General features: G+C 72.5%; 175 protein-coding genes and 2 pseudogenes (1 of these 177 running past the window's edge). 70 read left to right on the forward strand and 107 right to left on the reverse strand.

Going from position 1 to position 230,686, the window contains the following annotated elements:
* Window positions 1–200: 200 nt before the first annotated feature.
* The gene (locus ACIQG9_RS01880; protein ID WP_400397377.1) at window positions 201–2,963 is read right to left on the reverse strand and encodes a BTAD domain-containing putative transcriptional regulator; all 2,763 of its coding nucleotides are present in this window, start codon (window positions 2,961–2,963) and stop codon (window positions 201–203) included.
* 237 nt (window positions 2,964–3,200) lie between these two features.
* Here ACIQG9_RS01880 and ACIQG9_RS01885 point away from each other — a divergent pair, with 237 nt between their 5' ends.
* Window positions 3,201–3,896, forward strand: coding sequence for a vancomycin high temperature exclusion protein (locus tag ACIQG9_RS01885; protein WP_400397380.1), 696 nt, complete (start codon window positions 3,201–3,203; stop codon window positions 3,894–3,896).
* Between the two features lie 117 nt (window positions 3,897–4,013).
* Here the strand turns inward: ACIQG9_RS01885 and ACIQG9_RS01890 are convergent, their stop codons facing one another.
* Window positions 4,014–5,219: an esterase-like activity of phytase family protein gene (locus tag ACIQG9_RS01890; protein WP_400397381.1), complete on the reverse strand. Its 1,206-nt coding sequence runs from the start codon at window positions 5,217–5,219 to the stop codon at window positions 4,014–4,016.
* 312 nt (window positions 5,220–5,531) lie between these two features.
* Here ACIQG9_RS01890 and ACIQG9_RS01895 point away from each other — a divergent pair, with 312 nt between their 5' ends.
* Window positions 5,532–9,824 (forward strand): GH92 family glycosyl hydrolase, encoded by a 4,293-nt coding sequence (locus ACIQG9_RS01895; RefSeq protein ID WP_400397384.1) that lies wholly within the window; start codon window positions 5,532–5,534, stop codon window positions 9,822–9,824.
* A 107-nt stretch (window positions 9,825–9,931) separates the two neighbouring features.
* Here the strand turns inward: ACIQG9_RS01895 and ACIQG9_RS01900 are convergent, their stop codons facing one another.
* The 16 genes from ACIQG9_RS01900 to ACIQG9_RS01975 all read right to left on the reverse strand — a co-directional run bounded on the left by ACIQG9_RS01900 (window position 9,932) and on the right by ACIQG9_RS01975 (window position 29,800).
* Window positions 9,932–11,515, reverse strand: a complete 1,584-nt coding sequence (locus tag ACIQG9_RS01900) for a DHA2 family efflux MFS transporter permease subunit (protein ID WP_400397386.1) — start codon at window positions 11,513–11,515, stop codon at window positions 9,932–9,934.
* Between the two features lie 270 nt (window positions 11,516–11,785).
* Window positions 11,786–12,589, reverse strand: coding sequence for a hypothetical protein (locus ACIQG9_RS01905; RefSeq protein ID WP_400397389.1), 804 nt, complete (start codon window positions 12,587–12,589; stop codon window positions 11,786–11,788).
* A gap of 35 nt (window positions 12,590–12,624) precedes the next feature.
* On the reverse strand, window positions 12,625–14,274 hold the full coding sequence (locus ACIQG9_RS01910) for a carbamoyltransferase (protein WP_400397392.1): 1,650 nt from the start codon (window positions 14,272–14,274) through the stop codon (window positions 12,625–12,627).
* 12 nt (window positions 14,275–14,286) lie between these two features.
* Window positions 14,287–15,717, reverse strand: coding sequence for a condensation domain-containing protein (locus tag ACIQG9_RS01915; RefSeq protein WP_400397394.1), 1,431 nt, complete (start codon window positions 15,715–15,717; stop codon window positions 14,287–14,289).
* A gap of 104 nt (window positions 15,718–15,821) precedes the next feature.
* A complete protein-coding gene (locus ACIQG9_RS01920; protein WP_400397397.1) occupies window positions 15,822–17,036 on the reverse strand; it encodes a cytochrome P450 in 1,215 nt (404 codons plus the stop codon).
* The gene (locus tag ACIQG9_RS01925) at window positions 17,033–18,421 is read right to left on the reverse strand and encodes a class I adenylate-forming enzyme family protein (RefSeq protein WP_400397399.1); all 1,389 of its coding nucleotides are present in this window, start codon (window positions 18,419–18,421) and stop codon (window positions 17,033–17,035) included. The genes ACIQG9_RS01920 and ACIQG9_RS01925 overlap by 4 nt, the downstream gene beginning before the upstream one ends.
* Complete coding sequence (locus ACIQG9_RS01930; RefSeq protein ID WP_400397402.1) at window positions 18,418–20,061, reverse strand: carbamoyltransferase; 1,644 nt, start codon at window positions 20,059–20,061, stop codon at window positions 18,418–18,420. The genes ACIQG9_RS01925 and ACIQG9_RS01930 overlap by 4 nt, the downstream gene beginning before the upstream one ends.
* 33 nt (window positions 20,062–20,094) lie before the next feature.
* Window positions 20,095–21,030, reverse strand: coding sequence for a TIGR03621 family F420-dependent LLM class oxidoreductase (locus ACIQG9_RS01935; protein WP_400397404.1), 936 nt, complete (start codon window positions 21,028–21,030; stop codon window positions 20,095–20,097).
* Entirely contained in the window at window positions 21,030–21,890 is an 861-nt protein-coding gene (locus ACIQG9_RS01940) for a carbon-nitrogen hydrolase family protein (RefSeq protein WP_400397406.1), read from the reverse strand. The genes ACIQG9_RS01935 and ACIQG9_RS01940 overlap by 1 nt, the downstream gene beginning before the upstream one ends.
* The gene (locus tag ACIQG9_RS01945) at window positions 21,890–22,972 is read right to left on the reverse strand and encodes a Gfo/Idh/MocA family protein (protein ID WP_400397409.1); all 1,083 of its coding nucleotides are present in this window, start codon (window positions 22,970–22,972) and stop codon (window positions 21,890–21,892) included. Before ACIQG9_RS01945 ends, ACIQG9_RS01940 begins: the two co-directional genes overlap by 1 nt.
* A 27-nt stretch (window positions 22,973–22,999) precedes the next feature.
* Window positions 23,000–23,254, reverse strand: coding sequence for an acyl carrier protein (locus ACIQG9_RS01950; protein ID WP_400397410.1), 255 nt, complete (start codon window positions 23,252–23,254; stop codon window positions 23,000–23,002).
* Window positions 23,251–24,132: a glycosyltransferase family 8 protein gene (locus ACIQG9_RS01955; protein WP_400397413.1), complete on the reverse strand. Its 882-nt coding sequence runs from the start codon at window positions 24,130–24,132 to the stop codon at window positions 23,251–23,253. Before ACIQG9_RS01955 ends, ACIQG9_RS01950 begins: the two co-directional genes overlap by 4 nt.
* Window positions 24,133–25,977: an ABC transporter ATP-binding protein gene (locus ACIQG9_RS01960; RefSeq protein ID WP_400397416.1), complete on the reverse strand. Its 1,845-nt coding sequence runs from the start codon at window positions 25,975–25,977 to the stop codon at window positions 24,133–24,135.
* Window positions 25,964–27,730 (reverse strand): ABC transporter ATP-binding protein, encoded by a 1,767-nt coding sequence (locus tag ACIQG9_RS01965; protein WP_400397419.1) that lies wholly within the window; start codon window positions 27,728–27,730, stop codon window positions 25,964–25,966. The genes ACIQG9_RS01960 and ACIQG9_RS01965 overlap by 14 nt, the downstream gene beginning before the upstream one ends.
* A 70-nt stretch (window positions 27,731–27,800) precedes the next feature.
* A complete protein-coding gene (locus ACIQG9_RS01970) occupies window positions 27,801–28,493 on the reverse strand; it encodes a phytanoyl-CoA dioxygenase family protein (RefSeq protein WP_400397421.1) in 693 nt (230 codons plus the stop codon).
* On the reverse strand, window positions 28,493–29,800 hold the full coding sequence (locus ACIQG9_RS01975; RefSeq protein WP_400397424.1) for a DegT/DnrJ/EryC1/StrS family aminotransferase: 1,308 nt from the start codon (window positions 29,798–29,800) through the stop codon (window positions 28,493–28,495). Before ACIQG9_RS01975 ends, ACIQG9_RS01970 begins: the two co-directional genes overlap by 1 nt.
* Before the next feature lie 533 nt (window positions 29,801–30,333).
* Here ACIQG9_RS01975 and rfbG point away from each other — a divergent pair.
* The 9 genes from rfbG to ACIQG9_RS02020 all read left to right on the forward strand — a co-directional run bounded on the left by rfbG (window position 30,334) and on the right by ACIQG9_RS02020 (window position 39,187).
* On the forward strand, window positions 30,334–31,485 hold the full coding sequence (rfbG, locus tag ACIQG9_RS01980; RefSeq protein ID WP_400397427.1) for a CDP-glucose 4,6-dehydratase: 1,152 nt from the start codon (window positions 30,334–30,336) through the stop codon (window positions 31,483–31,485).
* Window positions 31,482–32,750: a glycosyltransferase family 4 protein gene (locus ACIQG9_RS01985; RefSeq protein WP_400397430.1), complete on the forward strand. Its 1,269-nt coding sequence runs from the start codon at window positions 31,482–31,484 to the stop codon at window positions 32,748–32,750. The genes rfbG and ACIQG9_RS01985 overlap by 4 nt, the downstream gene beginning before the upstream one ends.
* Window positions 32,743–33,798, forward strand: coding sequence for a nicotinate-nucleotide--dimethylbenzimidazole phosphoribosyltransferase (locus tag ACIQG9_RS01990; RefSeq protein ID WP_400397433.1), 1,056 nt, complete (start codon window positions 32,743–32,745; stop codon window positions 33,796–33,798). The genes ACIQG9_RS01985 and ACIQG9_RS01990 overlap by 8 nt, the downstream gene beginning before the upstream one ends.
* Window positions 33,795–34,490, forward strand: a complete 696-nt coding sequence (locus ACIQG9_RS01995; protein WP_400397435.1) for an HAD family hydrolase — start codon at window positions 33,795–33,797, stop codon at window positions 34,488–34,490. Before ACIQG9_RS01990 ends, ACIQG9_RS01995 begins: the two co-directional genes overlap by 4 nt.
* Window positions 34,468–34,905: a chorismate--pyruvate lyase family protein gene (locus ACIQG9_RS02000; protein ID WP_400397438.1), complete on the forward strand. Its 438-nt coding sequence runs from the start codon at window positions 34,468–34,470 to the stop codon at window positions 34,903–34,905. Before ACIQG9_RS01995 ends, ACIQG9_RS02000 begins: the two co-directional genes overlap by 23 nt.
* A 144-nt stretch (window positions 34,906–35,049) precedes the next feature.
* Complete coding sequence (locus tag ACIQG9_RS02005) at window positions 35,050–36,024, forward strand: ABC transporter ATP-binding protein (protein WP_400397440.1); 975 nt, start codon at window positions 35,050–35,052, stop codon at window positions 36,022–36,024.
* Window positions 36,025–36,039: 15 nt separating this feature from the next.
* The gene (locus ACIQG9_RS02010) at window positions 36,040–36,798 is read left to right on the forward strand and encodes an ABC transporter permease (RefSeq protein WP_400397443.1); all 759 of its coding nucleotides are present in this window, start codon (window positions 36,040–36,042) and stop codon (window positions 36,796–36,798) included.
* 31 nt (window positions 36,799–36,829) lie between these two features.
* Complete coding sequence (locus ACIQG9_RS02015) at window positions 36,830–37,612, forward strand: ABC transporter permease (RefSeq protein WP_400397446.1); 783 nt, start codon at window positions 36,830–36,832, stop codon at window positions 37,610–37,612.
* An 87-nt stretch (window positions 37,613–37,699) separates the two neighbouring features.
* A complete protein-coding gene (locus ACIQG9_RS02020; RefSeq protein ID WP_400397448.1) occupies window positions 37,700–39,187 on the forward strand; it encodes an AMP-binding protein in 1,488 nt (495 codons plus the stop codon).
* An 85-nt stretch (window positions 39,188–39,272) separates the two neighbouring features.
* Here the strand turns inward: ACIQG9_RS02020 and ACIQG9_RS02025 are convergent, their stop codons facing one another.
* The gene (locus ACIQG9_RS02025) at window positions 39,273–40,703 is read right to left on the reverse strand and encodes a condensation domain-containing protein (RefSeq protein WP_400397451.1); all 1,431 of its coding nucleotides are present in this window, start codon (window positions 40,701–40,703) and stop codon (window positions 39,273–39,275) included.
* 190 nt (window positions 40,704–40,893) lie between these two features.
* Between ACIQG9_RS02025 and ACIQG9_RS02030 the strand changes: the two genes are divergently transcribed.
* From ACIQG9_RS02030 to ACIQG9_RS02040, 3 genes are read left to right on the forward strand one after another with little or no spacing between them, the layout of a single operon-like run.
* Window positions 40,894–42,381, forward strand: a complete 1,488-nt coding sequence (locus ACIQG9_RS02030; RefSeq protein WP_400397453.1) for a phosphopantetheine-binding protein — start codon at window positions 40,894–40,896, stop codon at window positions 42,379–42,381.
* A 1-nt stretch (window position 42,382) separates the two neighbouring features.
* The gene (locus ACIQG9_RS02035; RefSeq protein ID WP_400397456.1) at window positions 42,383–42,886 is read left to right on the forward strand and encodes a phosphopantetheine-binding protein; all 504 of its coding nucleotides are present in this window, start codon (window positions 42,383–42,385) and stop codon (window positions 42,884–42,886) included.
* Window positions 42,883–44,346, forward strand: coding sequence for a class I adenylate-forming enzyme family protein (locus ACIQG9_RS02040; RefSeq protein ID WP_400397458.1), 1,464 nt, complete (start codon window positions 42,883–42,885; stop codon window positions 44,344–44,346). The genes ACIQG9_RS02035 and ACIQG9_RS02040 overlap by 4 nt, the downstream gene beginning before the upstream one ends.
* 123 nt (window positions 44,347–44,469) lie before the next feature.
* On the opposite strand, the gene ACIQG9_RS02045 is transcribed toward ACIQG9_RS02040, so the two are convergent.
* Window positions 44,470–46,086: a carbamoyltransferase gene (locus ACIQG9_RS02045; protein ID WP_400397464.1), complete on the reverse strand. Its 1,617-nt coding sequence runs from the start codon at window positions 46,084–46,086 to the stop codon at window positions 44,470–44,472.
* Between the two features lie 383 nt (window positions 46,087–46,469).
* Here ACIQG9_RS02045 and aroB point away from each other — a divergent pair, with 383 nt between their 5' ends.
* Genes aroB through ACIQG9_RS02085 form a run of 8 tightly spaced genes read left to right on the forward strand, consistent with a single transcriptional unit; the run spans window position 46,470 to window position 54,758 of the window.
* Window positions 46,470–47,609, forward strand: a complete 1,140-nt coding sequence (aroB, locus tag ACIQG9_RS02050) for a 3-dehydroquinate synthase (protein ID WP_400397467.1) — start codon at window positions 46,470–46,472, stop codon at window positions 47,607–47,609.
* The gene (locus tag ACIQG9_RS02055) at window positions 47,606–48,535 is read left to right on the forward strand and encodes a sugar nucleotide-binding protein (RefSeq protein WP_400397469.1); all 930 of its coding nucleotides are present in this window, start codon (window positions 47,606–47,608) and stop codon (window positions 48,533–48,535) included. Before aroB ends, ACIQG9_RS02055 begins: the two co-directional genes overlap by 4 nt.
* Window positions 48,532–49,503: an N-acetylglucosamine kinase gene (locus tag ACIQG9_RS02060; RefSeq protein WP_400397472.1), complete on the forward strand. Its 972-nt coding sequence runs from the start codon at window positions 48,532–48,534 to the stop codon at window positions 49,501–49,503. Before ACIQG9_RS02055 ends, ACIQG9_RS02060 begins: the two co-directional genes overlap by 4 nt.
* Window positions 49,500–50,471 (forward strand): sugar phosphate isomerase/epimerase family protein, encoded by a 972-nt coding sequence (locus ACIQG9_RS02065; protein WP_400397475.1) that lies wholly within the window; start codon window positions 49,500–49,502, stop codon window positions 50,469–50,471. The genes ACIQG9_RS02060 and ACIQG9_RS02065 overlap by 4 nt, the downstream gene beginning before the upstream one ends.
* Complete coding sequence (locus ACIQG9_RS02070; RefSeq protein WP_400397478.1) at window positions 50,468–51,580, forward strand: sugar phosphate nucleotidyltransferase; 1,113 nt, start codon at window positions 50,468–50,470, stop codon at window positions 51,578–51,580. Before ACIQG9_RS02065 ends, ACIQG9_RS02070 begins: the two co-directional genes overlap by 4 nt.
* Before the next feature lie 15 nt (window positions 51,581–51,595).
* Window positions 51,596–53,032, forward strand: a complete 1,437-nt coding sequence (locus ACIQG9_RS02075) for a trehalose-6-phosphate synthase (protein ID WP_400397481.1) — start codon at window positions 51,596–51,598, stop codon at window positions 53,030–53,032.
* Window positions 53,029–53,889: a trehalose-phosphatase gene (locus tag ACIQG9_RS02080; protein ID WP_400397483.1), complete on the forward strand. Its 861-nt coding sequence runs from the start codon at window positions 53,029–53,031 to the stop codon at window positions 53,887–53,889. Before ACIQG9_RS02075 ends, ACIQG9_RS02080 begins: the two co-directional genes overlap by 4 nt.
* On the forward strand, window positions 53,886–54,758 hold the full coding sequence (locus ACIQG9_RS02085; RefSeq protein ID WP_400397486.1) for an aldo/keto reductase: 873 nt from the start codon (window positions 53,886–53,888) through the stop codon (window positions 54,756–54,758). The genes ACIQG9_RS02080 and ACIQG9_RS02085 overlap by 4 nt, the downstream gene beginning before the upstream one ends.
* Window positions 54,759–54,923: 165 nt before the next feature.
* Here the strand turns inward: ACIQG9_RS02085 and ACIQG9_RS02090 are convergent, their stop codons facing one another.
* Window positions 54,924–55,856 (reverse strand): carbohydrate kinase family protein, encoded by a 933-nt coding sequence (locus ACIQG9_RS02090; protein ID WP_400397489.1) that lies wholly within the window; start codon window positions 55,854–55,856, stop codon window positions 54,924–54,926.
* Between the two features lie 78 nt (window positions 55,857–55,934).
* Here ACIQG9_RS02090 and ACIQG9_RS02095 point away from each other — a divergent pair, with 78 nt between their 5' ends.
* Complete coding sequence (locus ACIQG9_RS02095) at window positions 55,935–57,212, forward strand: condensation domain-containing protein (protein WP_400397492.1); 1,278 nt, start codon at window positions 55,935–55,937, stop codon at window positions 57,210–57,212.
* Between the two features lie 129 nt (window positions 57,213–57,341).
* Here the strand turns inward: ACIQG9_RS02095 and ACIQG9_RS02100 are convergent, their stop codons facing one another.
* Window positions 57,342–58,337, reverse strand: coding sequence for a ParB/RepB/Spo0J family partition protein (locus tag ACIQG9_RS02100; RefSeq protein WP_400397495.1), 996 nt, complete (start codon window positions 58,335–58,337; stop codon window positions 57,342–57,344).
* Between the two features lie 434 nt (window positions 58,338–58,771).
* Here ACIQG9_RS02100 and katG point away from each other — a divergent pair, with 434 nt between their 5' ends.
* The gene (gene katG, locus ACIQG9_RS02105; RefSeq protein ID WP_400397498.1) at window positions 58,772–60,991 is read left to right on the forward strand and encodes a catalase/peroxidase HPI; all 2,220 of its coding nucleotides are present in this window, start codon (window positions 58,772–58,774) and stop codon (window positions 60,989–60,991) included.
* A gap of 125 nt (window positions 60,992–61,116) precedes the next feature.
* Here katG and ACIQG9_RS02110 read toward each other — a convergent pair whose 3' ends face one another.
* The 4 genes from ACIQG9_RS02110 to ACIQG9_RS02125 all read right to left on the reverse strand — a co-directional run bounded on the left by ACIQG9_RS02110 (window position 61,117) and on the right by ACIQG9_RS02125 (window position 66,068).
* Window positions 61,117–62,769 carry a class I adenylate-forming enzyme family protein gene (locus tag ACIQG9_RS02110; RefSeq protein WP_400397501.1) on the reverse strand — a complete coding sequence of 551 codons (1,653 nt, stop codon included), beginning with the start codon at window positions 62,767–62,769 and terminating at the stop codon, window positions 61,117–61,119.
* A 219-nt stretch (window positions 62,770–62,988) separates the two neighbouring features.
* Window positions 62,989–63,753 (reverse strand): ABC transporter permease, encoded by a 765-nt coding sequence (locus tag ACIQG9_RS02115; RefSeq protein ID WP_400397504.1) that lies wholly within the window; start codon window positions 63,751–63,753, stop codon window positions 62,989–62,991.
* 23 nt (window positions 63,754–63,776) lie between these two features.
* Window positions 63,777–64,757: an ATP-binding cassette domain-containing protein gene (locus ACIQG9_RS02120; RefSeq protein ID WP_400397507.1), complete on the reverse strand. Its 981-nt coding sequence runs from the start codon at window positions 64,755–64,757 to the stop codon at window positions 63,777–63,779.
* 90 nt (window positions 64,758–64,847) lie between these two features.
* Entirely contained in the window at window positions 64,848–66,068 is a 1,221-nt protein-coding gene (locus ACIQG9_RS02125) for a glycosyltransferase (RefSeq protein ID WP_400397510.1), read from the reverse strand.
* 132 nt (window positions 66,069–66,200) lie between these two features.
* Between ACIQG9_RS02125 and ACIQG9_RS02130 the strand changes: the two genes are divergently transcribed.
* Both ACIQG9_RS02130 and ACIQG9_RS02135 read left to right on the forward strand, forming a co-directional pair.
* Window positions 66,201–67,148 (forward strand): 3-oxoacyl-[acyl-carrier-protein] synthase III C-terminal domain-containing protein, encoded by a 948-nt coding sequence (locus ACIQG9_RS02130; RefSeq protein ID WP_400397513.1) that lies wholly within the window; start codon window positions 66,201–66,203, stop codon window positions 67,146–67,148.
* Between the two features lie 99 nt (window positions 67,149–67,247).
* Window positions 67,248–68,189, forward strand: coding sequence for a 2-hydroxy-acid oxidase (locus tag ACIQG9_RS02135; protein ID WP_400397516.1), 942 nt, complete (start codon window positions 67,248–67,250; stop codon window positions 68,187–68,189).
* Here ACIQG9_RS02135 and ACIQG9_RS02140 read toward each other — a convergent pair whose 3' ends face one another.
* From ACIQG9_RS02140 to ACIQG9_RS02165, 6 genes are all read right to left on the reverse strand, one after another.
* On the reverse strand, window positions 68,190–69,215 hold the full coding sequence (locus ACIQG9_RS02140) for an aminotransferase class I/II-fold pyridoxal phosphate-dependent enzyme (RefSeq protein WP_400397518.1): 1,026 nt from the start codon (window positions 69,213–69,215) through the stop codon (window positions 68,190–68,192).
* Window positions 69,212–70,495 carry an FAD-dependent oxidoreductase gene (locus tag ACIQG9_RS02145; RefSeq protein WP_400397521.1) on the reverse strand — a complete coding sequence of 428 codons (1,284 nt, stop codon included), beginning with the start codon at window positions 70,493–70,495 and terminating at the stop codon, window positions 69,212–69,214. Before ACIQG9_RS02145 ends, ACIQG9_RS02140 begins: the two co-directional genes overlap by 4 nt.
* On the reverse strand, window positions 70,492–72,192 hold the full coding sequence (locus tag ACIQG9_RS02150; protein WP_400397523.1) for a prenyltransferase/squalene oxidase repeat-containing protein: 1,701 nt from the start codon (window positions 72,190–72,192) through the stop codon (window positions 70,492–70,494). Before ACIQG9_RS02150 ends, ACIQG9_RS02145 begins: the two co-directional genes overlap by 4 nt.
* The gene (locus tag ACIQG9_RS02155; protein ID WP_400397526.1) at window positions 72,189–73,226 is read right to left on the reverse strand and encodes a UbiA family prenyltransferase; all 1,038 of its coding nucleotides are present in this window, start codon (window positions 73,224–73,226) and stop codon (window positions 72,189–72,191) included. Before ACIQG9_RS02155 ends, ACIQG9_RS02150 begins: the two co-directional genes overlap by 4 nt.
* Window positions 73,223–74,242 (reverse strand): polyprenyl synthetase family protein, encoded by a 1,020-nt coding sequence (locus tag ACIQG9_RS02160; protein ID WP_400397529.1) that lies wholly within the window; start codon window positions 74,240–74,242, stop codon window positions 73,223–73,225. Before ACIQG9_RS02160 ends, ACIQG9_RS02155 begins: the two co-directional genes overlap by 4 nt.
* 259 nt (window positions 74,243–74,501) lie before the next feature.
* Window positions 74,502–75,527, reverse strand: coding sequence for a methyltransferase (locus ACIQG9_RS02165; RefSeq protein ID WP_400397531.1), 1,026 nt, complete (start codon window positions 75,525–75,527; stop codon window positions 74,502–74,504).
* A gap of 172 nt (window positions 75,528–75,699) precedes the next feature.
* Here ACIQG9_RS02165 and ACIQG9_RS02170 point away from each other — a divergent pair, with 172 nt between their 5' ends.
* Entirely contained in the window at window positions 75,700–76,563 is an 864-nt protein-coding gene (locus ACIQG9_RS02170) for a TauD/TfdA dioxygenase family protein (RefSeq protein WP_400397534.1), read from the forward strand.
* Window positions 76,564–76,578: 15 nt separating this feature from the next.
* Here the strand turns inward: ACIQG9_RS02170 and ACIQG9_RS02175 are convergent, their stop codons facing one another.
* Window positions 76,579–77,754, reverse strand: a complete 1,176-nt coding sequence (locus ACIQG9_RS02175) for a cytochrome P450 (protein ID WP_400397541.1) — start codon at window positions 77,752–77,754, stop codon at window positions 76,579–76,581.
* Window positions 77,755–77,943: 189 nt separating this feature from the next.
* Between ACIQG9_RS02175 and ACIQG9_RS02180 the strand changes: the two genes are divergently transcribed.
* Window positions 77,944–79,134 (forward strand): nucleotide disphospho-sugar-binding domain-containing protein, encoded by a 1,191-nt coding sequence (locus ACIQG9_RS02180; protein WP_400397545.1) that lies wholly within the window; start codon window positions 77,944–77,946, stop codon window positions 79,132–79,134.
* 36 nt (window positions 79,135–79,170) lie between these two features.
* Window positions 79,171–80,382 carry a cytochrome P450 gene (locus ACIQG9_RS02185; RefSeq protein WP_400397548.1) on the forward strand — a complete coding sequence of 404 codons (1,212 nt, stop codon included), beginning with the start codon at window positions 79,171–79,173 and terminating at the stop codon, window positions 80,380–80,382.
* Window positions 80,383–80,397: 15 nt separating this feature from the next.
* Here the strand turns inward: ACIQG9_RS02185 and ACIQG9_RS02190 are convergent, their stop codons facing one another.
* Complete coding sequence (locus ACIQG9_RS02190) at window positions 80,398–81,810, reverse strand: condensation domain-containing protein (protein ID WP_400397551.1); 1,413 nt, start codon at window positions 81,808–81,810, stop codon at window positions 80,398–80,400.
* Window positions 81,811–81,924: 114 nt separating this feature from the next.
* On the opposite strand from ACIQG9_RS02190, the gene ACIQG9_RS02195 reads away from it, so the two are divergent.
* The 3 genes from ACIQG9_RS02195 (at window position 81,925) to ACIQG9_RS02205 (ending at window position 84,390) form a co-directional block, all read left to right on the forward strand.
* Window positions 81,925–82,641: a 4'-phosphopantetheinyl transferase superfamily protein gene (locus ACIQG9_RS02195; RefSeq protein ID WP_400397554.1), complete on the forward strand. Its 717-nt coding sequence runs from the start codon at window positions 81,925–81,927 to the stop codon at window positions 82,639–82,641.
* Window positions 82,642–82,727: 86 nt separating this feature from the next.
* Complete coding sequence (locus ACIQG9_RS02200) at window positions 82,728–83,009, forward strand: phosphopantetheine-binding protein (RefSeq protein ID WP_400397557.1); 282 nt, start codon at window positions 82,728–82,730, stop codon at window positions 83,007–83,009.
* A gap of 58 nt (window positions 83,010–83,067) precedes the next feature.
* Window positions 83,068–84,390, forward strand: coding sequence for a glycosyltransferase (locus ACIQG9_RS02205; RefSeq protein ID WP_400397560.1), 1,323 nt, complete (start codon window positions 83,068–83,070; stop codon window positions 84,388–84,390).
* Window positions 84,391–84,393: 3 nt separating this feature from the next.
* Here ACIQG9_RS02205 and ACIQG9_RS02210 read toward each other — a convergent pair whose 3' ends face one another.
* The 5 genes from ACIQG9_RS02210 to ACIQG9_RS02230 form a co-directional block, all read right to left on the reverse strand.
* Window positions 84,394–85,641: a beta-ketoacyl-[acyl-carrier-protein] synthase family protein gene (locus tag ACIQG9_RS02210; RefSeq protein WP_400397563.1), complete on the reverse strand. Its 1,248-nt coding sequence runs from the start codon at window positions 85,639–85,641 to the stop codon at window positions 84,394–84,396.
* Between the two features lie 109 nt (window positions 85,642–85,750).
* Window positions 85,751–86,011, reverse strand: a complete 261-nt coding sequence (locus ACIQG9_RS02215; RefSeq protein WP_400397566.1) for an acyl carrier protein — start codon at window positions 86,009–86,011, stop codon at window positions 85,751–85,753.
* A gap of 392 nt (window positions 86,012–86,403) precedes the next feature.
* The gene (locus ACIQG9_RS02220; protein WP_400397569.1) at window positions 86,404–87,651 is read right to left on the reverse strand and encodes a cytochrome P450; all 1,248 of its coding nucleotides are present in this window, start codon (window positions 87,649–87,651) and stop codon (window positions 86,404–86,406) included.
* An 84-nt stretch (window positions 87,652–87,735) separates the two neighbouring features.
* Window positions 87,736–89,319 (reverse strand): mucoidy inhibitor MuiA family protein, encoded by a 1,584-nt coding sequence (locus tag ACIQG9_RS02225; RefSeq protein ID WP_400398760.1) that lies wholly within the window; start codon window positions 89,317–89,319, stop codon window positions 87,736–87,738.
* 97 nt (window positions 89,320–89,416) lie between these two features.
* Entirely contained in the window at window positions 89,417–89,806 is a 390-nt protein-coding gene (locus ACIQG9_RS02230; RefSeq protein ID WP_400397572.1) for a hypothetical protein, read from the reverse strand.
* Between the two features lie 434 nt (window positions 89,807–90,240).
* Here ACIQG9_RS02230 and ACIQG9_RS02235 point away from each other — a divergent pair, with 434 nt between their 5' ends.
* Window positions 90,241–91,647 (forward strand): DUF1996 domain-containing protein, encoded by a 1,407-nt coding sequence (locus tag ACIQG9_RS02235; protein ID WP_400397576.1) that lies wholly within the window; start codon window positions 90,241–90,243, stop codon window positions 91,645–91,647.
* Between the two features lie 122 nt (window positions 91,648–91,769).
* On the opposite strand, the gene helR is transcribed toward ACIQG9_RS02235, so the two are convergent.
* From helR to ACIQG9_RS02260, 5 genes and pseudogenes are all read right to left on the reverse strand, one after another.
* Window positions 91,770–93,908 (reverse strand): RNA polymerase recycling motor ATPase HelR, encoded by a 2,139-nt coding sequence (gene helR / locus ACIQG9_RS02240; RefSeq protein ID WP_400398761.1) that lies wholly within the window; start codon window positions 93,906–93,908, stop codon window positions 91,770–91,772.
* Window positions 93,909–94,034: 126 nt separating this feature from the next.
* A pseudogene (locus ACIQG9_RS02245) lies at window positions 94,035–95,282 on the reverse strand (glycosyltransferase); the annotation flags it as partial.
* A 398-nt stretch (window positions 95,283–95,680) separates the two neighbouring features.
* Entirely contained in the window at window positions 95,681–97,522 is a 1,842-nt protein-coding gene (locus ACIQG9_RS02250) for a M48 family metallopeptidase (protein ID WP_400397579.1), read from the reverse strand.
* A 457-nt stretch (window positions 97,523–97,979) separates the two neighbouring features.
* On the reverse strand, window positions 97,980–98,378 hold the full coding sequence (locus tag ACIQG9_RS02255) for a cupin domain-containing protein (RefSeq protein WP_400397582.1): 399 nt from the start codon (window positions 98,376–98,378) through the stop codon (window positions 97,980–97,982).
* A 30-nt stretch (window positions 98,379–98,408) separates the two neighbouring features.
* Complete coding sequence (locus tag ACIQG9_RS02260) at window positions 98,409–98,606, reverse strand: hypothetical protein (protein WP_400397585.1); 198 nt, start codon at window positions 98,604–98,606, stop codon at window positions 98,409–98,411.
* A gap of 334 nt (window positions 98,607–98,940) precedes the next feature.
* On the opposite strand from ACIQG9_RS02260, the gene ACIQG9_RS02265 reads away from it, so the two are divergent.
* Complete coding sequence (locus tag ACIQG9_RS02265) at window positions 98,941–99,960, forward strand: zinc-binding dehydrogenase (RefSeq protein WP_400397588.1); 1,020 nt, start codon at window positions 98,941–98,943, stop codon at window positions 99,958–99,960.
* A gap of 80 nt (window positions 99,961–100,040) precedes the next feature.
* Here ACIQG9_RS02265 and ACIQG9_RS02270 read toward each other — a convergent pair whose 3' ends face one another.
* Complete coding sequence (locus ACIQG9_RS02270) at window positions 100,041–100,607, reverse strand: hypothetical protein (protein ID WP_400397592.1); 567 nt, start codon at window positions 100,605–100,607, stop codon at window positions 100,041–100,043.
* Between the two features lie 190 nt (window positions 100,608–100,797).
* On the opposite strand from ACIQG9_RS02270, the gene ACIQG9_RS02275 reads away from it, so the two are divergent.
* The gene (locus ACIQG9_RS02275; RefSeq protein WP_400397595.1) at window positions 100,798–101,187 is read left to right on the forward strand and encodes a hypothetical protein; all 390 of its coding nucleotides are present in this window, start codon (window positions 100,798–100,800) and stop codon (window positions 101,185–101,187) included.
* Window positions 101,184–101,681: a TetR/AcrR family transcriptional regulator gene (locus ACIQG9_RS02280; RefSeq protein ID WP_400397597.1), complete on the forward strand. Its 498-nt coding sequence runs from the start codon at window positions 101,184–101,186 to the stop codon at window positions 101,679–101,681. Before ACIQG9_RS02275 ends, ACIQG9_RS02280 begins: the two co-directional genes overlap by 4 nt.
* 105 nt (window positions 101,682–101,786) lie before the next feature.
* On the opposite strand, the gene ACIQG9_RS02285 is transcribed toward ACIQG9_RS02280, so the two are convergent.
* Together ACIQG9_RS02285 and ACIQG9_RS02290 are read right to left on the reverse strand one after the other, a co-directional pair.
* Complete coding sequence (locus tag ACIQG9_RS02285; protein ID WP_400397600.1) at window positions 101,787–103,163, reverse strand: pyridoxal phosphate-dependent decarboxylase family protein; 1,377 nt, start codon at window positions 103,161–103,163, stop codon at window positions 101,787–101,789.
* Between the two features lie 377 nt (window positions 103,164–103,540).
* Window positions 103,541–104,263, reverse strand: coding sequence for a VOC family protein (locus tag ACIQG9_RS02290; RefSeq protein ID WP_400397603.1), 723 nt, complete (start codon window positions 104,261–104,263; stop codon window positions 103,541–103,543).
* Between the two features lie 198 nt (window positions 104,264–104,461).
* Between ACIQG9_RS02290 and ACIQG9_RS02295 the strand changes: the two genes are divergently transcribed.
* The 3 genes from ACIQG9_RS02295 to ACIQG9_RS02305 all read left to right on the forward strand — a co-directional run bounded on the left by ACIQG9_RS02295 (window position 104,462) and on the right by ACIQG9_RS02305 (window position 107,459).
* Window positions 104,462–105,421, forward strand: coding sequence for a DUF4034 domain-containing protein (locus ACIQG9_RS02295; RefSeq protein ID WP_400397615.1), 960 nt, complete (start codon window positions 104,462–104,464; stop codon window positions 105,419–105,421).
* Between the two features lie 204 nt (window positions 105,422–105,625).
* Window positions 105,626–106,423 (forward strand): SAM-dependent methyltransferase, encoded by a 798-nt coding sequence (locus ACIQG9_RS02300; RefSeq protein WP_400397617.1) that lies wholly within the window; start codon window positions 105,626–105,628, stop codon window positions 106,421–106,423.
* A 142-nt stretch (window positions 106,424–106,565) separates the two neighbouring features.
* Window positions 106,566–107,459, forward strand: coding sequence for an SGNH/GDSL hydrolase family protein (locus tag ACIQG9_RS02305; RefSeq protein ID WP_400397620.1), 894 nt, complete (start codon window positions 106,566–106,568; stop codon window positions 107,457–107,459).
* Between the two features lie 227 nt (window positions 107,460–107,686).
* Here the strand turns inward: ACIQG9_RS02305 and ACIQG9_RS02310 are convergent, their stop codons facing one another.
* The 5 genes from ACIQG9_RS02310 to ACIQG9_RS02330 form a co-directional block, all read right to left on the reverse strand.
* A complete protein-coding gene (locus ACIQG9_RS02310) occupies window positions 107,687–109,264 on the reverse strand; it encodes a glycoside hydrolase family 43 protein (protein ID WP_400397623.1) in 1,578 nt (525 codons plus the stop codon).
* Window positions 109,265–109,534: 270 nt separating this feature from the next.
* Window positions 109,535–110,797, reverse strand: a complete 1,263-nt coding sequence (locus ACIQG9_RS02315; protein ID WP_400397625.1) for a trans-sulfuration enzyme family protein — start codon at window positions 110,795–110,797, stop codon at window positions 109,535–109,537.
* 111 nt (window positions 110,798–110,908) lie between these two features.
* A complete protein-coding gene (locus ACIQG9_RS02320) occupies window positions 110,909–111,514 on the reverse strand; it encodes a helix-turn-helix domain-containing protein (RefSeq protein ID WP_400397628.1) in 606 nt (201 codons plus the stop codon).
* 180 nt (window positions 111,515–111,694) lie between these two features.
* Window positions 111,695–112,297 (reverse strand): histidine phosphatase family protein, encoded by a 603-nt coding sequence (locus ACIQG9_RS02325; protein WP_400397631.1) that lies wholly within the window; start codon window positions 112,295–112,297, stop codon window positions 111,695–111,697.
* Window positions 112,298–112,306: 9 nt separating this feature from the next.
* Window positions 112,307–112,951, reverse strand: coding sequence for a transcriptional regulator (locus ACIQG9_RS02330; RefSeq protein WP_400397634.1), 645 nt, complete (start codon window positions 112,949–112,951; stop codon window positions 112,307–112,309).
* On the opposite strand from ACIQG9_RS02330, the gene ACIQG9_RS02335 reads away from it, so the two are divergent.
* The 4 genes from ACIQG9_RS02335 to ACIQG9_RS02350 all read left to right on the forward strand — a co-directional run bounded on the left by ACIQG9_RS02335 (window position 112,950) and on the right by ACIQG9_RS02350 (window position 117,139).
* A complete protein-coding gene (locus tag ACIQG9_RS02335; protein WP_400397637.1) occupies window positions 112,950–114,266 on the forward strand; it encodes a PEP/pyruvate-binding domain-containing protein in 1,317 nt (438 codons plus the stop codon). The genes ACIQG9_RS02330 and ACIQG9_RS02335 overlap by 2 nt on opposite strands.
* Window positions 114,267–114,457: 191 nt before the next feature.
* Window positions 114,458–115,957 carry an FAD-binding oxidoreductase gene (locus ACIQG9_RS02340; protein ID WP_400397640.1) on the forward strand — a complete coding sequence of 500 codons (1,500 nt, stop codon included), beginning with the start codon at window positions 114,458–114,460 and terminating at the stop codon, window positions 115,955–115,957.
* A gap of 61 nt (window positions 115,958–116,018) precedes the next feature.
* Entirely contained in the window at window positions 116,019–116,618 is a 600-nt protein-coding gene (locus ACIQG9_RS02345) for a GNAT family N-acetyltransferase (RefSeq protein ID WP_400397643.1), read from the forward strand.
* Window positions 116,619–116,656: 38 nt separating this feature from the next.
* Window positions 116,657–117,139, forward strand: coding sequence for a hypothetical protein (locus tag ACIQG9_RS02350; RefSeq protein ID WP_400397646.1), 483 nt, complete (start codon window positions 116,657–116,659; stop codon window positions 117,137–117,139).
* Between the two features lie 84 nt (window positions 117,140–117,223).
* Here ACIQG9_RS02350 and ACIQG9_RS02355 read toward each other — a convergent pair whose 3' ends face one another.
* The 23 genes from ACIQG9_RS02355 to ACIQG9_RS02465 form a co-directional block, all read right to left on the reverse strand.
* The gene (locus ACIQG9_RS02355) at window positions 117,224–118,525 is read right to left on the reverse strand and encodes a methylaspartate mutase (protein ID WP_400397649.1); all 1,302 of its coding nucleotides are present in this window, start codon (window positions 118,523–118,525) and stop codon (window positions 117,224–117,226) included.
* Between the two features lie 17 nt (window positions 118,526–118,542).
* Window positions 118,543–119,010 carry a cobalamin B12-binding domain-containing protein gene (locus tag ACIQG9_RS02360; protein ID WP_400397652.1) on the reverse strand — a complete coding sequence of 156 codons (468 nt, stop codon included), beginning with the start codon at window positions 119,008–119,010 and terminating at the stop codon, window positions 118,543–118,545.
* Complete coding sequence (locus ACIQG9_RS02365; RefSeq protein WP_400397655.1) at window positions 119,007–119,630, reverse strand: 2-hydroxychromene-2-carboxylate isomerase; 624 nt, start codon at window positions 119,628–119,630, stop codon at window positions 119,007–119,009. The genes ACIQG9_RS02360 and ACIQG9_RS02365 overlap by 4 nt, the downstream gene beginning before the upstream one ends.
* Window positions 119,631–119,650: 20 nt before the next feature.
* Window positions 119,651–120,466, reverse strand: a complete 816-nt coding sequence (locus ACIQG9_RS02370) for an alpha/beta fold hydrolase (protein ID WP_400397658.1) — start codon at window positions 120,464–120,466, stop codon at window positions 119,651–119,653.
* Between the two features lie 81 nt (window positions 120,467–120,547).
* On the reverse strand, window positions 120,548–120,805 hold the full coding sequence (locus ACIQG9_RS02375; protein ID WP_400397661.1) for an acyl carrier protein: 258 nt from the start codon (window positions 120,803–120,805) through the stop codon (window positions 120,548–120,550).
* A gap of 35 nt (window positions 120,806–120,840) precedes the next feature.
* Window positions 120,841–121,323 (reverse strand): 3-hydroxyacyl-ACP dehydratase FabZ family protein, encoded by a 483-nt coding sequence (locus tag ACIQG9_RS02380; protein WP_400397664.1) that lies wholly within the window; start codon window positions 121,321–121,323, stop codon window positions 120,841–120,843.
* Complete coding sequence (locus ACIQG9_RS02385; protein WP_400397666.1) at window positions 121,316–121,735, reverse strand: 3-hydroxyacyl-ACP dehydratase FabZ family protein; 420 nt, start codon at window positions 121,733–121,735, stop codon at window positions 121,316–121,318. Before ACIQG9_RS02385 ends, ACIQG9_RS02380 begins: the two co-directional genes overlap by 8 nt.
* Window positions 121,736–121,810: 75 nt before the next feature.
* Window positions 121,811–122,548: a 3-oxoacyl-[acyl-carrier-protein] reductase gene (gene fabG / locus ACIQG9_RS02390; RefSeq protein ID WP_400397669.1), complete on the reverse strand. Its 738-nt coding sequence runs from the start codon at window positions 122,546–122,548 to the stop codon at window positions 121,811–121,813.
* Between the two features lie 8 nt (window positions 122,549–122,556).
* Complete coding sequence (locus ACIQG9_RS02395; RefSeq protein WP_400397672.1) at window positions 122,557–122,793, reverse strand: MbtH family protein; 237 nt, start codon at window positions 122,791–122,793, stop codon at window positions 122,557–122,559.
* Window positions 122,790–137,810, reverse strand: a complete 15,021-nt coding sequence (locus ACIQG9_RS02400) for an amino acid adenylation domain-containing protein (RefSeq protein ID WP_400397675.1) — start codon at window positions 137,808–137,810, stop codon at window positions 122,790–122,792. The genes ACIQG9_RS02395 and ACIQG9_RS02400 overlap by 4 nt, the downstream gene beginning before the upstream one ends.
* The gene (locus tag ACIQG9_RS02405; protein ID WP_400397677.1) at window positions 137,807–147,043 is read right to left on the reverse strand and encodes an amino acid adenylation domain-containing protein; all 9,237 of its coding nucleotides are present in this window, start codon (window positions 147,041–147,043) and stop codon (window positions 137,807–137,809) included. The genes ACIQG9_RS02400 and ACIQG9_RS02405 overlap by 4 nt, the downstream gene beginning before the upstream one ends.
* Window positions 147,044–147,161: 118 nt before the next feature.
* Complete coding sequence (locus ACIQG9_RS02410; RefSeq protein ID WP_400397680.1) at window positions 147,162–147,950, reverse strand: ABC transporter permease; 789 nt, start codon at window positions 147,948–147,950, stop codon at window positions 147,162–147,164.
* Complete coding sequence (locus ACIQG9_RS02415) at window positions 147,947–148,909, reverse strand: ATP-binding cassette domain-containing protein (protein WP_400397683.1); 963 nt, start codon at window positions 148,907–148,909, stop codon at window positions 147,947–147,949. Before ACIQG9_RS02415 ends, ACIQG9_RS02410 begins: the two co-directional genes overlap by 4 nt.
* A gap of 40 nt (window positions 148,910–148,949) precedes the next feature.
* Window positions 148,950–149,972: a 2,3-diaminopropionate biosynthesis protein SbnB gene (sbnB, locus tag ACIQG9_RS02420; RefSeq protein WP_400397686.1), complete on the reverse strand. Its 1,023-nt coding sequence runs from the start codon at window positions 149,970–149,972 to the stop codon at window positions 148,950–148,952.
* A gap of 17 nt (window positions 149,973–149,989) precedes the next feature.
* Window positions 149,990–150,979, reverse strand: coding sequence for a 2,3-diaminopropionate biosynthesis protein SbnA (gene sbnA / locus ACIQG9_RS02425; protein ID WP_400397688.1), 990 nt, complete (start codon window positions 150,977–150,979; stop codon window positions 149,990–149,992).
* Window positions 150,980–151,518: 539 nt separating this feature from the next.
* Window positions 151,519–152,463 carry a beta-ketoacyl-ACP synthase 3 gene (locus tag ACIQG9_RS02430; protein WP_400397690.1) on the reverse strand — a complete coding sequence of 315 codons (945 nt, stop codon included), beginning with the start codon at window positions 152,461–152,463 and terminating at the stop codon, window positions 151,519–151,521.
* 22 nt (window positions 152,464–152,485) lie between these two features.
* Window positions 152,486–153,205 (reverse strand): 2-hydroxychromene-2-carboxylate isomerase, encoded by a 720-nt coding sequence (locus tag ACIQG9_RS02435; RefSeq protein ID WP_400397692.1) that lies wholly within the window; start codon window positions 153,203–153,205, stop codon window positions 152,486–152,488.
* Entirely contained in the window at window positions 153,202–154,104 is a 903-nt protein-coding gene (locus tag ACIQG9_RS02440) for a thioesterase (RefSeq protein WP_400397694.1), read from the reverse strand. The genes ACIQG9_RS02435 and ACIQG9_RS02440 overlap by 4 nt, the downstream gene beginning before the upstream one ends.
* On the reverse strand, window positions 154,101–154,925 hold the full coding sequence (locus ACIQG9_RS02445; protein ID WP_400397696.1) for an alpha/beta fold hydrolase: 825 nt from the start codon (window positions 154,923–154,925) through the stop codon (window positions 154,101–154,103). The genes ACIQG9_RS02440 and ACIQG9_RS02445 overlap by 4 nt, the downstream gene beginning before the upstream one ends.
* Window positions 154,922–155,842 (reverse strand): beta-ketoacyl synthase N-terminal-like domain-containing protein, encoded by a 921-nt coding sequence (locus ACIQG9_RS02450; protein WP_400397697.1) that lies wholly within the window; start codon window positions 155,840–155,842, stop codon window positions 154,922–154,924. Before ACIQG9_RS02450 ends, ACIQG9_RS02445 begins: the two co-directional genes overlap by 4 nt.
* Window positions 155,832–156,959, reverse strand: a complete 1,128-nt coding sequence (locus ACIQG9_RS02455; protein WP_400397699.1) for a beta-ketoacyl synthase N-terminal-like domain-containing protein — start codon at window positions 156,957–156,959, stop codon at window positions 155,832–155,834. The genes ACIQG9_RS02450 and ACIQG9_RS02455 overlap by 11 nt, the downstream gene beginning before the upstream one ends.
* Window positions 156,937–158,058 (reverse strand): beta-ketoacyl synthase N-terminal-like domain-containing protein, encoded by a 1,122-nt coding sequence (locus ACIQG9_RS02460; RefSeq protein ID WP_400397701.1) that lies wholly within the window; start codon window positions 158,056–158,058, stop codon window positions 156,937–156,939. Before ACIQG9_RS02460 ends, ACIQG9_RS02455 begins: the two co-directional genes overlap by 23 nt.
* A complete protein-coding gene (locus ACIQG9_RS02465; RefSeq protein WP_400397702.1) occupies window positions 158,055–159,263 on the reverse strand; it encodes a beta-ketoacyl-[acyl-carrier-protein] synthase family protein in 1,209 nt (402 codons plus the stop codon). Before ACIQG9_RS02465 ends, ACIQG9_RS02460 begins: the two co-directional genes overlap by 4 nt.
* 287 nt (window positions 159,264–159,550) lie before the next feature.
* Between ACIQG9_RS02465 and ACIQG9_RS02470 the strand changes: the two genes are divergently transcribed.
* The 3 genes from ACIQG9_RS02470 (at window position 159,551) to ACIQG9_RS02480 (ending at window position 161,976) form a co-directional block, all read left to right on the forward strand.
* A complete protein-coding gene (locus tag ACIQG9_RS02470) occupies window positions 159,551–160,117 on the forward strand; it encodes a DUF3995 domain-containing protein (protein WP_400397704.1) in 567 nt (188 codons plus the stop codon).
* A gap of 96 nt (window positions 160,118–160,213) precedes the next feature.
* Entirely contained in the window at window positions 160,214–161,299 is a 1,086-nt protein-coding gene (locus ACIQG9_RS02475; protein ID WP_400397705.1) for a sensor histidine kinase, read from the forward strand.
* Complete coding sequence (locus tag ACIQG9_RS02480; RefSeq protein WP_400397707.1) at window positions 161,296–161,976, forward strand: response regulator; 681 nt, start codon at window positions 161,296–161,298, stop codon at window positions 161,974–161,976. Before ACIQG9_RS02475 ends, ACIQG9_RS02480 begins: the two co-directional genes overlap by 4 nt.
* 165 nt (window positions 161,977–162,141) lie before the next feature.
* On the opposite strand, the gene ACIQG9_RS02485 is transcribed toward ACIQG9_RS02480, so the two are convergent.
* The 3 genes from ACIQG9_RS02485 to ACIQG9_RS02495 form a co-directional block, all read right to left on the reverse strand.
* Window positions 162,142–162,924, reverse strand: a complete 783-nt coding sequence (locus ACIQG9_RS02485) for a BTAD domain-containing putative transcriptional regulator (protein WP_400397709.1) — start codon at window positions 162,922–162,924, stop codon at window positions 162,142–162,144.
* Window positions 162,925–163,183: 259 nt separating this feature from the next.
* Window positions 163,184–163,636, reverse strand: a complete 453-nt coding sequence (locus tag ACIQG9_RS02490) for a hypothetical protein (protein WP_400397711.1) — start codon at window positions 163,634–163,636, stop codon at window positions 163,184–163,186.
* Window positions 163,637–163,880: 244 nt separating this feature from the next.
* Window positions 163,881–166,073 carry an MMPL family transporter gene (locus ACIQG9_RS02495; protein WP_400397713.1) on the reverse strand — a complete coding sequence of 731 codons (2,193 nt, stop codon included), beginning with the start codon at window positions 166,071–166,073 and terminating at the stop codon, window positions 163,881–163,883.
* A 643-nt stretch (window positions 166,074–166,716) separates the two neighbouring features.
* Between ACIQG9_RS02495 and ACIQG9_RS02500 the strand changes: the two genes are divergently transcribed.
* From ACIQG9_RS02500 to ACIQG9_RS02510, 3 genes are all read left to right on the forward strand, one after another.
* Window positions 166,717–167,220: a hypothetical protein gene (locus tag ACIQG9_RS02500; RefSeq protein WP_400397715.1), complete on the forward strand. Its 504-nt coding sequence runs from the start codon at window positions 166,717–166,719 to the stop codon at window positions 167,218–167,220.
* Window positions 167,221–167,510: 290 nt separating this feature from the next.
* Window positions 167,511–170,546, forward strand: coding sequence for an alpha-mannosidase (locus ACIQG9_RS02505; protein WP_400397717.1), 3,036 nt, complete (start codon window positions 167,511–167,513; stop codon window positions 170,544–170,546).
* A gap of 363 nt (window positions 170,547–170,909) precedes the next feature.
* Window positions 170,910–171,944, forward strand: coding sequence for a hypothetical protein (locus tag ACIQG9_RS02510; protein ID WP_400397718.1), 1,035 nt, complete (start codon window positions 170,910–170,912; stop codon window positions 171,942–171,944).
* Window positions 171,945–172,151: 207 nt separating this feature from the next.
* On the opposite strand, the gene ACIQG9_RS02515 is transcribed toward ACIQG9_RS02510, so the two are convergent.
* On the reverse strand, window positions 172,152–172,688 hold the full coding sequence (locus ACIQG9_RS02515; protein WP_400397720.1) for an alpha/beta hydrolase: 537 nt from the start codon (window positions 172,686–172,688) through the stop codon (window positions 172,152–172,154).
* A gap of 139 nt (window positions 172,689–172,827) precedes the next feature.
* Between ACIQG9_RS02515 and ACIQG9_RS02520 the strand changes: the two genes are divergently transcribed.
* Entirely contained in the window at window positions 172,828–173,292 is a 465-nt protein-coding gene (locus ACIQG9_RS02520; protein WP_400397722.1) for an Rrf2 family transcriptional regulator, read from the forward strand.
* The gene (locus ACIQG9_RS02525; protein ID WP_400397724.1) at window positions 173,289–173,873 is read left to right on the forward strand and encodes an NIPSNAP family protein; all 585 of its coding nucleotides are present in this window, start codon (window positions 173,289–173,291) and stop codon (window positions 173,871–173,873) included. Before ACIQG9_RS02520 ends, ACIQG9_RS02525 begins: the two co-directional genes overlap by 4 nt.
* A gap of 215 nt (window positions 173,874–174,088) precedes the next feature.
* Here the strand turns inward: ACIQG9_RS02525 and ACIQG9_RS02530 are convergent, their stop codons facing one another.
* Window positions 174,089–174,529 (reverse strand): hypothetical protein, encoded by a 441-nt coding sequence (locus ACIQG9_RS02530; protein WP_400397726.1) that lies wholly within the window; start codon window positions 174,527–174,529, stop codon window positions 174,089–174,091.
* 594 nt (window positions 174,530–175,123) lie between these two features.
* Between ACIQG9_RS02530 and rph the strand changes: the two genes are divergently transcribed.
* Both rph and ACIQG9_RS02540 read left to right on the forward strand, forming a co-directional pair.
* Complete coding sequence (gene rph, locus ACIQG9_RS02535) at window positions 175,124–177,721, forward strand: rifamycin-inactivating phosphotransferase (RefSeq protein ID WP_400397728.1); 2,598 nt, start codon at window positions 175,124–175,126, stop codon at window positions 177,719–177,721.
* A gap of 149 nt (window positions 177,722–177,870) precedes the next feature.
* Window positions 177,871–178,368, forward strand: coding sequence for a DinB family protein (locus ACIQG9_RS02540; protein ID WP_400397730.1), 498 nt, complete (start codon window positions 177,871–177,873; stop codon window positions 178,366–178,368).
* A 92-nt stretch (window positions 178,369–178,460) separates the two neighbouring features.
* On the opposite strand, the gene ACIQG9_RS02545 is transcribed toward ACIQG9_RS02540, so the two are convergent.
* Together ACIQG9_RS02545 and ACIQG9_RS02550 are read right to left on the reverse strand one after the other, a co-directional pair.
* Window positions 178,461–179,009, reverse strand: a complete 549-nt coding sequence (locus ACIQG9_RS02545) for a VanZ family protein (RefSeq protein ID WP_400397732.1) — start codon at window positions 179,007–179,009, stop codon at window positions 178,461–178,463.
* Window positions 179,010–179,338: 329 nt separating this feature from the next.
* A complete protein-coding gene (locus ACIQG9_RS02550; RefSeq protein ID WP_400397734.1) occupies window positions 179,339–180,283 on the reverse strand; it encodes an acyltransferase domain-containing protein in 945 nt (314 codons plus the stop codon).
* Window positions 180,284–180,570: 287 nt separating this feature from the next.
* On the opposite strand from ACIQG9_RS02550, the gene ACIQG9_RS02555 reads away from it, so the two are divergent.
* The 6 genes from ACIQG9_RS02555 to ACIQG9_RS02580 all read left to right on the forward strand — a co-directional run bounded on the left by ACIQG9_RS02555 (window position 180,571) and on the right by ACIQG9_RS02580 (window position 186,870).
* A complete protein-coding gene (locus ACIQG9_RS02555; RefSeq protein WP_400398762.1) occupies window positions 180,571–181,485 on the forward strand; it encodes an SDR family oxidoreductase in 915 nt (304 codons plus the stop codon).
* Between the two features lie 747 nt (window positions 181,486–182,232).
* Window positions 182,233–183,612 carry an endo-1,4-beta-xylanase gene (locus ACIQG9_RS02560; protein ID WP_400397736.1) on the forward strand — a complete coding sequence of 460 codons (1,380 nt, stop codon included), beginning with the start codon at window positions 182,233–182,235 and terminating at the stop codon, window positions 183,610–183,612.
* A 35-nt stretch (window positions 183,613–183,647) separates the two neighbouring features.
* Window positions 183,648–184,649 (forward strand): polysaccharide deacetylase family protein, encoded by a 1,002-nt coding sequence (locus tag ACIQG9_RS02565; RefSeq protein WP_400397737.1) that lies wholly within the window; start codon window positions 183,648–183,650, stop codon window positions 184,647–184,649.
* A 59-nt stretch (window positions 184,650–184,708) separates the two neighbouring features.
* A complete protein-coding gene (locus tag ACIQG9_RS02570) occupies window positions 184,709–185,026 on the forward strand; it encodes a MerR family transcriptional regulator (RefSeq protein WP_400397738.1) in 318 nt (105 codons plus the stop codon).
* Window positions 185,027–185,161: 135 nt separating this feature from the next.
* A complete protein-coding gene (locus tag ACIQG9_RS02575) occupies window positions 185,162–185,824 on the forward strand; it encodes a MarR family winged helix-turn-helix transcriptional regulator (RefSeq protein ID WP_400397740.1) in 663 nt (220 codons plus the stop codon).
* Window positions 185,824–186,870: an alpha/beta fold hydrolase gene (locus ACIQG9_RS02580; protein ID WP_400397742.1), complete on the forward strand. Its 1,047-nt coding sequence runs from the start codon at window positions 185,824–185,826 to the stop codon at window positions 186,868–186,870. The genes ACIQG9_RS02575 and ACIQG9_RS02580 overlap by 1 nt, the downstream gene beginning before the upstream one ends.
* 177 nt (window positions 186,871–187,047) lie before the next feature.
* Here the strand turns inward: ACIQG9_RS02580 and ACIQG9_RS02585 are convergent, their stop codons facing one another.
* Together ACIQG9_RS02585 and ACIQG9_RS02590 are read right to left on the reverse strand one after the other, a co-directional pair.
* The gene (locus tag ACIQG9_RS02585) at window positions 187,048–187,467 is read right to left on the reverse strand and encodes a hypothetical protein (RefSeq protein ID WP_400397744.1); all 420 of its coding nucleotides are present in this window, start codon (window positions 187,465–187,467) and stop codon (window positions 187,048–187,050) included.
* Between the two features lie 308 nt (window positions 187,468–187,775).
* Window positions 187,776–188,390 carry a hypothetical protein gene (locus tag ACIQG9_RS02590; protein ID WP_400397746.1) on the reverse strand — a complete coding sequence of 205 codons (615 nt, stop codon included), beginning with the start codon at window positions 188,388–188,390 and terminating at the stop codon, window positions 187,776–187,778.
* A gap of 98 nt (window positions 188,391–188,488) precedes the next feature.
* Here ACIQG9_RS02590 and ACIQG9_RS02595 point away from each other — a divergent pair, with 98 nt between their 5' ends.
* The gene (locus tag ACIQG9_RS02595) at window positions 188,489–189,514 is read left to right on the forward strand and encodes a GlxA family transcriptional regulator (protein WP_400397748.1); all 1,026 of its coding nucleotides are present in this window, start codon (window positions 188,489–188,491) and stop codon (window positions 189,512–189,514) included.
* 94 nt (window positions 189,515–189,608) lie between these two features.
* Here the strand turns inward: ACIQG9_RS02595 and ACIQG9_RS02600 are convergent, their stop codons facing one another.
* From ACIQG9_RS02600 to ACIQG9_RS02660, 13 genes are all read right to left on the reverse strand, one after another.
* Window positions 189,609–190,247: a flavin reductase family protein gene (locus ACIQG9_RS02600; protein WP_400397750.1), complete on the reverse strand. Its 639-nt coding sequence runs from the start codon at window positions 190,245–190,247 to the stop codon at window positions 189,609–189,611.
* Window positions 190,248–190,442: 195 nt separating this feature from the next.
* On the reverse strand, window positions 190,443–191,117 hold the full coding sequence (locus ACIQG9_RS02605) for a DUF6891 domain-containing protein (RefSeq protein WP_400397752.1): 675 nt from the start codon (window positions 191,115–191,117) through the stop codon (window positions 190,443–190,445).
* A 68-nt stretch (window positions 191,118–191,185) separates the two neighbouring features.
* A complete protein-coding gene (locus ACIQG9_RS02610) occupies window positions 191,186–191,728 on the reverse strand; it encodes a copper resistance protein CopC (protein WP_400397754.1) in 543 nt (180 codons plus the stop codon).
* Window positions 191,725–192,198 (reverse strand): hypothetical protein, encoded by a 474-nt coding sequence (locus tag ACIQG9_RS02615; RefSeq protein ID WP_400398763.1) that lies wholly within the window; start codon window positions 192,196–192,198, stop codon window positions 191,725–191,727. Before ACIQG9_RS02615 ends, ACIQG9_RS02610 begins: the two co-directional genes overlap by 4 nt.
* Before the next feature lie 210 nt (window positions 192,199–192,408).
* On the reverse strand, window positions 192,409–192,612 hold the full coding sequence (locus ACIQG9_RS02620; protein ID WP_400397756.1) for a hypothetical protein: 204 nt from the start codon (window positions 192,610–192,612) through the stop codon (window positions 192,409–192,411).
* A gap of 15 nt (window positions 192,613–192,627) precedes the next feature.
* Entirely contained in the window at window positions 192,628–193,563 is a 936-nt protein-coding gene (locus ACIQG9_RS02625) for a hypothetical protein (RefSeq protein WP_400397758.1), read from the reverse strand.
* A 134-nt stretch (window positions 193,564–193,697) separates the two neighbouring features.
* A complete protein-coding gene (locus ACIQG9_RS02630; RefSeq protein WP_400397760.1) occupies window positions 193,698–194,753 on the reverse strand; it encodes an enediyne biosynthesis protein in 1,056 nt (351 codons plus the stop codon).
* The gene (locus ACIQG9_RS02635; RefSeq protein WP_400397762.1) at window positions 194,750–196,720 is read right to left on the reverse strand and encodes a CRTAC1 family protein; all 1,971 of its coding nucleotides are present in this window, start codon (window positions 196,718–196,720) and stop codon (window positions 194,750–194,752) included. The genes ACIQG9_RS02630 and ACIQG9_RS02635 overlap by 4 nt, the downstream gene beginning before the upstream one ends.
* A 92-nt stretch (window positions 196,721–196,812) precedes the next feature.
* A complete protein-coding gene (locus tag ACIQG9_RS02640) occupies window positions 196,813–198,108 on the reverse strand; it encodes a cytochrome P450 (RefSeq protein ID WP_400398764.1) in 1,296 nt (431 codons plus the stop codon).
* Between the two features lie 62 nt (window positions 198,109–198,170).
* Window positions 198,171–198,704, reverse strand: coding sequence for a flavin reductase family protein (locus ACIQG9_RS02645; protein ID WP_400397763.1), 534 nt, complete (start codon window positions 198,702–198,704; stop codon window positions 198,171–198,173).
* A complete protein-coding gene (locus ACIQG9_RS02650; protein ID WP_400398765.1) occupies window positions 198,701–199,141 on the reverse strand; it encodes an acyl-CoA thioesterase in 441 nt (146 codons plus the stop codon). Before ACIQG9_RS02650 ends, ACIQG9_RS02645 begins: the two co-directional genes overlap by 4 nt.
* Window positions 199,142–199,143: 2 nt before the next feature.
* Complete coding sequence (locus tag ACIQG9_RS02655) at window positions 199,144–204,930, reverse strand: SDR family NAD(P)-dependent oxidoreductase (protein ID WP_400397765.1); 5,787 nt, start codon at window positions 204,928–204,930, stop codon at window positions 199,144–199,146.
* Window positions 204,927–205,922, reverse strand: coding sequence for a DUF1702 family protein (locus ACIQG9_RS02660; protein WP_400397767.1), 996 nt, complete (start codon window positions 205,920–205,922; stop codon window positions 204,927–204,929). Before ACIQG9_RS02660 ends, ACIQG9_RS02655 begins: the two co-directional genes overlap by 4 nt.
* A 285-nt stretch (window positions 205,923–206,207) precedes the next feature.
* Here ACIQG9_RS02660 and ACIQG9_RS02665 point away from each other — a divergent pair, with 285 nt between their 5' ends.
* Together ACIQG9_RS02665 and ACIQG9_RS02670 are read left to right on the forward strand one after the other, a co-directional pair.
* Window positions 206,208–206,351 carry a hypothetical protein gene (locus ACIQG9_RS02665; protein WP_400397769.1) on the forward strand — a complete coding sequence of 48 codons (144 nt, stop codon included), beginning with the start codon at window positions 206,208–206,210 and terminating at the stop codon, window positions 206,349–206,351.
* A 523-nt stretch (window positions 206,352–206,874) separates the two neighbouring features.
* The gene (locus ACIQG9_RS02670) at window positions 206,875–207,702 is read left to right on the forward strand and encodes a helix-turn-helix domain-containing protein (protein ID WP_400397771.1); all 828 of its coding nucleotides are present in this window, start codon (window positions 206,875–206,877) and stop codon (window positions 207,700–207,702) included.
* A 180-nt stretch (window positions 207,703–207,882) separates the two neighbouring features.
* Here ACIQG9_RS02670 and ACIQG9_RS02675 read toward each other — a convergent pair.
* Window positions 207,883–208,380, reverse strand: a pseudogene (locus tag ACIQG9_RS02675) (DUF1702 family protein); the annotation flags it as partial.
* On the opposite strand from ACIQG9_RS02675, the gene ACIQG9_RS02680 reads away from it, so the two are divergent.
* The 4 genes from ACIQG9_RS02680 to ACIQG9_RS02695 all read left to right on the forward strand — a co-directional run bounded on the left by ACIQG9_RS02680 (window position 208,374) and on the right by ACIQG9_RS02695 (window position 211,795).
* A complete protein-coding gene (locus ACIQG9_RS02680) occupies window positions 208,374–208,616 on the forward strand; it encodes a DUF5987 family protein (RefSeq protein ID WP_400397773.1) in 243 nt (80 codons plus the stop codon). The pseudogene ACIQG9_RS02675 and the gene ACIQG9_RS02680 overlap by 7 nt on opposite strands.
* Window positions 208,617–208,662: 46 nt before the next feature.
* Window positions 208,663–210,162: an MFS transporter gene (locus tag ACIQG9_RS02685; protein WP_400397775.1), complete on the forward strand. Its 1,500-nt coding sequence runs from the start codon at window positions 208,663–208,665 to the stop codon at window positions 210,160–210,162.
* Complete coding sequence (locus tag ACIQG9_RS02690; protein ID WP_400397776.1) at window positions 210,140–210,790, forward strand: MerR family transcriptional regulator; 651 nt, start codon at window positions 210,140–210,142, stop codon at window positions 210,788–210,790. Before ACIQG9_RS02685 ends, ACIQG9_RS02690 begins: the two co-directional genes overlap by 23 nt.
* Window positions 210,791–210,913: 123 nt before the next feature.
* Window positions 210,914–211,795: a S41 family peptidase gene (locus ACIQG9_RS02695; RefSeq protein WP_400397778.1), complete on the forward strand. Its 882-nt coding sequence runs from the start codon at window positions 210,914–210,916 to the stop codon at window positions 211,793–211,795.
* Window positions 211,796–211,975: 180 nt separating this feature from the next.
* Here ACIQG9_RS02695 and ACIQG9_RS02700 read toward each other — a convergent pair whose 3' ends face one another.
* The 7 genes from ACIQG9_RS02700 to ACIQG9_RS02730 all read right to left on the reverse strand — a co-directional run bounded on the left by ACIQG9_RS02700 (window position 211,976) and on the right by ACIQG9_RS02730 (window position 220,765).
* Entirely contained in the window at window positions 211,976–213,430 is a 1,455-nt protein-coding gene (locus ACIQG9_RS02700; RefSeq protein ID WP_400397780.1) for an alpha/beta hydrolase, read from the reverse strand.
* Between the two features lie 374 nt (window positions 213,431–213,804).
* Window positions 213,805–214,521, reverse strand: coding sequence for an enoyl-CoA-hydratase DpgB (gene dpgB / locus ACIQG9_RS02705; RefSeq protein ID WP_400397782.1), 717 nt, complete (start codon window positions 214,519–214,521; stop codon window positions 213,805–213,807).
* Window positions 214,518–215,558: a 3,5-dihydroxyphenylacetyl-CoA synthase DpgA gene (dpgA, locus tag ACIQG9_RS02710; RefSeq protein ID WP_400397784.1), complete on the reverse strand. Its 1,041-nt coding sequence runs from the start codon at window positions 215,556–215,558 to the stop codon at window positions 214,518–214,520. The genes dpgB and dpgA overlap by 4 nt, the downstream gene beginning before the upstream one ends.
* A gap of 365 nt (window positions 215,559–215,923) precedes the next feature.
* A complete protein-coding gene (locus ACIQG9_RS02715) occupies window positions 215,924–217,084 on the reverse strand; it encodes an epoxide hydrolase family protein (protein ID WP_400397786.1) in 1,161 nt (386 codons plus the stop codon).
* A gap of 122 nt (window positions 217,085–217,206) precedes the next feature.
* Window positions 217,207–218,388, reverse strand: a complete 1,182-nt coding sequence (locus ACIQG9_RS02720; RefSeq protein ID WP_400397788.1) for an acyl-CoA dehydrogenase family protein — start codon at window positions 218,386–218,388, stop codon at window positions 217,207–217,209.
* 286 nt (window positions 218,389–218,674) lie between these two features.
* Window positions 218,675–220,057 (reverse strand): FAD-dependent oxidoreductase, encoded by a 1,383-nt coding sequence (locus ACIQG9_RS02725; RefSeq protein ID WP_400397790.1) that lies wholly within the window; start codon window positions 220,055–220,057, stop codon window positions 218,675–218,677.
* A 249-nt stretch (window positions 220,058–220,306) separates the two neighbouring features.
* Entirely contained in the window at window positions 220,307–220,765 is a 459-nt protein-coding gene (locus ACIQG9_RS02730; protein WP_400397791.1) for a hypothetical protein, read from the reverse strand.
* A 358-nt stretch (window positions 220,766–221,123) separates the two neighbouring features.
* Between ACIQG9_RS02730 and ACIQG9_RS02735 the strand changes: the two genes are divergently transcribed.
* On the forward strand, window positions 221,124–222,794 hold the full coding sequence (locus ACIQG9_RS02735; protein WP_400397793.1) for a B12-binding domain-containing radical SAM protein: 1,671 nt from the start codon (window positions 221,124–221,126) through the stop codon (window positions 222,792–222,794).
* 343 nt (window positions 222,795–223,137) lie between these two features.
* Here ACIQG9_RS02735 and ACIQG9_RS02740 read toward each other — a convergent pair whose 3' ends face one another.
* The gene (locus tag ACIQG9_RS02740) at window positions 223,138–223,308 is read right to left on the reverse strand and encodes a hypothetical protein (protein ID WP_400397795.1); all 171 of its coding nucleotides are present in this window, start codon (window positions 223,306–223,308) and stop codon (window positions 223,138–223,140) included.
* A gap of 571 nt (window positions 223,309–223,879) precedes the next feature.
* On the opposite strand from ACIQG9_RS02740, the gene ACIQG9_RS02745 reads away from it, so the two are divergent.
* From ACIQG9_RS02745 to ACIQG9_RS02755, 3 genes are all read left to right on the forward strand, one after another.
* Entirely contained in the window at window positions 223,880–225,001 is a 1,122-nt protein-coding gene (locus tag ACIQG9_RS02745; RefSeq protein WP_400398766.1) for a pyridoxal phosphate-dependent aminotransferase, read from the forward strand.
* A 406-nt stretch (window positions 225,002–225,407) separates the two neighbouring features.
* Window positions 225,408–225,662: a transposase family protein gene (locus ACIQG9_RS02750; RefSeq protein ID WP_400397797.1), complete on the forward strand. Its 255-nt coding sequence runs from the start codon at window positions 225,408–225,410 to the stop codon at window positions 225,660–225,662.
* An 83-nt stretch (window positions 225,663–225,745) separates the two neighbouring features.
* Entirely contained in the window at window positions 225,746–226,033 is a 288-nt protein-coding gene (locus tag ACIQG9_RS02755; RefSeq protein WP_400397798.1) for a transposase, read from the forward strand.
* A gap of 103 nt (window positions 226,034–226,136) precedes the next feature.
* Here ACIQG9_RS02755 and ACIQG9_RS02760 read toward each other — a convergent pair whose 3' ends face one another.
* On the reverse strand, window positions 226,137–230,686 hold the 3' portion of the coding sequence (locus tag ACIQG9_RS02760; RefSeq protein WP_400397800.1) for an amino acid adenylation domain-containing protein. Its footprint extends 442 nt past the window's final position; 4,550 of the gene's 4,992 nt are visible here — the last part of the coding sequence; the start codon falls outside the window, past its right edge; the stop codon is at window positions 226,137–226,139.

Genomic DNA, 230,686 nt, shown 5'->3' on the forward strand with positions numbered 1-230,686 from the left:
GCCCCCGGCGGGGCGGGGGGGGCCGCCCCGCCCTCGCCCCCCCCCCCCCCCCCCCCCGCCCCCCCCCCGGGGGGGGGTGGGGGGGGGGGGGGGCCCCCCCCCCCCCCCCCACGGCAGCACCGGCGCACCGCGCCGGAAGCCGTGACGGCGGTGCACCCGATGACAAGGGGGCGGGTGCACCGCCGTCGCGAGGAGCCGACTCAGAGACCGTCCAGCAACGCGCGGACCCGCTCGGCGTCCGGGTGGTCGATCTCGGTGAGGATGTCGAGCGCCTCCCGCCAGGACCGCGCCGCACCGTCCGCGTCACCCGCGGCGTGCCGCGTCTCGCCCAGGTGCCGGAGGGTGACCCCCTCGTTCAGCCGGTCTCCGAGCTGCCGGTACAGCGCCAGCGCCCGCCCGTAGCAGGAGATTGCCTGGTGGAGGTCGACGTGACGGTAGGCGTACCCGAGGCTGTCCCAGGCGCCGGCCATGCCGACCGGGTCCCCGATCCGCTCCAGCAGGGCCAACGACCGGCGGCAGTACCCGATCGCCCGCTCGTGATCGCCGAGCAGGGCGTGGCACCACCCCACCGAGTTCAGGGTGTTCGCCTCGCCCCGCTGGTGGCCGGCCCGTTGGAACAGCTCCAGGGCGTGCTCGTCATGGCGCAGCGCCGCGCCGATGTCGCCCTGCTGTTCGCTCAGCCAGCCCAGACTCCGGTAGGTGAAACCCTGCCCGACGAGGTCACCGCGCTGGTCGAACAACTCCAGCGCCCGCCGGTAGTGCTCCTGGGCGTCGCCGAACCGGCGCAGCCGGACGTACCCGCCGCCCACGATCCGGTGCGCCTCCGCCTCGGCCAGCCGGTCACCCGCCCGCCGGGCGGCGTCGACCCCGGCCAACCCGGACCCCACCCAGTCCGACCAGTGCCCCCGCCGGGCGAAGAAGTTCGTGGTGGCCCAGGCCAGCCGCCACACGTGCCCGTCGAGACCGGCGCGCGCCGCCAGGTCCAGCCCGGCCAGCAGGGCCGCGTGCTCGGTGCCGAACCAGGTCAGCGCCGCCTGCCGGCCCGCGAACACCTCCGGCGTCACGCCGGCGGCGACCTCGGGCACCGCCAGCGGGTCGCGGTGCGGCCACAGCAGCCCGTCGGCGGCGAGCGCGGTGTGCAGGTAGTGGTCGAGCACCCGCCGGGTCGCCGCCGGCCGCTCGGCGTCGTCGCGGCCCAGCTCCTCGGCGTACGCGCGGAGCAGGTCGTGCAGCGCGTACCGGCCGGGGACCTGCTCGACCAGCAGGTGCGCCGCCGCCAGCTCGCGCAGCTCGGGGCGGACCCGGTCGGGCGACCGGCCGGCGAGGCTGGCCGCGGTGGCGACCGTGACGTCCTGGCCGGGGTGCGCCGGCAGCAGCCGGAACAGCCGGGCGGCGGCCGGCGTCAGACCGTGGTACGACCAGGAGAACACCGCCCGCACGTCCACGACGCTGTCGCCCCCGGCGAACGCGTCGAGCCCGCCGTCGGCGCGCAACTCCCCGGCGAGCGCGTCCAGCGTGAACTCGGGGTGGGTGGCCGCGCGGGCGGCCACGATGGCCAGGGCCAGCGGCAACCGACCGCACGACTCGACGATCCGCCGCACCGCCGCCGGTTCGCCGGCCACCCGCGCGGCCCCCACCCGCCGGGCGACCAGCTCGCGGGACTCGCGGTCGTCGAGCAGGTCCAGCCGCAGCGGCCGGGCGCCCTCGGCGACCACCAGCCCGGAAAGCTGGTTGCGGCTGACCACCACGGTGGCGCAGCCGGCCGCGCCGGGCAGCAGTGGGCGCACCTGCTCGGCGTCGCGGACGTTGTCCAGCACCACCAGCACCCGCCGGTCGGCCAGCAGGTCACGGTAGAGCCCGGCCTGCGCGTCGAGCGTCGCCGGCACCCGTTCGGGCGGCACCCCGAGCGCGTCGAGGAAGCCGCGTACCGCCTCACCCGCGGTCATCGGTGATCCGGTCGGGTCGAACCCGCGCATGCCGACGTACAACTGCCCGTCCGGGAAGTCACCGCGCACGATGTGGGCCAGCCGGATCGCGAAGAGCGTCTTGCCGACCCCGGCCGTTCCGCTGACCAGCAGCGTCGGCGAACCCTCGGCCGGAGATCGCAGCAGCTCCCGGGCGGCGTCCAGCGCCGCGGCCCGGCCCACGAACTGCGGCGGATCGGGTGGGAGCAGGCAGGGCCGGACCGGCTTGGCCTGGTCCGCGGGTCGGGGCCGCGACGGCAGCCGCCGGTGCAGGATGTCCCGCTGGAGTTCCTGAAGCTCCGGGGCGTCGAGCCCGCGCTCCCGCAGCAGGATCAGCCCGTCCCGGCACACCTCGGCCGCCTCGTCCACCCGCTGCTCGGCATAGAGCGCCAGGGCGAGCAGCCGGCGGATCCCCTCGTCGTACGGGTCGTCCAGGACCGCGCCGGAGAGCTGGGCGACCGCCTCGGCGTGCCGGCCGAGCACGGTCAGCGCCTCGGCGTGCTGCCGCCGCGCCGCACGACGGGCCGCGTCGAGCTGGGCGACCCTCGGCAGCACGAACGGGCGGTCGGCCACGTCGGCGAAGGCCGGCCCGCGCCACAACGCCAACGCGTTCCGCAGCAGGATCGCGCCGCGCTCGGTCAGGTCGGTCTCCCCGGCGGAGACCAGGCGGCCGCCCTCCGCGCACCAGCGCTCGAAACGGTGCGCGTCGACCGCGTCCGGCGGCACGTCGAGCCGGTACGTCGCGCCGACGGTCACCAGGGTCCGCTCGTCCCTGGCCGCGAGGGCGCGGCGGAGGTGTGACACGTGGCTGCGCAGGGTGGCCCGCGCGCCGGGCGGCGGCGACTCGCCCCAGATCAGGTCCATCACCCGGGCCGCCGGCACGGCCGAGCCGGCCTCGACGAGCAGGATCGCCAGCAACTCCACCAGCTTCGGGCCGAGCCGTACGGGTTGGTCGCCCACGGTCGCCCGCACGGGGCCGAGCACGTCGATGCGCAACACCCAGGCTCACGCTCCCATCCGCCGAACGGTGGCACCACCGTAGTGCAGACCGATCCGAGCCGGGCGCGGCCTGTCCGACCCCGCCGCCGTGCCGGGCCCGATGTCGGGCACCTCGGCGACGTACACCCAGCGCACCGGCCGGTCCGGGCCGACGCCGTCGCGCCGGCCCGGTCGGCCGGCTACGTTGCCCCGGCGGGCCATCGCGGGGGCGGGCGCGGGCGGGAATAATCCGGCGGCATGCGGAAACGATTCGTCAGGATCAGGCGGTGGCACCGGGAACACCGGCGGTTCGTCCGCCGGGCGCTGCTCGCGCTGGTCGTCGGCGCGGTGCTGCTGAGCGGTGGCGCAGTGGCCAGTGTGGCGTGGATCCGCGGTGGCGCGGACGGCCACCTCTACCGGGAGGCCGGGGTGCCGGACGCACCGGTCGCCCTGGTCCTCGGCACCAAGGTGAACGCGGACGGCTCGCCGTCACCGGTCCTCGCCGCCCGGCTGGAGATCGCGCGGCGGCTTTTCGACGGCGGCAGGGTGCGGGCGATCCTGGTGTCCGGCGACAACATGCGCGCCGACTACAACGAGCCCGACGCGATGCGGCGCTGGCTGGTCGACCGGGGCGTACCGGCGCGGAAGGTGGTGCGGGACCATGCCGGCTTCGACACGTACGACTCGTGCGCGCGGGCGAAGCGGATCTTCGGGGTGCGGCGCGCGATCGTGGTGACGCAGTCCTTCCACCTGCCCCGGGCGGTGGCGCTGTGCCGACGCCTGGGCATCGACGCCGACGGCGTGGGCGACGAGACCGCGAAACGGTGGTGGGCCAGCTCCAGCCGCGAGTACGGCGCCTGCGTGAAGGCCACACTGGACCTGCTCTCCGGCCGGGACCCGGTCCACCTCGGCCGACGCGAGACCGGCGTCGACGACGCCCTCCGGGACGGCTGACGACGGCCGCCACTGCCCGGCGGGCGAGGTCGGCGGCGGCCCACAGTACCGGGTGGGCCGCCGCCGTGGCTCCTGCGATTCCGGGCCGCCGCACCCGGGGGCACGGCACGGTCCGGGTCAGTGACGACGCAGGATCCGCTTGTCCACGTCGAGGCTGCGGTCCACCCTGAGCACGATGAACTCGTTGTCGTCCGGCTTCCCGGCGCTCCGGCCGGAGGAGAACGGGAAGTTGTTGTCGTTGACCACGACCAGGGTGCGGTTGTCGAGGATCACGACGTCCTCGATAGTCTGGAACGGGAAGGTGAAGGTGGTGCCGAAGCCGCCCACCCGCTTCGGGTTGGCGATGTTCATCAGGTCGGCGACCAGCGTCTTGTCGAGTCGGCCGTCCCGGTCCCGGTCGTGCCGGTCGGCCAGGTAGATCTTCTTGGTCTTGGCGGTGTCGCCCTGGCCGTTGTCGCGCTCGATGATCAGGAAGCGGTCCCGGTCGACGGCGATCGCGTCACCGATCGCGTTCTTCGGGTCGTCGAGCTGGTAGGTCCACCGCCGGCCGGTGTACGCGCTGCTGGCGATGTCGAACTCGTGCAGGCGCAGCGAGCCCGGCGCGTCACCGGTGACGGTGCCCTCCAGCAGCGGGTAGAGGGTACGGCCGTCCGGAGACAGCGCCATGCCCTCGAAACCCTTGCTGCCACCGAGGTTGGCCGGCTGCTCGCCCCGGTCCGGGTGCTCCGGGGCGAAGACCCCCGGCAGCGGCACCGGCGCCTGTAGCAGCCGACCGGCCCGGTCGAAGTGCAGCAGGTACGGGCCGAACTCGTCCCCGATCCAGTACGTGCCGTCGGCCGTCCGCATGATCGACTCGACGTCGAAGTCGGCTCCGGTCAGCACCCGGTCCGCCCGGGTCAGCGGGAACGGCACCCGGCCGAACGGGTCGGTCAGGTTGATCCCGCCGACCACGTCGACCGTGCCGCCGGCGAAGTCCGGGGCGACCCGCTGGATCCGGAGCAGGAAGTCGCCGCTGTTGGCCTTGCCGCCGTAGCCGTTGTCGGACAGCACGTCGTAGCTGCCGTCGCTGTTGCGCAGGATGCCGCTGAAGCCCTGGACGGGCTGGTCGGCGAAGGGCGGGGTGATCCCGTTGCTGGGGGTGCCGCCCAGCAACGTGCCGGACGGCTCACTGCCGGGCACGAAGGTCTGCGCCGGCAGCGCGGCGAACTGCACCAGTTCGGCGGCACCCCAGGTCTTCCGGTCCGCCGCCGACGCCCCACCGGGAATGGTTAAGATCAGGCCGGCCATCGCCGCGGCCAGCCCGATCCCCTTGGTCACGCTCATCCGTCCTCATTTCTTGATCACGACTGGATCGGAAGTTAGAGGGCGTCGTTGAAGCCGAGGCGGCCAACAGGAGTTGATCCGCCGAATTCCGCGCGCCACGGGATCCGGTCGACCTCCGCCGTGGCCGGGACCGGCCGCGGGCCAACCTCCAGAAATTGAGAAACTTGGATATAATCTTGGCACAGCCCGGCCCGGCGGGCGAACACTGCCTTCGCCGCGAACGCCTGACAACCCCTGCGTACACCGCACCAGAGACGAAAACCCCCGCCGGCGCACGGCTGCCGCATTCGGCCGTCCCCCGGAGGTCTGCTCATGACACCCAGAAGACACAGGTCCCTGTTGGCGGTCGTGGTGACGGTGAGCCTCGCCGCCCCCGCCGTACCGCTGCCCGCGCTGGCCGCCGAGCCGCCCGGCACCGACTTCGCCTCCTCACTGGAGGCCGGCGAGCCCCAGCCGACCTGGATCAACACCACCGAGACCGACGCCACCGGCACCGAGAAGACCTCGGGGGTGACCGGCAACCCGGTCAAGGGCATCCCCGGCAACCTGGCCGGCCGGATCACCGAGATCACCGCCAACGCGGAGAACCCGCCCGGCGAGACCGCGGACCGGGTCATCGACGGCAACATCAGTACGAAGTGGCTGGCCTTCGCACCGACCGGCTGGGTACGGGTCCGACTCGACGCGCCGGTCGCCGTCGTGCACTACGCGTTGACCTCCGCCAACGACGCACCGGAACGCGACCCGAGGGACTGGACCCTGCAGGGCTCCACCGACGGGCAGAGCTGGACCACCGTGGACACCCGGACCGGACAGCAGTTCACCGAACGCTTCCAGACCAGGGAGTACCGGCTCGACAACGCCACCGCCTACCCCTACTACCGGCTCCACGTCAGCGCGGTCGGCAGTGGCGACATCGTCCAGCTCGCCGAGCTGCAACTCTCCGACGGCGACACCACCCCACCGCCGCCCAGCGCCATGCGCACCATGAGCAGCAGCGGACCGGTCAACGGTCCGACCATGAAGCCGAACGTCGGCTGGACCGGGGTCCGCGCCCTCCAGTACTCCGGCGGGCAGACCGCCAGCGGGCGGGGGTACGCGTACAACAAGGTCTTCGACGTCGACCTCACGGTGACCGACCGGACCGAGCTGTCGTACGTCATCTTCCCGGAGCTGACCGGGCAGGACCTGGACTACCCGAGCGGCTACGCGGCGGTCGACCTGGCCTTCGACGACGGCAGCTACCTCAGCGAGCTGGGCGCGGTGGACCAGCACGGGTTCGGGCTGAGCCCGCAGGCGCAGGGCGAGTCCAAGTCGCTCTACGCCGACCAGTGGAACCTCAAGCGGTCCCGGATCGGCGCGGTCGCCGCCGGCAAGCGGGTCGACCGCATCCTGCTGGCCTACGACAGCACCACCGGGACCGGTCTGTTCAACGGCTGGGTGGACGACATCCGGATCACCGGCAACCCGGCCGAGGTGGCCCGGCCACGCCCCTCCGACCACGTGCTGACCACCCGCGGCACCAACTCCAGCGGCAGCTTCTCCCGGGGCAACAACATCCCGGCGACCGCGGTGCCACACGGCTTCAACTTCTGGACCCCGATGACCAACGCCGGCTCCACCGGCTGGCTGTACGAGTACCAGAGCCGCAACACCGCCACCAACCGCCCGGCCCTGCAGGCGTTCACCGTCAGCCACGAGCCGAGCCCGTGGATGGGTGACCGGCAGACGTTCCAGGTGATGCCGTCGCCGGCAACCGGGGTACCCGCGGCCGGCCGGACCGCCCGGGCGCTGCCGTTCGGCCACGAGAACGAGGTGGCCAGGGCGCACTACTACGGGGTCACCTTCGACAACGGTCTCAGGACGGAGTTCGCGCCGACCGACCACGCCGCGCTGTTCCGGTTCACCTTCACCGGCGACCGGGGAAACCTGATCTTCGACAACGTCAACAACAACGGCGGCCTCACGCTCGGCGCCGACGGCGTCATCAGTGGCTACTCGGACGTCCGCAGCGGGCTGTCCAACGGCGCCGGCCGGATGTTCGTCCACGGCGTGGTCGACGCCCCGGTCGTCGGCAGCGGCCGGCTCACCGGCGGCGGTGGGGCCGACGTCACCGGCTACCTGGCCTTCGACACCAGCGCCACCAGGACGGTCACGCTGCGGATCGCCACCTCGCTCATCTCCGTCGAACAGGCCCGGCGCAACCTGGACAACGAGATCGGCCGCGACGACACCCTGGAGACGGTCCGCGAGCGCGCGCAGCGGCTCTGGGACGACAAGCTGCGGGTGATCGAGGTGGAGGGGGCCACCGAGGATCAGCTCACCACGCTGTACTCCAACCTCTACCGGCTGTCGCTCTATCCCAACTCGGCGCACGAGAACGTGGGCACGCCGGAGGCGCCGAGCTGGAAGCACGCGGTGCAGTCCACCACGTCGACCACGATCCCGGCCGGTACCACCGCCACCCGGACCGGCGCCCCCGTCGTCGACGGCAAGGTGTACGTCAACAACGGCTTCTGGGACACGTACCGCACCACCTGGTCCGCGTACACCCTGCTCGATCCGGACACCGCCGGCGAACTGGTCGACGGGTTCGTGCAGCAGTACAAGGACGGCGGCTGGGTGTCCCGCTGGTCCTCGCCCGGGTACGCGAACCTGATGACCGGCACCAGCTCGGACGTGTCGTTCGCCGACGCGTACGTCAAGGGCGTGCGCGACTTCGACGTCAAGGCCGCGTACGAGGCGGCGGTGAAGAACGCCACGGTCAGCCCGCCGGGCAGCAACCCCAACAACACCAGCGTCGGCCGCAAGGGACTACAGACGTCGATCTTCCAGGGGTACACCGCGTCGGACGTGCCCGAGGGGGTCTCCTGGGCGCTGGAGGGCTACGTCAACGACTTCGGCATCGCCAACATGGGCGCGGCGCTCGCCGAGGACCCGGCCACCCCGCAGGCCGAGCGGGCCCGCTACCGCGAGGAGTCGGCGTACTTCCGCAACCGGGCGCAGAACTACGTGCACATGTTCGACCGGCAGGTGAACTTCTTCCAGGGCCGGGACGCCGCCGGGAAGTGGAAGTCCACGCCGGCGGCGTACGACCCGCGGGTCTGGGGCCACGAGCACGACTACACCGAGACCAACGGCTGGAACTTCGCGTTCCACGTCCCGCAGGACGGCCAGGGCCTGGCCAACCTGTACGGCGGCCGGCAGGAGCTGGCCGACAAGCTGGACGAGTTCTTCCGCACCCCGGAGACGGCGAAGTTCCCGGGCTCCTACGGCGGCACCATCCACGAGATGATCGAGGCGCGGGACGTCCGGATGGGCATGTGGGGCTTCAGCAACCAGGTGGCCCACCACATCCCGTGGATGTACACCTACGCCGGGCAGCCGGCGAAGACGCAGGCCAAGGTCCGTGAGGCGCTGTCGCGGATGTACCTCGGCAGCGAGATCGGCCAGGGCTACGCCGGCGACGAGGACAACGGCGAGACCTCCGCCTGGTACCTGTTCAGCGCGCTCGGCTTCTACCCGCTCCAGGTGGGCAGCGCGGACTACGTGATCGGTTCACCGCTGTTCCGCAAGGCGACCGTGCACCTGCCCAACGGCCGGCAGATCGTCGTCAACGCGCCGCAGAACAGCGCCCGCAACGTCTACGTACAGGGGTTGAAGCTCGACGGCCAGCCGTACCGGAAGTCCTCGCTCGCGCACCGGGAGCTGGCCGACGGCGCGGTGCTGGACTTCGAGATGGGCGAGCACCCGTCGTCCTGGGCCACCGCGGCGGAGGATCTGCCGACCTCGCTCAGCACGCCGGGTCCGCCGGCCCGGCCGCTGGCCGACATCGTCGTCACCGGCGGCGCCGCCGCGCTGACCGACGACAACTCGGGCACCACGGCCACCGTGGGCGACGCGGTGCAGTGGCAGGTCTCCGGCAACCCGGACGAGGTCAACCACTACACGCTCACCTCCGGCAGGGTGGCCGGGGACCTGCACGGCTGGCAGCTCAAGGGGTCGTACGACGGTCGCCAGTGGACGATCATCGACGACCGGGCCGGCGAGACGTTCCCCTGGCGGTCGCAGACCCGGTCGTTCCAGGTCGACCAGCCCGGCCGGTACGCCCACTACCGGCTGGAGGTGACCGACGCCGACCCCGCCGCCACGCTCGCCGAGGTGGAGCTGCTGGCGAAGCCGTCGCCGGCCTGCACCTCGACGATCACCGGACGGCGGAACGCCGCGCTGACCGTCACCTCCGGCGTGACCTGCCTGACCGACGCGACGGTCAACGGGACGGTGACCGTACGGCCCGGTGCCGCGCTGTACGTGCGGGGCGGCGTGCTCTCCGGCGGGGTCTCGGCCAGCGGTGCCGACACGGTGGTCCTGCACGGGGTGACCGTGCGGGGTGCGGTCAGCGTGGCCGGCGGCACCGGCGGGGTCGCCATCGAGGCGAGTCGGATATCCGGCGCGGTCAGCCTCACCGGCAACACCGATCCGGTGCTCGCCGCCAGCACCGTCACCGGCGCGCTCTCCTGCGCCGACAACCACCCGGCGCCCCGCGACAACGGGCTGCCCAGCACGGTCACCGGCGGTTCCTCGGGGCAGTGCGCCCGGCGCTGACCGGCAGCACCGGGGCGCCCGGCGAATCGCCGGGCGCCCCGTACGCTGCCCGCCGGCCCGCGCCGACAGCCGGGCCGGCGCGAGCTGCCGGCTGGCTGGCCGGCGCGTCAGTGGATGACGACGGGGGTCTTCGGCTGCTCCGCCTGCTGGTCGTCGAGCAGGTGCGACGGCTCGCGCCGGCGGGGCAGGAACGCCACCGGGATGAACGTGGCCAGCACCAGCGCGAACCCGACCCAGAAGGTGGTACCGAACGAACCGGCGGCGAAGTCGAGGCCCCGCGCGATGAGCGACGGTTCGACCGGGATCTGCTGGGCCAGCTCCGGCTGCTGCTGGACGGCGATGGCGAGGCCGGCTTCGGTCACCGGGTTGCCGTTCGGGTCGGTCACCCCGGGGATCTGCGGGGAGCCGTTCAGCTCGTTGGTGAGGATCACCGACATCACCGCGGCGCCGACGGACCCGCCGATCTGCTGGAGGATGTTGACCAGGGTGGAACCGCGGGCCACCTCGTGGGCGTGCAGGGTCTTCAGCGCCGAGGTCATGATCGGCATCATGGTGCCGCCCATGCCCAGGCCCATGACGAACAGCGACCCGCAGAGCAACCAGTACGACGTGTGCGGATCGACCTGGGTGAAGGTGAAGAAGCCGGCGGCGATGAGCGCCAGCGCGAACGGCACCGTACGACCGACGGGCATCCGGTCGGCCAGCATGCCCGCCACCGGCATCGTCATCATCGCGCCGATGCCCTGCGGCGCCATCAGCAGGCCGGCGGTCAGCGTCGACTCGCCGCGCACCTGCAGGAAGTAGCTCGGGAACAGCAGACCGGCGCCCATGAACGCGATGATGAACACGAACATGGTCACCGCCGCGACGGTCAGCCGGCGGTTGGTGAACAGCCGTAGGTCGAGCAGGGGGTGCCGGGGCTTGAAGGAGTAGAGGACGAACGCGACGACGAGCGCGGCGCCGACCAGCATGGGCGCCCACACCTTGTTGGCGGCGAAGGTGCCGGCCTCGGGCAGCGAGGAGACGCCGAAGAGGAACAGGGCGAGGCCCGGCGAGAGCATCAGCATGCCGAGGAAGTCGAACGACTCGGACGGCTCGGGGTTGTCCTTCGGCAGCGCCAGCGCGGCGTAGCCGAGCGCGACCACGCCGATCGGCAGGTTGATCAGGAAGATCCAGTGCCAGCTCGCCGTGTCGATCAACCAGCCGCCGAGGATCGGACCCGCGATCGGCCCGAGCAGCATCGGGATGCCGAGGACGGCCATCAGCCGGCCGATCCGGTGCGGCCCGGCCGCCCGGGTCATGATCGTCATGCCCAGCGGCATGAGCATGCCGCCGCCGAGGCCCTGGAGCACGCGGTAGCCGATCAACTGCCCGATCGTGTCGGCGGTGGCGCACAGCCCGGACCCGATCGTGAACAGCGCCAGCGCGACCATGTAGAGCCGCTTGGTGCCGAACCGGTCGGCGGTCCAGCCGCTGAGCGGGATCACCGTGGCCAGCGCGAGCGTGTAGGCGGTCATCGTCCAGGCGACCTGCGCGTAGGACGCGTCGAACTCGCGCTGGAAGGTCGGCAGGGCGACGCTGACGACCGTCACGTCCAGGATCGACATGATCGCGCCGAGGACGACGACCCCGGCCACCTTGAGAACCGCGGCGTCGAGCTTGTCCGAGACCGCGATGGGTTGCTGTGTCACAAAGTCTCCTGAATCCCCGTTTCGACCAGCGGACGCTGGCCGGGCGTCTGCCCTGCGGGCATGTCGTGTCAGATGCGGAGCGGTGTCCGCCGGCAGAGTAACGACCGACACCGACAATCGGCTGCCCGATTTCCGGCGGTCGAGGCCAACGTCACTCCGCACCGGTCCCGCCGGACGGTCGGGACGTTGCCCACCCATTCCAGAAAGCCGACAACGCGGCACACCCTCGGCATCTGCGGACCGCCCGGCCCGAAACGTGACGAGAGGTGGTCAGCCACCCATTCCACGCCGCACGAGATCGTCGGGGACACCGGGCGGTAGTACCCCCGACGGCGGCCGGCGGGCGGTCAGCCAGGGGTAGCCCTCCTCCTTGACCAGCGTCTCGGCCTCGATGAAGTCCTTGTACGTGTCGAACGGCTGCCAGTGCCCGTCGTGCACGAAGGCGCGCACCTCGCCGTGCCGGGCCAGCCGCGGAAACACGTCGTCCTCCAGCGCGACCTCCGGGTCGAGCAGGCCGAACAGCCGGGGCCCGCACATGAAGTACCCGGCCGAGATCAGCGCCTCGCCCAGCGGCTTCTCGCGGAACTCGGTGACCGTCATCCCCGGGTCGACCACGAGTTCGCCGTACCGGGACCGGACCCGGGTGGCGGCGACGGTGACGACGCCCGGCGCGACGGTCCCGGCGGCGATGAGCCCGTCGAGGTCGATGTCGGAGAGCACGTCGCCGTAGCCGAGCAGGAACGGCCGATCGCCGACGTGCGGGCGGGCGTCGAGCAGACGCCGCGACTTCTCCGCCTCGACGCCGCTGTCCACCAGCGTGATCGTCGTGCCGGCCGCGACGCGCCGGTGCCAGGCGGGCCCGCCGTCGCGCCGGTCGGCGACGTCCGGCTCGACCGGCGGGAAGGCGTCGAGGACGCGGGCCCGGATCGGGTCGGCGCCATAACCGACGCAGAGCACGAACTCGCGCAGGTCGTACCGGCGGTAGCAGTCCATGACATGCAGCAGCAACGGGCGGCCGTCGGGCAGCGGCCGGAGCACCTTCGGCAGGTCGTCGCCGTCGGAGCGCTGCCGCAAGCCGAGGCCACCGCACAGCAGGACCACCGGCGGCCTCACCGGTCGCCGGCCTTCGACAGCACCAGATCGCCCAGCACGAGGGCGTCCATCCCGGTGGACAGGAAGCACCGGATGGCGTCGTCCGGCGTCTCCACGATCGGCTCCTCGTTGTCGTTGAACGAGGTGTTGAGCAGCACCGGCACGCCGGTCAGCCGGTCGAACGCGGCGAGCAGCGCGCACAGCTTCGGGTTGAGCTCCGGGGTGGCCGTCTGTAGGCGGGCGGAGCCGTCGACGTGGGTGACCGCCGGGATGACCGCGCGCTTGTCCGGGCGCACGGCCGGAACCAGCAGCATGTACAGGGCCGGCACGGACGAGTCGAAGAACTCCGCCTGCCGGTCGTGCAGCACCACCGGGGCGAACGGGCGGAAGGCCTCCCGGTGCTTGACCTTGGCGTTGATGAGATCCTTCATGCCGGCACGGCGCGGGTCGGCGAGGATGCTGCGGTTGCCCAGCGCCCGCGGGCCGATCTCGGAACGCCCCTGGAACCAGCCGGTCACCGCGCCCTCGGCCAGCAGCCGTGCGGCGTACCCCGGGGCGTCGGCCGGACGTTCGACGCGCACCGCGCCGGCGTGCCGGGCGACCGCGGCCTCGATCTCCGCGGTGCTGATCGGTCGACCGAGGTACGGCGAGAACGGCCGGGGCGACGGCGTCCAGGGGTTACCACCGATGACGTGGTGGCCGTAGAGGGCGGCACCGAGCGCGGTGCCGCTGTCGCCGGCGGCGGGCACGATGTGGATCCGCTCGAAGCCGGACTCCTGAAGGATCTTGAAGTTGGCGACGCTGTTGAGGGCGACGCCGCCGGCCAGGCACAGGTTCTTCGACCCGGTCCGGGCGTGCAGCCAGCGGGCCAGGTGCAGCACGATCCGTTCGGTGTGCGCCTGCACGGCGTAGGCGAAGTCGGCGCGGATCTCGTCGCGGTCCGCGCCGGTGTCGGCCCGGGCCAGCTCACCGGCGATCAGCGCCCGCAGCCGGCCCTGCTGCGCCAACGACTGGCGGAACTCGCCGTCGCCGAGCGTGTAGTGCTCGGCAAGGTCCCGGACGTACCGGTCGCCGCCGTACGGTGCCAGGCCCATGGTCTTCCCGGGCTCCCCCATGCCGCCGACCCGGCGGAAGCCGATCTCCTTCGAGACGAGTTCGTACATCCCGCCGACCGAGTCCTCGTAGGGGTCGTCGAGGCGGTACGCGGCGACGCCGGCCCGGCCGGCCACCGCGCCGAGCGGGCGCAAACCCGCGCTGTCCCCGTGGTAGAAGGTGATGGTCTCGGCCAGCGGCAGGGCTCCGCCGTCCACCGTGGAGCCGCGCCCGTCGAGCACCAGCACGGCCGCCTCCTGGAACGGGGAGGTGAAGAGCGTGCTGGCGGCGTGCGACAGGTGATGGCCGATCCACTCGACCCGGTCCCGGAACCGCAGGGTGTAGACGCGGTTGAGCAGGTCGTTGGCGAGGACGAGGTCGACGTCGGCGGGGCACAGGCCCGCCTCGCCGAGCACGTAGTCGGCGGCGAGGGCGCGTTGCAGCCGGGGCCCGAGGCCGAAGGCCACCTTGACCCGGGTGAGCCGTTCCTCCTCCACCGCGCACACCACCCGGCCGTCGTCGACCAGGCAGGCGCAGAAGTCGTGGTGGGATCCTCCGAGTCCGAGTATCCGCATGGGTGTCTCCCTTCAGGTCCGCGACGCCGGAGGCGGGGACTGGGTGGCCGAGGGCCGCCGCAGCGGTCCCGGCTCGGTGGGCGGCGGCCACGGTGCGTCGTCCGACGCCGTCAGCATGGCGGTGACGAGTTCGTCGATCCGGTACAGCACGGACTCGGCGTGCGGGTTCCAGCCGGTGTCGTCGCGCCACCGCAGGTTCACCAGGACGGTGTCCGGGCGCTGGTGGATGAGCAGCATGTACTTCGGCCCCTGCTGGCGCCGCGGCTTGTGGATGATCTGGTCGAGCGGGGGCGGCACGATCTCGGGCAGGTGGGCGAAGGGCCGTGGCTCCACCGCCACGTCGAGGCCGAGGGTGCGCGAGGTGGTGAAGTTGAACCTGGCGTAGCACAGTGCGGTGTGGTGCAGGGCCGGGTTGATCGTGGCCGACATGGTGTCGCCGAGCAGCGGGTCGAGGTTGGCGAAGCGGTGGCCGACGATCTGCTGCCGCGCCGTGTCGGCGAGGGTGCCGCCCAGGCCCGCGTCCGACCGGGCGGGCACGAGGATCGGCGTCGGCATGTTGCGTTTGCCCAGCGCCCGGCCGGCCTCGACGCCGACCCGGTTGGCGCTGACCATCATGAGGCAGACGCAGGGCGCCTGTTCGAGCTCGGCGACGGCCCCGCCGAAGGCGGCGAGGTACAGCGCGGACACCGAGGTCCGCCAGCGCTCGGCGGCCTCGTTGCCGACGGCGTTCAGCCGCGGCGAGCTGAAGAAGGCGTCGTGGAAGCTGTCCGGCCGCACCGGCGGGGCCGGGTCCAGGACGGGCGGCCGGTAGCCGTCGAGCGTCCGGCCGAGGGTCCGGAACTGCCGTTCCCAGTGGTTGCGGGCCCGGTCGGCGTAGCTCTGCCCCGCCGTCGAGGACTCCCACCCGGCGTCGTCCAGCGGCTGGCGGGTCGGCCGGGGCGGCGGCAGCCGGTCCCGCCCCGCCCGGCGCGCGACGGCCTCGTGCAGGTCGTCGGCGAGGACCCGCAGCGCCCAGCCGTCACACGCGCTGTGGTCGGCCACCAGGCCGAGGCGCCGGGTGCGGCCGGCACGGTCGCCGATGACGGCCCGCACCGGCCACTCGGCGCTCAGCGTGAAGCAGGTGCGCTTCAGCGCCGCGAGGGCGTCCGCGAGGTCGGCGTCGTCGACCACCGAGACGATCTCGCCGGCGCGCTCGTGCGGCGCGTGCACCCGCTGCCACCCGGTGCCGTCGTCGCCCCGGTGGATGGTGGTGCGCAGCGGCTCGTGCCGGGCGACGAGGTCCAGCAGCGCGGCGCGGGCGGCCTCCGTGGGTACCGGATCACCGGCCCACTCGGTGTAGAGGTTGTCCTCGTAGGAGGAGGCCCCGTCCCTCGGCAGGTGCATGACCCACTCGGTCTGCGCCCAGCTCAGCGGACCCTCGCGCGGTCGCGTCCACTCCGCCATCAGCGTCGCTCCGCTCGGGTCCGGGCCCGGCCGACGGGCGGTGGCGTGAGGTCGGTGACCGGGACGTACGGCTCGGCGGATGGCACCCTTTTCCTCCTGGTGAGTCAGCTTGTCCGCGGGTCGAGGCGCAGCTCGGGCACGCCGTACACGAGCATGTGGTCGAGGTAGGCGACCGGCGGCGCGGACGGGTCGAGGGCGAGGTCCGGCAGCCGCCGGGCGAGTTCCGCGACCGCGACGGCGACCTCTGCCTGCGCGAGCGCCGCGCCGAGACAGCGGTGCGGCCCGTGCCCGAATGCGAGGTGGCCGGCGGGCGTCGGGCGGGCCGGGTGGTACTCGTCCGGCTGCGGATAGACGCCCGGGTCCCGGTTGGCGGTCGCGAGGTGCACGACCACCGCCTCGCCGGCGGCGATCCGCACCCCGGACACGGTCGTGTCGGCGGTCGCGACCCGGGCCACGCCGTGCTCGACGACCGTCCAGTACCGCAACGCCTCCTGTACGGCCGGTCCGCTGCCGCCGGCCGGGTCCGCGGACACGGCGGCCCACCCGCCCCGCGACCGGAGCAGGGCGAGGACGGTGAGGCCGAGGAGCGCGACGGTGGTCTCCAGTCCGGCCGCCACGACGAGGTTGGCGGCGCCCGCGGCCTCGTCGGCGGTGAGGTCACCCCGGCGCACGCACCCGGCGAGCCGGGCGAGCAGCGTCTCCTCCCCCGGCGGCTGCGCGGCGAGGATCGCCCGCAGTTGCTGGTCCAGCCGGCTCGCGCCGACCGCGCGGACGCTGGGCGTCGCGCGGTGGTCGAGCAGGCGGGCGGCGTTGGCGCGGAACGGCTCGAAGGCATCCGGGGGCACCCCGAGGCTCTCGGCGACGACCGCGCCGTGCAGCGGCACGGCCAGCGCGGCGATCAGGTCGAACGGCGCCGCGTCGCGGGCGATGCCGTCGACGAGCGCGGCGGCGTGCGCCGCCATCGACGGCGCCAGTCGCAGGATCGCCCGGCCGCTGAACCCGGCCGCCATGATCCGCCGGACCCGCCCGTGCTCCGGCGGATCGGCGGCGATGAAGTGGCCGGGGATCCGCCGGCGCGGCGCCAGCGGGAAGTTCGGGTAGTCGGGCCGGGTCGCGTCGGAGCTGAAGGAGGTGTCGGCAAGGACGCGGCGGGCGTCGTCGTACCCCACGACCAGCCACGCCTCGCCGCCGTAGGCGAGGCTGACCCGGTGCGGCGTACGGTCACCGCCCGGGGCGTAGGACGGCGGCGGAGTCGACGGGTCGGGGCGGGCGACGGGAAACATCGGATGCGGACCCGGCGCGACCGGGTCGGTGGTCATCGCGGGTCCCCGGCGGCGTCGTGGCGGATGCGTTTGCCGGTGGGGCCGCGCGGAAGGTCGGCATGCACCTCGAAGCGGCGGGGCACCTTCGGCGGTGCCAGCCGGGCCCGGCACCACGCGAGGAGGTCGGCGTTCGTGGCATCCTCGCGCAGCACGACGTGGGCCACCGGAACCTGCCCCCGCAGCGGATCGGGCTCCGCTCGTACGTCGACGTCGGCGACGGCGGGGTGGGCGGCCAGGACCAGCTCCACCTCCTCGGGGTTGACCTTCTCGCCGGCGACGTTGATGACCGAGGCGGTCCGGCCGCGCAGCCGGATCCGGGTGCCGTCGAGTTCGGCCAGGTCCCCGGTGTGCAGCCAGCCGTCGTCCAGGCGCAGTGGGCGCAGCCCGTCCGGCCCCAGGTACCCGTCGGCGAGCGACGAGGTGCGCAGCAGCAGCTCGCTGCCGCCGTCGCCGTGCCGTTCGCCGAGCCGGACCCGCACGCCCGGCAGCGGCACGCCGACCTCGCCGGGTTCCTCGGTGCCGTCCACCGGGCCGAGGGTGATGGCGCCGGCCTCCGAGGAGCCGTAGCAGTTGTACAGCGTCGGCCCGTGCCGTCGCGCGATGTCCCGGGCGCATCCGGGTGGCAGCGGCGCCCCGGCGGACACCGCGCGGACGAACGGGCCCAATACCGGCCCGCCGGTGCGGACGGCCTCCCGCGCCACGGTCCGGTAGTGCGCGGGATGGGCGATGAGGATGCGCCCGCCGGTCCGTTCCGCGGCCCGGGTGAGCTGGGACGGAATGGTGCGTGGGCCGCAGTGGTAGACGCCGGAGCCGGCCAGGATCGCGGCGACGAGGCCGTAGTTGAAGCCGTAGGCGTGGTGCAGCGGCACCGCGACGACGATCGGACTCCGGGGCCGGTAGTCGAGGAACTCCGCGACCCGGCGGGCATCGGCGAGCACCGCGTCCGGGCCGCGGACCACGCCGATCGGCGCGCCGGTCGAACCGGAGGTGAGGAACGTCTGGGTGCGCGGCGCAGCGCCGGGCGCAGCGCCGTCCCGCCCGCCCGGACTCGCGTACACGGCCAGCTCGGGATCGGCGTAGCCGGCCGGGGACGCGCCGGGCTGGTCGGACACCCGCAGCCCGGCGGGCGGAGCCGGGTCGAGCGGGTCGACGTGGACGACCGGCAACCCGGCGAGGTCGGCGGCGAGCGCCGCGACCAGCGTCCCGACCACGGTCGAGCAGGTGGCGACCAGGGTGCCCGGCTCGTGGCCGGACCCGCCGAGCCAGGCGGCGAGCCGCTCGACGCCGTCGCGGATGCGCGCCCCGGGTACCGCACCGCGAGCCGACGCCACGACCTGGGTGCCGAGCCGGTCCCCGAGCGCCGCGAAGAGGCCCACGGTCACGACCTCGCCGCCTTGGTCACCACGGCGTCGCCGAGGACCAGCACGTCGAGGTCGGTGTGGAGGAAGCACCGGACGGCGTCCGCCGGCGACTCGACGATCGGCTCGTCGTTGTCGTTGAACGAGGTGTTGAGCAGCACCGGTATCCCGGTCAGTCGTTCGAAGACGGCGAGGAGCCCGTCGAGCTTCGGGTTGAGCGCGGCGGTCACCGTCTGCAGCCGGGCCGAGCCGTCGACGTGGGTCACCGCGGCGATCTGCCCGCGCCGGTGCTCCAGCACCGGCGCGACCAGCAGCATGTAGTGGACGGGGACGTCGGTGGCGAAGAACTCCGTCTGCCGCGCCTGCCGGACGATGGGCGCGAACGGCCGGAACGGCTCGCGGTGCTTGACCTTCTCGTTGATCCGGTCCTTCATCCAGGCCGGGCGCGGGTCGGCGAGGATGCTGCGGTTACCCAACGCCCGTGGCCCGATCTCGGAGCGGCCCTGGAACCAGCCGACCACATCGCCGGCGGCGAGGCGCAGGGCGACGGTCAGCAGCACGTCGGCGGGGCGACTGACCTGCACCGAGTCGGACACGGCGGCCAGCGCCGCGTCGATCTCCGCGACGCCGTACTCCCGACCGAGGTACGGCGAGAAGACCTCGGGCCGGGGTGTCCAGCCGGTGCCGGCGAGCTGTCGGTAGCCGTACAGGGCGGCGCCGAGGGACGTGCCGCTGTCGCCGGCCGCCGGCACGATGTGCACCTCCTCGAACGGCGTCTCCTCAAGGATCTTGAAGTTCGCGACGCTGTTGAGGGCGACCCCGCCGGCCATGCACAGCCGCGTCTGGTTGGTCTGCTCGTGCAGCCACCGGGCCAGCTCGATGACGATGCGCTCGGTGTGGTGCTGCACGGCGAAGGCGAAGTCGGCCCGGACCTCGTCGCGGTCGCGCTCCCCGGCGGCGGCGAGCGCGGCCACGACGTACCGGCGCATCGCGGTCTGCTGCTTCGTCGACTGGCGGAACCGGCCGTCGGTCAGGCCGTACCAGTCGCGCATGGCCTCGACGTGGCGCGGGCCGCCGTAGGGCGCGAGACCCATGGTCTTGCCGGCGCCCTGGCCGCCCGGGCCGCCGAAGCCGATCTCCCGCGAGACGAGCTCGTACATCCAGCCGATGGAGTCCTCGTAGGGATCCTCGGACCGCTCGTCGGACCCGACGACCCGGCCGGTGTGGGCGGCGAGCGTGTGCAGGCCGGCGGGGTCCGCGCGGTAGAACGTCGTGGTCTCGCAGCACGGGCCGGCGGCGGTGTCGACGTCGCTGCCGCGCCCGTCGAGAACCAGCACCGCGGCGTCCTCGAACGGCGAGGTGTAGAACGTGCTCGCGGCGTGCGAGAGATGGTGGCCGATCCAGCGGACCCGGTCGGCGAAGCGCGCGGCGTAGACGGGGTTGAGAAAGTCGTTGGCGGCGATGAGGTCGACGTCGTCCACGCTCACCCCGGCCTCACCGAGCACGTAGTCCACGGCCTGCGCCTTGGCCAACTGGGGGCCGAGCCCGAAGGCCATCTTCACTCTGGTCAGCCGCTCCTCCTCGACGGCCGATACGACAACGCCGTCCTCGACGAGACAGGCACCGTAGTCGTGATGGGATCCGCCAAGACCGAGTACCCGCACGGGGTCACCTCTTCTCCAGGGGCAGGGCCGTGGTCATCGGCCCGCCAGCCGGGCGACGACGTCGGCGAAGGGCTTCATCTGGGCCGCCGGCACGACCCAGTAGCTGATCGCGAGCCGGTCGCGCAGCACGGTGAGCCGGTCGCAGAGCTGCTCGACGGTCCCGACCAGGGCGAGCGGGGAGTCGAGAGCGTCCCGCGAGTCGAGGCCGAACATCCGGGCGAGGACCCGGCTCGCGTAGCGGTCCCGGTCCGACGTGACCGCGCAGGCCTGTACGAGGCACTGCAGCTCGATGCCGGCGAAGCGCGGGCCGGCCGCGTCGCGGACCCAGCGGAGCCGCTCGTCGAACCGGTCGATGGTCGCCGAGGTGCCGAACGAGGGACCCTTCACGCCGCCGGACAGCCGGGCCCCGAGCGAGACGACGTCGGCGTGCGCCGCGGCCACGGTGAGCATCCGCCGCCCGCCGCCGCCGAGCACCCAGCGCACCCCGGCGGGGTCGGTGGCCGGCTCGCCGACGGCGTCGGTGACCTGGTAGTGCCTGCCCAGGTAGGACAGCCGACGCTCGGTCCACAGGGTCCGCAGCATCGTCGCGGCCTCGTCGAGGCGTTCGATGCGGGTCGAGGCAGGGGCCATCGGCACCCCGGCCCGGGTGTAGTCCTCGGCCAGCCAGCCGGCGCCGAGGCCGATCTCCAGCCGCCCCGGCGCGAGCTGGGCCAGGGTGGCGAGTTCCTTGAACAGCACCGTGGGCACCCGCAGGTCCACGCCGAGCACGAGGGTGCCCAGCGCGATGGTGCGGGTCGCCTCGGCGGCGACGGCAAGCGAGACGAGCGGGCCCCACTCCCGGCCCAGGTGGTCGGGGACCAGGAAGCCGTGGTAGCCCAGCGCCTCGGCCGTGCGCGCCTGGTCCCGCCAGGTGACGATGTCGCGGGCGCCGTTGGCGAGCACCCCGAAACGGAAGGGCCGGTCGGGCATCACGGCTGCCCCTCTCCGGCCGGCCCGGGACCGACCAGGTTGCGGTAGGCATCGGGCCTGCGTCGCGCGTGACTCCACAGGCCGTCGGCGCGGTAGCGGCGCAGACCGTCGAGGTCGAGGTCGGCGACGCGCAGCATCGGCCGGGCGTCGGAGGCGAGGACCTGGTGGTCGCGGGGCCGGTTGGCGAGGCTGGCGATGCCGTCGAAGACCGCCGAGCGGCCGTTCATGAACGGCCGGGGGTAGTTGACCATCGCGACGGCGAGCATGTTCTCGAACGCGCGGGCGCGCAGTTGGCCGAGCCGGTCGTCGCAGATGAGGCAGGCGTTGGGGCTGAGGATGAGTTCGGCGCCGTCCAGCGCGAGCGCCCGCGCCGACTCGGGGAACTCCCGGTCGAAGCAGGTCATCACGCCGATGTCGACGGGGCCGGCGCGGGTGTGCACCGCGGCGGTGCGGAACCGTTCGCCGGGCCGCAAAACGGCCTCCCAGGTGAAGTCGCAGAGGTGGACCTTGTCCTGCACCAGCGCCAGGGTGCCGTCGCAGCCGATGACCGCCGTGGCGTTGGCGGGGTCCGCGTCGGTCCGGCGCAGGAACGTGATGGCCACGGCCGTCTCCGTCGACGCGGCCAGTTCCCGGAACGCGGTGACCCAGGAGCCGTCCACCGGCTCCGCCCGGCCCAGCCAGGTGGTACGCCGCTGCGGCTCCGCCGGGCAGGCCGCGTAGCCGATCTGCCACAGCTCGGGAAAGACGACGAGGTCGGCACCGGCGGCCCGCGCCCGCAGGCACGCGTCGATCCCGGCGGCCAGGTTCGCGACCGGGTCGTTGAACCTCGCGCGTTCCTGGACCAGGGCCAGCCGCAGCATCAGATCACCCGCTCCCCGGCGAGTGCCCCGTGCCGGGCCAGCAGATCGTCGACCGTGACCCGGGCGCCGCGCCGGGCGGACTCGATCGCGGCCTGGACCGTGGCGAAGGTCAGCAGGTTGTCGGACGCCTCGCCCCATGGCGGCGGACCACCCCGCAGCGCGGCGGCGAACTCGTCGAGGGCCGCCGCGCTCTGCCGGGCCGGGTTCCCCGGCTCGACCGGCGCCGGGCCGGCGCCGTCCGCCGTCCGGTGCACCGGGCGCGGGTCCGCCTGGTACTCGACGACGGGACCGGTCTCGCCGTCCCAGCCTGCCGTGCCGTGGCTGCCGGACACCCGCCAACGACCCGACCAGGACGTCTCCATCCCGTCGAAGCACCAGGAGCCCGTGTAGCCGAGGTGGACGCCGTTGGTGTACTCCACCGTGACGAGGGCCGCCGCCGGCCCGGCGTACCAGCTTCCGGGCGGGTTGAACTCGGTGGCGGTGACGGCGATCGGCCGCTCGCCGGTCACGAACCGGGCCGCGTCGAAGGTGTGCGGCGCCATGTCCAGCAGCAGCGGATGGTCCATGCCGAGGCGGAACCCGGCGTCGCGGTACGCCCGGCGGAACTCGACGCTGACGAGTCCCAGCGGGCCGAGGGTGCGCGCCACGTCCCGGAGCCGCTCCAGGCCGGGCTCGTAGCGTCGCGACTGCGCGATCATGAGCAGCCGCCGTTGCCGGTCCGCCAGCCGCGCCAGCGCGACCGCCTCCGCGAGGCTGGCGGCGAACGGCTTCTCCGACAGCACCGCCAGGCCCGCCGACAGTGCGGCCGACGACACCGCGAAGTGCGCCGCCGGCGGCGTGGTGTTGACGCACACGTCCGGCGCGTGGCCCAGCAGCCCGCCGAGGTCGCCGGCGACCGCGAGGTCCGGACGCCGCAGCCGGATCGCGGCACCCCGAGCGCGGCGTTCGTCGAGGTCCGCGACGCCGACCAGGTCGAACCGGGGGTGGGCCTGCAGGGCCCGCAGCCAGGTCATGCCCATGCCCCCGGCACCGACCAGCACGGTGCGCAGCGGCGCGGCGCGGCAAAGGAGGTGGTTGCTCACCGGACGCCCTCTCCGCTCGCCGGCCCGTCAGGCCGCCTTGCCCAGGACGTAGTCGGCCATCTTTCCCACCGAGTCGAAGCGGTCCACGACCAGCTCCTCGTCGGGGATCGTCACCTCGAACGTGGACTCCAGCCAGACCAGCGTCTCCAGGATGCCCAGCGAGTCGAAATCGGGGAAGTCGCGCAGGTCGCGGTCCTCGGCGATGGCGCCGTCCCCGGCGCCGGAGAGCACCGACTGCAGGTGCGCGGTGATGGTGTCGACGATCTTCTGGCGGTCGCTCATCGTGATCCCTCCCTGATGGTTGCCGCGTCGCGCCGGCTGACGGCGTCGAGGTGTACGCGGTAGCTGTCGGCGGCCGGACCGGCCGGCAGCAGGCCCCGCCACGGCTTGGACGGTGAGACGTAGTGCATGACGACGGCGCCGGCCTCGTCGGCGGCGAGGTCGGCGTCGGACGGCAGTCGCTCCGCTGGCAGGCGGAGCCACGGGGTGCGGCGCAGCGCCGACAGCGGGATCGTGTTGAACCGCCGGGGCAGCCGGTGCCAGCGGCCACGGGCCGCGAGGTTCAGCGCGTCCTGGTCCCACAGCCGCAGGTGCGCGGCGTGGTCGGCGACGGCGTGGAAGGCCCGGTCGAAGAGCCCGTCGCGGCGGCACTCGGCGAGGTCGAAGACCATGACGCCGCTGTTGAAGTACGCCCGGTCGCCGTCGAGGCCGAGCTCCTGCCACCCGGGCAGGGCCCGGCCGCTCGCCAGGGTCGGGTTGACCGCGTCCTGGACCGCGCCGAACGGCAGGCCGTGCAGGTCGGCGTGCAGCAGCGGACGCAGGTCGCCCCGGACGACGATGTCGGCGTCGAGGTACACCGCCCGGTCCACGGCCGGGAACGCGGCCGGGATCGCCAGCCGCAGGTAGTTGGCCCGGGTGCCGCCGAACGCCGTGTTGTACGGCAGGTCCGGCAGCTCCGCCCGGTGCAGCCGGAGGTCGAGTCCGTGTGCCGTGGCGACGGCGGCGATGTCGGCCCGGGAGGCTTCGCTCAGGTTCTCGTGGAGGACGACCACCGTCAGGTCCCGCGTGCCGTTCGGCTGCGAGACGCACAGCGACTCCAGGGCGACGAGCAGCGGCAGGCGGTAGGAGTCGTCGACGGCGAACACGATCGGTGGTGACATCTAGGGTCCCTCCACGGACGGTCCGTCGGCGCGGTGCGCCCGGCCGGGCGTGCCGCGGTAGGCGTTGGCCTGGATGCCGTACAGCTCCGCGTAGAGGCCGTCGTGCTGGATGAGTTCCTGGTGGGAGCCGTGCTCCACGACGTGGGAGCCGTCGAGGACCACGATCAGGTCGGCCATCTGCACGGTGGAGAAGCGGTGCGAGACCAGCACGGTGATCTGTCCCGTGCCGCCGGTGTCCGACCGCCGCGCCGCCGAGGCGTACCGCTCGAAGAGCTCCCACTCCGCCTGCGCGTCGAGGGCGGAGGACGGCTCGTCGAGGACCAGTAGCAGCGGCCGGTCCCGCATGAAGCCACGGGCGAGCGCGATCTTCTGCCACTGTCCGTGCGACAGGTCGACGCCGCCCTCCCAGGCCGCGCCGAGCTGCGTGTCGAGCCCCTGGGGCAGCCCCGCGACCAGGTCGGTGGCGCCCGCCCGGTCCAGGGCGGCCGGCACGGCCCCGGGGCCGTCGATGCGGGCCAGGTCGCCGACCCCGACCGCCTCCCGGACCGGATACTCGAACTTGACGAAGTCCTGGAAGGCGCCGCTGACCCGCTCCTGCCAGGCCGCCGGCGAGATGGTCGCGAGGTCGGTGCCGTCCACGGTGATCCGTCCGGCGGCCGGTTCGTAGTGCCGGCACAGCAGCTTCACGAACGTCGACTTGCCGGCCCCGTTCTCGCCGACGACCGCCACGACGGCGCCCGCCGGCAGGTCCAGGGTCACGTTCTCGAGGACGTCGCGGTCGGCGCCCGGGTATCGGAAGGTGAGGTTCTCGACCCGGATGCCCGCGCGCAGCACGTCCGGTGGTGCGCCGTGCGCGGTCGCCGTGGCCGACCGGGCGAAGTCGTCGAGCCAGGTGAGCCGGCGGGCGCCGTCGAGCCAGATGACCCGGAAGAGGTGGACGTCGCGGACGGTCTGGCCGAGGTACTGCGACAGCCGGCTGCCGGCCGCGAGGGTCAGCACGGCGGCCGGCGCCGCGTCGGGGCCGGTGGCGACGAGCGCCACGCTGCCGATCAGGGCGACGCCGAGCACCGCGTACGCGCCGGACAGCCAGATCGCGGACCGGGACCTGGCCCGGGCCATCGGCCGGTAGCGCACGCTCCACGACTCCGTCGCCAGGTCCACCAGGCGCTGCTGGAGCCGGGCGACCCGCACCTCCTTGGCCGCCGGTAGGGTCGTGCCGAGCAGGAACAGGCTCCGGGCCCGCCGCTCCGCCTGGGTGCCGGCCTCCTCCGCCCGCTTCTCCGCCTTGCCGCGCCAGTCGGACACGAGCACCGGCGGGATCGCGAACAGCACCAGCAGTACCAGCTCCGGCCGGATCGACGCGAGCAGGCCGACGGTGATGAGCAGGCGGACCACGACCCCGAGGCCGGAGAACAGCATCTGGTAGAGCTCGCTGAGGGCGGGCGCGTGGTCACGCAGGAGCGAGAGCCGGTCGACGTGGTCGGCGCGCTCGTGGTGCTCGATCGTCGGCACCGTGGCGTGCAGCCGCACCATGTACGACTCGATGTCGACGGCGGCCCGGTCGGTCAGCCGCGTGTTGATCCGGCCAGCGCCGATGCCGAACAGCCAGCTCGTGGTCACCAGGGCGGCCAGTGCTCCGGCGGCGACGGCGATCCGGCGCGGGTCGCCGGACGGGGCCGCGGCCACCAGTCGCGACAGCGCCAGGGCGAGCAGCGCGTCGGGCGCGGCCCCGAGCACGGTGACGGCGAAGCCCGCCGCCATCAGGGCGGGCTGGGCTCGCCAGCCCAGCCGCAGCGACAGGGTCAGCGACCGGACCGACGAGGGCAGCGGCTCAGTGGTGCGCACCGTGGCTGCCCTGCCTGTCGAACCGGGACGCCTGCATGTCGAACATCAGGCGGTAGCTGCCGCCGAGCGCCATGAGCTGGTCGTGGGTGCCGAGCTCCGCGACCCGGCCGTCGGCGAGCACGCAGATCCGGTCCGCGTTCCGCACGGTCGAGAACCGGTGGGAGATCAGCAGCGTGGTGCAGTCGCGGGTGGCGGCGAGGACCCGGTCGAATATCTCGGCCTCACCGCGGACGTCGAGCTGGGCGGTCGGCTCGTCGAGGATGACCACGCCGGCGCCCTGCCGCACCGCGGCCAGCGCCCGGGCGATCGCCACCCGCTGCCACTGCCCGCCGGACAGGTCCGTGCCGTCGTCGTAGCCGGGGGCGAGGACGGTGTCCAGCGACCGCAGGTCCACCGCGTCGGCGTCGGCGAGGGCGGCGCGGACCACCTCGTCCGGCGCGCCGAGCGGCGCCACGTTGTCGCGCATCGACAGCTCGTAGCGGGCGAAGTCCTGGAAGACCGCGGTCAGCCGACGACGCCAGGAGGTGATGTCGAACTCCCGGATGTCCCGGCCGTCCACCAGGATCCGCCCGGAGGTCGGGTCGTAGAGGCGGCACAGCAGCTTGATGAGCGTGGTCTTGCCCTCACCGTTGAGCCCGACGACGGCCAGCGAGGTGCCGGCCGGGATGACGAGGTCGAGGCCGGCGAGCACCTCGCGGTCCTGGCCGGGGTAGGAGAACCGCACGTCGGCGAAGCGGATCTCGCGCACCGGAAGGCCCTCGGCGTCCGCCGTGCCGGACGGCAGCGCGCCGGTCACCGCCATCCCCCGCTCGGCGCGCAGCACCGCGTCGACGTTGTCGGCGGCCCGCACGAGCGCCCAGTTGAACCCGCCGAACGCGATGAGGCTGGCACCGATGGCGGCCTGCGCGAAGACGGCGACCTGGCCGATGTCGATCCGGCCCGCGCCGGCCTCGCGGGCGATCCACCCGAAGAGCACGGCGTTGGCCAGCAGCAGGATCAGCAGCGCCCCGCGCAGCGGGCGCTGCCGCACCCGGGTGGCGTGCAGCCGCCGGTCGACGAGGTCCCGGCGGCTCGCCGCGAACCGGGTGACCAGCCAGTCGGCGAGCCCGAAGACGCGGATCTCCTTGGCCGCCGCGCCGCCGACGCCGAGCCGGTAGGTGTACTCGGCGCGCTGCTGGCTGACCCGGACCTCGTCCTGGGTGCGGTCCCACGAGGTGCTCTCACGCAGCAGCAGGTGGGTCGAGGCCCAGGCGGCACCGATCACCAGCGGCGCCCACCAGCTCAGGCCGAACAGCAGGAGCGTCTGGGTCGCGCCGGTGACGAGCAGCACCAGGCCGCCGGCGATGATGCCGAGGGAGAGCGAAAGCTGTGGCCCGGACATCCCGGTGTCGAAGTCCCGCGCCACCGCCAGGTCGCCGGCGTCCTCGGGTGACTCCAGGTGCGCGACGCCCTGCGGGGCGGTCGCGGCGACCAGCAGCCGACGGTGCAGCGCCATCGCGACCCGGTCGCCGAGGTTCGCGCCGACCTGGCTGAGGATCGGCGCGTGGACCAGCCCGGCGACGAACAGGACGCCGACCGTGACCAGCGCCGGCCGCAGGTCGTCCCCCCGGTGGATGGCGGTCAGCAGCACGCCCACCGCGACGCTGAACGCCGCCGGCAGCAGGCCGCCGAGCAGGACCAGGCACCACCAGGCGGTGGCGAGGGCGCGGTCACCCTCTGGCAGTACGGCGAAGAAGCGCCGGAGTTTCTGCATGACATTCCTTCGGTCGCCACGACGGGCGATGTTGCGGTACGCGGGAGGGCGGACGGCCGGCGGGCAGCCGTCAGCGGCCGATGCCCAGCAGTTCGCGGACCCGCGGGTCGCGGCTCCAGGCGCCGTCGCCCTCGGGCTCGCCGAACATGGCGGGGAACGTCGGCTTGACGTAGCTGAGCAGGATCGCCGTGCGTGGGTCGGCGGCGTGGTTCGTGCCGGCGCGGTGCCAGGCTGACGCGGCGAGGATCAGCAGGTCGCCCGGTTCGGCGAGGAACGTCGCCGGCGGGTCCGCCGGTGGCTGGGGCGGCTGCCCGGGCCGGCGGAAGCTGCCGGGGATGAACTGGGTCGCGCCGGTTCGCGGGGTGAAGGGGGACAGCGCGAGTACGCACTGGAGGGCGACGACCTCGCCTCGGTCGAGGTCGGGCTGCCGGCTGTACGGGTAGTCGATGTGCCAGACGTCGTCCTTGCCCGCCGTACGCACCTCGTTGAGGCTGAGGTCGGACAGCACCGCGCCCTTGCCGAGCAGGTCGGTGACGACCTCGTTCAGCTCGGGCTTGCACATCAGGTCGACGAACGGGCGGCCGTGGCGGTACAGCTCGACGAGCCGTACCGACTCCGGCGTGTGCAGGGCCTTCTCGCCGTCGAGCAGCACCCCGGCGTAGCGGCGCAGGGTCCCGACCTCGGCGGCGTCGAGGAACGAGCGCCACCGGTAGCAGCCGTCCCGACGGAACCGCTCGGTCTCGGTCTCATGGCTGTCGTGCATCATGCGCCTCCCGTGCCGATCTCCCGGGCCAGCCGGACGAACTCGTCGCGCTCCGTCACGAGGATCTTGTGGAGGACCTCCGCGTAGCGTTCCATCGTGGACAGGTCGTTCGGCGGTCCGAACGGGCTCAGGCTCTGGCCGAGCACCAGCCGGCGCTGGCAGGTCTCCTCCGCGACCGGGAAGTCCCCCGGGTGGTACGCCCGGCGGGCGGGCGCGGCGTGCCCGCACGTCCACGGGCAGCCCCGGCCGTAGCCCCGCCCGTCCTGGAACAGCGGCTGGGCCGGCACCGGATGGTGCTGCCAGCGGGAGATGGGCAGGCCCTCGGCGACCGCCGCGGCCACCACGGCGTCACGGAAGGCCGCCACCGGCACGTCGAGGTCGAACTCCTCGGGCCGGACCAGCAGCGGGTAGAAGAAGTACACGTGCGTCCGGTCCGCCGGCACGACCGGCGTGGACAGGCCCGGGATGCCGGCGAGCGCCTTGGTCAGGGCCGCGCCGTTGTGCTGGCGGACGCGGGTCATCTGCGGCAGCCGGCCGAGTTGGCTGTGCGCGAAGGCTGCCGCGAGCAGGTCGATGCGGTAGTTCCAGCCCATGATTCGCGCGTTGTAGTCGCGGGTCCGGCCGGCGATCTCCTCGCCGAACATCATGACCTTGCGGGCCACGAGGTACTGGTCCTCGTTCGCCGTGGCGAAGAGGCCGCCCTCCCCCAGCGCCGACAGCGCCTTGGAGCCGTTGAGGCTGGCGCCGCTCATGTCGGCCAGCGCGCCGGCGGGCCGGTCGTGGTAGGTCGCACCGTGCGACTGGGCGGCGTCCTCGATCAACGCGAGGTTGTGCCGCCGGGCGACGGCGGCGAGCTCGTCGTAGTCGGCCGGCAGGCCGTTGAGGTCGACGGCGATGATCGCCCTGGTACGCCGGGTGACGCAGCGTTCCGCCGCCGCCGGGTCGATGGTGAAGGTGTCCGGGAGGGTGTCGGCGAAGACCGGGATCGCGTTGGCCTGCAGCACGCACGACGCCGTCGCCAGGAACGTGTCGGCGGGCACGATCACCTCGTCGCCGGGCTCCACGCCCGCGGCCACGACGGCCATGTGCAGCGCGGCGGTGCCCGAGTTGACGGCGATCGTGTGGGGCAGGCCGATCGCCTGTGCCCAGGCCGCCTCGAACTCCTGGATCGGCTCGAACGGCCAGCGCCACGGACTCGCCCGGTCCATCACCGCGAGCACGGCGGCCCGGTCGTCGTCCGTGATGTGCGGCCAGGGCGCGATGTCACCCGGGCCGAGCACCGGCGTTCCCCCGTTGACGGCCAGCATGGTTTCCCCTTCCGGCAGGGATGAGAGGACGTTCGGCGCACCGCGACGCGGTCCGGGCCGACGTGGCGGCCGGCGCGCGCCCATAAGCGGGAGTCAATCCACTGTCGCCAATACCCTCTCGGCGTCGCGACCAGCCTACGGGATCCCGTCCGATAGCCGCAACTAATGAACTTAATCTTGCAACTTTGGTACGCAACATGGTTCGTTATCGTTGGACGACGACTGCCAGCCGACCACAACGCACTCAGTAGATGATCGTCACACTGCGGTCAACCCCTTGACAGCAAAGGGATCCACGGCGCATTTCGCCGCGCCGCTTCGGGCGACGGGGCGAGAAGTGGACTCTCTCACGAATATCTGCCTCATCCAAGCGCGTTAGTTGCAGGATTTCGTTCGATAGTTGCGCCGTCTTCTGATGTCCCTTACCGTCGGAGCGTCCAGCCCGAGACGGCTCACGCCGACCGGACTCTGTGGACGCCGCGACGTATCCGTCGCTTGGTGAAGCAATTGCGAACGGTCAAGGGGAATGACCCGTGAACGCAAACGTCGAACGCCACCGATCCCACGACTGGTACCACACCGACCGCAGCGGTACCCGCGTGCTCGTCACCGGGCACAGCGGGTTCATCGGCTCATGGCTGAGCATCGCGCTGACCGCGAGCGGCGCGGAGGTGGTCGGCTTCGCCGCGAACGACACCCCACACACCCGGCGACGGGCCACGGAACTGGCCGGGCTGGGCGTCACCGGGGTCACCGGCGACATTCGGGATTTCGCTGCGCTGCACGAGGTCATGGCCGACGGTCGCTTCGACGCGGTCGTACACCTCGCCGCGCAGCCGCTGGTCAGCGCCGGCCTCAGCGACCCGCGTACGACGCTGACCACCAACATCGTCGGCTCGGTCAACGTGCTGGAGGCGGCGCGGCTGTGCGCACCGCCGGTGCTGGTGCACGTCACGTCGGACAAGTGCTACCGCAACCGGGAGTGGCCGTGGCCGTACCGGGAGGTCGACGAGCTCGGCGGCGGCTGCCCGTACAGCGTGTCGAAGGCCGGCGCCGAGTTGGTGTTCGAGGGATACCAGGACCTGTACCGCGCCGCCGGGTTACCGCTCGCCGCCGGCTCGATCCGGTTCGGCAACGTCATCGGCGGTGGCGACCACGCCGTCAACCGGCTCGTGCCGGACGCCCTGACGGCGCTGGCCGCCGGGGAACCGATCCGGCTGCGCCACCCGGACGCGGTGCGCCCGTGGCAGCACGCGCTGGACGTCGTACACGGTCTGCTCCGCCTGGTGGACGGCCTCGGCGCCGGCGTGGTCGCCGGCGGCCAGGTGTTCAACTTCGCGCCGCCGGGCAACGGCGCGAGCGTGCGGGAGCTGGTGTCCGCCCTCACCGCCGCCTGGGCCCGGCACGGCGGCACCGGCGTGCCGGTCGTCGTCGAGCACGACCCCACCTTCGCCGAGCACGGCGTGCTGCGGCTCGACGGCCGGCGGGCCGCGACGGCGCTCGGCTGGCAACACCGGCTCGACCTCGACGGCGCCGCCGACGCCATCGTCGGGTGGCACCGCGCGGTCGCCGCCGGGGTCCCCGCCGTCGAGGCGACCGCCGGACAACTGCACTCCCTGCTCGGCCTCCCCCGACTCCCCGGCCGCCCGGCGGTCGCCGACCGAACGGCAGGTGCCGCCCGATGAGCCGCCCCGGACGAGCCTTCGTCTTCTCCCGCGAGTACCCGCCGAACACGGTCGGCGGGACCAGCACCGTCGCCCGCAACCTCGGCGTCGGCCTCACCGCCCTCGGCTGGCAGGTCGTCGTGGTGTCCACCGTCGCCGACCCGACGCGGGACGTCCGCGAGGAGGTCGACGGGGTGACGGTGCACCGCGCCGCCACCGGCGTGGTCTACAACGAGGAGTCCGGGCTGGGCGACCAGAGCGTCCGCACGCACCGCCGGCTGTTCACCGCCGCCGAGGCCCTCGCCGCCGAGCTGGGCCCACCCGACCTGGTGCTGCTGCCGGACCTGTTCTGCCATCCGGAGGCCCGGATGTTCGCCCGCCGCCTCGACGTTCCGCTGGTCAACATCCTGCTACAGGACTTCCGGGCCATCACGCCGTACGACCGGGACGCCCACCACGTCACCACCGGCGTCTCCGCCGAGCCGCGGCACCTGCTGCACCTTGAGGAGAAGGCGGTGACCGACTGCGACCACACCGCCTTCATCAGCCAGGCCCTCAGCGACGCCATCACCGGCTACTACCCGGGCAGCGCCGCGCCGCACAGCGTCGTCCACCTCGGCATCGACCTCGCCGAGATCGACGCCGTCCGCGCCGAGCCGGTTGGCCGGCGGCTGCGCGCGGAGCTGCTCCCCGGGCGGCCGGACACGGCGCTGCTGGTCGCCTGCGGCCGGCTGGTGCCGGTCAAGGGCTTCGCCGAACTGCTGCGCGCGCTGCCGGACGTGCACGCGCCGGGCGCCGCACCGCACCTGGCGCTGGTCGGCGTCGGCCCGGAGGAGGCCGCGCTGCGCGGCCTGGCCGGCGAACTCGGCGTCGCCGACCGGGTCACCTTCCTCGGCGACGTCCCGCGACGGGCCGCGCTGAGCTGGATGTCGGTCGCCGACGTCGCCGTGGTGCCGAGCCGGTGGGAGTCCTTCTGCTACGTCTGCGCGGAGCTGATGGCGTTCGCCCGGCCGGTGGTGTGCACGGCCGTCGACTCGCTGCGCGAGCTGGTGCCCGACGCGCGTTTCGGGTGGCCGGTCCCGGTGGCCGGCCCCTCCGGCGCGCGGGTGGTCGACCCCGGCGCGCTGGCGGTCGCGCTCGGCGCGGCGCTGGCGGATCCGGCAGAGGGAGCCCGCCGGGGCGCGGCCGCACGGGACCGGGTCGAGCGGCGGTTCACCAACGAACACTTCGCCGAGGGCATCGCCGGGATCGCCGGCCGGCTGCTGGAGCGGAAGAGCCGTGCCTGAGCCGGACATCGCCGCCGTGGACGCGCTCTGCGCGACGGTGCCGCCAGTGGACCCGCACGCCGTACGCCTGTCCCAGGTCCGTCAGCGCGCGCAGGCCCGGCCGCCGGACGCCCTCGGCACGCTCGACGCCGTCGCCCACCGCGTCGCCGGCATCCGGCGCGGGGCCGCCCCGGGGCCGCTCCCGGCAGTGGTGAGCGTGCTCGCCGGGGACCACGGCGTGGCCCGGCACGGCACCTCCCGGTACCGCCACGGCTACACCGGCCGGGTGCTCGAACTGATCCGGGCCGGCCTCGCCCCGGTCTGCACCCTCGCGGCGCGGGTACCGGCCCGGGTCGAGTGTGCCGACGTCGGGCTGGCGGAGCCGGTCGGCGACCAGCGATACAAGATCGGCCCCGGCACCCGCGACATCACCCGGGACCCGGCGATGGCGCCGGAGCAGGTGGTCCGGGCGGTCCTCGGCGGCGCGCGATACGCGACCGAGCGGCTGACCGACGTCCCGATGGTGGCGGTCGGCGAGATCGGGGTGGGCAACACCACCGCCGCCACCGCCCTGGCCGCCCGCCTGCTGGACACCGACGTCGCCGACCTGGTCGGCGCGGGCTCCGGCGTCACCGCGGACGTGGTCGCTCGGAAGCGACGGCTCATCGACACCGCGCTCACCCGCCACGCCGGCGTCCCCGGCGACCCACTGGCGCTGCTCGCCGCGCTCGGCGGCTTCGAGATCGCCGGCAACGTGGGCGTCATCCTCGCCGCCGCCGGACGTCGGCAGGTGGTGGTGATCGACGGCACCATGACCGCGGTCGCCGCCCTGGTCGCGGTTCGGCTGTGCCCCGCGTCCGCCGGCTACCTGGTCGCCGGGCACCGCTCCACCGAGCCCGCGCACCAGGCCGTGCTCGCCGACCTCGGCCTCCCGCCGCTGCTCGACCTGGGTATGCGCCTCGGCATGGCCGCCGGCGCGGTTCTCGCGCTGCACCTGATCAACGGGGTCCTCGCGGTCGCCGAGTCGACCCCGTCCGCCCGCTCGGCCGGCCTCGTGGCGCTGCCATGACCCCGCCCGCACCGGTCCGTGGCGTCGTCTTCGACCTCGACGGCACACTGGTCGACTCGTGGCCGTTGCACCAGCGCTGCCTCCGCGCCGCGGCGGCAGCGGTCGGGCTCGCCGGGCTCAGCGCCGCCAGGTTGGCCGCCGCGCAGCGCCCCACCGACGTCGACACGGTGCGGGCGGTGGTGGGCCCCGACCGGTTCACCGCCGCCTGGCCGCACTACCGCCGCGAGCTGCACGCGGCGCTGGCCGCCGGGCCGGTGCCCCCGATGCCGCACGTCCGGCAGACCGTGCGCGCCCTGCTCGCCGCCGACGTCGTCGTCGGCCTGTGCACCGGCCGGACCCGGGCCGACGCGGTCGCGCTCCTGGCCGCGAGCGGCCTGCCGGTCGAGGTGACCGTCGCGCGCGAGGACGCGGCACGGCCGAAGCCCGCTCCCGACGGACTGCTCGCCGCGCTGCGGCGGCTCGGTCTCGCGCCGCACGAGACCCGCTACCTCGGCGACACCGCGGCCGACGTCGCGCAGGGCGCCGCCGCGGGAGTGCCGACGGCGCTCGTCCGCCGCGCCGGCGACCTGGCGCGGGCGATCCACTCGTACGGCCTGGAAGGGCTCACCCATGACCGGCCTCAGCCTTCCCGCCCGGCTGCTGTTGCACTCCGACGGCACGGTGACCCCGATGCTGGAGGAGTACGCGGGTGAGCGGATCGTCACCGCCCGCCTGGTGCAGCCGGCCGACGCCGCCGACCCGGGCGACCGGGCCCTCCTGCGGGCCGGCCCGGACGCCGGCCTGCTGACCCGCACCACCGACCTGGTCGGCATCGACTCCCGGACGGTGTACGTGCGGGCGCACGCGGTGATCGCGCTCGACGCGCTGCCGGAGCCGCTGCGCACCGCGCTGTGTGAGACCGAGGAGCCCATCGGCCGGCTGCTACGGCAGCACCGCACGGAGTCCTTCCGCGAGCTGGTCGACGGGCCCCGGACCGGACCGGCCGGGGCGCGGCGGCGGTACCGCATCTTCACCGGCGGCGTCCCCACGTTCCTGATCAGCGAGACCTTCCTGCCGGCGTGCTTCGCGGCGGAGAACGACACCCCGGACCGGGGCCGGACCGGCTGAGCCGCCGCCTCGATCCGCCCGGCAGTCGCGCACGGAGCGGACGGGCCACAGCAGCGGACGAGCCAAACTAGTAATCGCGTTCAAAAATTGCAAGTTTCTGCTCAAAACTTGCAGTGCTGGCTGCCTCGTTCGTAGGCTGCTGCCGTGACCGAACTCCCCCTGGTCGAGGCGAGGAACCTAACCAAGATCTATCCCGCCCGTGGCTCCGTCGCCGAGTTCCGGGCCGTCGACGGCATCGACTTCGCGCTCCACCGGGGCGAGGCGTTCGGGCTGCTCGGGCCCAACGGTGCCGGCAAGTCCACCACCATGCGCATGATCGCCGCGACGTCGCCGATCAGCGGCGGCAGCCTGCGCGTGCTCGGCATGGACCCGATGAGGCAGGGCCCGGAGATCCGCGCCCGGCTGGGCGTCGTGACGCAGGACGACTTCCTCGACAACGAGCTCACCGTCCGGGAGAACCTGCACATCTACGGGCGGTACTTCAACCTGCCGCGCGCGGTCACCCGCGAACGCGCGACCCGGCTGCTGGACTTCGCCCAACTCCAGGAGAAGGCCGGCGACCAGGTCGAGACGCTCTCCGGCGGCATGCGGCGGCGGTTGACCATCGCCCGCTCCCTGATCAACGAACCCGACATCCTGCTGCTCGACGAGCCGACCACCGGCCTCGACCCGCAGGCCCGGCACGTACTGTGGGACCGGCTCTTCCGGCTCAAGCAGGAGGGCGTCACGCTCGTCCTCACCACGCACTACATGGACGAGGCCGAGCAGCTCTGCGACCGGCTCATCGTCGTCGACCACGGCCGGATCGTCGCCCAGGGCTCCCCTCGCGAGCTGATCACCAGGTACGCCACCAGAGAGGTCCTCGAACTCCGGTTCCACCTCGGCGAACAGGACACCGTGGCGGAGAAGCTGCACACGTCCACGCTGGCCACCGGCGGCAGCGACACCGACGGGCGGGTGGAACTGCTCCCCGACCGGGTGCTCGTCTACGCCGACGACGGCGAGGCCGCCCTGTCCGCGGTGCACGCCATGTCGATCACCCCGCTCACCGCGCTGGTCCGCCGGGCGACGTTGGAGGACGTGTTCCTCAAGCTCACCGGCCGATCGCTGATCGACTAGCAGGAGAGACGACTGGTGCTTCGCGCATTCGGATACTGGATCACGGTCTACCGGCGCACCTGGCGCGGCTCGATCGTGATCAGTGTGCTGAACCCGTTGCTGTTCCTCACCGGCATCGGCGCGGGCCTCGGCGCCCTCGTCGACGACAATGCCCCGGCGCAGATCGCCGGCGTGCCCTACGCGGCGTTCTTCGCCCCGGGAATGCTGGCCGCGGCGGCGATGCAGAGCGCGTTCCTGGAGGGGTCCGCAGGGGTCGCCCGGGCGGCGCGCTCCGGCGCCTACCGGGGGGCCACGCCGACGCCGCTCGAACCCGAACAGCTCGCCGCCGGGCACCTGTTCTTCATCGCCTTCCGGGTGTTCACCGCCAGCGGTGCCTTCATCGCGGTGATGGCCGCGTTCGGGCTGATCAGGGGCTGGTGGGTTCTCGGTGCCCTGCTCGGCGCGACGCTGACGGGGATGGCGTTCGCGGCACCGGCCGCCGCGTGGGCGGTCGGCGTACGCAAGATGCGGCACATCGACACGATGTTCCGCTTCGTCATCATGCCGCTCTACATGTTCTCCGGCACCTTCTTCGCGGTCGCGCAGCTACCGGGGTGGATCAGGCCGGTGTCCTACGTGCTGCCGCTGTGGCACGGCGTCGAGCTGTGCCGGACGCTCAGCCTCGGCACGGCGACGCTCACCGGCAGCTCGATCCACGTCGGCTACCTGCTGGTGCTGGCGGTGGGCGGTTTCCTGGTCGCCCGGGTCACCTACCGCCGCCGGCTGCACGCGTGACGGCCCCCCTCCAGACCACCGGGGAGACACCATGACCACCGTCGCCGTACCCGCCTGGACGGTACGTCGGGCCCTGGCGCTCGTCGAACGCAACTTCATGATCTACCGCCGGTCGGTCACGCCGCTGCTCAACGCGCTCGTCGAGCCGATCCTGTACCTACTGTCGATCGGTGTCGGCGTCGGGCTGCTCGTCGGGACGGTACCCGGGGTCGAGGTCCCCTACGCCGTCTACGTGGCCCCGGCGATCCTGGCCACGACCGCCATGAACACCGCGTTCAACCAGACCAGCTTCGGCGTCTTCGCCCGTTTGAAGATCGAGAAGACCTACGAGGCGATCCTGCCGACACCGCTGTCCGTCACCGACATCGCGGTCGGCGAGATCAGCAGCGCGATGATCAACGCGTTGCTGACGTCGATCGGATTCCTCGTCGTGATGGCGGTCAGCGGGCTGATCACCTCGGCCTGGGTGCTGCTGGCGCTACCGGCGTCGGTGCTGATCTCGTACGCCTTCGCCGCGGCCGGGCTGGCCATCACGACATACCTGCGCGACTTCCCCGACTTCCAGTACGTCCAGCTCTTCATGCTGCCGATGTACCTGTTCGCGACGACGTTCTACCCGCTGTCGGTCTACCCGGAGGCGCTACGGCCGGTGGTCCGGGCGCTGCCGCTCTACCAGAGCATCGAACTGGTCCGCGAACCGGCGCTGGGACGCCTCGGCTGGGACCTGCTGATCCCGGTGGTCTACCTCGTCGCCTTCGGATCGATCGCGATGTACGTCGCCACCCGCCGGATGACCCGGGCGATGCTGCGCTGACCGCGTCGGCTCTTAACGCCGGCCGGGTTTTGCCGTACTGGTGTGGGGGTGGATGTGACGCGACCCGAACCCGGCACCGACCACCGCGTGCCCCGAACGGATCGCCAGGGGCGGGCCGATGGGCCGGACACGACGTTCCTGACCGACGGCGTCAGGGACGCGCCAGCCCTGGTCACGCCGGACGGCCGGATCGTGGACCACGGCGAGTTGGCGGCGGCCACCGCCCGCGAGCCCGCCTGGCTGCCCCGCGCCGGGACAGCTCGGTCCCTGGTGCTGTTGGTGGCCACGCCGACCGTCGAGTTCGTGCTGGCGTATCTCGGCGCGCTGCGGCACCGGCATCCCGTCGTGCTGGTCAGCCCCGAGTTCGACGCGGCGGCGCTGGACCGTCTGCTGTACTCGTTCCGGCCCGAGGTGCTGGTCCGGCCGCCGGCGCCGGCCGGGTCGACCACGCCGGGCTGGCCCGACGTGCCGGCCGGCTACCACCCGGCCACCCGGCACGGGTCGCTCCTGGTCCACCGACGCCGACGCCCGGACGCGGGGCCGTTGCACCCCGATCTCGCGCTCGTGCTGCTGACCTCGGGCACCACGGGTAGCCCCCGGGGGGTACGCCTGTCCAGGAGGAACCTGCGCAGCAACGCGGCCAGCATCCGGCAGGCGCTGGGGATCACGGCCGCCGACCGGGCGGTCACCGGCCTGCCACTGCACTACAGCTACGGACTCTCGGTGCTGCACAGCCACCTGTCCGCCGGCGCGTCCATCCTCCTCACCGCGGCGAGCCCGATCGGCAGCGGATTCTGGCGTACCTGCGCCGAGCGGGAGGTCACCGCGTTCGCCGGCGTGCCGCTGACGTACGAGGGGCTGCGCGGTCCGCTGCCCCGGGTGTGGCCGGCGAGCCTGCGTACGCTGACCCAGGCCGGCGGTCGCCTCCGCCCGGATCTGGTCCGCTGGTACGCCGACCTGGCCCGCGAGCGGGGTGCCCGGTTCTTCGTCATGTACGGCCAGACCGAGGCCACCGCCCGGATGTCCTGCGTGGACGTCACGGCTGAGCCCGCCGGCATCGGTTCGGCTGGTCGGGCCATCCCGGACGGCCGCTTCGAGGTCAGGCCGCTGGAGCCGGACACCAGCACCGACGTCGGCGAGGTGGTCTACACCGGCCCCAACGTGATGATGGGCTACGCCGCCGACCGGGCCCACCTGGCCGACGGCGACGGCCTGCGGGGCGTCCTGCGGACCGGGGACGTCGGCCGGCTCCGCGACGGCTACCTGGAGCTGACCGGACGGATCAAGCGGATCGCGAAGACGGGCGGCCGGCGGATCAACCTCGACGAGTTGGAGGAGAGCCTCGCCGCCGCCGCCCCGGTGGCCGTCGTCGCCCGGGACGAGCGGCTGGTCGTCTTCCACGCCGGTGACCCGCCCGCCGCGCTCGGGTCCGCGCTGGACCGCGCCTGCCGGGCGCTGGGCGTCCCGTCCTCGCAGGTGACCGTCCGGGTGGTCGACCGGGTGCCCACCACCAGCACGAACAAGGTCGACTACCCGGCCCTCGCGGCGCTGGCCGGCGAACCGGCCGGTACCTGAACGAACGCCGGCGTGTTCAACTGGCGATCCGCCGCGGTTGAACACGCCGTGGGCAGGGAACGCGGCGACCCGGATCGGGGCCGGATCAGGCAGCCGCCCGGGCGCCGGCCAGTGCCCGCCACAGCGTCTCGGCCGAGTCGTCGGCGCGGCAGGCGTGGAGCAGCAGCCACTCCAGGTCGGCGAGGAGGTCGGCCGAGGTCCGCCCCGGCGCGAAACCAGGGTCGACGCCGACCGAGCAGAACGCCTTCGGCGCCAGGGCGTGCAGGTAGAAGAAGAGCCGGGCCTCCCGGGCCCGGTGCTCCGCGGTGAGGCGGTTGATCCTGGACGCCGCCCGCTGTCGCGCCAGCAACTCGGCCGTGGGCTCGGGCGTGGCGGTACGTCCCACGCCCTGCCGGCCCCCCACGTCCGCCCGCACGTCGTTGAAGAAGCAGAAGCCGTTGAGCGGCACCGCACGCGCCGCGCCGACCTCGGCGAGCACCCCGTGCAGTGCCCTGAGGTCGTACTCACTGTGGCGGTACGCCAGCAGCTCGGCCTCTGCCGCCCGCAGCAGGTACGTCGAGAACGGCTCGTCGGCCACGGTGAGGCAGAACAACGCGTTCTGGTTGAAGGCGCCGACGAGCCGGCGCTGCTCGGCGGCGAACCGGGTGGCCACGATCATCCGGGTAGCCACCTGCCGCTCCCCCAGGTACGCGCCGATGACCAGGAGCAGGCCCGCGTGCACCACGAGGGCCGGACTGAGCCGGTGCCGCCCGCCCAGGCTGGTGGCGGCGGTGGTCAACGCGGTGGACCGCAGCTCCGACCACTCCAGATCGGTGCCCGGCTCGCCGGTGTCGCAGCCGACCACCACCGGGGGAAGGCGTTCGAGGTGACCACGCCAGAAGTCGAGCGACCGCCGGTTGCGCTGTCGGCCCGGCTCGGACCGCTCCCAGCCCGCCCGCTCCACCGGTTGGGTACCGGCCGGCCGCAGCCCGGGCGGACCGCCGCGCAGCAGCGCGGTGAGGTCCTCCTTGAGGATGCGCAGACTCCACCCGTCGACCGCGAGGTGGTGGAGGACCAGGACCAGCCAGACCGGTACGCCGGCCCGGGTGATCATACCGACCCGCAGGGGCGGATCGGTGGCCCCGTCGAAGGCGACGACGCGCAGCTGGTTCGCCACCACGGCGGCGGCACCCGCCGTGGTGGCCGTGCCGGCCTCGAAGACCTCGACCGGCACGGCACCCTCGCCGACCACCTGCTGGACCAGTTCGCCGTCGCGGTCGAGGTAGCGCGACCGCAGCGACTCGTGCCGCCCGACCAGCGCGGCGACGGCGGCACCGACCTCCGACGACGTCGTACCCGGCGGCACCTCGCAGTGCAGCACCAGGTTGAGGCTCGCGTCCCCCGGGGGCAGCCAGGCCAGCACGTCCCACAGCGCGATCTGCCCCCAGGTCATCGGGGCCTGCGCGCTACGGCCGCCGGCGAACGGCACCTCGAAACGATGGACGGACTGCACGGTCACCCCCGCGGGATCGGACACCGGACGCACCAGCCGGCGCGCTGGTCATCCCCATCATGCGAAGAACGATCGTCTTGCATAAGGGTCCGCGCCACCGACACACTTCGAGCCTGTTGCGGCGGTGAGCCGGGTCGAGAGGAGCGCGGCGTACCCCATGGAATCGATCTACATCGACGTCGAACCCGTACCCACGGCGAGCGAAGGGCCATCCGTGGCCGCCTTCCTGGCGCTGTGCGCGTCCCTCCTGCCCGGCACGGCGGACGAGCCGACGCTCGACTCGAACCTCTTCGAGCTCGGTGCCGACTCACTGACCGTCACGGCCCTCGCCGCCGAGATCCAGGCCCGCTGGGACGTGCCGCTCGACCCGTCCGACCTGTTCCTCGCGGAGGATCTCGCCGAGGTGTACGCGCGGCTGACGGCGGTACGCGACGCGGACACCCCGGCCGCGTTGCCCGCCCGGCCGGCGGGGCCGCCGCAGGTGAGCTGGGAGCAGCTCGCCCGGCTGCGTCCGGACGGGCCCCGACCCGGGCCGGGCCCACGCGGCGCCACCATCGAGGTCGACGTGCAGGTCCCCGGCCGGCTGGACGAGGAGCGGCTGCGCGGCGCGCTGCGGGCGGTCGCCACCCGCCACGAGGTGCTGCGTTCGGTCTTCCGCCCGGCCGCCGAGCCGGCCCTGCGCGACGAGCCCACGGTGCTCCTCGACGCCGCCGCCGACCAGCCGGCGACCGCACCGACGCCGACGGGCCCGGTGACCGCCGGCGGGCTCTGGCGGGCCCGGATCGAACCCACCGACCGGGGCACGGTGCTGTCGCTGTCGCTGGATCGGCTGGTGGCGGACGAGGGATCGGTGCCGATCCTGCTGGCCGACCTGGCCCGCGCGTACGACGACGGGGTGACGGAGCTGCCGGCGGCCTCGCCGGGCTTCTACGACTGGGCGGCCTGGCAGCGCGCGACCCACCCCGCCGGGGAACCCGGCCCGCCGTCGGCGCACCGGCCGGTGGCCCGGGTCGCCGCCCGGACGAGGTGGCCCGCCGGTTCGGTGGTCGCGCTGTCCCGGCTCGCGGAGCAGTGCGCCGCCGGCCTGGAGGACGTGCTCACCCTGGCCCTCGGACTGACGCTCGGGCACCTCGACCCGGCCGGTGGTCCCCGGCGCGTCTGCGTGCCGGTCGCCAACCGCGACGACCCCCGGACCCGGGAGCTGGTCGGGCCGGTACACACCCGCGCGGTCGTCACGCCCGTACCGGACGACACGGTGCCGGTCACCGGCGCGCTGCGGGCCGTCCGGCGGGCGCGGGACGACCTCGCCTCGACGCCGTACGGAGCGCACCGGCCACCGTCGGCTGCCCCGACCGGCATGGCGGCGGCCGGCGATCCACCGGCGCTGGTGTCCCTGCGGACCGGCTCGGCCGGGACGATCCCGCTCGGCGGCGTCCGAAGTGGCTGGCGGATCCGCGCGGAGCGGTCCGGATATCTCGACGTCCCGCTGGCGCTGGTGGGCACCCCCGACGACGACGGCAGCCTGGAGCTGGTGCTCTGGCACGATCCCGACCACGCCGACGGCGAGACGGCCGAACGGCTGCTGGGCGAGCTGACCCGACTCGCGCAATCCCTACTGGCCCGCCGCAACCAGCCGCTGGCGCGGATCGTGGCGGGGCCGGCCGAGGTCCACCACGGCACGCCCCTGGACGGAGGTAGCTGACATGTCCACGCGGGAAGAACAGCTCCGCGACGCCCTCGCCTTCGACGGGGAACCCCTGGAGCACGCGCTCGTCGAGGACGGCACGGTGCTGCTGGTGGCCGCCGCCGGCCGGCTCTCCGCCCTGGACGCCCGGCTGCTGGTGGAACGGGTGGTGGATCCGGCCGAGGCGCCGGACAACTACGTCGTCGTCGACCGCATTCCCCGCGACGGCGACGGTGCGACCGGCGACGGCTGGCGGGACGTCGCGGTCGAGCACCACCGGTACGCGGCTCCGGCGTCACCGCTGGAGGAGGCGGTGGCGGCGATCTGGGCCGACGGGCTCGGGGTGCCCCGGGTCGGTGTCGAGGACGACTTCCTCGACCTCGGCGGCGACTCGTTCGCGGCGGTGGCGATCGTCGACCGGATGGAGCAGGAGTGCGGCATCAGCGTCTTCGCCGCCGACCTGTACCAGCTCGGGACCGTCCGGCAGCTCGCCGCCCAGGCCGAGGTCGGGACGGCCCGGTGACCCCGCCGCCGCCCCGGGGCCCGCTGCCGACGTACCGGCGGATGCGGGAGCTGGCGCGGGCCGAGCCAGACCGGCCGGCCGTCTCCGCCCGCAGCGCCGACGGGCGGTGGTCCTCGCTGACCCGAGCCGAACTGGTCGCGCTCGCCGAGGCCCGAGCCGCCCGGCTGCTGGCCGAACCACCGGACCCGTACACGGTGGTGGCGCTCCCCAACGGCATCGGGTTCCTCGTGGCGGTGCTCGCCTCCTGGTGGGCCGGGCGTACGCCGCTGGTCGTCGCGCCGGAGAGCACCGCGCCGGAGCTGGCCCAGCTCTTCAGCGGTGTCGGCCGCCCGCCGGAGGAGATCTTCACCTTCGACGAGTCGGAGCCGACCACCGCAGCGCCGGCGACGGGCCGGGCGGCGGCGACCTCGGCGGTCGGTGCGGCCGAGCCGACGACCGCCTGGTACCTGCCGTCGGGCGGTAGCACCAGCCTGCCCCGCCTGGTCCCCATCCCGGGCCGCCCCGGCGCGCAGCTCGCCGGCCAGTCGGTGCTGCTGGCCGCGGTGGGCTGGCGGCCCGACGCCGACCACCTGGTGCTCGGCCCGCTGTCGCACGCGGCCCCCTTCACCTGCGCGCTCACCGGCCTGGTGTACGGCAACCACCTGGTGGTCGTCGACCGGTTCGGGCCCGGCGCCGTGCGGGACGCGGTACGCCGGGTACCGCCGACCTGGTGCCAGCTCACCCCGCACCAGATGGCGGTCATCGGCGGCGACCCGGCGTTCCTGCGGGCCTTCGGCGAACGGCTGGTCGGTGTCCTGCACACCGCCGCCCCGTGCCCGGCGGCGGTGAAGCAGGCGTGGCTGGACGGGATCGGCGCCGACCGGGTGTACGAGCTGTACGGCTCCACCCAGATGGTCGGCGCGGTCGTCAGCCGGGGCACGGACTGGCTGGAGCGCCCCGGCACGGTGGGACGGCCGTACATGACGCAGGTGCGGATCCTGGACGAGGAGGGCGCCGGCCTGCCCCCCGGGCAGGTCGGCGAGGTCTACCTCCGTACCGCCGGGACCCGTCGGCTCTCCGCCGCCCAGAGTGGACACCTGCGGGGCCGGCCGGGCGGTTACTTCAGCGTCGGCGACCTCGGCTACCTGGACCAGGACGGCTACCTCTTCCTGGTCGACCGGGTCGACGACGTCATCATCGTCGGCGGCGCCAACGTCAGCGCCCGCGAGGTCGAGCAGACCCTGGTCGCGCACCCGGCGGTCGGCGAGGCGCTGGTGGTCGGCCGGCCGGACCGGCTGCTGGGACAGCGGGTGCACGCGTTGGTGGTCCGCGCCGACGCCGGCAGCGAGCCGAGCGCCGCCGAGCTGCGCGAGCACTGCGTGGGGCTGCTCGCCCCGCACAAGGTGCCGGTGTCGATCGAGGTGATCCGGGAGTTCGAACGGTCGTCCGCCGGCAAGATCCGGCGCTTCCGCTACCGGTGACGGCAGGCGCCGGCAACGGCGGTGTGCAACCGTGGCCGGTCCGCAGTTGAACACCCGCAGCCGCGCGTGCGGCCACCCGGACCGGGCGGGGCTGCGCCGCCGTCCGCGCCCGGTCCGGGTGGTTCACACCTTCTCGACCAGGTAGTCGCCGAGGCAGAGCGCGTCGAGGTCACTGTCCTGGAACGTCGCCAGCGCGTCGGCCGGGGTCTCGACGATGGGCTCCCGGTCGTTGAACGACGTGTTGAGCACGACCGGGACGCCGGTGATCTTCTCGAAGTGCGCGATGAGCGCGCCGAACTGCGGCGCGACGGCCGGGTCCACGGTCTGCACCCGCGCGGTGCCGTCGACGTGCACGACGCCCGGGATCGTCTCCCGACACTCCGGCCGGACGGCCGGCGCCAGCAGCATGAACGGCGACGGCCCGGCCAGCTCGAACCAGTCGGCGGCGCGTTCGACGAGCACCGCCGGGGCGAACGGCCGGAACGGCTCACGGTGCTTGATCCGGTTGTTCAGCGCGTCCCGGCTCCCGACGGTACGCGGGTCGGCCAGCATCGACCGGTACCCGAGGGCCCGGGGGCCCAGTTCACTGCCGCCGGTGAACCAGCCGATCAGCTTTCCGTCGGCGATGAGCTGGGCGGCGCAGGCCGCGATGTCGCTCTCGCGCCGGTAGCTGAACGGCACGAACCGCCGCTCGACGAGACCGGACCGGGGGTCCCGGCGCAGGGTCAGCTCGATCTCCGCGTCGCTGTAGGTGCGGCCGAGCGAGTCGGACCGGAACAGCGGCCGGGGCAACTCCCCGGTGAGCTGGTGCAGGCCGTACAGGGCGTTGCCCAGCGCCTGGCCACGGTCGGAGGCGGCCGGCGGCACGAACAGGTCGGCGACGCCGGGCAGGCGACGGATCCGGTCGTTGGCCACACAGTTCAGCGCCACCCCGCCGGCCAGGCAGACGTTGTCGTACCCGACCTCGGCGACGTTCTGCAGGACCAGCGCGCAGAGCGCCGTCTCGACCTCCGCCTGCAGGTGCGCGGCGGCGTCGATGCCCCGCTGGTCGGCGCCGCGCGAGCCGAGCGGGCCGAAGTCCAACCCGTGCCGGCGGGCGTACGCCACGACACCGCGCGCGTGGGTCTGGTCGAGTCGGCCGGTCACCCGCCCGTCCTGCACGTCGAAGAGCGTGGCGGCGAACCTCGTCGGATCCCCGAACGACGCGAGCGCCATGGTCTTGCCCGCCTCCTGGAAGTTCCAGCCCAGGTACTCGGTGAACGCCTCGTAGGTGGCGCCGACCGCGCCGGCCCGGGGCCGTCCCGGGTCGTTGCCGCCCAGCCGGACCAGCCCGTCCGGGGTGCCCGCGTAGTACGTCTCGGTGTCGGTGTTGTTTCCTCCGCCGTCGGTGACGATGACCGTGGCATGGCTGAAGTCGCTCAGGCAGAAGGCGGTGTAGGCATGCGACAGGTGGTGGTCGACGACCCGCACCCGGTCGTCGGGGATGCCGAGGTGCGACAGCCCCGTCTCGGCGACCGTGATCTGCTCGCCGTAGTTGCTGGCCACCACGAGGTCTATCTCGGACAGTCCGATCCCGGCGGCGCGGAGGCAGTAGAGCAGCGACGCCTGCCATCCGGGCGAGTACCGGCTCCGGTTGAGCCGCTCCTCGCCGATCGCGACCATGCGGGTCGGGGTGAGCAGCGCGGCGCCACCATCATGACCGAAGTTGATGCCGACGACACAGGGCTCGTCCACGCTCACGTGTTCCTCCAGCGGCAGGGGACCGAATCGGCACGGATGCCGCCACCGATGGCACTACCGCCCGTGGTGCGTCCGCGAGCGCGTTGACCCGTCCTCGCCGATCGTCCGGGACACGTCGCCGCCGAGGCGACAGATCCATTTCGGGACGGCCAATCGCACCGGGCAATTATCGGCGCCGGCCCGACCGGCCGACAGCGACGCCGATCGAGGCATTGACATGTCATGGGGCGCTGGAAACCATGGCCTGACGAACGCGGGCCAACCGGGACGCCGTCCGCTCCACCGCTAACGGCCGACGATTCTGGCCGTGTCTTTTCCGCATTTCTTCTGGCGTAGGTACGGGGGGCTCACGCATGGCAGGTCGAGCACGTGGATACCACTTCGTGTCCGATCGCCTCACCATTCCGGACGCCGCCGCCGGCCCGTTGTTGAGTACGGCGGTCCGGTCCGACTGGTATCCGGTGCATATCGTTCGCGACGAAGCAGAGGCGCTCGACCGCCTCGTGGACGAGGTGGGCGGTCGGCGCGCCGCGATCGTCACCGACGACGTCGTCGCCGCCCGGCACGCCCAGCGGTTGGCCGACCGGCTCGCGGCCCGTGGGGTCGCCGTGTCGATGACGTCCTTTCCGCCCGGCGAGGCCAGCAAGAGCATGGCCACCGCCAGTGGGCTGCTCGACTGGTTGGCCGCCGGCGAGGTGCAGCGCCGCGACGTCGTGGTCGCCGTGGGCGGCGGCGTGGTGATCGACACGGTCGGCTGGGTGGCCAGCGCGTACATGCGCGGCGTCCCGTACATTAACGTGCCGACCACCCTGCTGGCCGACGTCGACGCGGCGCTGGGCGGCAAGGTCGCCGTCGACCACGACAGCGCCAAGAACCTGATCGGGGCCTTCTACCAACCGAAGGCGGTGGTCACCAACATCGGCTACCTGGACACCCTGGACGACCGGCAACTGCGCGCCGGCCTGGCGGAGGCCGTCAAGAAGGGCATCATCGCCTCGCCCGGACTCTTCGAGCTGATCGAGAGCGAACGGGAGCAGATCCTGGCGCGCGACCCGGAGACCCTGCGCCGGCTCGTCCACGGCGCCAGCGCGGTCAAGTGCCAGCTCATCGAGCGGGACCCGTACGAGCTGGACCTCGCCCGCCCGCTCAACCTGGGGCACACCGTCGGGCACGCGGTGGAGACCGTCACCGGCTACGGTCCGGTACTGCACGGCGAGGCCGTCGCCGTCGGCATCGTCACCGCCGCGCGGATCGCCGAGCGACGCGGCCTGCTCGACCGGGAGGGTCTGCGGCGCTTCGTCGACCTGCTGGCCCAGATCGGGCTCCCCACCAGCCCGGCGGAGCTCGCCGTCGAGGTCGACCCGGCGGCCCTGATCGCGGCGCTGGGCCAGATCCGCAAGATCCGTGACGGCAACCTGCGGTTCGTGCTGCCGACGGCGCTCGGCGAGGTCGTCATCGCCGACGACGTGGCCGACGGGGAGATCCACCTCGCGCTCGGCGAGTTCGCCGGATCCCCACGATGATCATCGTGGTCGGGCGCGGCCTGATCGGCGGCGCGGTCTGTCACGAGCTGCGCGAGCGGGGGCAGGCACCGGTGACGGTCGCCCGCTCGGCACCGGCCCGCGCCCCCGGTCCGCCACCGTCGGACAGCACCCACCTGCGGCACGACCTCGACCTGCCGGCGGGCCAGGCCGCGCTCCGCGCCGACCTGGAGCGGATCGGGCCGCGCCGGATCGTCCTCACCCACGGACCGAGCGACGTGAGCTGGATGGAGGAGAACGAGGAGCGGGCCGCCCGGATCCACTGCGGGGTGGCCCGGCTCGCCGCCGACTCCGGCGTCCCGACCCTGCTCATCTCCACCGACAATGTCTTCTCCGGGGAGCGCGGCCTGATGCGGCCCACCGATCCGGTGACGCCGCACAACGCGTACGGCCGGCTGAAGGCGGAGGCCGAGCGGATCGTGCTCGCCGGCGGAGGCCGCGTGCTGCGGGTCAGTCTCGTCTACGGGCACGCCGACGCCGGGTACCGGGCGACGTACGCCCAGCGCTGCCTCGCCGCCGCAGCGGCCGGTGCCCCGTTCCCGGCCCCCGTCGACCAGTCGTTCACGCCGATCCACATCGACGACGTCGCCCGCGTCGTCGCGGCGCGCCTCACGATGCCGGCCGGGGCCGGGCCGGTGGCCGGAGCCGGGGCCGTGGCACACCTGGCCGGGCCCCAGGAGCTGAGCCGGTACGAGTTCGCGCGCCTGGCCTACGCCGCCGCCGGCGCCGATCCCGAGCTGGTCCGCCCCTGCCTGCGCCGCGACACCCCGTGGGCCTCCCGGCCCCGCTACTCCAGCCTCGCCTGCACCGACTTCCGCCCCCTGTTGCCCGGGCACTGGCCGCCCGCGACGCCGGCCGCCGGGCTGCGACGCATGGTGTCGGCGACCGCCGGCGCGGCGGCACCGTGACCGCCACCTCCGGCCGGTTCGCCATCGACGCGGGCGGCACCCGAACCCGGGTACGGGTCGAGCCGGTGGACGGCCCGCCACGGGTCGCCGAGTACCCGACCATCAACCGCGCCGCCATCTCGGCCGCCGAGGCCGACGCCGTACTGGCCCAGATCCTCACCGACGTCCGCGACCGGATCGGCACCGGTCCCGGCGTGGGCTGGCTGGCGAGCGCGGCCACCGACGAGCACAGCCTGGGCAGCGAGTCCGCCCGGGTCCGGCGTGCCGCCGCCCGGCACCACGTCGACCTGGTGCTCTCCAACGACCTCGTGCCGATGCTCTGGGGGCCACCGGCGCTGGCCGGCACCGGCGTGGCCGTGGTCTGCGGCACCGGGTCGGGGTTCCTCGGCGCGCACCGCGACGGGCACACCCGGCGGGCCGGTGGCTGCGAGTACCTCGGCAGCGACGAGGGCAGCGCCTTCGACCTCGGCTGGCGCGGACTGCGCGCCGCGGTCCGCGCGGCCGACGGCCGTGGGCCGGCCACCGGCCTGCTGGCGGCGCTCGAAACCCGGGCCGGCCGCCCCGTCACCGAGCTGGCCCGGGAGCTGGCCGGCAGGCCCTTCCCGAAGCGGCACCTGGCCGCACTCGCCCCGACGGTCTGCCGGGCGTGGCTGGCCGACGACGCGGTCGCCACCGGGCTGGTCGAGGCCGCCGTCGACGAACTGGCGCTCGGGGTACGCACCGTGGCCAAGCGGCTCGCCCTGCCACCCGGGTACGCGGTGGCCGCCCTCGGCGGGGTGCTGACCGGCTGCCCCGAGTTCTTCGCCCTGCTGCGCGACCGGCTCGTCACGAAAGGGGTCGACAGAGTGCAACTCATCTCCGACACGGTCAGCACGGTGGCCGACGCGCTGCGACACGTCGTCGGTACCGGCGACCGGCTCGTCCTGCCGGCCGCGCTGCGCCCGTACGCCCGGCTGGTACGCCCGTGAGCACGGCCGGCATCCAGCTCGGCGTCTGCCTTGCCGCCCACTCCCCCCTCGGCCTGCGCGGCGCGCTGCGGGTGAGCGCGGACCTCGGCGACCTCTGGCTCGACGTGCCGACCGACACGCCACTGGGGCTGATCGACCCACGCCGCTGCCTGGATGACCGGGGCTACCTCGACGAGGTGGCGAAGACGCTGGCCGACGCCCGGGTCGGCTGCGTGAGCAACAGCCGCGACGCCCAGCTCCTGCTCGGGCCACACGGCCCGCACACCGATCCGGTCGCCACCGGTACGCCGGCGGGCAAGCGCGCACACGCCGTCGCCTGCGCCCTCGGGTCGATCCGGCTCGCGGAACGGATCGGCGCGCCGGCCGTCCGGCTGCTGGTCGGTTGCCCCGACTTCGCCCGCTGGCTCTCCTGGCCGGGCGACCCCGGCGGCTGGGACCGGAACGTCGCCGAGTTCTTCACCCACGCCGAGCCGGTGCTGGCGGCCGCACGCGACAGCGGCCTGCGCCTCCTGCTGGAGCCGCACCCCAGGCAGATCGTCTACGACCGGGTCAGCAGCGCCGCGGTGCTGTACGCCGCGCACCCGGACGCGGGGCTGATCGACCTCTGCGTCGATCCGGCGAACCTGGCCGCGATGGGCCACGACCCGGTCGCCGCCGTCACCGGCTGGGGAGCCCGGATGTACGCGGTACACGCCAAGGACCTACAGCGCTCCGGCCACGCCGGCCCGCCGCCGGGAGCCGGGTGGAGCCGGTACGGCCCACAGCCGCCGATCCGGTTCCGGGCGCTCGGCTGCGGCGAACTCGACTGGCCGGCCATCGTCGCGGCGCTGCTCGACGAGGGGTTCACCGGGGTGGTGTACGTGGAGCACGAGGACGTCCTGCTGCCCAGGGAGCAGAGCCTCGCCCAGAGCCTGGCGCTGCTGGGCTCGCTGCTGCCGGCCGGCACGCCGCAGGGGAGGACGTGGTGACGAGCGGGGAGGACGTGGTGACCGGGATGGACGACGTCCGCGCGGTGCTGCTCGCCGGCGGTCGGGGCGAGCGGATGGGCCGGCTGACGGGCCAGCGGCCGAAGCCGCTGGTGCCCTTCGGCGGACAGTGCCACCTCATCGACTTCAGCATCGCCAACGCGCTGCACTCCGGGCTGACCGAGGTGCTCCTGCTGTCGCACTTCAACGAACACCGCCTGATCGACTACCTGCGGTCGACCTGGGAGCTGCCGGACCGACTGCACATCCACCTCGGCCCGCACGACCGCGACGTCCGGTCGGGCCGCGACCTCGCCGCGCTCGCCCCGCGCCCGCCCGAGCGCGGCACCGCCGAGGCACTGCTGGCCAATGCCGAGTTCATCTTCACCGACCGCTACCGGGACGTGCTGGTGCTGCACGCCGACCACGTCTACCACTACGACTACCGGCCGATGCTGGCCCACCACCGGTCCACCGCCGCCGCCCTGACCATCGGCTACCAGGAGATCCTGCCCGAGTACGTCAAACTCTTCGGGATGGTGGATTTCGACTCCGACGGCTGGCTCACCACGTTCGTGGAGAAGCCCGCGGAGCCGACCAGCAACCTCGTGTTCAGCGCCTTCTGCCTCTTCGACCAGTCGGTGCTGGACCGGTACCTGAGCAAGCTACGGACCACCGACTGGCGCTACGACCTCAGCCGCGACGTCATCCCCGCGATGCTGGCCGCCGGCGAGCGGATCGCCGGGTACCCGGTGCGGGACTACTGGGAGGACATCGGCACCGTCGACCGCTACCACCGGGCGCACCTGCGGCTGCTCGGTCCGGAGCCGACCATGCGGCCGGAGCGGATGCCGCGCACCCTGGCACCGGAGCTGGTCCGTTCGACCGGGTCGGCCGGACCGGGGCTGCGCGACAGCCTCCACCCGACGGACCTGCGCAACGAGGGCTCGGTCGAGGAGTCGGTCCTCTATCCCGGGGTCCGGATCGGCGTCGGCGCCACCGTCCGTCGCAGCGTCGTCCTCCCGGGCGGTTCCGTCGCCGACGGGGTGTCGGTGACGGACAGCATCGTCCTCGACGGCGAGCGGGTCGAGACCGACCGGTCGGGTTACTGAGTGAGGAGCGTGTCCATGCCCATCGACGAACCGCCGGTGCTCGTCGCCGCCAAGGCTGCCCCGGTCGCGCACGAACTGGTCGACGGCGAGGTGGTGGCCCGGCTCAACGGCAGTACCGGCAGCGTCGCCGGCGACATCGCGAGCGGCTTCGCGGTCACCGTGGTCGCCAGCGCCGCGACGGAGGCCGACATCGAGCTGACCCGCCGCCACCCGGACGGCCTCACCGTCCGCTCCGCCGGGGGCCGTGACATCAGCCTGCACCTGGTCCGGCACGCCCCGGAGACGCTCTCTCCGCAACGCTACGGGCACGTCACCGAGCTGCTCTGGCACTCGATGCACGGATTGTGGAACGGGGCGACCGAGCCGACGTTCGACACCGGGAGCCGGCTGGCCTGGGAGTCCCTGCACGCGCTCAACGGGGACATCGCGGCGGCGCTGCTGCGCCGGGCCGGCCGCCCCGGCGCCGTCTACCTCGTGCAGGACTACCAGCTCAGCCTGGTGCCGCGACGGCTGCGCGATGCCGACCCCGACGCCCGGATCCTCTACTTCCACCACATCGCCTGGCCCCACCCGGACGGGCTGGCGATGCTGCCCACCACCGCCGTCGACGACCTGATCGCCGGGGTCCTCGCGGCGGACGTGGTCGCGTTCTTCGCCGACCGGTGGCGGCGGCAGTTCCTGCGCAGCGTCGAGGAGTTGGTACCGGATGCCCGGGTCGACCACGTCAACGCCACCGTCGCACACGCCGGACGGCTGACCCGGGTCGCGGTCGAGCCGCTCAGCTACAGCACCGATGCGCTGACCGGCCTGTCGCCACGGTGGCCGGCGGAGCTGGCCGGGTGGGCCGGCGACCGGCCGCTGGTGGTGCACGCCGGCCGGACCGACCCGATCAAGAACGCCGACCGGGCGGTCGCCGGGTTCGCGCACGCGATGGCGCAGCGGCGGTCCGCCGACGCCCGGCTGCTGGTACGGCTCCAGCCGCACCGGCTCGGCATCGCCGCCAACGCCGACTACCGCGACCGGGTGGTACGCGCCGTCGCCGAGGCCAACGACCGGCTCGGCGAGGAACGGGTCCGCCTGCTCGTCGACGATGACCGGCGGCTGACCCTGGGCTGTCTGGCCCGGGCGGACGTGGTGCTGGTCAACTCGGTCATCGACGGGCAGAACCTGACCGCGTTCGAGTGCTCGGCGATCGGCGAGCGCGATCCGGTCCTGGTGATCACGCCGACCTGCGGGGCGAGCGAGGTCCTCGGCGCGGACGCCCTGCTGGTGAACCCGTTCGACCTCATCGACCTAGCCACGGCGATCAACGAGGCGATCGACATGCCGGCCGCCGAGCGGGCGGCCCGCGCGGCGCGGATGCGGGACGCCGGCGCCCACATCGCCCTCTCGGTCTGGGCCGGACGGCAGCTACGGCTGCTCGACCGCCCGGTGACCGCCACCCCGGGATGACCGGGGATGAGCGCCCCGGCGCGCTGCTCCGCTACCCGACGGTGGATCTGCTGATCGCCGCCGACCTCGACGGCACCCTGATCCCCCCGACCTCGACCGCCCCCGACTGGCAGACCGAACGCGACCAGCTACCCGACTTCTGCCGCCGGCTCGGCGCGGCCCCCGCCGTGACGTTCGTCTGCGTCACCGGCCGGCGGGCGCAGAGCGCCCGCCGGGTGCTCGGCGCACCGACCTGGGTGGTCGGGCTGCACGGCGCCGAGTCGCTGGCGCCGTACTCGCCGGTGCCGGTGCGGCATCCGGTACCGGACGCGGTGACCGGCGCGCTCGCCGCCCTCGCCGCCGAGCTGCGGGACTCCTGCCCGGCCGGGATGCAGGTGGAGGACAAGCAGCTCATGCTGACCATCCACCATCCGGGATACCCGCCCGACACGGCGGCCCACGCGCTCGCCGCCGTGACCACCCGGGCCCGCGACGCCGGCCTGCGGCAGGTGCCGGGACGGGGCTGGACCGAGTTGCGGCCACCGTCGCTGCCGGACAAGGGCGACGCGGTACTCGACCTGGTCCGCCGGTTCCGTCCCCGGCGACTGGCGGTCGCCGGGGACGACCACGGCGACGGGCCGATGTTCCGCGCCGCGCGGGCGCTCGCCCGCCGGGGCACGCTGGCGCTGGCCGGCTGCGCACACGTCCGTACCCCCGGCGCGCACCCCGACACCGAGCGGCTCGCGGACGTGGTGGTCGACAGCCCCGCGGCGTGCCGCGCCTGGCTGCTCGGCCTCGCCACGACGACCGATCCGCCGGGCCAGCGCCGGCCCGACCCGCTACCGCCAGTCCGACCAGTGAAGGGACCCATCAGATGACCACCTCCACCACGCGACCGGCCCGGGCCAGCGGCACGTTCGCGATCGGCGGCGACCTGCCGGTGACCCGGCTCGGCTACGGCGCGATGCGGCTCTCCGGGCCCGGCATCTGGGAGCTGCCGGCCGACCCGGAGAACGCCGTCGCCGTGCTGCGCCGCGCCGTCGAACTCGGCGTCACCTTCATCGACACGGCCGACTGCTACGGCCCGTACGTCAGCGAGGACCTGATCCGGCGGGCGCTGCACCCGTACCGGGACGTGACCATCGCGACCAAGGGTGGCGTGGTGCGACCCGGTCCGGGCGTCTGGGTGCCGGTGGGTCGACCGGAGTACCTGCGCCAGTGCGTGGAGATGAGCCTGCGCCGGCTCGGCCTGGACTGCATCGACCTGTACCAGCTACACACCATCGACCCGCACGTACCCCTCGCCGACCAGCTCGGCGAGCTGGCCGCGCTGCGGGACGAGGGGAAGATCCGCCACATCGGCCTGTCGGAGGTGACCGTGGCCGAGATCGAGGCGTCCCGGGCCGTCACACCGATCGCCTCGGTGCAGAACCTCTACAACCTGACCGAGCGCCGCTCGGAGGAGGTGCTCGGCTACTGCGACCGCGAGTCGATCTGCTTCATCCCGTGGTTCCCGCTGGGCAAGGGCGTACTGGCCCGTGCGGAGGGCGGCCTGGTCACGCTGGCCGAGGCGCTGGGCGCGACGCCGTCACAGGTCGCGCTGGCCTGGCTGCTGCAACGCTCGCCGGTGGTCGTGCCGATCCCGGGTACGACCACCCTGGACCACCTGGCGGAGAACTGCGGCGCGGCGGCGGTGCGGCTCAACGACGAGCAGCTCGCCGAGCTGACCAACGCCACGCCGGCGTGATCCTGTTGCGGCTGCGGACAGCGGGCCGGCGGGCCGGGTCTGCCCCGGTCCGCCGGCCCGGCCGGTCCGCCGTCGACCCGGCGCACCGCCGACGGCCGGAGTGCGTTCGTGCCGCTCGCCGGCCCGCGGATTTCCCGCACGTCCTGGTGCGGCAGCGAGTTTCCCCTAGAGCCGGCCGGCCCGCCACTGCGGGCTCTGCGCCGCCCGCGCGACGGCTTCCTCCAACTGCGCGGCGGAGATCAACTCTTCGTGGGTGCCCGCCGCGCCGCAGGCGTACGCGCCGGAGACCGCGCCGGCGAGCGCGCACTCTTCCACCGGCCGTCCGGCGAACCATCGGCTCATGAACGCCGTGCTGAACGCGTCGCCGGCACCGTTGCTGTCGACCACCGGACGCTCCGGCGGCACCGCCGGGAACCGGCGTACCCGGGGTTCGGCCCGGGTCAGCACGCGGCAGCCGGCCGCGCCCTCGGTCGCCACGACCACCTCGGTCCGGCCCGCGTCGAGGATGGCGCTCATCAGGTCGTCGATCTTCTGGGGCGCCGCAGCCGAGCTGAGGAAGACCAAGTCGGCCTCGCGGGCGTGCAGCAGCGGGCCGGACGCCACCCCGTCCCACGCGTGGATGTCGGTGGAGGTGGTGACACCCCGTCGCCGGGCATCGGCGAACGCCCCGAACCCCCGCCCCGCGGCGACGTGCACATGCCGGGCGCGGGTCAGGAAGGGCAGGTAGAAGTCCGGCGGCAGGTGCAGGTCGGCCGGGTGGCGCGGGTCGTAGAAGGAGAACCTGCGGCCCTGGTGGTCGACGAGGTTGACGCTGCGGGGTGTGCCGGACGGCGCGGGCAGGTGGGCGAAGTCCAGCCCGACCTCGGCGTACCGGGCCAGCACCTGCGCGCCCTGGGCGTCGTCACCGAGGAAGTCGACGAACTTCGTCCGCAGCCCGAGCGCGTGGAAGCCGAGCGCCACACCATTACCCGAATGTGCGACGTAGTCCAGGATCGGCGGTACGACGTAGTTGTCGCCGGGTGGAATTTCGAGGTGCGGAACCCGGACGATGGTATCGACGCCCACCCCGCCGACCACCAGCGCATCGAACTCGGCCATACCGCATTCCTTCCGCCGTGACGAATGCTCGGATAACCTGCCCGCACGTACGGGCGCGAGCATTATATGGGGGGTCGAATGACGGGCGGAACGCAGCGATGGCCGCTGTCGTACGCGCAAAGTGCCCGGCTCGCCCGCGACCGGATCCACGGACCCGTTCCCTTCAATGTCAACGCCAGTTTCGAGGTGGCCGGTCACCTGGACGCGGAGCGGCTGCGCGGGGCGCTGGACCGGCTCATGCGGGCGCATCCGGCACTACGGGGGCATCTGACGCCGGACGGCACCGCGATGCTGGTGCCCGAGGAGGTGACCCCGGAGCTGATCGTCCGGACCGGGCTCACCGCCGACCAGGTCGACGCCCAGGTCACTGCGGAGGCCGACCGGTTCCGGGACCGCCGCCGGGGGCCACTGTGGACCGCTCAGCTCCTCACCCGCACCGACGGACACCAGGTGCTCGCGCTCGCCTTCGACCACCTGGTGATGGACGCGAGTTCGCTCGACATCGTCCTGACCGACCTCGCCACCGGTACCGCCCGGACGCCGGACCCGGCCGGACCCGACTCGTACGGCGCGTTCGCCGAAGAACAGCACGCCCGGTACGGCGGCGGCGACTCCCCCTCGCTGGCCTACTGGCGGCAACACCTGGCCGGTACCGCGCTCAACCGGCCCGTCGTACCCACGTTCTGCCTCGACCCCGCCGGTCCGCTCTCCGGCCGACGGACCTCGACCCGGATCGAGTTCGACGAGGGCGAACAGCGGTCGCTCGTGTCGGCCTCGGCCGCCCACCGGGTCACCGTCTTCATGGCCTACCTGGCGGCGGTGGCGGCGGTGCTGGCGGAGTCCTCGGGCGAGCGGGACATGACGTTCCGGGTGCTGACGCACGGACGCCGGCCGCCCCACCTCCGGACCGTCGGCTGGTTCGCGAACATGGTGCTGGTACGCCTGCGGCACGCCGACCCGCTCGACTTCGCCAGCCTGCTCGCCGAGGTCCGTGAGACGTGGTTGCGGCAGCTACCGCACCAGGGCGTCCCGTACCCCCTGGTGCTGCGGCGGGTGGAGCCGGAGCGGACGATCACCGACCACCGGCCCGCCGTGGTGACGGTGAACGCGTTCACCCCGGGTCCACCGGTACGGCTCGGACCGGCCTGGCTCACCGGCCGCCCCGACTCGGGTGGAGTGGCGGAGGAGGCGGGACTGCACTTCATGCTCGGCCACGGCGTCGACGTGTTGACGATCGAGTGCTGGCACGACCCGGCGCGGTACGCCGTGGCCGACGTCGCCGACCTGCTCGCCGCGCTGAAGCAGCGGCTCCTGAGCGTCGCGGACCTGCCCCGCCCCCGCCGGCGGCGACCGTGACCGCGATGCGCCGGACGGCCGACCACCCTGGACGGGGGACGCGGGTGACCGCCGAGGCTCCCCGAGGCTGATCGAGGCGGGTCCGGAATTCCTTGCCCGGCCCTCGGCGATGAGGCAGCGCCCGTCCGGTCAACCGGTGTTGCGCATCCGCCGTTCCAGCCGGTCGGCGAAGGCGAGCCATTCCTCGGCACAGCCGCGCGCCACCTCGGCCACCACGTACGCGCAGTGTGACGGCATCCGCTCGACCACCTGCTCCCACCCCTCAGGCCCACTGGCCCGGGAGAACATCCACCGCAGCAGGTTCCGGCCCGACTCGCTGAACCGCAGCGACGGGTCCCGGTTCAGGTTACGCAGCAGCGTCGCCCGGTCACGTCCGGTACCGCCGCCGGGGCGGCCGACCCGGTTCTCGGTGCCGGTGCGGTGCCGCTGCGGTCCGGTGCGCCGACGCCCAGGTATCCGCCCGCCGCCCTCCTCGCGCTGACCGGTCGGCACCGGATCGTCGCCCCGCGCCAGCCGGTCGCGGACGTCCCGGACCGTCGCGGGTGACAGTCCCGCCAGCCGGGCCACCGCCCGCAGCGACGCCTGCGGGTGCCGGGCGATGGTCTCGCTCGCGACCCGTCGGGCCTCGGCGCTGCTCAACGGCCGGACCCGGCCGTCCCGACCGATCCGCGCCGTGACCTGCTCCTTGCCCGCGCCGGTGCGCCGCCGGATCGCGGCGACGGTCTTGGCCGCCAGCCCGCTGATCGCGGCGATCGCCCGGTCCGAGTGATGCGGGTGCGAGGTGACGATCCGAGCCGCGGCGGCCTCCCGGTCGGCGAGGGTCAGCGGGAGTCCGTGTCCCACGTTCGCCCGGACCGCCGCGACGAAGGCGTCCCGCTCGTCGCCGTCGAAGAACTCGACGGCGATCGTCTCCTCGCCGCGGAGCATGGCCGCGCGGAGCCGGTGCGCGCCGTCGACCACCCGCATGGTGGCGCGGTGCACCAGGATCGGTGGCAGCGGGTTGTCGGACTCCGCCAGCAGCCGGGCGTGCTCCGCGTCCTCGCCGCTGAGGCGGGGGGAGTCCCCCGGGGCCAGGGAGTCGACAGGAATTTCACGCGTTTCTCCCCGACCGCTATGGCCGCTCATACGCACCCCCGCGCCGCGTCACACCGATTGACCGTTGTGACGGTATGTGTCCGGGCAAGGTACCGCAAGAACCAGTTCGGGACTTGCGATTTTTGGACGCTCGTCGGCAAAATTCCGACAGTCGGGTGTTACGTTGCCCGGGGGTCGGTACGCCGGAAGGCTGACCTGCATTTCGGGAAACGAATTGCCGGACGGGAATCGCCCGTGGGCTGTGGCCGCGCCGGAAACCATTGGTGCGAAGTTGCGGCCCGGTCCCACCGCGCCGCAGCCAAGGCAGCCCCGCCACCGCCCGGCTCCACGCCGACACGCTGACGGGCGAACCGGATTCTTGACGCGGTCCAGAACACACCGGGTGATAATACGCATCGAGGCCAACTCGGACCTCGATCTACTGCTGCGTGGGGCCGCGCCCGGCGTGACCCGTCCGCCCCGAGGTGTCCCATCAGGCCGTTGACAGGAGAAGGAGCGACGTGTCCGAGAGCGAGAACCCCGTAATCCCCTCCCCGACTCCGAAACCGAGTCGACCGAGGACCAACCAGGACTGGTGGCCGAATCAGCTGAACCTTCAGGTTCTCCATCAGCACTCACCCCGGGCGAACCCGATGGGCGAATCCTTCGACTACGCGGAAGAGTTCAAGACCCTCGACGTCGACGCACTGAAGCGGGACGTCTTCGAGGTGATGACGGCGTCGCAGGACTGGTGGCCGGCCGACTACGGCCACTACGGGCCGTTCTTCATCCGGATGAGCTGGCACTCCGCCGGCACGTACCGGATCGAGGACGGGCGTGGCGGTGGGGGCGACGGCGCCCAGCGGTTCGCCCCACTCAACAGCTGGCCCGACAACGCGAACCTCGACAAGGCCCGCAGACTGCTCTGGCCGGTCAAGCAGAAGTACGGGCGGAAGGTCTCCTGGGCCGACCTCCTCGTCTTCGCCGGCAACTGCGCCCTGGAGTCGATGGGATGCACCACCTTCGGCTTCGGCTTCGGACGGCACGACGTCTGGGAGCCCGAGGAGATCTTCTGGGGGCCCGAGGACACCTGGCTCGGCGACGAGCGCTACAGCGGCGACCGGGAACTCGCCGGCCGTCTCGGCGCGGTGCAGATGGGGCTGATCTACGTGAACCCGGAGGGGCCCAACGGCACCCCGGACCCGCTGGCCTCCGCCCGGGACATCCGCGAGACCTTCCGTCGGATGGCGATGAACGACGAGGAGACCGTCGCGCTCATCGCCGGAGGGCACACGTTCGGCAAGACCCACGGTGCCGCCTCCGCCGAGTACGTGGGCCCCGAGCCGGAGGGCTGCCCGGTCGAGGCGAACGGCCTCGGCTGGCGCAACACCTACGGCACCGGCAACGGCCGCGACACGATCACCAGCGGACTGGAGGGTGCGTGGACACCCACCCCGGTCACCTGGGACAACAGCTACTTCGAGACGCTCTTCGGCTACGAGTGGGAGCTCGCCGAGAGCCCTGCCGGCGCGAAACAGTGGCGGCCGAAGGACGGTGCCGGGGCGGACACCGTGCCCGACGCCCACGACCCCTCGGTCAGGCACGCGCCGATGATGGCGACCACGGACCTCGCGCTGCGCGCCGACCCGGCCTACGAGCAGATCGCACGGCGCTTCCTGGCGAACCCGGACCAACTCGGCGAGGCCTTCGCCAAGGCGTGGTACAAGCTGCTGCACCGGGACATGGGACCCGTCTCCCGCTACCTCGGCCCCTGGGTCCCGGAGCCGCAACTGTGGCAGGATCCCGTCCCGGCGGTCGATCACGAGCTGATCGGGGCGGCGGACATCGCCGCCCTGAAGGGCCAGCTCCTCGCGTCGGGGCTGTCCATCTCCCGGCTGGCCTCGACCGCCTGGGCGGCGGCGGCCAGCTACCGCGGCACCGACCGGCGGGGCGGGGCCAACGGGGCGCGGATCCGCCTCCAGCCGCAGCGGAACTGGGAGGCCAACGAGCCGACCGCGCTCGCCACGGTGCTCCGGGAACTGGAGCGGATCCAGCAGGAGTTCAACGGCCCGTCATCCGGCGGGAAGAAGGTCTCGCTCGCCGACCTGATCGTCCTGGGCGGCTGCGCGGCCGTCGAGCAGGCGGCCAGGAACGCCGGGTGTGAGGTCGCGGTCCCGTTCGCACCGGGACGCACGGACGCCACTCAGGAACAGACCGACGTGGAGTCGTTCGCCGTGCTCGAACCGGGGGCGGACGGGTTCCGCAACTACCTGCGGGCCGGCCAGAAGTTGTCGCCGGAGACCCTGCTGCTGGACCGGGCCAACCTGTTGACGCTGACCGCACCCGAGATGACGGCTCTGGTCGGCGGCATGCGGGCCCTGGACACCAACGTGGGACAGGCACCACACGGCGTCCTCACCCACCGGCCCGGGGCGTTGACCAACGACTTCTTCGTGAACCTGCTCGACATCGGCACCCAGTGGCAGGCCGCGACCTCGGCGGAGAACGTGTTCGAGGGTCGGGATCGCGCCACCGGCGAGATCAGGTGGACCGCCACCGCCGTCGACCTCGTCTTCGGCGCGAACTCACAGCTACGGGCCATCGCGGAGGTCTACGCCAGCGGCGACGGCCAGGAGAAGTTCGTCCAGGACTTCGTCACGGCCTGGGTCAAGGTGATGAACCTGGACCGGTACGACCTCGCCTGACGCGGGCGGACCCCGGCCACCGGGGACGGGCCGGCCCGCCGATCCGCCGGGCCGGCATCGGCGCGGCCCGGCCACCGCCGTGCCGTCCCGCCGGGTCATGGCGCGCCGGGTCATGGCGCGCCGGGTCATGGCGCGCCGGTCACCCCCGCGTCCGCCAGCAGCCGTTGGCGCATCAGGAACTTACGGACCTTGCCCGTCGGCCCCATCACCACGCCGTCGGCGGGGACGGTCACCACCCGCCGGAGCGTCCCCGCGACCGCCGTGCCGAGCGCGGCGCGCACCAGGTCGGACCGGTCGAGCCCGGGGTCGGCGTCCTCGGCGAGCAGGAGCAGCACCTCGGTCACGGTGCTGCCGTCCTCCTCCCGGGCCGCGATGACGGTGCAGTCGCGCACGTCCGGGCAGTGCCGCAGGACGCGCTCCTCGGACAGCGCGGTGTACAGCCAGTTGCCGTCGCCCAGGTCGACCGCGTCGCTGGCCCGGTCGACGTGGTGGTAGTTGCCGTCCGGGTCGCGGTACATCAGGTCACCGGTCAGGTAGTAGCCGTTGAGCCGGGTGCGGAAGGTGTTGACCGAGTCGTTCCAGTACCCGATCGCCAGCGTCGGCGACTTGAGCCCGACGTGCCCGACCTGTCCCTCCGCGACCTCCTGGCCGGTGGTCACATCCAGCAGGGCGACCTCCGCGAACGGATACGGCTTGCCGACGCAGCGGTCGTAGTGGTCGCTGCCGAGGCGGTGGCTGATCCAGAACGCACCGTGGCCCATCTCGGTGGAGCCGAGCATGTCGATGAACTTGGAGCCGGGGACGTTGACCATGCCGTCCCGGGTGTACGTGGGGTGACTGCCGACCGCGACCAGCCGGCGGACGTGTGACTCGTGGGCGCAGTCACCGGTGTTGAACCAGTTGCGCACCGAACTCAGGTCCCGGGCGGTCAGGTCGAAACGGGCCAGCTCCGACCAGGTCACCGCGAACCCGAACACCCCGGTCGGGCGCCACCGTTCGATGGCGTCGAGGATCGTCTCGGCGCTGCGCTCGAACGGGCCGCCCTGCGCCGACAGGTAGAGCAGCTCGTAGCCGTTGCACAGGGCCTGGTTGAGGGTGATGATGCCGGCGGCGTGCGCGGCCGGCAGGGCGGAGAGCTCACGCACCTCGCCGTAGGGCCGGGACTCGGTCAGCCGGACCGCCCGCACGGCGGCGAAGAGACCGTGGTGCGAGTGGACGATCGCGGCCGGCACCCGGGTGGTGCCGGACGAGTGCGTGATGACGACCGGATCCTCGGGGTGGTGGCGGTGGTGCGGCGGGGCCTGGTCCGGATCGCCGGTGCCGGTCTCCGTGGCGTCGCCGAGGATCGGCACCCCGAGGTCGTGCTCGCGCAGCGCGGCGTGGTCGGCGTCGACGACCACGCCGACGCCGCGCAGCCGCCGGATGAACTCGGCCGCCAGCTCGATCGGCATGTTGCCGTTCATCAGCGCCGGGATCGCCCCGAGCCGGTTGAGGGCCAGGAAGTTGAGGAACACGTCGGGCGCGGACGTCACATAGATCGCGACCGGGTCGCGCCAGCCGATGCCGCGCTGCCGGAACCAGGCCGCCCGGGCGGCGACCCGGGTCGTCAGCGTGGCCAGCGACAGCGGCGTCCAGGCGGCGATCCCGTCGACGTCCACGTCGAACGTCACCCGTGGCACGTCCAGGTCGGCGCCGTGCTCGGCCAGCCGGAGCAGCACGTTGCCGGCGCCCAGCTCCATGTCCGCGGCCAGGGTCGCCCGGAAGTTGTTGACACCCAACGAGTCGTCTCCTCACGTGACACGCTCACCGGCGGCCGCGCCCCGGCGCGGCCACCGTTCTGGGACACGCTCAGGCTAGAGCGCCGACCACTGCCAGACAATGGTCTATATCCGGCCCGGCTGGTCTCCGCCCGACCGTGACCCGATGCCGACCGGGGTGGCCTTCGCCCGACCGTGCCCTGATGCCGGCCGTGGCGCGTCGGGGCGTCGCGGCCGGCCTCACGAGACCTCGCGGTTGAACAGGTGCGACGACCACACGAGGCTGGTCGCGGCCATCCCGATCATGATGAGCGCACCCTGCCAGACCACCGGCTGGGTGATCTGACCGTTGAACAGCGCCCGCATGCCGTTGGTCGCCCAGGCGAACGGGTTCCAGAGCGCGACCTGCTGGATCCACACCGGGGCGAGGACGAGCGGGATGAGGACGCCGGCCAGCAGCGACACCGGTTGACCCACGGTGTTGACCAGCACCCCGAGACTGTTCTCGTTGCGCACCAGCAGCGCGATGTCGTACGAGATCGAGGTGCTCAGCAGCACCATCACCGCCAGCAGCGCGTACGAGATGAGCAGGTTGCCCAGGTGTACGCGCAGCCCGAACGGCAGCGCCACGATCGTGATCACGACCGCCTGCACCACGTTCAGGCACACGTGCATCAGGGCCCGGCCCAGCAGCAGGCCGGTACGGCTGACCGGCGTCACCCGGCAGCGGTCGATGATGCCGGCGCGCAGGGCGCTGAGCAGCCCGTAGCCGGCGAACAGGCCGCCGAACAGGCCCATGGCCACGAACAGGCCGGGCACGTAGATGCGGTAGGCGTCCGCGTAGGAGGAGGCGCCCCGGTCCACCATCACCACCTTGAGGAACGGGGCGAAGAGGATGAGGTAGGTGATCGGCTGGGCCAGGCTGAACGCCACCATCACCGGGTTGCGCGCCATCAGGCCGACCTCCTGCTGGAAGATCAACCAGGTGTCGCGGACGAGTTTCACTGCGGCTCCTCTCGCACGGCCGGTCACTCTTCGAGCGAGCGGCCGGTCTTGGCCAGGAAGACGTCGTCGAGGCTCGGCCGGCGGGCCTCGATCGCCCCGGGCTCGATGCCGCTGGCCAGCAGCGTGCGCATGATCTGCGGGATCGCGGTCGCGGCGCTGTCCACGTAGAGCCGCAGGGTCCCGTCGACGGCCTCCGACGAGTGCACGTAGGGCTGTTCCGCCAGCAACTTGGTGGCGACCGGGAGACCTGCGTCGGCCGGCCCGTCGGTGACGTCCGCCGCGGCGAGGTCGATCGAGACCACGTCACCGGAGATCTCGCGCTTGAGCTCCGACGGGGTGCCCTCGGCGACGATCAGCCCGGCGTCGATGATGGAGATCCGGTCGCACAGGGCGTCGGCCTCGTCCAGGTAGTGCGTGGTGAGGAAGATCGTCATGCCTTCCGACCGCAGCCGCCGCACCTCCTGCCACATCCGTACCCGGCTGGGCGGGTCCAGCCCCGCGGTGGGCTCGTCCAGGAACATGACCTGGGGCGAGTGGATGACGCCGAGCGCGACGTCGAGCCGCCGGCGCTGCCCACCGGAGTACGTCTTGATCCGGCGGTCGGCGAAGTCGTCGAGCTGGAACGCCCTGATGGCCGCCTCGGCGAGGCGCTGCGCGGTGGCCTTCGTGGCCCCGTACAGCCGCGCCTGCAGCACCAGATCACGCCGGGCGGTCGAGTCGTCGTAGGTGCCGCTGGCCTGCGCCACGAACCCGATCCGCCGGCGCACCTGCGCGGGCGCCCGCAGCAGGTCGACGCCCGCGATCGTCGCCGTGCCGCCGGTGGGGCGGATCAGGGTGGCCAGCATCCGCAGGGTGGTGGACTTGCCCGCGCCGTTAGGGCCGAGGAACCCGACGATCTCGCCGCGTTCCACGGCGAAGTCCACCCCCCGCACCGCCTCGACCGTACTGGCGCCACGGCCGCGCCCCACGCGGTAGGACTTGCGGAGGCCGGTGGCCTCGATCATCGAGCCTCCTCGTGCGGCGACGACGCCGGGGCCGGGGCCCGCGTCGGTGCTGTCCGGCAACGCCATGCCCGCGCGGTGCGTCAGGTCAGGCTAGTTTGGCCGTACGCATTGGACAATGGTCGATCCGTCGCCCGACCGGTCGGCGGTGGCGGCCCGGCGCTGTCCGGCGTCGGCCAGTGCGGCGAGGTGCGCCGCCGCCGCGCCGGCACCACCGGCCGCGGCGAACGAGTCGCCGACGCGGCGGGCCTGCTCCCGGTAGCCCGGCTCGTCGAGGACGGCGGTCACCGCCGCGGTGAGCTCCGCCGGGGTCGCCGACCGGAAGGAGACCTCGATACCGGCCCCCGCCCCGGTCACCTGGCCGGCCACGGTCGGATGGTCGTGCCGGATCGGCGCGACGACCACCGGGACCCCGTGGGCGAGCGCCTCGGAGATGGTACCCATCCCGCCGTGGGAGACCACCGCGTCCAGCCTCGGCATCAGCTCCAGCACCGGCACCCGGGGCGCGACCAGCACGTGCGCCGGCGGGTCGGGAACCAGCTCCGGCGGGGCGGTGAGCACCACCTGCACCCGGTCGGCGAGCGGTGCCGTCGCCGCCATCATCCGCTGGTAGAAGTCACGGGCCAGGTGCTCGGCCATGGTCCCGACGGTGACCAGGACGTGCCGGCGGTCGGGATCCCAGGCGTCCCAGGCGAAGTCGGGCGCGTTGGGGCGGCTGCCCAGCGCCGGCCCGGTCAGCACGCACCGCTGCGGCATCGGCGCCGAGCCGGTCAACGCCGAGGTGGTGAGGCCGATCACCAGGTACGGCGAGAAGCGCAGGTCGAGCGTCTCGTCGACCGGCAGGTCGGTCATCGCCCACACCCGGGCCACCTGCGCCCGTACCCAGTCGGTGAACTCGGGCATCTCCCGGGTCGGCGGGGTGAGCTCCAGGACGCCGACGCACAGGGTGGCCCACCGCACGCCGTGCCGGTGCGCGGCCAGCGCGCCGGCCAGCGCGTACTGGTCGACGACGACGACATCGGGCCGGTACTGCGCGACCGCCTGGTCGGCGGCGTCGCGGATGAAGCGGTTGACCGGCAGCACGTGCCCCTCCCAGAGGCTCCGCACCGAGGCCATGCCCGACTCCCCGTCGGGACGGTAGTAGCGCTTGCCGGTCGGGTAGAGCGTCGCGTCGGGGCCGACGAGCGGGCGCAGGTCGCTGCGGGGTCCGCACCAGGCCACCTCGTGCCCGGCGGCCTCGAGTGCCTGGCCGATGGCGAGCGGGGCGTTGAGGTGGGACACCACCGGCAGCACGACGAACAGGAAGCGGGCCACGTCGATATTCTGGCACGCGTTGACATTGCCGGGTGCCGCTGATGGGATCCTATCCGTGGCGGTCGACGACGGATTGGCGCGCGCACCGGCGTCCATGGTGGCCGGTCGGGTCGTGTCGCCCACCGCGACCGCATGACGGCGCTCGACGCGGTCTCGGTCTACCTTCCGCAGCGTCGGGTCCCGATCGAGAGCCTGGCCGGTCCGCTCGACCTGACCGAGATGCAGGTCCGGCTGTTCCGGCGGTTCCACGGGTTGGGCGAGGTCCGCCGCGATCCCGACCTCTCGCTGCACGACCTGCTGCTGAACGCCGCGACCGGACTCACCGCACTGCGCGGGCAGGAGCACCGGATCCGGTTCGTCCTGTACGGCCGGGCGTTCCCCGTCGTGGTGCCGTACCCGGCCAATCCGCTGCACGACGTCTGCCGCGCGCTGGGGCTCGGCCACGCGCTCGCGTTCACCCTGACCCAGCAGTCGTGCGCCAGCGCGTTGCTCGCCATCGACGTGGCCGGTCGGCTCCTGCGGGCGGAGCCGGCGGGGCGGCACGAGCCGGGTGCCGAGCCGCTCGCGCTGGTGCTCACCGGGGAGAAGGCGTTCACCCGGGACGCCCAGTTCATCCCGGCGACCTCGGTGTTCAGCGAGGGGGCGTCCGCGTGCCTGGTCAGCGCCAACGGGCCACGGGACCGACTGCTGGCGTACGCGTGCGAGCAGCGGGGCGAGTTCGACGTCGCCGGCGGCGCGTCCGTCGCCCGGTTCCAGCGCGAATACCGACCGGCGCTGGCCGAGGTGATCGGCCGGGCCCTGGACGGGGCGGGCGTGGCGCTCCAGGACGTCCGGCTGGTCCTGCCGCACAACGTCAACATCGTGACCTGGCAACGGCTGTGCCGGCTGATCGGGCTCCCGGTCGACCGGGTGCTGCTGGACAACGTGCGGGAGACCGGCCACGTCTTCTGCGCGGACGCGTTCGCCAACTACCGGACCGCGTGCGAGCGCGGCCTGCTGAGCCCGGGCGACCGCTACCTGGTCGCGGCCGTCGGGGCCGGGGACGGGGCGACGTTCGCCGCGATGGTGTTCGAGCACTGACCGGCGCGACGGAGGAGACCACGATGGCAGCCCAGTCCACCGGCCCGACCCGGGGCGCGCTCGGGTCCGGCCCCGGCCGGCGTCGGACCGGGTAGCCGCGTGTTCGTCGCACTGCCGGGGCCGGACGCCTCCCCCCACCCCGACCTGCACCTGATCCGGGCCGCCCGACGGACCTTCTCCGGGCCGGCCGAGCTGCTCCACGATCCCGTCCAGCGGGAGCGGCTGGGCGGCTACCTGGCGGACCTGGCCCGGCCGTACGGGATGCGGGTTCCGGACGGCCTGTTCGACCCGTCCTCCGACGCGCTGGGCCAGTCCTACGGGGAGATGGCCGAGTCGCTGATCCTGACGCTCGTCCCGCCACCCGAGCCGGTCGACCTGCTGGTGCTGGCGTTCGCCATCCACGACATGCTGCCCGGCCGGGCCACCGCGACGTACCTCAGCCATGTCTGCCCGGGGACCCCGATGTCGTTCGCGATCTGCGACCAGGGCTCGGCGGCGGCGTTCAGCGGCCTGCGGATCGCCCGGGAGTACGCGGCGTCGGCCGGCTGCCGACGGGCCCTGGTGATCGCCGTCGAGCAGGCCGTCCTGCCCTACGACACGGCGGCATCCGGGCCGGCGCGGCACCGGGGCGTCGCCATGCTCTACGGCACGCTGCACGGCGACACCCCGCCGCGGCGGGGCGACACCCCGACGCCCGACCGCGACAGCACGGACGCGCCGGCCCGGGTGGCCGGCATCCGCCAGCACGCGGACGTCGCGGCCGACGACGTCGCCGCGCTGGCCGCGACCGAGCTGGCCGAGCTGACCGCAGCGCACCACGACGTCCGGGTCGTGCTGAGCGCCGACCTCGCCTCGGCGTGGCCGGCACACCCCGTCGAGCGGGTGACCGTCACGCCACCCGGGCAGCCGACCACCGGCCTCTGGTGGACCCTGCTGGACCGGCTCGCCGCCGAACCGGACCGGCCCCGGCTGGTGGTCGCCGCCGACTACGATCCCGACCTGCGCTACCTGTGCCTGGTCGCGATGGAGCCGAACCGGTAGTCAGAGCCCGGCGGCCAGGGCCGTCCGGACGAAGGCGCACAGCCGCTCGTTCGCCTCGTCGGAGCCGACGGTGATCCGCGCCCCGGCACCGGGGATCGCCATCACCAGGATCCCGGCCTCCCGGGCCCGCTCGGCGAACGGCACCGCCCGCTCCCCCAGCGGCAGCCAGACGAAGTTCGCCTCGCTGGGGGCCACGGTGAGGCCGAGGCCGCGCAGGGCATCGATGAGGCTCGCGCGGGACGCCACCAGCTCGACGCAGCGCCGGGTCAGCTCGGGGGTGGCCGCCGGGTCCAGGCTCGCCACCGCCGCCGCCTGGGCGAGGCTGTTCGGGAAGAACACCGCGCCCAGCATGCCGGCCAGCGGGGTCAGCCGGGGCGGCACCACCGCGTACCCGACGCGCAGCGCGGCCAGCCCGTACGCCTTGGAGAAGGTCCGCAGGACGCAGACGTTGTCGTGCGCGCGGTACAGGTCCATGCCGTCGGGCACCGCCGGATCGGTCACGAACTCCCGGTATGCCTCGTCGATGATGACCGGCACGTCGGCCGGGATCCGGTCCAGGAACGCCTCGATCTCGTCACGGTGCAGCGCCGCCCCGGTCGGGTTGTTGGGGTTGCACAGCAGCACACACCGGGTCTGGTCGGTCACCGCGGCGGCCATCGCGGGCAGGTCGTGCCGGTAGCCGTCCATCGGCACCGGCACACCCCGGGCGCCGACGTTGCGGATGATCAGCGGGTAGCCCTCGAACGACAGCGCCGGGTGGACCACCTCCGGCTTCGGCCCGAGGGCCTGGACGAGGTGCTGGCAGAGTCCGGCCGAGCCGGGGCCGACGAGGATCGCCTCCCGGCCCACGTCGAGCCGCTCGGCCAGCGCGGTCGCCAGGGCCGACGAGGTACGGTCCGGATACCGCTGCAGCGCCCCGGCGCCGTCCTCGACGATCCGGCGGACGCTGGGCAGCGGCGGGTACGGCGTCTCGTTCATCGACAGGTCGGTCGGCTGCTGGGTGCCGACGGTCGTCGCAGAGGTCATCGTCGCTCACTTCGTTGCGGGGCCGGGGTGGCCGGCGGACGGGCGTGCCGGTCGACGAGCAGCCCGAGCTGGTACAGCCGGTCGACGAGGGAGAGCGGCCGGACGTTCGTGCCGGAGAGGTTGCCGGCGGTGAGCCCGAGCAACCGGGGGTTGGCCGCGGTCCGGCGCATCATCCGCGCGCCGAGCAGCTTCGGCAGGCCCGAGACGCTGGTGATCATGCGGGACGCGTTGTGGCTGACGGTCGCGACGTGGTCGAGGCGGGGCCGGCGGGCGGCGTGGAAGTCCAGCAGCGCACGGTCCACCCCGGCGGCGTCCAGGGTGCCGCCCGAGGCCGCGAGGGTGGCCGCGAGCGTCTCGGCGTCGGCGAGCGAGCTGTTGACCCCCTGGGCCGCCATCGGGTGCACCGCGTGGGCCGCCTCGCCGACGAGGGCGAGCCCCGGCACCGACAGCCGCGCCGCCCGCAGCCGGTACACCGCGAGGAGTTGCCGCCGGTGCAGGCTCGCGCGGAGGGCCGTCTCCAGGGCACCGATGGCCGGCACGTCGACGAGCAGCCGGTCGCACCATCCGGTCAGCTCGGCCGGGCTGCGGCCCCGGAACTCGTCCGGCGTCACCTGGACGTAGAGGCGGCAGCGGCCGCCGGGCAGCGGGTAGACGAGGCACAGGCCACGGTTGGTCCGGTAGGCCGACACCTCGTCGGCCACGTCGGCCCCGGGCAGGTCGAAGGCGACCAGGCCGTGCGGATACTCCCGGCGGTCGACCGCGACGCCGACGGCCTTGCGCAGCGCCGAGGACATCCCGTCGGCGGCGACCACCAGCGGTGCCCGGATCTCCTGGTCGCCGCCAACCCCGGTGACCCGGACGCCGGTCACCCGCCGGTCGTCGGCGCGCAGGACGCCGGTGACCCGTTGACCCCACCGGACCTCGACCGTGGCGGCCAGTCCGTCGGCGAGCACGGTCCGCAGGTCGGCGTAGTCGGCGCAGAGAATCTGCCGGTACGGGCCCGGCAGGGCGGCGTAGTCCAGGGCGAGCAGCGGGCTGCCCTGCGGGTCGCGGATGGCCAGCCGACCGACCGGGCGGGCACCGGTGGCGCGCAGGGCGTCCAGGGCGCCCCAGGTGTCGAGGATGCGCACCGTCTCGGGCTGGAGGATCTCACCCTTCGCGATCGACGCGGGCGTCCGCTGCCGGTCGAGCACGAGCACCCGGAGCCCGAGCGCCCCGAGCGCGCGGGCGGTCGCCAGCCCACCGGCGCCGGCGCCGGCGACGATGACGTCGGGCGTCATCGGGCGACCGCGCCGGGCGCGACACCCGCCCGGCCGGTGGTGGACCGGCGGTACTCACCGAGCGCCCGCAGCGCGACCGCCTGGGTGATCACCGCGTTGGGGTAGCGCATGTGGTGGCGGATGTAGTTGCACACCCGGGTCGACGGCCAGCCGCCGTCCGGCCCGGCCGCGGCCAGCAGCCAGCCGACCCCACGGTCGACGGCGCTGGCGACCTCCGGATCGCCGGTGGCCAGCAGGCCCTGGACGGCCCACGCCGTCTCCTCGACCGAGCCGGCGGTGCCGTCGCCGGGGCCCCACGAGCCGTCCGGTAGCTGCGTGTCGCACAGCCACCGGACCGCGCGCCGGACGACGTCGTGCCGGGCCTGGCCGACCTGGGACAGCGCCGCGACCACCACCGCCGTGCCGGAGGTGTGGTCGCGGTACCACAGGTTCTCGAAGGTGCCGTCCGGCTGTTGCCGGGTCAGCAGCCAGGCCACCGCGGACGCGATCGCCGGGTGGTCGTCGGGGTGGCCGGCGTCGTGCAGCGCGACGATCGCCTGGCTGGTGATGGCGGGGCACGGGCCGTCGTTGGCGAGCTTGGTGTCCCGCACCCAGAGGCTCCACGAGCCTCGGCTGTCCTGCCGGCCGACCAGCCAGGCCAGGCCGCTGCGCAGCACCGGATCACGGTCGGCGTCCGGGTATCCGGCGAGCGCCGACAGGATCTCGGCGGACTCCAGCGTCACCGGCCAGCCGCCCACGTTGGAGTAGCTCCACCCGCCCGGCGGCACGTCCAGCACCTCGAACGCCGTCGGCTTCTGGGTGGCGTGGAAGAAGTCACGGGTCGGGCGCAGCCGGGCGTCGTCGGCGTAGCCGGCCGCGATCAGCCCGGTCACCGCGTATCCGGACCGGGTCAGGTCCAGGTTGGTCACCGCGTCCCAGGCGCCGTCGGCGCGCACCGCGCGCCGGAGCCATCCGACGACGGCCCCGGCGATGTCGGGGGCCTCACCGGTACGGGCCAGGCCGAGCAGCACCAGGGCGGCGGGCCACGGGTCCTCGCTCAGCGCGCCGGTACGGCCCTCGTGGTCGTAGATCGAGCGCAGCAGCCGCAGCGCCGCCGGGCGGGCCCGACGCAGCGTGGCCCGGCGCAGCCGGCCGGTGGGCAGCAGGTCCGCCTGCATCAGGGCGAGGCCGATGAAGGGCGCGGTGCGGAACGAGATGCGCTGCCGGCGGACCCGGTCGAACAGGACGATCTCCAGCGGCAGCCGGCGCAGCGGACCGGCCTCGGCGGTCATCCCGGCCATCGTCAGGAGCTGGCGGCACAGCAGGGAGATGGCCGGGTCGGTCACCGTGTCGACGCCGCCCATCGCGGCCAGCCGGGCCCGGCCGGCCGTGATCGCCTCGCCGCTGGCGTCCGGCGCGCTCAGGGCGAGCGCCGCGACCGCGACCGCGGTGGCGACGACCTCACTGTCGGCGCCCACGACGCCGCCCCAGCCGCCGTCGTCGTGCTGGTGCCGCCGCAGCCAGGCGGTGCCGGCGTCGACGAGGTCGGCGCTGCCCACCGGGTCGGCGGCGTGCAGCGCGGCCACGGTACCCGCGGTGCCCAGCACCGAGGCCGGCGGTTCGTCGCCGAACACGCCGTCGGGGCGCTGACGGCGCAGCAGCGCCTCGGCACCGTCGGCGATGGCCTTGTCGAGGGCGTCGGCGGGCACAGCGGTCATGACACGTCCTCCATGGAGACTTGACGGCGGGTGGCCAGGGCCAGGCCCGGTCTCGCGGTGCCGAGTTCGTGCTGGGCGCGCATCACGTGCTGGGCCCACCAGGTCAGCGCGACCATCGGCAGCACCAGTATGAGCTGCCAGCCGAGGCCGAGCCCCAGCCCGACCACGGCCGAGGCCAGCACGACCCGCTCCACGACCAGGACGGAGTGGGCCCGCAGCCCCACCACGACGGGCATCTCGTCACGGTGCGCGACGAGCGGCGCCAGGGCGACGACGCCCATCACCAGTACGACGAGCAGCGTCACCAGGTAGCCGGTGCGGCCGTCCGGGCCGGCCAGCATGCCGGCGGTGAACGCGGCGACGACGGTGACGGCGTAGAGGGCCAGCACGGTCCGGACCGCGAACGGCGCGCCCCTGCGGACCGGCAGCGTCTCGTAGCCGCCGGCGCGGTCCCCGTCGATGTCGCGCAGTGCGCCGACGAGGTTGGACATCGCGTCGTGGGACCAGAACGCGACCGTCAACGCGAGCAGCACGGGCACCGTCGACGGCCGGTCCGGCGGAAGGCCGACGGCCAGCGCGCCGTAGAGCAGCGCGATCGCGCCGAGTGCCCCGCGCACCAGGTTGCCCGCGACGCCGCGCGCCTTGAACCAGCGGCTGTAGGCGACGATGCCGAACGCGGCGAGCACCGCGGCGGACGTGGTGCCCCAGCCGCCGAGCACGGCCAGCACCGCGAGGACGGCGAAGCAGGCGCAGCCGCACCGCAGTGCCGTCCGCGCGCCCAGCCGGCGGGACGGGATCGGCCGGTGCGGCTTGCTGCCGGCGTCCAGCTCGCGGTCGAAGTAGTCGCCGAGGTAGTGGCCGCCGAGCCAACCGGCGGTCGGGGCCGCCCAGGCCGACACGAGCAGCCACGGGTGGTCAGGGCCACCGGCCAGGGCCGCACCGGCGAGACCCACCAGCCCGACGTACCAGAGGGTGTAGGGCCGCCAGGTCTCGACGTGCGCCCGCAGTGCCCGCCCGGCGTCCGCCGTGCTCACGCCGTCTCGCTCGTCATCCAGTGTGCGATGCCGGCGAGCACGTTCACGCTCGCGGAGGGGGCGAGCACGGCCAGTTCGGCGCGGGCGCGCTCGGCGTGCTCCACCATCTGCCGGCGGGCGGCCTCCACCGCGCCGACCTCGGCGAGCAGGCCGGCTACCCACTCGACGTCTCCCGGGCCCGCGCCGCGCCGGTGCAGCACCGCCATCAGTTCGACCCGGGACGTGTCGGTGGCCGCGTCGTAGGCGAGCAGCAGCGGCAGGGTCGGACGGCCGTTGTTGAGGTCGCTGGTCGCCGGCTTGCCGGTCTGCTCCGGGGTGGCGACATAGGACAGCAGGTCGTCGCGGATCTGGAACGCGGTGCCGAGGTGCTCGCCGTAGCGGGCCAGCCCGGACGCGACGTCCGGGTCCGCGCCGCCGAGCAGTGCGCCGATGTGGCACACGGCGCGAAACAGCGAGCCGGTCTTCAGCCGGATCATCTCCGGGTACCACCGGGCGCCCGCGTCCAGGTCGCCGACGAGCTGCGCCTCGAGCATCTGCCCACGACACAGGTCCTGCCCCGCCTCGGCCAGTGCCGCGACGGCGGCGGCGACGTGGCTGGGCGGTGCCGCGCCGCCGGAGTCCACAATGGACTGAAAGGCGCTGAAGATGAGGTGGTCGCCGACGACGATGGCGTTGGGGATGCCGAACGCGACCGGGACCGCGGGACGGCCCCGCCGCAGGGTGTCGGCGTCGATGATGTCGTCGTGCACCAGCGTCGCGACGTGGAGGTACTCCATCCCGAGCGCGGCGGCGAGGACGTCTCGTGGTGACCCGCCCACGGCCTCCGCCGCGTGCAGCGCCATCATCGGACGGAGCAGTTTGCCCGCCGGCAGCAGCGCGTAACGGGCGATCGTGACGAGCTGATCGGTCGTCTCCGGCCACCGTCGGCCGAGCTCCGCATGGAGCAGCCGCCCCGATTCACTGCGGGCCAGGTCGTCGATGAAGGGCGGATATCGCGTAAAGCCAGTAACCGTCATAGCGTGTCGACCCTTTCGCAAAGGCTCGGCCCAGCCGGCACGCGAGACGTTACCTGTCGGTCCCGCCCCGAACAACCATTGATAAACGGCACGACTGATGGAGGTTCGCGAATATCGCGAGGAATTTCACCGTCAAATCGGTTGATGCGCAGAGGAATCCGCTGATCCACTCACCGTACGCAACTCCCGTCATACCCGTCAATGAACGCCCGTATGGACGCACGACGGTACGGCGGCCCGACCGATCGAGCGCCACGGATCAGGCGGCGGACGCGAACTCCAGCAGCGTGAGACCGCCCGTGCCGCGATAGGTGTGCACCGGCACCAGACCCGCAGCCGCGGCCAGCGCCACGTGGTCGCGCACCCCGCGCTCGCGGCCACCCACCAGCACCAGCATCTGCAGGTCGTACGGGGACCGGTGCGGCACGTACGGATCGGTCGGCAGCACCTCGACGACCAGCACCCGACCGGTGCTCCCGGCCGCCTCGGCGCACCGGCGCAGGATCGCCGTCGCGTGGGCGTCGCTCCAGTCGGTCAGCGCCCGGGACACCACGTAGACGTCGGCACCGGCCGGCAGGGCGGCGAAGAAGTCGCCGACCACGACGTCCACCCGGTCGGTGAGCCCGTGCTCGGCGAACGTCCGCGCCGCGGTCGCCACCGGCTCGCTCCGGTCGACCAGCGTGCCACGCAGGTGCGGGTGGGCGTCCAGCAGTTCCCGCAGCAGCCCGCCCGCGCCACCGGCGACGTCGACGACGTGACCCACCCCGTGCCACGGGTAGAGCGCCGCGACCTCCGGGGCGGTGAACCGCTGCTGACTGAGCATCAGCGCGTCGAAGTAGGCCCGGTAGTCCGGATGGGCGTCGAGGTCGGCCCAGAAGTCCCGGCCGTGCACGGACCGGTAGCCGGGCCCGCCGGTGCGGATCGCGTGCGGCAGCCCGGTGTAGGCCAGGTCCATCCGCGCACCGAGGCCACCGAGGTCCAGGTAGGCCCCGTGCCCACCGCCGTCCCGGTCACACAGCAACTCGCCGACGTCGGTCAGCGCGAACACGTCCGGCGACACCTCGACGAACACGCCCCGGTGGACCAGGTAGCGCAGCAGCCGGCCCAGGGCGGCCGGGTCGGCGTCGCACGCCCGCGCCAGCTCGTCGACGTGGGTCACGCCGGCCGCGATCCGGTCCGGCACCCGCAGGGTCACCGCCGTGCGTACGGCGAACGGGGTCGCCAGGTCCGCCAGCCGGTCGAGCCGGACAGCCGGGTCGTCGTCGGTCGAGGTCTCGATCGCCACCCGCACAGCCTCCCCGTCACGCCGCGCGTCCACGATGGCCGTGGCCGCCGTCCGCCGGCCCGAATGGTCTCAAGGTCGGCGCGACCGAGTCAACATCGACGCTGGAGAACACATTCACCTCCGTGGAAGAATGCGCCGACGAGCCCCCGCGCCCAGACCGGAGGAACCATCGATGACCACTTCCATCGAGCCGGAGGTCCGGCTGATCGCGGGAGCCCTGGGGGCCGAGGTCCACGGCGTCGACCTCAACAACCTGACCGACGAGGGGTTCGACCACATCCACGGCCTGCTGCTGGCGCACCAGGTGGTCTTCGTCGCCGGCCAGACCGGGTTGACGCCCGAGGCGCACATCGCCTTCGGCCGGCGATTCGGCGAGGTCGAGCTGCACCCCTACCTGCCCCGGCTGGAGGGGCACCCGGAGATCGTCATCATCGACTCCGAGAACGGCGGGAAGGTCGACGTCTGGCACACCGACATGACCTTCCACCAGAGCCCGCCGATCGCCTCCATCCTGCACCTGATCCAGTTGCCGGAGACCGGCGGCGACACCATGTGGACCAACCAGTGCCGGGTCTACGAGGCGCTGTCCGCGCCCCTGCGTGACCTGCTCGACGGGCTGACCGCCATCCACGTCATCCGGATCGGCAACGAGTTCACCAGCCGGGCCGAGCATCCGGTGGTGCGGGTCCACCCCGAGACGGGACGCCGCTCGCTGTACGTCAACCGGCTGTTCACCTCGCACATCCCGCAGCTCAGCCGTAACGAGAGCGACGCGCTGCTCGAATACCTGTTCGCCTTCTCCGAGGGCCCGCAGTTCACCTGCCGGTACCGCTGGCGGGCCGGGGACGTCGCGATCTGGGACAACCGGGTCACCCAGCACTACGCGATCAACGACTACCACGGGGTCCGGCGCGGACAGCGGATCACCGTGCTCGGCGACCACCCGACCGGCGACGCGCCCCGGTGGGAGCACTACGTCGCCGCGCCCGGTCAGCGCTACTGGCCGGACCGGGTCAACGCGGTGGACAACTACTGAGCGACGGGCGGCCGCTCACCAGTCGACCGGGAACGACGCGATGCCGCCGTTCATCCGGTCGTGCCGCCACGGGATCTCCTCGATCGGCACCGCCGGCGCCAGCCCCGGCAGCCGGCGCAGCAGGGTGCCGATCGACAGCTCCACCTGCATCTTGCCCAGCGCGGTGCCCAGGCAGAAGTGCGGCCCGAAGCCGAAGGTGAGGTGCGGCGTCGTCGCCGTCCGGTCGATGTCGAAGACGTTGGGCTCGGCGAAGAAGCGCGGATCCCGGTTGCCCGCCCACGGGACGGCCATCACACAGTCCCCGGCGCGCATGGCGACACCGCCGAGGGTCAGGTCCTCCCGCACGACCTGGACCCGGAACATGCTGCTCACCGACGTGTAGCGGAGGATCTCGTCGGTCGCCGAGGACAGCTTCTCCGGCGCGGCCCGCAGCTTCGCCAACTGCTCGGGGTGCTGGAACAGCGCGCGCAGCCCCGCGCTGGTGGAGTTGATCTCCAACCCGCCGAGCAGCACCCCCATGGCCAGCTCGACCAGTTCGGAGTCGACCAGCTCGTGCGCGTCCTGGCCGAGGACCCACGCCGAGAGCAGGTCGTCGCCGGACGTCACTCGCTTGCGCGCCAACTGCCCGGCCAGGTACGCCCGCAGCTCCGCCTGCGCGCTGGCCGCGTCGGCGGAGCCGTACGCGGTGACCGAGTTGAGGCCCTCGATCCAGGCGTAGAACCTCGGCCGGTCCGCCACGGGAACGCCCAGCACGTCGCAGACCACGAACACGGGCAGGGGTGCCACCAGCGCGGCGACCAGGTCGGCGGGGCGGGGGCCGGCGATCAGGTCGTCGACGAGCCCGTCGACGAGCCGCTGCACCCGGGGCCGGAACGTGTCGATGCGGCGGGCGGTGAACGCGCGGCTGGCCACCCGCCGGACGGTGGCGTGCGCCGGACCGTCCATGTTCAGCTCGCGTGGACCGCCGCCGCCGGACGCCGTCGTGGTCGCGCCCAGGGGAAGCCGGGAGAACCGGGGATCGGCCAGCACCGTGCAGCAGTCCTGGTAGCCGAGCACGAGCCAGGCCGCCCGGCCGTCGGGCAGCCGCACCCGGCTGACGGATTCGGAGACGACCATGTCGAGCAGCTCCGCCGGCAGGTCGCCGGTGAACGGTGCGAACGGGTAGTCCCGCAGCCCGGAAACGACAGTCATGGCGAGTTACCCACCTGCAGGTCGACGGTCCAGATCGGGCACCGGGTAAGACTCCAGCATGCGTTAGGCCGGCGTCAATATCCATTGGTACCGCCATTGACCTTCCGGGTATGGACATCCATCGCCTAGCATCTGTGGGCCAGGACTGCCGGGTTGGTGCGCGCGGATGGGTCGGACTTGACTGCGGCTTTGCGGATTCTGTTGTCGACGTGGGGCTGGCGGTCGCATTTCTACAGCCTCGTCCCGCTCGGCTGGGCCCTCCAGGCGGCCGGCCACGAGGTACGGGTGGCCAGCCATCCCTCCATGGTGGAGGCGATCAGCTCGGCGGGGCTCGCGGCGGTGCCGCTGGGCGAGGACGTCGACTTCGCCGAGGCGTTCGCGGGCCGGATCGGCGCGGTGGGTGCCCTGGGCCGGGCCGAACAGGCCGACCCGGAGCCGGACGGAGCCCTCGAACCGGCGATCACCGCCGACGGCGGCGTGGTCCGGTTCGCCGATGCCCTCCTCGACGAGCTGGTCGCCTTCGGCCGGTCCTGGCGGCCGGACCTGATGGTCTGGGAGCCGTTCAACCTCGCGGCCCCGGTGGCCGCCGCCGCGCTGGACGTGCCCGGCGTGCTGCACCTGTGGGGGCCGGACTCCTCCGTCACGCTCCGCCTCGACCCGGAGTCGGTGATCGGGCCGCTCGCCGGCCGGTTCGGGCTCCGCGCCACGGACGTCGACCTCACCGGCACGATGACGCTCGACCCGGTGCCGCCGCCGATGCAGGTGCCGACGGCCCGCCCCGGCCGGCCGATCCGGTTCGTGCCCTACAACGGCACCGCCGTGCTGCCGTCCTGGCTGCGCCGGCCGGCGGACCGGCCCCGGGTCTGCGTCACCACCGGCACCATGATGTCCGGTGTCGGGCTGGGCGACCGACTGGGCCTCCCCCGGATCATCCGGTCCGTGGCCGAGTTGGACGTGGAGGTCGTCGTGGTGGTCGAGCGCGGCCAGCAGGCGGGGCTGGGCCCGCTGCCGGACAACGTCCGGCTGGTCGACGCCCCGCTGGCCATGCGGTTGGTCCTGCCGACCTGCGCCGCGCTCGTGCAGCAGGGCGGGGCCGGCACCACGATGACGGCGCTCACCTTCGGGGTGCCGCAGCTCATCCTGCCGCAGGTCAGCGATCAGCACTTCAACGGCGAGCGGCTGGCGGCCACCGACGCCGGCACCTGGCTGGCACCCGCGCAGGCCGACGACGCCGCCATCCGCGACCTGGTCGGCGAGCTGATCGGCGACGGCCACTGGCGCGAGTCCGCGGCGCTGATGCGGGACCGGATCCGCGCGATGCCCACCCCCGCCGAGGTGGTGCCGGCGCTGGTGTCACTCGCCGCGAGCACCCGGATCTGATCCACCGGCATGTCGAACCACCCAGAGGAGTCGCAGATGACGCAGCAGCCGTCGCCCATCCCGTACCCGCTCGCCCCGGCTCCCACGATCTACCACCCGTCGCCGGACTACACCAGGCTGCGGGAGACCTGCCCGGTGGCCCACATCGAGCTGCCCGACGGGGCGTCGGCCTACCTCGCCACCCGGCACGCCGACGTCCGCCGGGTCTTCACCGACCAGCGGTTCAGCCGGGCCGCCGCGGCCGGCCCGAACCGCCCGACCCGCGAGCTGGGCTCACTCGCGGAGGACTCGCTGATCGGCATGGACCCGCCCCGGCACACGAAGATGCGCAAGGCGGTCTCGCACGCGTTCACCGTCCGCCGGGTGGAGGCGCTGCGCCCGACGGTGGCGGCGCTCGTCGACGGGATGATCGACCGGATGGAGGCCGCGGGCCGCCCGGCGGACCTGATCCCGCACCTGTCCGCGCCCCTGCCGATCTACGTGATCAGCAAGCTGTTCGGCATCGCGGAGCAGGACCAGGACCGGGTACGGCAGTGGTCCGACGCGCTCGTCGGCGACTGGGACGCCGACCCGGCGGCCCCGCAGGCCGCACTCGACGCGTTCGGGACGATGATCGTCGAGCGTCGGCGCAATCCCGGGGACGACCTGATGAGTGCGCTCATCAACGCCTGGGACGAGCACGACGACCTCACCGAACAGGAGCTGATCTCGGTCACCGCCGGCATCTTCGTGGGCGGCCACGAGACCACCACCAACCAGCTCAACTTGTTCCTGCTCGTCCTGGCCCGGCACCCCGAGCAGTTGGCCCGGCTGCGCGGCGACGACCCGGTCGCGGTGGCCCGGGCGGTCGAGGAGTTGTCCCGCTTCATCCAGCTCGGCGACAACGGCGTGCTGCTGCCCCGGGTGACGACCGAGGAGGTGGAGCTGGGCGGGGTGTGCCTGCCGGCCGGCTCCCCGGTGCTCCCGGCCATCGCCTCGGCCAACCGGGACGCCGCGGTGTTCGCCGACGCGGACACCCTGGACCTGACCCGGGCCAACAACCCGCACCTGGCGTTCGGCGCCGGCCCGCACCACTGCCTCGGCGCGGCCCTGGCCCGGATGGAGTTGCAGGAGGCGCTGGGCGCCCTGCTGCGCCGGCTGCCCGGCCTGCGCCTCGCGGTCCCCGAGGAGGAGCTGCGGTTCAAGCCGGGCCTGGTGGTACGCAGCCTGGAGGCGCTGCCGGTGACCTGGGACCCGACCGGTCGGTGACCCCGGCGCGGACGGTCAGCCGGTGGCCGACCCGGGCGTGACCCGGGTCGGTGCCGCCGGATCGAAGGCCGCCTCGACGGCCACCTCCTCCACCCCGTGCAGCAGCGCCTCGACCTGTCCCTCGGTGAAACAGGCCAGGTCGAAGATCACCTGGAGGAAGACGGTGTCCGGGTGGTCCTCGACCGTGATGAACGCCTGCTCGTGCAGGTGGTCCAGGGTGCCGTCCCAGACCAGGAACGTCTCGGCCGCCTTGCGCCGGATCTGCTCCGGGGTCACCCGCTCGTCCCGGGCGCCGTCCTCCGCGGCCTGCCGGGTCACCACCCGCCGGTCGTTGATCCGGCAGGTGACCCGGGCCGGATAGCCGCGCTCCTCGTCCAGCCGCGAGCTGACCTCCGCGAGCTGGACCGGGTCGTAGTAGGCGTACATGCCGGCGGCGACCGAGGCCCGGCGGGCCCGCGTCACCACCTCGTCCACGGTGGTGTCGGTGGCGTCGACGGTGAGCACACCGTTCTGGCTGAGCGGGGCGATGGCCTCGGCGAAGCCCGGCCGGAACCGGTTGCCGACGATGAGCTTGGCGGTGAGCGGGCTGACCCCGGTGGCCCGCCCGATCGCGACGGCGATCACCGCGAGCAGCACGCGCGAGGTGTCCGTCCTGGTCCGTCGGGCGATGGCCCGCACCGCGAGGTAGGCCGCGGGTGAGCTGAAACGACCGTGCCAGAACCGCCGGCCGTGTCGGCCCCCGGGATTGGTGGGCTCGCCGAAGGTCAACGGCGGGATGGACCGTAGCTGCGACTCCCAGTAGCGCACCGCCCGGTCGCTGACCGCGCGCAGCGGCGGCGTCCGCTCGCGCCGGCCGAGGTCGAGGATCTGCACGGTACGCGGATCGCGGGTGCGGCGGGCCGCCAGGTCGACCAGCCCGAGGTCCGCCATGAGCAGCGCGGTCGCGGTGCCGTCCACCACGAGGTGGTCGAAGGTCAGCACCCGGTGCACCAGGGAGCCGCGATGGCGGATCACCGCCATCCGCACCGACCAGTCCCGGTACAGGTCGTAGTGGGTCAACAGGCGGGCGTGCCCCAGCTCGTAGGCGTACTTCGCGACGTCGGCCGGGTCGGCGTCGTCGGGGACGTCCACGACGTCGAGGGCCATCTCCCCGGCCGCCGCCACGACCTGGCACGGCTCACCCCGGTCGTCGACGCCCAGCCGCATCCGCAGTGCGGGGTGACGGCTCATCAGGTCGCTGAGCTGGGCCGCCATCTGCTCCACGGTGACCCCCGCCGGCACCGGGTGCGCGCCGCTGACGTTGTGCGTCCACCCGGTCTCCCGCATGTCCTGCATGATCGCCTGTTGACCCCAGGTCAGTGGCGCGGTCCCGCCGCCCGGCCCGGCGAACGGGACGGGAACCTGCGCCTCGGCGCTCTGCTCGAACATCGGTCCATCAGAGCAACGCGCATCGGCGTGTGTCAACGCCACAAAACGCCCCGGCAGGCGGACCCGGGACCGCCGTCGCCCGGCGCGCCGACGGTGGGCGTTAGGGTACCGCCCATGCTGGACCCCGTCCGAGTCTGGATCATTCCGGTCCGGGTGACCCCGGACGAGCTGGCCAGGTGCCGGGCGGTGCTCGACCCCGACGAACGGGCCCGCGCCTCGACGCTCGCGGACGCCTCGACCCGGGACCGGTTCACGGTCGCGCACGGTGCGCTGCGCATCCTGGTCGGCCGGGCCCTGGACGCGCCGCCGGAGAAGCTCACCTGGACCCGGGGCCGGTACGGCAAACCGGCGTTGACCGGTCGCTGGGCCGGGCTGCACACGAACCTGTCGTACTCCGGCGACCTCGTCGCCGTGGCCGTCAGCGGCGACCGCCCGGTCGGGGTCGACATCCAGCATCTCGCACCGGGCCTGGACGCGGTGGCCATGGCCACCCGGTTCTTCGCCGCCGAGGAGGCGCGGCACGTCGCCTCGGGACGCGACGCCGGGGTCCGGGCCCAGCGGTTCGCCTGGTTGTGGGCGCGCAAGGAGGCGGTCGTCAAGGCCGCCGGTGGCCGGCTGTGGCCCAACCTGCGGATGCCGGTGCACCAGGGCGAGGTGGTGGAGTGCGTCGCGCCGAGGGGCCTGCACCGGCTCACCGACGTCGGGACACCGGCCGCGTACCGGGTCGCGGTCGCCCTGGCGGACGACGCGCCGTACGTCGTCGAGTCGTTCGACGGTCCGGCCGCCGGGTGGGCGGCCGATCCGGATCCCCCACCTCGGCACACTCGGTGAAGATCGACGTACCCGTTGACACTCGCCGATCTCGTTTGCTCTGATGACTCCATGTTGGAGCGCAAGGTCGATTCCCAGGGCCACCGGTGCTAGAGCAGGGCACGGCGACGACGGCGCAGTTGCGCGAGCAGGTCGTCGACAGCATCACCGCGTTGCTGACCCGGATGCTCAGACCCGAGGCACCCGTCACCGTACGGACCCAGCTCATGGACGAGCTCGGCCTCAGCTCCTCGCTCGCCCTGGAACTGCTGCTCGAACTGGAGGACGAGCTGGAGATCCAGATCGACGTGGAGGATCTGGACGAGGACCGGATGACCACGGTCGGCGACCTGGCCGACTACATCACCGGTAACTCCACCCCCCGCTGACGGCCCGCCCCGGAGGCAGCGCCGGGCACCCGCACGGACGGCGTTCTGAAGGAGTCGCATGCCGACCATGGACCAGCCGAGCCTGAGCGTGGTGATCCCCGCCCACAACAACGGCTCCGCGCTCGACACCACCCTGACGTCGCTCACCCGGCAGAGCCTGCCGTGCGAGGACTTCGAGGTCATCGTCGGCGACGACGGCTCCGCCGTCGCGCTGGGCCCGATCGCGGACAGCTACCGCGACCGGCTGCGCATCAGCTACGTACGCAGCGAAAACAACCGTGGCCGCAGCGCCAACCGCAACGCGGCGGCGGCGCGGGCCCGCGCCGACACGCTGGTGTTCCTGGACGCCGACACGGTGGCGCACCCCCACCTGCTGGAGCGGCACCGGGCCTACCATGCCGAGCGCGGCGGCCGGCCCGGAGTGCTGCTGGGCCAACGGTACGACCTCGACTGGGCCGGCGCGGACGCGCTGCGCCGGGGCGAGCCGGTCGTCGCGGGGATGCTGGACGCCGAGCGCGGCGACCCACGCCTGGAGGACACCGCCCATCCGCAACGGATGCGCGACTTCCCGAGCGCCCCCTGGGTCCTCGGCCTGACGCACAACGCCTCGGTGGACCGCGAGTCGTTCCTGCGGGTGGACGGCTTCGACGAGGCGATGGTCAAGTGGGGATTCGAGGATCTCGACTTCTTCTACCGGGTCTTCCACCTGCACGACGCCCGACCCGACCTGTTCCGACTGGACGTCGAGGCGCTGTCGTACCACCTGCCCCACTTCCGCAAGACGTCCAACGGGATCGCCTCGATGGACAACATGAAGTACATGCTGCGCAAGCATCTGCGTTACGACGTCGAGGTGCTGTACGCGATCAACACCTTCGGGCGTCACCTGGGCCGGATCCGGCTCTACGGCGAGGCCATCGACGCGTACCGGCGGCAGGGGCTGGGGCGTCCGTCCGCGCTGCCCGTCCCGGTGCGCGACGCGCTGGCCACCAGCACCGCCCTGGTCATCGGTCACGGGGTGTCCGGGTTGGCGCTCGGTGCCGGGTCGCACACCTTCGACCACGACGCGCCGCCCGGCGCGACCAACTCGCACCTGCTCGGCACGGTGCTCCAGCAGTTCAAGGCCGGCACCCTGGACCTGATCGTGAACATCGACCTGTGGCGGTGCCTCCTGCCCGACGACCTGCCGGCCTTCCTGACCAGAGGACTGCTCAAGGCCGACCGGATCGAGCTCGTCGCCAGCCACAGCGAGTTGGACCAGCAGTCGCTGCTGCCGGTGCCGTTCGTCGCCGACCTCGGCTACCTGACCGACATGCTAAAGCCGCACTTCGACGTCACGGTCAGCGTGCACGACGCCGCGACCCTGCTCACGGTCCGCTGAGCCTCACCCGGTCGCGGACGCCCCCGGGTGCCCCAGCACCAGGCTGACGTTGTGGCCGCCGAAGCCGAACGAGTTGGACATCACGGTGGCCACCGGGACCGGCCGCGCCTGCTTGCGGATGTGGTCGACATCGTCGGCCGGATCCGGGTCGTCCAGGTTGTGGGTGGGCGGCAGCAGGCCACTGCGCAGCGCCCCGATGCCGATGGCGGCCTCGATCACGCCGGAGACGCCGAGCATGTGCCCGGTCACGCCCTTCGTCGAGCTCACCGGGGGCGAGCCCGCACCGTAGACGTCGCGCATCGCCGCCACCTCGGCGGCGTCACCGGCCTTGGTGCTGGTGCCGTGCGCGTTGAGGTATCCGATGTCGTCGGGGCGCAGGCCCGAGTCGCGCAGGGCCCGGCGCATGCACTCGGCCGCACCGGATCCGTCCGGACGGGGGGTCGTGGGATGGTAGGCGTCGTTGGTCGCGCCCCAACCGAGCACGTCGGCGTGGCGGCGGGCACCGCGCGCCACGGCGTGCTCGGCGCGCTCCAGCACGAACACGCCGGCGCCCTCGCCGAGGACGAGACCGTTGCGCCGGCGGTCGAACGGGCGACTCGCGGCCGTCGGGTCGGGCCAGCCGTGGGCGAGCGCCCGGGCGTTGCCGAACGCGTCGGCGAACGTCGGGAAGAGCGGTGCCTCGGCGCACCCGCACAGGACCATGTCGGCCTCGTCGGCGCGCAGGATCCGCAGCGCCTCGCCGATTGACTGGGCGCCGGCCGCGCACGCCGTGCTGATCGACGAGGTGTACCCACGGATCCCGAACTTGATGGCGATGCGCGCCGCGCCCATGTTCGGCAGCGTCCCGGGCAGCAGGTACGGGCTGACCCCGAACCTGCCCCGCTCGGCGCGCTGGAGCACCTGGGTCTCCAGGGTCGACAGCCCACCGACGCCGGAGACGATGACGGCGATGCGGTAGGGGTCGACGTCCCGGCCCACCTCGACACCGGCGTCGGCCAGCGCGTCCTCGGCCGCGCGCAGCGCCATGACGAAGGAACGGTCCACGACGCGGGACTCCGGGCCGGGCAGCACACTGGCCGGATCGATCGCCGGGCTGAACGCCGCGACGTCGACGATCCCGTGGACCGGGTGCCCCTCCGGTGGTCGGGCGAGCCCGGACCGGCCGTCACACACCGCGGCGAACACCTCGGCGGCGGAGGTGCCGACCGGACTCACCAGCCCCAGGCCGGTCACCGTCACGCCGCTGCGCACGCCCGTCGCTCCCGGTCGAGCCGGCCGGTCACCGCAGCGGCCCGCCCCGCCGCCGTCGACCCACGGCGGCGCGTCCCCCGGTCGGCGCGGGGCGGCGCTCCGGACACGGTCAGTGCGCCGACGCGGTCGGGATGCGCAGCGCCACCGTGCGGCAGAACTCGCCGACGGTCATCATCGCGAGCGACTCGGCCTCGTCGTCGTCGAACTTCACCCCGAACCGGTCCTCCACCCGCACCGCGAGCTCGGCGAGACCGAGGGAGTCCACGTCGAAGCCCGCCGGACCGAAGACGGTGTCGTCATCCGCGTCCTCGATGTCGTACTTCATCTCGATCAGCGCGGCGAAGAGAAACGAGCGGATCTCATCGGTCATGTCCGGTGTTTCCTTTCGGGAGGTCGGCATCGGCACGGGGTGGCGGGCGGGCCCGCGGACGCGGCCGGCCCGATGTCGGGGGTGCCGGGGAGGTGCGCCACAGCGGGCGCGGGTCGGCGGGCAGCGGAGCCGTCCGGCCCCGGACCGGCCTGGTGCCGACGTCCACGACACCGCGTGGTCGTCGCCGGTTCGGCTGTGCGGAGCACACCCTCCGCATAGGATCGACCTTACTCAATCAGGCCGGATTCGCAAGGTCCACCCGGGACCGGAGCGGCCGGTCAGCCGACGCCCGCAGGCCGGCCGGGCGGCCCGGATCGCGCGGTATCCCCACCAAGCAGGACGCACCGGATACCACGCCGCGCCGCCCGTCCCGGCACCTCCCGCCCGGTCCGTCAGGGCTGGGCCGGCACCGGCTCGGTGAGGCGCACCAGCAGCTTGTCGTACCCCCGGAGCATGAGCTGGCGTCGCTCGCCGGGGTCGGTCGCCAGCGTCAGCGCCGGGAACCGGTCCAGCAGCCGGGGCAGGACCAACCGGCCCTCCGCCCGGCCGAGGGCCGCGCCGAGGCAGTAGTGCGGTCCGGCGCTGAACGCCAGGTGCCGGTTGTCCGTACGGGACGGGTCGAAGGTGTCCGGGTCCGGGAAACGACGCGGGTCCCGGTTGGCCGCGCCGGTCAGCACCAGCACCGACTGTCCGGCCGCGACCGGCAGGCCGGCGATCTCGGTGTCCTCGGCGGCGAACCGTACCGCGAAGTGCACCGGCGGCTCGTACCGCAGGATCTCCTCGACGTACGAGGAGGCGAGCGACGGGTCGGCGCGCAGCGCGGCCCGGGCGTCGGGGCGCTCGACGAGCAGGGCCAGCCCGTTGCCGAGCAGGTTCGCGGTGGTACGGAACCCCGCGTTGTACATGATGATCAGATTGGCCAGCAGCTCGGCCTCCGTCAGCCGGTCGGGGCTCTCGTCCCGGACCCGCGCGAGGGCCGAGACGAAGTCCTCCCGGGGGTCCGCCCGACGCGCGGCCAGCAACTCGGTGAAGTACCCGGTCAGCTCCACCGCCGCGGTGTTGGCGGCCCTGATCTCCCGGAACGAACGCGGCCCGATCTCCAGCACCGCGTCGAACGCCCGGACCCGGGACGGGAACCACGCCCGGTCCCGCTCCGGCACCCCCAGCAGCTCGCCGACGACGTCGCTGGGCAGCGGCAGCGCGAACGCGGCCATGAAGTCCACCGGTCGGCCGTCCGCGCCCGCCTCGGCGAGCCCGTCGAGCAGCCCGTCGGCGATGCGGAGGATCGCCGGCTCCAGCGCGGCGACCCGGCGGGCGGTCAGCACCTGGCTGAACAACTGGCGGACCCGCGTGTGGTCGTGCTCCGCGACGTTGAACATGGACGCCTGGAGGGTCCGGATCACCGGATGGTCGCGCCACCGTACGCCGCCACGGTCCAGGTACTCCGCGTCGAGGACCCGGAAGACCGGATCGCGCAGCACCCGATGGGCCGCCTCGTAACCGTGGACGACGACGGCATGCGGGTCGCCGGGGCGGAGCCCGACCGCCTCCCCCCGCTCGTGCAGCCTGGCGTAGAACGGGTAGGGGTCGCGCCGCACCTCGTCGCCGAGCAGGTCGTCGAGGGAGATGGAGACACCCATGGCCACTCCTCGGGTGGATGTGCACGGGCGGAAGATCCAGTGACCATAGACTCACCGCCGACGATGTGTCTACGCCGACGGTGGTCACTCCCGCCAGCCGGCGAGTTCCACCCCCTTGGCGAGTTCCACCCGGAAGCCCATGGTGATCTCGCCGCTCTCCCCCGGCCCGAGCCGCAGCCGCCAGGTCAGCTCGCCCAGCTCGGTACGCTCGTCCGGCGACGGGACGAGGGTCGGGTCCCGGACGACCACCGCCTCGTCGCGGGACACCGGCAGTTGGTCGCGTACCTCCACGGTCGCCGGCCGGGGCGTGTGGTTGACCACGCTGATCCGGTACTCCACGTCCCGTCGCCGGGTCGAGCCGAGCGTGGCCCGGGTGTCGGCACGCCGACCCAGCTTCCGTTCCACCCGGACCCGGTCGTCCACCCCGAGCGCCAGCTCGGTCTCCTCGCCGGGCGCCCACCTCGGCAGCCGGGTGGACGCGACGAAGTCGGCACCGTGGAAGACCGCCGCCGGGCCGGGCAGCAGCGTGTGCGTCGAGGTGTTGCGGACGGTCGCCCGCAGGTACGCCTCGGCCGCGTGGACCGGCACGGACACATGGTCCAGCCGGACCGGCAGGTCCAGCACGGCGATGGTGGCCCGGTACGCGCTGCCGTCCGCCGGCACCGCGACCGGGCGGGCGGGCCGGTAGGTGGCCGCGGTGACCCCCTGCTCGACCGAGGCCGCGCTCTCCCGCAGCCGGGGGCGCGGCGCGGCGGACCGGGCCGCGCCGCCCGCGCCGACCGGCGCCGCGCCCGGCGCCGGGGGCGGTGGCACCGCGCCGAAGCTGGCCGCCGACATGGCCGCCACCGGGGGCGCCGGCCGGACCCGGTCCAGATACCAGGGCGTCAACTCGGGTACCCCGGCAGCCGCCGCCGGGCGGGCGGTCGAGAGCTGGAGTGCGCACTCCGGCCAGTCCTCACCGGTGTCCTGGGTGACCAGGCCGAACCAGGTGACGGTCATGGTGTCGTCGACCAGCCGCAGGTCGTAGGAGGGCTGCCAGCGGGCCCCGTCGACCAGGTAGGTCAGCTCCAGGTCCAGCTCGGCGTCGTCGGCGTCCACCGTCACGGTCACCTCGGCGGCCAGCCGGTCCGGTTCCCGCTTGCCGGCCGCGGCGGCCAGTTGCCGCTCGACGGCCGCCAGCTCCTCGGTCAGGTCGGCACGCTGCCGGGCCAACCCGCGTTGCCGGCGGTGGGAGTCGGCGAGCTGGGCGGCCACCGAGTCGGCGAAGGTGGCCACCTCGGTCGGGCCGGCGTCACCGGAGGCCAACGTGCGGGCGTACGTGCCGCCGGCCCGCTCGGCCAGCCGGGCGAGGAACTGCCGGCGCTGCGCCTCGATCTCGTACGTGTCGTTGACCTCGGCCAACTCGTCGGCCAGTTCCCGGCCCCGCTGCTCCAGTTCGCGGACCTGACCGTCGGTGCTGCGTGCCTGCCGCCAGGTGGTCACCTCCACGCCGAGCACGGTGGCCGCGCCCCCACCGCCGACCCGCAGCGAGTCCCGGTGCAGGCCCAGCGGCAACGGCGCGACACGTACCCGGTGCTCACCGGCGGCCAGCCGGGCGCTGCCCCGGCGGGTGACCCGCGCCCGGTCCGGGTAGACGGTGACACCGACGACGGGCGCTTCGATCTCCACTGCGTTCACGGCCGCGAGGGTAGCCGGACCGTGCCCGTCACTCCCGGCGGACCGTACCCGTGGCCCGGCGGACCGTGTTTCGTGGCCCGGCGGACCGTCACCAGCCGCTGAAGGCGACCAGGAAACCCAGCCCCAGCCCGCCGAGCACGAACAGGTAGCCGACGCCGATGAAGAGGGCACGCCGGTACCGCAGCGGGAAGGGCAGGAAGCCGGCGAGGGCGAGCAGCACCCCGAGTACGGCGCCCCCGGTCGGAGCGCCCAGCACCACCAGCTGACCGAACGGCCCGCAGATCATCAGCCCCTCGGTGCCCTCGGTGCCGCAGCCGTCGGCGGCCATCGGTAGGAACATCCCGACCAGTGCCACGGCCAGGGCGAGCACGACCAGGACCACGACCGCCACGACGGCGCCGACCGTGGCCGCCACCCCACCCCGGCGGTCGCCCACCGGAAGCGTGGCACTGCCCTGCGGACCGCCCGTGACCACCATGTACGTCCTCCTGCCGCCGAAAGTCCCCGCGCCCGGGTACGACGGGAGGTCGGCCCCGACCTCCCGGTCCACCGGGCGCGGGGACGAGCGTAGGTGGCGGGGACGGACCCCTGCGACGGCCGACCAGGCGGACTGTCGACGCCGACCGGCGCATGATCGTCGACGACGAGGCGGCTCGACGCGCGCCTCGTCACCGAGGTGATCGCCGGCTGGCGTCCCACTACCCGCCGCTGCTGTCGCCACAGCCACCGGAGCAGGAGGAAGCGGTCGATGCCCGGCGCGGAGGGCCGGGACGGCTCGTCACCAGAGCTGGGCGTGCACGCCTTGCGAGGACCGGACACATTTCATTGACATCCTTCGAAATGCGGCCCAAAGTGAGCGCAAGAGAGCGCTCTCTTACCAGGTCGTAACCTCAACGACACGAAGGAGGAGCCATGCAGCGGTCGGTCCCCCGCCTCCACCACCGATTGCGACTACGCACCGTGGTGGTCGGCGTCGCTCTCACCGCACTGATCGGCACGTTCCTCACCAGCCAGGCCCTCAGCAGCGCCGACGCCGCCGAGGTCCCGCTGTCACAGGGACGTCCGGCAACAGCGTCATCGGCCGAGAACGGTGGCACGTCCGCCGCCGCGGCGGTCGACGGCGACCTGGGCACCCGTTGGTCGAGCGCGTTCAGCGACCCGCAGTGGCTCCAGGTCGACCTGGGCGCGACGGCCACCATCACCCGCGTGGTCATCAACTGGGAGGCCGCGTACGCGACCAACTTCACCATCCAGACGTCCGCCGACGGCGCCACCTGGACGACGATCAACACCACCACCAACGGCACCGGTGGCGTCCAGACGCTCACCGTCGGCGGCTCCGGCCGGTACGTGCGGCTGAACACCACCAAGCGCGCCACCCAGTACGGCACGTCACTGTGGGAGTTCCAGGTCTTCGGCACCGGCGGCGTCCCGACCTCGCCCAGCCCCAGCGGCCCCGCCGGCGCCGGCTGGATCACCATGGACCAGGCGAAGTGGAACGCCCAACTCGCCGCGTTCAACGCCATGACCATCAACCCGGCGCCCGCCAACGCCGTACGGGTCTCCGAGTTCAACGCCACGTGCACCTACAGCCACTCGAAGAAGGACGACCCGATCGTCTTCCCGGGCCTACCCGGCGCGTCGCACATGCACAGCTTCTTCGGCAACCGCAGCACCGACGCGAACACCACCACCGACAGCCTGTTCGCCAACACCTCGACCACCTGCGGGCCCACCCAGGACCTGTCCGCCTACTGGGTGCCCACCCTCTACGAGAACGGCGTCGCCCTCGAACCGAGCGGCAACTTCGTCGTCTACTACGGTTCGCGGCTGACCGACCCGACCAAGACCGTCCCGTTCCCGCAGGGGTTCCGGATGATCGCCGGTGACGCCAAGCGGCAGGTGGCCACCCCGGCGGGCTCGGTCAACCAGTTCTACTGCGCCGGCGCCGGTGGCGAGATCGGTCGCAGCGCGGACGGCAACTGGCCGCGCTGCGCGCCGACCGCCAACCTCACCTACCAGCTCGTGTTCCAGGACTGCTGGGACGGCGTCCACCTGGACAGCCCCGACCACAAGTCGCACGTCTCCTACTCCTACGACGGGAAGTGCAGCGGCGCCTTCCCGGTCGCCATCCCGAACATCTCGTTCGTCTTCTCCTACCGCACCAGCGGCAGCCTGGACGGCTTCACCCTGGCCTCGGGCATGGCCTCGTCGATCCACGGCGACTCGTTCCTCGCCTGGGACAACGCGGCACTCGGCCACCGGGTCAAGGACTGCATCATCCAGAAGGCCAAGTGCAACACGGCCGGCACGTTCTGACCCGACCGCCGTCCGCAGCGCAGAAGGGTGGCCCTGGCGTCGGCCAGGGCCACCCGGCGGCGGCGGCGTCGCCGGACCGGCGAGACGACCGCCCCCGGTCGTCGAGGTGGCCGGTCGCGTGGTCAGGGGCTCGTGAGGATGACGAGTTGCCGGGTCGCCCGGGTCATCGCGACGTAGCGGTCGACCGCGCCGCCGACACCCTCGCCGAACGCCTCGGGGTCGACGAGGACGACCAGGTCGAATTCGAGCCCCTTCGACAGCTCCGGGGTCAGCGACCGGACGCGGGACGTCGCCCGGAAGGCAGGATCGCCGATGACGCAGGCGGTCCCGTCGGCGTGCGCGGCGAGCCAGGCGTCCAGAATCGAGCCCAGGTCAGCAGCGGATCCGTGTACGACGGGGACGCCGCCATGACGGATGGAGGTCGGCACGTTGGCATCCGGGAGCACCGCCCGGATGACCGGCTCGGCTTCCGCCATGACCTCTTCCGGCGTCCGGTAGTTGACGGTCAGGGTGGCCAGGGAGATCCGGTCGAGCCCGATCCGCCCGAGCCGTTCCTGCCACGACTCCGTGAACCCGTGCCGGGCCTGGGCGCGGTCCCCGACGATGGTGAAGCTGCGGGACGGGCAGCGGAGCAGCAGCATCTGCCACTCGGCGTCGGTCAGCTCCTGAGCCTCGTCCACGACGATGTGCGCGAACGGGCCGGCGAGCCGGTCGGGGTCGGCGCCGGGCGGCACGGTCTCGTTGACGAGGGCGTCCCGCAGGTCCTGCCCGCGCAGCATCGGCATCACGCCTTCGGGGTCGTCGTCGGCCTCGATCAGGTCTTCGACGACCCTGTCCAGGTGCACGCGTTCGGCGGCGAGGGCGGCCTCGTGGCGACGCCTACGCCGGGACGCCTCCGGGTCGCCGAGCCGTTGCCGGGCCGCGTCCAGCAGCGGCAGGTCCGACACCGTCCAGTCCCGGGCGGCCGCGCGCTGTAGCTTCCGCACGGCGTCGGGGCCGAGCCAGGGCGCGCACCTGCGCAGGTAGGCGGGGACCGACCACAGGTCGCCGACGAGGTCGGTCGGGTCGAGCAGCGGCCAGCACCGGTTGACGGCCGTGAGCAGCTCCCGGTTCCGCAGCAGCGACCTGCGCAGCAGGTCGGCCGGCTCGTCGCCGTCGTACTTGTCGATCAGGATCGTGAGCAACTCCGCCCAGACCTCGTCGCGCGCCTCGTTGTGCGGCGTGCCGGGTCCCGGTGCGGCGAACGCCTCGGCCCAGTCGTCGGCACTCAGCCGGATGTCGGACTCGCCGATCGTCACCGTCATCGGGGTGGTGGGCGGCTCCTCGTAGAACCGCACGGCCGCCTCGATCGCCTTCACCATCTCCGCGGACGACTTCAGGCGGGCCACCTCCGGGTCGGCCTCGACCGCCGCAGCGGCTCCCTCGGCGACGAGGTCCCGCAGGGTGCAGGTCTGCACGTCCTCCTCGCCGAGGCTGGGCAGGACGTCGGCGACGTAGGCCAGGTAGGGCTGGTGCGGACCGACGAACAGCACGCCGCCCCGGCGGTGACCGAGGCGAGGGTCGGCGTAGCGCAGGTAGGCCGTGCGGTGCAGCGCGACGACGGTCTTCCCGGTACCCGGGCCGCCGTCGACGACCAGCGCGCCCCGGGATCCGGCCCGGATGATGGCGTCCTGGTCGGTCTGGATGGTGCCCAGCACGTCGCGCATCCGGGGCGACCGGCTGGCGCCCAGGCTGGCGATGAACGCGGACTGGTCGTCGAGCGCGGCGTGCCCCTCAAGCCCGTCCGGGGTGAACACCTCGTCCCAGTAGTCGCTGATCCGGCCGAGGGTCCAGCGGTACCGGCGGCGGCTTGCCAGACCCATCGGGTTGGCGTGGGTCGCGCCGAAGAACGGCTCGGCCACCGGGGACCGCCAGTCGACCAGCAGCCGACGCCCGGCACTGTCGGTGAGGCCACGTCGCCCGACGTACCCGGGCTCGGGGTCGTCCGCGCCGACCATGCGTCCCAGGCACAGGTCCACGCCGAACCGACGCAGGTCCCGCAGCCGGGTGGCCAGCCGGCGGATCTCCTGGTCCCGGTCCAACGCCCGCCGGCCGGCGCCGCCGGGCGCCCGGCGCTCGGCGTCGAGGCGCTCGGACAGTTCGGCGGACACCACGTCGAGGCGCTCCGCGATGGCCGCGAAGTGCTGCTCGTCGCGGGCGATCAGCGTCGGGTCCGCCTTGGGGCGGAGTTCGTCGGGAAGGTCGAACACGCTGGTGGTCAGGGGTTTCCCGGACAGTGGCGGCGGTTCTCGGTCGACCGCGCCGAGCAGGAGCCGCGCGGCCACCGTCGCCCCGTCGGCGCGGATCGTGCCGGCCACAACGGTCGCCCGCGCCCGGGTCTCGGGAGTCAGGGCCTTGCCGAGCGCGGCCGACAGGGACTCGACGGTCGGGATCGGACCGTCGTGCGCCGCGCCGATGCCCAGCTCGGCCACCCGGCCGGCCCAGTACGGCTGGTCCGCCGCCTGGGGTACCACCACCTGGGGCACGCCGGCCCGGGTGGCCGTCGTCGTGGTGCCCGCGCCGCCGTGGTGCACCACGGCGGCCACCCGGCGGAACAGTGCCTGCTGGTTGACCTCGCCGACGACGAGGCAGTCGTCCCGGTCGTCGATCAGGACCAGGTCGGCCCAGCCGCGTCCGACGAGTACGCGGCGGCCCTGCGCGCGGACCGCTTCGATGGCCACCCGGGCGGCGTCCGTCGACGCGGGCAGGGGCATGCTGCCGAAGCCCACGTACACCGGTGGTGTGCCGGCGTCCAGGAACGCCGCCAACCGGGCCGGGAGCGGGCGTTCGTCCGGCAGGATCCACGCGCCGGTCTGTACGACGTCCAAGCCCGGCGTCGCCCGCCACGGGTCCAGGATCGGGTCCGTGGCCAGCCAGGGCCGGTCGCCGATGACGTAGTCGCGGACGTGGCCCACCGGGGGCAGGCCGATGGACGCCCGGTTGGTGTTGAGCGCCTCGCCGAACAGCGCGTCGATGCTCCGCGCGTCCAGGTCCCACCGCGCCCGGTTGTCGGTCGCCTCCGGCGGGAACGGCCGGCCCACGTACGCCAGCGGCGGATGGTGCGGCGACGGCAGGGTACGCGGCTGGAAGGTCACGTACACGGAGCGGATGCCCAGCTTCTCGGCCACCGACCGCGCGCCGGCCGCAGCCGGCATCGTGCCGGTCGCCACCAGCACGTCACATCCCTCGGCCGCCACGGTGACCGCGTCGAACTGGCTGGCGATCAACTCGGCCGCGCGCCGGGGCAGGTCCGCCAGCGACGGCGGCGCTGCCGCAGTTGTCGACGCCCGCGCCGACCGGCCGACGGGCACCAGCGGCACGCCGGCAGCGGCCAGCCGCTCCGCGAACTCCTCGTCCGGCGGGGCGCACACCCGCACCTCCGCGCCGAGTGCCCGCAACCGCACCGCCAGCCCGACCAACGGTTCGACGTCCCCGCGCGACCCGTCCGTCGACAACAACAAACGCATGTGGTGAATTCCATTTCTGCAGGTCCTGGCCCTCGGCGGATGATTCTGCGGCAGGACCCGGGTCTTGCCGCAAGCCCCCAGGTGCGCTATATTCTGAAAGTGGAAAGGAGCGCAAGCTCCAGTTTCCATTCATCGTCCGCCGGCCGGACAACCTCCCCGCGAAACGGCGGCGCGCCGCTTATGACGGTCCGGCGGTCCAGGGAAAACTCCCCGAGGGCCCACAGATACGGCCTCGGAACGAGAATTTTCACCCGCTTCGACAAGACCGGCACGAATGGCGTCGAGCCGCCGCTGTTTCACGTGGTCCGCCGGACGCGAGCGCTACATAACGGCCGCCGACGACGCCACCGAAAAGGGCGACGCCGCTGAAAAGTCGGAACTCTTTCGAGAGTTGTCGTCCCGCCCGTGGATAATGGCGCAGCCGAGGAATGGAAGGGCGTCACGGCTCCGGGGCGGACGAACTGAAGCTCGCCCAGCCCGATCGGTGGCCTGGGCGGCCGGCCCGACGAGCAGACCGCCCAGGCGGTTCAGTCGTTGATCCGCTGGAAGACCTTGAGCAGGGTGTCCCGGCTGCGCTTCTCCAGCAGTTCGCTGGCGTACAACTCCTGCATCGCCACCGTCCGGCCGTCGTGCAGGGTCAGTTGGGCCTTCACCGGCACCTGCTTCGTCACCTCCACCGAGGTGATCTCCTCGTACGGCAGGAACGTGTGCCGGGCGGCCAGCTCCGCGACCGGCGTCGCGCCGAGCAGCGCCGTCAGTCGCTTGGTGCCCTCGCTGGACTTGCCCGCGTCGGCCATCAGGATCAGCCCGTTGTCCAGCACCAGCACGTCGTGTTCCCGGCCGTCGATCTTGATGTTGGCCAACGCGCCGATCACGTCGGCGTGCCGGGCGGTGACCCGCTGCTGCACCACCGTCGCGCCGGCCAGGTCGATCCCCAGCGCGGCGAGGCGGGCCAGCGCCTCGTCCAGAGTCTGCGGGGAGACGGCCAGCGCGGCGACCTCGGCCAGGTCGCACGGCTCGCCGGCCGGGTCGACCAACTCCGCCGGACCGGTCCAAGACAGCCGCCAGGAGGCCCGGCCGGAACGGACCGCCGCGTTGTCCAACAGCGTCTCCATCGGCCCGGCGAAGTGGACCGCCGCCTCCTTGCGGGTGGCGTTGCCGAAGAACTGCTCCGCGAACTCGCCCAGCCGGCCGGCCCGGACCAGCTCCAGTACGGTCGACAGGCCCGGCTGCGGGGTGCCGGTGAAGCGTCCCGCCGCCCGGTACACGCCGTCCGCCTGCTGCTGCACCGACGCGGCCACGGCGGCGGCGGTGAACTGCGGCCAGGGCAGCACCTGGCGGCGGCCGGGGTCGACCACCAGGGCCTGCAACTGCCGCCCGGTGGCGGCGAGGTCGGCGAGCAGGAGCCCGGCGGGCCGGTCGTCGGGTACCACCGTGCCGGCCGGCACGTCCGCCATCGCGGCGACCCGGACGCCGATCGGCGGGTGGGTGTCCCAACGCGACGCCGCCCGCTCGGGGGCGTTCTCCCGCAGCTCGGCGAGCTCGTCCCGACGGGCCTGCAGGAGCTGGCCGAATCCGCCGAAGAGGTCGTCCGGCGCCAGGTCGGCCGACCAGCCCGGCTCCACGTACCGGCGCATGTAGAAGCCCCAGGCGGCGTCCAGCACCGGGAGCGTGCGCAGCGCGGACGTCGCCGCCTGGTGCCCGGCGAGCAGCACCGAGGACCGGTCGGCCTCCAGTTCCTGACGTCGGGACGCGGCGTTGTCGACCATCAGGTAGAGCTTCGCGTAGCCCTTGAAGACCAGGCCGATCGGATTGCGCGGGCTGATCCGCTCGATGGTCTCCTCGATCGCCAGCCGGCCCCGGTACGCCACCCCGCCGAGCCGGGTGTGGCTGCCGGAGTAGTGGCCCAGCTCGTGCGCCAGCACCGAGCGGAGCTGGTCGATCCGCAACGCCTGGAGCAGCGGCAGGCCGACGTAGAGGGTGCGCCGGCCGCCGACCAGGCCGAGCAGCCGGCTCTGCTCGCCGACCGCGGCGTTCACCTCGGGCACCAGCCGGATCTCGTCCGGGGCGCGGGTGCCGACCGCGCCGGCCAACTCCCGTACGATGGCCCAGAGGCCCGGCGCCTCGCGCTCGCCGAGGATCAGGCCGGGCGCCGGTTCGTTCCTCGTCCGGATCGCCTTCCACAGCCCGACGGCCACCGCCCCCAGCGCGATGACCAACGGGATCAGCAGCTTCCCGGTGACCACCGCGTTGGTGTGGCTGAACAGCCAGACGCCGAGCGCGGCGACGGCGGCGAGCTGGAGCAGCGCGACGACGTAGAAGCCGATCAGCATGACCACCGAGGCGAGTGCCCGGTACGTCGCGGCCATGGTTCTCTTCCTTCCCCACGAAGACCTGCCGAGCTGGCAGGCGCGCAGGGGACCGTATGACGTGGATCTTCCATCGGCAACCCCCTTCCGGTCCGACCACCACGCCTCCGGCCGACCCGGTCCGAGGTCCCACCCGCAGCAACCGTGCCCAGGCAGGCTGAGAGTGCGCTGACGTCGCGCTGACACCCCTGCGTCCGGCCACCACGAGGCTCCGCGCAGCGGCAAGATCATCTTTATCCGCGCTCTCCCGCGCGGGTGGCGACCACCGACGAAGCGGATATGCCGCGGTGTCATGTTCATGCCGGAGCGGCATACCGCTGTCGGGCATGACACCCACAGGCGGGAGACATTCGGGCGGAATCCCCGGTCCGTCCCCTCGTTAGCCCGACCACGGCACACCGGTCGCCATGGGTACCACGCCGGACGGGCACGCCAGCGAGGGTCCGCGGGCCGACGGTCAGCGTCGCCCGTACTCCTCGTCGGTGACCAGGTCGCCCCACTCCGTCTCCGGCCCGCCGTCGGCCGGGGCTTCCCACATGGCGAGGTGGGTCATGAAGTAGTCGGGGGTGGCCCCGTGCCAGTGCCACTCGCCCGGCGGGGTCCACACCGTGTCGCCCGGACCGATCTCGACGACCGCCCCGCCACGGGCCTGGATCAGCCCGCGCCCTTCGGTCACGTGAACCGTCTGCCCCACGGCGTGGCGGTGCCAGGCGTTGCGGGCGCCGGGGGCGAAGCGGACCACGTTGACCCGCATCCGCGACGGCTCCTCGCCCTTGGCGATCACGTCGTACCAGGCGTCGCCGGTGAAGGTCTCGGCCGGCGCCTTCACCGTCGGCTGCTTGTCCACCATCTCCATGCTCACGCTCCTGCCTGTCGCATTGTCAACTCAGCCCTCGCCCGGCAGCGGGGACTGCTCGGCGGCCCGGGGCGGGACCCGTTCCGCGGGGACGGCGGTCCAGCTCGCCTCGCGGCGCAGCCCCGGCACCCGCCGACGGCCACCGTAGGCAGGCAGGCCCGCCTGCCCGGGGGTGAGCTTGGCGCGGCGGGTGGCGAGGAAGTCGCGGATCTCGGTTCGGCTGTCCACGTCCCCGACGCTACGTCGGCCGCCGCCGGCCGAGGGAGGTTCTGGCATTACCTGGCACGGCAGTCACCGCCTCACCGGCGTCGACCACGGTCGGCTTGCCGCACCGGCCCGGCCGGGCCGGCCGGGTGGACCGGTGTCGGGCCGGCGGGCGGGCAGCGCCAGGGAGTTTCTGTCAGTACCCGCACCGACAGGGCCTCCCTGGCCCCAGGAGTGCCTGTTTTGATGGCTGTCGGCAGTGCGGAGCCGCGCCGGATGCCAGAAGCTGAGCTGGTGGAGACGCCGGCCGTGGCCACGGCGGGTGCCGGCGTCGAGAGACACCTTCGGAAGGAACCTCATGCGAGCGACTGTGATGTACGGGGCCGGCGACGTACGGGTGGAGGAGGTGCCCGACCCGGTGATCGAGGAGCCCACCGACGCGGTCGTCCGGGTGGTACGCACCTGCGTCTGCGGCAGCGACCTGCACCCGTACCACACCATGCCCGCATCGGGGCAGGGCACGCCGATGGGTCACGAGTTCCTCGGCGTCGTCGAGGAACTCGGCTCCGGGGCGGCCGGGCTGAAGCGGGGCGACCTGGTGGTGGCGTCCTTCGCCTTCCAGGACAACACCTGCGACTTCTGCCGCGAGGGGGTGCAGACCTCCTGCCGCCACGGCGGGTTCTTCAACACCGCGCAGGCCGAGTTCGTCCGCGTCCCGCAGGCCGCCGGCACCCTCGTCACGCTGCCGGTGGAGGAGGATTCGCCGCTGCTGCCGTCGCTGCTGACCCTCGCCGACGTGTACGGCACCGGCTACCACGCCGCCAGGCGCGCCACCGTCAACCCGCGGACCACCGTCACCGTGATCGGCGACGGTGCGGTGGGGCTGCTGGCGGTGCTGTCGGCCCGGCAGCTCGGCGCGGAACGGATCATCCTGATGGGCCGGCACAAGGCCCGCACCGACCTCGGCATCGAGTTCGGCGCCACCGATGTCGTCGCCGAGCGCGGCGAGGAGGGCATCGCCCGGGTGCGGGAACTGACCGGCGGCGACGGCACCCACGCGGTGCTTGAGGCCGTCGGCTACCGGGAGGCGTACGAGCAGGCGCTCGGGGTGGTCCGCCCGGGCGGGGTGATCAGCCGGGTCGGGGTTCCGCAGTACGACGAGGCGCCGATCGGCTGGGGCCTGTTCGGCGGCAACCTCACGCTCACCGGTGGGCCCGCCCCGGTGCGCGCCTACATCGACGAGCTGCTGCCCGGCGTCCTCGACGGCACCGTCGAGCCCGGCAAGGTGTTCGACCGCACCGTCGGCCTCGACGAGGTGCCCGACGGGTACCGGGCGATGGACCGCCGCGAGGCCCTCAAGGTCCTCGTCCAGCCCTGACCGTTCACCCCGTCGCGGTGAGGTAGCGGCGCGCCGACCAGCCGAACGGGTCGGCGCGGTGGACGGGTCGAGGCGGCGGCCTACTTCATCATGCTGAGCAGCCCGAGCTCCGGCCGCAGCGCGCCGTCCTGGCCCAGTGACAGGAAGTCGGCCTCGACCGCGGCCCGTTCGAGCACTCCCGCTCGCACCGCCGCGTACCGCACGACCGACCAGACGAAGACGTCGAGGTTGTCGAAGCGGCTGTCGCCCTCGACGACCTCCTCCTCGTGGAACCAGAAGCCGACCTGCCCGTCGGTCAGCACCACGTAGAGGTTGCCGCCGCCGTCGGCGCCGATCGAGTAGACATCGTCGTCGGTAAGTTCTGTTTCGTAGTCGGCCTCCAGGATCCGGCAGTCGTTCCCGGCGAAGTCGAAACCGTAGGACCAGTGGTACATGTCCAGGAACTGCGGCATCCGGCCCGACCGCACACGGCGATCCAACGCCGCCAGCGCTGCGGCGGTCGCTGGCGGAAGGCGGTCGAGCATCGGCGCCACCGACCGGGTCTCCACGGGAACGGTGACGGGAGGGCCGCCGGGGAACCACCGCGCGAGGTCGGCGTCGAGATCGCGTTCGACGTAACCGATCAGATCATCAGGGGTGAGCGTCACCGGCGGATGCTAACCCGGGCCGCCGACACCCTACGCCGCACGGACGCCGCGGCTCGTGGCTCCACGCACCTGGTCGATCCCACCCGGGGCGACACCCTCGACCAGGTTCACCACCCGAACTTGCCTAGCTAACAACGTTAGCCTACCGTCGTGGCTAACGTTGTTAGCCCAGCTTCGTCCGGGAGAAATCATGAAGGTTCTTACCCCCGCCGCGTTCGGTCGAGCCATCCTGTGGGCCTGCGCCGCAGCCGCGGCCGCAGCCGCGATCTCGTCCATCTCGGTGGTATTGGAAGCAGACGGGCCGACGAAGCTGGTCGAGACCTGGCGGGGGTACGGCTACGCCGCCTTCGCCGCCTTGTTCGCGGTGCTGGCCCACCGCCCTGACACCTCCCTCGGCGTATGGGCGGCGGTGATCCTCAACAAGATCGCGCTGACCGTCACCGCGGTGGTGTACCGCAGCGAGGCGTCCATCGCCGGCACCGACACGGTGATCGCCTGGGACGGCGCGCTGTCGGTCCTGCTGATCATCGCCTTCGTCCTCACCCGGGGCCGGGCACCTCGGGTAGCAGCGACGCGATGAGCCGCCGGGACGAGGTCATCGACGCGGCGGAACGCATCCTCGAGGCCGAGGGGTTCGAGGCGCTCACCATGCGCCGGCTGGGTGCCGAGTTGTCGATGCGTGCCCCATCGCTCTACAAGCACGTCGCCGGCAAGCCCGAGGTCGAGGCCGCCCTCCAGGAGCGGGCGCTGCGGGGCATCGGCGCGGCACTCGCCGCCGCCGGTCCCACGCTAGGCGACCTGGCCGCGGCGTACCGCGCCTGGTCGTTGGCACATCCCCGCCTGTACGAACTGTCCACCCGACGGCCGTTGCAGCGGGATTGCCTCGCCTCCGGAGTCGAAGCCGCCGCCGCGGCCCCCCTGCTCGCCGCCGTCGGCGGCGACCAGGCCGCCGCGCGGGCACTCTGGGGGCTTGCCCACGGCCTGGTCGACCTTGAGCTGGCCGGCAGGTTCCCGCCCGACGCGGATCTGAGCGCCGCCTGGTCCGCCGCCGTCCACGCGTTCGGAGGCGGCTGACCGCACCGGCCACGGGTCCACCCGGGGTCGGCGACCCCGCTGTTCGTCACGCCCGCCCGGTCGAGCTGAGCCCCGCTGGCCTGCATCGCGCCGGTCGGCGGCAGATCATCGAAGGTGCGTGGCGAGTCGGGTGATCGCGGCGACCGACCGGTCCACGTCCGTCTCGGTGGTGGTGGCGTTCGACACCGAGATCCGCATGAATCGCCGACCCCGCCAGGTCGTACCGCCGGCCCAGCAGGTGCCGTCCGCCTGCACCGCCGCCACCACCCGGTCGGTACGCGCGTCGTCGCCGAAGCCCACCAGCACCTGGTTGAGCACCACCTCGTTCGCCACCTCGAACCCGGCCGTGGTCAGGCCCTCGGCGAACCGGCGGGCCAGCGCGCAACAGCGGTCGACCAGTGCCGTGACCCCGTCCCGGCCCAGTTCCCGCAGTCCGGCCCAGACCGCGAACCCACGGGCCCGGCGCGAGGACTCGGCGGTGAGGTCCGCGCCCGCCGGCACCGCGCCGGAACCGACCAGGTACGCGGCGGTGTAGGACATCGCCGCCGCGTGTACGTCGGGCCGGGCGCAGAACGCGAAGGCCGAGTCGTACGGAAGGTTCAGCCACTTGTGACCGTCGCAGGCCCACGAGTCGGCCAGTTCCAGCCCGTCCACCAGGTGCCGGGTGGCCGGGCTGACCGCCGCCCACAGCCCGAACGCCCCGTCCACATGCACCCAGCCACCGTGCCGGCGGACCAGTTCGCACGCCTCCCGGAGCTGGTCGCAGGCGCCGGTGTTCACATTCCCGGACTGCAGACACACGATGGTGGGGCCCGGCGAGCCGGCCCGCAGCACCGCCCGCAGCGCACCGAGGTCGACGGCGCCGTTCGGCCCGGCCGGCACCGCCTCCACCACCTCCGTGCCGAGGCCGAGCAGACGCAGCGACCGGTCGATGGTGCCGTGCCGCTCGGCTCCGGCGATCACCCGGATCGGCGGCGCACCGAGCAGTCCACGCCGCTCGACGTCCCACCCCGCGTCGGCCAGCACCTGGTGTCGAGCCGAGGCGAGCCCGGCGGTGTTGGCCGCCTGGGCGCCGGTGACGAATCCGACCGATGCCGACGCCGGGATCCCCAGCAGGTCCTTCAACCAGCCACCGGCGGCGGCCTCGGCGGCGATGGCGGCCGGCGACGTGACGGCATTGGTCGCGAGCTGGTCCCACCCGGCGGCGAGAATGTCGGCCGCGGTCGCCGCCGGCAGAGCGCCGCCGACCACGAAGCCGAAGTACCGCGGGCCGGCGCTCGCGACCAGACCGGGCTCGGCGGCGGTGAGCAGGTCCGCCAGCACCCGCTCCGGCGGGCAGGGCGCGGCAGGCAACACGCCGCAGAACGCTTCGGCCAACGCCGCCTGGTCGATCGGCACTCCGACCGGCCGGCCCGGCAACGACCTCCGATAGCCAGCCGCGTGGTCAGCAGCCAAGCGGAACAGACGACCCGGTTCCTCCATCGGCGGAGCGTATCCCCCGGAGCCCATCGGGCTCGCGCGCCGGATCATTCGCGAGTGCGGTGACCGCCGACGGCTACCGGTTGTCACGGATACCCCCGGGTGAATCCTGACGCTGAGTCAATCTCACGCGGGTCGCGACCACTGGCGAACCGGGATCACCCGCATCTGGGCAGTCCGCAACCCGGAGAAGCTCCGGCCCTGGACGACGGGTTGACGCGCGTCCACGCGCCTCCGGGTGCGGGGTGTTGTCCGATGCCCGGGGGCGACAGCCTGCCCGACACCGAGATTCGCCTCCCCGACGCCGATGCGACAGGTTGGCGTCGGCCAGCCGATGATCGCGACCTGCGGGGTCGCCGCCCACCCGGGCCTGGTCGCGCCTATCGGGGGGTCAGGACGCGGAACTCGTTGCCGTCGGGATCGGCCAGCAGCACGCCGCCGACCTCGTCCTGGGCGGTGTCGATGCGGGTCGCCCCGAGCGAGACGAGACGGTCGACCTCCGCCTGCTGATCACCGTCGACGGGTGGAGCGAGGTCGAAACGCAGCCGGTTCCTCCCGGTTTTCGGCAGCAGTGGCGGACCACCCCAGGTGACCTTCGGACCGCCGTGCGGCGAGCGGATCGCGGTCTCCTGGTCCTGGTCCCAGACCAGCGGCCAGCCCAGCGCCGCGCTCCAGAAGTAGCCGACCTCCTGCGAACCGTCGCAGGCGAGCGCTCCGATGAAACCGCAGTCGGCAAGGAAGTTGTTGCCCGGCTCGATGACGCAGAACTCATTGCCTTCGGGGTCGGCGAGCACCACATGGCTCTCCTCCGGGCCTTGGCCGATGTCGATGTGCCGGGCGCCGAGCCGGAGCGCCGTCGCCACCGTCTGCCGCTGGCCTTCCAGGGACGTGCTCGTCAGGTCGAAGTGCATCTGGTTCTGGCCGGTCTTCTGCCCCTGGGTGGAGAGAAACCGGAGCCGGAACCCGGTGTCGTCGCTCGGCAGGAGGACGATCCCGTCATCCGGATCGTCGGTCATCTCCCAGCCCAGGACGCCGGCCCAGAAGCGCGCGAGACGGAGCGGGTCGTGCGCGTCGAAAGTGAGCGCCAGAAGGTGAGTGGTCATCCCGCCCGCATCTCCGATCTACCGACACGTCCGCTTTGCCCATGAGGAGGGCAACGCTAGGTCGCTCGGGTCCCGCGACGCAACGCGAATACCTGGGACCGCCGCCGACCTGGTCCTGGACCCTCCTGGACCTCGGGCATCCGTCGGCTTCGGCGCGTGCCGATATGATCTCCGCCCTGGCACGGGAAGGAGATCCACATGTGGCCGTTCAGGAAGCGCCGGCAGTCGACCGGTCTCGCCGTCGATCCGGCCTACGGGGACCCGCAGGCGCGGGCCGTCATCGACGCGCTGGCCAGCCAGGACTGGCGTACGGTCCGGGACATCCTGGCCGCCTCGACCGATCCGGACGCCCGGGCATTTCTGATGGACGCCGCGGCTACCGTCGACGGCGTACAGGACTGGATCGGCGAGTGGGTCGACGCCGAACCGCATTCGACGCTTCCGGTGCTGGTCCGTGGCTGCCACGCGGTGCAGTGGGCCTGGCAGGCCCGAGGCGGGAAGCGTGCCGAGTCCACCAGCCAGGACCAGTTCCGGGAGTTCGCCCGCCGGCTCCGGGTCGCCGAGAACCTGCTGGACGAGGTCGTCGCCCGGGACCCGGACGACGTGACTGCCCGAGCCTGGCTGGTCACCTCCTCGCGGGGCCGTCAGGTCGACCACGCCGAGGCCGGCGCCCGCTTCGACGAGGTCGTGAAGCGGCACCCGACGCACCTCGTCGCACACGAACAGCGGCTGCAGTACCTGTGCCCCAAGTGGTTCGGCAACGAGGAGCTGATGTTCGCCTTCGCCCGGGAGGCCACGGCCGCCGCACCGGACGGCAGTCTGTTGCCGGAGCTGCTGGCCGTCGCGCACATCGAGAAGTGGCTGGAGTTGCCGGTCGAGGAGAGCGACGCGTACATGCAGTCCGCCGAGGTGTGTGCGGAGCTGTTGGCCGCGGCCGAGAAGTCGATCTTCCATCCGGACTTCCGGCCGGCCTTCGGCTGGGTTCCCCGGGGGTCGGCGTTCGCGCTGGCGCTGGAGCTGGCCCACGAGTTCGACGCGGCGGCGCGGGTCTTCGAACTCCTCGGTGACCAGGTCAGCGTGTGGCCCTGGAATTACGTCGGTGATTCCGTCACGGCGTTCACGAGGTCCCGGGAGTGGGTGTACGAGAACCTGTCGTAGCGGCCGACGGTTGCGGCTGCCACAGGATGCTGCGTCCGTTCGGCGTTGGTCGAGCTGCGGGCCGCCGAAGGTCAGTTGGTGGCGACGAGCCTCCGGCCGCGCCCGCCCGCGCACCGTCCACGGTGGACGTTCGCTCGGGTAGGATACCGGCCGTACCCGCCCAGGTGGCCCAGACCACGACGACCCCCTGCGATAGGAGCCGGTATGGCTGGCCCGGATGCCGAACTCGCCGCGACGATCCAGCCCGACGTGCCGCACGCGGCGCGGATCTGGAACTACTGGATGGGCGGCAAGGACAATTTCCAGGCCGACCGGGCGGCCGGCGACGCCGTGGCCGAGGTATACCCGGAGATCGTCGTCATGGCCCAGCAGTCCCGCCGGTTCCTGGTGCGGGCGGTGCGCTTCCTGGCCGCCGAGGCGGGCATCCGGCAGTTCCTGGACATCGGGACCGGCCTGCCCACCATGCAGAACACCCACGCGGTCGCCCAGGGCGTCGCGCCGGAATCGCGGATCGTGTACGTGGACAACGACCCGATGGTGCTCGTGCACGCCCGGGCGCTGCTGGCCAGCACGACCGTCGAGGGCGTCACCACCTACGTGCCCGCCGACTACCACGACCCGGAGAGGATCCTCGCCGAGGCGGCGGACACGCTGGACTTCGACCAGCCCGTCGCGGTGATGTTCATGGGGGTGCTGGGCTACGAGCCCGACCTGGGTGTGCTGCGCTCGATCGTCGAGCGGACGATGAAGGCGACCGCGTCCGGCAGCTACCTGGTGCTGTGGGACGGCACCGACACCAGCCCGGCGGTGGTCTCCGGCGCCGAGCGGCTGGCGGAGAGCGGCGGCGTCCCCTACCTCCTCCGCAGCCCGGCGGATCTCGCCCGCTGCTTCGACGGCCTCACCATGGTGGAGCCCGGCCTCGTGCCGATCCCGCTGTGGCGTCCGGACGACCCGGACGCCAAGGGCATCGACGCGTACGGCGCGGTCGCCCGCAAACCCTGACCGCCGAGCCGGCCCACCGCGCCCGGCAGGGGCCGGGTCCACAACCCGCAGCCCTCTTTAATGAGGGCTGTCTATATTGACGTCCGACATCAGCGCCGACAGAATCTCGGGACCACCACCGTGATCCCCTCTGGGAGGCGCCATGACCCGTCCCCGCCTGCCGCGCCTGCGGGCAGCCACTCGACTGGCCGCGCTCGCCGCGGCAACCACCGGGGTGCTGCTCACCGTCGCCGCACCCGCCAGCGCCGCCGTACCCGCCGGGCGCTACGTGGCGCTGGGCGACTCGTACACCGCCGGGCCGCTGATCCCCACCCAGGTCGACCTGAACTGTCTGCGCTCCAACCGCAACTACCCGTCCCTGGTCGCGGCGTCCGCCGGCTCGTCGTCGTTCGCCGACGTGAGCTGCTCCGGGGCCACCACCGACGACATCCTCAACAGCGGCAGCGGCCAACTGGGCATCCCGGTGCCGCCACAGCTCAACGCGATCACGTCCGCCACGGCGCTGGTGACGGTGCAGATCGGCGGCAACGACATCGGCTTCTCCGGCATCATCAGCGACTGCGCACAGGCGAGCCTGAACAGCCCGCTAGGGTCACCGTGCAAGAACAAGTACACCGCCGGTGGCACCGACCAGTTGCAGGCCCGCGTCAGCGCCACCGTGCCGAAGGTGACCGCCGTGCTGCGGGCCGTCCGCCAGGCCGCCCCGGCCGCGCGAATCGTGGTGATCGGGTACCCGGCGATCCTGCCGGACAGCGGGAACGGCTGCTGGCCCGTGGTCCCGATCGCCTACCAGGACGTGCCGTACCTGCGGGGCGTCGCAAAGTCGCTCAACGCGATGCTGGCCAGCACCGCCGCCGCGAACGGCGCCACCTACTCCGACGTCTACACCCCGTCGATCGGGCGCGACGCCTGCAAGAGCAGCGGCACCCGGTGGGTCGAGGGCCTGGTGCCGCAGAACTCGGCCGCCCCGTTCCACCCGAACGCCCGGGGCGAGCAGGGCATGGCCACCGCCCTGCTGGCCACGCTGACCAACTGATCGACCGTTGGGCTGGTCCCGCCGCGCGCGGCGGGACCAGCCCAACGCGCATTCCTGCGGTACGCCGGACCGGACGTGGCGTCGGAGATCAGCGGGGTGGCGATCGCGGACGGAGACGACGGTGTTGACGACACTTCCGGCCGGCGGCGGCTACTCGTGCCGCGCGTCGGTCGGAGGTCGCAACCGACCATCGCGGTAGGGTGCCCCGGAGACCGTGGAAGATTCGGTCAGTCCACCTCGATGAGGGTCCGGCCGTTCTCGGGCTCCCGGGGCTCGTAGTCGAACCAGTCGAAACGGACGCTGCCGGCTGCGGCGTACATGCCGATGACGCGGCCGGTGAAGCCACCGGCGACCTCGGTCGACAGGTAACGGCCGTCGAGTGCGGCTAGCACGGTGAACGGGGCGTCCGCCTGCTCGATTCCGAACTGGAGCAGGTCGGGCTCCTGGCCGGGATGCCAGTCACCGGGTGGCGCGGCGAGCACCTCCACCCGGAGCCGGACCGGGCCGGCCGGGACCGGCCGGGTGGCCACCGTCGACCGCACCGATCCGATCCGCGCCACGACCCGGACCTCGCCGTCGCCCGCCTCGATCTCGTAGTGGTGCCGCTCGTCGAGGCGTACCGCGAGCCCGCCGCGCCCGGCGGCCGGGTCGACCATCGTCCGGACCCGACACGACAGGTGCTGCTGGCGGCGGCCGACGAAGACGACGTCGCGGTCGTCCAGCGACGCGCCCCGCGCGTGCAGCGTGAGCCAGCCCGGCCGCTCCGTCAACGACCAGCTTCCGGCCGGCCGGGACCGCACCGAGACCCACCGCGGATGCAGACGGTCCTCGTCGAAGTCGTCCCGCGGGGGCGGCGCCGGCACCGGATGAGCGGTCCACGGCGGCGCTGTCATGGCCGGCGCGACCGCGCCGACCACCGGCCACCCGTCGATCCAGGTCACCGGCGTCAGGAACGTCTCCCGTCCGAGCACATGCCAACCAGGGGTGCCACCGCCCGGCCGTACGCCGAGCAACACCATCCACCACGACCCGTCGGCCGCCTCGATCAGGTCGCCGTGACCGGTGTTCTGAATCGGACGGTTCGTACCCCGGTGCGTCAGGATGGGATTGGCCGGGCACGGCTCGTACGGCCCGTCGGGGGCGGTCGCCCGGGCGACCGAGACGGCGTGCCCACGTTCGGTGCCGCCCTCGGCGATCAGGAGATACCAGTAACCGCCGACCCGGTAGAGATGCGGCGCCTCCGGCGCCTGGGCCCCCGGCGCGCCGGACCACAACCGGCGGGGCCGACCGAGGGTCCGCCCGGTCCGTGGGTCGATACGCACCTGTTCGATTCCGGCGTAGGTACACCAGCAGACGCCCTCCTCGTCCCAGGCGAGGTCAGGGTCGATGCCGGCGAGCCCCGGCACCCGAACCGGATCCGACCAGGGGCCGGCAGGGTCGGTGGCGGTGCAGATCAGGGTGCCGCCCCCGGCTACGACATTGGTGACGATCAACCAGAAGCGCCCGTCGTGGTGCCGCAACGTCGGCGCGTACACGCCCCCGGACGGCGGCGTCGTCGACGGCAGGTCCAGTTGACCCGGCCGGTCCAGCACGTTGCCGATCTGCTCCCAGTGCACCAGGTCGCGGCTGCGGAAGACGGGCACTGCCGGGTAGTACTCGAAGCTGGAACACGCCAGGTAGTACTCGTCACCCACCCGGCAGACGCTCGGGTCCGGGTGCAGACCGGCGATCACCGGGTTGGTGAACACATCGTCGGTCCAGCCACCCGCGCCGGCCGTCGCCGCGCGGGTCTGCGCCATGGTCATCCGGTGTCTCCCCGAGGTTGAGGGCGTCCGCCCGACGCGGGCGGCTTGACGGTGGCCGCGTGCCGGGTGTGGTGCGGAGCGGAGCGGCTGGACCGGTGAGCAGTGGAGGTTGCCCGTTCAGACATAGACAGTGGTCGCTTTAAGGTCAGCTTACCGCTTGACACCCTCGCCGGTCGGCTCCGAGGCCGGATCAGCGGCACCCGACATCCGCGCCACACCTCCCACGGCGACGAGCCGGTGGCCGTACCGGTGGGCGCGGCGCAGTGTCTGTCAGCAGGCGGGGCCGTAGACGGTGGTGAGGGCGGCGTCCAGGTCGGCGACGAGGTCGTCTGGTGACTCGAGACCGGCCGCGAGTCGGATGAGCCCGTGGTCGCGGAACGGCGCTGCGAAGGCAGCCGCTCTGGCCTCGGGATACTGCTCGTAGGCAAGGAGTGTTTCGTCGTGTCCGAGAGAGACCGCCGAGGTGATGAGACGCAGGTCGTTGACGAATCGCACCCTGTCCTGGTGCTCGCCGGCGACCGCGAAGGAGACAACGCCGCCGTAGCCGCCGTGGAACTGGGCGGCTGCGCGGGCATGCTGGGGGTCGCCAGGCAGCCCGGGGTAGGCGACGTGGGCGATCCGGGGGTCCTGGGCGAGGAAGGTAGCGATGGCGAGGGCGTTGTCGCAGTGCCGTCGCAGCCGCAGGGGCAGGGTGACGGAGCCACGCATGATGAGCCAGGCGTTGAGCGGTGCGATGGCGCCGCCGACGTGGTGCATCGGGCCGGCCTTGATCTGATCGATCAGGCTGCGGGCACCGATGACGGCGCCGCCCATCGCGTCGCCGTGACCGTTGATGTACTTCGTCAACGAGTGAATGACGAGGTCCGCGCCGAGGTCGAGGGGCCGCAACATCGGTGGCGGTGTGAAGGTCGAGTCGACCGTCAGTAGCGCCCCGCCGGCGTGGGCGAGCTGTGCCAGTGCAGCGATCTCGGCGACCCGCAGGTCAGGGTTGGCGATGGCCTCGGTGTGGATGAGTCGGGTGTTGGTGCGCACGGCCGCACGCACGGCGTCAAGATCGGTGATGTCGACGAAGTCGACCTCGATACCCAGCTTCTTCGGTAGCAGGGAGTGGAAGAGTCCCCAGACCCGCGCGTAGGCCACGTCGGAGACGACGGCATGGTCACCAGGGTTGAGCAGGGTGAGAAAGGCCGCGTGCAGGGCGGCCATGCCGGTGGCGAAGACCGCGGCTGCCTCGCCGTGCTCGATCATGGCCAGCTTCGTTTGCAGGCCGAGCTGATTGGCGCCGGATTCACGGGTGTAGACGAGGGCGTCGGGATCGGAGTCGTCCAGGCTGGTCGGGTCGGGCGGTAGCCGGTAGGAGTTCGCCATCACGATCGGGGTGCGGATCGCACCGGTGGTGTCGTCCACGCGGTTGCCGCCGTGCACGGCCCACGACTCGTCGTCCATGGTGTGGTAGTCGCGCTTGTCCGGGCGGCTCCGCAGCCCGTCTTCCGGCGGGCGGTTGACGCACGTCCGCATGTCGGTCTCCTTCATCGCTTCGCCGTGAGCAGGCGGTGGACGACCCGGACGTCGGGTCCGAGCCGGATCAGGTGGGCGACCAGGTCGTCCGCGACGGCCACCAGCGCCCTCCTGAGCGTGCCGAGATCAGGCATCGACGACCGCCGACCGCGCACCCGACCCCACGCCCGGCTCGAAGACCGCCAGGGTGAACCTCGTCGGCTGGGTGCCCGGATTGGCGTAGGAGTGCGCCACGTCGCCGGGAAACGCGACCGCATCGCCGGCATCGAGGGTGACCGACCGGTCTGCGACCTCGACCGTGATCGTGCCCTGTTGGACCTGCAGGAGTTCCTTGGTGCCCGGCGGGTGGGCCTCACTCACGTGCTGGTCGCCAGGCCCCAGGGTCCAGTCCCACAGTTCGACCACATCCGGTGGTGCGGTGCCGGCGACCAACACCCCGCGTCCACCGGACTGACCGGTCCACAGGGCGGCGCCCTCACCGCAGCGGGTGACCTTCACCGGCCTGGGTCGGGGCGGCTCGACCAACGCCGGCAGTCCGACGCCGAGCGCGTCGCTGATCCTCAGCAGGGTCCCCACACTCGGGTTCGCCGCGCCCTGCTCCACGTTGACCACCATCCGGCGGCTCACGCCGGCGGCCTCCGCCAGTTGGTCGAGCGTCCAGCGCCGCGACTGTCGCTCCTGCCGGACCCGGACGCCGATCGCCACGGCGAGGGCGGCGGTACTCTGATCCATGAGTGCATTATAGTGCACCCAGGGTGCACTCCACGGCAAGGGTCTGCCGGTGGAGATCCGGCGGGGGGTTGGACGGCGCCTGAGCGGCACGAGAATGCAGGGTGGACCCGGGGCAGAGGTTGCCGCAGGCGGATCACGACCGTGCGCGTGTCGCTCACACCGGCCGAGGGTGCCCTGGTCTCACGGCCGCGCGTCCGCCCGGACTCCGGTCCAGCGCAGGTCGGCCGGTAGGTGGCTGATGTCGTTGAACATCACCAGGGTGGGCGCCAGGCCGGTGCGGTACTCGATCATCGTGAGCCCCGTGTTGGCGCTGTCCAGGCTGAGCCAGCGGACCGGCGGGGCTTGCAGCGCGTCGCGGACCAGCCACGCGATCGGGTACGCGTGCGTGATCAGCACCTCGTACGTGTCGGGCCGGGCCGCCTCGGGCACCTGCGCGAACCGGGCCACCAACGCCTCGGCCAGGCGGCTGCCGGACGTCGCCTCGGCCTCGTCGTAGCCGTCGAAGAACCCGGCCCAGGACCGGGGCATCTCGGCCGCGCTGGGCACGTACGGCACGTGGTCGATGAGTTCGGGGGCCTCGGCGACCGGCACACCGGGCAGGTGCCGGGCCAGTTCGTGGGCGCTGGCCGCGGCCCGGGGCAGCAGCGAGTGCCAGATGTTGTCGATCGGCAGGCCGGCGAGTCGCTCGCCCAACAGGGCCGCCTGTCGACGCCCGGCGTCCTTGAGCACACCGAACGCGTCCGCGGCGCCGTGCCGCGCCACATACAGGTGTCGGGTTGCCACGGCACGCACCTACCGGGTTCCCTGATCCACGCCGCGCGGGATGCCCAGCGTCGACAGCAGATCCTCGTGGAGTTCCATCCAGACGGCGTGACACGAGGCGACACCGACGCCGGTCACCCACTGCCGCCGTCCGGCGCGGGCGTGGGCCAGGGCCACGGAGAACCGCTCGTCGTAGTCACCGAAGCGGGTCAGCACCGCGGACAGGCCGCCGACGAGCTGCGTCAACTCCCGGGCGAGCGTGGTGAGTTCGTCGAGCACGCGGGCGTCCCACCGCGGGTCGCTGTGGTCGTTGGCGGCCAGCCGCTCGTGCTGGCTGGGCCGTAGCTGCCAGTCGGTGCACGCCTGCACCAGCCGCCCGTTGAGCGACTCGAACTCCTGGTGCGCCCGCTGGACGCCGACCCGGGCACCGGCCTGGTCCAACTCCTCGGCGAGTCTCCTGGAGTCCTCCTCGCGGCCCCGCTCGGTGAGCGTCCACCCGCTGGTGCCCCCGAACTCGACGTGGGTCACCCAGCCGTATGCCTCGTGGTCCTTCAACAGTTCGGAAACCGTGTCCTGGTCGACGCCGGTGCGCCGGGCGACGGCCGCGTCGTCGGCCATCCCGGTCACCCGGACGGCGTGCAGGACAAGCAGTTCCGGCGGGGAGACGTGCGTCATGGCAGTGAGCATTCAGGCCCGTACGCCGGACGTCAACGACGACACCACCCGGCCGAGTAGAGTCGGCGGACGTACCCGGTCAGTCAATGTCCGGCAGGGGGAAACCGTGCTCGTCGACCTGGCTGACGCCGACACCGCGACGTCGGGCGGCAAGGCCGCCGTCCTCGCCCGGCTTATGGCGGCGGGACTGCCGGTGCCGCCCGGGTTCGTGGTGCCGACCACCGCGTACGAGCAGGCGGTCGCCGGATCCGACCTCGCCGATGCCGGTGCCGCGCGCCGGCGGATCGAGCAGTTGACCCTCGCCCCCGCGCTGGTCGAGGCGGTCTCCCGCGCGCTCGACCGGCTGGCCGGACCGTCGGGCGACGGTCACGTCGCCGTGCGGTCCTCGGCGGCCAACGAGGACACCGCCGACGCCACGGCGGCCGGGCAGCACGACACGTTCCTCGGCGTGTGCGGGCCCGAGCGGGTGGCCGACGCGGTGCGCCGGTGCTGGGCCTCGCTGTGGTCCGAGCGTGCCGTCGGGTACCGGCGCTGGCAGGCGGCGGACGTACCCGGCGGGTCGCCGACGGTGGCCGTGCTGGTGCAGCGGTTGGTGGACGCTGACGTCGCGGGGGTGATGTTCACCGGGACGGACGTCCGGATCGAGGCGTCGTGGGGGCTGGGCGAGAGCGTGGTCAGCGGGCGGGTCACCCCGGACTCGTGGACGGTCTCCGGCGACACGGTGGTCCGCCGGGCGCTCGGCGTCAAGGACAGCCGGATCGACCAGGAGGACAGCCGGGTGGTCACCCGGGCGGTGCCGCTCGCGGACCGGGAGCACTTCTGCCTCGCGGACGAGGACGTCGTCCGGCTCGCCAGACTCGGCCGCGACATCGCGGACCTGCTGGACGGGCCGCAGGACATCGAATGGGCGATCGCCGACGGCCGGATCTGGGTCCTCCAGGCCCGCCCGGTCACGACCCCGCTGCCGGCCACGCCGTCCTACCCCACTCGGGAGAGCATTGCCTTGGCCGGTACGCCCGGCAGCCCCGGCGTCGCGGTGGGACCGGCCCGCGTGGTCCGCGGTCCCGGCGACTTCGGCCGGGTACGCCCCGGCGACGTGCTCGTGTGCCGGACCACCGATCCGGCCTGGACGCCGCTGTTCAGCGTGGTCGCCGCGGTGGTCACCGAGATCGGGGGGTTGCTGTCGCACGCCGCGATCGTGGCGCGCGAACAGGGTCTGCCCGCCGTGCTGGCGGTTCCGGACGCGATGACGGTCCTGCCGGACGGCGCGGCAGTCGAGGTCGACGCGGACACCGGCCGCGTGGTGCTGAGGTAGTCCTCGTCGGTGCCGGCGACGGCAGGTGGACGTCCGACCGCCGGGCCGGCCCGGCATCACCCGACCGAGTTTCACGACAAGATGTCGGGTTTTCAGGGGTTTTCTCGTATTAGCGTAGGTTTGCGGGCCAGATGGAGGCAAGAGTCCTCCTGGTCGGAATCTGACCTGCCCCGATCGAGAGGACAGGGACCATGCGCGATCTTTCCCGTCGCGATCTGCTCAGGGCCACCGCGGCCGTCGGCGCCGGAGCGGTGGTCTTCCCGGGCGTCCTGGCCGCGGACACCCCGGCCAACGCGGTCGACGGCCCGGGCTGGTCGTCCAGTGAAAAGTTCCCGCCGGCGCGGCTGACCGGCCGCATCGTCCGTCCCCAGAGCCCCGAGTACCCCAGTGCGAGCCTCGGCTGGGACGAACTCTTCGTCCACTACCCGCTGGTCATCGTCTTCGCCCAGGAAACCCAGGACGTGGTCAACGCCCTCACCTGGGCGCGGCAGCACAACGTCGCGCTGCGGGTGCGCAGTGGCCGGCACAGCCTCGAAGGCTGGTCGAACGTGGACAACGGCATCGTGATCGACGTCAGCGAACTGAAGTCGGCCCGGATCGACGCCGCCGCGCGGACCGCCACGGTCGGCGCCGGGCTCAACCAGTTGGAGGCGGTGACCACGCTCGGGCAGCAGGACCTCGCGGTGACCACGGGAACGGAGGGCAGCGTGGGCCTGTCCGGTGCGACCCTCGGCGGCGGCTTCGGCTTCCTCACCCGCTACCTCGGCATGGCCTGCGACAACCTGATCGGGGCGGAGATCGTCGTCGCGTCGGGTGCCGACGGCGCGAAGGCGATCGAGGTCGACCCGTGGAAGCACCCGGACCTGCTCTGGGCGCTGCGCGGCGCGGGAAACGGCAACTTCGGGATCGTCACCTCCCTCACCTACCGGGTGGCTCCGCTGAAGAGCGTCGCCTACCTGCAAGCGACCTGGGACGGCCTCGACGACCTGTACGGGGTCTTCGACACCTGGCAGCGCAGCGCACCGTTCGCCGACCACCGCCTCGGCACCCAGCTTGAGATCCACAAATCCCAGATCCTGCTGTTCGGGGTCCTGGCGGAAGGATCGGAGGCGGCGGCACGCGAACTGCTGGCGCCGATTCTCTCGATCGGCAACCCCGAGGTCACCGTGCAGACCGGGGGCTGGGGCGACACCTATGCCGCATTCCAGGTACCGACCGAGGCCGAGCCCGCGAACTGGAAGTTCTTCTCCCAGTTCACCACCGAGCCGTTCCCGAGGAAGGCGATCAGCGTGATCCGCGCGTTCATGGCGGACGCCCCCACGGAGGACAGCAACTTCTTCACCCAGGCCTTCGGCACGGGCGCCCAGACGAGCGAACCCTTCGGCGGCACGGCTTTCTCGCACCGCGACGCGCTGTTCTATTCCGAGCCCGGCACCGGCTGGGGCACCCGGGGCGAGCCGGACAGCGGCGACGCCATCACCCCGATCGCCCAGACCTGGATCGCCGAGTTCAGCCAGGCACTGCGGCCCTACGTGAACGGCGCCTACGTCAACGTGCCGAACATCGGGATGGCGGAGTGGGAAACCGCCTACTGGGGATCCCACTTCGACCGACTTCGCAGAATCAAGGCGAAGTACGACCCCCACAACGTCTTCCAGTACGAGCAGAGCATCCCACCCGCCACCCACTGACGTACCGCTCCCACCGGAAAATCGACGGCACGGGACGCCGCCGGTTGGCACGATGGTCGGCGTGCCGAACCCTGGAGTGTCCGAGTTGCGCCCCGAATATCCGATCCGGACCGACCGGCTGTCGCTACGCCCGTTGACTGGCGGCGATGCCGACGCGCTGCTGGCCTACCGGGGCCAGCCCGATGTCTGCCGCTACCTACCCTTCGAGCCGGCAGATCGCCGGCTGATCAGCGAACGGCTCGCCGCACAGTGGGCCCGCACCACACTCACCGACGAGGGCCAGGCGGTGACCCTCGGCATCGACCTCGCCCGCACCGGTGAACTCGTCGGCGACGTGGTGCTGTTCTGGCACAGCCGAGATCATCGCAGCGGGGAGATCGGATACATCCTGAATCCCGACTTCGCCGGACACGGCTACGCCACCGAGGCGGCCCACGCGATGCTGCGACTGGGCTTCGACGAGTTGGGCCTGCACCGCATCACCGCCCGGCTCGACGAGCGCAACGAAGCCTCCGCGAAGGTGGCGCGCCGGCTGGGGATGCGACAGGAGGCCCGCCTGGTCCACAACGAGCTGTTCAAGGGCGAATGGAGCACTGAGCTGGGCTTCGCCATGCTCAGTGACGAGTGGCCCGCCCACCGCGACCGCCGGGCCGTGCGGTGACCGCCCGGGCCGGGGAGGCATTCGACATCGACCGGGCCGTGTCCGACGTCGAGGAGCTTGTCGCCGGGCCCGTACCGGCGGCTGGCCCGACAGTCGCCGAAGGGGATCCGGACACCGGAGAATGGACCGGTACCAGGGGCGGGGGCTTCCGGGTCATCCCGCTCTGGGAGAGCGACGCGCTCACCGGCGTGTACGGGCCCGAGTGGGGTGAGCGGGAGGAGCGAGCCGAGGAGCAGCTAGCCTCCCTCGTCCGGGAACTGGCCCGCCGGTGGGGCGCCCATGGTCGGGTGTCCATGCGGGTGCCGCTGTTCCGGAACCAGGCAGGCGAGCCCATGCCACCGCTGTTCCAGTCGCTGTGCGATGCGGACTGCTACGGCGACCTGGCGGTGTGGGGGCCGGTGCCCACCGGGCCGGACGCTGACCGGCGCTGGGTGGCGGTCTCCGTTAACCAGAGCGACGGCGACGCTCCGATGGTCATGGCGGCCGTCGTCAGCGACCAGCCGATCACCGAGCTGGAGTAGCGGAGCGCGTCGGAGTTCTCACCCTTCCGGCGGCACCGGTGGAGGGCTGACGCCGGCACCCGCGCGCACGGCCGGCAGGCTCCGCTATCCCCCGCCGGCTCGACCCGGCAACGCCACGGCGGGCTGGGCCCCGACCTCCGACAACGCCATCGAGTCGTACCGGGCGGCCACGTACGACAGCGCGGTGAGCAGGCCGTCGCTGGTCATCTCCGGCGACCGGCCGGCCGCGCGGTCGAGGCGTACCGGCATCCGGCCGGCCCGGGCCCAGGCCAGCCTCCCCTCGGCGTCGATGTAGCCACGCGCCTGCCCCGCGTTGTCCGGGTGCAGGCAGTACGGAATGTCGAGATAGCCGCGTTCGAAGGCCCGGCGGACGGCGACCCCCACATCCGGGCTGAGCTCCAGCACCGCCTCGATCAGGGTCCGCGCCTCGGCGTAGATGCCGGTGTCCGGGACACCGGCGGTGGCCGGCCGCTCGGCGGCGGCGACCCGGGCGGCGTGTTCCAGCGCCGCCACGTTCTCCTCGACCGTCGGGATGCGGTACGCCTCGGCCGGGGTCTTCACGATCAGGCGGGCCGCTCTCCCCCGTACCGCGAGCCGGGCGGCGGCGCCGAGCAGCTTCAGCGCCCCGTCCCGGGTACGCGGATACACCCCCATGTAGGTGTAGAGCACCACGTGGCTGTCCACCTCGGGCAGCAGTTCGTCGACCAGTCGGCGCAACGCGGCCAACGCCTCCTCGTCCTGCTCCGGCGAGGTCTGCTGGGCGTAGCTCAGCGACATGCTGCGCAGCCCGTGCTGCCGGAAGAACATCCCCTCCAGCACGGTCACCGCGATCAGCAGGCCGGGCGGGCAGAGCTGCCCGAGCAGGCAACCGCCGAAGCTCTCCAGGTGCGGCTCGACGCCGGCGTCGCGCAGCCGACCGTACCCGGCGCAGCAGCGCGCCCAACTGTCGACGGCGGCACGCAGCGACACCCGGCTGTACGGCAGGCAGTACGAGACCGGGCCGCCCTCGGTGGCGTCCACCCCGGTCCGCAGCAGCGCGGCGAAGATCTCCTCGGGCAGCGCCGAGCCGTGCCGCACCTGCACCGGCATTCCGTACCGGTGCGCGGCGGCCAGCACCCAGCGGGTCGCCTCCGTGTCGTGCGCGACGATCGGGTAGCCGTTCAGGGGTGACCCGTCGGCCAGCGCCCGGCGGACCGCCGCGTGGTCGCCGACCCGGGTGTAGCTGTCCAGCGTGACGGTACCCACCGTCGCCGCCCGGGCCCGGGCCACCGAGGTCAGCCCGGCCCGCATGGCGGCCGGGTCGCCGAAGCCCATCCGGGGCTGCACCACCAGTTCGCCGCGGGCCCGCGCGGCGGCGACGGCCGCGGCGAACGGTCCGCGCGGCACACCGGGCCCCCCGACCCTCATCCCGGCCGTCCCGCCCCGACGAGTTCGAGGCGGCGCAGGTACGTCAGGAACCGGTCCCGGTCGGCGCTGTCGTCGAAGACGGCGGTGTACCCGGCCGCGAGGAGTTCGTCGATCTGCGGTCCGGTCAGGCTGCCGTCGACGCCCAGCTTGCCGCCGATGACGATCGGGACGTCGGCCAGCGCCGGGTCGGCGCGCAGTACGGCGGCCAGCCGCTTGCCGTCGGTGTGACCGTGCCCGTTGACGCTGGACACCACCACCAGGTCGGGATGGTGCCGGCGGCACTCGGCGGCGAACAGGTCCGCCGGCACACAGGCACCGAGGTTGACCACCCGGTGCCCGGCCTCCTCCAGCAGCAGTTGCAGGTAGACCAGGTTCCAGGTGTGCGCGTCGGAGGCGACCGTGCCGAGCAGCACGGTGCGGCGGCCCCCGACCGGTGCCGGGCGCGCCGGGGCCGGCACGGTCACCGCCGTACCCCCGGGCTCTGTAGCGCGTCGAGGAACCCGTCCAGCCGCTCCAGGCCCCAGAACCGGTGCCGACCGACGATGAAGTACGGCACCGCGAAGACGTCGTCGTCGTACGCGCTGGCCAGCGCTTCCACGGCCGCCTCGCGCAGGCTCGGGTCGACCACGGCGGCGATCGCCCCGGCGGGGTCGACCCCCGCCTCGGTCGCGATCGCGGCCACCACCGCCGGGCGGCTGATGTTCTCGCCGCGCTCCCACCGGGCCCGCACCGCCGCCTGGTAGAACTCCCAGCCGCGCTGCTGCTGTTGGGCGTACAGCCAGGCCAGGTGCGGCACCGCCCAGTCGACGTCCATGTCCGCCGGCCACTCCATGCGGTAGCCGAAGCGACGTACCAGCCGGTTGGTGTCGGCCAGCAGGTACTCGTGCTTGGCCCGGCTGATCGGGGTGTCCAGAAAGCCGGAATCCGCTTCGGTCAACGCGGCCCGCAGCCCGTCCTTCGGCACCCAGTGCGGCACGAAGGTGATGGCGTCCGGCGCGTCCGGCCAGCGTTCCGTGAGCCGACGTACGGCGAGCCAACTGCGCGGGCTGCGGAACGAGAAGTAGAGCCGGGGCGGCTTACGCATGTCGGGGGGTCTCCTCGGGGTCAGGCGACGGTCGGGGTGGGCAGCGCCGCGAGGAACCGCCGGATCTCCGCGGTCACCGCGGCGGGCTGCTCCAGGTGGCAGAAGTGACCGCCGTCGGACCTGGTGTGCACGGACGCCACCGGCATCGCCCGGCGGAGCGCCTCGCTGCGGGCGCCGGCGAGCGCCGGGTCGAGGGCGCCGGTGACCACCAGGGTGGGCACCGTGACGGTGTCGAGACCGAGGTCGGCGGTGGTGATGAACTGGCGGAGCAGGGCGACGAAGCCGAGCGGGCCGACCCGGTCGAGGGCCTTGTCGACCATGGTGTCGACCAGGTCCGGGTCCAGGATGCGCCGCCGGTCGCCGAGCCGGAGCCGAAGTCCCTCCCCGATCACGGCACGGAACCGGGCGAGTTCCCGGTCGAACAACCGCCAGGTGACCGGGTCGTCGGGGGGACGGAAGGACGGGGCGAGCAGGACGACGCCGGCCGGCGCGGGCCGGTCCGGCTCGGCGAGGAGTTCCAGCACCGCGTTCGCCCCGAACGAGTGGCCCACCAGCAGGGCGGGCGGCTCGGGGAGCAACGCCAGGGCGTGCCGCAGCAGGGCGGCCGGGCCGGTGCGGTGCACCCAGTCGTACTGGGCGCCGGCCCGCCAGGGCAGGTCGAGGGCGTAGGGGGTGAAGGGCAGGTCACCACGCAGCGCGTCGACGAACGGCTGCCAGGTGTGCCAGGAGTCCTCCAGTCCGTGGGCGAGCACCAGCGCCGGGCCGTCGCCCGGACCCCGGTGCACCGCGAGACGTTCGCCGTCGCGTCCGGCCGCTACGACGGGATACCAGGTCACGGCGTACCTCCGGGCCTAGCCCGCCGCAGGGTGGCCAGCTCGTGGTGGCTCCCCGCGGCGGGACAGGGGCGGTCATCTGGGTCAGTCCTGCCAGCCGGCGTACTGCTTGACGACGTCGTAGACGGCGCGCAGGTTCTCCATCTTGGGCAGCTCGGTCTGCGGGATCTCGATCTTGTACAGCTTCTCCAGCCGGGCCAGGATCTCGATGGCCCGCAGCGAGTCCGCCTCGTGGTCGTCGACGAAGTGGCTGGCCTCGGTGATCTCCTCGGGCTCGACCTCGAGCACCTCGGCGACGACCTCGCGCAACTCGTTCATCCGGTTGCTCATGACCTGAGTCATCGTGCTGGTTCCCTTCTCTGGTGTGATTGGTTGGCTCAGCCGGTCGGCCCGGCGGCCAGTTCGGTGTCCGGCCGGGCGACCGCGAGCATCGAGCCGACGACGGCGATCCGCCGCTCGCCGACCCAGGTCTCGCCGCGCATCACCGCGCTGTTGGGCTTCAGTGACTCCACCACCACCTCGTGGCGCATCACGTCGCCCGGGTACGCCGCGCCGAGGAACTCGAAGTCCCGGGCCGCGCCGAACACGAGGGTGCCCTCCGGCGTCCCGCCGGTGGCCCGGGCGGAGAGCACCCAGAGCGCGGCTCCGGCCTGCCCGAGCGACTCCACGATCAGCGCGGCCGGATAGGCGTACGCGGACTGCGGCAGGCCGTCGGCGAGACCGGCGAAGCACGGCTCGGCGCCGGTGACCGCCTTGATCGCGACGATGCGCCGGCCGGGCTCCACCGTGAGGACCCGGTCCACCTGCAGGATCGGGTGCCGGTGCGGCAGGATCGCGGTGAGGTCGGCGTACTCAAGCATCGGCCGATCCCCCCGCCAGCACGCGCAGTTCGAGGGTGACCTTCGCGCTGGCCACGCCGTCGCCACGGCGGCAGTCGGCGACCACCCGGACCCGGCGCGGGTCGTCCGGGTCGACGCGGAGCTGGCAGCTCGCGGTGAGCACGTCACCGGGCAGCAGCGGCGCCCTGAACCGCACCGACCGCACCGCGGCCAGCTCCACCCGGACGTCCGGGCCACGGCTGGCCTCGACGGCCCGCCGGGCCGCCTGGTGGACCGTCTCCAGGGTGAACACCCCCGGGTAGATGGGGAAGCCCGGGTAGTGGCCCTCCAGGTACGGGTCGGTGGCCACGATCCGCTTGGTCGCCGTGATGCCGTCGGCGCTCGGTTCCACCTGGTCGACCGCGTCCAGTGGCGCGGCGAAACTGCGACTCATGGCCCTCCTCCTCTCCGATCGCTGTCGCATTGCACCGGTGCCGGCTCGAGACCGGCTTAAGGTCGGCTCGGGCCGTCAGAGCACGATCCCGCCGTCGACCTGCAGGACCTGGCCGGTGACGTACGCGGCCCGGTCGGAGGCCAGGAAGGACACCAGCTCCGCGACGTCGGCCGGCTGGCCGAGCCGGCGCAGCGGGATCATGCCGACGGCCTTCGCCCGGGCCTTGTCGGACAGCGCGGCGGTCATGTCCGTCTCGATGAACCCGGGCGCCACCACGTTGACCCGCACCCCGTACGGGCCCAGCTCCTTGGCCAGCGCGCGACTCATCGCGTTGATGCCGCCCTTGCTGGCCGAGTAGTTGGCCTGGGTGGCGTTGCCGTACACCCCGGCCACCGAGGACATGTTGATCACGGTGCCGCGCTTGCGCTTCATGAACCCGAACACCACGGTCCGGCAGAAGTTGTAGGTGCCGGTGAGGTTCGTGTCCAGCACGGATGTCCAGTCCTCGAACGGCATCAGCACCAGGGGCTTGTCCCGGACGATGCCGGCGCTGTTGACCAGCACGTCCACGGGCCCGAGTGCGGCCTCGGCAGCCGAGACGAAGCCGTCCACCGCCGCCGGGTCGGCCACCTCGCAGGGGGCGTGGTGGCAGCGGACCCCCCGCTGTTTGATCTCGTCGGCGGTCTCCGCCGCGGCCTCGGCGCCACTGCGGTAGCAGAAGGCGACGTCGTACCCGTCCTCGGCCAGCCGCAGCGCCACGGCGCGGCCGATGCCACGCGAGCCGCCGGTGACCAGCGCGGTGCGCTGCTCCATCGGTCCTCCTAGCCAGCGACCGTCGCGGCGGCGTCCGCGGCCATCGCGGCGACCAGACTCTTCGGACGCATGTCGGTCCACTCGCGCTCGATGTGGTCGAGGCAGGCCTGCCGGGTGTCCTCCCCGAAGGCGGTGTGCCAGCCCTCGGGTACCGCCACGAACGACGGCCAGAGCGAGTGCTGGCCCTCGTCGTTGACCAGCACCAGGTACCGGCCCTCGTCGTTCTCGAACGGGTTGCTGCTCATCGCGCGTCCTCCTCACGGTCGGTGCCGGCGCCGCCCGTGGCGCCGGCGGTGGTGGTCTGTGCGCCGGTGCCCGCACCCCGGTCGGGGCCGGTCCCGGCGTCGATCGCGGCGAGCCGCTCGGCCAGCACCCGCCCGATGGCGGCGAGCGGTTCCGGCTGGGTCATGTCGTTGTGCCGGCAGTCGACGTCGTGCACCTCGACGGCGCCGGACAGGTGGTCCCGCCAGGCGGCGCGCGGGTCGGTCCCGGCGCTCCGGTCCCGGGCCGCGACGAAGAGGAGCGCCTCGCCGTCGACGTGGCCGGGCCGGTACTCCCGGGCCAGCCGCGAGTTGTTGGCGAACACCTCGTACAGCGCGGTGACGTGCCGGGCCTCCAGTCGGCCGAGCACCCCCTCGTTCCGGCTGAGCAACTCGGCGACCTGCCCCTCGTCGACCGGCTGCCCGCCGGCGGCGTCGGCCGGGTAGCCGGCCAGTTGCAGCATCCCGGCCAGGAACTCGGTCCGGTGCAGGATCCCCGGCTCGGCCCGTTCCGCCTCGGTCTTCGGGAACGAGTCCAACAGCGCCAGCAGCGCCACCTGCTCGCCGTCGGCCCGTAGCCGGGCGGCGACCTCGTACGCGATCAGCCCCCCGAACGACCAACCCAGCAGGTGGTACGGCCCGGCCGGCTGGATCTCGCGGATCCGGGCCAGGTAGTCGTCGGCGATCTCGGCGACGCTGCCCGGCAGCTCGGCCCGCCCGGCCAGGCCACGCGACTGCAGGCCGTAGATCGGCCGGTCGGTGAGGTGCCCCATCAGGCCGGAGTACGACCAGCCGAACCCGCTGGCCGGGTGGACACAGAACAGCGGTGGCCGGGCACCGTGCCGGCGCAGCGGCAGCAGCACCTCGAAGGCGGTCCGGCCGTCGTCGGCGGTGTCGAGCCGGTCGGCGAGCTCCGCCACCGTGGGCGCCTCGAACAGGGTCCGCAGCGCCAGGTCCACCTCGAAGGTGACGCGTACCCGGCTGATCAGTCGGGTGGCCAGCAGCGAGTGGCCGCCCAGGTCGAAGAAGCCGTCGTCGATGCCCACCTCGGGCACGCCGAGCACCTCGGCGAACAGGCCGCAGAGCACCCGCTCCCGGTGGCTGCGGGGGGCGCGCCGGTTCGCTCCCGCCCCGCTGGCGACGGCGTCCGGCACCGGCAGGGCGGCCCGGTTCAGCTTGCCGTTCGGGGTCAGGGGCAGCTCGTCCACCGTCACCACCGCCGCCGGCACCAGGTACTCCGGCAGCGCCGCGGCCACCGCCGCCCGCAGCTCGGCCGGGCGGGGGAGCCGGCCGGGCGCCGGTACGACGTACCCGACCAGCCGCTGGTCGCCGGGGCGGTCCTCGCGGACGATCACCACGCAGCGGGCGACGTCGTCCCGGGCGGCCAGCACCGCCTCGATCTCGCCCAGCTCGATCCGGAACCCGCGCAGCTTGACCTGGTCGTCGACCCGGCGCAGGAACATCAGTTCGCCGTCGTCGGTCCACCGCACGATGTCGCCGGTGCGGTACATCCGGGTGCCGGGCGGTCCGAACGGGTCGGCCACGAACTTCCCGGCGGTCTGGCCCGGCCGGGCCAGGTAGCCGCGGGCCAGGCCACCGCCGGCGACGTACAGCTCGCCGGGCACGCCGGGCGGCACCGGCCGCAGCCGGGCGTCGAGCACGTACAGCCGGGTGTTGGCCAGCGGGCCGCCGATCGGCAGCGGACCGGGCGGGAGGACCGCGCCCGGTTCGATCCGGTACTCGGTGCAGTTGACCGTGGTCTCGGTCGGACCGTACATGTTGTACACCGCCACGCCCGGGTGCTCGCGGCGCCACTCGTCGACCACCTCGCCGCGCAGCAGCTCCCCACCGAGCAGCAGCTCGGCGGTCGGGGCGTAGTCGTCCGGCAGCGCGGCCAGCAGCGGCAGGTGGCTCGGCGTCGCCTTCAGGAAGGTGCAGGGGTGGCGGCTCAGCCGCGCCCGGGTGGCGGGGTCGTCGTCCAGGCCGGCGACGTGCACGGTGCCGCCCACGGTCAGCGGCACCCACATGCCGGTGACGCTCAGGTCGAACGACACCGACGAGTGCAGCAGCGCGCTGCCGCGCACGCCCTGGTAGTCGCCGCCGGCGAAGGTGAGGTAGTCGGTCAGCGAGCGGTGCTCGATGACCACGCCCTTCGGCCGGCCCGTCGAGCCGGAGGTGTAGATGACGTACGCCGGGTTGGTCAGCCGCAGCGGGGCGGTCCGGTCGGTGTCGGTCACCGGCCCGGCGGCGTGGCCGTCCGGGTCGCACTCCTCCACCAGCAGCCGGGGCACCCCGCCGGTGTCGGCCGGCAGCTCGGCCGCCGTCGCCGCGTCGGTGAGCAGCAGCGCCGGGGCGGTGTCGGCCAGCATGAACGCGATCCGGTCGGCCGGGTAGCCCGGGTCGACCGGCACGTACGCACCGCCGGCCTTGAGCACCGCCAGCAGCCAGCTCACCAACCGGGCGGAGCGGGGCAGCGCCACCGCCACGAACCGCTCCGGGCCGACGCCGCGCGCGATGAGCAGCCGGGCCAGCCGGTCGCTGTCCGCGTCCAGCTCGGCGTAGGTCAGCTCGGTCCCGACGTCGACCAGGGCCGGCGCGTCCGGGGTCCGGGCGACCTGCGCGGCGAACAGCTCCGGTAGGGTCGCCGCCGGCACCGGGGCGGCGTTGTCGTTCCAGGTCACCAGCACCTGCCGGCGTTCCTCTGCGGTGAGCAGCTCGACCGCGCCGATCGGCTGGTCCGGGTCGGCGGCCAGCGCGGCGAGCATGGTGCGCAGCCGGTCGGCGATCCGCTCGACGGTGCCGTGGTCGAACAGGTCGGCGCTGTACTCGATCCGGCCGGCCAGCCCGGCCGGGTCGCCCGCGTCGTCCTGCTGCTCGGCGAGGCTGACGTTCAGGTCGAACTTGGCCCCGCCGGTGCCCGCCGGCAGCCCGGACACGGTCAGGCCGGGCAGCTCCACGTCGAGGCGGGCGTGGTTGTGCACCGCCAGCACGACCTGGAACAGCGGATGCCGGGCCAGCGACCGGGTCGGGTTGAGCACCTCCACCAGCCGCTCGAACGGCACGTCCGCGTGGGCGTACGCGGCCAGGTCGGTGGCGCGGACCCGGTCCAGCAGCTCGCCGAAGGTCGGGTCGCCGGAGGTGTCGGTACGCAGCACCAGGGTGTTGACGAAGAAGCCGATCAGGCCGTCGACGGCCTCGTCGACCCGGCCGGCGATCGGGGTGCCCAGCGCGATGTCCTCCCCCGCACCGAGCCGGGTCAGCAGGGCGGCGAGGGCGGCCTGGGCCACCATGAACACGCTCGCCTGCCGGTCCCGGGCCAGGCGGGTCAGCCGGGCGTGCAGCTCGGCCGGCACCTCGAAGGTCACGCTGCCGCCGCGCCGGCTGGGCACCGCCGGGCGGGGCCGGTCCACCGGCAGGTCCACCTGCTCGGGCAGGTCGGCCAGGGTCTGCGCCCAGTAGCCGGTCTGCCGGCTGGCCAGGCTCCGCGGATCGGCCTCGTCGCCCAGCACGGCACGCTGCCAGATCGCGAAATCGGCGTACTGCACCGGCAGCGCGGGGAAGTCCGGCGTCCGGCCGGCCCGCCGGGCGGTGTACGCGGCGGCCAGGTCCGCCGACAGCGGCCCGGCCGACTGTCCGTCGCTGGCGATGTGGTGCATCAGCAGCAGCAGGACGTGCTCGTCGTCGGCGACGCGGAACAGGTCGGCGCGCAGCGGCGGCTCGCCGGCCAGGTCGAACCGGTGCCCGATCGCGGCGGCCAGCTCGGCGGGCAGCTCCGCCTCGGCGACGTCGTGCTCGACCAGCACCGGTACGGCCACCGCCGGGTCGAGGACGCGCTGGTACGGCTCGCCGTCGACCTCGACGAAGACGGTCCGTAGCGTCTCGTGCCGGGCCGTCACGTCGGCCAGCGCGGCGTGCAGCGCGGCCCGGTCCAGGTCGCCGGTGAGCCGCAGCGCCAGCGGCACGTTGTAGCTGACGTCGGAGTCGTCGAAGCGGTGGAGGAACCACAGCCGGCGCTGGGCGTACGACACGGGCACCAGCTCCGGGCGCGGGCCGGGGCGCAGCGGCGGGCGGCCGTCCTCGCCGGCCAGTAGCCGGCCGGCCAGCCCGGCCACGGTCGGGGTCTCGAAGATCGCCCGGATCGGCAGCTCCACGCCGAGGACCGCGCGGATCCGGTTGACGATCCGGGTGGCCAGCAGCGAGTGACCGCCGAGGGCGAAGAAGTCGTCGTCCACGCCCACCCGGTCCACGCCGAGCACGTCGGCGAAGACGCCGCACAGCAGCTCCTCCTGGGGGCTGCGGGCGGCCCGCCCGGCACCGGCGGAGCCGAAGTCCACCGCGGGCAGGGCCTTGCGGTCGACCTTGCCGTTGGCGCTCAGCGGCAGCGCGTCCAGCCGGACCACCACCGAGGGCACCATCGCGTCCGGCAGCCGGGCGGCGACGTGGTCGCGTACCGCCTCCGGGTCGGCGTCGCCGACGACGTAGCCGACCAGCCGGTTGGTGCCGGCCGGGTCGGTGTTCACCGAGACCACCGCAGCGGTCACCCCGGTCGCGGCCCGCAGCACCGACTCGACCTCGCCCAGTTCGATCCGCTGGCCGCGGATCTTGACCTGGTCGTCGTTGCGGCCGAGGAACTCCAGTTGCCCGTCCGCCCGGTAGCGGACCCGGTCACCGGTGCGGTAGAGGCGGGCGCCGGGGCGGCCGGAGAACGGGTCGGCGACGAAGACGGTCGCGGTGCGGCGCGGGTCGCCCAGGTAGCCGAAGCCGACACCGATCCCACCCACACACAGCTCGCCGGGTACACCCGACGGCACCGGTTGCAGGTTGGCGTCCAGGACGTACAGCTCGGTGTTGCGGATGGCCCGGCCGATCGGCACCCGGTCCGCGTCGACGTCGGCCGGGGCGGCGACGAGCGCGTGGGTGACGTCGTCGGAGCACTCGGTCGGCCCGTACGCGTTGAGCAGCGGGATCTGCGGGAACCGGGCCAACCAGCGGTGGCAGAGCTGCGGCGGCAGCGCCTCGCCGGTGACCAGCAGCCAGCGCAGCGTCGGCAGCTCCGGCACCGGGGCACCGGCGTCCCACCCGTCCAGCGCGGTACGCAGCAGCGACGGCACCACCTCCAGGATGGTCACCCCGTGCCGGTCCACCCGGCCGAACAGCGCACCCGGGTCCAGCGCGGTGTCGTCGTCGACCGCGTCGACGCTGCCGCCGGTGAGCAGCGAGGAGAGCATCTGCCACACCGAGACGTCGAAGGTGAGCGCGGCGTTCTGCACGACCACGTCGGCGTCGGTGAGGTCCAGGTCCTCCACCTTGGCCAGCAGGTGGTTGAGCATCCCCCGCCGGTGCACCATCGCGCCCTTGGGCCGGCCGGTCGAGCCGGAGGTGAAGATGACGTACGCCAGGTCGTCCAAACCGGCGGCCGGCGGCGGCGACGCGACCGGCGGGCCGGCCTGGGCCAGCGGCAGGACGGTGATCGGGGCACCGGCGGCGGCGACCACCTCGGCGGCCAGCGCCTCGTGGGCCCGGTCGACCAGCAGCCAGCGGGTGCCGCTGTCGACCAGCAGGTCGGCGTTGCGGGCCACCGGTGAGCGCGGGTCCAGCGGCAGGTAGGCGCCGTCGGCGGTGAGCGCGGCCAGCACCCCGGTGATCGCGTCGCCGCCCCGCTCGGTCAGCAGCGCGACCAGGGAGCCCCGCCCGGCACCGGCGGCCCGCAGCCGGGCGGCCAGTTCGTCGGCCCGGGCGACCAGCCCGGCATAGCTGAGGGTCTGTCGCGGGTCGGTGACCGCGACCGCGTCGGGCCGCGCGGCGGCCACCGCCCGGATCAGGGCCACCGGGTCGTCGCCGGGCACCGGCCGGCCGGTGGCGTTCCAGTCGACCAGCATCCGCTGCCGTTCGGCCGGGCCGACCACGTCGACGGCGCCGATCGGCGCGTCCGGGGCGGCCACCACGGCCTCCAGCATCCGGACGAATCCGGCGAGGATCCGCTCGGCGGTGTCCTCGTCGAACAGGTCCCGGCTGTAGTCCAGCCGGCCGTCGATGCCGCCGGCGCCCGCCGGGCGTTCGGTGAGGTCGATCGACAGGTCGAACTGGGCCGCGTGCGCCCCGACGGTGTCGACGTCGACCCGCAGGCCGGGCAGGTCCAGGTCCACCGTCGCGTTGTTCTGCAGTACCAGCATGACCTGGAACAGCGGGTTGCGGGCCATCGACCGGGGCGGGTTGAGCACCTCGACCAGCCGTTCGAACGGGGTGTCCTGGTGGGAGTACGCGGTCAGGTCGGCTTCGCGGACCCGGTCCAGCAACTGCCGGAAGGTGGGATTGCCGGCGGTGTCGGTACGCAGCACCAGCGTGTTGACGAACATGCCGACCAGCTCGTCGAGCGCGTGGTCGGTACGCCCGGCGATCGGGCTGCCGATCGGCACGTCGGTGCCCGCGCCCAGCCGGGTGAGCAGGGCGGCCAGGGCCGCCTGGAACACCATGAACAGGCTGGCACCGGTGGCCTGCACCAGCGCCTGGAGCCGCCCGTGCAGCGCCGGTTCGACGACGAAGTCGAGCGTGCCGCCCCGGTGGCTGGCGACCGGCGGGCGCGGCCGGTCGGCCGGCAGGGTCAACTCGTCCGGCGTGCCGGCCAGCACGTCCCGCCAGAACCGCACCTGCTGCCCGATCGCGCTGTCCGGGTCGGCCTCGTCGCCGAGCACCGCCCGCTGCCAGAGCGCGTAGTCGGCGTACTGCACGGGCAGCGGGGTGAACTGCGGTGTCCGCCCGGCGACCCGGGCGGCGTACGCGGTCGAGAAGTCCCGGCCCAGCGGGGCCATCGACCAGCCGTCGCCGGCGATGTGGTGCAGCACGAGCAGCAGGAAGTACCCGCCGCCGGTCGGGGCGAACAGCCGGGCCCGCAGCGGCGGGTCGACGGCCAGATCGAACCCGCGCCGGGTCTCGGCGAGCGCCAGCTCGCGGACCTGCGCCGGGTCGACGGCCTCCACGGTGATCGGCGGGCAGGCCGCCTCGGCGGCCAGGATCACCTGGTACGGGTCGCCGTCGGCGTCCGGGTAGACCGTGCGCAGGCTCTCGTGGCGTTCGATCACGTCACCCAGCGCGGCGCGCAGCGCGGCCACGTCCAGCTCGCCGGTCAACCGCAGCAGGATCGGGATCTTGTACGGCGAGTCGGCGCCGGAGAGCCGGTTGATGAACCAGAGCCGATGCTGCGCGTAGGACAGCGGGATCCGCTCCGGGCGGGGCATCGGCGCCAGCGCCAGCCGGGCCCGCCTCGCGCCCCCGAGCCGGGCGGCGAGCCCCGCCACGGTGGGCGACTCGAACAGGTCCCGGATGGCCAGTTCCACGTCGAGCGCGGTGCGGATCCGGCTGACCAGGCGGGTGGCCAGCAGAGAGTGGCCGCCGAGGCCGAAGAAGCTGTCCTCGATGCCGACCTCGGACAGGCCGAGCACGTCGGCGAAGAGGTCGCAGAGCACCTCCTCCTGCGGGGTGCGCGGCGCCCGGCGGGTGGAGCCGGCCGCGTAGTCCGGTGCCGGCAGGGCCCGCCGGTCCACCTTGCCGTTGCCGGTCAGCGGAAGGGTGTCCAGCACCAGCACCGCCGCGGGGACCATGTACTCCGGCAGCACCGTCGCGGCGTGCGCGCGCAGCGCGGCCGGGTCCGGCGCGGCCGCACCGGCGGCCGGTACGACGTAGCCGACCAGCCGCTTGTCGCCGGGCCGGTCCTCGCGGACCACCACGGCGACCTGACCCAGGCCGGGGACGCGGGCCAGCACCGCCTCGATCTCACCGAGTTCGATCCGGAACCCGCGGACCTTCACCTGCTCGTCGGCGCGGCCGACGAACTCCAGGGTGCCGTCGGGCCGCCACCGCACCACGTCACCGGTGCGGTACATGCGGGTGCCGGCGTCACCGGTGGCCGCCGCGCCGAACGGGGCGGCCACGAACCGCTCCGCGGTCAGCCGTGGCCGGTTGAGGTAGCCGCGGGCCAGCCCCGCGCCGGCGATGTACAGCTCGCCGGCCACCCCGGGCGGGGTGGGACGCAGGTAGTCGTCCAGCACGTACAGTCGCATGCGGTCCAGCGGCCGGCCGATCGGCACCGAGTCGGGCACCTCGGCCACCACCTGCATCAGGTGGTGCGAGGCGAACGTGGTGGTCTCGGTCGGTCCGTAGCCGTCGCCGACCACCAGGCCCGGGCAGGCGGCCAGCACCCGGCGCACCATCGGCGCGGGCACCACGTCACCACCGGTCCACACCTCCCGCACCCGGGCGAACGCCTCCGGGGCTTCCTCGGCGAGCAACCGGAACAGGCCGGCGGTCAGCCAGAGCGCGGTGACTCCGCCGCCGGTGAGCAGGGTCCGCAGGTCGGCCACGCCGAGTTCGCCGGGCGGCGCCACGACCAGTTCACCGCCGCCCAGCAGCGGCACCCACAGCTCGTACGTCGAGGCGTCGAAGGCCAGCGGCGAGTGCAGCAGCACCCGGCGCTGCCGGTCGGTGCGCCAGCACCGGTCGGCGGCGAGGCTGAGCACGTCGTGGTGGGTGACCATGACGCCCTTGGGGGTGCCGGTCGACCCGGAGGTGTACATGACGTAGGCGAGCTGCCGGGGCTGGGCGGGACGGGCCGGGACGGCGTCCGGCCGGGCGGCGATCTCGACGGCGGCGTCGCCGTCGACCGTCACCACCGTCATGTCGTGGTCGAACCGCAGGTGGGCCATCGCCCGGTCGGTGAGCAGCACCGAGCTGGCGGTGTCGGCGGCGAGGTGGGTCAACCGGTCGGCCGGGTAGCGCGGGTCCAGCGGGACGTACGCGGCACCGGCCTTGAGGATCGCCAGGACCGACACCACCTGGTCGATCGAGCGTTCCTGCAGCAGGGCGACCCGGTCCTCGGCGGCGACACCGAGCGCCACCAGGTGCTGGGCCAGCCGGTTGGCCCGGGCGTCGAGTTCGCGGTAGGTCAGCGCGGCGCCGCCGACCGCGCGGACGGCGACCTGGTCGGGGATGCGGGCGACCTGCTCGGCGAACCGGTCGGCCACCCCGCCGGTCGGCGCCGGCTCCGGCCGGGCGGTGTCGTTCCAGTCGGCCAGCACCAGCCGCCGCTCGACCGCGTCGAGAACGTCCAGCCGCCCCACCGGGGTGTCGAGGTCGGCGGCGACGCTGCCGAGCAGCCGCACCAGCCGGTCGGCGAGACGCCGCGCCGCCGTGGCCGGGAAGAGGTCGGCACGGTGGTCCAGTTGCAGCCGGAGCCGCTCGCCGGGAATCGCGGTGACGGTGAGCGGGTAGTGGGTGGCGTCCCGCCCGGAGACCCCGGTCAGCCGCAGTCCGGTGCCGGGCAGGCTGAGCAGCCTCGGGTCGAGCGGGTAGTTCTCGAAGACCACCAGCGTGTCGAAGAGGTCACCGTGCCCGGCCAGCCGCTGCACCTCGGTCAGCGGCAGGTGCTGGTGGGCCATCAGCGCGGACTGCTGGTCCTGTAGCCGCAGCAACATCCGGGCCACCGGCTCGGCCGGGTCCAGCCGCAGCCGTACCGGCAGGGTGTTGATGAACAACCCGACCATGGTCTCCACCCCGGGGAGCTCCGGGGGACGACCGGCGACCGTACCGCCGAAGACCACGTCGCCGCGGCCGGTCAGCGCGCCGAGCAGCACCCCCCAGGTGCCCTGCAGGATGGTGTTGAGGGTGACGCCGTACCGGCGGGCCTGGGCCTGCAACGCGGCGGTCAGCTCGGTGGGCAGGTCGACGGTGATCCGGTCGGGCAGCTCCGGGGCCCGGCCCGGGTCGACGGGGGCGAGCAGGGTCGGCTCGGCCAGGCCGGCCAGCGCGTCGGCCCAGGCCCGCTCCGCGGCCGCCCGGTCCTGGCTGCCGAGCCAGGCCAGGTAGTCGCGGTAGGGGGCCACCCGGGGCAACTGCCGGTCGTCGCCGCCTGCGGCGTACAGGGCCAGCAGCTCGCGCATCAGCGTCGGCACCGACCAGCCGTCCAGCAGGATGTGATGGTTGGTGAGCACCAGCCGGTGTGCGGTCTCGCCCAGGCGCAGCAGGGTGAACCGCAGCAGCGGCGGGCGAGCCAGGTCGAAGCCCTCGGCCCGGTCGACGGCGAGCAGTTCGCGGACCCGGTCGGCCTGTGCCTCCCCGGTCAGGGTGCGCAGGTCGTGCGCACGCCAGCCGGCGCGCATCCCGTCCACCACCACCTGCACCGACTCGCCGCAGGAGCGCTGGCGGAACGCCGTCCGCAGGTTGGCGTGCCGGGCCAGCAGGGCGTCGGCGGCGACCCGCAGGGCCGCCGCGTCCAGCTCGCCGGCCAGGTCGAAGCAGAGCTGTACGGCGTAGACGTCGCGGTCCGGCCCGTCGTAGAGGGCGTGGAACAGCAGCCCGTCCTGCAACGCGGTGAGCGGCAGCAGATCGCTCGCGGCCGGCTGGGCGGCCTCGATCGCCTCGATCTCCTCCTGGGACAGCGTCAGCAGCAGGTCGGACGGGGTGTGCCCGCCCGCGCCGGGGGTGGCGGCGTGCGCGACCAGGGCGTTCAGCGCGGCCAGCCAGTCGTCGGCCAGCTCGCGTACCTCGTCCTCGCCGAGCAGGGTCTGCGGCCAGGAGAAGGTCGCCGACAACCGGGGACCGTCGGCGTGGTCCCGGGTGACCGCGTTGACCTCGATGGCGTGCGGCACCGGCAGCGCGCCGTCCGCGCCGCCGCCGAGAGCCTGGGTGTCGGCGGCGACCGCCCAGTCGGTGTCCCCACCGTCGGCGGCGGTGAACCGGCCGAGGTAGTTGAAGCCGATCTGCGCCGCCGGCCGGTCGGCCAGTCGGCGGGCGGTGTCGGCGTTGAGATAACGCAGCAGGCCGTACCCGATGCCGTTGTCGGGCACCGCGCGGAGCTGCTCCTTGACCCGCTTGACGGCACGCCCGGCGGCGGTGCCACCGGCGAACGCCTCGGCCAGGTCGAGCCGGCCGAGGTCGAGCCGGACCGGGTAGACGGTGGTGAACCAGCCGACGGTGCGGGACAGGTCCAGGCCGGCGTCCAGTTCCTCCCGGCCGTGGCCCTCCAGGTCGACCAGCAGGTCGGCGGCGTCCTGGGCGCCACGCCGACGCCGCCACCGGGTGACCGCGAGGGCGAGCGCGGTCAGCAGCACGTCGTTGACCCGGCCGTGGAACGCCGCCGGCACCCGGGTCAGCAGCGGCGCGGTGCGCTCCGCGGGCAGCGTGACCGTCAGCAGCCGGCCGGTGTCCACGGTGTCCCGGGACGGGTCGAGCGGCCGGCCCGCGAGCGGGGCCTCGGCGGTGCCGAGCCGGTCCAGCCAGCCGTCCAGTTCGGCCACTCGTTCCGGACGCGCGGCCTCGGCGACCAGGTGCCCGGCGAAGCGGCGCAGCGAGGTCCGCACCGGTTCCAGTTCGGGGGTACGTCCGGCCACGGCCGCCTGCGCGGCGGCGGCCAGGTCGGGCAGCAGGATCCGCCACGACACCCCGTCGACGACCAGATGGTGCAGGGCCAGCAGCAGCCGGCCGGGACGGTCGGCCCCGGCGTCGAACCACATCGCCTGCAGGACCCGGCCGTCGCCCGGGGACAGCCGGGCCTGGACTCCCTTGGCCTGTTCCTCGACGAGCGCCCGGAGTTCGTCGGCGTCCAGGCCGGCCGCGTCGACCCGGGTCACCAACTCGGCCACGGCCAGGCTGCCGCGCTCGCCGACCACCTGCCGCCAGCCGGCCGGCTCGTCGCGTACCAGCCGCAGCCGCAGCGCGTCGTGGTGGTCGACCAGCGCCCGCAGGGCGGCGACCAGGTGCTCGCGCCGCAGCCCGGCCGGGGTGTTCACCAGCATGGACTGGTGGAAGCCGTCGATCGGGCCGCCCCGCTCGCGCAGCCAGTGCACGATCGGGGTCAGCGGCACCGCACCCGTACCGTCGTCGGTGGGCACCGGCCCGGCGTCGTCCGCGGCGGCGGCGGCGAGACCGGCCACCGTCCGGTGCACGAAGACGTCCCGGGGGCTGAACGACAGGCCCGCCCTGCGGGCCCGGCTGACGAGCTGGATCGACACGATGCTGTCGCCGCCGAGGTCGAAGAAGCTCTCGTCGGCGCCCACCGTGTCCAGGCCGAGCACCTCGGCGAACAGGCCGGCGAGCAGCGTCTCGCGGGCGGTGGCCGGGGCCCGGCCACCACCGGTGGCGGTGAACCCGGGGGCCGGCAGGGCCCGCCGGTCCAGCTTCCCGCTCGGGGTCAGCGGCAGCGCCGGCAGGCCGACGATGGCCGCCGGCACCATGTACTCGGGCAGGCCGGCGCCGACGTGCGCCCGCAGCGCGGCCCCGTCGACCAGCGCGCCGGCGGCCGGCACCACGTACCCGACCAGGCGCTTCACGCCCGGCTGGTCCTCCCGGGCGATGACCGCGACCTGCGCGACGGCCGGGTGCCGGGACAGCACCGCCTCGATCTCGCCCGGCTCGACCCGGAAGCCGCGGATCTTCACCTGGGCGTCGGCCCGGCCGACGAACTCCAGCGTCCCGTCGGCGCGCCACCGCGCCAGGTCCCCCGTGCGGTACATCCGTCCGCCGGGCTCGGCGCCGAACGGGTCGGCGACGAACCGTTCGGCGGTCAGTGTCGGCCGGTCCAGGTAGCCACGGGCCAGCCCGGCCCCGGCGATGTACAGCTCCCCCGGTACGCCCGGCGGGACCGGACGCAGGAACCGGTCCAGGACGTAGGCCCGGGCACCGGCGACCGGGACGCCGATCGGCGGGACGCCGGCACCGGGGACCAGCGGCCGGCTGAGCGTCGCGGCCACGGTGATCTCGGTCGGCCCGTACGCGTTGACCATGCGCCGGCCGGGCGCGAACCGGGCGACCAGGTCCTCGCCGCAGGCGTCGCCGCCGACCACCAGGGTGCGCAGCACCGGCGGCGTCACCTCGGGCAGTCCGGCGAGCGCGGCCGGCGGGATGAGCGCGTGGGTCACCTGCTGGCCGGTCAGCACGGCGGCCAGGTCGTCACCGACCAGCGGCCCGGGAGGCGGTACGACCAGCGCCGCCCCGGCGCCGAAGGCGGCGCAGAGTTCCAGTACGGACGCGTCGAAGCTGGGCGAGGAGAACTGCAGCACCCGGCTGGAGGCGTCGACGTCGAAGCCGGCCACGATCGCGGCGGTGAAGCTGGGCAGTCCGGCGTGGGTGACCACCACCCCCTTCGGCCGGCCGGTCGAGCCGGAGGTGTAGATGAGGTAGGCCGGGTGCGCGGGCCGTAACCGGGCGGCCCGTTCGGCGTCGGTCACCGGGCCGATGGGTCGGGCCGACCAGGCGGCGACGGTGGACGGCTCGTCGAGCAGCAGCCGTGGCACGGCGGTGTCGGGCAGCCCGATCCCGTGCAGCGTGGCCAGCAGCACCGGGCGGGCGTCGGTGAGCATGAACGCGATGCGGTCCGCCGGGTAGTCGGGGTCGATCGGCAGCCAGGCGCCCCCGGCCTTGCTGACCGCGAGCGCGGCGGTGACCAGTTCCGGGCTGCGCGGCAGGGCGAGGGCGACCACCCGCTCGGGGCCGACGCCGTGCTCGATCAGCAGCCGGGCCAGCCGGTCGGCGGCGGCGTCCACCTCGGCGTACGACATGGTGTCGTCGGCACCGATCAGCGCCGGCGCCTGCGGCCGGGCCGCGACCTGGGCGGCGAACAGCTCGGGGAAGGTGCCCGCCGCGACGGGCGGCGGGCCCACGGCCCAGGTGCCGAGGACGGCCGTGCGCTCGGCGTCGTCGAGGACGTCGAGCCCGGCGACCGGGGTCTGCGGCGCGTCGACGACGGTGGTGAGCAGGCGGACCAGACGGTCGGCGACGCGCCGGGCGGCCGGGCCGTCCAGCAGGTCCGGACGGTGGTCCAGCCGCAGGGTGAGCCGTTCCCCGGGCAGCACGGCCAGCGTCAGTGGGTAGTGGGTGGCGTCGTGGCCGGCGACGGCGGTGACCCGCAGGCCGGTGCCGGGCAGGTCCAGCGCGGACGGGTCCAACGGGTAGTTCTCGAAGACGGTCAGCGTGTCGAACAGCTCGTCGGCACCGGCGCCGGCCAGCCGGCGGATCTCGGCGAGGCCGAGGTGCTGGTGCGCCATCAGCGCGGACTGCTCGTCCTGCACCCGGGCCAGCAGGGCGGCCAGCGACTCGGCCGGGTCGAGCCGGATCCGCACCGGCACCGTGTTGATGAACAGTCCGAGCATCGCCTCGACACCGGGCAGGTCCGGCGGCCGACCGGCGACGGTGGTGCCGAAGACCAGGTCGTCGTCGCCGGTGAGGGTGCCGAGCAGCAGCGCCCAGGCGCCCTGCACGACGGTGTTGAGGGTGACGCCGAGCCGGCGGGCGGTGGCGGTGAGCCCGGCGGTCAGCGCCGCGGGCAGGGACACGGTGAGCTGTTCGGGGGCCGCCGGGGGCCGCGCCGGGTCGGCCGGGGCGAGCAGGGTCGGGCCGGCCAGCCCGTGCAACGCGTCCCGCCAGGCCCGCTCGGCGGCGGCCCGGTCCTGCCGGTCGAGCCAGCCGAGGTAGTCGCGGTACGGGGTGACCGGCGGCAGCGTACGGTCGTTGCCGCCGGCGACGTAGTGCGCGAACAGCTCCTTGGCCAGCAACGGCATCGACCAGCCGTCGAGCAGCACGTGGTGGTTGGTGAGCACCAGCTTGGCCCGGTCCCCGCCGGTACGGATCAGCGCGGCGCGCAGCAGCGGCGGGCGGGCCAGGTCGAACCCGCCGGTCCGGTCGGCGGCGAGCAGCCGGGCCACCTCGTCGTCCCGGTCCGCCGCGCCGTGGCCGGTCAGGTCGTGCTCCTGCCATGCCGGGGCGATCTCGCGGGGCACCACGGCGACCGACTCGCCGGTGCGGCGCGGGCGGATGCCGACCCGCAGGTTGGCGTGCCGGGCCAGGATCGCGCCGACCGCCCGGCGCATCCGGTCGGCGTCGACCGGACCGGCCAGGTCGAGCACGAACTGCACGGTGTAGAGGTCCGACGCCGATCCGTCGTACAGCGCGTGGAACAGCAGACCCTGCTGCAACGGTGACAACGGCAGGATGTCCTCGACGCGTGACTGCTTCACCACTGTGGCCCCCACTCCGCTTCCAGTTCGTCCTCAAACTCGTCGATCTCGTCCTGGGACAGCGAGGCCAGCGTCAGGTCGGACGGGCTGTGTCCCCCGGCCCCGCCGGCCGCGGCGTACGCCACGATCCCCACCAGGGCCGCCCGCCAGTCGGCGGCGAGCTGGCGGACGACGGTGTCGTCGAGCAGCCCGCCCGGCCAGCGCCACACCGCGGTGAGCCGGGGGCCGTCGGCGGTGTCGGCGGTCCAGCTCGCGATCTCGATCGGGTACGCCACGGGCTGCTCCGGGTCCGCCCCACCGCCGATCCGCGCGGCGGTGCCGCCCAGCCGGCCGAGGTAGTTGAACATGATCTGCGGCTCGGCCAGTTCGGCCAGCACCGCGGCGGTCTCGCTGTTCAGGTGTCGCAGCAGGCCGTAACCGAGGCCGTCGTCGGGCGCGGCCCGCAGTTGCTCCTTGACCCGCTTGAGTGCGGTGCCGACGGCCGCACCGCCGTCGCGCACCTGGTCCCACTCCACCGTTCCGGGATCGAGACGGACTGGAGCCAGGCTCGTGAACCAGCCGACGGTGCGGGACAGGTCGACCCCCGGCACGTTGTCGGCCCGGCCGTGCCGCTCCAGGTCCACCAGCACCGCCGGATCGGCGCCCAGGCCGCGCCGCTGCCGCCAGCGGGCCACCGCGAGGGCCAGCGCCGCCAGCAACGCGTCGTCGACCCGGGCGTGGAACAGCGCCGGTACGGCGGTCAGCAGCGGTGCGGTCTGCTCGGCGGGCAGCTCCACGGAAAGCTCGGCCAGTGTGGCGACGGTGTCCCGGGCCGGGTCCAGCGCACGCCCGGCCAGTGCCGGCTCCGGCTGGTCGAGCAGCTTGGTCCACAGCGGAAGTTCGGCCAGCCGGGCGGGGCTGTGCGCCTCCCGGACCAGGTGGTCCGCCCACTCGCGCAGCGCGGTGCCGGCCGGGGTGAGCTGGGGCGACGTGCCGGGGGTGGCGTCCAGGGCGGTGGTCAGGTCGGGGAGCAGGATCCGCCACGACACCCCGTCGACGACCAGGTGGTGGGCCAGGACCAGGAGTTGTCCCGGCTGGTCGGTGCCGGCGTCGCACCAGACGACGCGCAGCATGCGGGCGGTGAGCGGGTCCAGGTCGGCGCGGGACGCCTCGGCGAGGGCGGCCAGGTCGGTGGCGGCGGTGGCCGGTACCCGGGTGATCAGCTCGGCGGCGGCGACGCTGCCGCGCGGGCCGATCACCAGCCGTCGCGGCGCGGCCGGGCCGGTCAGCCGCATCCGCAGCGCGTCATGGTGGTCGAGCAGCGCCTGCACCGCGTCGCGCAGCCGGTCGGCGGTCAACCCCGCCGGCGCGGGCAGCACCACCGACTGGTGGAACCCGTTCACCGGGCCGGCCCGGTCGAGCCACCACCGCGCGATCGGGGTCAGCGGCAGCTCGCCGATGCCGGCGTCGGGATCCGCCGCGGGCTGGCCGGCCGCCGTTCGGGCCACCGCCGCCAACGCCGCCACGGTCCGGTGGGTGAACACCTCGCGCGGGGTGAGCTCCAGCCCGGCCTGCCGGGCCCGGCTGACCAGTTGGATGGAGACGATGCTGTCGCCGCCGAGGTCGAAGAAGCTGTCGTCGACGCCCACCCCGGGCAGCCCGAGCACCTCGGCGACGAGGCCGGCGAGCAGTTCCTCGCGCGGGGTCGACGGCGCCCGCCGGGCGGCGGTGGCCCCGACGAAGTCGGGGGCCGGCAACGCCGCCCGGTCGAGCTTGCCGTTGGCGGTCACCGGCAGGCCGTCGAGGGCCACCACCGCCGCTGGCACCATGTACTCCGGCAGCCGCCCGGCGAGGTGCTCGCGCAGGACGGCCGCGTCGACCCGCTGCCCGGCGGCCGGTACGGCGTACGCGACCAGCCGTTTCACCCCCGGCTGGTCCGCTCGGGCGAGCACCACGCACTGCCCCACCGACGGGTGGTCGGCGATCGCCGCCTCGATCTCGCCCAGTTCGATCCGGAATCCGCGGATCTTGACCTGGTGGTCGGTCCGGCCCACGTACTCCAGCACCCCGTCGGACCGCCAGCGCACCACGTCCCCGGTGCGGTACATCCGCTCCCCCGGTGTGACGGACGGGTCGGTGCCGGCCAGCGCGGCGGCGAACGGGTCGGCGACGAACCGCTGCGCGGTGAGCCCGGCCCGGCCCTGGTAGCCACGGGCCACCTGAACGCCGGCCAGGTACAGCTCGCCGGCCACGCCGGGTGGCACCGGGCGGAGGAACCCGTCCAGCACGTACAGCCGGGTGTTCCACACCGGGGCGCCGATCGGCACGGTCCGCTCCCCCGGCCGGCACGCCCAGTACGTGACGTCGACCGACGCCTCGGTCGGGCCGTACAGGTTGTGCAGTCGGGTGCCGTCCGCGCCGGCCGGGCCGAGGGTGGCGAAGAACCGTTCGGCCAGGTCGGCGGGGAGCGCCTCGCCGCTGCAGATCACCCGGCGCAGCCCGGTGATGCCGGCGGCGGCCGGTTCGGCCAGGAACGCCTGCAGCATGGACGGCACGAAGTGCAGGGTGGTGACCCGTTCGGCGCGGATCAGCCCGGCCAGGTACGCCGGGTCCCGGTGTCCCTCGGGCCGGGCGACCACCAGGGTGGCGCCGACGATGGTGGCCCAGAAGAACTCCCAGACCGACACGTCGAAGCCGGACGGGGTCTTCTGCAGCACCCGGTCCTGCGGCGTGAGCCGGTACTCGTGCTGCATCCACATGAGCCGGTTGACGATGCCCGCGTGCGGCACCACCACGCCCTTCGGGCGGCCGGTCGAGCCGGAGGTGTAGATCAGGTACGCCGGGTTCGCCGGGCGCAGCGGCCCGTGCCGGTCGGCGTCGGTCAGCGCGGCCGGGGAGCGTTCCGCCGTCGCCCGCCGTAGCTCGTCGGTGTCCAGGACCAGGCCGGGGGCGGTGCCCGCCGCCAGCCCGGCGGTGGCCCGGATGGTGAGCAGCAGCGCCGGACGCGCGTCGTCGAGCAGGTACGCGATCCGGTCGGCCGGGTAGTCCGGGTCGACCGGCAGGTACGCGGCACCGGCCTTCAGCACCGCCCACAGCGCGACGACCAGTTCCAGCGAGCGGGGCACCGCCACGGCGACGAACCGTTCCGGGCCGACGCCGTACCCGATCAGCAGCCGGGCCAGCCGGTTGGTCGCCTCGTCCAGCTCGCGGAAGGTCAGGCTGGCCCCCTCGAAGACCAGCGCGGTGGCGTCCGGGGTGGCGGTCGCCTGCCGGGCCAGCAGGTCGGGCAGGGTGGCCGGGGCGACCGGCTGCCGGGTGCGGTTCCAGGTCACCAGGACCTGGTGGCGTTCCGCCGGGCTGCTCGGGTCGAGCCGGCCCACCGGCCCGGACGGGTCGGCGGCGATGCTGGTCAGCAGCCGGTTCATCCGCTCCAGCAGCACCCCGGCGGTGGCCTCGTCGATCAGGTCCGGCCGGTACTCCAGCCGCAGCGCCAGCCGGTCGCCGGGGACCAGCACCAGGGTGAGCGGGTAGTGCGTGGCGTCGTGCCCGTGCACGCCGCGCACGGCCAGCCCGGTGCCGGCCAGGTCGAGCACGGCCGGGTCGACCGGGTAGTTCTCGAACACCACGAGGGTGTCGAAGAGTTCGCCGTGTCCGGCCAGCCGCTGGATGTCGGGCAGGCCGAGGTGCAGGTGCGGTTGCAGCGTGCTCTGCCGGTCCTGCAACCCGGCCAGCACGGCGGTGACCGGCTCGGCCGGGTCCAGCCGGACCCGCACCGGCACGGTGTTGATGAAGAGCCCGACCATGGTCTCCACGCCGGGCAGCTCGGCCGGCCGGCCGGCGACGGTGGCGCCGAAGACCACGTCGTCGCGGCCGGTGAGGCTGCCGACGAGCACCGCCCACGCGCCCTGCACGACGGTGTTGAGGGTGACCCCCGCCGCCCGCGCCGTGGCGGTCAGGGCCTCGGTCAGCGGTGCCGGTACCTCGCGTACCAGCTTGGCCGGCGGCACCGGGGCACGCCCGGCGTCGGCCGGCGCCACCAGGGTCGGCCCGGTCACGCCGGCGAGCGCCTCGCGCCACGCCGCCTCGGCCGCGGGCCGGTCCTGCCGGGCCCGCCAGGCCGGGTACGCCCGCGCGGCGGCGACCGGCGGCAGCGCGTCGGTACGACCGGCCGAGCGGTACAGCGCGAAGAGTTCACCGGCGAGCACCGGCATCGACCAGCCGTCGAGCAGGATGTGGTGGTTGGTCAGCACCAGCCGGTACCGCCCACCGGGCAGCCGGGCCAGGGTGAAGCGCAGCAGCGGCGGGCGGGCCAGGTCGAAGCGTTCCGCCCGGTCGGCGACGAGCAGTGCGGCGAGCCGGGCGTCCACGTCGGCCGGTGCGGTCCCGGTCAGGTCGGGCTCGCGCCAGTCCACGTCGACCGTGGCCGGCACCACCTGCACCGGGCGGCGCAGGTCGCGGTGGGTGAAGCCGGCGCGCAGTCCGGGGTGCCGGTCGAGCAGCGCCTGGGCGGCGGCGCGCAGCCGGGCGGTGTCCAGGTGGCCGTCGAGATCGAAGACGAACTGCACGGTGTAGATGTCGGGGGCCTGCTCGTCGTAGCCGGACAGGAACAGCAGCCCCTCCTGGAGCGGGGCGAGCGGCAGCACGTCGGCCAGCGCCGGGTAGCGCCGCTCCAGCCGCTCCACCTCGTCCTGGTCCAGCTCGACCAGGGGCAGGTCGGACGGGCTGCGTCCGCCGGCGCCCGGGTGGCCCGCGTACTCGGTGATCGCCTCGATCGCGCCGAGCCAGCCGTCGGCGAGTTCCCGCACGTCGCCGTCGGCGAGCACCCCGTCCGGCCAGCTCCACTCGGCGGTGAGCCGGGGCCCGTCCGGTCCGTCCACCAGCACCGCGTTGATCTCAAGCTGATGGGCCATCGGCAGCTCACTGGCCCCACCGGCGGCGATGTCGCCGTCGACCGCCAGCACCGACCAGTCGGTGCCGTCGTCGGCGGCCAGCCGGCCGAGGTAGTTGAAGCCGATCGGCGGGGCCGGGCGCGCGACGGTGGACCCGGTCCGGTCCGGGGCGGTGGACCCGGCGGCCCGAAGCTGTTCCTTGATCCGCTTGACCGCCCGACCGGCGGCCGGTCCACCGGCCAGCGCCTCGGCCGGATCGAGGTCGCCGAGGTCGAGCAGCGCCGGGGCCAGGTGGGTGAACCAGCCGACGGTCCGGGACAGGTCCAGCCCGTGCGCGCCGTCCCGGCCGTGCCCCTCGACGTCCACCCACAGTCCCGACCCGGCGGCGGGCCGGCGCCGCCGCTGCCAGTCGGTCACGCTCACCGCCAGGGCGGTCAGGAGCAGGTCGTCGACCCCGGCATGCCACCGGGGCGCGGCGCGGCGCAGCAGTGCGTCCGTACGGGCCGCCGGCAGCCCGACCGTCCGGCGGCGGGCCGCCGCCTCGGTGTCGTCCGGGCCGATGGGACGGCGGGCGAACGGCGGCTCCACGATCGCGCCGGCGGGCCCGGTCACCGCTCCCCCGGGTGCGCCGGCCCGGTCCGCGACCAGCCGGGCCCAGGTGCGGTACGAGGTGGGGACCGGCGTCAACCGGGGCGGCCCACCGGCCGCGCCCGCCGCCGCCGTGGCCAGGTCGTCGAGCAGGATCCGCCAGGACACGCCGTCCACGGCGAGGTGGTGGACGGCGAGCACCAGCCAGCCGGGACGGTCCGGCCCGGCGTCGCCCCACACCGCCCGCAGCAGCCGTCCGTCGCCCGGTCGCAGCCCCGCCACGGCGGCGGCGCGGGCGGCGCCGACCAGGTCGGCCGGCGGCCGGTCCGGCCCGGCGGCGACGGGCAGCCGGCGCAGGCAGTCGGCGGCGTCGACGGTGCCGCGCGGCGGGATCACCAGCCGCCACTGTGCCGCGTCGCGGTGCAGGGTCATCCGCAGCGCGTCGTGGTGGTCGAGCATCGCCTGCAGCCGCGCGGTCAGGTCCGCTTCGCGCAGCCCGGCGGGGGTACGCACGACGACGCTCTGCGCGACGCCGTCGACCGGGTGGCTGTCGCCCGCCCTGGCCCGCAGCCAGTCGACGATCGGAGGCAGGGGTACGTCCCCGACCGCGACGCTCGGGTCCTCGGCCTCGGCCGACCCGACCTCGCCGGCCACCAGAGCCAGGGCGGCCACCGTCCGGTGGCGGAACACGTCCCGTGGGGTGAACCGCAGTCCGGCCCGCCGGGCCCGGCTGACCAGTTGGATGGCGACGATGCTGTCCCCGCCGAGGTCGAAGAAGCTGTCGTCGACGCCGACCCCGGGCAGGCCCAGCACGTCGGCGAAGAGCCGGGCCAGCAGTTCCTCGCGCGGGGTGGCCGCGGCCCGTCCGGCGCCGGCCGTGGCGGCGAAGTCGGGTGCGGGCAGGGCGCGGCGGTCCAGCTTGCCGGTGGGGTTCAGCGGCAACGCGTCCAGCAGCACGAACGCCGCCGGCACCATGTACTCCGGCAACGCCGCCGCGACGTGCTCACGCAGCGTGGCCAGGGTCGGGGCGGTCGCGCCGCCGGCCGGCACCAGGTATCCGACGAGTTGGGCGGTGACCCCGGTGTCGGCGCGGGCGATCACCGTGGCCTGGGCCACGTCCGGGTGCGCCAGCAGGACGGACTCGATCTCCCCCAGCTCGATCCGGTAACCGCGCACCTTGACCTGGTCGTCGAGCCGACCGAGGTAGTCGAGGTGACCGTCCGTCCGCCAGCGGACCAGGTCGCCGGTGCGGTACATGCGGGCACCGGATGGGCCGAACGGGTCGGCGACGAACCGCTCGGCGGTCAGCCGTGGCCGGTGGAGGTAGCCGCGGGCCAGTCCGGCGCCGGCCAGGTACAGCTCGCCGACCGCGCCGGGCGGCACCGGACGCAGCGCGCTGTCCAGGACGTACGTCCGGGTGTTGGTGGTGGGCCGGCCGATCGGCGGGGCGACGCCGTCGGCGAGGTCCCCGCCGTACCACGCGGTGGAGTAGACGGTGGCCTCGGTCGGGCCGTAGATGTTGGCCACCCGGGCGCCGGGCAGCGCGGCGTTGATGTCCCGGACCGCGTGGGCGGACAGCGCCTCACCGGCGAGCACCACCGAGTCGGCGTGGGCGTCGACCGCACCCGTGGCCAGCAGTTGCGCGAAGGCCGAGGGCACGGCGCTGATCAGGCTGCCGGACCAGCCGTCGCTCCGCTCGGCGAGGGCGAGCAGGTCGTCGACCACCTCGATCTCGCCGCCGCAGGCGAGCGGGCCGAACATCTCGAAGACCGAGACGTCGAAGTTGAGGGAGGTGCTGGCCAGCACCCGGGACAGCGCGGCCGGACCGATCTCCGCGACCGCCCAGCAGGCCAGGTCGACCGCGTTGTCGTGGCTGACCAGCACGCCCTTGGGCCGGCCGGTGGAGCCGGAGGTGTAGATGACGTACGCCGGGTGGGCGCCGCGCAGTGGGCGCAGCCGGTCGGCGTCGGCCAGGTCGGTGTCGTCCTGTTCGGCGAGCAGGGCGCTGACGGCGGGCTCGTCGAGCCGGAGCAGCCGGTCCGGGGCACCCCCCGGCAGCCCGTCGCCGACGGTGAGCACCAGCCGGGGGTCCGCGTCGGCCAGCATGAACTCGACCCGGTCCGGCGGGTACCGCAGATCGACCGGCAGGTACCCGGCACCGGCCTTGAGGACGGCGAGCAGGGCGACCATCATCTCCGCCGACCGGGGCAGCGCCAGCGCGACCAGGCGCTCGGGACCGGCGCCACGGGCGACCAGCAGCCGGGCCAGCCGGTTGGCGGCGGCGTTGAGCTGGGCGTAGGTCAACGTAGTCGGGCCGCAGGTGACCGCCGGGGCGTCGGGGGTACGCGCCACCTGGCGCTCGATCAGCGCGGGCAGCCGCAGGTCCGGCACCGGCCGGGTCGTGTCGTTCCAGTCCCGCAGCACCAGCCGCCGCTCGTCGGCGCCGACCAGGTCGAGCCGGCCGACCGGCCGGTCCGGGCCCGCCGCCGTGGTCCGGGCGAACGCGTCGAGGAAGGCGGCGAAGCGCTGGGCGTGCCCGCCGACCTGCTCGGCGGAGTAGAGGTCGGGGTTGGCGTCCAGGTCCAGCCGGGCGTCGGCGTCGCCGCGCCGGGCATCGAGCACGAAGGCCAGGTCGTCGACCGGACCGCCGGCCAGGTTGTGGTCGGTGCCGGTGGCCGCGCCGAACCGGGTCCCGACCCCGTCGGGGACGGCGTCGAGCAGGATGTTGACGTGCGGACCGAGCACCGACGCACCGCCGGTCAGGCCCAGGTCGCGGTGCAGGTCCTCGAAGCGGTAGCGCTGGTGGCGCAGCACGTCGTGCAGTTCCCGTGAGACGCCGGCGACGAGCGCGCCGAGGGTGTCCTCGGCGCGTACCGCCAGGCGCAGGGGTGCGATCGCGGAGACCATCCCGGGGGTGGCCCGGGCCACGGCCCCCGGCCGGGCGGTCAGCGGCAGGGCGAGCACCAGGTCCTCGTTGCCGGTCAGCCCGTGGAAGTAGGCCGCCACCGCGGCCACCACGACCGCCGGCACGGCGACGCCCCGCTCCCGGGCCGCCGCCCGCAGCCGGCCCATCGTCGCGGGATCCAACGCGGCGCTACGCCGGGTCAGCCGGCGCGGGGTGGTGGGTTGCCGGTCGGCGAGACTGGCCGGGGTGGGCCGGTCGGCGAACCGCCCGGTCCAGTAGCCGCGGTCGCGGTCGAACCGTTCGCTGGCCCGGTAGGCGGCCTCCGCGTCGGTCAGCGCCCGCAGCGGCCCGAACGGCGCCGGGCCGGGCACCCCGCCGGCGCTGAGTGCGGTGTGGACGTCGGCCACCCGGCGGGCCACCAGCACCATGCCGTACCCGTCGAGGGCCAGGTGGTGGTAGCACTGGTACCACAGGGTCCGGTCGTCGGCCAGGCGCAGCAGCGCGTACCGGAACAGCGGTGCCCGCCCGAGGTCGACCGGCTGGGCGGCGTCGGCCCGCATCCAGTCCCGGGCCGCCGCGTACGGGTCGGCCGCCCCGCGCAGGTCGATCACCGGCAGCGTCCAGTCGACCCGGGGCCGCACCGACAGCATGGGCCGGCCCTCGACGGGCTCCTCCACCCGGATCCGCAGCGCCTCGGTGTCGGCGACGGTACGGCGCAGCGCCGCCTCGAACACGGCGTGGTCGAGCGGGCCGGTCAGGTCGGCGTACTCGGCGAGGTGGTAGATCGGGTTGCCCGGGTCGAGCCGCTGGGCCAGCCAGATCCCGTACTGCGCGGTGGTCAGCGGGCAGTGAACATCCTCGTGGTCGGGCACAGCGATCCTCCGGGGCTACGGACGAGGGGTGTTCGCGGGGTGGACGGATGCGCGGCGGCCAGCGGGCGGCTGACCCCCGCCCGGTCCGCGCTCGGGCGAACCGGGCGGGCGGGGCTGGTCAGCGACCTCGGCCGGCGGCCCGGTACGCGTGGGCGGACAGCGTCGCGCTGATCACCAGCAGCGCGCCGATCAGCAGCAGTGAGGCGGCGACCGGATGCCGCATCGGGAGGGAGTCGCCGGCCGAGCCCGGGTTGCCGAACAGGTCCCGGCAGGCGGCGACCACGGCGGACAGCGGGTTCCACTCGCACACCACGCGCAGCCAGGCCGGCAGGCCGTGCAGCGGGATGAACGCGTTGGACAGGAACGTCATCGGCATGACGACGAGGAAGGCCACCGCGCTGACCGCCTCGGCGGAGCGCAGTCGCAGCCCGAGGAGCACCCCGAGCCAGGCGGCGGCGAAGCCGAGCAGCAGCAACAGCCCGAAGCCGGCGAGCACCTGCGCCGGGCCGGAGTGGGTCCGCCAGCCCATCGCGAAGCCCACCACCGCCATCGCGACGCAGGCGACCACCACCCGGGTGAGGTCGGCCACGGTCCGGGCCAGCGGCACGGCGAGCCCGGCGATCGGCAGCGAGCGGAACCGGTCGTCGATGCCGTTGCCCAGGTCGTCGACGACGCCGAGCGCGGTGTGCTGCAGGTTGGTCAGCATCATCTGGGCGAAGATGCCGGCCATCAGGAACTCCCGGTACCCGCCACCCTGCACCTCGATGACGCTGCCGAACAGATATCCGAAGATCACCACGTAGGCGACCGGCATCACCGTCACGCCGAGCAGCCGCATCGGCATCCGGGCCAGGTGACGGAGGTGGCGGCCCACCAGGGCCGAGGTCTCGACAGCGAGGGTGGTCATGCCGCGGCCTCCGGCTTTTCGGCGGTGCTCCGCCCGGTCAGGGAGAGGAATACGTCGTCCAGGGACGGCGCGCGGCTGGCGAACGAGTCGACGGCGATCCCGGCGGTGTCCAGTGCCGCCGCCGCAGCCGCGAGGCCGGCCAGCCCGTCGGTCAGCGGCAGCCGCAGGCTCACCCCGTCGTCGTCGAGCACCGGCTGCTGCGCGGTGACGGCGGCCAGGGCGGTCACGGCCTCGGGCCGCTGCCGGCCGTCCCGCAGCCGGATCCGTAGCTGCTCGTCACCGACCTTGCGTTTCAACTCGTCGGGCGTGCCCTCGGCGATCACCCGTCCGCCGTCGAGGACCAGGATCCGGTCGGCGAGCTGGTCGGCCTCCTCCAGGTACTGCGTCGTGAGCAGCACCGTCGTGCCGCGCGCCACCTGCTCGCGGACCATCGTCCACAGGGTCCGGCGATTGGTGATGTCCAGCCCGGTGGTGGGCTCGTCCAGCACCAGCACCGGCGGGTCGGCGACCAGGCTCGCGGCCAGGTCGAGGCGGCGGCGCATGCCACCGGAGTAGGTGCGGGCGGCGCGGTCGCCCGCGTCGGTGAGCTGGAACCGGTCGAGCAGTTCGTCGGCGCGGGCCCGGGCCGCCCGCCGGCCGAGGTGGTGCAGGACGCCGACCAGGGCGAGGTTCTCCCGGCCGGTCAGCAACTCGTCCACGGCCGCGTACTGGCCGGTGAGGCCGACCCGCCGGCGTACCTCGCGCGGTTCCCGGAGCACGTCGTGCCCGCAGATCCGGGCGGTGCCGGCGTCCGGCGCCAGCAGCGTCGACAGGATCCGCACCATGGTGGTCTTGCCGGCGCCGTTCGGGCCGAGCATGCCGAGCACCGTGCCGGCCGGTACGGCGAGGTCCACCCCGGCCAGGGCGGTGTGCTTGCCGTAGGTCTTGCGAAGCCCCTCGGCCTCGATCGTCAGGTCCACGTGCCACCCCAGAGACTGTTGTGCGGACAGGGAGCGGGCATCAGTTCGCCAGCGGGAAGAAGTCGGCGATCGGCTGGCCGCCGCCGGCGGCGCGTACCCGGTCGAAGGCCCACGCCCCGACGGCGAGGTCGAGCACGCCGAGGCCGAACGGCGCGAAGATCGCGGTCCGGTCGGGATCCCGGCGGATCCGGCCGCGCAGCACGTCGGCGAGGGTGCCGGTGACGAAGTCGCGGTGCCCGACCCGCTGTTCGGCCAGGTGCAGCGAGGTCCGCTCGCGCACCGCGTGCTCGACGTCGTCGGTGAAGTTCTCACTGGCGAGCACGATCTCCGGCGACAGGTCACGCAGGGACAGGTGCAGCACCACCGGGTGGTGGGCGAGCAGCGCCGGGTCGTGCAGGTGCGGCTCGCCGGCCACCGTGGCGAACACCACGAGGTCGGCGCCGAGTGCCTCGGCGGCCTCGGGGACCACCCTGGCCGCGTCCACCCCGTCGGCGTGCAGGGTGGCGGCGAACCGCTCGGCCGCCGCCGGGTCGAGGTCGAACAGCCGGTACTCGCCGATCCGCCAGTCCAGGTCGCGCAGGAAGCGGCGGACGTGCTCGGCGATCAGGCCGGTGCCGACGAAACCGACGCTGCCGACCTGCCGGCCGCCGACCAGTTCCTCGGCGCCGAGCACCGCGGACGCCGCGGTACGGGTCGCGGAGATCAGCGACGCCTCCAGGCAGGCGTACGGGTGACCGGTGGCCAGGTCGTTGAGCAGCAGCACCGCCGACGCCCGGGGGATGCCGTGGGCGGTGTTGCCGGGGAAGCTGGCGATCCACTTGATGCCCGCGACGTCGAAGTCGCCGCCGAGGTAGGCGGGCAGCGCGATGATCCGGTCCCGGGGAAGCTGCGGGAAGCGCAGGAAGCTGCTGTGCGGCAGCGCGGTGGCCGCCTCGTCGTGGACCAGGTAGCAGCGGCGTACCGCGTCCAGGCAGGCTGACCGGTCGGCCTCGATGACCGCGGCCAGCTCTGCCGCGGTCACCACCGTGAGCGGCCGGACGGTCGGTGGATGGGTGTCGGTCATGCTGTTCTGGGTTCCTCTCACACCAGCGCCACGGACTGGCCGCGGTCGCGTTCGGCGGCGAACCGGTCGACCCACTCCGGGTCGTACACGGTGTCGGCGTAACCGGTGCCTCGGTCGGCACACAGGAAGGCGACGGTCGGGCGCGGTCCCCGGTGGTCGGCGAAGTACCGCTCGATCGCGCTGTAGACGCTGCCGGTCGACCCGCCGGCGTACAGGCCGTGCCGCTCGAACAGGTGGTGGCAGCCGCGTACGGCGTCCACCTCGGGCACGATCACCACGTCGTCGATGCTGGCCTTGCCGACCAGCGGTGGCACGATGCTGGAGCCGAGTCCGGGCAGCCGTCGCCGGGCCGGCGGGCCGCCGAAGATGACCGACCCCTCGGCGTCGACGGCGACCACCCAGGCGTCCGGCTGCATCCGCTTGAGCCGGGTGGACAGGCCGCTGATCGTGCCGCCGGTGCTCACGCCGACGAACAGGTAGTCGATCCGGGGCAGGTCCGCGCAGAGCTCCGCGCCGGTGAGCCGGTCGTGCGCCTCGATGGCGTCCGGGTTGGCGTACTGGTTGGGCCAGTAGGCCGAGGGCAGTTCTGCCCGCAGCTCCTCCACGCGGCGCAGCCGGGTGGCGAGGTAACCGCCCGTCCCGTCCGGCTCGGTGACCTTCTCGACCCGGTCGCACAGCCGGCGCAGGTAGACCTCGGTGCTGGCGTTGACGTTCGGATCGATCACCGGGACGAAGCTCAGCCCGAGCCAGCGGCAGAACGAGGCGAGCGAGATGGCGAAGTTGCCCGACGAGGACTCCACGATGGTGGTCCGCTCGGTGATGTCGCCACGCTCGACGGCCCGCCGCAGGATCCAGTAGGCCGAGCGGTCCTTGGAGCTGCCGTTCGGGTTGACGTACTCCAGCTTGGCGAACAGATCCAGGCGGTCGTGACGTAGCTGCACCAGCGGGGTACGCGGCATCGCCCGCCCGACCATGGCCAGGCGTCCCAGCAGCGCCTCACGGCTCATCGACTACCACTCAAGTGGTCCATCTCTCCTACTCCCAGTCCGGCTCGGTGAGGGCCCGGCGGCTCAGTCAGACGACGCGGCGGGCGGATGGGAAACGCCTGCCCACCGTCTGTCACCCGGCTCGGGGTGGCCTCGGATCGAGATCGGGAACGGCTAGCGGCCGGCTCGAGCCGCACCCGGGTCGAGGGCGGACGCCCACCGGTCGCCGTCGAGCCACGGTCGATTCCGGTTCGAGCCTGGCCGGGCAGGCTGTCTCCCGTACGACACCGGTGGCCGCCACGAGAGGCCGCCCCGGGCCGGACCCCACCGGAGGCCGGCCGGCGTCGTACCGCAGCGGGGCGTGGACCGCGGACCAACCGCCGACGATCTCGGCCGGGTACCGACCGCCTGGGCACACCCGCGCAGGTGGCGCGGCCCGCCTCGCTGCCCCGGCCCGGTCCGGGCCGACCGGCCCGGCACCTTCCCGCAAAGCGGCGCCGCCCGGCGCCCGACGCCCGAGGGCGACGGACGCCGGGCGGGCCCGGACGGACGGCGGCGACTCACGGACAGCGGATCACCTGACCGGCGTAGGTCAGCCCGCCACCGAATCCCAGCAGCAGCACCGGCGACCCGCTGGGCACCTCCCGCCGCTCCACCAGCTTCGCCAACGCGATCGGGGTGCTCGCCGACGAGGTGTTGCCCGACGAGACGATGTCCCGGGCGACGACCGCCTGCTCGGCCCCGAGGTCCCGGGCGATCGCGTTGATGATGCGCAGGTTCGCCTGGTGCGGCACGAATCCCGCCAGCTCCGCCGGCTTGATGCCGGCCCGCAGGCAGGCCTCCTCCGCGATCGGCGCGAGGGCCGTGGTGGCCCAGTGGAACACGGTCTGGCCGTCCTGCTCGATCCGCGCCGACCGGCCCTCGATCCGCACCGCCGACCCGTGTTGGGCGGCTCCGCCCCACACCACCGGGCCGACGCCCGGGTCGTCGTCGCCGACCAGCACCGCGGCGCCCGCGCCGTCCCCGAAGAGGATGCAGGTGCTGCGGTCCTGCCAGTCGATGAAGTCGGTCAACTTCTCCACCCCGATCACCAGCGCCGAGCCGGCGGCACCGGCGCGGATCGCGTGGTCGGCGGTGGCGAGCGCGTACGAGAAGCCGGAGCAGGCGGTGTTGATGTCGTAGCACGCCTGTCCCACCAGCTCCAGGCTGGCGGCGACCCGGCTCGCCACGTTCGGCACCCGGTCGATGGACGTGCAGGTGGCCACCACCACCAGGTCCACCTCACCGGGCCGCATGCCGGCCGCGCCGAGGGCCTTGCCGGCTGCCGCGGTCGCCATGTCGGCCACCGACTGGCCGTCCGCCACGTGCCGCTGCTGGATGCCGACCCGGCTGCGGATCCACGCGTCGTCGGTGTCGACCAGTTGGGAGAGCTGCTCGTTGGTGAGTACCCGGGGCGGCTGGTAGTACCCGAGTCCGGCGATGCGGGATCCCTGCCAGGTGCGCACTGTCGTCTCCTCCCCCGCCCGGCTAGCCACAGCCGCCGGGCTCGTCGTGGTCGAACGAGCCGACCGTCGCGAGCGCCGCCACCGGAAGGCTGTCCAGCAGGTCGGTCGACTCGGCGGCCGGACCCGCGCCGCGCAGCGCCCACGCCGCCGCCTCGACCTCGGCGATCCGGTCCACGCCCCAGTAGCGCTGGCGGTCGACGATGAACAGCGGGATGCCGAACACCTCGTCGTGGTGCGCGTTCACCAGCGCCGCCACGCCCAGTTCGCGGATCCGGTCGTCGTCGACGGCGGCCATCAGCTCCGCGCCGGGCAGCCCCGCCGCGTCGCACGCGATCCGCAGCACGGCCGGGTCGCTGATGTTCTCGCCCCGGTCCCAGCGGGCCTCGGTGACGACCCGGTAGAACCGCCGTTCGCAGCCCAGTTCGCGGGCGCGCAGCCAGCCCAGCGCGGACGGCTCCCACCAGGGCGCGACGTCCACCGGCCAGACCAGGCGGTAGCCGAAGCCGGCGGCCAGCCGCTTGGTGTCGTGCAGGATGTAGAGGTGTTTGGCCTTGCTCATCACGGTGTAGTGGAAGTCCCCGCCCCGGGCGTCGAGGCCAGCCCGGGTCCGGGCGTCGGGGTCCCAGAAGGGGACGTACTCGAACAGCTCGGCGAAGTCCGGCACGCGCTCCTCGAGCTGCCGGAGCGCCATCCAGCTGAACGGGCTCTGGAACGAGAAGTACACCCGGGGCCGGCCGCTCACGACGCGCTCCACAGCAGCGCGGCCTGCGTCTGCGCGTCCATGGTGGCGACCTGACCGGCGTCCGGGCCGCCGGCCACCCCGTACCCGTGGGTGATCGACCCGGTGGCGGTGTGCACGATCCGGCCGTCGCGGACGACGTAGCAGTCCATCCGGCCGGTGAACATGATGTCCTTGACGATGTCGTCGACGGTGAAGACGGTGTGCAGTTCCTCTTCCAGGTGCGCGTCGGCGAGGAGCCGTACCTGGGAGCGGGTCACGGCGGGGATCCAGTTGCGTTCGGTGAGCATCCGGCGGATCGAGATGCCCCGCGCGGCGAGGTACCGATGCACCACCTCCTCCAGGTCGCGGACGTAGCCGGAGTGCTGCATCCGGTCGGAGAACTGGCAGTACGGGTAGGGGATCGTCTCGGTCCACAGGAAGCCCGACCGGAGGGTGGCCGGCGGCACCGCCGACGGTCGCAGGTCGGCCAGGTCGGGCACCACCCGGCCGGCCAGTTCCGCCGGTGGTGCGCCGGTGGTCCCGGCCGGCGCGACGAACGCGACCCGCACCCGTCCCTTGAGCACCGGCACCGGCTGCCCGTGCCGCTCGACGGTCAGCGTGACGGTAAAGCAGTCCTCGGACCCGTTGGCGCTCGGCGCGGGTGTCGCCTCGGCGTGCACCTCGTCGTCGACGAACACCGGGCCCGGCAGCCGGACCGAGTGCTCCACGATGGACAACTGGACGCCGGCCTCGTGGAACAGCCGGTCGGGGCCGAACCCCCGGTCGCGGTAGTGCTGCAACACCGCGTCCTCGGCCAGGTACACGAACTGTTTGAAGCCGACCCAGGTGCCGATGTTGGCACCCTCGTACCGTGGCCGGCCACGGTACGAGGTCGGGCGGGCGTCGAGGACAGCGGTCATGCGGAAACCTCCATGGTCGGACCGGCCGGCGGCGATGCCGGCACGACGCGGTCGAGGAACTCGGCACACTCGGCGGCCACCTCGGTCGCCTGGGTGATGTGACAGAAGTGGCCGTAGTGCGGGCGGATGCGGACGTCCACCTCGGGCATCACGGCGAGTGAGGTGGCCCGCACCCCGGCCAGCCGCTGGTCACCCCGGCCGGCCAGGACCAGGGTCGGGGTGCTGACCTGGCCCAGCGCGGGCCGTGGCGTGGCGAGCAGCCGGTCGAGCACGACATGGGCGGCGCCGTCGGGAACCCGCGCGACGGCCTTGTCCACCATCGCGGCGAACACGTCGTCGGCGACGTGCGCCGCTCGCCGGCCGAGCCGGATCCGCAGCCCGTCGGCCACCACCTGCCGGATCGCCGCCCGGGTACGGGCGACCAGCACCGGGTGCGGGGCCCGCGCGGCGGGGCGGACCAGCGGTGCGAGCAGCACGGCGGCGCGGACCGTGGGCTCCGGCCGGGTGGCCAGGTGGTCCAGCACGGCGTTGGCGCCGAAGGAGTGGCCGACAAGGACGTCGACGGGTTCGGGCACGGCCGCCAGCGCCTGCCGGAGCCACCGGGCGGGTCCGGCCGACGGCGCCGCCCAGTCCACCGACGATCCGCCCGCGTCGCCGCTCCACGGGGCGTCCACGCCGTACCAGCGGAAGCCGGCGCCGAGCGCGACGGCCAGCCGCTGCCACGTGGTCCGGTTGTCGGCCAGGCCGTGCACCGCTGCCACCACCCGCCCGCGCCCGTCCGGCGGGCCGGCACCGGGTGCGGTGAGCAGCCGCCAGGTCATCTGCCGGCCCCGTCGCGGCACAGTCGGGCGGTGGCGAATCCGTCGCTGGCCGAGCCGCAGGTCACCACCGCCTCGGCCGCGTCCTCGACGCCGGCCGGACGGGCGGCCGGGTCGATCAGCCACCGGGTGGCGAGCGCGGTCCGCAGGACGCCGGCCGCACCGTATCCGCCGTCGATCAGGGCGGGAAGGTCCTGGTCCGGGCCGCTGGCGCAGGTCAGCCGGATGGTGCGCGGCGCGTCCGCGGGGATCGCCTCCAGGGTCCGGTGCCGGCGTACCGAGCGCAACCGCACCCCGCCCGGCCGCTGGGTCGCGACGAGCACCACACATGCGGCGATCCCGTGTGGCGGGCCCGGCGGTGTCCCGGCGACGGCCCGCAGCCCGGCCGCGATCTCGTCGGCCGGTTCGGCGCCGACCACGATCGCCCGGTGGGCCCGACCGCTGCGCACCAGCAGGGCGCCGAGCCGTACCGCGTCGAGCCCGCCGGTCGCGCCGGAGCAGACCATCAGGTTGGGGCCGGTGAAGCCGTACCGGATGGCGATGCTGCTCGCGATGATGTTGCTCGACGCGTTCGGCGCCTGCATCGGGCTCACCCCACGCAGGCCGCCCGCGCGCACCTGGTCCACGATGTCGCAGACGGTGGCGACGTTGCCGAGGTTGGAGCTGACCACGACGGCCGTACCGGCGGCGGCCGGCAGCGGCGCGGCGGGCCGGCCGGGCGGCAGGCCCAGCGCCCGGTGTACGGCGCACATCGCGAGCCGCACCGCCGGCTCCTTGAACAGCAGGCCCTTGCGGCCGAGCAGGGTGTGTGCCTCGTCGGGGCCGCAGTCGGGCTCGGTGGCCGAGGCGACCAGCCGGTCGGGGGCGATTCCGGGCACGTGTACCGCCGCGGCCTGGACCGTCACACCGTCACCGCTCACGCCGCACCTCCACCAGGCAGACGGCGTTCACGCCGCCGAATCCGAACGCGTTGACCTGGGCCACGGTGGCGTCGGTGCCGACCGGCCCGCCGATCACCAGGTTCAGTGGGGCCGCCTCGGCGATCGGCGTCCGAAGCCCCACCACCGGCGGTACCTGGCCGTGGCGCAGTGCTTCGACGGCGACGAGCAGGCTCATCAACCCGGCGCTGCCGGAGGTGTGCCCGATGGCGCCCTTGACTCCGGTGACCAGTGGTCCGGGGCGGGCGTCGGCGAAGAGCCCGGCCAGCACCTTGGCCTCGGTCGGGTCGTTCAGCGCGGTGCCGGTGCCGTGGGCCAGCACCAGGCCGACGTCGTCCGGGCGCAGGCCGGCCCGCTGGTACGCGTCGGTCATCGCGGCGCGCAGACCGGCCGGGTCGGGTGCGGTCTCGTGGTACGCGTCGCACGACAGGCCGACCCCGCGCAGCCGTACCGCGGCGGCGGTGTCCGGGGCACGCTGCACCACGACGGCCACCGCGCCGTCGCCGAGCAGCACTCCCCGCCGGTCGGCGTCGAACGGCCGGACCGCGTCGCTGGACTCGTCGCCGACCCGCCCGACCATGGCGAGCATGCTCTCGGTCATCGCGTCCGCGCCGCAGGCCAGCACCGCGTCCGCCTCGTCGAGCTGGATCAGGTCGGCGGCCAGCGCAAGCGCGTGGGACGAGGCCGAGCAGGCGTTGGAGACGGTGACGACCTCCTCGACGCCGGGCAGGGCACCGCGTACGGCGGCCCCGAAGTGCAGCGCGTCGGGTTCCACCGGCAGCCCGTCGGCCCGCCACCGTTCCACCGCCCGCAGCTCGCGCAGCCCGGTGCCGACCACCGCGACCACGCGCTGCCGGGCGCAGTCGAGGCCGGCTTCCCGGGCCGCCGCCGCCACGCACTCGGCCAGCCAGCCGCTGGCGCGGTACGGGCGCTCCGGGCCGGTCGCGTCGACGTGGTAGCCGTGCCGGACGTTGACCCGTTCCGGCGCGACGTACCGCAGCGGTTGCCGGCCGTCCTCCCCGGCCAGCAGCGCCTGGTACGTCTCGGTGGTGTCGCCGAGGCTGGTACGCATGGCGCTACCGGTGATCGCGAGTTCCACGCCCGTTTCCCTTCAGGACGGCGGCGCCGACGGAACCGTCGGCGGTGCTGGCGACGATCAGCGAGAGCCAGCCGTCGTGCTGCGGCGCGCCCCGGTGATGGGCCAGCACCGCGGCGACCTGGAGCGCGCCGGCGGCGGTCGGGCAGTTGCCGGCGAGATCGGTGACCGGCACGCGGACCGCGTCGGGGCCGACCGCCACCGCGAGCGCGTCCTCCTCACCGGCGGCCCCGGACGTGATCACGGTGGCGAGTTCCTCGGGGGCGACGCCGGCCTGGCGCAGCACCCGGCGCACCCGCTCGGCGAGCGCCGCGGCGGGGTCGGTCCGCCCGCCGGTGTGGCCGAGGTCGACGGCGAGGATCTCGGCGACCGGGTCACGGCCGGCGGCCCGCATGGCGGCGGCGTCCTCCACCAGGAACGCCGCCCCACCTTCGCCGCCGACGGTCGTCGGCGAGGGGGCAGCCCGGTGGGTGGCCCACGCCGACTGCGGGGTGTACTCCTCCACCGCGCCGACCAGCAGCGCCTCCGCCCGGCCGCGCCGCAGCAGGGTCGTCGCGTAGCGGAGCGCGGCGAGGGCCGCGATTCCGCCGCCCGCGAGGGTGGCGTTGACCCCGCGCAGCCGGTGCCAGATCGCCGCCTGACCGGCCGCGCAGTTGAGCACGGTGTTGGGGAACAGGATCGGGTTAACCAGGTAGGGCTTGTCCTGCACCAGCGTGTCGCGGCTGTAGTCGCTGGTCGACTGGAGGCTGCCGACGTTCGTACCGAGCACCACGCCGACCCGGTCCCGGTTGTCGTCGTCGACGACGAGGTCGCTGTCGGCCAGTGCCTGGCCGCAGGCCAGCACCGCGAAGGCGGTCCGCCGGTCGAGGAAGCTGCTGCCCTTGCGACCCAGGTGGTCGCGGGCCCGGAACCCGGCCAGGGCGTACGCCCGTGGGTCCGGCGCCGGCTCGTCGGTCAACTCCGCCGCGTCGATGGTGGCGTCCCGCCCGGTACGCAGCCCGGCGGTGAACTCGTCGGCGCCGCACCCGTACGGGGAGAGCACTCCCCAGCCGGAGACCCCGAGCACGAAGGTCCCGGTGGGCGAATCGGTGGTTACGGTCATGCCAGCCGTCCCAGCATCGTGATGGCGTTGTTGCCACCGAAGGCGAATCCGTTGACCTGGACGATTCGCGGCTGCCCGGGACGCGCCTGGTTGGGCACGACGTCCAGGCCGGGCATCGCCGGGTCGGTGGTCACGTGGTTGATGGTCGGGGCGAGGAAGCCGGACGAGATGGCCAGCGCCCCGGCGAGGGCACTGAACCCGCTCGCCGCGCCCATCGTGTGGCCGAGCATCGACTTGACCGAGCTCATCGGCGGCAGCCGGCTGCCGAAGACCTCGCGTGCCGCCGCGTACTCGGCGGCGTCGTTGGCCGGGGTGGCGGTGCCGTGGGCGCAGACGAAGTCGACCTCGTCGGGTTTGACGCCGGCGTCCCGGTGGGCCAGCCGCATGCACCGGGCCACGCTCGTCGGGTCCGGCGAGGTCGGATGCTTGGCGTCGCAGGTGAGCCCGTAACCGAGCACCTCGCAGTAGATGCGGGCACCGCGGGCCCGGGCCGAGTCCAGGCTCTCCAGGAACAACGCGACGCCACCCTCTGCGGTGATCACCCCGGCGCGGTCCCGGTCGAACGGCGCGCACCGCTCGGCGGCGAGCGCACCCAGCCGGTAGAAGCCCGCGTGTGCCCACCGGCACACCGAGTCGGCCCCACCGACCAGCATGTAGTCCTGCTCGCCGGTGGCGATGGCGTCGAGGGCGTAGCCGAGGGCGTAGTTGCTCGCCGCGCAGGCCGTCGAGATGGTCAGCGTCGTCCCGGTCAGACCCAGTTCGCGGCTCACCGCCTCGGCGACCCGTCCGGCGGGTAGCTGGCGGGCCAGCCGCTCCGGCGTGTCGGGGTACCCGTGGGCCAGCCAGTGCTCGGTGAGGCGCTCCACCACCTGAGACTCGCCGCTGGTCGTACCGATGCAGACGCCGACCCGGTCGGACCGGTCCGGTACGTCGGTGGCCTGGGCGTCGTCGAGCGCGAGCCGGGCCGCGGCGGCGGCGAGGAGACTGCTGCGGCCCCACTGCGCGGGATCGAGCCGGGTGACCATGCGGTGCGGCTCGAACCCGTGCACCTCGCCGGCAGTATCGGTGAGGAATCCGGTGGTGTCGAAGCTGGCGATCGGCGTGATGCCGCTGTGCCCAGCGCGCAGTGCCGCAGTGAAGGCGTCGATGCCGATGCCGATGCTCGACACCGGCCCGAGCCCAGTTACCACAACCCGTCGGTTCATCACCCAGGAGTCCTTCGTGAGTCCTTGGGCCGCGTCCGGGCGGTGAGCGTCGCGCGCCGCCCCGTCATCCGCAGCGTGGCCGGGTTCCCACCGTCGAGCCACCGCCTTGTGGCGGCCTCGCGGCGGCCTCGACGCCGCCTCGAGCAGGCCGGCTGTGGCGTCGAGCGAGGGTAGAGGCCGCTTCGAGGCCGGCGGACGAGCCTGCCGGCAAAGCCGCACGCGACCGGACCGACGGGCACCGATACGATCCCCGCTGAACCGACGCACCCATCAGAACGGGAGGACCATTGACCGGCGGCACCGCACCGAGCACCGACGGCCGGCGTGACGACGGTACGGCCGACCCGGCGCGGCGCTCCGACGCCCGGCCCGGCGTCTGGGCCGGATACGGCGCCTGCCTCTGGGCGCTGCTGTTCGCCGCGCTGAGCGTCTACTGGGCGGCCGGTGGCCGGGTCGGTGCGGGCACCATCGGCGCCGCGGTGGAGGGTCCGGCGCTGGCCCGGGAGCCGGCGTTCGTGGCCCTGCTGTGGGCCACCGCGGTGCTCAAGCTGATCGCCGCGGCGCTCGCCCTCGCGCTGGTCCGCGAACGCCCCCGCTGGATGCCCCGCTGGATGCTGCTGCTCGCCGGCTGGGGCACCGCCGCCCTGCTCTCGCTGTACGGCGCGGCGAACCTGGCGCAACATCTGCTGATCGTGACCGGGGTGGTCGAGGTCCCCGCCGGGCTGGGTGCGGCGGCCCTGCCGTGGCACCTGCTGCTGTGGGATCCGGTCTGGCTCACCGGCGGTGCGCTGTTCAGTCTTGCGGCGATCCGGTACTCATTCGTCGCAATCAACCGTTCATCGCGAAACGGTTAACTAGTCTGATCAGGTGCCATAGGATCTTGCCGACCCGGCACGGAGCGATAAAGACTTGTCTCTCCCGAGGACGTCCCGGCGAAGGGTGAGAGACCGATGGATCCAAGCGCGCTCGCCACGGGGTTCGCTATCGCGAGCGCGTTCGAGGCCCGGCACGACACGGTGCTGGACGTCTTCCGCAAGCGCATCCTCGAAGCCTGCGGCCCGTTGGGCCTGGAGGACGCGCTTCTCCACCAGGCGATGACGCAGGCCCGGCAGGTGTTGGCCGACGTGACCGCGAGCATCCGCACCGGACAGGTCCAGCTCAACGAGACGGCTATCGTCCTCGCCTGGCAGACCGGCGCGGCCGGTGCCCCGAGCAACCTGCACCCGGTCGATTCGGTGCGGGCCGCGGCCGAGTTGTTCGAGACGGCGCTCGACGCGGTGATCGAGACCGCGGCCGGTCAGCCGGACGCGACGTGCATCATCCGGACCGCGACCCAGGCTTTGCAGCGCAGCGTCATGACCCGGATCCGCTGGGCCTCCGAGGCGTACATCGCGTTCCTGCTCGACCGCGTCCACGAGGTCCAGCTCGCCGAGCGGCGCCGGACCGCCCGGGAACTGCACGACCGGGTGGGCGGGCCGGCCAGCGTGGTGACCCGCAACCTGGAACTGGCCAGGACGTACGTCGAGAACGACCTCGACAAGTTTCGCGACAAGATCGACATCGCCCACCAGGCCGGCGTGCAGACCCTGGACGCGGTCCGGGGCGTGGCCAGTGACCTGCGGCTGGAATCCAGGTTCGACAACCTGGAGCAGGCGCTCCACAATTTCGTCGAGGCCATGGCCGAGGGCAACGCGACGATCGACCTCTCGGTGAGCGGGGACGAGTCGTGGATACCGGCCGAGGTGCTGGCCGAGGTGTTCCTGGTGATCCGCGAGGCGCTCCGCAACGCCTTCTGCCACTCGGAGGCGAACACCGTCGTGAGTCGCGTCGACATCGCACCGCACGAGATCCGGGCCTGGGTCAGCGACGACGGGGTGGGCTTCGACCCGGACAGCGGTGGGTCCACCGGCGGAGGTGGACTGGCCTCGATGCGGGAACGGGTCGAACTGCTCGGCGGCAAGCTCCTGCTGGACAGCAGGCCGGGGCTCGGCACCCGGATCGAGGCATTCATCCCACTGGCCAGGACCGCCGAATGACCTCGTCCCCCGAGGCCAAGGCGTCGACAACGGTGCTGCTCGTCGACGACCACGCGCTGTTCCGGCAGGGCCTGCGCGAGCTGCTGTCGATGGAGCCGGACCTGACCGTGGTCGGCGAGGCCGGCACCGGCGCCGAGGCGGCGGCGCTCGCCGCCACCCACCGGCCGGACGTGATGCTGCTCGACGTGGGCATTCCGGGCGACCATGCGGCCACCACCATCGCCCGGACCCTGGCGGCGGCGCCGGCCACCCGCATCATCATCCTGAGCATGTTCGACGAGCCGGCCGTGGTGAAGGAGCTGCTCGGCGCCGGCGCGCGGGCGTACCTGCTGAAGACCGTGACCCGGGACGACCTCGTCGCGACGCTGCGCAGCGTACGCACCGAGACCGACCTGATCATGCTGTCCATCTCGCGGGAGAGCTTCGAGCAGGTCAGCGATGCCGGTGCCAAGGTGCTGTCGGAACGCGAGGTGGAGATCGTCGGCCTGGTGGCACAGGCGTACAGCAACTCCCAGATCGCTCGGCGGCTGGACATCACCGAGGGCACGGTCAAGCGGCACCTGCGTAACGTGTTCACCAAGCTGGGCGCGGTGTCCCGGATCGACGCGGTGAACAAGGCCGCCGCGATCAACCTGATCAGCCAGGAGAAACCGCCGGTCCGCCGGTCGCGGGGGTGACGCGTCCGAGGTCGGCCCCGCGCTGACTGCTCGCGGCGGCCGAGGGGCGTCGGCGGGTACGCGGCCGACGGGCACCGGTCGGCTGCTGCCGGCGCCCCGATCGGCGGCACCCGGCGGCGCCGGGGACGGATCGGGGACGCCGGCCAGCAGTCAGCCGGGCAGCAGTCAGCCGGCGACCGCGACGAGCCGGGCGGCGCTGCCGTTCAACACCTGCCGCTGGAGCTCCTGCAACTCCGGTGTCGGCTCCAGGCCCAGCTCGTCGGAGAGGGTCTGCCGGAGGTTGCGGTACGCGTGCAGCGCCTCGGCCCGCCGGCCGCACTGGTTCAACGCGGTGATCAACTGGGCGTGGAACCATTCGTTGAACGGGTGTGCCACCACCAGGGCGCGCAGCTCCGTGATCAGTTCCCGGTAGCGACCCAGCCGGGCGTCCGCCTCCATCCGCAGCTCCAGCGCTCTCATCCGCAGCTCGGTGAGGTGCGCGAGGTCGGCGGCCATTCGGTCCTCGACGTTGACGTCGTCGAGGACCGGCCCCCGCCACAGGGCCAGGGCGCCGCGCAGTCGCTGGGCGGCCTCTGCCGTCCGTCCGCTGTCCAGCAGCGCACTGCCCTCTTCACAGAGTCGGGTGAAGATGGTCGCGTCGAGCTGCTCCTCGCCGAGTGACAGCAGGTACCCGGTCGGACGGGTGATCAGGAGTTGGGTGGCGGTGCCCACGCCGCCCACCCGTTCGAACAGCGACCGGAGCTGGTAGACGTACGTCTGGGTGGTGGTGGCGGCACTCCGGGGTGGCCGGTCGACCCACAACCAATCGAATATGGCGTCCTGGCTCACCGTCTGGTTCGCGCGGAGCAGCAGCAGCGCGAGGACCGCACGGACCTTTGGCGCGGTCGGCGTGCAATCGACGCCGTGCTGCCGGATCTCCAGGCTGCCAAGGATGTTGAAGCGGAGCATTTCTACCCTCTTCTCTATGCACCTGGCGTAGACGCTATCCACCCTGGAACCGACCCGGGGCTTTCTGCCTCCAAGTGAACGCCCGTTCAGTCAACTGACCCTTCTCGATACCACTTTAGACGTACGCCGACCGCCCTCCGGATACGCCGACGGCCGCCGCACCGGATTGATGCCGGCAAATCCAGGTACCGGCCCGACGCGAATCGAATCGGGGGGCCACCGGTGTGCCCGGCCACCGGCAGCCGCCGCACGCCCCGGGTCAGCCCTGGCCGGCGGCGTGCTCGGCGAGCGCCTTGATGGTGAGCAACTGCTTGCGACCCATGAGCGCGTCACCGACCGCCAGCGCGGCCCGGCGGGCCTGCTCGAAGGCGGTGGTGGCGCCGACGTCGAGCCGGCCGACCAGGCGGGTGCCGGCCGCACCCGGCGTCACCCGGTAGGTGACCGCGACATCGCCGTAGCTGCGCCGATGCCGCTGGGCGATCAACCCGGTGAGGTGGTCGTCGTGGGCGAACTCGACCACCTCGAAGATGAGGAACCGCTGCCCGAGCGCCAGTTGGTCGGCGCCTGGAGTCAGCGTGCGAGGGCTTCGACGGCCCAGGTTGTCGACCAGGTCGTAGCTGTACGGCGCGACCTTGAGCTGACACAGCCACCGGTACACCACGGGCACCGGCGCCGCCACGTCGACGGCCCGGACGAACGAACGGAACGGCACCGTCAGGTGACGGTCACATGGATATTCGGCCGACAATTCCTCCGGCGTGGCGTTCCACACCCAAGGATTCAACCGCCGAAGTCTCTCTCGCAGCACAGTCGATCGCCTCTACTTCTGGGAGCAGGCCACGCGCGTCGGCGGGCACTGGTGGAACGCGCCGACGAGTCCACGGTCGTCGGCCCGGAAAGCGGGTCGGGCAGAACGCGAATGGCATTCACCAACATCACTGGGCCCGGCGCAGCCGCTAGCCCACCGGGGCCGGCTCACGCACGGCCGCCGGCTGTTCTGCCTCGTCGGGCACCTCGCCGTGGGACAGGGTGGGTAGCCAGCCGAGCCAGCTCGGCAGGTACCACGCCCGCTCGCCGAGCAGTTTCATCGTGGCTGGCAGCAGGACGGCGCGCACGATGGTGGCGTCGATCAGGATGGCCACCGCCAGGCCCACGCCCATCTGCTTGAAGCTGAGCAGCGACATGGTGCCGAACACGGCGAACACGGCCACCATGATCAGCGCCGCGTTGGTGACCACCCCCGCGGACGCCCTGATGCCGTGGGTGACCGCGCGCTCCGTGGACATCCCGCTGTCGTACGCCTCGCGGATCCGGCTGAGGATGAACACCTGGTAGTCCATCGACAGCCCGAACAGGATGACGAAGAGGAACAGCGGCAGCCAGTTGACGATCGCGCCCGGGGTGAAGCCGAGCAGGTCCGCGCCGTACCCGTCCTGGAACACCAGCACCAGCACGCCGTAGGCGACCGCCACCGAGAGCAGGTTGAGCACGATCGCCTGGACCGCCACCATGATCGACCGGAAGCTGCTCAGCAGCAGAAGGAACGCCAGCACCAGCACGAACGCGAGAACCAGCGGCGCGGTACGGGACATCTGCCGGTTGAAGTCGACGGTGGCGGCCACCGTACCGGTGACGTACGCCCGGGTGTCCGGCAGCAGGCCCACGGTCTCGGGCACGATCGTCCTCCGGAGCGCCTCGACCGACGTGCGGCCCTGCTCGCCGTAGCCGATGCTGAGGGAGATCGTGGCCACCGTCTTCGCTGGATTCACCACGACGTTCACCGGTTCGTGCGCCACGCCGGTGGCCAGCGCCCGATCCTTGAGCCGGGCGATCGCCTCCTGCGCCGTGGGGCTGGACACGTCCGGCGCCCGGACCGCCACGATGGCCGGTTCGTTGCCGCCCGGGAACGCCCGGTCGATCGCCTTGAACGTGGTGGCGATCGGATAGTCGCCCTGCAGGTCGTCGATGCCGGGCTGACCGAGCCGCATCCCGAGGGCGGGCGCCGCCAGCGCGGCGAGCACGCCCACGGTCACCACGGTGGAGATCCACGGGCGGCGCAGCACGCCGGTCAGCACCACGTTCCACACCCGACCGCCCCCGGGGCGGCCACCCAGCCGTCGCGGCCAGGTCACCCGGCCCCGGGTGACCAGCCGGACGATCCCGTGGATCACCCGCGCGTCGACGGCGTCGCCGAATATCGCCAGCGTCGCCGGGAGCACGGTCACGGAGGCCACCATCGCGGTCAGGACGACCAGGATGGTCCCCTGGGCGAAGCCCATGAACACGCCGTGGTCGGTGAGGAACATGCCGGCCATCGCCACGATCACGGTGACGCCGGAGATCAACACCGCCCGGCCGGAGGTGGCCGCGGCGATCTCCAGCGCGCGCTGCCGGGACCGGCCCCTGGCCCGTTCCTCCCGCTCGCGACGGACGTAGAACAGGGAGTAGTCCACGCCCACGGCCAGCCCGATGAGCAGCATCAGGTTGGTGGTCGTGTCGGCCACGTGCAGCACCTTGCTGGCCAGTGCCAGCAGGCCGGTGGCGGCGAAGAACGCGGTCATCGACACCCCGAGCGGGATGAGCATGGGCAGCAGGGTGCCGAAGGCGACCAGCAGGATGATCGCGGTGATCGGCAGCGACAGGGCCTCGGCGCGCTGGAAGTCCTCGTTGACCGCCACGCCGGCCAGCCGTTGCAGGCTGGCCGTACCCGCCTGCGCCACCCGCAGGTCGGGGTGTCGGGCCTGCACGCCGGCCACCGCGTCCAGGACCGGCTGGACGCGCTCGTCCGCGGTGTCGCCGGCGCCGGTCATGTCGAACAGCACCAACGCGGTCGTCCCGTCGCTGGTCCGCGGCGCCGGGGCGGCCGGGTCGTACGGCGTGCGCAGGTGCTCCACCTGGCCGGTGGCCTCGACCGCGCCGCGGACGTCCTGCACCGCCTGGCGGAACTCGGGGCTGTCCACCGTGATCCGGCCGTCGCGGGCCTGGACCAGCACCATCTCGCCGGCCACGTCGGGGAAGCCGGCCTCGTCAATGATCTGCTGGGCCCGGCGCGAGTCGCCGTTCTGGCCCTCGTAGCTCTTCATCGGAGTGGTGCCCACCGCGTTGCCGAGGACGGTGGCGATCACCACGAACCCCAGCCAGAGCACCATCGCCCACCATCGGTGACGGGCGCTCCACCCACCGACGCGGGCAGCCACATTCCTCGTTCCCCTGGCCCGTTCCCTGGTCAATCTCGGCCTCCGCCGTCCTCGATGAACGCTGCTCCTGGTCTGCGCGCGCCAGCACGCGCCCGTGCGCCGGTTCGACCACGGCCCGTCCTCGTGGATGACGTCGTCGAACCACCACCATCGACTGAAGCAACATGGCCTCGAAACAGGCTCGACGCCGCCCGGCGCCCGCGCCGCCCCGGTACGCACCGTGGCGCTCCACCGACCGTGCGTACCGGGACGGCTGCGGGCTGGCGTCCGGTTCACCAGCGGGTTCGGCGGCCGACCCAAGGTCCGCCACCGCCGGCACGATTCCTGCTCCCATTTTGGCCGGGTCGTACGCAATGCCGCCTTTCTCCTTGGCGGCCGGTTGTGGGCGGCGTTCGCGGCATTCGTGGCCGTCACCGGGATTCGTCGACTGCCGGCGAGGATCCGGTCGCGTGGTGGGAGGGGCACCACCTCGAGATTCGGTCGAGAACGCATCGAGCCCCCGACATCTATTCACGTGCGTTGATGCGTGATAGAAATTGCACGGGCCGGCCTCCGTTTGCAGATCTTCCACCCCCGGCGCGTATCAGGAGGCACCATGTCAACGACCCGCAGTACTGTGCACCGCCGCATGCTCACCCTGCTGCTCGCGAGCATCGCGGCGATCGGCACCGTTCTCGGCTTCAGCAGCCCCGCCTTCGCGGTCGGCCACGGCAGCGCCGCCTCCCAGTTGAGCGCCGCCGGCATCGGCTGGGTCTCCAGCGGCAACTGCAGCGACCGCAACAACCCGACGTGCACCTCGTTCGAGGGCATCCGGCAGTCGACGATCGACGGCATCATCACCTTCAAGCGGGCCAGCGGCTGCGCCATCACCATCACCGGCGGCACCGAGACGGGGCACGCCGGCGGCACGTACAGCCACTGGAACGGCTACAAGCTGGACATCGCCAAGACGACATGCGTCTACAACTACATCTCCCGGGCCTACACCTACCTGGGTTACATATCCGGCTGGGGTTACCAGTGGCGGGCCGCGTCGGGCAACCTCTACACCGACGAGGGCAACCACTGGGACATCCTCTTCTACACCTGCGGCTGCTGACGCCGAACCACCTGTAGCGGCCTGAGCACCTGACCAGACGACCCGCCCCGGTGGGGGAACCACACCCACCGGGGCGGGTCGCGCGGACGGTCGGCACTGTCCGGCTACCGCCGGATTCGCCCTTTGGCGCCGATACCAGAAATGCGGGCCGCAAAGGTCACCGGAATCGGCGGGCGACGCGGCCGGCCACCCACACCTGAGCGCATCGGCATGGCCACGAATCGTGATACGCGGATAGGGTGGCGATCCCACCCCCCGACAGGGTCCCCACCCCACCCCCGGAGTTCCGGATGCACCGGTCGCTGGCCAACCTGACCGAGCGGATCGAACGCGCCCTCCACGAGCGGCTGATCCCGGCGCTGTACCGGGACACCGAACCCGTACACGTCGAGGCGGCGCACCTGCCCGGCGAGCCGGTGCCGGCGGCCGAGGGGCTGGCGATGGCGTACGCGCCCTTCGCGGTGGGCCAGCCGTGGGGGCCCGCCTGGCGCACCACGTGGTTCCGGTTCAGCGGTGAGGTGCCGGCGCGGATGCGTGGCGGCCGGGTCGAACTCCTCGTCGATCTCGGCTTCGAGCGGGCCGGGCCGGGATTCCGGTCCGAGGGCCTCGCCTACACGGCCGACGGCACGCCGATCAAGGGCATCGAGCCACGGACGGCGTACGTGCCGGTCGCCCGGCCCGCCGCCGGTGGCGAGCGGGTCGAGGTGTACGTCGAGGCAGCCGCCAACCCCCGGTTCGATGGCAGCGTCTCCCCGCTCGGCGATCCGGAGACGCTGCCCGACCGCCCGCTCTACCGGCTGGACCGGGCGGAACTCGCGGTGCTGGACGAGGAGGTGCACGCGCTCGTCCTGGACGTCCAGGTGTTGCACCAGTTGGCACTGCAACTGGCCGAGACGGACACCCGGCACCACACGATCCGCCGAAGCCTGGAGCTGATGCTCGACGAACTCGACGTCGCCGACGTCTCCGGCGGGGCCGCCGCCGCCCGCGCCCGGCTGTCCGGCGCGCTGGCCTCCCCCGCCGTGCCGAGCGCCCACCGGATCACCGCCGTCGGGCACGCCCACATCGACTCGGCCTGGCTCTGGCCGGTACGCGAGACCATCCGCAAGTGTTCCCGGACCTTCTCCAACGTGGTGGCGCTCGCCGACGAGTACCCGGAACTGGTCTTCGCCTGCTCCTCCGCCCAGCAGTACGCGTGGCTGCGGGAGCACCACCCGACGGTGTACCGCCGCGTCGCCGAGAAGGTGGCCACCGGGCAGTTCCTCCCGGTCGGCGGCATGTGGGTGGAGTCCGACACCAACATGCCCGGCGGCGAGGCGCTGGTGCGCCAGTTCACCCAGGGCAAGCGGTTCTTCGCCGCCGAGTTCGGCGTCGAGCCCCGGGAGGTCTGGCTCCCCGACTCGTTCGGCTACTCGGCGGCGCTGCCGCAGCTCGCCCGGCTGGCCGGGTTCCGCTGGTTCCTCAGCCAGAAGATGTCCTGGAACCAGACCAACCGCTTCCCGCACCACACCTTCTGGTGGGAGGGCGTGGACGGAAGCCGGGTCTTCACCCACTTCCCACCCGCCGACACGTACAGCTCGGAGCTGTCCGGACAGGATCTGGCGTACGGGGTGCGCAACTTCGCCGAGCACGGGCGGTCCACCGTCTCGCTGCTGCCGTTCGGCTACGGGGACGGCGGGGGCGGTCCGACCAGGGAGATGCTCGAAACGGCCCGGCGGGTGGCCGACCTCGAAGGCTCACCCAGGGTCGCCATCCGCACCCCCGCGGAGTTCTTCGCCGAGGCGGAGCGGGAATACCCGGACGCCCCGGTGTGGAGCGGCGAGATGTACCTCGAACACCACCGGGGCACGTACACCAGCCAGTCGGCGATGAAGCGTGGCAACCGGCGCACCGAGCACCTGCTGCGGGAGGCCGAGTTGTGGTCCGCCGCCGCGGCGCTGCGGACCGGCCATCCGTACCCGTACGCCGCACTCGACGCCGTCTGGCAGGAGACGTTGCTGCTCCAGTTCCACGACATCCTGCCCGGCAGCTCGATCGCCTGGGTGCACCGCGAGGCGCGGCAGACGTACGCGAGGCTGGCGGACCGGCTGGAAGGGATGATCGAGGCGGCGCTGACCGCCCTGACCGGCCCCGGGTCGGTGCCGTTGACCGCGAACGCCGCGCCACACGAGCGGGACGGCGTACCGGCGCTCGGGGTCTCGGCGGGCCACGGCGGCGATGTCCCGGCGGTGTCGGTGCGGTCCGGACCGGACGGCACGGTGCTGGACAACGGCCTGCTCCGGGTGCGCCTCGGCCCGGACGGGACGGTGTCCGCGATCCGCGACCTGGTCGCCGACCGCGACGTGCTGCGGCCCGGCACCGCGGCCAACGTCCTGCAACTGCACCCGGACACGCCGAACAGGTTCGACGCGTGGGACATCGACGCCTTCTATCGCCACCGACGCCGCGACCTGACCGGGGTCGCCAAGATCGTGGTCGAGGCGGACGATCCCCGGCAGGCCCGGGTCCGGGTGACCCGCGACGACCGGAGCTCCGGGTACGTCCAGACCGTGTCGCTCGCGGCCGGCGAGCGCGTGCTGCGGTTCACCACCGAGGTGGACTGGCACGAGCGGGAGACCCTGCTCAAGGTCGCCTTCCCGATCGACGTCCAGGCCGCGCAGTCCAGTTCGGAGATCCAGTTCGGCCACCTCCAGCGACCGACCCACACCAACACCTCGTGGGACGCGGCGAGGTTCGAGATCTGCGCGCACCGGTGGCTGCACGTCGGGGAGCCCGGGTACGGCGTGGCGCTGGTCAACGACGGCACCTACGGCCACGACGTGACCCGTCAACCACCCGGTGACGTGTTGGGGGCGCAGCCGACCACGGTACGGCTCTCCCTGCTGCGCGGTCCCCGCTACCCCGACCCGAACACCGACCAGGGCTCGCACCAGTTCGGCTACGCGCTGGTCTGCGGCGCGGAGATCGCCGACGCGGTACGCGAGGGCTACCGGGCGAACCTGCCGGTCCGCCGGCACCTGGGCGGGCGGGCGGTCGCTCCGCTGGTCGAGGTGACCAACCCCGCCGTCGTGGTGGAGGCCGTGAAGCTGGCCGACGACCGGTCCGGTGACGTGATCATCCGGCTCTACGAGGCGCTCGGTGGCCGTGCCCGTACCCGGCTCACCGCGTCGTTCGATCTCGCCGAGGCGCGGGTGTGTGACCTGCTCGAACGGGACGACGCGGAGATCGGCGCGCTCGCCCCGGTCGCGGTCGAGGGGAACCTGGTGGAGCTCGCCCTGAAACCGTTCCAGGTCGTCACCCTCCGGCTTCGCCCGGCGCGGCGCTGATCCCCGAGCCGCTGGGCCACGCCGCGCGGCGGCCGGCCGAACAGGATCCCCCGCCCGGTCACCCACCGTGCGGGCCGGCGCGAATTCCGGGGCGGCCGGCCGGGCCCGGGAGCGGGCGGAATCAGGTGGGCGTAAAGGAGCGCGCTGCGGCGCCGTTGATACAAAACGGCGCATGATTCTTTGGGTTCATGTTCCGCCGTATCCGGGAATTGCCACCTCCCCGGCAAATGCGGACGCCCATTAAGCAATCGACATTCTTGAGTGTTTCGCAGGGCGCGGGCATTGTCCTACAGTAATCGAGCCGGGTGGCCGAAACCATTCTTCGCCGCCTGACCACCACCGCCCACCGAAAGGGAATCAAGCATGCGAATCGCACGCACCCATCCACGTCCACGCACGGCGCGGCTGCTGTTCGGTGCCGTCCTGACCGCCGTCATGGCGTTCTCCGTGGGCGGCACCGCCGCAGCCGCCGTCGAGTCGGACAGCGGCAAATCCGTCAACGCCCGCACCGACGTATACATCCAGGACATCGCGAGCGACACCGGCCTCGAGCCGCACGGCGCCATCTACTCGTCGTTCTTCAACAGCCCGGACATCAAGATCTGCCCCACCGCGGTCGAGTGCGCGTCGAGCACGAATCCGGTCGTCGGTTCGACCAGCTACATCTTCGTGAACCTGCGCAACAACGGCCCCTACGGCTCCGGAATCGGCAACGGGACGCTGAAGGCGTACTACACCACCTCCGGCGGCGGCGCGAACTGGCCGGCGCACTGGACGCCGATCGGCTCGAAGCCGCTGGTGGTCGCCCCCGGGGTCACCACGACGTCGATCGCGTGGAACAACGTGCCCTCCATCGGGCACTTCTGCCTGCTGCTGCGCTGGGAGTCGCCGACCGACCCGATGCTGTTCGAGGGCACGTCGACGTCCATCAACACGCAGTACAACAACAACATCGCCTGGAAGAACGCCAACACCGTCCCGGCCGGGGGCGGCGGTGGGGTGATCGTCCGGCCGTACGCCCTGGCGAACGCCCTGGCGGTGCCGGCCCGGTACGACCTCGCGTTCCGGCCGGTGGGCGAGCCGGTGCCGGGCGCCCAGATCGTCGCCGACCTCGGCCCGGAACTGTTCCAACGCTGGCGGGCCGCGGGCGCGCCGGGTGAGGGCATCCGGGTCGTCGGCGAAAACTCGATCCAGATCGTCGACCCGTACAAGGCGCAGATCAAGGACCTGCTGATCAACCCGGACGAGCGTCCGGTGCTGTCGCTCAGCTTCGCGACCAGCCAGGTCCTGCAGAAGTCCTACCTGCTCCAGGTCGTCCAGGTCGGCCCGGTCAAGGAACTCGGGGAGAAGTACGACGTCGGCGGGGTGGACTACACCATCGAGCCGGCCAAGCGCTAACCAGGGGGGACGGTGGGCCGGACCGGGGAGGGCCTCCCCCGGTCCGGCCGCATCGGCGGGCCCTGGAGCCCGGTCCCGTCCACCCGGATCAGGCCCCTGCTGGACCTGCTGTAGCCAGTCCGCAACCCCGCATTCGACGCACCGTCCGGCCGAGCCGCGGGCAGCCGGTCAGGGTCCGGCGGGGCCGGTGCCGTCGCGCCGGCAGCGTCAGGGGATGAGCCGGTCGAGCAGTTCGAACCGCTCGTATGGCTGGTTGTGGTCGCCGAAGTGCCCGTCGTCGCGCACGATCTGGGTGCCGCCGAGTCGTTCGAACATGGCGCGTCCCTGTCGGTCGTCGCAGCCGTACGGATCCTCGCGGGAGTTGATGAAGTAGATGTCCCGCACGTACGACCGGATCGCGGCCCAGTCGTAGCTCTGCTGGAGGACCGGCTCCTCCTCGGTGTTGGGCCGGGTGCAGTAGCCGGCAACCAGGATGGCCTGGGCGACGGTTACCTCCACCTGTTCAAGGAGCGCGAGCAGGAGGGCCGCGCCGCCGGAGTGGCCCACGAGGACCGTGTTCCCGTCGAAGCTGTGCCCGTTCAGCACCTTCGGCAGGAACGTAGCGATCGGCTCGACGTTGATACCCGGGTGATGCGGCACCTCGACGGCGTATCCCCGGGCCGCGAGCCGCCCGGCCAGCCAGGGATACCAGCAGATGTCCGGGTTGCCGCCGGTCCCGTGGAAGATGATCGCGTTACGTCCCACCAGGCCCCCTTCGGATCGACGTCTTGATCAAACCACGCGATCCCGATGCGCCGCTGCGTGATTCCGTCCTGCCGGCCGACCTCCCTGCCGGTCACCCCGAAGGCCGATGGGTGCACCCGGGCAGCCGGACGTAACAGAGATGGTTGCTTTCGGGGCGCAGGTCGGCGAGACTGTCGAGGTGGCGGCCAACAGCAGGGTGACGATCGCGGCCCACGCCCTGGCGTGGCTGGAACTGGCCAGGCGGCGCGGTCGTGCGGTGCTCACCTCCGAAGAGGTGGCGGCCAGCGTCAACACGAACGCGGTCATCGTCCGGCGCAGCCTCGGTGACCTGCAGCGGGCCGGCCTGGTGACGGCACGCCGCGGCAACGGCGCCGGCTTCTCCCTCGCCCGGCCGGCAACGGAGATCACGTTGCTGGACGTCTGGGTCGCCGTCTCGCCGGAGCCGCTACTCGCCCTGCACCACTCCGAGCCGAACCTGGAGTGCCCGGTCGGACGCGGAATCCGTCCGGTGCTCGCCGACCTGTACGACGAAGCGACCGACACGTTCCGGGCGGCGCTGGCGCGCTGGACCGTCACCGACGTCCTGGAGAGGATCCTGGCATGATCGTCGAACTGCGCCGTTACACCCTGCGTGAGGGACGCCGCGACGAGCTGATCGACCTGTTCGACCGCGAGTTCGTGGAGACCCAGGAGGAACTGGGGATGGCCGTGCTGGGCCAGTTCCGCGACCTCGACCGGCCCGACCAGTTCGTGTGGCTACGCGGATTCACCGACATGCGATCGCGCCGGACCGGCCTCACCGCCTTCTACTCCGGCCCGGTGTGGGCGGAGCACGGACCAGCGGCGAACGCGACGATGCTCGACTCGGACGATGTACTGCTGCTCCGTGAGATCGTCGCGGTGCCGGTATTCGACCGCGGCACCGCCGATCCCGAGTCGGTCCTGCACGCGACGATCTGGTACTGGTCCGGCCGGTTCCCCGACCCCACCGAGAGCGGGAACGAGACCCTGGCCGTGCTGAGGACCGAGTACGCCGCGAACGACTTCCCCAGGCTGCCGGTCCGTGACGAGGAGCACGCGCTGGTCTGGCTCACCCGGTCCCCCCTACCGGCAGACGTCCCAGCGCAGGTGGTGAAGATCGAAAACCTCCGCCTCCGCCCCACCCGCCGCTCCAGCCTGCACTGATCAACGCGACGGCGGGGGGCGTCGATGCCGCTGGGTACGCGCGATCCGCCCGCTGCCGTCGACGCGCTGCGAGCGGCGGGGTGCCGTGGGCTGGCGAGCAGCGCTGGTGGTGGCCCCGGCGAGCTGCCCCTCGACCAGCGCCAACGCCGCCCCGCCGACCCCGCTCGGGTCCGGGCCGCCCCGGTCGGCGGCGGCCCGCCGACCAGGGCCACCGATCAGCGGCGGCCGGCGGCCAGGGCGACGAGGTACTGTCCACCGCCCGCGTCGACGCTCGCGGTCACCGGCAGTCCGGGCACCAGCCGGGAGAACCGGTCGACCAGCCAGTCCGCCGCCTCCTGGGCGTCCTTCCTGCTCGGACAGCGGGCGACCAACTCGCGGCCACCCTTGCGTTCGAGTCGCTCGGCGACGGCGATCAGCGGCGCGGGCTCCACCACGTGCAGCCGCTCCGGCCAGGCGACGACCACCTTGACCGCGCCCTTGCGGCTGTTGCAGGCGCGGTGCGCGAGTCGCTCGACGGCCTTGGCCTTCCGGTCGGCGGTGCGACTGTCGACGCTGGGACCACGCGCGTCGTTCACCGACATGTCGGCATCGACCGGCTCGTCGCACACCCAGCACCGCCAACTGTCACGCCTCGCGACGTCATCGAGAAGACTCATCCAAGCAAACTAGCCCGTCAGCCCCCGGCCGACGACAGCCCCAACCGTGCGGCGGGCGCCACCAGTCCGAAAAGGGGTGCGGGGCATCGCTCTCCCGCGCCGTCCGCCGACCGGCCCGCCCGACCGGCGCGACCAGGTAGGCGACCCACGTGCCGTCCGGCGACAGCGCCAATGCGTGCGGAACACGACCGTCAACCACCGACTCCGCGGTGAGTTGTGAACGGGCCACCGGGGCGCAGTACCGATCAACCGCCACGGCGGACGACAAAAAGCGAAGGCAGGAAGATCGCACTCCCTGCCACTCCTAACGTATAGCGCACCGGGGGGCTTGCCGCAAGACCCGGGTCTTGCCGCAGAATCGGCGGCCGGACCCCGCACCGACGGGGAATGGGGGTACGACGTGGGCATGTTGTCGACGTACGGGGGCCACGGCGACCTCGAACCGCGCACGCGCGACGCGGAGATGCGGGGGTGCACGCCGCCCGACCGGGCACAGCGGGCGCCGACCCGGCAGAGGAAGGCCAATCAGACGTCAGGCGGACAACGTCACCAAGCAGACCGGCAGGGGAGCACGGCTGCCGCGAAGGGGTCGCAATGATCGAGCCGTACGTGTTGGATCTTCAAGAGGTTGACGACACCCAGGTCGCGGCCGTGGGCGGCAAGGCCGCGCACCTGGGCGGGCTGTCGCGGATCGACGGCGTCCGCGTACCGGCTGGGTTCTGCGTGACGACGGCCGCATTCCGGCGGATCATGGTGGAAGCGCCGTCGATCGGCGAGCGGCTCGACCACCTTCTGCGCCTGGACCCGGATGACCGGACGGCGATCCGCACGGTCAGCGCGGAGATCCGCCGGACCATCGAAGGGATCGCCATCCCGGACGATCTGGCTGCGGCGATCACCCGCGCGGTCGGCCAACTCGGCGAGCACGCCGCCTACGCCGTGCGATCCAGCGCGACGGCAGAGGACATGCCGACGGCCTCCTTCGCCGGCCAGCAGGACACGTACCTGAACGTCGTGGGACCGGCGGCGATCCTCCAGCAGGTCAGTCGGTGCTGGGCGTCGCTGTTCACCGAGCGGGCCGTGACCTACCGCCGGCGGAACGGCCTCGACCACCGTACGGTCCACATGGCCGTGGTCGTGCAGCAGATGGTCTTCCCGGACGCGGCCGGCATCCTGTTCACGGCCGACCCCGTCACGGGCAACCGGAAGGTCGCCACCGTGGACGCCAGCTTCGGTCTCGGCGAGGCCCTGGTCTCCGGCCTGGTGAACCCGGACGTCTTCACCGTGCGCGACGGCGAGGTCGTCGCCAAGGCGGTCGCCGTCAAACAGCGTGCCGTGCACGCCCTGCCGGCGGGCGGGACGCGGGAGGTGACGATCGACCCGCAGCGGCAGGAGCAGCCGGCGCTGACGGATGCGCAGGTCGTGCGGCTGGTGCAGCTCGGACGGCGGATCGAGGCGCAGTTCGGCCGCCCGCAGGACATCGAATGGTGCCTGGTCGACAATGACTTCCAGATCGTGCAGAGCCGGCCGATCACCACGCTGTTCCCCATCCCCGCGACCCCCGACCGGGACAACCACGTCTACCTCTCCGTCGGTCACCAGCAGATGATGACCGACCCGATGAGGCCACTGGGGCTGTCCGTGTGGCGGCTGACGGCCATGGCGCCGATGCACGAGGCCGGCGGGAGGCTGTTCGTCGACGTCACCCGGCACCTGGCCTCGCCCGTGGGCCGCGCCGGCCTCCTGGAGCTGGTGGGCAGGTCAGATCCGCTGACCAGGGACGCGCTGGAGACCGTCCTCGACCGTCAGGACTTCGTCCCGGCGCTCCCGGACGCTGGTCCCGGCGGGCCGCCGGTCGGCGGCGCGTCCGCCCCGATCGAGACGGATCCGGCCATCGTCACCGAGCTGATCGAGCGCTGCCAGGCGTCCATCGCCGCCCTCCGGCGCGACATCCGGACGAAGACCGGACCGGCGCTGCTCGACTTCCTGCTCGAAGCCTTCGAGGAGCACAAGCGGGTCCTCGGTGATCCATTGAGCATGCAGGCGATCATGGCCGGGATGGAGGCCACCTGGTGGCTCAACGACCGGCTGCGGGAATGGCTGGGCGAGAAGAACGCGGCCGACACCCTCACGCTGTCCGCCCCCGGTAACGTCACCTCGGAGATGGGGCTGGCGCTGCTCGACGTCGCGGACGTGATCCGCCCGCATCCGGAGGTGGTGGCGTTCCTGCAGGGCGTCGAGCACGACGGCTTCCTGGACGAGCTGCCGAGGTTCGCGGGCGGGACCGAGGCGCGCGACGCCATCGAGGCATACCTCGACCGGTACGGCATGCGCTGCGTCGGCGAGATCGACATCACGAGGCCGCGGTGGAGCGAGCGCCCCAGCACGCTCGTGTCCGTGATCCTCGACAACGTCCGGAACTTCGAGCCGGGCGCCGCCACCCGGCGCTTCGAGCAGGGGCGGCAGGAGGCGCAGAAGAAGGCGCAGGAGGTGCTCGAACGCCTGCGGGCACTGCCGGACGGGGAGCAGAAGGCCGACGAGACCAAGCGGATGATCGACCGGGTCCGGACCTTCATCGGCTACCGGGAGTACCCGAAGTACGGCATCGTCAGCCGCTACTTCGTCTACCGGCGGGCGTTGCTCGACGAGGCCGAGCGCCTCGTGCGGGCCAACGTGCTCGCCGAGAAGGAGGACGTCTTCTACCTCACGTTCCAGGAGCTCCACGACGTCGTGCGCTCGCACCGGGTGGACGGCGAGCTGATCCAGCAACGCAGGGACGCGTTCCGGTCGTACCAGGCGCTCACCCCGCCCCGGGTGCTGACATCGGATGGCGAGGTCATCACCGGGGCGTACCGACGTGACGACGCGCCGACCGGCGCCCTGATCGGCCTACCGGTGTCCGCCGGGACCATCGAGGGGCGCGCCCGCGTCATCCTGGACATGGCCCAGGCTGATCTCGAACCGGGTGACATCCTCGTCACGGCCCACACGGACCCGAGCTGGACGCCCCTCTTCGTCGCCATCGCCGGCCTGGTGACGGAGGTCGGAGGGTTGATGACACACGGCGCAGTGATCGCCCGGGAGTACGGCCTGCCGGCGGTCGTCAGCGTGGTGGACGCCACCCGGTTGATCCCCGACGGGCAGCGGATCCGCGTGCACGGAAGCGACGGGTACGTCGAGATCCTGCCCTGACCGGCCACGCACCGGCAAGGCCCGGCTGCCCCGCCATGCACACCGTCACCAGCTTGACCGGCACGTCCAGCGCGGCCACGGCGGCCAGGCTGGTGATGTCCTCCACCGGGCGGGCGTGTCCGCCAGCGACGGTCTGGAATGCTCTACCCATGCCCTCCTACCCGCCCACCTTCGCCGACCAGGTCGTCGCACAGCCACTTCGTGCCCAGTTCGAGGCGTTCCTCGACGAGCATCGCGGCGCGCTCAACGGCTGCTTGGACGGGCTGACGGAGGAACAGGTACGCCGCCCGTTGGTGGCCTCCCGGACCACGCTGCTGGGTCTCGTGAAGCACGCGACCTTCGTCGAGAAGGTCTGGTTCGACGAAGCCGTCACGGGCCGGTCGCGCGCCGAGATCGGCATCCCCGAGATCTCAGACGAGTCGTTCATCCTCGATGACGGCGACACGATCGCCACCGTCCAGCACGCGCACCGCGAAGCCTGCGCGGCATCACGCCATGCGACGTCGTCCCTGGGGCTGGACGACATCCTCCCCGGGCACCGGCGGGGCCCGCTTCCGCTGCGGTGGGTGTACCTCCACGTGCTGCGCGAACTCGCCCAGCACTGCGGGCACGCCGACATCCTCCGGGAGCAGCTCGTCAACGAGTAGTGCGCGGACGTCCGCTCAGGCCACGAGGCGTACGGGTGCTTCGTGCTGATCCACCACGAAGCACCCGTCGCGTCCGGCCCTGACCCGCAGTGTCAGCGTCCCGCCACCGGGGCCGGTCGAGGTCGATCTGCCGATGCTCTGGCCGTAGCGCGCCACCAGCGACGCGACGCCAACGCGGCCAACCCGGCGCCGGCGGTGTTGAGCAGCACGTCGTCCACGGACGACACCCGGTCCAGCCGCAGGACGTACTGCGCGGTCTCGACCAGGACCGAGCAGCCCGCCGCGAGCGCCAGGATCCGCGGCACCGACGCCAGCGCCGCGAACCGGACCGGGCCGAGGAACCCGAGCGCCGCGAACACCAGCAGGTTGCCGACGACCTGGACCGTCACCGTCAGCGGCCCGCCGGCGAAGATCGTGAGCAGATCCCGCAGCGGTACCAGACTCACCCGACCGGGCACGGCGCCGGCCTGGCCGCCCGGCAACATGATCATCCATACCCACGGCACCGTCCCGTAGACGATACCGACCTCGGCCAGCGACATCCGCCACGCCGGCGTGGTGCCGGTGACACTGCGACGGCGTGCCAGCACCCATACCGCCAACGCGGCCAACGGCAGTAGGGCCACCGTGATGAGCGCCACGCCATTGAACGTACCGAACCAGCCGTGCCACCCCTTGAACATGCCACCTCCGCTTCCGTACGACCGCGAAACCCACCCGAGCCGCCCTTGCCCGGCCACTGGCCGTTCTCCGTCGCGTTGCCGCGGCGACGCCGGCGGAGCTTTCGCTGATGCGGGTGTCCGCTGCGGCGGAAAGGTCGGGCGGCGCGGTTCATCGCCGCGTGGCTGACCTGCGCTTCGCGCCAGAGGTCGTTCCTGGTCGGTTTGTCGTCGGTATGTTACGGGCTCCCCGACCGGCTACGCGCCGGCCCCGACCGCCACGATCCGCGAGACGGCCCCTTCGGGTGTGGCTACATCGGGAAACGGCCGCGCCGCCAGTGCCAGTGGCGGCCGGCCCTCAGGTGGTCGACGATCGCGCGCTGGAGCACGGTGCGCCGGGGTAGTTGGTCGAGCGGTGTGGTCAGGGTGCGGAACACGAACCGCAGCACCTCGACGTCGGCGTCCAGCCCGTCCGGTTCCTCGTAGGGTTCCAGCTCGAACCTCTGCTGGAACCGGACGATGTGGGAGTCCTCGGGCAGGTACTCCCGTAGCTGCGGGTCGAGCAGCCACGAGCCGCAGGCGAACGCCGTGTAGCGCTCGTCGGGAAAGTGGCGCGGGAAGAACGCACGGGCCTCGTCGAGCGACGCCGCGATCGCCTCCGGGGTGATCGGCCCCGACTCGGGGACGTGCAGGTCGATGGCGGTGCCGCCGCGCTGGTGCTGTAGCCGGCCCAGCTCGTAGAGGCCGCCACGCGCGTGCAGCGTCAGCCAGCTCTGCATGACCGGCCAACCCTCGCGGTGCATCCGCCGGTCGATCGCGAGGTTGCGGCCCAGGTCCGCGAGGGTCACCCAGGACACGGCATCGGCGATGCCGTGGTCGCGGTGGTACCCCGTGACAACGTCGACCAGGGCCAGGTACGCGTACACGTAGAGGTGCCGCCAGGCGGGGCCCCGTTCGCGCGGCAGCTCCGGACCGGGCGACAGCCAGCCGTGGCCGCCGAGATCGGCGCGGACCAGGGCGATCGAGCGGTCGAGCAGCCAGCACAGCTCCGGAGTCCACAGCGGGGAGTCGGGGTCGGGCCAGCCCGCCATGATCTCGGCGGCGTCGTCCGGCCGGACCGCGAGCCGGTCGAGGATCGCAGGCGCGTCGGCCCTGGCGGGCAGCGGAGCCGACGGCCGGTCACCGGCGAGCCGGTGCACGCGGTCGACGTCCTCGACGGGCACCCCGAGCCGGGCGGCGGTGTCCTCCAGGTCCACCCGGACGACCCTACCGACCGGTGGGGCGGCAGCGACAGCCCCGAACCCCCGATGCCCACCCCGGACCGGCTGGTACGCCCAGTGCGGCGCGCTCCCGGCCGGTTCCGCGGATCCGACCGGCCGGCGACACCGGCCGCCTCGATCACCTCCGATCCGCCCGGACCAGCGACGGGGTCACGGACGAGTGGGTTCGCCCACGACGTACGGATGGCCTGTCAGCGGCTGTTGCGCGGAAACTCCGAGAAAAGGTGACATGCGTCGTCAGGTTTCTCTGTCAGGGTCGTGTCATGGATCATGATCTGGCAGAAAAGGTCGCTGTGGTGGCCGGGGCGACACGCGGTGCTGGTCGGCAGATCGCGGCGCAGTTGGGGGCTCGCGGGGCGACGGTGTACGTCACCGGTCGCAGTACCCGACAGCAACGTTCGGAGATGGATCGTCCGGAGACGATTGAGGAGACCGCGGAGCTGGTCACCGCGGCGGGAGGCACCGGCGTCGCCGTTCAGGTCGATCACCTCGTCCCGGAGCAGGTGCGTGCGTTGGTCGAACGCGTCGACTCCGAACGGGGCCGCTTGGACATCCTGGTCAACAACATCTGGGGTGCGGAGTCGTTGTTCAGCTGGGATCAGAAGCTGTGGGAGCACTCCTTGGACACCGGCCTGCGCATTCTGCGGCTGGCGGTCGACACCCACATCGTCACGAGCCACTTCGCGTTGCCGTTGCTCAATCGCCGGCCGGGCGGGCTGGTGATCGAGATGACCGACGGCACCGCCGAGTACAACAGCACCAACTACCGGCTGTCGTTCTTCTACGACCTGGCCAAGACCTCCGTACTGCGGATGGCCTACGCGCAGGCCAAGGAGGTGGCCGCGTTCGGCGGCACCGCGGTGGCTCTGACGCCGGGGTGGATGCGCTCGGAGATCATGCTGGAGCACTTCGGTGTCACCGAGGCCAACTGGCGGGACGCCACGGCCACCGAACCCCACTTCGCGATCTCGGAGAGTCCCGCCTTCGTCGGTCGGGCGGCTGCCGCGCTTGCCGCCGACCCTGACCTCGCTCGATGGAACGGGCAGTCGCTGTCCAGCGGCCAACTGGCCCAGGTCTACGGCTTCACCGATCTCGACGGCAGCCGTCCGGACTGCTGGCGATACCTGGTCGAAGTCCAGGACGCCGGCAAGCCGGCGGACGTCACCGGGTACCGCTGACACACGCCGGCCAGCCGTTGCGCGGCGGCGCCCAGCCGCTCGCGCGACGGCTCCGGCACCAGCACCTCGGACATCCGGCCCCTCGTGCTGACCGGCGGCACGGCAATCTCCGCCCGAACACCCGCCGGCCGGGCCCGCGCACACAGCCGGTCAGCCGGTCCACTGGAAGCCGCTCAATCTCACCACGCGCCACCCGCCGACCCGACCGCAACGCCATACACCCACAGTCGTGAGACATAGCTCCACGTCAACCTCACATAGCTCCACCACAGCACTGCTCTCGCCGCCTTCCGTCTTGTTGCGCGGCTGATGGAGCCTGACGTGGAGCCTGACGTGGAGCCAACCGCGAGGCAGGCGGGAGACGTGGCCGGCGGCTGCGCCTGGACTGAGCGAATCCTTGTCCTGGACGGTGCCTTGCGGGCGGGCGACGGGAACCGACCCAGGCATGGTCGACGCATCCGACAGAGTTTCGGCCTGCTCGTAAATTTGATGAACTGACAACTTTCCACTATTAACCGAGTTTCCGGAAATTCAAGTTCGTCACTGCTATTGACCGGCTGGATACAGCGTCGTAACGTGCGCTTCATCACTCCGAAAGTGTCCGAGAGGTCTTCGGAAGTTTCGGCCATCCGACGACCAGACGAGCTCCGACCACTCCTTTGGCCATTGCCGAGGAGAAGTCCGCGGCACCCATCCCCATGCAGAAGATCGCAGTCCCCCGGACCCGGATTCTCAGGAGGCACCCGCATGAGTGACCGATCCACCGGCGCGGCCACGTGGCCGAGGCTGAAGCGACCCGCACTTGTCGTCGCCGCAGTCGGCCTGCTGTTCGCGGCAGGCGTCGTCGCCCTGCCCGGCACGGCCGGCGCCGCCACCACCCTCGGCGCGTCCGCAGCCGCACGCGACGGCCGGTTCTTCGGCACCGCCGTCGCCGCGGGCAAGCTGAGCGACTCGGCCTACACGACCATCCTCGACCGCGAGTTCAACGCGGTCACGCCCGAGAACGAAATGAAGATCGACGCCACCGAGCCGCAGCAGAACCAGTTCAGCTACGCCAACGCGGACCGGATCGTCGCGCACGCCCGCGGCCTGGGCATGCAGGTACGCGGTCACACCCTGGCCTGGCACTCACAGCAGCCCGGCTGGATGCAGAACATGTCCGGCAGCGCCCTGCGCCAGGCCATGCTCAACCACGTCACCCAGGTCGCCACCCACTTCCGCGGCCAGGTCGCCTGGTGGGACGTGGTGAACGAGGCCTTTGCCGACGGCAGTAGCGGCGCCCGCCGCGATTCCAACCTCCAGCGCACCGGTAACGACTGGATCGAGGCCGCGTTCACCGCCGCCCGCGCCGCGGACCCGAACGCCAAGCTCTGCTACAACGACTACAACACCGACAACTGGACCGCGGCGAAGACGCAGGCCGTGTACCGGATGGTCCAGGACTTCAAGAACCGCGGCGTACCGATCGACTGTGTCGGCCTCCAGTCGCACTTCACCGGCGGCTCGAGCTACCCGAGCAACTACCGCACCACGCTGTCCAGCTTCGCCGCCCTGGGCGTCGACGTGCACATCACGGAACTCGACATCACCAACGCGCCCGCCACGGCGTACACCAGCGTGACCAACGACTGTCTTGCGGTGGCCCGGTGCCGGGGCATCACGGTGTGGGGCATCCGGGACTCCGACTCGTGGCGGTCCGGCGAAAGCCCGCTGCTCTTCACCAGCAGCGGCGGGAAGAAGGCGGCGTACACCTCGGTGCTGACCGCCTTGAACAACGGCGCGCCGCCCACCGGCCCGACGACCCCGCCGACCACCCCGCCCACCGTTCCGCCGACGACCCCGCCCGGCGGGGGTAGCTGCACCGCCTCGATCACCCCCGGCACCGTCTGGGCCGACCGCTACAACACCACCGTCACCGTCACCGGCTCCACCACCTGGACCGTGACCATCGACATCACCGCACCACAGAAGGTCTCCACCACCTGGAACGGCACCTTCACCTGGAGCAACAACGGCAACACCATGACCATCAAACCCAACGGCAGCGGCAACACCTTCGGCTTCACCACCATGACCAACGGCAACACCACCGCCCGACCACGCATCACCGCCTGCACCACGAGCTGACCCCGCTACGTCGAGAACGAACAGGAGTGCGACACATGCGAACACTGTGGAAGTACACCGCGGTCGCCGGACTGGCCGTCATCGCGGCCGCGACCTTCATCAACGTCAGCGCCGTCCCGTCCGAGGCCGCCACCTGCAACGGATACGTCGGGCTGACCTTCGACGACGGGCCGACGGCGGGCAACACCCAGAACCTGCTGTCGGCGCTGCGCGCCAACGGTCTGCGGGCCACCATGTTCAACCAGGGGCAGTACGCGGCGGCGAACCCCTCGCTGGTCCGGGCACAGGTCGATGCCGGCATGTGGGTGGGCAACCACAGCTACACCCACCCGCACCTGACCCAGCAGAGCCAGGCGACGATCGACTCGGAGATCGCCCGCACCCAGACCGCCATCGCCAACGCGGGCGGCGGCACACCGAAACTGTTCCGGCCGCCCTACGGCGAGACCAATGCGACGCTGAAGTCGGTCGAGCAGAAGTACGGCCTGACCGAGATCATCTGGGACGTCGACTCGCAGGACTGGAACAACGCCAGCACCGACGCGATCGTGGCCGCCAACGCCCGGCTGACCAACGGGCAGGTCATCCTCATGCACGACTGGCCGGCCAACACCGTGGCCGCCATCCCGCGGATCGCCCAGGGCCTGGCCAGCCGAAACCTGTGCGCCGGCATGATCTCCCCGTCGACCGGCCGGGCCGTCGCACCCAACGGTGCGACCCCCACCCCGCCGACCACCCCACCGACCACCCCGCCCGGCGGCGGTAGCTGCACCGCCTCGATCACCCCCGGCACCGTCTGGGCCGACCGCTACAACACCACCGTCACCGTCACCGGCTCCACCACCTGGACCGTGACCATCGACATCACCGCACCACAGAAGGTCTCCACCACCTGGAACGGCACCTTCACCTGGAGCAACAACGGCAACACCATGACCATCAAACCCAACGGCAGCGGCAACACCTTCGGCTTCACCACCATGACCAACGGCAACACCACCGCCCGACCACGCATCACCGGCTGCACACCAGCCTGACCTACCCACCCCCACCAGTCCCGGGGCGAGGCGGCCACCAGCCGCCCGCCCCGGCGGCCGTGATCGTCGATACCCTCAACCCGAAGGTCGGCCTGCTCACGGACATCGACTGCACCAGCGGCGGCAAGCGGATCTTCTCCGAGAATGATCTCGAATGGCTCGGCCTGATGCGCTGTCTGCGCGACACGGGAATGCCGATCGCCCAGATGTGTCGCTTCGCCGAACTCGCCCGCGCCGGTGCCGGCACGGTCGCCGAGCGGACCGCACTGCTTGAGGAGCACGCCCGCAGTGTCGAGGCGCAACTCGAGCTCCTCCTCCGCCAGCAACGCAACCTGCACGGAAAGATCGCCTTCTACCGACGCGACTGCACATCGTGAAGGGACACGGGACAGCCGACCAACCTGCCGTCGCCGTCTCCCCGGCCACCACCGGCTGAGGATCTCCTCGGCGGACACGGCCGGCACGGCGATGGCCGATGACCTGCGGTCACCGGGCCCGCGCAGCGCCCGGCGATGGCCGGCAACCGCAGAAGGTGGGACGAGCTGGCGGCGGCATCGCCGGACGCGGCGTCACCGCTCCGGGAGGAGCGTGTCCGTCCACCGGACGACATCGGCAATGGCCGCAGCAATGGCAATGGCCGTAGCGATGGTCGCAGCATTGGCATTGCCCAGGTTCCCGGCCTCGTCCGCCAGCGGGCCGGAGAGGACGGCAGTTGCGCGGCAACACGCACATTACTTAAGATCTTAAGTGTGATCGAGACAAGCATCGTCCTCCACCGCGTCGTCGCGGCGATGGACCGCGCGGGTGACCGGGTCCTGCGGGAGTCGCTGGGCCTGTCCCACTCCCGCGCTGTCCTGCTGCTGGTGGTCGAACGTCGCGGGCCCTTGTCCCAGGCCGCCCTGGCCGACGAACTGGGCTGCACGCAGCCGGCCGTCACGGCACTGCTCAGTGAGGTGAGCCGGGACGGGCACGTCGAGGTTCGGGTGGACGAGGCGAATCGACGTCGCCGGATCGTGTCATTGACCCCGTCGGGCCGCACCATGGTCGCCGCCGCGATCGCCATTCTCGATCAGCGCTTCACCCAGCTCCTGGCAGCCGCTGGGGTCGACGGAGCAGTCCTGCACGCCCAGCTCACCGCGATCGACCGCGTGATCAACCCGGGAGAGACACACTGATGGTCAACCCGATCGTCGCCATGGTGCGGCGTCCCCACGAGCGGCGGCTCGCGGCCGCACGGCTCGCCGCGAACTCGCCCGACGGCGTCTACGAGGAAGGCTTCCGCGAAGTCGGCGGCATCGACCAATGGGTGACAGTGCGCGGCGACGACCGTGACGCACCCGTGGTGCTCATGGTCCACGGCGGCCCCGGCTCCCCGTACACCCCGTTCAACCCCACGCTCGGCGCCTGGGAGCGCGCGCTCGTCGTCGTCCAGTGGGACCAACGCGGCGGAGGGCACACCTGGATTCGGGCCCACGAACGCGACACGGCGCCACTCACCCTTGACCGTCTCGCCGAGGACGGCATCGACCTCGCCCAGCAGTTGGTGGTCCAGTTCAGGCGCCGCATCCTCCTCGTCGGCAGTTCCGTGGGCAGCCTAACCGGCGCCATCATGGCCAAGCGGCGGCCCGACCTGTTCACGGCCTACGTGGCCGCCAACGTGTATGCCGCCGACAGCCCCCGGGAGAGCCACCGACTCACCCGCGAGGCCGCCGGGCTACGTGGCGACCGTCGCACCCTGTCCCGTCTGGACCGCATCGGCCCAGATCCCGCGAGATGGTCACCCCACGACGCGGAGGCGGTCAGCAAGGCAGCCATCCGGGTCGGCCAGGGTGTCCCGGACATGGTCTACGACCTCATGCTGCCCGCCCTGATGTACGACCCCACCCTCACGATGGCTGACATTCGTGCCGTTGACCGGGGCATCCGTCACTCGCTCAGGGCGCTCCAACCCGAGTACGGGAGGTTCGACTTCGACGCTCTGGGCTGGGACTTCGCCGTCCCCTACGTAGCGATCCATGGCGAGGGCGACCTGGTCAGCCCGCTTGGATCCGCGCGACGGCATGCCGGCCTTGTCCGGTCGCCGTGGACCCGGTTCGTCACCGTACCCACCGTCGGGCACCTCGTCGAGTTCGCTGCGCGCGACCGGTTTCTCGCCGAGTTGCTGGCCGTCGTCGCGTTTGTCGAACACGGAACACCAGGCGTGCCAGGGGCCAACGCCTGATGGCGCACCTCTGCCGCCGGCAGGCATTTCCCCGATCGAGCAGGGCCTCCAGCCGTCGTCACCGGTTGACCCGGCTCGGGCGAGCCGCGACCCGATCACCTACCAGGCTCGACGCAAGCGGCGCACCCACCCGGGCCGGCCGGAAATGTGCACCTCCGGCCGGCCGGGCGGGCGGGCTTATGAACCCGCGATGCCGTGGACGAGGGCACCGCACTTCTCGTCGATGCCGTTCGCCCCCTTCCGTTCGCACACCTCCATCGAGACCCACTTGCCCGCGGGAACGTAGACATTGACCGGCGTGGAGCAGGTGCCGCTGCCGCCGGCGGCATGCCGTTCGATGGTCCCTCCGTCCTGCCACCAGATGTAGCCGACGGCACGGCGGGCGTCCGCCGCCCCGGCGTCGCAGACCTGGAAGGACGAGTACTGCCCGGTGTTGCTCCACGTCGCGAACCCGTAGCCGTTGCTGTAGTCGTCGGAGGACGCGGCATACCAGCTTGACGCCGCCTGGCTGGCGGCCGGGGACGCCACCAGGCCGGTGACCGTGAGCACCATCGCCATCAGCGCGCTCCCGAACCAGCGCGACTTCTTCCGAACCATCCGCACACCTCCATCGATGACGACCGGAACAGTCGTCATCGGCAAGAATCGTCACCGATCATCGACAGGGAAAGGCGTTCGAACGAACCCGAACAACTCCGAACGCCGCGGTGGACGCGGACCGCAACGGCCCGGTGGTGCATCACTTCTTCCAGTTGGCTCGTGACCCGCGTCGTTCCCTGCGTCTCACGGCACTGACGATGCCCGACCGGCGGCGGGGATCCCGGTGCGGATGTCACGGCGGTCGCGCTGGCGAATCCTGACGACGCGGTCCGGCGCGCGGCGCGCTGGCTGTTCGTCGCGATGCCTCAGGGCACAAGAATCAGGATCCCCAGGCCGAGTATCAGGTCCCAGACCCCGCACCACTCGGAGAACGACCGGGCGACGATCTTGTTGGCGCGCCAGTGGACGGCGTCCCAGGCGGCGTGACCGAGCAGTCCGGCGGCGACGACGTAGTGTCCGATGGCGGCGGGCACCAGCAGGGCGGCCAGGCCGAGCGCGATGAACCCGAGTGCGGCCGGTGTTTGCAGCCCGTACAGGCCGGGTCCGCGCAGCCGCCCGCCGATCATGCCCACCGCGATGAGGGCTGCCGCGACGACGGTTAGCGCCGGCACCGGGTCGAGGTCGAGCAACCGCAGGACCACGACCATCGCCACCAACCCGAGCAGCACCGGCCACGTGGCGGGCACCCGGTCGACGACTGCCACGAACAGGTAGCCGGTAGCCGCCAGGACCAGCACGAACGCCAACTCCGTACCATCGCCGAGGTCCCCCAGGCTGATGGCCGCCACGGCGAGCGCCAGCCAGGTCGGCCAGCGGCGGACGGTCACCGACGTGACGCGCCGCCACACGGCCGGCCGGGTCGGGTCCGTGGCGCCGACCGGGTCGGTGACCGTGCCCGGCACGGAAGCAGATCGTGTCATTCCCACACCGTCACCTCGATCGACACGGCACGCCACCATCGCGGTCCGGCAGGTCCGAAACTGTGGAGTACCGGTCCGTTCGGCCTAGGCTTAGATTCGTGGAGGTACGCCCGGTCGCGATCGTCGGCTACGACGGCGCAGAGTTGCTCGACATCGCCTGTGTGACGACGAGCCTCGGCATGGCGAACGTGACCGGCGAGGTGCGAACGCCGTACCAGGTCACGGTGGTCAGCCCGGGGCGGCAGCCGATCACCTGCGGTCCCGGTGTGGTGCTCAACAGCGGCCAGGCGCTCGAACGGCTCACCGGCCCGCTCGACACGTTGATCATCTCAGGCGGCCTCGGTCACCTCCGGGCCGCCGCGAATCCCCTGGTCGTCGCCCATGTCCAGCGGCTGGCAAAGGTCAGCCGGCGGGTGGCGTCGGTCTGCACCGGCGCCACTATTCTGGCGGCCGCCGGACTGCTCGACGGCAAGCGCGCGACGACCCACTGGCGGTTCGCGGACGGGCTCGCGGCCCGGTACCCGCGCGTCGACGTCGACCCGGACCCGATCTACATCCGGGACGGCAAGATCTCGACTGCGGCGGGCGTCACCAGCGCCCTGGACCTGGCACTGGCCTTCGTCGAGGAGGACCACGGTGTCGAACTCGCCCGGATGCTCGCCCGCGACCTGGTGACGTACCTACAGCGCCCCGGCAACCAGGCGCAGATGAGTATGTTCACCACCGGGCCGCCGCCCGCCCACGAGGTGGTCCGGACCGTGGTCGAACACGTGCACGCGAACCTCGACGGTGAACTCGGCGCAACGGCGCTGGCCGGCGTGGCCGGGGTCAGCCCCCGCCACCTCACCCGCCTGTTCCTGACGTACATCGGCCAGACGCCGGGGCGCTTCGTCCGGCACGTCCGCACGGCGGCAGCCGCACGCCTGCTCGTCACTACCTCGTTGCCTCTGCCGGGCGTAGCAGCGCGGTGCGGATTCGGCTCGGCCGAGACGCTCCGCCTGACGTTCCTGGCGCGGTACGGGATTCCCCCCTCGCGGTACCGCAGTGTCCACAAGGGCGCGGGCGGCACGACCCTGGCCACGGATCAGACGGAGGCGACCGGCTCGCCGGCACCGCGCCGATAGCCCGCAACGCTCGTCGTTCACAGACACCGCGACGCGGACGTGACCTTCGCTGGCGTGGTCAGCGGAGAGCATGTCGCGGCATCACCACACCCTCTCAGACCGCTGTCGGCTGGCGCTGGTGCGGCATGTTCCAGCCTTCGGCGAGTCTCGACGGATGGACGTTGTGTCCACCGCCGAAGAACTCGCAGAACTTCATGATCAGCGGGTCCCAGCCGAGCGGGTCCACGTAGTGCGTCCCCGGGATGACCAGCTCTTCCTCGACGTGGGCACGAAGGACCTCGACCTGGAAGGCGGTGGCGTGCGAGGTGGGACTGCCGAAGGGATGGGCCGAGACGACCCGGCACTCCAACTGGACCGGGCATTCCGCGACCCTGGGGGCTCGGACCAGGTCCGATGCCTGCTCGGTCAGCCGTGCGGTCGAGAACTTGTCCGGTTCGTACCGGTAGCCCTGCTTCACCTTGTAGTCCGGCATGGTCGGCTTCCCGGTGGTGAGCGCGATCCGGTCAACAGCATCGACCATCGCCGAGGAGGGGAGGTTGAGCACGCATTCACCATCGCGCAGCAGGTTCGCCGTGGTCTGGGCGTTGTTACCAAGACCGAGCATGCACGACTGGCCCAGCCACCACGCGGAGGACATCGGTGCCAGGTTCGGTGTGCCGTCCTCGTTGAGGGAACTGATCAGCACCACCGGAGTCCCGAAGTACAAGACCTTGAGCCCAGGGACGACGTGCATGTGCGGCACCTTTCGGGGAGTAGCCGACGGACCGACCCGCGACCAGGAACCACGAGCCGGCACCGACTATCTCCTGGCGGGACCACCCTCCGCTGGCGGAAATGAGACGTGACATTCCGGCGGAGTGCAGGCCAGCGCGATGCGGCGGAAACAGGAGCCGCGCGGTGGGTAGTTGTGGCCGGAGACCGCGTGTGATCAGATCATTGAGGCATACCACTGGGCGCCGGTTACCCGGATCCGCCTGGACTGCTTGCGGTTCCACTGCACCCGCATGCCGTACCTGCGGAGCACCGGAAAGACGGTCTCGTCCAATAGCCGTTCCAGGTCGGCCTGGTAGCGGGCCTGCTGTTCGGCCTGCGGCAGGGCGGCATAGGCGGCCTCGTCGAAGTCCGGTTGCGGATAGGCGCCGTAGCCGAGGTAGACCTCGCCGTCCTCACTCGCGAGCAGCGACTCCGTGTCCTGCTGGTGGTACCAGAGGTACCCGTGCCAGTGCCGGGAGTCGTCCCGCTCGTCGTGGATCTCGGCAGCCGCGCAGGTGCCACAGCAACTGAAGTTATCCCTGGCCAGGACGCCAAGCTCATTGAGGTCCGCGAAGGCGCGAGCGAGGTTGCCCCGCACCTCACCCCACTTCTGCTGCTGCTCCCGCCGAGCGGCCAACGCCCGCTCGTACGCCACCCTGAGTTCCTCGTCGGTGGCGCCGTGACGCTGCTCGTCGTCGTCAAGGAAACCTACGAACTCGTCGGCGTCGTCCTCGCCACGCACGACCCAGTCCCAGATCTCGTCCTCGATCTCCCCACGGCCCGGCTCAGCAACCCGGTCGGCCAGGAACCTGACGCCCTCAGGGCGATCGTTGTAGATCCATCCAGTCACGGCGACGATCGTCACACGAGCCTGTGACAGCCAGGGCAGAGCTGGGCCGGTGGCTCGGAACGGCCGGTTCAGCGCACCCGGGGTCGGCGCACCAGGATCCACACCAGGCCGGCCATCAGCGCCAGGTCGATCAGGACGAGCACCAGGGTGCTCGCATCACGCTCCATGTGGTGTCCGCCGTGCGCCGGCCCGGCGGCCTCGACCGGTCCCGCGGTGGTCCCCGCCCCTTGGCCGACCGTGAAGGTGGTGAGCCCGGCGACGGGCCTGCCGTCGCCGAGATCCAGGTGGTAGCCGACCCGGTAGGGGCCGGGCCGGTTGGCCGCGACCGCGACGCTGACCAGGGTGCCGTCCACGACCGGATCGCCGCGGGTGACCTCTTCACCGCCGGGGCCGACCACCGTGATGTGCATGACGCGCGGGTGCGGGGCGGCGTTGAACCGCAGCGCCACCTCGGTGGGAGACACGGTGACCGACGCGCCGTCGGCGGGCTCGACGGCCTGTAGGCGGGCCGGTGCCGTCCCGCCGAAGACGAGGTAGAGCACCAGCAGCGTCAGACCGACGCCGGCGCCACTAAGAAGCAGCCGGCGTCGGTTTGATGGCGCGGAGATCATGCCGGCAGCGGACGGCAGCTACACCTCATGGCGAGCGACTCGGCCCGTGAGGGCCGCAGGTGAAGGTACATGGCAATGACCATCGGCAGGAACACCACCGTGTTGTAGAACAGGTGCAGTTCGACGCGGGGCAGCACCAGTTGCAGGATGCTGGTCGGCACCGCACGGCCGGCCAGGAAGTGCCCGCTCTGCGACTGGATCAGCAGCAGCAGGTGCTCGATGTGGTGCCAGAACTGGATGGCGAGAGCGACCGTCCACCACGTGCGGCTACGGCCGACGAACCCGGGACGCAGCAGGAACAGGAAGACCAGCATCACGATCGCGTAGCCGTAGTGCAGCCATTCCGACTTGATCAGCCACGGGAACGGCATCCCGAGCACGCCGCGGGCCTGCGGGGGTGTCCAGCCCAGCACCCAGATCTGGTACGCCTGGGTGAGGTGCTCGGCCCAGTGCGCCAGGACGATGACCATGAACACGGCGAGGGCGGCCCGGTGATGGCGACCATTGAGCCCCCAGGGGCGGCCGGTCCTGGTGTCCGGCGATGGATCTACGAGGTGGGACACTCCGCCTCCCAAGTGTGACGAACACGCCGTGCTCCAGCCTGCCCGTCACCGGCACGGTCCACCATCTCGAAACGTGCTGTCCTCCACCGGTCCACAGTGGCCGGGCACTTCGCATCGTCACCTCGGGCAGCGGACTTTGCGCATGGTGTTGACAGCGTCGAAGTCGGTCAGCGTGGCCACGTGGGCCGCGGTGTCGGCGACCGACCAGTGCCGGGTCACCCGCCGGTCCGCCGCGGCTGCCTCCACCTGGGCGACGAACCGGTCGCCGGCGGTGGCGACGTCGCGGCGGATCCGCTCCCACTGCCGGACCGACACGTCCATGCCGGGTGCCTCCGCTCAGTTGTAGGGCATCGTCGGGAACCAGCCGTAGCCGAACATCGCGGGCACCCGGACAGTCCAGTAGACGACGGTGAAGACACCCAGGGCAAGCAGCAGCGAGCCGGTGACGGCGAGGGTGCGTGCCGGTCGCGCGGCCAGCCAGCGGATCAGGCCGCCGCGGGTGACGAGGACGACCAGAGCGAACAGGACGGCCACGATCACGATGTTGCCCAACGACTGCAGCACGAAGGCACCGGCGCCGTAGAGCGGGTTGCCGGTATCGGCGGCCCATTGGAAGAGCTTGTGGAACAACGGGTACGGCCTGCCGATCAGGAAGGCGCCCACCAGCATGCCGAGCACGAACACCCGGGCGAACGGACGGCGGGCGAACGGATCCCGGACCGTGCCGAGAGCGGCGAGTCCGAGATAGACGAACGCGAGACCGATCACTCCGAAGACCACGACGGACTGCAGGAGTCGCACGGGCATGCCCCCGGCCGTCGTCGCCGTCGAGAGCTGCGGCAGCGAGTCGCCGAGCAGGACGCCGACGAACCCGTAGACGGCGGCGACCACGACCATCCCCACGGTGAGCAGGCCCAGCGGCCGGAGCATGAAGCGCAGGCCGTCCGCCGGGGTGCCCCCGGCACCGGCGTGGGTCATCGGCCCGATCGAGGCGGCCATGGCGATGTTGCAGGCCGTGAACGTGCCCGCGAGCCCCGAGATGAAGGCGAACAGCAGTCCCGCCGCGGTGCCGCCGATCGCGGTCGCCTTGGCGTCGTGGCCCAGCAGGGTGTTGGCGACGTTGTCGCCGATCGTCTTGTCGACGAACTCGTACGACCAGAGCAGGGACAGCACGATGCCGGCGAGAACACTGCCGGCGATCAGCCGGCCGGCCCGGCCGGATCGGGCCGGGGCCTCCGGGGTCGGCGTGGCCGGTTGGTGGGTAGCGGTCATGACAGCCTCATCTCACGAGCTGCGACGGTGGGGTGGACAGTGATGTCGGGTCCGCGAAACCAGCCGGACCGTCCTCCTGACCGCGGTGATCCGCAGGATCGGAGGACGGACCGGCTGGCTTTCGGCGGCGGGGATCAGCGGGCGATCGGTAGGTCGACCGCCGCGGGTGGCGGCACCGGCCGCACCGCGGTGCGCTCGCCACGCCGCGCCAGCAGCCACTTGACCCACCAGAACAGGCCCCGGGTCAGGCACACGATCGTGACCGCGAAGAACAGCGTGTAGACCACGTTGAAGAGCATCAGGGCGCCGTACACCATGGCCACCGAAGAGCCGAACATGAACTGGTTGCGTGGTTTGGCGGGGGTGGTGCCCGGGTCGGTGATCATGTAGTTGGTGAACAGCACGAACGCCACCCCGGTCATGATGCTCAGCGCCGACCAGAGCTGCACGTCCCAGACGTAGTGCCGGATCAGCGCCTGGATGACGAAGCCGCCGACCCAGCCCACGATCAGCGCGACCTTCTTCGTGAGCATCGCGTTGAGGATGGTGCCCGCGGTGAGGATCACCATCGGGATGAACATCCGGAAGACGTCCGGGACGTTCTCCGTGAAGTGGTACGGCGGCGCCACGTTGACCCACGAGAACGTCAGCAGCGCGACCGTGATGCCGAAGTTCGAGGGGTTCATGAAGTGCCGCATGCGCCCGTTGATCGGGGCCTGCAGGACGGCCTTCTGCCCGATGGCCACCACCACGGCGAAGGCGATCGGCCAGAACATGTCGTTGGCGTAGAGCAGCATGTTCGCGGCGAGCGCGGTGATGTGGGTCGGCAGCAGGAACGTGTAGACACCCCACGCACCGTTGCCGCTGTAGGCCGGCCGTCGGCCCAGGGACCGGGCCGAGACCGCCTCGATCGCCAGCTCCACGGTGTACCCGATCGCCAGGGCGAACAGCGGCCAGGTCCAGGGCTGCTCGAACCCGAGGATCGTGTAACCGAGCACGTTGAGGATGGACATCGAGATGGCGAAGTTCCGCAGGGCAAGGTAGCGGGGATCACGCTTGTCCACCCGGGGTACGGGCGGTCGCGGATCGACGCCGGCGAGTGCCCGGTCCGGGCCGGCGCCGTTGTGGGCCGCGTCGGCGGCCTCGACCGTGGTGGTCCCGTCTTCCGGGGCGCGTCTGACGTCCGTCATGACTTGGTCAGCTCCTGGGCTCGGTCGGTGAGCATGAGGTCGTGCCACCCGGCGGAGAGGGACAGGGTCTGCTGGTGCGCGGCGCCGGTGAGATCGCGCCAGCTCAGCTCGACGGTGACGGGTGTGGCGCCCTGGGCACCCAGCCCGAAGAACACGTCGAAGCTGCGCTTGCCCGAGTGCCCGCCACCGCCGTCGAGCTGGGCGAGCTGGGTCCGGCCGTCCGCCGTGGTCACCCGCGCCTGTGCGCCGTACGCCGGGGTGCCGGCGTCGCCCGGCTGGGCGGCGCCGAGCGCGGGCCGGTGCAGCCGCAACCCGAGGAAGTCGCCGATCTCCGTCTTGGTGTTCTTGTAGAAGGCCGGTGGCCCCCACTGCCGTGCCACCGCGAAGTCCTGGCGGCCGTCGCCGTCGATGTCTCCCACGGCGACCCCCCGCGTCGGGGTCCGGTCGTCGAGCCCGAGTTGCGGGCTCAGATCGACGTAGCGGCCGTTGCCCTCCGGCGCCCAGAACGCCAGCGCGTTGGAGCCGGCGATGTCGTCGCCCGGCTTCGCGTTGGGCCACATGTCCGGCTCGCGCAGCATCAGGTCATTGCTGGCAGCCAGCTCCTGGAGCCAGTTGAACCGGTTGATCGTGCCCTTGACGAAGCCGCAGGACTGCACCACGACGAGCCGGCCGCTGTTGTCGAAGTCGGCCATCTTCGCGTCCCAGCCCCAGCCGACCCAGGCGAGATTCTTCGCCGAGGCCTTGTTCTCGAACGGAGCGATGCCCTTGGTGAGCCGGTCCCGCGCCTCCTGAGGGTTCGCGGCGGTGTTCTGCCAGACGAAGTTGCTCTCCTCCAGCCCCCACGACTCGGTGATGTTGCTGACGAAGGCGTCGAACCGGCCACTGCCCCCCAGATCGGCGAAGTCGACGGACATCCCCTTGAACGAGTCGTGCCCCATGACCAACGACTTGGGGTCCAGTGGGCCGCGGCGGCCCTCGGCCAGGCTGAACTTGATGCGGCCGGGCACCGACACGTTGTGGAAGAAGCGGTCGTTACCGAAGTCGTTGGCGAGGTACAGCTCGGGCAGCAGGTCGCCGTCGAGGTCGGCGGAGGCCGAGGCGAGGGTCCACCCGGTGGCGAACCGGGGGTCGATCGCGGGCTGCACCTCGTAGGTGACACTCGGCTCGGCACCGCTGGTGGCCCCGGTCCACCGCAGGATGTGCGCCCCACCCGCGTTCTGCGCGCGGGACATCGAGTGGTTCATCTGCACGTTGGGTCGGCCCTGCGGGTCGAGCACCTGGGAGTCCGGGAAGTAGTTGAAGACGCCGATGTCGGGTCGGCCGTCGCCGTCGAAGTCGGCGACCGCGGTCGCGTTGGTGTTCCACAGCGGCCCGCGGTAGAGGCCGTCGGTGGTCTGCTGCTGCGGGATCAGCTCGACCGGGTGGTACGACGCCAGGCTCAGCCCCTGGGCGTCGCCCTTCTGCAGGAACACGACGGGCGTCCGACCCCAGTAGATGACCAGCAGATCCATCCGGCCGTCGACGTTGAAGTCGCCCGGCGTGCACCCCATCGGCGCGATCGCCGGCCCCATCGGCAGCGGCGCCGGGTCCAGCACGAACGGCGGATAGTCGGCGCCGCCGCCGGGCGCGGGGGTGACGACGACGCTGTCGCTGCGCGGGTCGACAAGGCACAGGTCGTTGGCTCCGCCCTGCCCGTCGAGGTCGTTGAGCGCCACCCCGGCGCCGACCGACGAGATCCAGGAACGGATGTGCTCGTACTTCGGGTTCACGGTGCGAACCGTGCGCTCCGGCAGCCCTGGCGGGAGCGTGATGGGCAGTTCGGTGAACGCGAACCGCGCTGCCATCGCCTGCCGGTCCGCCGCGGATGCGGACGGCAGCCGCGAGACCGCGAACAGCCCCGCGACGAGTACCAGGACGAAGACGGCGGGAATGAGCCGGCGTAGCGGACCCACTGGTTTCGGTGGCAACGGTCCCCCTCGGGTGGCGCCCGTCCCGGCGAGGACGGGCTTCGTGTGGTGCGGTCATGGGTGACGGCGGTCTGCGGTCACCCGGTGGTCGTTCAGTCGGCCGAGCTCACGGTCATCGGCATGCCACCGCGCATGCGCAGCGACAACATCGGTTCCGGGACGACCTGGTGCGTGGCGACCTTCGTGAGCGTCAGGTCCCGGGTCAGCATCGCGAGGACGAAGGCGGCTTCCATCAGGCCGAGGTGGTTGCCGACGCAGAATCGCGGTCCCGCGCCGAACGGGATGTAGGCGTATCGCGGCCGGTCGGTGGCCCGGACCGGGTCGAAGCGCTCCGGGTCGAAGTGTTCCGGGCGGTCCCAGAAGCCCGGATGACGGTGCAGCGTGTAGGGGCAGATCAGCACGTCGGCGCCGGCCGGTACGCGGTACCCGCCGACCAGGTCCTCGGCGAGTGCCTTACGGGGCAGGATCCACACCGGCGGGTACAGCCGGACCACCTCGTCGATGACCATCGCCGTGTACCGGAGCCGGCCCAGGTCGTCGAAGGTCGGCAGCCGGTCGCCGAGCACCGCGATCGCCTCCTCCCGCAGCCGGTGGCGTACCTCGGGATGTTTGTCGATCAGGTAGAGCGCCCAGCTCAGCGTGCTGGCGGTGGTCTCGTGGCCGGCGAGCAGCAGCGTCACGAGTTCGTCCCGCAGCCGCTGCCGGCCGACCCGGGGGTCGGGCTCGGCCCGGGCGGACACGATGAGCCGCGACAGCACGTCGTCGCGGTCACCGGAGTGGGCCCCGCGCTCGTCGACGAGCTGGTCGACGATCGTCTGCAGGCGGCGACGGGCACGCCGGAACCGCAGTTGACGCGGCAGCGGCACCCAGGGCGGCACGGCGCTCAACGACGCCAGCTCGAACATGGCCTGGTCCTGCACCACGGCGAAGTCGCGGCCGATCGACGGGAACCGGCTGAGGTCGGTGTCGAGCAGGGTGCGCCCGAGCACGCCGAGGGTCAGGCCGGTCATCTCGTGGAGCACGTCCACCGGGCCGTCCCGGCCGAGCGTCCGCAGCCGGTCGACGAGGGCGGCTGCCTCCTCGGCGACGACGCCGGCCTGCTCGGCGATGCGCCGACTCTGGAACGCCGGCTGCACCACCTTGCGCTGTTTGCGCCACAGCTCGCCCTCGCTGGTGAGCAGCCCGTCGCCGAGCGCCCGGCGGGCATGCACCAGACCGATACCTTTGTGGTAGTTGGCCGCATTGTCGGCGAGCACATGCTTGGCGTGGCCGGGGTGGTTGAAGAAGTAGAGCTTCTTCGGTCCGACCGGTAGCCGTGCGGCGTCGCCGTAGCGGGCCGCCGAGGAGGTCATCATGCCGAGCCGGTCGCGGCCCATCATGATCAGCATGCTGACGGCGGCGGCCCGCGACGGCCCGTTCAGCGACGACGACGGCGGGCGGACGGCCGCGGTCACGACGTCACCACGGCGGACGACGCCAGGTCGAGCCGGCGGAACTGGCCGCCGAGGAAGACCAGGGCGTCGCCGTCGCCGTACCGGCGCATGCCCCGCGGACGGCCCAGGAAGATCGTGTGGTCTCCCCCGTCGTACGACCGCCAGAGCTCGCACTCGATGTGGGCGACAGCCCCGGCGAGCAACGGCGCGTCCGTCCGCCCGCCCGGCCGCCAGTCGGCGAACTCGAACTGTTCCTGTCCCAGCGGACGGCGCCGGTCGGCGTAGTAGCGCGCCACCGCCTCCTGATCGGAGGCCAGCACGGAGATGCCGAAGGTGCCGGTACGGCTGAGCACCTGGTGCATGAGGGCGTCCCGGCCGACGCACACCAGGATCAGCGGTGGATCGAGCGACACGGCGTTGAACGAGTTCGCGGTCATGGCGTGCGGCGCGTCCCCGCCGACACTGACCACCGTGACGCCGGTGGCGAAGGTCCCGTAGACGCGACGCATCTGCGCCGGGTCGGACACCTCTTCGGTATCGAAGGACGTCATCGCCGGACCCCGACGGCGGCGTAGGGCTCCAGGGCGTTCCCGAGCGCCTCCGGAACCCTGGCGGGTACGGTCCGGTTGTTCGGGCCACGCATGCAGGCGACGCGCTGGGTCCCCCGGGCGACGAGGGTCTCGCCGGCCGGGCCGATCCGCACGTAGTCGAATCCGAACTCGAGTTGCGTCTGGGCCAGTTCGATCAGCCGCATCCGGACGGCGATCTCGTCGAACGCGGTGAGTTCGGCGAAGAACTCGCAGTCGACCTTGAGCGTGAAGAGCTTGAGGTCGGCCTGCAGGTCGGCGAGGACGGCCGGTGCCCGGTCCTTGAGGAACATCTCCCGGCACCGGCCCTGCCACCGCAGGTAGTTGACGTAGTAGACGTTGCCGACCATGTTCGTTTCCTCGAACCCGACGGTGTGCCGCAGTTCGTAGTAGCTCTCCATGCTCATCCCTTCGCACCGGCCAGAACAGTGATCACGACTTGCCCCTCGCCGCCGCGCAGGCTGGTGACGAAGGAGGCGGCCCGGGCGCCTCCGGCGCCGAAGAGCACCCACCCGGGACGGTCCGTGCCGGCCAGGACGACCGGTCCGCGCATCGGCAGGCCGGCCTTCTGCATCGCCTCCACCACGGTCCAGACGCGGGTCGCGGCGATGTCCGGGGTCTCACCCGGCTGGCCGGCCAGAAGTTCCGCCAGCCCGGCGTGCGGGCCGAGCAACCCCTGCCACTCCTCGGGGCTGCGCGGCGCCACACTCTCGACGTCGCAGCCGAGAACGCCCGCCGCGGCGACGGCCAGCGTGATCCCGGCGCGGTGCGCGATCGAGACGGTGCGCTCCCCGGCGACCTCGGGTCGGCCGTCGGGCCGGTAGGTGATCTCGACCGGCCGTCCGAGCGCGTGCCCGGCGGCGACCGCGCTGGTCCGGCGACGCGCGGCGGTGCGCTCGGCCGGGTCCGCCGGCACGGGCGCGTCCGGCTCGATCGCGACCGCGACGTCGGTGATCCCCAGGTCGCCGAGCCCACGCTCCAGGAACGGGCCGAGCAGCGGAGCCACCCACGGGCCGGATCCGTCCTGCTTACGGACCGCGCGCAGCCGCAGCCCCTCCCAGCGCTCGACGGTCACCCCGGCCTCGTCGCGCAGGGCGATGTCGTAGACGTACGTGTCGCCGTCGCGCTCCCGTTCGGTGGCGCAGTAGCGCAGCTCGCGGGCCTGCGAGAGGCGCGGCCCGCCGGGATGGATCCGTTCCACGCCGGCGGGCAGCAGGGTGGCGTCCGGCACGCACACCTGGTTGCCGTGCATGAGCGCGTCGCGGACGCCCGGGTCACCCAGCAACAGCGTCGGGGAGACGTACGGGGCGAACCACTCGGTCGAGTCGTCGGCCGCCACGACCGCGTCGACGTGCCGGGCGGCGGCCCGGTGGTACTGCCGGAGGCGCTGGAACCGGGCGCCCTGGAAGAGGATCCCGCCGTACAGGTCGTCGGGCGGCGCGATCGAGGCCGGGGCCAGCCCGTCCGGCACCTGGTCCGGGGGGCCCTCCGGGACGGTGTCGCCGCCGAGGCGCAGCCGCGCGGTGAAGTGATCGGCGGCGAAGCCGGTCTCCTCGCTGCGGATCGCGACCTCGACGGTGTCGTCGTCCGTCACCAGAGCAGCCACCTGGATCTTCGTGTGCCCGTGTGGCGAGACGATGATGGGTCGCAGGAACTCCGCCCGTTCGATGACCGGGACGACGTCGGCGCCCGAGACGGCCGCGGCCACCTGCGCCATGGCCTCCATCCCGAACACCGCGGGGAACAGCAGGTTGCCGTCGAGATCGTGGTCCGCGAGATAGCGGTCGGTGCCGCCGTTCAGCTCCGTCTCCACCACCAGTTCGACCTGGTGGTAGCGGATCAGCACGCGGTCGACGAACCGCAGCAACGGCAACGACGGCTGGTCGTACCGGACCGTGTGGACGCTCTCGGTGCGACCGCTGATCACCACCACGACCGGCGCCGCGGGGTCCGCGACCAGCCGCCGCAGGATCGCTATGCCCTGACCGGGGGTGAGGGGCATGACGCCCTCCCGGCTGAGCGACTCGACGACCGACAGCCGTTCGCCCATGCCGACGCCCGACCAGACCGACCACTCCAGGCACAGGGTGCGGCATTCCGGGTACGCCCGGGCGAACGCCGTGGTCTCCTCGGCCAGCCAGTCGTTGGCAGTGGCGTAGTGCGCCTCGCCCCGCAGCCCCGCCCGGCCGATGATGCTGCCGAGCGTCACGAGCAACCGGAGCCGGGACGGGTCGACCGCGTCGAGCACCGCCCGCAGGCCGTCGACCTTCGGCGCCAGGACGGCGCGGAACGCCGCCGGGTCCAGGCTTGCCAGTCCGGCCGGTTCGTTGCGGCCCGCGCCGTGCAGCACCGCGGTGACCGGCCCGAGCTCGGCGGACAGGTCCCGCACCGCCCGGCGTACGGCTGCGGCGTCGGTGACGTCGGCACGGGCGTACCGCACGGTGACGCCGGCTGCCGCGATCCGGGCCAGGTTGGCCGCCAGCTCGCCGTCCTCGGCGGGGTCGGAGCGGCCCAGCACCGCCAGCCCGGCACCGCTGTCGCTGGCCAGGGCGAGGGCACACTCGGCGGTGATGCCCTTGCCCCCACCGGTGACCAGCAGCACGTCGTCCGCACCGAGCGGGGCCACCGAGGTTCCCGGGCGCACCGGCATCGCGCGCAGTGTCGGGACCCGCCGGACCTCGTCGTCGTGGTGCACCTCGGTGAAGGAGGTCGTCGCGGCGACCTCCTTCACCACCAGCTCGACCACGGCGTTGGCGGCGGCGGGCACGTGCACGACAGTGACCAGCACGGACGGCGCCTCAAGGTGCAACGTCCGGGCGATCGCCGCCGCGCCGCGGCCGTGCCCGACCAGGACGAAGCGGGTGCTGCCGGCGGCGAGGGCCTGCTGGGCTCCCCGGAGAGCCGGCTCCAGTTGCTCCTCCGTGCAGTCGGGCGGCAGGCAGACCAGGACGCCGCCGCCGACCCCGGACCGTTCGAGCGCGCTCGCGAGCTCCGCGGCGAACGGGTGGTCCGCCTCGGCATGCAGGTGCCACGGACCGTTCCTGGCGGTGGCGTCGGCGGGAACCGCCGGCAGCGGCACCTCGTCGAGGTCGACCCGCCAGGGCCGGGCCCAGGCGGCCACCCCGGCCACCACCGGCGTGGCGACGGCATCGCTGTCCCGGGCCGTATCCGCGAGGGTCTCCATCGTCTCGGCGAGCTCGCGGATGGTGGCGGTGGCGAAGTTGATCGGCAGCTGGGCCGGCGGCACGTCCAGGCGCTGTGCGAGCTGGTTCACCACCTGGCCGATCGTGATCGAGCTGAGGTGCAGGTCGTCGAGCAGCCGGCTGTCCGGCCCGACGAGCTCCAGCGGCAACTCGGCGCGCTCCGCGGTGAGCCGCCGCAGCAGGTCCTGGGTGGATTCCGTGTCCGGCCCACCGGGATCCGCGACGACGGGCGGTGTCGCCACGGCGGGACCCCGCTCGATCGCCGGGCTCAGCTCCGGCGCCTGCTCGCAGGGGCTGGCCAGGAAGGAGAACGTGGCGCCGACCTCCAGCGGTCGCACCAGCCGGCCGTCGAACAGCGCCGCCGGGGCGGGGGCGGCGCCGGTGACGTACGCGGCGCCGGCCACCCGGAGCAGACTCGCGAGCGATTCGCTGTCGGTGTCCACCGCGACCACGGGAACGTCCGTGACCGTGCCGGCCAGTCCCGTGAGAACCTGGCCGGGCCCCACTTCGACGAACAGGTCGGTGTTCTTGGCGGCCAGCGCGACGGCCTGGTTGAACAGGACGGGGTCGGTGATCTGGCGGCGGAGCAGACCGCGCACGTCGGTTTGGGCGGGCAGCACGTCACCGGTGACGGTGGAGACGACCCGGGCCGCGACCTGGTGGAAGGTTTCGTCCGCGAGGGCGTCGGCGAAGGCGTCCGCGGCCGGAGCGACCAGCGGAGAGTGGAAGGCGTGCGAGACCCGCAGCCGCGTCGCGCTCAGCCCGGCCGCCCGGGCGTTGCGGCAGACCGCCTCGACCGCGTCGACCGATCCGGAGACGACGGTGTGATGCGGCCCGTTGTAGGCGGACACGACCACCGGAAGGCCCGCGATGATCGCGTCGAGCGCCTCCGGAGGTGCCCCGATGTCGGCCATCGTGCCGGCCCGGCTGTGCCCGGCCATGGTCCGGCCCCGCAGGCCGGCGACCCGCAGCAGGGTGTCCTCGTTCATGGCGCCGGCCCACTGCAGAGCCACGATCTCACCGAGGCTGTGCCCGATCGCGGTCGACGCCTCGATGCCGAGCAGCGCCAGGGCATGCTGCCCGGCGACGGACCCGGTGACGATGCGCGGCTGGGCGACCTCGGTCGCGACGACGTCGCTACCGGTCGGCAGCGCGGCGCGCAGGTAGACGTCCTCGACCTCGGCGAACCGCCGTCGCAGCGCGCCGCCGCTGACGCCGCGTCCGGAACCCTGCCCCGGGAAGAGGAAGCTGATCCGGGCCGGGCCGCTGACGTGTCCGAGAAGAAACCGGCCGTCCGGGCGGATCAGCGTCGCCTCGCCGGACTCGACGGCCTCGCGGGCCGCGGTCAGCAGCCGCTCGGCCTCCTCGGGTGACGAGGCGACCACCGCGGCCCGGAACGGCCGGTCCCGTAGGTCACGGTGCAGCGTCGCGGCCAGGTCGCCGAGCTGGGCGTACGAGATCGCGGGCACGAAAGCGCTCAGCTCGGCGAGCCGGGCGGCGAGTTCCTCCGCCGAGGCGGCGTCCACCAGCAGCAGTTCGGCGTCCTGGGCCGAGGCGGCGAGGGCCCGCACCCGGCGGTCCGGCACCGACCGGCGCGGCCCGTGGCGTTCGAGCACGATGTGGGTGTTGATGCCGCCGAAGCCCATCGCGGTGACACCGGCCCGTACCTCGACCGTGGCCGGCCACGGTTCGGCCTTGCGCAGCGTGCGCAGCCGGGCCCCGTCGGCGGTGAGGACCTCGTGGGGGTCGACGGAACCGACGCTCGGGGGAAGCACCTCGTGGTGCACGGCCATCGCGGCGCGGATGAACCCGGCCACCCCGGCGGCGGCCTTGGTGTGCCCGATCATGCCCTTGACCGAGCCGATGACGGCCGGCGGCGCCTCGGGGTTCGCCGCCTCCCGGGCGGCGGACAGCGCCTGCAGCTCGGTGGCGTCCCCGACCTTCGTGCCGGTGCCGTGTCCCTCGAAGAGCCCGACGGTGTCGACGCCGTAGCCGGCCCGGGTGTACGCGCGGCGCAGCGCGAGCCGGTAGCCGTCGACCTCGGGCCTGGTGATGCCACCGTGGCCGTCGGAGGAGACTCCCCACCCGGCCACCGAGGCGTAGATCCGGTGACCGGCCTCGACGGCCCGGTCGGTGCGCATCAGCACGACCATGCCGCAGCCCTCGCCGGGCCAGAACCCGTTGGAGGCACGGTCGTAGACCCGCATCTCGCCGGTGGCCAGAGCGCCGGTCTTGGCGAAGCCGATGACCTCGAACGGGTCGATGGACAGGTCGACACCACCGGCGACCGCGACGTCCAGGTCCCCGTCGAGCAGCGCCCGGCACGCGGTCACCACGGACAGCAGCGACGAGGAGCAGGCGCCGTCGACGGTGTAACCGCCGCCCTTGAGATCGAAGTAGTTGCAGATCCGCCCGGCGATCGTGTTCGACAGCGCACCCGCGAGGGTGTCCTCGTCCAACTGCGGGAACGGGCTCTTGTACGCCGTCTCGTAGCTGGCGAGGAAGCCGGACAGCTTCTCGTCGTCCCAGCCCTCGGCCCGCAGCGCCGCCGCCACGGTCCGCCGCACGTACGGCCAGCGCAGCCGCATCTGGTTGGCGCGGGAGAACTCACCGGTCAGGGTGTTGCCGACGATCACACCCGTCCGCTCCTGGGGCAGGCCCTCACCCATCGGGAACCCGGCGTCGGCCAGCGCCGTCGCGGCGGTGTCCAGAGCCAGCCAGTGCGCCAGATCCGTGGACCGGTACGTGCTGCCGGCGACCTTGTAGGCGACCCGGTCGAACTCGTAGCCCTCGAGGACGGCGGCGTTGCGCGCGTAGAAGCGGTCCGGGGCGGCCGGGTCCGCGTCCCAGTAGTCGTCAAGGTTCATCCGGACGTCGGGGAGCCGCCGAAACGCCCGGCGGCCCGCGATGGCGTTCTCCCACAGCTCCTGCGGCGAACGCGCGTCGGGGTAGCGGCACGCCATCCCGACCACGGCGATACTGGTCATTGCTCACTCGGCTTTCGTGTCGCCACCGACGGGACGAAGGCGCTGCTGATGCGCTGGCGCCAGATCTCGTAGGCGGGCAGGACGTCGTCGGCGGGCAGCCCGGACCGTGCCTCCTCGGTCACCCGGGTCGCCTCGTTCACCGGCATTCCGCACAGGACGCCGGTGGCCAGTTCGTTGTGCGGCATCACCAGACCGGCACGTTGGCGGGCCGCGGCACCGAACGCCGCGCCCTGCGCGAGTTCCAGCCGGTACTCCCCCGCGGACCGGGCGAGCCAGTTCAGTTCCCGCTCACTCGCGCCACCGGCGTAGCAGACGGCGAGCCCGGCGCCGGCGTACAGGTCGGGGCGACGGTGCGCGGGGAACGCGTCGAGGAGGCGGACGAGTTGCCCGGCGTCGGTTCCGGCCACGAACCAGCAGGCCCGTCCGATGCCCTGGTCGATCGCCCGCAGGGAGTAGTCCCTGGAGTAGTCCCGCGCACCGGCGGCCGGCCACGGAAAGGCCGACGGCGCGTGCCGCCGGCGCACGTACCGGTCGGTCTTGAAGTAGGCCTGGTGGAACCCGTACCCGTCGAGGACGAGCCAGCGCAGCAGGGCGTCCGGGGCGTACAGGCGCGACCACAGCGGACGCGGCAGGCGGGCCATCGCCCAGCCCACCCCGACGTACGCCATGTAGACGTGCTCGTCATGGTCGGCGAGGAACCGGGCGACGTGCCGCGACCGCCCGGGCAGGGCGTCGCGGATCGCGAAGGCCATCGCCGCGCCCTCGTAGGCGAAGCCCCGGTACGCGACCGGCGTCGACTCGACCGCAGGCGCCGCCTCCGGCGGGCCGTCCGCCTCCGCGGCGGCCGCGAATCCATGCAGGAACGAACTGCCGACCGTCTCTAGGCGGTCGCGGGCCTGTTCGTCCTTGAGGTGAAATCCACGCGTACTGAGTTTCGTCTGCCTCAGATCGGGGGTCATAATGCGGCGTCGAAGCTTGTTCCAAGCAGTCATCGTCTTCTCCGGTCTGCCCACTAAAGCCTCATTGTCACGCATCCGCAGGCAGAAAATTCTCCTGCATTGCGGTCTTCACAATTGCCACGGACGACCGCGCCGGCGAACCTCAAAAAGAAATCGACTCCGCGCACCGCGAAAATGGAAAGTGGAGAGTGGGAATCGCCATTTTCCGCAGATTAACGCAATGCAGGAGATGGGACGCGGAGGCGCCGCCGACACCACGATGGCCACCATCGGCCCCCGTCCGGAAGCGGCATCCGGACCTCCGTAAAGGAGCGTGCCGTGGATTCCGCCGAGGCGGCGGAACACCGGATGCGCACGATGGTTCTGGAGGCACCCACCATCGCAACCTATCCCGAAATGAACTTTCCGCAAATCTATGCAGCGGTCGGTGGACCGTCATCTTCAAACTTGCCGACCCGATGACCACCGGCAATCACGGGATGACCAGTGCGGACACCTGCCGACAGGCAGGGACGGGAGGCCAACTCGACGCACCGGACAGATCCGGCGATTCCCGAACATCCGCACCGCGACAAGGTGGCACCAAGTGCGGCGCTTCGGGGGGAAATGGACCTGCCGAATTCTGGCGACTGGAGATTCATACTATCAGCAGCGGTGTGTGCCGCTATCCGCCCCGCCGCCATCCGCCAATACCACGCTGACGTGCGAAGACAGCACTTCCACGTGAGCCACTCCACGATTGCGCCCCGTGATGGACCCGTCATTGATGGTATTGCCATCGCCCGATGGCTCGGCTAACCTCGACGCCAGCAATACCCGCTCGTCCCAGGGGGTGGAAAGAGGCCATTCACTGAAACTCCCATGAATTCTAACGGCCGTGCCAGCCACCAATCTACCGACACACCTAGCAGGCCGGCCTCACGAGGGCCGTCCGCTACGCAGTGTCAACCTGACGAAATTTGCCCGTCATTGGGGGGGAACCGCTGTGGACGATCCAATCGAGAAAGCTGTGCGGCGGGCCATCGCCGCCATGCACGAGAAGCTCGGCGAGCAGCTCACGGTCGACGACATGGCCCGCGCCGCCATGTTCAGCAAGTTCCACTTCACGAGGGTCTTCCAGCGGGCCACCGGCGTGACGCCGGGCCGCTTCCTGTCCGCCCTCCGCCTGCAGCGCGCCAAGCGCCTGCTCATCTCCACCTCATTGAGCGTCGCCGATATCAGCATGCAGGTGGGATACAACAGCGTCGGCACGTTCAGCTCCCGGTTCACCCGCAGCGTGGGAATGCCACCCACGACGTACCGCCGGCTGGCCGGCTTCGCCGCGCAGATCGCGACCGACCCCGACTACCGGATGGGGCACCCGCACAACGCCCACGTGCACGGCCGCGCCTGGGCGCCCGAATCGCACGCGGACAGCCCGGTGTTCCTGGGCCTGTTCCAGGACCGCATCCCGGAAGGGCAACCGGTCCGCTGCACGATCCTGCCGCGCCCGGGCCCGTACCAGCTCGACTGCGTACCGCCGGGTAGCTGGTTCCTTCTCGCCCAGTCGGTCAACGGCGAACTGGACGCCGATGTGGACGCCGGCGACGGCGACCAGACCGTCTGTGTCGCCACCTACGGGCCCCTGCACCTGCGGGGCGACGGCGTCGTGCACGCCGACGTCGACCTGCAACCGGTCCGCGCGATGGATCCCCCGGTACTGCTGGCGCTGCTCGACCAGCGCAAGCTCGCGCTGGCCCGGGTGGCCGAGGAGCGGGTGGGCGCGGTGTCGTCGATCGGCGCCGCGGCCACGTCGGGCCGCTCCGCCGCGTGAGCGGTCCGACCTGACGACGTCAACGGTCCCAGCCCGACCCACCTCAGGCGGGCTGGCCACGGAACGACCGGACGAGGGGCGACCGGATCGTGGCGCGCCACCACTCATACCACGGCAGCCCGTCGCCCACCGGCCCCGCCGTCGCCGCCGCGTCCGCCAACTGCGCCGCCCCCGCGCCGTCAGGCCGGTCAGCGCGGCCGATGCCGCCGCCGAGTGCCCGGGCAGGTAGCCCGAGTACGTCCGCGCCCTCGCCGCGAACACCGAGCCCTGGGCCAGGTGCGGCTCGTACCCGGGGTCCTGCTGGCGGGCCACCGTCAGGTCCGCTGCCGGGCAGCCACCGGCGAACGTCGACGCCAGGCCCACGCCGCTGCACGGGCGCGAACCGGACCCACGCCGCGATCGCCCGTACCCGCCGGTCCTCGATGTGGCCGAGCTGGCCCCGCACGACGGCCTGGGCGACCAGGCCCCGGGCGGCGCCGCCCACCGGCGCCGGCGTGACGTACCTGACCTGGGGATGCACCAGCGACGCGGCGATCCGACCGGCGAGCCTGGCGCACCACCGCCACTGTCTACCGTGGCCGCCAGGAAGCAACCACGGAGGTGCACCCGGCCCGGGCCTCCCAGACGATTGAGCCGCGATTGGCTGATCCCGGCCGACAGGAGGCGACGCCGTGACACCCGACGACCCGAGGGTGAGCGTCGCCGGTGCCTCGGCCGGCGGCGGGGCCGTGGTGGCCGGCGCGGTCGACCTGATGCGGGAGCCGGCCTGCGGGATCGTCGACGCGCTGGACAGCATGGTCGACGCGCTCAACGAGCACGGCCGGGAGTACGCCGCGGAGCGCGGCCTCGCCCTCGACGGCAGGCTGCCGCCCTTCGTCGCGCTCGCCGTGGCCGGGAATCGATCCGAGGAGTGACATGCCCCGCCGACCGGCTCACCGCAGTCCGTGGTCCGTCCTTGCCGTGTTGTGTCTGGCGAACTTCCTCATCCTGCTGGACACGACGATCGTCAACACCGCGGCGCCGCACATCATGGCGGCCCTGCACACGCCGGTGGACGGGGCACTGTGGGTGCTCAACGGCTACCTGCTGGCGTTCGCCTCGCTGCTGATCACGTTCGGGCGGCTGGGCGACCGGGTCGGCCCACGCCGAGTCTTCGTCGTCGGGCTCGCCGTGTTCAGCGTCGCGTCGGTCTGGTGCGCGCTGTCCCGCGACACGGGCGAACTGGTCGCCGCCCGGGTACTGCAGGGGATCGGTGCCGCGGCGTTGCTGCCACAGGCCCTGGTCCTGATATCCGCCGTCTTTCCCGCCCACCGCCGCGGCGCCGCCTTCGGCATCTTCACCGCGGTGGCCGGCGTCGCCGCGGTCAGCGGCCCCACCCTCGGCGGCCTGCTCGTCACGGCGGCCGGCTGGCAGTCGGTCTTCTACCTCAACGTGCCGGTGGGTCTGGCCGGACTGCTGCTCGCGGCACGTTACCTGCCCCGCGTACGGCCGGCCCGGGCGCACCGGTTCGACGCGGTCGGCGTCGCGCTCGCCACCGGGGGCCTGCTGGCCATCGTGTTCGGCCTCGTCGAAGGGCAGCGCTACGCGTGGGACCGGGTGCTGGGGCCGGTCGGCATCCCGCACATCCTCGTCGCCGGCGTGGCGCTGCTCGTGCTGTTCGTCTGGTGGGAACGGCGGGCGGCCGAGCCGCTGCTGCCGCTGGACCTCTTCGGTGACCGGAACTTCACCGTCGCCACAGTACTGACGGTCATCAGCTCCTTTGCCCTATACGGCTTCCTGTTCGTCTTCGTGCTGGAGACCCAGAACATGCTCGGCATGAGCCCGCTCGCCTCCGGTCTCGCCGCGCTACCGTGGACGGTCACGCTCAGCGCCGTCGCACCGGTCGCCGGCCGGCTCGCCGACCGGGTGGGCGGCCGGATCCTCCTCATGGCCGGCCTCGCCGTGCAGGCCGTCGGCGTGCTCGGGGTCGCGGTGCTGCCCGGACCCTCGTCGTCGTGGCGCACCTTCGCCGGGCCGCTCGTCGCGATCGGCGTCGGCATGGGCCTGTCCATCGCGCCCACCACGACCGAGGCGATGCGTGGCATCATCCCGCAACGCGCGGGCGCGGCGTCCGGCCTGCTCAACACCGCCCGCCAGGCCGGCGCCGCGCTCGGTGCCGCGCTGATCGGCGCCGTGCTGCAGAACCGCCTGCCCGATTCCACGCACCGCGCCGCGTTCCGCGACGGCTTCGCCACGGCCAGCCGGCCGGCGCTCGCGGTGGTCGCCGGCGTGTTGCTTGCCGGCGCCGGGCTGGCCGCCGCGATGCGGCGCCGCCCGCGGGTACCGGTGCGTCCCGCCAGGCGGGAGGGCGTTGCGCAGACCGCAACATCGAAGATGACGAACGTGCAGCCCGGCCCGTATACTGGTCTGGCCGGTGCTGTCGACAGCGGGGAGCCTGATGCGCATCTCAGATCTCAGTAGGCAGACAGGCGTACCGATCGCAACGATAAAGTTCTACCTCCGAGAGCGCCTGCTCCCCCCGGGCACCCCGACCGGCCGTAACCAGGCGGTGTATGGCGAGGCGCATCTACGGCGGCTGCGACTCATCCGGGCACTGACCAACATCGGGCAGCTCGAACTCACCTCGGTGCGGGAGTTGCTGACGGCGATCGAAGACGACAGGGTACCACTCCCCGCACTGTACACGCTCGTCGACCGCGCGTTGTTCCCGCAGGAGCCGGCGCTGCACAGCGTGGAGGGTGCGAAACAGGTACGGACCGACGTCGACCGTTTCGTCGAGGAACTCGGCTGGTCCCTCGACACGGATGCGCCCAGCCGGGACCGGCTCGCGCTCGTGGTCCTCACCCTGCAGCGGCTGGGCTGCGAGTGCGGAATGGAGTATTTCACCCCCTACGCGGCGGCAGCCGAGAAGCTCGCGGTGCAGGATCTGGACCTGCTGCCCGCCGACGGCGTGGGCGCCGACCGGGCCGCCGTGGTGGTGCGGGGGGTCCTGCTCGACGTGGCGCTGTCGGCGTTGCGACGGATGGCCCAGGAGCACCACGCGACCCTGCGCTTCGGCCCGAAGAAGGCCGACGCCCGGCACGCGTAACGCCGGGCGTCGGCCTGCGATCGCGCATGTCAGCCGCGCACTGTGGCGAACTGCCCCGGGCCGGCCGGGCCGCGGCGACGGAACCGTGGCGACGGCCACCCACCTCGACGAATGTGAGCTCGCATGATCGTCACCCACACCGGCACGGTGAACGTGCACCCGGTCGAGCGGGCGATCGAGCTGCTGCGGGACAGGTACGTCTTCCCGGAGCGAGGCGAGGCGGCCGCCACGACACTCCGGCAGCGGCTGACCGCCGGCGGGTATGACGGTCTGGACGAGTCGACGCTGGCCAAACGCCTCACCGAGGACCTGCTCGACGTATGCCCGGACGCGCACCTGTGGGTCCGGGTGCGTGACGAGCGCCGCGCTCCCGCCAAAGCCAGCATCCGCCGGGTCGAGATCCTCGACGGCAACATCGGATACCTGGACGTGCGCCGCATCAGCGGCTCCACGGACGGCGGCCGGGCGATCGTCGGCTCGATGGAGCTGGTGTCGCGCACCGACGCGCTCATCCTCGACCTGCGTGGAAACGAAGGCGGCTCACCGGACGGCGTCGCACTGTGGAGCAGCTACTTCCTTCCGGCCGAACCGACACACCTCAACAGCATCTACGACCGGGTCACCGGCCAGACCCGGCAGTTCTGGAGCCTGACGTGGCTGCCCGGCGAGCGATACCTCGACCGCCCGCTGTACGTGTTGACGAGCGACCGGACGTTCTCCGGCGCCGAGGAGCTCTGCCTGAACCTGAAGGTGCGCGGCCGGGCCCGGTTGGTCGGCGAGACGACCCGTGGCGGAGCGAACCTCGCCACCATCTTCGCGCTGACGCCGACGATGGAGATCGCGGTGCCGCACGCCTACTCGATCAATCCGATCACGGGCGGCAACTGGGAGGGCACCGGCATCGAGCCCGATCTCGCAGTGCCGGCGGCGGCCGCGTTCGACGTGGCGTACGCGGAGCTGCTGGAGCGCGCGCCGGGGAGCAGGAGCGACGCGGGCACTGAGTGACGGCGCCGGGGATCAGCGGCCGGCTCTCACCCACGAGGTGAACCCAGAGATGCACCGCCGGCCCGGCCGCATCGCGACCGGGCCGTCGTGCTGCGCGCGTCCGCCGCTCACGCGACGGTCGGCGTGCACCTACCGCCGGCGGCATGCCGCGCGGAGGCACAGAACGTCGACGGACAGACCTCAGCGCCGCACTGCGTACAGCGGCGCGCGCAGCGCTCCGTTGTCGACCCACGGCGACATCGCCTGCGGCGACGTTGCGGTCGGGTCGGGCTGCGGCAGGGCGTCGCAGGTCGCGTCAGGTTGGTTGCCGGGCTTGCGCTGCGGCAGCTTGCCCGTCGCGAGGTAGTCGGCGATGACGCTGGTGATGCACGGGTTGCCGCTGAACGACAGGACGTGGGTGGTCTGGCCGACCTCCGCCAGCAGCGCGCCGTTCGGGAAGCGGCGACGCGCCTCGAGGCTGCCCTCGAACGGCGTGGCCGCGTCCAGCGTGCCGCCGACGAACAGCACGCTCCTGACCTTCGAGCCGTCGACCTTGACCGGCGTGGAGACCTTGCCGGGCCAGAAGAGGCACGGCGCGTTGCTCCAGGCGTTGTACCAGGTAGCGAACGGTGCGCCGCGGAACGTACGCCAGTTGTCGCGCCGCCAGGTGCTCCAGCCGTGCGGCCATCGGGTGTCGGTGCACTGCACCGCGTTGTAGACCGCGTAGACGTTGTCGTCGGCAGGGCGGAAAGAGCTCTCGTACGCCGCGACCATCAGCTCGGCATCGGGGTCGTTGACGGCGCTGGCGAACAACTCGGCCAGGGTCGGCCAGATCGCCTGGAAGTAGCCGGCGTATACGAAGATGTCGGTGAACTCGGCCGGGCCGACGACGCCGCCGGCCGGCGCCGTGCGCAGGTGGTTCTGCGTCGCGTACCAGCGCTGCCTGACCTGGTCGGTGGTCTTGCCGAGGTGGTAGACGTCGTCGAACTTCGCCACCCACTCGAACCACATGCGCAGGCTGCGTTCGAAGTTCACGTCCTGGTCCAGGGCGGCCTGATACCAGACCTTGCGCGGGTCGATGTTGCTGTCGAGCACCATGCGGCGCACCGCATTCGGGTACAGCGTGCCGTACACCTGGCCGATGTAGGTGCCGTAGGAGATGCCGTACAGGTTGACCTGGCCGACGCCGAGCGCCCTGCGGATCGACTCCACGTCCTTGACCGTGTCGAGCGTGGTCATGTGGTCCAACAGCGCGCCGCCGGCCGCACGGCAGGCGTCGGCGTAGTTCTTCGACCGGTTGAGCCAGGTCTGCTCGATGTTCCGGCTCCGCGGGACGTACTCCGGGCGCGGCCCGTTGAGGTAGTCGCTGTCGCAGGACAGCGCGGGCACACTGGAGCCGACGCCACGCGGGTCGAAGCCGATCCAGTCGTATGCGTTCCCGACGCTGGTGGGGACGCATACGGCCGGCGACGTGCACAGCCCGGAGTTGCCGGGGCCACCCGGCAGGGACAGGATGACGCCCTGGTAGTCCTTGGCGGCTACCGTCGCCTTGATCCGCGAGACGGCGATCTGGATCTTCCTGCCGTTCGGCCTGCTGTGGTCCAGCGGCACGTCGAGCAGGCCACACTCAGCGCCGGCCGCTTGCGGGTCGGGCATCCCGCAGGGCCCCCATGTGATCGTGGCGGCCTTTGCCGTGTCCTTCCCGGGCGCCGCTGAGGCGCCGTTCGCCGCGGGTGCGACTGCCACCGTCGCCGCGGCGACGAAGAGGGCGAGGCCCTTCGCGATCTTTCGATCCACAATTCCCCCTCGTTGCGGGAATGGGCGCGTTCAGGCATCAGCTCGAGCCGAACAATGGAACGCTGCCCGTTCCGGGTATGCCAGACGCGCACGGATTGCGCAGGACTCATCTCTCCACCCGGGCAAGCGTCTGCTGCCGGATCGTCAACACAAATGGTGGGTTGGGCCGTCGCCGCCGGCGAGCCTCGGCCCAACCCACCCGGATCCCACCCCGCTCCGCGGGGTGGGATCCGCTACTGCGCCCCGGTGGCGGCCGACCGCCGCAGGGCTCTGTCGCAGGCCGCGAGGTGGCGGCCGAGGGCATCCTCGAAACTGGTGGTCGGCGCCTCGAACATCAGTTGCCGGCGGACGGCCAGCTCTTTGCCGGAGAGACCGCTCACCATCTCGGCTGCGGCGGTCAGGGCCATGGCCGGGTGGTCGGTCAGCTCGTCGACGAGGCCCAGGTCGACACTTTCGGCTGCATCCAGATGGGCACCGAAGAGGATCGCCCGGCGCAGACGGGTTCCGCCGGACTGCTGTGCGAGTCGGAAGATCGCCATGCCGGGCCAGGTGGCTTCCCCGTCGACGAGCAGGGACAGCCGGATGTCGGGCGTGGCGATGCGGTAGTCCGTTGCCAGCAGGACGTCCAAGGCGAGACCCCCGCAGTCGCCGGAGGCGACCGCGACAGTCGTGACGCCGAGACGCTCGAGCCGGCGCAACGACCGCTCCCACTTGCTGACCAGTGCCACGTCCAGGCCGTGTGTCCAGTCCTTGCCGGGCGTACCAGTCACGTGCACCGCAAGCACGGTGGTGGCCTGGTTCGACTCGGCCGCCGCGCAGACGGCCTCCACCGCGGCGACGGACTCCATCGTCAGGGGTTTCGAGCCGTCGATGTAAAGCTCGACATCACCTCGCGCGCCGTCGGCGGCGAAACGCTTGCCCCGGCCTGTCCGGACGGTTGCCGCGCTCACCACTGGATCAGCGCTGTCTCGATCGTGGAACCAGGACCCATGGTCATCAGCACTCCATAATCGCCCGGGGCCGTCACTCTCTCCTGCTGGAGGCGTTCGTACGAGAAAATAAACGAGCCGCTTGATACGTTGCCGTAGTCCCGTAGGACGCTGGTGGTGTGCCGGACCTCGTGGCGGTTCAGTCCCAGATTGACCGTCACCGCGTCGATGACCTTTTTGCCCCCGGCGTGCACGAGCCAGTGTGCGATATCGCTACGAAGCAGGCCGGTGTTCGCCAGCAGACGGTCCGCGACGATTTCCGCGTGGGCGCCGACGACGTACGGGATCTGCGGGTCGAGGAAGAAACTGAACCGGTTCTGGACACTGTCCCAGTCGTAGCGCATGGCGTCGACCGCCTCGGGGATGATGCAACTGGCGAACTTGAGGATGCGAGGACGGCCAGCGGCGCCCAGGGAGTCGCCGGCCGGGCGGCCGACAACGGCCAGCGCAGCGGCACCGTCGCCGAACAGACTGTTCACGACCGCGGTGCGCATGGTCGAGTCCATTACGTAGGCGGCAGAACACGCCTCGGTGCACAACACCACGGCAAGCTCGCCCGCGTTGGCCACGGACCAGCTCGACACCACGTTCAGGGCATTGAGCCCCGCGTTGCATCCCATTCCCACGATATCGGTCCGGCTACAGTGCCGGTCGATCCCCAGCTCACGGATGAGTAGGGCACTGAGCCCCGGCGTGAGGAAGCCGGTGGATGTCACGCAGCACAGATGGCGGATGTCAGAAACCGTCGCACCAGCGTCGTCGAGGCACGCCTGCAAGGCGCGCATTCCCATGTCCAAGGCCAACCTCTTGTGCCGATCGAGCAGGTCTGCCTGTGTCTCCGGAGACGGGGTGCCATCGGGTGCCGGAAGCGGTAGGTCGAGGAAACGTCGGCGAATCGCGCTGTTGAGGAAGACCGATCGGATCTTCGGGTCGGAGATCGCGAAGGTGTCCAGCAGGTCCTGCTGGGAGAAGGATGTGGAGGACGAGGCCGTGCCCACCCCGACTATTGTGGAGTCGCAGGGGCTAGGTGGGAAAAAGGGAGACTCTGCTGCCAGTGTCCGATCGTATGGCCCCTGGGTGTTGGCGATGTCAACGGTCACGCGCAGATCTTCCTTCCGCATCTCAGCCAGCTTGGCGTGTTGGCCAAGCGCATTATGCTCGTACGCCTACGATGCAGTCTCAGGCATGGACGCCGCATCTTGGAGGCTGCGGGGTGTCGGCTCGGTTTCAAAGACGCCTGGGCCCAAGGTCAGATTTGATTTAGAGGGGCATTCTCGGTCCATTCCGCGACGGAACGACCCGCGTGGGCCCGGTGAGGCGCAACGGCCTTCGGACCCACGCGGGCCGTGGCACACCCGTACGGTCAGCGCGCGAGCGAGCGGGCGAACTTGCGGATATCGTCGACCAGAAGCCGGGGCTGTTCCAGAGCCGCGAAGTGTCCCCCCCGGTCGAACTCGGTCCACTGGCTGAGGGTCGGCAGGATCTGCTCGGCGAACCGGCGGACCGGCCGCACCGCGTCCTTGGGGAACGACGCGACGCCCACCGGCATCGTCAGCGGCCACGGCCCGGCCCAGGTCCCGACGAAGTCGGCGTCCATGTGGCTCGACTCGTAGTAGAGCTGGGCGCTGGACCCGGCCGTCGCCGTCAGCCAGTAGATGGAGACCGCGGTGAGGATGTGGTCGCGGCTCACCGCGTCCTCCGGCACCTTCGCCGAGTCGGTCCATTCCTTGTACTTCTCGGCGATCCAGGCCAGCTGCCCCACCGGCGAGTCGGTCAATGCGTAGGACAGCGTCTGCGGCCGGGTGGACTGGATCCGCTGCCAACCGGTCCCGTCCTGCATGAAACTGGCGGTGAACTCCAGGCGGGCCAGGTCGGCCTCACCTAGGCCGGCCATGGCCGCGGGATCGGGCGGCGGGAACGTCACGCACATGTTGAGGTGAACGCCGACGACGTGCTCGGGATCGGCCAGACCCAGCCGCAGCGAGATCGGCATTCCCCAGTCGCCGCCCTGCACCGCATACCGGTCATAGCCCAGGCGGCTCATCAGTTCCTTCCACGCGCCGGCCACCCGACCGGTATCCCAGCCCACCTGACCTGTCGGGCCCGAGAACGCGTATCCGGGAATCGACGGAATCACCAGGTGGAAGGCGTCGGCAGGGTCACCGCCGTGCGCGACCGGATCGCTGAGCGGTCCGATGACGTCCAGGAACTCGGCCACCGTGCCCGGCCACCCGTGGGTCAGGATCAACGGCAGCGCGCCCTCCTCGGGCGAGCGGATGTGCATGAAATGCACGTTCACACCGTCGATCTCGGTGACGAACTGCGGGTACGCGTTCAGGCGCGCCTCGGCCGCCCGCCAGTCGTAACCATCTCGCCAGTAGTCGGCCAGTTCCTTGAGATACTCCAGCGGCACACCGCGATCCCAGCCCACGCCCGGAACCTCGCCCGGCCAGCGCGTGTGGTCGATCCGCCGGTGCAGATCGTCGAGATCGGACTGCGGAACCTCGATGCGGAATGGACGCATCCAACAACCTCCCTGTGTCAATCGCGAGCCGCTTCGAGCGGCGCAGGGCTCAGATCGTGGGCGGCGGCCCGCCGGAGCGCGAAGCGCTGACGGATGTCCCCGGCGGCCGGCGAACCCGCCGATCAGATGTAGGGCGTGTTCGGGCCCAGACCGCAGAGGATCCGGCCATAGAGCTCCTGGTTGGTGCTCGGGTGCAGGATGGCGTGCAGGTTGAGCGTCTGCACGTCCCGCTGGATGCGCTGAATCGGCACGTCACGGTAGATCGAAGAACCGCCACTCGCACCAGCGAGGACGTCCACCGCCTCCTTGGACCGCTGGCATGCGGCACCCAGGTCAAGCCGGACGCGAGCCCGCTCCTCTAGCGTCCACTGCTCCCCCGCCAGCCCCTTGGCGTCGATCATGCGGGCCGCGCGGTGGGCATGGAATCCGACCTCGTCGATCCTGGTGATCGCCTCGGCGATCTCCAGATGGGTGATCGGCGCCTCGCTCTGGTTCTCGTAGCTGGTGTAGGTGATCTTTCGGCCGGGCAGCCGCTCAAGAAAAGCGTCCTTGGCGCCCAGCGCGAGGCCGAGCGCGGGCGCGCTGATCGTCGCGCATGCGGTGGGCATGAAGGGCGCGTTGAAGATCGCCGCAGTCGCGTTCAGCTTGGACAGGTGCTGACCCTGCAGCACGGGCCCCATCTGCAGCACCCGCTCCCGCGGGATGAAGAGGTCCTTCGCGATCGTGGTGACGCTGCCTGAGCCGCGCAGACCGGAGGTGTGCCAGTCGTCGATGACGTGCAGGTCCGCGATCGGAATGAGGGTCATGATCGGCGCGAAACCGCCGTCCTCGGTCGGCGTGACCGCCGCATTCGTGTTCCACGTACTCTGCTGCGCGCCGGTGTTGAACGACCACTTCCCGTTGATGATGTAGCCGCCATCCGTAGGCACGGCCACGGCGCCGGGGCTGAGGATTCCGCTGATACGCACGTCCGGCGTCGCGAACACCTCGTCCTGCACCTCGTCCGGGAACAGCCCCAACATCCAGGTGCTGATAGCCCATACCGCGGCCGTCCATGCGGTCGAGCCGTCGCCTCGCCCGAGCTCCGCCAGCACATCCACGACGGTTTCCATGTCGGACTCGTAGCCACCGTAGCGGACCGGAACCCGCATCTTGAGAAGATCAGCGCTGGTAAGCGCGTCGATAACATCGACGTGCATCTGCCGGTTGTCGTCCATCCAGGGGGCCTTCTCCCGCAGGAGCGGGATGAGCTCCGACGCGCGATGAACGAGCTCGGTCTTGGCCGGTGCGTGAACAGTCACCATCGTATTGCTCCTCCTAAGCGGACGTCCGCTGATGCGGTCATCGCCTTGCCACAGGCGACGCGGGGGTAGAGCCGAGCAGGTGGCTTGCTCGGAGCCGGGAACTGACCACCACGGTCAAGCTCCGTCGATTGCGTGAGCGTTGGCAGTAGCTGTTCGGCGCACCGATCGCACCGCGACCCCCGGAATCTCGTCTGGCCAACGAGTGACAGCGATCCTGCGGTTCAGATCGTCGAGGTCGGACTGCGAAGCGTCGATGCACAATGACCGCATATGCCACATTCCAGTACTAGTCGCGGCCTGCACTGAGCGGCACGGATGCCGGGAACTGGCTCGGCCGGCGACCGGACTGCCGCAACACCCGGAGAATCCTGCCTGGGTGGAGCAGGGCCGTCGGCTCGTCGATGAGGCCTGCCACCCTCATGAAGGCATTGGTGAGGCTCGCGTCGTGCACCGCCGCACGCTGGAGCCTCGCTATGTACGCGTTGATCATGCGGATCTTGGCGGTCCGCCGGCCTTCCACGCCCGCGTATCCGAGGTCCGCGATCGCCGCGAACTCCCACGGCGAATCGATCTGGCGGGAGATCTCCTGGAAGAACTCGTGCGGATCCGGCACCGTCGACTTGCTGAGCTTGTCGGCCAGGACGCGGGACTCGACGGCGGCGATGGCCATGCCCTGGGCGTACACGGGATTGAAACTGCACACCGCGTCGCCGATGACCAGAAACCCCTCCGGAAACCGTGTCAGCCGCTCGAAACGGCGGCGAACGCTCGCCGGGAAGCGGAACATCACCGGGTCGTTGATCGGCTCGGCCTCGCGAATGGACTCGTAGATCTCCGGCACCGGCAGCGAACGGACGTACTCGAGGAACCCCTCCGGGTCGGTCGGCGGGTAGTCGCCGAGAACCCCGGTGAGCGACAGCTCGACCCGTCCGCCTTCGCCGGGAAGCCGGTAATAGAAAGCACCACGCGGATGCGTGGGTGTCGCCGCCGCGATAATGGCGATGTCGCTGCCGAACGGGTCGGAAGGGACCCGGTAATGGCGGGTGGTGTAGGCGAGGTCGACCTTCACCCGGTCCTCCTCCGGCCGGGAGTAGCCGAACTCCTCCAGCCAGACCGGCGTCCGTGACCCCCGGCCGGTGGCGTCGATCACCAGGTCGGCACGGAGAACCTCGGGGTCCGAACCACCGTCGCGACGCTGCACGCGGGCGCCGATGATACGACCTTTGTCGGGCGTCGCCTCCAGCCCGACGATGTCGTACCCCGCCAGGAAGCGTATGTTGCTGACCTTCCCCACCCTGTTGCGGACCTGGTGCTCGACGACCGGCCGGGTGCACGGCACCGAAAGCAGGCCCGTCTTCGCCTGACGAAGCTGCATGCCGTTGAAGTACCAGCGAATCGCGCCACTGAAGTCACCTGCCTGGACGCCGGCGGCTTCCATGTCCGCCGTCAGCCCGGGAAACTGCTTCTCCAGGATCTGTTGCCCACGGGCGACCAGACCATGGGCGTGCCGACCGTGCGGGACGCCCTTCCGGTAACCCGCCACTCCGGCCAGTTCGTCGCGGTCCACCACGAGAACCTCGGGATACACCTCGGCGAGCACATTGGCGGCGAGCAGGCCAGCCAAGCTACCGCCAAGTACCACCGCGCGGCCGACAGGCTGTTCAGGCATCGCGATCCTCCTCCTCTGCGGACCAGAGACGTGTGCCTTCCCCACGCCGTCAACCCGGTGTCGGGCAAGCGAAAGCGCTGCCCGCTGCGTGAGCCCGGCAGGGCCGACTGGGTGTCAGAGCTATCTTCGGTGCTACCGGCGTGGGTGGCATCTCTGTCATTGCGGCCTCGATCGAGGCGGGAACGACGACCACGTGCCGGGAAGCGTGCACCCAGCAAGCCACGAGATGCCACCCTCCCTTGTCGCCCATCAGAATTTTGACTTGGATGCGTTTGGCCGGACAGGCCCGCCTCGCGCGATCCGCGACTCGCGGCCAAGGGAGTAGCGATGCCCTGCGACGGGTTCCACGGCCATGACACGACGCCGTCGGACGGCGAGCAGTACGGAGGTCTCAGCACGCGTTTCACATTGGTGGTGGTCGGGTGTGTTGAAGGTGCGGCGGTGTTGGGTGCTGGGGAGGGTTTCGTAGTCGCCGGGCAGGTGGTGGTGGGCGGTGATCCGGGCCAGGGCCCGTTCGACGACCGGGCGGTGGGGGTGTCCGACGACGCCGCGTTGGTCGGCGGGTTTGCCGACGGTCTCGACGGTGGTGTGCGGCGGGTCGCGGGTCCAGTCGACGGGGCGGCGGGCGTAGCCGGGGTCGGCGAGGACACGCCGGATGGGGGTCGCCGCGCCGCGGGAGTCGCGGGGCACGGTGTCTGCGCCTTTCACGCTCTGGGAGTCGATGGTCCCCGCCGTCGGCTCGGGCTGGCGGCCGTGGGCCAGGCGGACCTCCTTACCCGGTTCGGTCAGACTCCGCCCGGTCACTCCCCGCCGGTTCAACCGTTCGAAGTGGGCGTACCCGGTCTGCCACGGTGGGAAGCCGATCGGCAGGTACCGGCACCCGCAGCCAGTGCGTACGGCCTACCGACCGAGCCACATCCATCGACCGGATCCGACCCACACAAGCCGCGTGACGAAATCACAGAGTTATGGCGGACACGCGGTCGCTCGCCAGGAGCTGTGACGCTCTTCAACGAAATATTCAGTACAGGGCCACAGGACCTGTGAATAATCGGAGGTGCTGGCCATGAAGATGAGCCTCAAGCCCAATCAGGAAATCCTAGGGGCCGATCCTCGCTACCGCTGGGATTATCCCGGTGCCACGGTGTCTGATCCATCGAAGAAAATCCGATCCGTGTGGTATTTCGGTCTGCCGCTTACCTCCGCGCATCGCGATGCGCACGACGCCGGCAACGCGATGCTCGACGGGAGATCCGAGGAAGAGCGCCACCTCAACGAGGGATCCGTGTACCCGCATGCCAGCCTGGTCGAGATGATCACGTATCAGGCTAGATGCTTCCCGGACATCGCCTGGCGCTACGTCGACATGAGCCATCTGGACTGGCAGCAGGTCAGGACCGCCATCAACGAGGACCCGCCGGACGTTGCCGCCTTCACGGTCTACACGGCCACCACCCTGTGGGCCATGATCGTGGCGGCGGAGATCAAGCGCGTCAACCCCAAGGCCGTTGTGGTCTTCGGCAACGACCACGCCGGCATCCTTTACCAGGAGACGCTGACCGGCAAATACGGCAGCCGCCTGGTGGACTTCATCAGCACCGGCAACAACGGCCCGTTCACCATGATGGGCCTGCTGACCCACCTGCAGGGCGGGCTGGACCTGAGCAGGGTCCCCTCCCTCGCGTACCGGGCAGCCGGTGGTGAGGTCGTCAATCAGGACGCCGGCACGTTCCCGCTGGACCGTCGGATCCTGCCCGACTATCGGCTGATCCTCGACCAGCTCGAAAAGCACTATGACCGCGCGTTCAACGTCTGGTACTCCCAGCACTACGACCTGAAGCGGATGGTCACGGTGCCGCTGGATGGCGGGTGCACCTGGGGAAAGCGGCCGGGCCGCCGGTGCAAGCACTGCTCGATCCAGGGCCTGACCCCCAAGACGACGGATGTCGCGTCGGCGATTCCGGTGCTGGAGAACATCGTCGGAGAACTCGGCGCGAACGTGTACGCCACCGGCGACTCGACCCTCGGCTTCTCGCGCGAGCAGTGGGAAGGGAACATCTCCTACCTCAACGACATGGCGGATGCCTGCGCCAAGTCGCCGATCCTGCAAAAGCACCGGTTCATGCTGGCCTACGGGCTGGTCTACGAGTTCCTCGAGTCGGCGGAGCTGTGCAAGGGGTTCGTGCGCACGTGGAACGTGGGGCTGGAGGCATTCGACCCCAAGTTGCTCAAGGCGGACTCCAAGGGGATCAACAAGGGGCCGGAGCGGATCGAGGAGGCGCTGGAGCTCGCGCGTGACCTCGACTACAAGCTTTACGCATCGGGGATCATGGGCCTACCGGGAACGACGCTGAAGATGCTCAAAACCGAGGTGAACAGCTGGCTGTCGATGGCCGACACCTACCGCGACCTGATCACCAGCATCTCCGTCGCGGCGCCCGGGATCATCCCCGGCTCGCGCATGTACTGGGACAGCTACAACGCCTCTGCCCAGGTCCGTGCCTGGCACGGCGAAATCCTTCCCGCGAGACGGATGACAGCCCTCTACATTCGCGAGAACACCGAGGTGGAGCTCGAGGACGTGGAAGCGGCGATCACCGACCTCAGGAACGGGATCCTTCAGATAAGCGGCCCGATGGAGCATATGAAGTTCGGCTACTACATGCTGGGCGGTCGAGACGAGGACGAGGCGGCTGAATACCGCCTCCTGGAGGAGATCTGCTCTCAGCTCGACTAGTCACCGGTGCCGCACCCTCCTGTCGAGATGGTCCACGAGCTGCGTCGTCGCCCTGGGCTGGGCCCTCGAACGGCCCAGCTCGCGGCCGGACCTCCCGCGCGCCCAGGTCCGCGACGCCGCGACCGCAGTGTGGCCATCCGCTCGCGCGGCACCGCGATCTCCGCGTCGCGCCCGCGATCCGTCCGTCCCGTTCGGCCTGCGGCTGCCGCGGCCGCGCGTTCGCCCCCTCGTCGGACCTCGGGCGCGCCGCACCACACCACGACTCCGTACGTCCCCGCGAACAGCAGCCGGCGGATCGAGCCGAGGACAAGGCAGGGTCATTGCGTTCTCGGGTTGCTGCTGGTCACGGCGCGGCTGAGGTCGTGTGGGCGGCGGTGGCGCGGCGGGTGGCGCGGGCGATCCTGGTGTCGCCGTTGGTGCGGTGGTAGCCGGTCGCGGCGTCGCGGAGTGTGGCGGTGACGGTGGGTCCGGTGCCGGTGGCGGGCCTGGTGGAGGTCTTCACAGAGAGCCGCATCCGGCACGTGGCGGGTCGTGTCGTCGATGTCCCATTCGCGGCGGGCCCCACCTTCAACACACCCGACTTATACCAATGTGTGTCGCGAAGCGTGGAGAACTCCATGATCACCGGCGTACTGCCACCCGCCACCTCCCGCCTCCACAGAGGCCATTCACCCGTAGATCACCAGCTCGGGACACCGGCCGACCGACTACGCAATCACCCTGAAGGACAAGGTTTGGAGGGATCGGGGCAACATATCTAGGTACATCTTCTTCAAACGCTTGGCGGTAGGCTGCCTGTCGGCCGTATTCGAAAGGGTGAGTGGTTGCTTGTGGTCAACCAGCGGGACATTACCTACGACAATGGGGTCGACCAGCCAGGACGCTCATCGTCGGAGGCCCGTCACCCACGGCCTCACGTGCTGACCATGCTCGGCGGCAGCCTGGACCGCGCAGACCTTCGGGGTCCCACCCCAAACGCCCCGTAAAATCCTGGGAGGAATCAGCTCATGTCGGTAACGCCAGATCTGGAGAACATATTCAGGTCGCCAGCGAACATTCCCGTTGGCGAGTCGGTGATCCGCGGTATGACCCGCGCGTGCCAGGCAGCAAACGCCGTGAATTTGGCACAGGGCATACCGAACTATCCGCTTCCGGTGAGCATTCAGGAGGCCGCCGTGGCGGCCATTCGGTCGAACGACAACCAGTACACGTCCCCCCGCGGCAGCATGCAGTTCCTCCAAGCCATCAGCGAATTCGAGAAGCGGCGCTGGGGCATGCCGGCGCCCTACGACCCGGAAACGCAGATCTGCGTCACGTGTGGGGCGACCGAGGGCATGCTGGCCGCGCTGCTCGCCGTGGCGGAGAAGGGGTCCAACGTCATCATCGTCGAGCCGGCCTATGAGTCGTACGCGGTCAATCTGCGACTCATCGACGTGGAAGCCAGGTATGTCCAACTGAAGGGTCCCGATTGGGTGCTCGATCCGGCGGAGATCGCCGCCATTGCCGACCGGAACACACGTGCGGTCATCATCAACTCACCGCACAACCCGACCGGGCGCGTTTTCACGCGGGAGGAGACTCAAGGCTTGGCCGACGTGTGCCTGCGGCTTGGCCTCGTCGTCATCCATGACGCGATCTACGATGAGCTCTACTTTACGAATGAGCGACCGACCAGAATTGCCGACATCCCCGGCATGGATCAGCAGTCGATTACGATAAACGCGCTTTCGAAGATGTTCTCCGTGACCGGCTGGCGGGTCGGCTGGGTAACCGGGCCGCAGAACCTCATGGAGCGTGTGGCCCGCGTGCATGATTTCCTCACGATCGCGGCTCCGACTCCGTTTCAGGCGGCCGGCGCCGCGGCGCTCTCGCTGCCGGCGAGTTACTTCGAAGAGCTGAGAGAAGTCTACGGAAAGCGACGGGACATACTCGTCACCGGGCTCGAGAAGTGCAATATCGAGTTCCAGCGGCCGGCCGGCGCCTACTACGTCATGTGTGACGCCACCTCGTTCGCGCGCCCCGGGGAAGGGGAATCGCAGCTGGTGCAGCGCCTGCTGCGGGAAGGCGGCGTCGGCGTCGTGCCCGGCCAGTGCTTCTACGGTTCGGACCGGACCGGCCCGCCGCAGATCCGGATCGCGTTCGCGAAGGACGAGGACACTGTCGCCGAAGGCGCCCACCGCCTCTACAGCTATCTCAGTGCGGACTGACGAAAGTCCCCTTTTTGTCCGTACCCCGATGGCAGGGGATTGCGTAGGCGGTCGGCGGGTGTCCTGAGCTGGGGATCTACGGGGTGAGTGGCCGCTGTGGAGGCGGAAGGTGGCGGGTGAGATTACGTCGGTGATCATGAAGTTCTCTACGCTTCACGACCCCCGAGGAATCTCACCCGCCGATGTCATCAGGCCCGATCCCGGCACTGTCCGCAGTTGTCGGCACCGCTGACGGACCACCACCCGGTCACCGATGGTGAGACGACGGGACTACCGCATGCCTTGTCGGCAGTCCCGGGTCCCCTGCTGCGCCGTACCGCCGTGGACCGGTGGCGCATCGTCTCGGAGGCGTTCCTCGGGGTCCGCCCGGCCCAGCAGGTCGCGACCCACGCGGGTGCGTCACCCGATGGCCGGCCTCCTCGCGGTCGCGGTGTGCGCGGTGCTGGCCGGCGCGACGTCGTTCACCGCGATCACCGACGGGCTACCCGATCTGGCCGAGCGGGCCAGGGACCGACTCGGATTCGGCCGGGGCGTACCCGTGGGCACGACGGTGTGGCGGTTGCCGACCCTCCTGGACGACCGGCTGCTGGCCACCGATCTGGCTGGCTGCGGACCCGCGCCCGGCCGGTCACACCTCGGTCACGCAGGTGTCGGACGGTGATCACCGTGGACGGGAAGACCCCGCGTGGAGCCCACCGTCCCGACGGCGGCCAGGTCCGCCCTGCTCTCCGCGCTGGACATCCGATGGTCCCCGCCAAGGCCCACCAGCGCGCCCTGTTCACCCAGTTCAAAGCCCTGCCCTGGGCGCAGATCCCCGCCGGTGACCGCCGCCGCGACCACGGGCACGGCCACCGGGAGGCCCGCACCGCCAAAGCCGTCACCGTGCACACCCCCGGCGGTATCGCCTCCCCACACGCCCAGCAAGCCGACCGGATCGCCCGCACCCGCGCCAACGCCGACATCGCCCGCGCCACCCGCCGCCCACACGACCTCGGCCACGCCGTGACCAGCAGCAACCCGAGAACGCAATGACCCTGACCCCGATGGTGGACGGTTGAAGCGCACCGGGTCTGTGGAAGCTCCACCAGACCCAGTGCGCTTCAGCCTCCACGCGACAGCCTTCACGCGACAGCCTTCACGCGACGTTGGCGCTCGCGCTGCGCTGGTCTGTGCTGGACGGTGACACCTGGCTGGTGACGCCGTTGACGGAGGGGTTGGCGAGGAAGGCTTTCAGCCCGATCTTGATGTCGAGCTGGTCTTCGAGCCGGGCCAGGAGGATGGCGGCGAGCAGGGAGTGGCCGCCCAGGTCGAAGAAGTTGTCGTCGACTCCGACCCGGTCGACGCCCAGTGCCTGGGCGAACAGGTCACACAGCACCGACTCGCGCGCCGTGGCCGGTTCCTGGCCGCTGGCCACGGCGCTGTAGTCCGGCGCCGGCAACGCACGCCGGTCCAACTTCCCGTTGACCGTCAGCGGCAACGCATCCATCACCACCACCGCCGACGGCACCATGAACTCCGGCAGCGTCCGCGCGATCTCCTGCCGTGCCGCGGCCGGATCCACCCGGCCGCCGGACGCCGGCACCACGTACGCCACGAGCCGCCGATCGCCGGGACGGTCCTCCCGGGCCACCACCGCGGCCTGGCCCACTTCCGGCTGCGCGACCAGCGCCGCCTCGATCTCGCCCGGCTCGACCCGGAAGCCCCGGATCTTCACCTGCAGGTCGACGCGCCCCACGAACACCAGCAGGCCGTCGGCATTCCACCGGACCAGGTCGCCGGTGCGGTACATCCGCTCGCCCGTACCGAACGGGCACGCCACAAACCGCTCGGCGGTCAACCCGGGCCGGTTCATGTACCCCCGCGCCATGCCCGCGCCGGCGATGTACAGCTCACCCGTCACGCCCACCGGCACCGGCCGCAGGGCGCTGTCGAGCACGTACAGCCGCATGTTGGCCATCGGGCCGCCGATCGGCACCGGCTGCGCCGCCTGCTCGTCCGAGAACTCGGTCATCGCGTGCAACGTCGTGAACGTCGTCGACTCGCTCGGCCCGTACCCGTTCACCATCAGCACGCCCGGACACCGCTCGACCACCCGCCGCACCGCGGTGCCGGACACCGCGTCCCCGCCGACCACCACCATCCGCAGCCCGGCGAGCGCCGACGGCTGCTCCGCCGCCACCGCGTCGAACAGCGCCGACGTGAGCCACATGGCCGTCGGTGCCGCCCACGCGATCACTTCCGCCAGGCGCGCGATGCTCATCTCCTCCGGCGGTGCCGCCACGTGCGTGCCCCCGCGCAGCAGCGCTATCCACAGCTCGTACGTCGAGATGTCGTACGAATGCGGCGAGTGCACCAGCATCCGTTCATGCACGCCGTCCGGCCACGCCGGATCCAGCACCATGTCCACGACGTCCTGGTGCGTCACCGCGACCCCCTTGGGCACCCCGGTCGACCCGGACGTGAAGATCACGTACGCCAGCCGGTCCGGGTGGATTTCCGCGTCCGCGAAGTCCTCCCGCGTCCCGGTGGCGGCGTCCGCGGCCGTCGCCAGCAGGATCGGCGCACCATCCGGGCTGACCTGCCCGGCGAGCTCCGCCAACTCCTCGTCGCACAGCACCGCCACGGCGCCCACATCGCCGGCCACGAACGCGATCCGCGACACCGGCCAGCTCACGTTGACGGGCACGTACACGCCGCCCGCCTTCAGGACGGCCAGCAGCGCCACCCACAGCTGCGCCGACCGCCGCATGACGACGAGGACCCGCGACTCCGCTGTGACGCCCGCGTCCACCAGCATCGCCGCCAGCCGGCTGGACCGCTCGTCCAGCTCCCGGAAGGTCAAACTCGTCTGGCTGTCGACGACCGCGACCGCGTCCGGGGTCCGGGCCACCTGCGCCGCGAACACCCCGGGCACCGTCGCCGGGGCCACCTCCAGCACGGTGTCGTTCCACCGGTGTACGACCAGCTCCCGCTCGGCCGGCGTCAGCAGTTCCAGCTCGCTGATCCGGCGACCCGGGTCGGCGGCGGCCTGGCTCAGCAGTCGCGCCAACCGGCCGCCGAGGGCGTTCGCGGTCGACTCGTCGAACAGGTCCCGGGCGTACTCGAACGAGCAGGTGATCCCGGCCGGCGAGCCGTCGGCGGCGTACTCCGGGCGGAAGAACATGGTGAGGTCGAACTTGGCCGTCTCGCCGGCCAGCGACTCGGCCTGCGCCTGCAGGCCCGGCACCTGCCACTGCCTGCTGGTGTCGTCGTCAGAGGTGAGCATCACCTGGAACAGCGGGTGCCGCGAGGCGGACCGGATCGGGTTGAGTTCCTCCACAAGGCGCTCGAACGGCACGTCCTGATTGGCGAAGGCGGTCAGGTCCAGCTCCCGCACCCGGCCCAGCAGCTCGCCAAAGCCCGGGTCCCCGGACAGGTCCACCCGCAGCACCAGCGTGTTGCCGAAGAACCCGACAAGATCGTGGAGCGCCTCGTCGGTGCGGCCGGCCACCATCGTGCCGATGGGGATGTCGGTGCCCGCCCCGGAGCGCGACAGCAGCATGGCCAGCCCTGCCTGCAACACCATGAACACCGTCACCCGGTGGGCGCGCGCCAGCTCCTCGATACTGCGGTGCAACCCGGCGTCCAGCTCCAGCTGGACCAGGCCGCCACGATGTGACGGCTGCGGCGGCCGCAGCCGGTCAACCGGCAGGTCCAGCTGATCGGGCAGCCCCGCCAGCGCGGAGCGCCAGAACTGCAGCTGCCGAGCCAGCACACCGTCGCCGTCCCGGTCCTCGCCCAGCAGCCGGCGCTGCCACAGCGTGTACTCGGCGTACTGCACCGGCAGCGGCGCCCACTCCGGCGCCCGCCCCTCCAGCCGCGCCCGGTACGCCTCGCTCAGGTCCCGTACCAGCACCCCGGCCGACCAGCCGTCGCTGGCGGTGTGGTGCATCACCAGCACCAGTACGTGCTCCGCGGGCCCCATCCGGAACAGCCACCCGCGCACCGGCAGCTCGCCGGCCAGGTCGAAGACGTACCGCACGGCCTGTTCCAGCAGGCCCGGCAGGCTCGTCTGATCAGCCGCCGCCATCGTCACCTGCGGCACCGCGACCGAGGCGTCCACCACCTGCTGGTACGGCTGACCGTCCGCGACCGCGAACACGGTACGCAGCGCCTCATGCCGGCCCACCACATCCCGCAGCGCGGCCGTCAGCGCCGCCGCGTCCAGGCCGCCACGCAGCCGCCATGCGAACGGCACGTTGAACAACGGGCTCGGGCCGTCGTACTCGTTCATGAACCACAACCGCTGCTGAGCGAACGACAACGGCAGCCGCTCCGGCCGGTCCACCACCCGTGCCAACGGCGTCCGCGCGCTGCCCGCCTCCAGGAGCGACCGTGCCAGCGACTGGACCGTCGGATTCTCGAACACCACCCGGATGTCCAGCTCCACACCCAGCGCCGACCGCACCCGACTGATCAACCGCGTAGCCATCAGCGAATGGCCGCCCAGGTCGAAGAAGTTGTCCTCGACTCCGACCCGATCGACACCCAGGACCTGCGCGAACAGCTCAGCCAGCACTGCCTCCTGCGGGGTGGCAGGTTCCTGGCCGCCAGCCGCGGCGCTGAAGTCCGGCGCTGGCAGCGCCAGCCGGTCCAGCTTCCCGCTCACCGTCAGCGGCAGCGCGTCCATCACCAGCACCGCGGCCGGCACCATGTATCCCGGCAGCGTCCGGGCGGCCTCCTGCCGGAGCGCCGCCGGGTCCACCTGGCCGCCGGGCTCGGGCACCACATAGCCGACCAGTCGCGGGTCGCCGGGACGGTCCTCCCGCATCACCACCACCGCGCGGCCCACTCCCGGCTGCGCGGCCAGCACTGCCTCGATCTCGCCCGGCTCGATCCGCAATCCCCGGATCTTCACCTGGTCGTCGGCGCGTCCCAGGAACTCGAGCTGGCCGTCACCGGCCCACCGAACCAGGTCCCCGGTGCGGTACATCCGCTCCCCCGTGCCGAACGGGCACGCCACGAACCGATCCGCCGTCAACGCCGGCTGATTCAGGTACCCCCGCGCCAGCCCCGCGCCCGCGAGGTACAGCTCACCGGTCACCCCCACCGGGACCGGCCGCAACCCGTCGTCCAGTACGTACACCTGCGCGCCCGGCAGCGGCCGGCCGATCGGGACCGGGCCGTCGTCCAGATCGGGTCCGGCCGCCACGTCACTGGCGGTGGCGTACACCGTGGCTTCGGTCGGCCCGTACGCGTTGACCACCTGGGCGCCGGGCACCGCCGCCCGCACGGCCCGCAGCACCGGCCCGGTCAGCGCCTCGCCCGCCAGCACGACTGTCTGCGCGGTCGCGGACGTCTCCGCGGCGGCCAGCACCCCCGCCATCGCCGAGGGCGCGGTGCTGATCAGACTCCCCGACCATCCGCTCCGCGCGAGTACCAGCACATCCTGCACCACCTCCACGCACCCGCCGCAGGCCAGCGGTCCGAACACCTCGAAGACCGACACGTCGAAGCTCAACGACGTCGACGCCAGCACCCGGCCGAACCGGTCCGCGCCGAACGTCGACGCCGCCCACGACACGAACCACGCCGCCGAGTGGTGCTCCACCGTGACACCCTTGGGCCGGCCCGTCGACCCCGACGTGTAGATCACGTACGCCGGGTGCCCGGGCAGCAGCGGTGCGAGCCGGTCGGCATCGGACA

This window comes from Micromonospora sp. NPDC092111, assembly GCF_044755745.1.
GTDB lineage: Bacteria > Actinomycetota > Actinomycetes > Mycobacteriales > Micromonosporaceae > Micromonospora.

What these genes read in the sequence shown, in the direction of transcription:
- ACIQG9_RS01885 (WP_400397380.1), top strand. Translation starts at nt 3,201, where the DNA reads ATGCGGAAACGATTCGTCAGGATCAGGCGGTGGCACCGGGAACACCGG.
- ACIQG9_RS01890 (WP_400397381.1), bottom strand. Translation starts at nt 5,219, where the DNA reads ATGAGCGTGACCAAGGGGATCGGGCTGGCCGCGGCGATGGCCGGCCTG.
- ACIQG9_RS01895 (WP_400397384.1), top strand. Translation starts at nt 5,532, where the DNA reads ATGACACCCAGAAGACACAGGTCCCTGTTGGCGGTCGTGGTGACGGTG.
- ACIQG9_RS01910 (WP_400397392.1), bottom strand. Translation starts at nt 14,274, where the DNA reads ATGCGGATACTCGGACTCGGAGGATCCCACCACGACTTCTGCGCCTGC.
- ACIQG9_RS01915 (WP_400397394.1), bottom strand. Translation starts at nt 15,717, where the DNA reads ATGGCGGAGTGGACGCGACCGCGCGAGGGTCCGCTGAGCTGGGCGCAG.
- ACIQG9_RS01920 (WP_400397397.1), bottom strand. Translation starts at nt 17,036, where the DNA reads ATGACCACCGACCCGGTCGCGCCGGGTCCGCATCCGATGTTTCCCGTC.
- ACIQG9_RS01935 (WP_400397404.1), bottom strand. Translation starts at nt 21,030, where the DNA reads ATGCCCGACCGGCCCTTCCGTTTCGGGGTGCTCGCCAACGGCGCCCGC.
- ACIQG9_RS01940 (WP_400397406.1), bottom strand. Translation starts at nt 21,890, where the DNA reads ATGCTGCGGCTGGCCCTGGTCCAGGAACGCGCGAGGTTCAACGACCCG.
- ACIQG9_RS01950 (WP_400397410.1), bottom strand. Translation starts at nt 23,254, where the DNA reads ATGAGCGACCGCCAGAAGATCGTCGACACCATCACCGCGCACCTGCAG.
- ACIQG9_RS01955 (WP_400397413.1), bottom strand. Translation starts at nt 24,132, where the DNA reads ATGTCACCACCGATCGTGTTCGCCGTCGACGACTCCTACCGCCTGCCG.
- ACIQG9_RS01965 (WP_400397419.1), bottom strand. Translation starts at nt 27,730, where the DNA reads ATGCAGAAACTCCGGCGCTTCTTCGCCGTACTGCCAGAGGGTGACCGC.
- ACIQG9_RS01970 (WP_400397421.1), bottom strand. Translation starts at nt 28,493, where the DNA reads ATGCACGACAGCCATGAGACCGAGACCGAGCGGTTCCGTCGGGACGGC.
- ACIQG9_RS01975 (WP_400397424.1), bottom strand. Translation starts at nt 29,800, where the DNA reads ATGCTGGCCGTCAACGGGGGAACGCCGGTGCTCGGCCCGGGTGACATC.
- ACIQG9_RS01985 (WP_400397430.1), top strand. Translation starts at nt 31,482, where the DNA reads ATGAGCCGCCCCGGACGAGCCTTCGTCTTCTCCCGCGAGTACCCGCCG.
- ACIQG9_RS01995 (WP_400397435.1), top strand. Translation starts at nt 33,795, where the DNA reads ATGACCCCGCCCGCACCGGTCCGTGGCGTCGTCTTCGACCTCGACGGC.
- ACIQG9_RS02000 (WP_400397438.1), top strand. Translation starts at nt 34,468, where the DNA reads ATGCTGGAGGAGTACGCGGGTGAGCGGATCGTCACCGCCCGCCTGGTG.
- ACIQG9_RS02015 (WP_400397446.1), top strand. Translation starts at nt 36,830, where the DNA reads ATGACCACCGTCGCCGTACCCGCCTGGACGGTACGTCGGGCCCTGGCG.
- ACIQG9_RS02035 (WP_400397456.1), top strand. Translation starts at nt 42,383, where the DNA reads ATGTCCACGCGGGAAGAACAGCTCCGCGACGCCCTCGCCTTCGACGGG.
- ACIQG9_RS02055 (WP_400397469.1), top strand. Translation starts at nt 47,606, where the DNA reads ATGATCATCGTGGTCGGGCGCGGCCTGATCGGCGGCGCGGTCTGTCAC.
- ACIQG9_RS02075 (WP_400397481.1), top strand. Translation starts at nt 51,596, where the DNA reads ATGCCCATCGACGAACCGCCGGTGCTCGTCGCCGCCAAGGCTGCCCCG.
- ACIQG9_RS02080 (WP_400397483.1), top strand. Translation starts at nt 53,029, where the DNA reads ATGACCGGGGATGAGCGCCCCGGCGCGCTGCTCCGCTACCCGACGGTG.
- ACIQG9_RS02085 (WP_400397486.1), top strand. Translation starts at nt 53,886, where the DNA reads ATGACCACCTCCACCACGCGACCGGCCCGGGCCAGCGGCACGTTCGCG.
- ACIQG9_RS02090 (WP_400397489.1), bottom strand. Translation starts at nt 55,856, where the DNA reads ATGGCCGAGTTCGATGCGCTGGTGGTCGGCGGGGTGGGCGTCGATACC.
- ACIQG9_RS02095 (WP_400397492.1), top strand. Translation starts at nt 55,935, where the DNA reads ATGACGGGCGGAACGCAGCGATGGCCGCTGTCGTACGCGCAAAGTGCC.
- ACIQG9_RS02100 (WP_400397495.1), bottom strand. Translation starts at nt 58,337, where the DNA reads ATGAGCGGCCATAGCGGTCGGGGAGAAACGCGTGAAATTCCTGTCGAC.
- ACIQG9_RS02120 (WP_400397507.1), bottom strand. Translation starts at nt 64,757, where the DNA reads ATGATCGAGGCCACCGGCCTCCGCAAGTCCTACCGCGTGGGGCGCGGC.
- ACIQG9_RS02130 (WP_400397513.1), top strand. Translation starts at nt 66,201, where the DNA reads ATGACGGCGCTCGACGCGGTCTCGGTCTACCTTCCGCAGCGTCGGGTC.
- ACIQG9_RS02140 (WP_400397518.1), bottom strand. Translation starts at nt 69,215, where the DNA reads ATGACCTCTGCGACGACCGTCGGCACCCAGCAGCCGACCGACCTGTCG.
- ACIQG9_RS02145 (WP_400397521.1), bottom strand. Translation starts at nt 70,495, where the DNA reads ATGACGCCCGACGTCATCGTCGCCGGCGCCGGCGCCGGTGGGCTGGCG.
- ACIQG9_RS02150 (WP_400397523.1), bottom strand. Translation starts at nt 72,192, where the DNA reads ATGACCGCTGTGCCCGCCGACGCCCTCGACAAGGCCATCGCCGACGGT.
- ACIQG9_RS02160 (WP_400397529.1), bottom strand. Translation starts at nt 74,242, where the DNA reads ATGACGGTTACTGGCTTTACGCGATATCCGCCCTTCATCGACGACCTG.
- ACIQG9_RS02170 (WP_400397534.1), top strand. Translation starts at nt 75,700, where the DNA reads ATGACCACTTCCATCGAGCCGGAGGTCCGGCTGATCGCGGGAGCCCTG.
- ACIQG9_RS02175 (WP_400397541.1), bottom strand. Translation starts at nt 77,754, where the DNA reads ATGACTGTCGTTTCCGGGCTGCGGGACTACCCGTTCGCACCGTTCACC.
- ACIQG9_RS02185 (WP_400397548.1), top strand. Translation starts at nt 79,171, where the DNA reads ATGACGCAGCAGCCGTCGCCCATCCCGTACCCGCTCGCCCCGGCTCCC.
- ACIQG9_RS02190 (WP_400397551.1), bottom strand. Translation starts at nt 81,810, where the DNA reads ATGTTCGAGCAGAGCGCCGAGGCGCAGGTTCCCGTCCCGTTCGCCGGG.
- ACIQG9_RS02195 (WP_400397554.1), top strand. Translation starts at nt 81,925, where the DNA reads ATGCTGGACCCCGTCCGAGTCTGGATCATTCCGGTCCGGGTGACCCCG.
- ACIQG9_RS02205 (WP_400397560.1), top strand. Translation starts at nt 83,068, where the DNA reads ATGCCGACCATGGACCAGCCGAGCCTGAGCGTGGTGATCCCCGCCCAC.
- ACIQG9_RS02215 (WP_400397566.1), bottom strand. Translation starts at nt 86,011, where the DNA reads ATGACCGATGAGATCCGCTCGTTTCTCTTCGCCGCGCTGATCGAGATG.
- ACIQG9_RS02220 (WP_400397569.1), bottom strand. Translation starts at nt 87,651, where the DNA reads ATGGGTGTCTCCATCTCCCTCGACGACCTGCTCGGCGACGAGGTGCGG.
- ACIQG9_RS02230 (WP_400397572.1), bottom strand. Translation starts at nt 89,806, where the DNA reads ATGGTGGTCACGGGCGGTCCGCAGGGCAGTGCCACGCTTCCGGTGGGC.
- ACIQG9_RS02235 (WP_400397576.1), top strand. Translation starts at nt 90,241, where the DNA reads ATGCAGCGGTCGGTCCCCCGCCTCCACCACCGATTGCGACTACGCACC.
- ACIQG9_RS02250 (WP_400397579.1), bottom strand. Translation starts at nt 97,522, where the DNA reads ATGGCCGCGACGTACCGGGCACTCGCCTCGGTGGTCATGCTGATCGGC.
- ACIQG9_RS02255 (WP_400397582.1), bottom strand. Translation starts at nt 98,378, where the DNA reads ATGGAGATGGTGGACAAGCAGCCGACGGTGAAGGCGCCGGCCGAGACC.
- ACIQG9_RS02265 (WP_400397588.1), top strand. Translation starts at nt 98,941, where the DNA reads ATGCGAGCGACTGTGATGTACGGGGCCGGCGACGTACGGGTGGAGGAG.
- ACIQG9_RS02275 (WP_400397595.1), top strand. Translation starts at nt 100,798, where the DNA reads ATGAAGGTTCTTACCCCCGCCGCGTTCGGTCGAGCCATCCTGTGGGCC.
- ACIQG9_RS02280 (WP_400397597.1), top strand. Translation starts at nt 101,184, where the DNA reads ATGAGCCGCCGGGACGAGGTCATCGACGCGGCGGAACGCATCCTCGAG.
- ACIQG9_RS02285 (WP_400397600.1), bottom strand. Translation starts at nt 103,163, where the DNA reads ATGGAGGAACCGGGTCGTCTGTTCCGCTTGGCTGCTGACCACGCGGCT.
- ACIQG9_RS02290 (WP_400397603.1), bottom strand. Translation starts at nt 104,263, where the DNA reads ATGACCACTCACCTTCTGGCGCTCACTTTCGACGCGCACGACCCGCTC.
- ACIQG9_RS02295 (WP_400397615.1), top strand. Translation starts at nt 104,462, where the DNA reads ATGTGGCCGTTCAGGAAGCGCCGGCAGTCGACCGGTCTCGCCGTCGAT.
- ACIQG9_RS02300 (WP_400397617.1), top strand. Translation starts at nt 105,626, where the DNA reads ATGGCTGGCCCGGATGCCGAACTCGCCGCGACGATCCAGCCCGACGTG.
- ACIQG9_RS02305 (WP_400397620.1), top strand. Translation starts at nt 106,566, where the DNA reads ATGACCCGTCCCCGCCTGCCGCGCCTGCGGGCAGCCACTCGACTGGCC.
- ACIQG9_RS02310 (WP_400397623.1), bottom strand. Translation starts at nt 109,264, where the DNA reads ATGACCATGGCGCAGACCCGCGCGGCGACGGCCGGCGCGGGTGGCTGG.
- ACIQG9_RS02315 (WP_400397625.1), bottom strand. Translation starts at nt 110,797, where the DNA reads ATGAAGGAGACCGACATGCGGACGTGCGTCAACCGCCCGCCGGAAGAC.
- ACIQG9_RS02320 (WP_400397628.1), bottom strand. Translation starts at nt 111,514, where the DNA reads ATGGATCAGAGTACCGCCGCCCTCGCCGTGGCGATCGGCGTCCGGGTC.
- ACIQG9_RS02335 (WP_400397637.1), top strand. Translation starts at nt 112,950, where the DNA reads ATGGCAGTGAGCATTCAGGCCCGTACGCCGGACGTCAACGACGACACC.
- ACIQG9_RS02330 (WP_400397634.1), bottom strand. Translation starts at nt 112,951, where the DNA reads ATGACGCACGTCTCCCCGCCGGAACTGCTTGTCCTGCACGCCGTCCGG.
- ACIQG9_RS02340 (WP_400397640.1), top strand. Translation starts at nt 114,458, where the DNA reads ATGCGCGATCTTTCCCGTCGCGATCTGCTCAGGGCCACCGCGGCCGTC.
- ACIQG9_RS02365 (WP_400397655.1), bottom strand. Translation starts at nt 119,630, where the DNA reads ATGCGTAAGCCGCCCCGGCTCTACTTCTCGTTCCGCAGCCCGCGCAGT.
- ACIQG9_RS02375 (WP_400397661.1), bottom strand. Translation starts at nt 120,805, where the DNA reads ATGACTCAGGTCATGAGCAACCGGATGAACGAGTTGCGCGAGGTCGTC.
- ACIQG9_RS02380 (WP_400397664.1), bottom strand. Translation starts at nt 121,323, where the DNA reads ATGCTTGAGTACGCCGACCTCACCGCGATCCTGCCGCACCGGCACCCG.
- ACIQG9_RS02385 (WP_400397666.1), bottom strand. Translation starts at nt 121,735, where the DNA reads ATGAGTCGCAGTTTCGCCGCGCCACTGGACGCGGTCGACCAGGTGGAA.
- fabG (WP_400397669.1), bottom strand. Translation starts at nt 122,548, where the DNA reads ATGGAGCAGCGCACCGCGCTGGTCACCGGCGGCTCGCGTGGCATCGGC.
- ACIQG9_RS02395 (WP_400397672.1), bottom strand. Translation starts at nt 122,793, where the DNA reads ATGAGCAGCAACCCGTTCGAGAACGACGAGGGCCGGTACCTGGTGCTG.
- ACIQG9_RS02410 (WP_400397680.1), bottom strand. Translation starts at nt 147,950, where the DNA reads ATGACCACCCTCGCTGTCGAGACCTCGGCCCTGGTGGGCCGCCACCTC.
- sbnB (WP_400397686.1), bottom strand. Translation starts at nt 149,972, where the DNA reads ATGACCGACACCCATCCACCGACCGTCCGGCCGCTCACGGTGGTGACC.
- sbnA (WP_400397688.1), bottom strand. Translation starts at nt 150,979, where the DNA reads ATGAGCCGTGAGGCGCTGCTGGGACGCCTGGCCATGGTCGGGCGGGCG.
- ACIQG9_RS02440 (WP_400397694.1), bottom strand. Translation starts at nt 154,104, where the DNA reads ATGACCGCTGTCCTCGACGCCCGCCCGACCTCGTACCGTGGCCGGCCA.
- ACIQG9_RS02445 (WP_400397696.1), bottom strand. Translation starts at nt 154,925, where the DNA reads ATGACCTGGCGGCTGCTCACCGCACCCGGTGCCGGCCCGCCGGACGGG.
- ACIQG9_RS02460 (WP_400397701.1), bottom strand. Translation starts at nt 158,058, where the DNA reads ATGACCGTAACCACCGATTCGCCCACCGGGACCTTCGTGCTCGGGGTC.
- ACIQG9_RS02465 (WP_400397702.1), bottom strand. Translation starts at nt 159,263, where the DNA reads ATGAACCGACGGGTTGTGGTAACTGGGCTCGGGCCGGTGTCGAGCATC.
- ACIQG9_RS02475 (WP_400397705.1), top strand. Translation starts at nt 160,214, where the DNA reads ATGGATCCAAGCGCGCTCGCCACGGGGTTCGCTATCGCGAGCGCGTTC.
- ACIQG9_RS02480 (WP_400397707.1), top strand. Translation starts at nt 161,296, where the DNA reads ATGACCTCGTCCCCCGAGGCCAAGGCGTCGACAACGGTGCTGCTCGTC.
- ACIQG9_RS02485 (WP_400397709.1), bottom strand. Translation starts at nt 162,924, where the DNA reads ATGCTCCGCTTCAACATCCTTGGCAGCCTGGAGATCCGGCAGCACGGC.
- ACIQG9_RS02495 (WP_400397713.1), bottom strand. Translation starts at nt 166,073, where the DNA reads ATGGTGCTCTGGCTGGGGTTCGTGGTGATCGCCACCGTCCTCGGCAAC.
- ACIQG9_RS02500 (WP_400397715.1), top strand. Translation starts at nt 166,717, where the DNA reads ATGTCAACGACCCGCAGTACTGTGCACCGCCGCATGCTCACCCTGCTG.
- ACIQG9_RS02505 (WP_400397717.1), top strand. Translation starts at nt 167,511, where the DNA reads ATGCACCGGTCGCTGGCCAACCTGACCGAGCGGATCGAACGCGCCCTC.
- ACIQG9_RS02510 (WP_400397718.1), top strand. Translation starts at nt 170,910, where the DNA reads ATGCGAATCGCACGCACCCATCCACGTCCACGCACGGCGCGGCTGCTG.
- ACIQG9_RS02520 (WP_400397722.1), top strand. Translation starts at nt 172,828, where the DNA reads ATGGTTGCTTTCGGGGCGCAGGTCGGCGAGACTGTCGAGGTGGCGGCC.
- ACIQG9_RS02525 (WP_400397724.1), top strand. Translation starts at nt 173,289, where the DNA reads ATGATCGTCGAACTGCGCCGTTACACCCTGCGTGAGGGACGCCGCGAC.
- ACIQG9_RS02530 (WP_400397726.1), bottom strand. Translation starts at nt 174,529, where the DNA reads ATGAGTCTTCTCGATGACGTCGCGAGGCGTGACAGTTGGCGGTGCTGG.
- rph (WP_400397728.1), top strand. Translation starts at nt 175,124, where the DNA reads ATGATCGAGCCGTACGTGTTGGATCTTCAAGAGGTTGACGACACCCAG.
- ACIQG9_RS02540 (WP_400397730.1), top strand. Translation starts at nt 177,871, where the DNA reads ATGCCCTCCTACCCGCCCACCTTCGCCGACCAGGTCGTCGCACAGCCA.
- ACIQG9_RS02555 (WP_400398762.1), top strand. Translation starts at nt 180,571, where the DNA reads ATGGATCATGATCTGGCAGAAAAGGTCGCTGTGGTGGCCGGGGCGACA.
- ACIQG9_RS02560 (WP_400397736.1), top strand. Translation starts at nt 182,233, where the DNA reads ATGAGTGACCGATCCACCGGCGCGGCCACGTGGCCGAGGCTGAAGCGA.
- ACIQG9_RS02565 (WP_400397737.1), top strand. Translation starts at nt 183,648, where the DNA reads ATGCGAACACTGTGGAAGTACACCGCGGTCGCCGGACTGGCCGTCATC.
- ACIQG9_RS02575 (WP_400397740.1), top strand. Translation starts at nt 185,162, where the DNA reads ATGGCCGGCAACCGCAGAAGGTGGGACGAGCTGGCGGCGGCATCGCCG.
- ACIQG9_RS02580 (WP_400397742.1), top strand. Translation starts at nt 185,824, where the DNA reads ATGGTCAACCCGATCGTCGCCATGGTGCGGCGTCCCCACGAGCGGCGG.
- ACIQG9_RS02585 (WP_400397744.1), bottom strand. Translation starts at nt 187,467, where the DNA reads ATGGTTCGGAAGAAGTCGCGCTGGTTCGGGAGCGCGCTGATGGCGATG.
- ACIQG9_RS02590 (WP_400397746.1), bottom strand. Translation starts at nt 188,390, where the DNA reads ATGACACGATCTGCTTCCGTGCCGGGCACGGTCACCGACCCGGTCGGC.
- ACIQG9_RS02600 (WP_400397750.1), bottom strand. Translation starts at nt 190,247, where the DNA reads ATGCACGTCGTCCCTGGGCTCAAGGTCTTGTACTTCGGGACTCCGGTG.
- ACIQG9_RS02610 (WP_400397754.1), bottom strand. Translation starts at nt 191,728, where the DNA reads ATGATCTCCGCGCCATCAAACCGACGCCGGCTGCTTCTTAGTGGCGCC.
- ACIQG9_RS02615 (WP_400398763.1), bottom strand. Translation starts at nt 192,198, where the DNA reads ATGGTCATCGTCCTGGCGCACTGGGCCGAGCACCTCACCCAGGCGTAC.
- ACIQG9_RS02620 (WP_400397756.1), bottom strand. Translation starts at nt 192,612, where the DNA reads ATGGACGTGTCGGTCCGGCAGTGGGAGCGGATCCGCCGCGACGTCGCC.
- ACIQG9_RS02625 (WP_400397758.1), bottom strand. Translation starts at nt 193,563, where the DNA reads ATGACCGCTACCCACCAACCGGCCACGCCGACCCCGGAGGCCCCGGCC.
- ACIQG9_RS02630 (WP_400397760.1), bottom strand. Translation starts at nt 194,753, where the DNA reads ATGACGGACGTCAGACGCGCCCCGGAAGACGGGACCACCACGGTCGAG.
- ACIQG9_RS02640 (WP_400398764.1), bottom strand. Translation starts at nt 198,108, where the DNA reads ATGCTGATCATGATGGGCCGCGACCGGCTCGGCATGATGACCTCCTCG.
- ACIQG9_RS02645 (WP_400397763.1), bottom strand. Translation starts at nt 198,704, where the DNA reads ATGACGTCCTTCGATACCGAAGAGGTGTCCGACCCGGCGCAGATGCGT.
- ACIQG9_RS02650 (WP_400398765.1), bottom strand. Translation starts at nt 199,141, where the DNA reads ATGGAGAGCTACTACGAACTGCGGCACACCGTCGGGTTCGAGGAAACG.
- ACIQG9_RS02655 (WP_400397765.1), bottom strand. Translation starts at nt 204,930, where the DNA reads ATGACCAGTATCGCCGTGGTCGGGATGGCGTGCCGCTACCCCGACGCG.
- ACIQG9_RS02660 (WP_400397767.1), bottom strand. Translation starts at nt 205,922, where the DNA reads ATGACTGCTTGGAACAAGCTTCGACGCCGCATTATGACCCCCGATCTG.
- ACIQG9_RS02690 (WP_400397776.1), top strand. Translation starts at nt 210,140, where the DNA reads ATGCGCATCTCAGATCTCAGTAGGCAGACAGGCGTACCGATCGCAACG.
- ACIQG9_RS02695 (WP_400397778.1), top strand. Translation starts at nt 210,914, where the DNA reads ATGATCGTCACCCACACCGGCACGGTGAACGTGCACCCGGTCGAGCGG.
- ACIQG9_RS02700 (WP_400397780.1), bottom strand. Translation starts at nt 213,430, where the DNA reads ATGCCCGACCCGCAAGCGGCCGGCGCTGAGTGTGGCCTGCTCGACGTG.
- ACIQG9_RS02715 (WP_400397786.1), bottom strand. Translation starts at nt 217,084, where the DNA reads ATGCGTCCATTCCGCATCGAGGTTCCGCAGTCCGATCTCGACGATCTG.
- ACIQG9_RS02720 (WP_400397788.1), bottom strand. Translation starts at nt 218,388, where the DNA reads ATGGTGACTGTTCACGCACCGGCCAAGACCGAGCTCGTTCATCGCGCG.
- ACIQG9_RS02725 (WP_400397790.1), bottom strand. Translation starts at nt 220,057, where the DNA reads ATGCCTGAACAGCCTGTCGGCCGCGCGGTGGTACTTGGCGGTAGCTTG.
- ACIQG9_RS02735 (WP_400397793.1), top strand. Translation starts at nt 221,124, where the DNA reads ATGAAGATGAGCCTCAAGCCCAATCAGGAAATCCTAGGGGCCGATCCT.
- ACIQG9_RS02740 (WP_400397795.1), bottom strand. Translation starts at nt 223,308, where the DNA reads ATGCGGCTCTCTGTGAAGACCTCCACCAGGCCCGCCACCGGCACCGGA.
- ACIQG9_RS02745 (WP_400398766.1), top strand. Translation starts at nt 223,880, where the DNA reads ATGACCCGCGCGTGCCAGGCAGCAAACGCCGTGAATTTGGCACAGGGC.
- ACIQG9_RS02750 (WP_400397797.1), top strand. Translation starts at nt 225,408, where the DNA reads ATGGCCGGCCTCCTCGCGGTCGCGGTGTGCGCGGTGCTGGCCGGCGCG.
- ACIQG9_RS02755 (WP_400397798.1), top strand. Translation starts at nt 225,746, where the DNA reads ATGGTCCCCGCCAAGGCCCACCAGCGCGCCCTGTTCACCCAGTTCAAA.